Annotated in this window: 245 protein-coding genes, 3 tRNA genes, 3 pseudogenes and 3 riboswitches (2 of these 254 cut by a window edge); of the genes and pseudogenes, 187 read left to right on the top strand and 64 right to left on the bottom strand. The window is 51.9% G+C overall.

Translation table 11 applies throughout. The annotated features are described in order from the left end of the window. The 35 genes from VMW30_07665 to VMW30_07495 form a co-directional block, all read left to right on the top strand. A protein-coding gene (locus VMW30_07665) for a glycosyltransferase (GenBank protein HUW88234.1) crosses the window boundary here: on the top strand, positions 1 to 2,441 show its 3' portion. Its footprint begins 346 nt before the window's first position; the window shows 2,441 of its 2,787 coding nt (coding positions 347-2,787); its start codon lies beyond the left edge, outside the window; it ends in the stop codon at positions 2,439 to 2,441. Positions 2,442 to 2,502: 61 nt separating this feature from the next. Beyond that, complete coding sequence (locus tag VMW30_07660; GenBank protein HUW88233.1) at positions 2,503 to 3,405, top strand: flagellin; 903 nt, start codon at positions 2,503 to 2,505, stop codon at positions 3,403 to 3,405. 154 nt (positions 3,406 to 3,559) lie between these two features. Next, positions 3,560 to 6,073, top strand: a complete 2,514-nt coding sequence (gene fliD / locus VMW30_07655; protein HUW88232.1) for a flagellar filament capping protein FliD — start codon at positions 3,560 to 3,562, stop codon at positions 6,071 to 6,073. A 12-nt stretch (positions 6,074 to 6,085) separates the two neighbouring features. Then, complete coding sequence (locus tag VMW30_07650; protein ID HUW88231.1) at positions 6,086 to 6,487, top strand: flagellar export chaperone FliS; 402 nt, start codon at positions 6,086 to 6,088, stop codon at positions 6,485 to 6,487. Next, the gene (locus VMW30_07645; GenBank protein ID HUW88230.1) at positions 6,468 to 6,755 is read left to right on the top strand and encodes a hypothetical protein; all 288 of its coding nucleotides are present in this window, start codon (positions 6,468 to 6,470) and stop codon (positions 6,753 to 6,755) included. Before VMW30_07650 ends, VMW30_07645 begins: the two co-directional genes overlap by 20 nt. Before the next feature lie 122 nt (positions 6,756 to 6,877). Next, positions 6,878 to 7,216: a flagellar basal body protein gene (locus VMW30_07640; GenBank protein ID HUW88229.1), complete on the top strand. Its 339-nt coding sequence runs from the start codon at positions 6,878 to 6,880 to the stop codon at positions 7,214 to 7,216. Positions 7,217 to 7,224: 8 nt separating this feature from the next. After that, positions 7,225 to 7,647: a flagellar basal body rod C-terminal domain-containing protein gene (locus VMW30_07635; protein ID HUW88228.1), complete on the top strand. Its 423-nt coding sequence runs from the start codon at positions 7,225 to 7,227 to the stop codon at positions 7,645 to 7,647. Beyond that, positions 7,647 to 7,961, top strand: coding sequence for a flagellar hook-basal body complex protein FliE (locus VMW30_07630; protein HUW88227.1), 315 nt, complete (start codon positions 7,647 to 7,649; stop codon positions 7,959 to 7,961). The genes VMW30_07635 and VMW30_07630 overlap by 1 nt, the downstream gene beginning before the upstream one ends. Before the next feature lie 4 nt (positions 7,962 to 7,965). Next, positions 7,966 to 9,561, top strand: a complete 1,596-nt coding sequence (gene fliF, locus VMW30_07625; GenBank protein ID HUW88226.1) for a flagellar basal-body MS-ring/collar protein FliF — start codon at positions 7,966 to 7,968, stop codon at positions 9,559 to 9,561. Beyond that, positions 9,561 to 10,613 (top strand): flagellar motor switch protein FliG, encoded by a 1,053-nt coding sequence (gene fliG / locus VMW30_07620; GenBank protein ID HUW88225.1) that lies wholly within the window; start codon positions 9,561 to 9,563, stop codon positions 10,611 to 10,613. Before fliF ends, fliG begins: the two co-directional genes overlap by 1 nt. After that, positions 10,610 to 11,272 (top strand): FliH/SctL family protein, encoded by a 663-nt coding sequence (locus tag VMW30_07615; GenBank protein ID HUW88224.1) that lies wholly within the window; start codon positions 10,610 to 10,612, stop codon positions 11,270 to 11,272. The genes fliG and VMW30_07615 overlap by 4 nt, the downstream gene beginning before the upstream one ends. Then, positions 11,256 to 12,575 (top strand): FliI/YscN family ATPase, encoded by a 1,320-nt coding sequence (locus VMW30_07610; protein ID HUW88223.1) that lies wholly within the window; start codon positions 11,256 to 11,258, stop codon positions 12,573 to 12,575. The genes VMW30_07615 and VMW30_07610 overlap by 17 nt, the downstream gene beginning before the upstream one ends. 59 nt (positions 12,576 to 12,634) lie before the next feature. Continuing rightward, complete coding sequence (locus tag VMW30_07605; protein ID HUW88222.1) at positions 12,635 to 13,009, top strand: hypothetical protein; 375 nt, start codon at positions 12,635 to 12,637, stop codon at positions 13,007 to 13,009. Beyond that, positions 13,006 to 13,734, top strand: a complete 729-nt coding sequence (locus tag VMW30_07600; GenBank protein ID HUW88221.1) for an NlpC/P60 family protein — start codon at positions 13,006 to 13,008, stop codon at positions 13,732 to 13,734. Before VMW30_07605 ends, VMW30_07600 begins: the two co-directional genes overlap by 4 nt. Positions 13,735 to 13,765: 31 nt before the next feature. Beyond that, entirely contained in the window at positions 13,766 to 15,121 is a 1,356-nt protein-coding gene (locus VMW30_07595; protein HUW88220.1) for a flagellar hook-length control protein FliK, read from the top strand. A gap of 124 nt (positions 15,122 to 15,245) precedes the next feature. Continuing rightward, on the top strand, positions 15,246 to 15,659 hold the full coding sequence (locus VMW30_07590; protein HUW88219.1) for a flagellar hook capping FlgD N-terminal domain-containing protein: 414 nt from the start codon (positions 15,246 to 15,248) through the stop codon (positions 15,657 to 15,659). A gap of 91 nt (positions 15,660 to 15,750) precedes the next feature. Then, positions 15,751 to 17,025 (top strand): flagellar hook-basal body complex protein, encoded by a 1,275-nt coding sequence (locus VMW30_07585; protein HUW88218.1) that lies wholly within the window; start codon positions 15,751 to 15,753, stop codon positions 17,023 to 17,025. Positions 17,026 to 17,065: 40 nt separating this feature from the next. Beyond that, positions 17,066 to 17,338 carry a flagellar FlbD family protein gene (locus tag VMW30_07580; GenBank protein HUW88217.1) on the top strand — a complete coding sequence of 91 codons (273 nt, stop codon included), beginning with the start codon at positions 17,066 to 17,068 and terminating at the stop codon, positions 17,336 to 17,338. Continuing rightward, positions 17,335 to 18,120 (top strand): MotA/TolQ/ExbB proton channel family protein, encoded by a 786-nt coding sequence (locus VMW30_07575; protein HUW88216.1) that lies wholly within the window; start codon positions 17,335 to 17,337, stop codon positions 18,118 to 18,120. Before VMW30_07580 ends, VMW30_07575 begins: the two co-directional genes overlap by 4 nt. Before the next feature lie 18 nt (positions 18,121 to 18,138). Continuing rightward, entirely contained in the window at positions 18,139 to 18,873 is a 735-nt protein-coding gene (locus VMW30_07570; protein HUW88215.1) for an OmpA family protein, read from the top strand. Continuing rightward, positions 18,770 to 19,792: a flagellar motor switch protein FliM gene (locus VMW30_07565; protein HUW88214.1), complete on the top strand. Its 1,023-nt coding sequence runs from the start codon at positions 18,770 to 18,772 to the stop codon at positions 19,790 to 19,792. Before VMW30_07570 ends, VMW30_07565 begins: the two co-directional genes overlap by 104 nt. Continuing rightward, positions 19,789 to 20,097 carry a FliM/FliN family flagellar motor switch protein gene (locus VMW30_07560; GenBank protein ID HUW88213.1) on the top strand — a complete coding sequence of 103 codons (309 nt, stop codon included), beginning with the start codon at positions 19,789 to 19,791 and terminating at the stop codon, positions 20,095 to 20,097. Before VMW30_07565 ends, VMW30_07560 begins: the two co-directional genes overlap by 4 nt. A 33-nt stretch (positions 20,098 to 20,130) precedes the next feature. Beyond that, positions 20,131 to 20,508, top strand: a complete 378-nt coding sequence (gene fliO, locus VMW30_07555; GenBank protein ID HUW88212.1) for a flagellar biosynthetic protein FliO — start codon at positions 20,131 to 20,133, stop codon at positions 20,506 to 20,508. A gap of 69 nt (positions 20,509 to 20,577) precedes the next feature. Beyond that, complete coding sequence (gene fliP, locus VMW30_07550; protein HUW88211.1) at positions 20,578 to 21,264, top strand: flagellar type III secretion system pore protein FliP; 687 nt, start codon at positions 20,578 to 20,580, stop codon at positions 21,262 to 21,264. Positions 21,265 to 21,268: 4 nt separating this feature from the next. Next, positions 21,269 to 21,547, top strand: coding sequence for a flagellar biosynthesis protein FliQ (gene fliQ, locus VMW30_07545; GenBank protein ID HUW88210.1), 279 nt, complete (start codon positions 21,269 to 21,271; stop codon positions 21,545 to 21,547). Further along, on the top strand, positions 21,544 to 22,305 hold the full coding sequence (locus tag VMW30_07540; GenBank protein HUW88209.1) for a flagellar biosynthetic protein FliR: 762 nt from the start codon (positions 21,544 to 21,546) through the stop codon (positions 22,303 to 22,305). The genes fliQ and VMW30_07540 overlap by 4 nt, the downstream gene beginning before the upstream one ends. Then, entirely contained in the window at positions 22,305 to 23,390 is a 1,086-nt protein-coding gene (locus VMW30_07535; protein HUW88208.1) for an EscU/YscU/HrcU family type III secretion system export apparatus switch protein, read from the top strand. Before VMW30_07540 ends, VMW30_07535 begins: the two co-directional genes overlap by 1 nt. A 165-nt stretch (positions 23,391 to 23,555) precedes the next feature. After that, the gene (locus tag VMW30_07530; protein ID HUW88207.1) at positions 23,556 to 25,640 is read left to right on the top strand and encodes a flagellar biosynthesis protein FlhA; all 2,085 of its coding nucleotides are present in this window, start codon (positions 23,556 to 23,558) and stop codon (positions 25,638 to 25,640) included. Continuing rightward, positions 25,618 to 26,643 carry a hypothetical protein gene (locus tag VMW30_07525; GenBank protein ID HUW88206.1) on the top strand — a complete coding sequence of 342 codons (1,026 nt, stop codon included), beginning with the start codon at positions 25,618 to 25,620 and terminating at the stop codon, positions 26,641 to 26,643. The genes VMW30_07530 and VMW30_07525 overlap by 23 nt, the downstream gene beginning before the upstream one ends. 23 nt (positions 26,644 to 26,666) lie before the next feature. Beyond that, on the top strand, positions 26,667 to 26,921 hold the full coding sequence (locus VMW30_07520; GenBank protein HUW88205.1) for a hypothetical protein: 255 nt from the start codon (positions 26,667 to 26,669) through the stop codon (positions 26,919 to 26,921). A gap of 26 nt (positions 26,922 to 26,947) precedes the next feature. Then, entirely contained in the window at positions 26,948 to 27,430 is a 483-nt protein-coding gene (locus VMW30_07515) for a hypothetical protein (protein HUW88204.1), read from the top strand. Further along, positions 27,427 to 28,884 carry a flagellar hook-associated protein FlgK gene (gene flgK, locus VMW30_07510; protein ID HUW88203.1) on the top strand — a complete coding sequence of 486 codons (1,458 nt, stop codon included), beginning with the start codon at positions 27,427 to 27,429 and terminating at the stop codon, positions 28,882 to 28,884. The genes VMW30_07515 and flgK overlap by 4 nt, the downstream gene beginning before the upstream one ends. Before the next feature lie 2 nt (positions 28,885 to 28,886). After that, positions 28,887 to 29,783, top strand: coding sequence for a flagellin (locus VMW30_07505; GenBank protein ID HUW88202.1), 897 nt, complete (start codon positions 28,887 to 28,889; stop codon positions 29,781 to 29,783). Between the two features lie 33 nt (positions 29,784 to 29,816). Continuing rightward, positions 29,817 to 30,284 carry a flagellar assembly protein FliW gene (locus tag VMW30_07500; protein HUW88201.1) on the top strand — a complete coding sequence of 156 codons (468 nt, stop codon included), beginning with the start codon at positions 29,817 to 29,819 and terminating at the stop codon, positions 30,282 to 30,284. Positions 30,285 to 30,290: 6 nt separating this feature from the next. Beyond that, a complete protein-coding gene (locus VMW30_07495; GenBank protein HUW88200.1) occupies positions 30,291 to 30,572 on the top strand; it encodes a carbon storage regulator in 282 nt (93 codons plus the stop codon). On the opposite strand, the gene VMW30_07490 is transcribed toward VMW30_07495, so the two are convergent. From VMW30_07490 to VMW30_07480, 3 genes and pseudogenes are all read right to left on the bottom strand, one after another. Then, positions 30,569 to 31,345, bottom strand: a complete 777-nt coding sequence (locus VMW30_07490) for a sigma-70 family RNA polymerase sigma factor (GenBank protein HUW88199.1) — start codon at positions 31,343 to 31,345, stop codon at positions 30,569 to 30,571. The genes VMW30_07495 and VMW30_07490 overlap by 4 nt on opposite strands. 634 nt (positions 31,346 to 31,979) lie before the next feature. Next, a pseudogene (locus VMW30_07485) lies at positions 31,980 to 32,489 on the bottom strand (IS3 family transposase). Next, entirely contained in the window at positions 32,485 to 32,760 is a 276-nt protein-coding gene (locus VMW30_07480; GenBank protein HUW88198.1) for a hypothetical protein, read from the bottom strand. Before VMW30_07480 ends, VMW30_07485 begins: the two are co-directional and overlap by 5 nt. 278 nt (positions 32,761 to 33,038) lie before the next feature. Here VMW30_07480 and VMW30_07475 point away from each other — a divergent pair, with 278 nt between their 5' ends. The 32 genes from VMW30_07475 to VMW30_07320 all read left to right on the top strand — a co-directional run bounded on the left by VMW30_07475 (position 33,039) and on the right by VMW30_07320 (position 59,720). Next, entirely contained in the window at positions 33,039 to 33,635 is a 597-nt protein-coding gene (locus tag VMW30_07475) for an acyltransferase (protein ID HUW88197.1), read from the top strand. Continuing rightward, positions 33,632 to 34,717 (top strand): DegT/DnrJ/EryC1/StrS family aminotransferase, encoded by a 1,086-nt coding sequence (locus VMW30_07470; GenBank protein ID HUW88196.1) that lies wholly within the window; start codon positions 33,632 to 33,634, stop codon positions 34,715 to 34,717. Before VMW30_07475 ends, VMW30_07470 begins: the two co-directional genes overlap by 4 nt. 3 nt (positions 34,718 to 34,720) lie before the next feature. Next, on the top strand, positions 34,721 to 35,707 hold the full coding sequence (locus tag VMW30_07465; protein ID HUW88195.1) for a Gfo/Idh/MocA family oxidoreductase: 987 nt from the start codon (positions 34,721 to 34,723) through the stop codon (positions 35,705 to 35,707). 170 nt (positions 35,708 to 35,877) lie between these two features. Further along, a complete protein-coding gene (locus VMW30_07460; GenBank protein HUW88194.1) occupies positions 35,878 to 36,156 on the top strand; it encodes a hypothetical protein in 279 nt (92 codons plus the stop codon). A gap of 64 nt (positions 36,157 to 36,220) precedes the next feature. Then, a complete protein-coding gene (locus VMW30_07455; protein ID HUW88193.1) occupies positions 36,221 to 36,847 on the top strand; it encodes a nucleotidyltransferase domain-containing protein in 627 nt (208 codons plus the stop codon). A 90-nt stretch (positions 36,848 to 36,937) separates the two neighbouring features. Beyond that, a complete protein-coding gene (locus VMW30_07450; GenBank protein HUW88192.1) occupies positions 36,938 to 37,690 on the top strand; it encodes a sulfite exporter TauE/SafE family protein in 753 nt (250 codons plus the stop codon). A gap of 196 nt (positions 37,691 to 37,886) precedes the next feature. Next, positions 37,887 to 38,450 carry a YceI family protein gene (locus VMW30_07445; GenBank protein HUW88191.1) on the top strand — a complete coding sequence of 188 codons (564 nt, stop codon included), beginning with the start codon at positions 37,887 to 37,889 and terminating at the stop codon, positions 38,448 to 38,450. Between the two features lie 231 nt (positions 38,451 to 38,681). Continuing rightward, entirely contained in the window at positions 38,682 to 38,945 is a 264-nt protein-coding gene (locus VMW30_07440; protein ID HUW88190.1) for a type II toxin-antitoxin system RelB/DinJ family antitoxin, read from the top strand. After that, entirely contained in the window at positions 38,932 to 39,213 is a 282-nt protein-coding gene (locus VMW30_07435) for a type II toxin-antitoxin system YafQ family toxin (protein HUW88189.1), read from the top strand. Before VMW30_07440 ends, VMW30_07435 begins: the two co-directional genes overlap by 14 nt. A gap of 76 nt (positions 39,214 to 39,289) precedes the next feature. Then, a complete protein-coding gene (gene leuS, locus VMW30_07430; protein ID HUW88188.1) occupies positions 39,290 to 41,782 on the top strand; it encodes a leucine--tRNA ligase in 2,493 nt (830 codons plus the stop codon). 60 nt (positions 41,783 to 41,842) lie between these two features. Next, positions 41,843 to 42,460: a ComEA family DNA-binding protein gene (locus VMW30_07425; GenBank protein ID HUW88187.1), complete on the top strand. Its 618-nt coding sequence runs from the start codon at positions 41,843 to 41,845 to the stop codon at positions 42,458 to 42,460. 62 nt (positions 42,461 to 42,522) lie between these two features. After that, positions 42,523 to 44,751 carry a ComEC/Rec2 family competence protein gene (locus VMW30_07420; GenBank protein HUW88186.1) on the top strand — a complete coding sequence of 743 codons (2,229 nt, stop codon included), beginning with the start codon at positions 42,523 to 42,525 and terminating at the stop codon, positions 44,749 to 44,751. Continuing rightward, on the top strand, positions 44,727 to 45,686 hold the full coding sequence (gene holA, locus VMW30_07415) for a DNA polymerase III subunit delta (protein HUW88185.1): 960 nt from the start codon (positions 44,727 to 44,729) through the stop codon (positions 45,684 to 45,686). Before VMW30_07420 ends, holA begins: the two co-directional genes overlap by 25 nt. 127 nt (positions 45,687 to 45,813) lie before the next feature. Beyond that, positions 45,814 to 46,083: a 30S ribosomal protein S20 gene (rpsT, locus tag VMW30_07410; protein HUW88184.1), complete on the top strand. Its 270-nt coding sequence runs from the start codon at positions 45,814 to 45,816 to the stop codon at positions 46,081 to 46,083. 35 nt (positions 46,084 to 46,118) lie between these two features. Further along, on the top strand, positions 46,119 to 47,990 hold the full coding sequence (lepA, locus tag VMW30_07405; GenBank protein HUW88183.1) for a translation elongation factor 4: 1,872 nt from the start codon (positions 46,119 to 46,121) through the stop codon (positions 47,988 to 47,990). A 2-nt stretch (positions 47,991 to 47,992) separates the two neighbouring features. Continuing rightward, positions 47,993 to 49,150 (top strand): radical SAM family heme chaperone HemW, encoded by a 1,158-nt coding sequence (hemW, locus tag VMW30_07400; protein ID HUW88182.1) that lies wholly within the window; start codon positions 47,993 to 47,995, stop codon positions 49,148 to 49,150. A 14-nt stretch (positions 49,151 to 49,164) separates the two neighbouring features. After that, positions 49,165 to 49,503, top strand: a complete 339-nt coding sequence (locus VMW30_07395; protein ID HUW88181.1) for a DoxX family protein — start codon at positions 49,165 to 49,167, stop codon at positions 49,501 to 49,503. 9 nt (positions 49,504 to 49,512) lie between these two features. Continuing rightward, positions 49,513 to 50,526 carry a heat-inducible transcriptional repressor HrcA gene (gene hrcA / locus VMW30_07390; GenBank protein ID HUW88180.1) on the top strand — a complete coding sequence of 338 codons (1,014 nt, stop codon included), beginning with the start codon at positions 49,513 to 49,515 and terminating at the stop codon, positions 50,524 to 50,526. Continuing rightward, positions 50,526 to 51,623, top strand: coding sequence for a molecular chaperone DnaJ (gene dnaJ / locus VMW30_07385; GenBank protein ID HUW88179.1), 1,098 nt, complete (start codon positions 50,526 to 50,528; stop codon positions 51,621 to 51,623). The genes hrcA and dnaJ overlap by 1 nt, the downstream gene beginning before the upstream one ends. Continuing rightward, the gene (locus VMW30_07380; protein ID HUW88178.1) at positions 51,623 to 52,345 is read left to right on the top strand and encodes an RsmE family RNA methyltransferase; all 723 of its coding nucleotides are present in this window, start codon (positions 51,623 to 51,625) and stop codon (positions 52,343 to 52,345) included. The genes dnaJ and VMW30_07380 overlap by 1 nt, the downstream gene beginning before the upstream one ends. 25 nt (positions 52,346 to 52,370) lie before the next feature. Next, positions 52,371 to 52,718, top strand: coding sequence for an HIT domain-containing protein (locus tag VMW30_07375; GenBank protein HUW88177.1), 348 nt, complete (start codon positions 52,371 to 52,373; stop codon positions 52,716 to 52,718). A 38-nt stretch (positions 52,719 to 52,756) separates the two neighbouring features. Continuing rightward, a complete protein-coding gene (locus tag VMW30_07370) occupies positions 52,757 to 53,764 on the top strand; it encodes a PhoH family protein (GenBank protein HUW88176.1) in 1,008 nt (335 codons plus the stop codon). Positions 53,765 to 53,766: 2 nt separating this feature from the next. Beyond that, positions 53,767 to 54,201, top strand: a complete 435-nt coding sequence (gene ybeY, locus VMW30_07365; GenBank protein HUW88175.1) for an rRNA maturation RNase YbeY — start codon at positions 53,767 to 53,769, stop codon at positions 54,199 to 54,201. Next, complete coding sequence (locus tag VMW30_07360) at positions 54,198 to 55,484, top strand: hemolysin family protein (protein ID HUW88174.1); 1,287 nt, start codon at positions 54,198 to 54,200, stop codon at positions 55,482 to 55,484. Before ybeY ends, VMW30_07360 begins: the two co-directional genes overlap by 4 nt. Further along, a complete protein-coding gene (locus VMW30_07355) occupies positions 55,471 to 55,797 on the top strand; it encodes a cytidine deaminase (GenBank protein ID HUW88173.1) in 327 nt (108 codons plus the stop codon). Before VMW30_07360 ends, VMW30_07355 begins: the two co-directional genes overlap by 14 nt. A gap of 19 nt (positions 55,798 to 55,816) precedes the next feature. After that, entirely contained in the window at positions 55,817 to 56,611 is a 795-nt protein-coding gene (locus tag VMW30_07350; GenBank protein ID HUW88172.1) for a fumarylacetoacetate hydrolase family protein, read from the top strand. Beyond that, complete coding sequence (gene gltX, locus VMW30_07345; protein ID HUW88171.1) at positions 56,604 to 58,058, top strand: glutamate--tRNA ligase; 1,455 nt, start codon at positions 56,604 to 56,606, stop codon at positions 58,056 to 58,058. The genes VMW30_07350 and gltX overlap by 8 nt, the downstream gene beginning before the upstream one ends. A gap of 28 nt (positions 58,059 to 58,086) precedes the next feature. Continuing rightward, positions 58,087 to 58,158 (top strand) — tRNA-Gln (locus tag VMW30_07340). 72 nt (positions 58,159 to 58,230) lie between these two features. Then, positions 58,231 to 58,306: transfer RNA gene (locus tag VMW30_07335), tRNA-Glu, on the top strand. Between the two features lie 47 nt (positions 58,307 to 58,353). Further along, the gene (locus tag VMW30_07330; protein HUW88170.1) at positions 58,354 to 58,866 is read left to right on the top strand and encodes a helix-turn-helix domain-containing protein; all 513 of its coding nucleotides are present in this window, start codon (positions 58,354 to 58,356) and stop codon (positions 58,864 to 58,866) included. Further along, positions 58,863 to 59,213 carry a HepT-like ribonuclease domain-containing protein gene (locus tag VMW30_07325; GenBank protein ID HUW88169.1) on the top strand — a complete coding sequence of 117 codons (351 nt, stop codon included), beginning with the start codon at positions 58,863 to 58,865 and terminating at the stop codon, positions 59,211 to 59,213. Before VMW30_07330 ends, VMW30_07325 begins: the two co-directional genes overlap by 4 nt. Before the next feature lie 45 nt (positions 59,214 to 59,258). Next, complete coding sequence (locus VMW30_07320; GenBank protein ID HUW88168.1) at positions 59,259 to 59,720, top strand: DinB family protein; 462 nt, start codon at positions 59,259 to 59,261, stop codon at positions 59,718 to 59,720. 5 nt (positions 59,721 to 59,725) lie between these two features. Here VMW30_07320 and narI read toward each other — a convergent pair whose 3' ends face one another. The 4 genes from narI to VMW30_07300 are packed head-to-tail and all read right to left on the bottom strand — an operon-like array spanning position 59,726 to position 66,346. Continuing rightward, the gene (gene narI, locus VMW30_07315) at positions 59,726 to 60,466 is read right to left on the bottom strand and encodes a respiratory nitrate reductase subunit gamma (protein ID HUW88167.1); all 741 of its coding nucleotides are present in this window, start codon (positions 60,464 to 60,466) and stop codon (positions 59,726 to 59,728) included. Continuing rightward, positions 60,463 to 61,110, bottom strand: a complete 648-nt coding sequence (narJ, locus tag VMW30_07310; protein ID HUW88166.1) for a nitrate reductase molybdenum cofactor assembly chaperone — start codon at positions 61,108 to 61,110, stop codon at positions 60,463 to 60,465. Before narJ ends, narI begins: the two co-directional genes overlap by 4 nt. Next, positions 61,107 to 62,666 carry a nitrate reductase subunit beta gene (narH, locus tag VMW30_07305; GenBank protein ID HUW88165.1) on the bottom strand — a complete coding sequence of 520 codons (1,560 nt, stop codon included), beginning with the start codon at positions 62,664 to 62,666 and terminating at the stop codon, positions 61,107 to 61,109. The genes narJ and narH overlap by 4 nt, the downstream gene beginning before the upstream one ends. Beyond that, a complete protein-coding gene (locus VMW30_07300; protein ID HUW88164.1) occupies positions 62,666 to 66,346 on the bottom strand; it encodes a nitrate reductase subunit alpha in 3,681 nt (1,226 codons plus the stop codon). Before VMW30_07300 ends, narH begins: the two co-directional genes overlap by 1 nt. Before the next feature lie 107 nt (positions 66,347 to 66,453). On the opposite strand from VMW30_07300, the gene VMW30_07295 reads away from it, so the two are divergent. The 3 genes from VMW30_07295 to VMW30_07285 are packed head-to-tail and all read left to right on the top strand — an operon-like array spanning position 66,454 to position 70,252. Further along, on the top strand, positions 66,454 to 67,773 hold the full coding sequence (locus VMW30_07295; GenBank protein ID HUW88163.1) for a nitrate/nitrite transporter: 1,320 nt from the start codon (positions 66,454 to 66,456) through the stop codon (positions 67,771 to 67,773). A gap of 1 nt (position 67,774) precedes the next feature. Next, on the top strand, positions 67,775 to 69,112 hold the full coding sequence (locus tag VMW30_07290) for an MFS transporter (protein ID HUW88162.1): 1,338 nt from the start codon (positions 67,775 to 67,777) through the stop codon (positions 69,110 to 69,112). Between the two features lie 36 nt (positions 69,113 to 69,148). Next, positions 69,149 to 70,252 (top strand): GAF domain-containing protein, encoded by a 1,104-nt coding sequence (locus tag VMW30_07285; GenBank protein HUW88161.1) that lies wholly within the window; start codon positions 69,149 to 69,151, stop codon positions 70,250 to 70,252. On the opposite strand, the gene VMW30_07280 is transcribed toward VMW30_07285, so the two are convergent. The 4 genes from VMW30_07280 to VMW30_07265 all read right to left on the bottom strand — a co-directional run bounded on the left by VMW30_07280 (position 70,249) and on the right by VMW30_07265 (position 74,880). Further along, the gene (locus VMW30_07280) at positions 70,249 to 70,890 is read right to left on the bottom strand and encodes a response regulator transcription factor (protein HUW88160.1); all 642 of its coding nucleotides are present in this window, start codon (positions 70,888 to 70,890) and stop codon (positions 70,249 to 70,251) included. The two genes, VMW30_07285 and VMW30_07280, sit on opposite strands and share 4 nt — an antisense overlap. An 87-nt stretch (positions 70,891 to 70,977) precedes the next feature. Further along, the gene (gene nrfD, locus VMW30_07275; GenBank protein ID HUW88159.1) at positions 70,978 to 72,882 is read right to left on the bottom strand and encodes an NrfD/PsrC family molybdoenzyme membrane anchor subunit; all 1,905 of its coding nucleotides are present in this window, start codon (positions 72,880 to 72,882) and stop codon (positions 70,978 to 70,980) included. Next, the gene (locus VMW30_07270; protein ID HUW88158.1) at positions 72,879 to 73,766 is read right to left on the bottom strand and encodes a 4Fe-4S dicluster domain-containing protein; all 888 of its coding nucleotides are present in this window, start codon (positions 73,764 to 73,766) and stop codon (positions 72,879 to 72,881) included. The genes nrfD and VMW30_07270 overlap by 4 nt, the downstream gene beginning before the upstream one ends. Positions 73,767 to 73,869: 103 nt before the next feature. Continuing rightward, complete coding sequence (locus VMW30_07265; GenBank protein HUW88157.1) at positions 73,870 to 74,880, bottom strand: hypothetical protein; 1,011 nt, start codon at positions 74,878 to 74,880, stop codon at positions 73,870 to 73,872. A gap of 245 nt (positions 74,881 to 75,125) precedes the next feature. Here VMW30_07265 and VMW30_07260 point away from each other — a divergent pair, with 245 nt between their 5' ends. Both VMW30_07260 and VMW30_07255 read left to right on the top strand, forming a co-directional pair. Further along, complete coding sequence (locus VMW30_07260; GenBank protein HUW88156.1) at positions 75,126 to 75,800, top strand: response regulator transcription factor; 675 nt, start codon at positions 75,126 to 75,128, stop codon at positions 75,798 to 75,800. Continuing rightward, entirely contained in the window at positions 75,800 to 76,882 is a 1,083-nt protein-coding gene (locus VMW30_07255) for a sensor histidine kinase (GenBank protein HUW88155.1), read from the top strand. Before VMW30_07260 ends, VMW30_07255 begins: the two co-directional genes overlap by 1 nt. Here the strand turns inward: VMW30_07255 and VMW30_07250 are convergent. After that, positions 76,879 to 77,604 (bottom strand): IclR family transcriptional regulator, encoded by a 726-nt coding sequence (locus VMW30_07250; protein ID HUW88154.1) that lies wholly within the window; start codon positions 77,602 to 77,604, stop codon positions 76,879 to 76,881. The two genes, VMW30_07255 and VMW30_07250, sit on opposite strands and share 4 nt — an antisense overlap. Before the next feature lie 59 nt (positions 77,605 to 77,663). Here VMW30_07250 and leuC point away from each other — a divergent pair, with 59 nt between their 5' ends. The 6 genes from leuC (at position 77,664) to VMW30_07220 (ending at position 83,350) form a co-directional block, all read left to right on the top strand. Further along, the gene (gene leuC, locus VMW30_07245) at positions 77,664 to 79,070 is read left to right on the top strand and encodes a 3-isopropylmalate dehydratase large subunit (protein ID HUW88153.1); all 1,407 of its coding nucleotides are present in this window, start codon (positions 77,664 to 77,666) and stop codon (positions 79,068 to 79,070) included. A gap of 15 nt (positions 79,071 to 79,085) precedes the next feature. Further along, positions 79,086 to 79,694 carry a 3-isopropylmalate dehydratase small subunit gene (leuD, locus tag VMW30_07240; GenBank protein HUW88152.1) on the top strand — a complete coding sequence of 203 codons (609 nt, stop codon included), beginning with the start codon at positions 79,086 to 79,088 and terminating at the stop codon, positions 79,692 to 79,694. A gap of 213 nt (positions 79,695 to 79,907) precedes the next feature. After that, positions 79,908 to 80,381 carry an HU family DNA-binding protein gene (locus VMW30_07235; protein HUW88151.1) on the top strand — a complete coding sequence of 158 codons (474 nt, stop codon included), beginning with the start codon at positions 79,908 to 79,910 and terminating at the stop codon, positions 80,379 to 80,381. A gap of 118 nt (positions 80,382 to 80,499) precedes the next feature. Then, a complete protein-coding gene (locus VMW30_07230; GenBank protein HUW88150.1) occupies positions 80,500 to 81,276 on the top strand; it encodes a lysophospholipid acyltransferase family protein in 777 nt (258 codons plus the stop codon). Further along, positions 81,273 to 82,280 carry an NAD(P)H-dependent glycerol-3-phosphate dehydrogenase gene (locus tag VMW30_07225; GenBank protein HUW88149.1) on the top strand — a complete coding sequence of 336 codons (1,008 nt, stop codon included), beginning with the start codon at positions 81,273 to 81,275 and terminating at the stop codon, positions 82,278 to 82,280. The genes VMW30_07230 and VMW30_07225 overlap by 4 nt, the downstream gene beginning before the upstream one ends. Further along, the gene (locus VMW30_07220; protein HUW88148.1) at positions 82,277 to 83,350 is read left to right on the top strand and encodes a D-alanine--D-alanine ligase family protein; all 1,074 of its coding nucleotides are present in this window, start codon (positions 82,277 to 82,279) and stop codon (positions 83,348 to 83,350) included. The genes VMW30_07225 and VMW30_07220 overlap by 4 nt, the downstream gene beginning before the upstream one ends. Before the next feature lie 57 nt (positions 83,351 to 83,407). Here the strand turns inward: VMW30_07220 and VMW30_07215 are convergent, their stop codons facing one another. Then, a complete protein-coding gene (locus VMW30_07215; GenBank protein ID HUW88147.1) occupies positions 83,408 to 83,644 on the bottom strand; it encodes an Lrp/AsnC ligand binding domain-containing protein in 237 nt (78 codons plus the stop codon). Between the two features lie 90 nt (positions 83,645 to 83,734). Between VMW30_07215 and thiL the strand changes: the two genes are divergently transcribed. Continuing rightward, positions 83,735 to 84,670 carry a thiamine-phosphate kinase gene (thiL, locus tag VMW30_07210; protein HUW88146.1) on the top strand — a complete coding sequence of 312 codons (936 nt, stop codon included), beginning with the start codon at positions 83,735 to 83,737 and terminating at the stop codon, positions 84,668 to 84,670. Positions 84,671 to 84,687: 17 nt separating this feature from the next. Here thiL and rpmB read toward each other — a convergent pair whose 3' ends face one another. Then, entirely contained in the window at positions 84,688 to 84,873 is a 186-nt protein-coding gene (gene rpmB / locus VMW30_07205; protein HUW88145.1) for a 50S ribosomal protein L28, read from the bottom strand. A 246-nt stretch (positions 84,874 to 85,119) separates the two neighbouring features. On the opposite strand from rpmB, the gene VMW30_07200 reads away from it, so the two are divergent. From VMW30_07200 to VMW30_07095, 22 genes are all read left to right on the top strand, one after another. Beyond that, entirely contained in the window at positions 85,120 to 86,523 is a 1,404-nt protein-coding gene (locus tag VMW30_07200) for a cytochrome ubiquinol oxidase subunit I (protein ID HUW88144.1), read from the top strand. 23 nt (positions 86,524 to 86,546) lie between these two features. Next, positions 86,547 to 87,593 carry a cytochrome d ubiquinol oxidase subunit II gene (gene cydB / locus VMW30_07195; GenBank protein HUW88143.1) on the top strand — a complete coding sequence of 349 codons (1,047 nt, stop codon included), beginning with the start codon at positions 86,547 to 86,549 and terminating at the stop codon, positions 87,591 to 87,593. Then, positions 87,590 to 89,212: an ABC transporter transmembrane domain-containing protein gene (locus VMW30_07190; protein ID HUW88142.1), complete on the top strand. Its 1,623-nt coding sequence runs from the start codon at positions 87,590 to 87,592 to the stop codon at positions 89,210 to 89,212. The genes cydB and VMW30_07190 overlap by 4 nt, the downstream gene beginning before the upstream one ends. Then, positions 89,209 to 90,768, top strand: coding sequence for a thiol reductant ABC exporter subunit CydC (gene cydC, locus VMW30_07185; protein HUW88141.1), 1,560 nt, complete (start codon positions 89,209 to 89,211; stop codon positions 90,766 to 90,768). Before VMW30_07190 ends, cydC begins: the two co-directional genes overlap by 4 nt. A gap of 38 nt (positions 90,769 to 90,806) precedes the next feature. Then, positions 90,807 to 92,978 carry an ATP-dependent DNA helicase RecG gene (gene recG, locus VMW30_07180; GenBank protein ID HUW88140.1) on the top strand — a complete coding sequence of 724 codons (2,172 nt, stop codon included), beginning with the start codon at positions 90,807 to 90,809 and terminating at the stop codon, positions 92,976 to 92,978. A gap of 16 nt (positions 92,979 to 92,994) precedes the next feature. Continuing rightward, positions 92,995 to 93,567, top strand: a complete 573-nt coding sequence (gene rsmD / locus VMW30_07175) for a 16S rRNA (guanine(966)-N(2))-methyltransferase RsmD (protein HUW88139.1) — start codon at positions 92,995 to 92,997, stop codon at positions 93,565 to 93,567. 43 nt (positions 93,568 to 93,610) lie between these two features. Then, complete coding sequence (coaD, locus tag VMW30_07170; protein ID HUW88138.1) at positions 93,611 to 94,090, top strand: pantetheine-phosphate adenylyltransferase; 480 nt, start codon at positions 93,611 to 93,613, stop codon at positions 94,088 to 94,090. A 3-nt stretch (positions 94,091 to 94,093) separates the two neighbouring features. Continuing rightward, a complete protein-coding gene (locus tag VMW30_07165) occupies positions 94,094 to 94,573 on the top strand; it encodes an ATP synthase subunit B/B' (protein ID HUW88137.1) in 480 nt (159 codons plus the stop codon). A gap of 18 nt (positions 94,574 to 94,591) precedes the next feature. Further along, a complete protein-coding gene (locus VMW30_07160; GenBank protein ID HUW88136.1) occupies positions 94,592 to 95,209 on the top strand; it encodes a YceD family protein in 618 nt (205 codons plus the stop codon). A gap of 104 nt (positions 95,210 to 95,313) precedes the next feature. Next, positions 95,314 to 95,487, top strand: coding sequence for a 50S ribosomal protein L32 (gene rpmF, locus VMW30_07155; GenBank protein ID HUW88135.1), 174 nt, complete (start codon positions 95,314 to 95,316; stop codon positions 95,485 to 95,487). Then, positions 95,477 to 96,172 carry a ribonuclease III gene (gene rnc, locus VMW30_07150; protein HUW88134.1) on the top strand — a complete coding sequence of 232 codons (696 nt, stop codon included), beginning with the start codon at positions 95,477 to 95,479 and terminating at the stop codon, positions 96,170 to 96,172. Before rpmF ends, rnc begins: the two co-directional genes overlap by 11 nt. 21 nt (positions 96,173 to 96,193) lie before the next feature. Further along, entirely contained in the window at positions 96,194 to 99,733 is a 3,540-nt protein-coding gene (smc, locus tag VMW30_07145; protein HUW88133.1) for a chromosome segregation protein SMC, read from the top strand. Between the two features lie 13 nt (positions 99,734 to 99,746). After that, on the top strand, positions 99,747 to 100,583 hold the full coding sequence (gene ftsY / locus VMW30_07140; protein HUW88132.1) for a signal recognition particle-docking protein FtsY: 837 nt from the start codon (positions 99,747 to 99,749) through the stop codon (positions 100,581 to 100,583). A gap of 146 nt (positions 100,584 to 100,729) precedes the next feature. Continuing rightward, entirely contained in the window at positions 100,730 to 102,034 is a 1,305-nt protein-coding gene (locus tag VMW30_07135) for an ammonium transporter (GenBank protein ID HUW88131.1), read from the top strand. Then, the gene (locus VMW30_07130) at positions 102,031 to 102,369 is read left to right on the top strand and encodes a P-II family nitrogen regulator (protein HUW88130.1); all 339 of its coding nucleotides are present in this window, start codon (positions 102,031 to 102,033) and stop codon (positions 102,367 to 102,369) included. The genes VMW30_07135 and VMW30_07130 overlap by 4 nt, the downstream gene beginning before the upstream one ends. Before the next feature lie 90 nt (positions 102,370 to 102,459). Continuing rightward, positions 102,460 to 104,760, top strand: coding sequence for a [protein-PII] uridylyltransferase (locus VMW30_07125; GenBank protein HUW88129.1), 2,301 nt, complete (start codon positions 102,460 to 102,462; stop codon positions 104,758 to 104,760). Positions 104,761 to 104,791: 31 nt separating this feature from the next. Then, positions 104,792 to 106,234: a signal recognition particle protein gene (ffh, locus tag VMW30_07120; protein HUW88128.1), complete on the top strand. Its 1,443-nt coding sequence runs from the start codon at positions 104,792 to 104,794 to the stop codon at positions 106,232 to 106,234. A 342-nt stretch (positions 106,235 to 106,576) separates the two neighbouring features. Further along, entirely contained in the window at positions 106,577 to 106,852 is a 276-nt protein-coding gene (locus tag VMW30_07115) for a hypothetical protein (GenBank protein HUW88127.1), read from the top strand. Positions 106,853 to 107,002: 150 nt separating this feature from the next. Then, a complete protein-coding gene (locus VMW30_07110) occupies positions 107,003 to 107,587 on the top strand; it encodes an MFS transporter (protein HUW88126.1) in 585 nt (194 codons plus the stop codon). Further along, complete coding sequence (locus VMW30_07105) at positions 107,572 to 107,874, top strand: hypothetical protein (protein ID HUW88125.1); 303 nt, start codon at positions 107,572 to 107,574, stop codon at positions 107,872 to 107,874. The genes VMW30_07110 and VMW30_07105 overlap by 16 nt, the downstream gene beginning before the upstream one ends. A gap of 366 nt (positions 107,875 to 108,240) precedes the next feature. Then, complete coding sequence (locus VMW30_07100; protein ID HUW88124.1) at positions 108,241 to 109,056, top strand: arsenite methyltransferase; 816 nt, start codon at positions 108,241 to 108,243, stop codon at positions 109,054 to 109,056. 462 nt (positions 109,057 to 109,518) lie between these two features. Continuing rightward, positions 109,519 to 110,400 (top strand): DMT family transporter, encoded by an 882-nt coding sequence (locus VMW30_07095; protein HUW88123.1) that lies wholly within the window; start codon positions 109,519 to 109,521, stop codon positions 110,398 to 110,400. A 123-nt stretch (positions 110,401 to 110,523) separates the two neighbouring features. Here the strand turns inward: VMW30_07095 and VMW30_07090 are convergent, their stop codons facing one another. Beyond that, positions 110,524 to 110,742, bottom strand: coding sequence for a hypothetical protein (locus VMW30_07090; GenBank protein ID HUW88122.1), 219 nt, complete (start codon positions 110,740 to 110,742; stop codon positions 110,524 to 110,526). Positions 110,743 to 111,006: 264 nt separating this feature from the next. Here VMW30_07090 and VMW30_07085 point away from each other — a divergent pair, with 264 nt between their 5' ends. Then, positions 111,007 to 111,837 carry a hypothetical protein gene (locus VMW30_07085; protein HUW88121.1) on the top strand — a complete coding sequence of 277 codons (831 nt, stop codon included), beginning with the start codon at positions 111,007 to 111,009 and terminating at the stop codon, positions 111,835 to 111,837. A 387-nt stretch (positions 111,838 to 112,224) separates the two neighbouring features. Here the strand turns inward: VMW30_07085 and VMW30_07080 are convergent, their stop codons facing one another. Further along, positions 112,225 to 113,052: a hypothetical protein gene (locus VMW30_07080; GenBank protein HUW88120.1), complete on the bottom strand. Its 828-nt coding sequence runs from the start codon at positions 113,050 to 113,052 to the stop codon at positions 112,225 to 112,227. A 2-nt stretch (positions 113,053 to 113,054) separates the two neighbouring features. Then, positions 113,055 to 113,540, bottom strand: a complete 486-nt coding sequence (locus VMW30_07075; protein ID HUW88119.1) for a sigma factor-like helix-turn-helix DNA-binding protein — start codon at positions 113,538 to 113,540, stop codon at positions 113,055 to 113,057. A 240-nt stretch (positions 113,541 to 113,780) separates the two neighbouring features. Between VMW30_07075 and VMW30_07070 the strand changes: the two genes are divergently transcribed. From VMW30_07070 to VMW30_07060, 3 genes are all read left to right on the top strand, one after another. Next, the gene (locus tag VMW30_07070) at positions 113,781 to 114,563 is read left to right on the top strand and encodes a hypothetical protein (protein HUW88118.1); all 783 of its coding nucleotides are present in this window, start codon (positions 113,781 to 113,783) and stop codon (positions 114,561 to 114,563) included. Positions 114,564 to 114,605: 42 nt separating this feature from the next. Then, positions 114,606 to 115,040 (top strand): hypothetical protein, encoded by a 435-nt coding sequence (locus tag VMW30_07065; GenBank protein HUW88117.1) that lies wholly within the window; start codon positions 114,606 to 114,608, stop codon positions 115,038 to 115,040. Positions 115,041 to 115,129: 89 nt separating this feature from the next. Beyond that, entirely contained in the window at positions 115,130 to 115,594 is a 465-nt protein-coding gene (locus VMW30_07060; protein ID HUW88116.1) for a diadenosine tetraphosphate hydrolase, read from the top strand. Positions 115,595 to 115,765: 171 nt separating this feature from the next. On the opposite strand, the gene VMW30_07055 is transcribed toward VMW30_07060, so the two are convergent. Continuing rightward, a complete protein-coding gene (locus VMW30_07055; GenBank protein HUW88115.1) occupies positions 115,766 to 116,161 on the bottom strand; it encodes a hypothetical protein in 396 nt (131 codons plus the stop codon). 573 nt (positions 116,162 to 116,734) lie between these two features. Here VMW30_07055 and VMW30_07050 point away from each other — a divergent pair. The 4 genes from VMW30_07050 (at position 116,735) to VMW30_07035 (ending at position 120,432) form a co-directional block, all read left to right on the top strand. Then, entirely contained in the window at positions 116,735 to 117,502 is a 768-nt protein-coding gene (locus VMW30_07050) for a hypothetical protein (GenBank protein ID HUW88114.1), read from the top strand. Between the two features lie 373 nt (positions 117,503 to 117,875). Next, positions 117,876 to 118,556, top strand: a complete 681-nt coding sequence (locus VMW30_07045; protein ID HUW88113.1) for a hypothetical protein — start codon at positions 117,876 to 117,878, stop codon at positions 118,554 to 118,556. A gap of 645 nt (positions 118,557 to 119,201) precedes the next feature. Next, positions 119,202 to 119,597: a hypothetical protein gene (locus VMW30_07040; GenBank protein HUW88112.1), complete on the top strand. Its 396-nt coding sequence runs from the start codon at positions 119,202 to 119,204 to the stop codon at positions 119,595 to 119,597. 406 nt (positions 119,598 to 120,003) lie between these two features. Continuing rightward, on the top strand, positions 120,004 to 120,432 hold the full coding sequence (locus VMW30_07035) for a hypothetical protein (protein HUW88111.1): 429 nt from the start codon (positions 120,004 to 120,006) through the stop codon (positions 120,430 to 120,432). A gap of 134 nt (positions 120,433 to 120,566) precedes the next feature. Here VMW30_07035 and VMW30_07030 read toward each other — a convergent pair whose 3' ends face one another. Beyond that, entirely contained in the window at positions 120,567 to 120,992 is a 426-nt protein-coding gene (locus VMW30_07030; GenBank protein ID HUW88110.1) for a PIN domain-containing protein, read from the bottom strand. Continuing rightward, positions 120,992 to 121,324 (bottom strand): hypothetical protein, encoded by a 333-nt coding sequence (locus VMW30_07025; GenBank protein HUW88109.1) that lies wholly within the window; start codon positions 121,322 to 121,324, stop codon positions 120,992 to 120,994. The genes VMW30_07030 and VMW30_07025 overlap by 1 nt, the downstream gene beginning before the upstream one ends. A gap of 250 nt (positions 121,325 to 121,574) precedes the next feature. On the opposite strand from VMW30_07025, the gene rpsP reads away from it, so the two are divergent. Genes rpsP through VMW30_06990 form a run of 7 tightly spaced genes read left to right on the top strand, consistent with a single transcriptional unit; the run spans position 121,575 to position 126,131 of the window. Continuing rightward, positions 121,575 to 122,126, top strand: coding sequence for a 30S ribosomal protein S16 (gene rpsP, locus VMW30_07020; protein ID HUW88108.1), 552 nt, complete (start codon positions 121,575 to 121,577; stop codon positions 122,124 to 122,126). Between the two features lie 2 nt (positions 122,127 to 122,128). Next, on the top strand, positions 122,129 to 122,368 hold the full coding sequence (locus VMW30_07015; GenBank protein HUW88107.1) for an RNA-binding protein: 240 nt from the start codon (positions 122,129 to 122,131) through the stop codon (positions 122,366 to 122,368). Between the two features lie 3 nt (positions 122,369 to 122,371). Beyond that, a complete protein-coding gene (gene rimM / locus VMW30_07010) occupies positions 122,372 to 122,872 on the top strand; it encodes a ribosome maturation factor RimM (GenBank protein ID HUW88106.1) in 501 nt (166 codons plus the stop codon). 17 nt (positions 122,873 to 122,889) lie between these two features. Further along, complete coding sequence (gene trmD / locus VMW30_07005) at positions 122,890 to 123,585, top strand: tRNA (guanosine(37)-N1)-methyltransferase TrmD (GenBank protein HUW88105.1); 696 nt, start codon at positions 122,890 to 122,892, stop codon at positions 123,583 to 123,585. A 36-nt stretch (positions 123,586 to 123,621) separates the two neighbouring features. Next, on the top strand, positions 123,622 to 124,578 hold the full coding sequence (locus tag VMW30_07000; GenBank protein HUW88104.1) for an acyl-ACP desaturase: 957 nt from the start codon (positions 123,622 to 123,624) through the stop codon (positions 124,576 to 124,578). A gap of 27 nt (positions 124,579 to 124,605) precedes the next feature. Beyond that, positions 124,606 to 125,391, top strand: coding sequence for an SDR family NAD(P)-dependent oxidoreductase (locus VMW30_06995; protein ID HUW88103.1), 786 nt, complete (start codon positions 124,606 to 124,608; stop codon positions 125,389 to 125,391). Positions 125,392 to 125,393: 2 nt separating this feature from the next. Beyond that, positions 125,394 to 126,131, top strand: a complete 738-nt coding sequence (locus tag VMW30_06990; protein ID HUW88102.1) for a type 1 glutamine amidotransferase — start codon at positions 125,394 to 125,396, stop codon at positions 126,129 to 126,131. 8 nt (positions 126,132 to 126,139) lie between these two features. Here VMW30_06990 and VMW30_06985 read toward each other — a convergent pair whose 3' ends face one another. The 4 genes from VMW30_06985 to VMW30_06970 all read right to left on the bottom strand — a co-directional run bounded on the left by VMW30_06985 (position 126,140) and on the right by VMW30_06970 (position 131,380). Next, a complete protein-coding gene (locus VMW30_06985; protein ID HUW88101.1) occupies positions 126,140 to 126,913 on the bottom strand; it encodes a 3-oxoacyl-ACP reductase in 774 nt (257 codons plus the stop codon). Positions 126,914 to 126,978: 65 nt separating this feature from the next. After that, positions 126,979 to 128,331 (bottom strand): aldehyde dehydrogenase family protein, encoded by a 1,353-nt coding sequence (locus tag VMW30_06980; GenBank protein HUW88100.1) that lies wholly within the window; start codon positions 128,329 to 128,331, stop codon positions 126,979 to 126,981. A 3-nt stretch (positions 128,332 to 128,334) separates the two neighbouring features. Then, entirely contained in the window at positions 128,335 to 129,693 is a 1,359-nt protein-coding gene (locus VMW30_06975) for a glutamine synthetase family protein (protein HUW88099.1), read from the bottom strand. 136 nt (positions 129,694 to 129,829) lie between these two features. Further along, positions 129,830 to 131,380: an amino acid permease gene (locus VMW30_06970; protein HUW88098.1), complete on the bottom strand. Its 1,551-nt coding sequence runs from the start codon at positions 131,378 to 131,380 to the stop codon at positions 129,830 to 129,832. A gap of 287 nt (positions 131,381 to 131,667) precedes the next feature. Between VMW30_06970 and VMW30_06965 the strand changes: the two genes are divergently transcribed. From VMW30_06965 to VMW30_06935, 7 genes are all read left to right on the top strand, one after another. Then, the gene (locus VMW30_06965; GenBank protein HUW88097.1) at positions 131,668 to 132,423 is read left to right on the top strand and encodes a class II glutamine amidotransferase; all 756 of its coding nucleotides are present in this window, start codon (positions 131,668 to 131,670) and stop codon (positions 132,421 to 132,423) included. 37 nt (positions 132,424 to 132,460) lie between these two features. Continuing rightward, complete coding sequence (locus VMW30_06960) at positions 132,461 to 133,687, top strand: acetyl-CoA hydrolase/transferase C-terminal domain-containing protein (GenBank protein ID HUW88096.1); 1,227 nt, start codon at positions 132,461 to 132,463, stop codon at positions 133,685 to 133,687. 36 nt (positions 133,688 to 133,723) lie between these two features. Further along, positions 133,724 to 134,878, top strand: a complete 1,155-nt coding sequence (locus VMW30_06955; protein ID HUW88095.1) for a S8 family peptidase — start codon at positions 133,724 to 133,726, stop codon at positions 134,876 to 134,878. Positions 134,879 to 135,047: 169 nt separating this feature from the next. Continuing rightward, positions 135,048 to 135,698: an Abi family protein gene (locus tag VMW30_06950; GenBank protein HUW88094.1), complete on the top strand. Its 651-nt coding sequence runs from the start codon at positions 135,048 to 135,050 to the stop codon at positions 135,696 to 135,698. A 241-nt stretch (positions 135,699 to 135,939) separates the two neighbouring features. Then, positions 135,940 to 136,590 (top strand): hypothetical protein, encoded by a 651-nt coding sequence (locus VMW30_06945; GenBank protein ID HUW88093.1) that lies wholly within the window; start codon positions 135,940 to 135,942, stop codon positions 136,588 to 136,590. A 162-nt stretch (positions 136,591 to 136,752) separates the two neighbouring features. After that, complete coding sequence (locus tag VMW30_06940) at positions 136,753 to 137,190, top strand: flavodoxin domain-containing protein (protein HUW88092.1); 438 nt, start codon at positions 136,753 to 136,755, stop codon at positions 137,188 to 137,190. A gap of 31 nt (positions 137,191 to 137,221) precedes the next feature. Then, positions 137,222 to 138,340, top strand: coding sequence for a CoA transferase (locus tag VMW30_06935; GenBank protein HUW88091.1), 1,119 nt, complete (start codon positions 137,222 to 137,224; stop codon positions 138,338 to 138,340). Positions 138,341 to 138,355: 15 nt separating this feature from the next. Here the strand turns inward: VMW30_06935 and VMW30_06930 are convergent, their stop codons facing one another. Both VMW30_06930 and VMW30_06925 read right to left on the bottom strand, forming a co-directional pair. Continuing rightward, entirely contained in the window at positions 138,356 to 138,838 is a 483-nt protein-coding gene (locus VMW30_06930) for a hypothetical protein (protein ID HUW88090.1), read from the bottom strand. Between the two features lie 3 nt (positions 138,839 to 138,841). Further along, entirely contained in the window at positions 138,842 to 139,129 is a 288-nt protein-coding gene (locus VMW30_06925; protein ID HUW88089.1) for a hypothetical protein, read from the bottom strand. A gap of 276 nt (positions 139,130 to 139,405) precedes the next feature. Between VMW30_06925 and VMW30_06920 the strand changes: the two genes are divergently transcribed. Continuing rightward, a complete protein-coding gene (locus VMW30_06920) occupies positions 139,406 to 139,690 on the top strand; it encodes a DUF3467 domain-containing protein (GenBank protein ID HUW88088.1) in 285 nt (94 codons plus the stop codon). Beyond that, a complete protein-coding gene (locus VMW30_06915) occupies positions 139,683 to 140,006 on the top strand; it encodes a hypothetical protein (GenBank protein HUW88087.1) in 324 nt (107 codons plus the stop codon). Before VMW30_06920 ends, VMW30_06915 begins: the two co-directional genes overlap by 8 nt. A 518-nt stretch (positions 140,007 to 140,524) precedes the next feature. Here VMW30_06915 and VMW30_06910 read toward each other — a convergent pair. After that, positions 140,525 to 141,694 carry an acyl-CoA dehydrogenase family protein gene (locus VMW30_06910; GenBank protein ID HUW88086.1) on the bottom strand — a complete coding sequence of 390 codons (1,170 nt, stop codon included), beginning with the start codon at positions 141,692 to 141,694 and terminating at the stop codon, positions 140,525 to 140,527. Positions 141,695 to 142,118: 424 nt separating this feature from the next. On the opposite strand from VMW30_06910, the gene VMW30_06905 reads away from it, so the two are divergent. Further along, positions 142,119 to 142,191, top strand: a tRNA-Val gene (locus VMW30_06905). A gap of 64 nt (positions 142,192 to 142,255) precedes the next feature. Here VMW30_06905 and VMW30_06900 read toward each other — a convergent pair. Together VMW30_06900 and VMW30_06895 are read right to left on the bottom strand one after the other, a co-directional pair. Next, positions 142,256 to 143,071, bottom strand: coding sequence for an HD domain-containing protein (locus tag VMW30_06900; protein ID HUW88085.1), 816 nt, complete (start codon positions 143,069 to 143,071; stop codon positions 142,256 to 142,258). Further along, positions 143,068 to 143,568 (bottom strand): hypothetical protein, encoded by a 501-nt coding sequence (locus VMW30_06895; protein ID HUW88084.1) that lies wholly within the window; start codon positions 143,566 to 143,568, stop codon positions 143,068 to 143,070. Before VMW30_06895 ends, VMW30_06900 begins: the two co-directional genes overlap by 4 nt. A gap of 302 nt (positions 143,569 to 143,870) precedes the next feature. Beyond that, positions 143,871 to 143,987, bottom strand: a riboswitch (SAM riboswitch). A gap of 226 nt (positions 143,988 to 144,213) precedes the next feature. Between VMW30_06895 and VMW30_06890 the strand changes: the two genes are divergently transcribed. Further along, positions 144,214 to 144,402 (top strand): hypothetical protein, encoded by a 189-nt coding sequence (locus VMW30_06890; GenBank protein HUW88083.1) that lies wholly within the window; start codon positions 144,214 to 144,216, stop codon positions 144,400 to 144,402. Continuing rightward, positions 144,393 to 144,788, top strand: coding sequence for a PIN domain-containing protein (locus VMW30_06885; GenBank protein ID HUW88082.1), 396 nt, complete (start codon positions 144,393 to 144,395; stop codon positions 144,786 to 144,788). Before VMW30_06890 ends, VMW30_06885 begins: the two co-directional genes overlap by 10 nt. A gap of 63 nt (positions 144,789 to 144,851) precedes the next feature. Here the strand turns inward: VMW30_06885 and VMW30_06880 are convergent, their stop codons facing one another. Beyond that, positions 144,852 to 145,202, bottom strand: coding sequence for a hypothetical protein (locus VMW30_06880; protein ID HUW88081.1), 351 nt, complete (start codon positions 145,200 to 145,202; stop codon positions 144,852 to 144,854). Beyond that, on the bottom strand, positions 145,199 to 145,687 hold the full coding sequence (locus VMW30_06875) for a mobile mystery protein A (protein ID HUW88080.1): 489 nt from the start codon (positions 145,685 to 145,687) through the stop codon (positions 145,199 to 145,201). The genes VMW30_06880 and VMW30_06875 overlap by 4 nt, the downstream gene beginning before the upstream one ends. 283 nt (positions 145,688 to 145,970) lie before the next feature. On the opposite strand from VMW30_06875, the gene VMW30_06870 reads away from it, so the two are divergent. From VMW30_06870 to VMW30_06820, 11 genes are all read left to right on the top strand, one after another. Beyond that, positions 145,971 to 146,492: an excisionase family DNA-binding protein gene (locus tag VMW30_06870; protein ID HUW88079.1), complete on the top strand. Its 522-nt coding sequence runs from the start codon at positions 145,971 to 145,973 to the stop codon at positions 146,490 to 146,492. Positions 146,493 to 146,801: 309 nt separating this feature from the next. Beyond that, positions 146,802 to 147,149 (top strand): helix-turn-helix domain-containing protein, encoded by a 348-nt coding sequence (locus VMW30_06865; GenBank protein HUW88078.1) that lies wholly within the window; start codon positions 146,802 to 146,804, stop codon positions 147,147 to 147,149. Next, entirely contained in the window at positions 147,146 to 148,441 is a 1,296-nt protein-coding gene (locus VMW30_06860; protein ID HUW88077.1) for a type II toxin-antitoxin system HipA family toxin, read from the top strand. Before VMW30_06865 ends, VMW30_06860 begins: the two co-directional genes overlap by 4 nt. A 272-nt stretch (positions 148,442 to 148,713) precedes the next feature. Next, positions 148,714 to 148,830, bottom strand: a riboswitch (SAM riboswitch). A gap of 440 nt (positions 148,831 to 149,270) precedes the next feature. Further along, entirely contained in the window at positions 149,271 to 149,918 is a 648-nt protein-coding gene (locus tag VMW30_06855) for an Abi family protein (GenBank protein HUW88076.1), read from the top strand. Positions 149,919 to 150,084: 166 nt separating this feature from the next. Continuing rightward, positions 150,085 to 150,276, top strand: coding sequence for a hypothetical protein (locus VMW30_06850; protein HUW88075.1), 192 nt, complete (start codon positions 150,085 to 150,087; stop codon positions 150,274 to 150,276). Positions 150,277 to 150,697: 421 nt separating this feature from the next. Continuing rightward, entirely contained in the window at positions 150,698 to 150,925 is a 228-nt protein-coding gene (locus VMW30_06845) for a hypothetical protein (GenBank protein HUW88074.1), read from the top strand. After that, positions 150,922 to 152,868, top strand: a complete 1,947-nt coding sequence (locus tag VMW30_06840) for a hypothetical protein (GenBank protein ID HUW88073.1) — start codon at positions 150,922 to 150,924, stop codon at positions 152,866 to 152,868. Before VMW30_06845 ends, VMW30_06840 begins: the two co-directional genes overlap by 4 nt. Then, positions 152,855 to 153,643: a hypothetical protein gene (locus VMW30_06835; GenBank protein HUW88072.1), complete on the top strand. Its 789-nt coding sequence runs from the start codon at positions 152,855 to 152,857 to the stop codon at positions 153,641 to 153,643. The genes VMW30_06840 and VMW30_06835 overlap by 14 nt, the downstream gene beginning before the upstream one ends. After that, positions 153,640 to 154,422 (top strand): hypothetical protein, encoded by a 783-nt coding sequence (locus VMW30_06830; GenBank protein ID HUW88071.1) that lies wholly within the window; start codon positions 153,640 to 153,642, stop codon positions 154,420 to 154,422. Before VMW30_06835 ends, VMW30_06830 begins: the two co-directional genes overlap by 4 nt. Positions 154,423 to 154,449: 27 nt before the next feature. Next, complete coding sequence (dcm, locus tag VMW30_06825) at positions 154,450 to 155,379, top strand: DNA (cytosine-5-)-methyltransferase (protein ID HUW88070.1); 930 nt, start codon at positions 154,450 to 154,452, stop codon at positions 155,377 to 155,379. A 2-nt stretch (positions 155,380 to 155,381) separates the two neighbouring features. Further along, positions 155,382 to 155,999 (top strand): hypothetical protein, encoded by a 618-nt coding sequence (locus VMW30_06820; GenBank protein HUW88069.1) that lies wholly within the window; start codon positions 155,382 to 155,384, stop codon positions 155,997 to 155,999. Here VMW30_06820 and VMW30_06815 read toward each other — a convergent pair. Beyond that, a complete protein-coding gene (locus VMW30_06815; protein ID HUW88068.1) occupies positions 155,996 to 156,472 on the bottom strand; it encodes a very short patch repair endonuclease in 477 nt (158 codons plus the stop codon). The two genes, VMW30_06820 and VMW30_06815, sit on opposite strands and share 4 nt — an antisense overlap. A gap of 98 nt (positions 156,473 to 156,570) precedes the next feature. After that, a complete protein-coding gene (locus tag VMW30_06810) occupies positions 156,571 to 156,774 on the bottom strand; it encodes a hypothetical protein (GenBank protein ID HUW88067.1) in 204 nt (67 codons plus the stop codon). An 84-nt stretch (positions 156,775 to 156,858) separates the two neighbouring features. On the opposite strand from VMW30_06810, the gene VMW30_06805 reads away from it, so the two are divergent. From VMW30_06805 to VMW30_06765, 9 genes are all read left to right on the top strand, one after another. After that, positions 156,859 to 157,512, top strand: coding sequence for an SIS domain-containing protein (locus tag VMW30_06805; protein ID HUW88066.1), 654 nt, complete (start codon positions 156,859 to 156,861; stop codon positions 157,510 to 157,512). Then, the gene (locus VMW30_06800) at positions 157,509 to 158,438 is read left to right on the top strand and encodes a ribokinase (protein HUW88065.1); all 930 of its coding nucleotides are present in this window, start codon (positions 157,509 to 157,511) and stop codon (positions 158,436 to 158,438) included. Before VMW30_06805 ends, VMW30_06800 begins: the two co-directional genes overlap by 4 nt. Next, positions 158,435 to 158,911: a hypothetical protein gene (locus VMW30_06795; GenBank protein HUW88064.1), complete on the top strand. Its 477-nt coding sequence runs from the start codon at positions 158,435 to 158,437 to the stop codon at positions 158,909 to 158,911. The genes VMW30_06800 and VMW30_06795 overlap by 4 nt, the downstream gene beginning before the upstream one ends. Continuing rightward, positions 158,908 to 159,786, top strand: coding sequence for an N-acyl homoserine lactonase family protein (locus VMW30_06790; GenBank protein HUW88063.1), 879 nt, complete (start codon positions 158,908 to 158,910; stop codon positions 159,784 to 159,786). Before VMW30_06795 ends, VMW30_06790 begins: the two co-directional genes overlap by 4 nt. Beyond that, positions 159,783 to 160,178, top strand: coding sequence for a D-ribose pyranase (rbsD, locus tag VMW30_06785; GenBank protein HUW88062.1), 396 nt, complete (start codon positions 159,783 to 159,785; stop codon positions 160,176 to 160,178). Before VMW30_06790 ends, rbsD begins: the two co-directional genes overlap by 4 nt. Positions 160,179 to 160,284: 106 nt before the next feature. Further along, positions 160,285 to 161,238 (top strand): substrate-binding domain-containing protein, encoded by a 954-nt coding sequence (locus VMW30_06780; protein HUW88061.1) that lies wholly within the window; start codon positions 160,285 to 160,287, stop codon positions 161,236 to 161,238. A 41-nt stretch (positions 161,239 to 161,279) separates the two neighbouring features. Beyond that, positions 161,280 to 162,839, top strand: coding sequence for a sugar ABC transporter ATP-binding protein (locus tag VMW30_06775; protein ID HUW88060.1), 1,560 nt, complete (start codon positions 161,280 to 161,282; stop codon positions 162,837 to 162,839). Next, positions 162,839 to 163,867, top strand: a complete 1,029-nt coding sequence (locus tag VMW30_06770; GenBank protein ID HUW88059.1) for an ABC transporter permease — start codon at positions 162,839 to 162,841, stop codon at positions 163,865 to 163,867. Before VMW30_06775 ends, VMW30_06770 begins: the two co-directional genes overlap by 1 nt. 57 nt (positions 163,868 to 163,924) lie before the next feature. Next, a complete protein-coding gene (locus VMW30_06765) occupies positions 163,925 to 164,947 on the top strand; it encodes a LacI family DNA-binding transcriptional regulator (GenBank protein ID HUW88058.1) in 1,023 nt (340 codons plus the stop codon). Between the two features lie 8 nt (positions 164,948 to 164,955). On the opposite strand, the gene VMW30_06760 is transcribed toward VMW30_06765, so the two are convergent. The 3 genes from VMW30_06760 to lexA form a co-directional block, all read right to left on the bottom strand. Continuing rightward, positions 164,956 to 165,564 (bottom strand): mobile mystery protein B, encoded by a 609-nt coding sequence (locus VMW30_06760; GenBank protein ID HUW88057.1) that lies wholly within the window; start codon positions 165,562 to 165,564, stop codon positions 164,956 to 164,958. Next, on the bottom strand, positions 165,561 to 166,037 hold the full coding sequence (locus tag VMW30_06755; protein ID HUW88056.1) for a mobile mystery protein A: 477 nt from the start codon (positions 166,035 to 166,037) through the stop codon (positions 165,561 to 165,563). Before VMW30_06755 ends, VMW30_06760 begins: the two co-directional genes overlap by 4 nt. 85 nt (positions 166,038 to 166,122) lie before the next feature. Next, positions 166,123 to 166,812 carry a transcriptional repressor LexA gene (lexA, locus tag VMW30_06750; protein HUW88055.1) on the bottom strand — a complete coding sequence of 230 codons (690 nt, stop codon included), beginning with the start codon at positions 166,810 to 166,812 and terminating at the stop codon, positions 166,123 to 166,125. Between the two features lie 123 nt (positions 166,813 to 166,935). Between lexA and VMW30_06745 the strand changes: the two genes are divergently transcribed. The 6 genes from VMW30_06745 to VMW30_06720 all read left to right on the top strand — a co-directional run bounded on the left by VMW30_06745 (position 166,936) and on the right by VMW30_06720 (position 172,562). Beyond that, entirely contained in the window at positions 166,936 to 167,262 is a 327-nt protein-coding gene (locus VMW30_06745) for a LysM peptidoglycan-binding domain-containing protein (protein HUW88054.1), read from the top strand. 48 nt (positions 167,263 to 167,310) lie between these two features. Next, positions 167,311 to 167,610, top strand: a complete 300-nt coding sequence (locus VMW30_06740) for an AbrB/MazE/SpoVT family DNA-binding domain-containing protein (protein HUW88053.1) — start codon at positions 167,311 to 167,313, stop codon at positions 167,608 to 167,610. Then, on the top strand, positions 167,598 to 167,993 hold the full coding sequence (locus tag VMW30_06735; GenBank protein HUW88052.1) for a PIN domain-containing protein: 396 nt from the start codon (positions 167,598 to 167,600) through the stop codon (positions 167,991 to 167,993). Before VMW30_06740 ends, VMW30_06735 begins: the two co-directional genes overlap by 13 nt. Further along, positions 167,990 to 169,042 carry a Gfo/Idh/MocA family oxidoreductase gene (locus VMW30_06730; protein HUW88051.1) on the top strand — a complete coding sequence of 351 codons (1,053 nt, stop codon included), beginning with the start codon at positions 167,990 to 167,992 and terminating at the stop codon, positions 169,040 to 169,042. Before VMW30_06735 ends, VMW30_06730 begins: the two co-directional genes overlap by 4 nt. Before the next feature lie 126 nt (positions 169,043 to 169,168). After that, positions 169,169 to 169,699, top strand: coding sequence for a transcriptional regulator NrdR (gene nrdR, locus VMW30_06725; protein HUW88050.1), 531 nt, complete (start codon positions 169,169 to 169,171; stop codon positions 169,697 to 169,699). Positions 169,700 to 169,730: 31 nt separating this feature from the next. Continuing rightward, a complete protein-coding gene (locus VMW30_06720; protein ID HUW88049.1) occupies positions 169,731 to 172,562 on the top strand; it encodes a vitamin B12-dependent ribonucleotide reductase in 2,832 nt (943 codons plus the stop codon). Between the two features lie 233 nt (positions 172,563 to 172,795). Here the strand turns inward: VMW30_06720 and VMW30_06715 are convergent. After that, positions 172,796 to 173,293 (bottom strand): annotated as a pseudogene (locus VMW30_06715) (YfbU family protein). Between the two features lie 180 nt (positions 173,294 to 173,473). On the opposite strand from VMW30_06715, the gene VMW30_06710 reads away from it, so the two are divergent. The 5 genes from VMW30_06710 (at position 173,474) to VMW30_06690 (ending at position 178,241) form a co-directional block, all read left to right on the top strand. Beyond that, positions 173,474 to 173,944, top strand: coding sequence for a helix-turn-helix domain-containing protein (locus VMW30_06710; protein HUW88048.1), 471 nt, complete (start codon positions 173,474 to 173,476; stop codon positions 173,942 to 173,944). Continuing rightward, positions 173,941 to 174,717: a hypothetical protein gene (locus tag VMW30_06705; protein HUW88047.1), complete on the top strand. Its 777-nt coding sequence runs from the start codon at positions 173,941 to 173,943 to the stop codon at positions 174,715 to 174,717. The genes VMW30_06710 and VMW30_06705 overlap by 4 nt, the downstream gene beginning before the upstream one ends. Positions 174,718 to 175,030: 313 nt before the next feature. After that, a complete protein-coding gene (locus VMW30_06700) occupies positions 175,031 to 176,494 on the top strand; it encodes an ATP-binding protein (protein HUW88046.1) in 1,464 nt (487 codons plus the stop codon). Between the two features lie 152 nt (positions 176,495 to 176,646). Beyond that, positions 176,647 to 176,937 carry a helix-turn-helix transcriptional regulator gene (locus VMW30_06695; protein HUW88045.1) on the top strand — a complete coding sequence of 97 codons (291 nt, stop codon included), beginning with the start codon at positions 176,647 to 176,649 and terminating at the stop codon, positions 176,935 to 176,937. Continuing rightward, a complete protein-coding gene (locus VMW30_06690; protein ID HUW88044.1) occupies positions 176,934 to 178,241 on the top strand; it encodes a type II toxin-antitoxin system HipA family toxin in 1,308 nt (435 codons plus the stop codon). Before VMW30_06695 ends, VMW30_06690 begins: the two co-directional genes overlap by 4 nt. Before the next feature lie 515 nt (positions 178,242 to 178,756). On the opposite strand, the gene VMW30_06685 is transcribed toward VMW30_06690, so the two are convergent. Together VMW30_06685 and VMW30_06680 are read right to left on the bottom strand one after the other, a co-directional pair. Then, positions 178,757 to 179,368, bottom strand: coding sequence for a vitamin K epoxide reductase family protein (locus VMW30_06685; protein ID HUW88043.1), 612 nt, complete (start codon positions 179,366 to 179,368; stop codon positions 178,757 to 178,759). Positions 179,369 to 179,438: 70 nt separating this feature from the next. Then, on the bottom strand, positions 179,439 to 180,203 hold the full coding sequence (locus tag VMW30_06680) for a class III extradiol ring-cleavage dioxygenase (protein HUW88042.1): 765 nt from the start codon (positions 180,201 to 180,203) through the stop codon (positions 179,439 to 179,441). Positions 180,204 to 180,445: 242 nt separating this feature from the next. Between VMW30_06680 and VMW30_06675 the strand changes: the two genes are divergently transcribed. Further along, a complete protein-coding gene (locus VMW30_06675) occupies positions 180,446 to 181,558 on the top strand; it encodes an MFS transporter (protein ID HUW88041.1) in 1,113 nt (370 codons plus the stop codon). Here the strand turns inward: VMW30_06675 and VMW30_06670 are convergent. Genes VMW30_06670 through VMW30_06650 form a run of 5 tightly spaced genes read right to left on the bottom strand, consistent with a single transcriptional unit; the run spans position 181,545 to position 185,839 of the window. Next, positions 181,545 to 182,147 (bottom strand): LUD domain-containing protein, encoded by a 603-nt coding sequence (locus VMW30_06670; GenBank protein HUW88040.1) that lies wholly within the window; start codon positions 182,145 to 182,147, stop codon positions 181,545 to 181,547. The two genes, VMW30_06675 and VMW30_06670, sit on opposite strands and share 14 nt — an antisense overlap. Next, positions 182,144 to 183,541 carry a lactate utilization protein B gene (locus VMW30_06665; protein ID HUW88039.1) on the bottom strand — a complete coding sequence of 466 codons (1,398 nt, stop codon included), beginning with the start codon at positions 183,539 to 183,541 and terminating at the stop codon, positions 182,144 to 182,146. The genes VMW30_06670 and VMW30_06665 overlap by 4 nt, the downstream gene beginning before the upstream one ends. Further along, positions 183,534 to 184,217, bottom strand: a complete 684-nt coding sequence (locus VMW30_06660) for a (Fe-S)-binding protein (GenBank protein ID HUW88038.1) — start codon at positions 184,215 to 184,217, stop codon at positions 183,534 to 183,536. Before VMW30_06660 ends, VMW30_06665 begins: the two co-directional genes overlap by 8 nt. Further along, positions 184,214 to 184,972, bottom strand: coding sequence for a GntR family transcriptional regulator (locus VMW30_06655; protein ID HUW88037.1), 759 nt, complete (start codon positions 184,970 to 184,972; stop codon positions 184,214 to 184,216). Before VMW30_06655 ends, VMW30_06660 begins: the two co-directional genes overlap by 4 nt. Before the next feature lie 18 nt (positions 184,973 to 184,990). After that, on the bottom strand, positions 184,991 to 185,839 hold the full coding sequence (locus tag VMW30_06650; GenBank protein ID HUW88036.1) for a fumarylacetoacetate hydrolase family protein: 849 nt from the start codon (positions 185,837 to 185,839) through the stop codon (positions 184,991 to 184,993). 106 nt (positions 185,840 to 185,945) lie between these two features. Between VMW30_06650 and VMW30_06645 the strand changes: the two genes are divergently transcribed. Both VMW30_06645 and VMW30_06640 read left to right on the top strand, forming a co-directional pair. Then, a complete protein-coding gene (locus VMW30_06645) occupies positions 185,946 to 187,949 on the top strand; it encodes an ATP-dependent DNA helicase (GenBank protein HUW88035.1) in 2,004 nt (667 codons plus the stop codon). Between the two features lie 4 nt (positions 187,950 to 187,953). After that, complete coding sequence (locus tag VMW30_06640; protein ID HUW88034.1) at positions 187,954 to 188,541, top strand: TetR/AcrR family transcriptional regulator; 588 nt, start codon at positions 187,954 to 187,956, stop codon at positions 188,539 to 188,541. A 17-nt stretch (positions 188,542 to 188,558) separates the two neighbouring features. Here the strand turns inward: VMW30_06640 and VMW30_06635 are convergent, their stop codons facing one another. Next, positions 188,559 to 189,017 (bottom strand): NUDIX hydrolase, encoded by a 459-nt coding sequence (locus tag VMW30_06635; GenBank protein ID HUW88033.1) that lies wholly within the window; start codon positions 189,015 to 189,017, stop codon positions 188,559 to 188,561. An 89-nt stretch (positions 189,018 to 189,106) separates the two neighbouring features. Here VMW30_06635 and VMW30_06630 point away from each other — a divergent pair, with 89 nt between their 5' ends. From VMW30_06630 to VMW30_06610, 5 genes are all read left to right on the top strand, one after another. Beyond that, positions 189,107 to 189,889, top strand: coding sequence for a PKD domain-containing protein (locus tag VMW30_06630; protein HUW88032.1), 783 nt, complete (start codon positions 189,107 to 189,109; stop codon positions 189,887 to 189,889). A gap of 81 nt (positions 189,890 to 189,970) precedes the next feature. Beyond that, positions 189,971 to 190,984 carry a DUF4192 domain-containing protein gene (locus VMW30_06625; GenBank protein ID HUW88031.1) on the top strand — a complete coding sequence of 338 codons (1,014 nt, stop codon included), beginning with the start codon at positions 189,971 to 189,973 and terminating at the stop codon, positions 190,982 to 190,984. Between the two features lie 46 nt (positions 190,985 to 191,030). Further along, a riboswitch (SAM riboswitch) is annotated at positions 191,031 to 191,142 on the top strand. 5 nt (positions 191,143 to 191,147) lie between these two features. Next, positions 191,148 to 192,239: a homoserine O-acetyltransferase gene (locus tag VMW30_06620; GenBank protein ID HUW88030.1), complete on the top strand. Its 1,092-nt coding sequence runs from the start codon at positions 191,148 to 191,150 to the stop codon at positions 192,237 to 192,239. A gap of 128 nt (positions 192,240 to 192,367) precedes the next feature. Further along, entirely contained in the window at positions 192,368 to 193,927 is a 1,560-nt protein-coding gene (locus VMW30_06615; protein HUW88029.1) for an RNA polymerase sigma factor, read from the top strand. 21 nt (positions 193,928 to 193,948) lie between these two features. Further along, positions 193,949 to 194,149: a CDGSH iron-sulfur domain-containing protein gene (locus tag VMW30_06610; GenBank protein HUW88028.1), complete on the top strand. Its 201-nt coding sequence runs from the start codon at positions 193,949 to 193,951 to the stop codon at positions 194,147 to 194,149. Here VMW30_06610 and VMW30_06605 read toward each other — a convergent pair. Then, on the bottom strand, positions 194,146 to 194,361 hold the full coding sequence (locus VMW30_06605) for a hypothetical protein (GenBank protein ID HUW88027.1): 216 nt from the start codon (positions 194,359 to 194,361) through the stop codon (positions 194,146 to 194,148). The genes VMW30_06610 and VMW30_06605 overlap by 4 nt on opposite strands. Before the next feature lie 241 nt (positions 194,362 to 194,602). Here VMW30_06605 and VMW30_06600 point away from each other — a divergent pair, with 241 nt between their 5' ends. The 3 genes from VMW30_06600 (at position 194,603) to VMW30_06590 (ending at position 197,404) form a co-directional block, all read left to right on the top strand. Beyond that, positions 194,603 to 196,675, top strand: coding sequence for a DNA topoisomerase IV subunit B (locus VMW30_06600; protein HUW88026.1), 2,073 nt, complete (start codon positions 194,603 to 194,605; stop codon positions 196,673 to 196,675). Between the two features lie 133 nt (positions 196,676 to 196,808). Further along, entirely contained in the window at positions 196,809 to 197,018 is a 210-nt protein-coding gene (locus VMW30_06595; protein ID HUW88025.1) for a toxin-antitoxin system HicB family antitoxin, read from the top strand. Then, positions 197,015 to 197,404 carry a type II toxin-antitoxin system death-on-curing family toxin gene (locus VMW30_06590; GenBank protein HUW88024.1) on the top strand — a complete coding sequence of 130 codons (390 nt, stop codon included), beginning with the start codon at positions 197,015 to 197,017 and terminating at the stop codon, positions 197,402 to 197,404. The genes VMW30_06595 and VMW30_06590 overlap by 4 nt, the downstream gene beginning before the upstream one ends. Before the next feature lie 67 nt (positions 197,405 to 197,471). Here VMW30_06590 and VMW30_06585 read toward each other — a convergent pair whose 3' ends face one another. Further along, on the bottom strand, positions 197,472 to 198,050 hold the full coding sequence (locus tag VMW30_06585; GenBank protein ID HUW88023.1) for a helix-turn-helix domain-containing protein: 579 nt from the start codon (positions 198,048 to 198,050) through the stop codon (positions 197,472 to 197,474). 64 nt (positions 198,051 to 198,114) lie between these two features. Between VMW30_06585 and VMW30_06580 the strand changes: the two genes are divergently transcribed. Beyond that, positions 198,115 to 200,241: an MMPL family transporter gene (locus tag VMW30_06580; GenBank protein ID HUW88022.1), complete on the top strand. Its 2,127-nt coding sequence runs from the start codon at positions 198,115 to 198,117 to the stop codon at positions 200,239 to 200,241. A 7-nt stretch (positions 200,242 to 200,248) separates the two neighbouring features. On the opposite strand, the pseudogene VMW30_06575 reads toward VMW30_06580, so the two are convergent. The 3 genes and pseudogenes from VMW30_06575 to VMW30_06565 all read right to left on the bottom strand — a co-directional run bounded on the left by VMW30_06575 (position 200,249) and on the right by VMW30_06565 (position 203,611). Further along, positions 200,249 to 201,763 (bottom strand): annotated as a pseudogene (locus VMW30_06575) (DNA topoisomerase (ATP-hydrolyzing)). Between the two features lie 26 nt (positions 201,764 to 201,789). Then, complete coding sequence (locus VMW30_06570) at positions 201,790 to 202,683, bottom strand: carbohydrate kinase family protein (GenBank protein HUW88021.1); 894 nt, start codon at positions 202,681 to 202,683, stop codon at positions 201,790 to 201,792. A 16-nt stretch (positions 202,684 to 202,699) separates the two neighbouring features. Beyond that, positions 202,700 to 203,611, bottom strand: a complete 912-nt coding sequence (locus tag VMW30_06565; GenBank protein HUW88020.1) for a pseudouridine-5'-phosphate glycosidase — start codon at positions 203,609 to 203,611, stop codon at positions 202,700 to 202,702. A 40-nt stretch (positions 203,612 to 203,651) separates the two neighbouring features. Between VMW30_06565 and VMW30_06560 the strand changes: the two genes are divergently transcribed. Then, entirely contained in the window at positions 203,652 to 204,758 is a 1,107-nt protein-coding gene (locus tag VMW30_06560) for an alkaline phosphatase family protein (protein HUW88019.1), read from the top strand. 6 nt (positions 204,759 to 204,764) lie between these two features. Here the strand turns inward: VMW30_06560 and sepH are convergent, their stop codons facing one another. After that, positions 204,765 to 205,565, bottom strand: a complete 801-nt coding sequence (gene sepH, locus VMW30_06555; protein HUW88018.1) for a septation protein SepH — start codon at positions 205,563 to 205,565, stop codon at positions 204,765 to 204,767. After that, the gene (locus tag VMW30_06550) at positions 205,562 to 206,761 is read right to left on the bottom strand and encodes an MFS transporter (protein HUW88017.1); all 1,200 of its coding nucleotides are present in this window, start codon (positions 206,759 to 206,761) and stop codon (positions 205,562 to 205,564) included. Before VMW30_06550 ends, sepH begins: the two co-directional genes overlap by 4 nt. 33 nt (positions 206,762 to 206,794) lie before the next feature. Between VMW30_06550 and VMW30_06545 the strand changes: the two genes are divergently transcribed. From VMW30_06545 to era, 8 genes are all read left to right on the top strand, one after another. After that, a complete protein-coding gene (locus tag VMW30_06545) occupies positions 206,795 to 207,613 on the top strand; it encodes an inositol monophosphatase family protein (protein HUW88016.1) in 819 nt (272 codons plus the stop codon). A 142-nt stretch (positions 207,614 to 207,755) separates the two neighbouring features. After that, positions 207,756 to 208,175 carry a 50S ribosomal protein L19 gene (gene rplS / locus VMW30_06540; GenBank protein HUW88015.1) on the top strand — a complete coding sequence of 140 codons (420 nt, stop codon included), beginning with the start codon at positions 207,756 to 207,758 and terminating at the stop codon, positions 208,173 to 208,175. Between the two features lie 9 nt (positions 208,176 to 208,184). Next, complete coding sequence (lepB, locus tag VMW30_06535) at positions 208,185 to 208,838, top strand: signal peptidase I (protein HUW88014.1); 654 nt, start codon at positions 208,185 to 208,187, stop codon at positions 208,836 to 208,838. Between the two features lie 4 nt (positions 208,839 to 208,842). Continuing rightward, positions 208,843 to 209,457 (top strand): ribonuclease HII, encoded by a 615-nt coding sequence (locus VMW30_06530; protein HUW88013.1) that lies wholly within the window; start codon positions 208,843 to 208,845, stop codon positions 209,455 to 209,457. 61 nt (positions 209,458 to 209,518) lie between these two features. Beyond that, complete coding sequence (locus tag VMW30_06525) at positions 209,519 to 209,899, top strand: YraN family protein (GenBank protein HUW88012.1); 381 nt, start codon at positions 209,519 to 209,521, stop codon at positions 209,897 to 209,899. A 13-nt stretch (positions 209,900 to 209,912) separates the two neighbouring features. Beyond that, complete coding sequence (locus VMW30_06520; protein HUW88011.1) at positions 209,913 to 211,445, top strand: YifB family Mg chelatase-like AAA ATPase; 1,533 nt, start codon at positions 209,913 to 209,915, stop codon at positions 211,443 to 211,445. Next, complete coding sequence (gene dprA / locus VMW30_06515; protein HUW88010.1) at positions 211,442 to 212,302, top strand: DNA-processing protein DprA; 861 nt, start codon at positions 211,442 to 211,444, stop codon at positions 212,300 to 212,302. Before VMW30_06520 ends, dprA begins: the two co-directional genes overlap by 4 nt. A 24-nt stretch (positions 212,303 to 212,326) precedes the next feature. Further along, entirely contained in the window at positions 212,327 to 213,244 is a 918-nt protein-coding gene (gene era, locus VMW30_06510) for a GTPase Era (GenBank protein ID HUW88009.1), read from the top strand. Positions 213,245 to 213,251: 7 nt separating this feature from the next. Here the strand turns inward: era and VMW30_06505 are convergent, their stop codons facing one another. Both VMW30_06505 and VMW30_06500 read right to left on the bottom strand, forming a co-directional pair. Then, positions 213,252 to 213,740 carry a hypothetical protein gene (locus tag VMW30_06505; protein ID HUW88008.1) on the bottom strand — a complete coding sequence of 163 codons (489 nt, stop codon included), beginning with the start codon at positions 213,738 to 213,740 and terminating at the stop codon, positions 213,252 to 213,254. 269 nt (positions 213,741 to 214,009) lie between these two features. Further along, complete coding sequence (locus tag VMW30_06500) at positions 214,010 to 214,135, bottom strand: hypothetical protein (protein HUW88007.1); 126 nt, start codon at positions 214,133 to 214,135, stop codon at positions 214,010 to 214,012. A gap of 77 nt (positions 214,136 to 214,212) precedes the next feature. Here VMW30_06500 and VMW30_06495 point away from each other — a divergent pair, with 77 nt between their 5' ends. Further along, a complete protein-coding gene (locus VMW30_06495; GenBank protein ID HUW88006.1) occupies positions 214,213 to 215,511 on the top strand; it encodes a helix-turn-helix transcriptional regulator in 1,299 nt (432 codons plus the stop codon). Between the two features lie 82 nt (positions 215,512 to 215,593). Here VMW30_06495 and VMW30_06490 read toward each other — a convergent pair whose 3' ends face one another. Together VMW30_06490 and glgA are read right to left on the bottom strand one after the other, a co-directional pair. Continuing rightward, positions 215,594 to 216,475 (bottom strand): DMT family transporter, encoded by an 882-nt coding sequence (locus tag VMW30_06490; protein HUW88005.1) that lies wholly within the window; start codon positions 216,473 to 216,475, stop codon positions 215,594 to 215,596. 27 nt (positions 216,476 to 216,502) lie between these two features. Next, positions 216,503 to 217,666, bottom strand: coding sequence for a glycogen synthase (gene glgA / locus VMW30_06485; protein ID HUW88004.1), 1,164 nt, complete (start codon positions 217,664 to 217,666; stop codon positions 216,503 to 216,505). 79 nt (positions 217,667 to 217,745) lie between these two features. Here glgA and glgC point away from each other — a divergent pair, with 79 nt between their 5' ends. The 4 genes from glgC to VMW30_06465 all read left to right on the top strand — a co-directional run bounded on the left by glgC (position 217,746) and on the right by VMW30_06465 (position 222,025). After that, positions 217,746 to 218,969 carry a glucose-1-phosphate adenylyltransferase gene (gene glgC / locus VMW30_06480; protein HUW88003.1) on the top strand — a complete coding sequence of 408 codons (1,224 nt, stop codon included), beginning with the start codon at positions 217,746 to 217,748 and terminating at the stop codon, positions 218,967 to 218,969. A gap of 139 nt (positions 218,970 to 219,108) precedes the next feature. Next, positions 219,109 to 220,134 (top strand): 6-phosphofructokinase, encoded by a 1,026-nt coding sequence (locus VMW30_06475; protein HUW88002.1) that lies wholly within the window; start codon positions 219,109 to 219,111, stop codon positions 220,132 to 220,134. A gap of 43 nt (positions 220,135 to 220,177) precedes the next feature. Next, entirely contained in the window at positions 220,178 to 221,521 is a 1,344-nt protein-coding gene (locus VMW30_06470) for a 3-deoxy-7-phosphoheptulonate synthase class II (GenBank protein ID HUW88001.1), read from the top strand. Between the two features lie 9 nt (positions 221,522 to 221,530). Further along, positions 221,531 to 222,025: a methylated-DNA--[protein]-cysteine S-methyltransferase gene (locus VMW30_06465; GenBank protein ID HUW88000.1), complete on the top strand. Its 495-nt coding sequence runs from the start codon at positions 221,531 to 221,533 to the stop codon at positions 222,023 to 222,025. Here the strand turns inward: VMW30_06465 and VMW30_06460 are convergent. From VMW30_06460 to VMW30_06440, 5 genes are all read right to left on the bottom strand, one after another. After that, a complete protein-coding gene (locus tag VMW30_06460; protein ID HUW87999.1) occupies positions 222,002 to 223,048 on the bottom strand; it encodes a GntG family PLP-dependent aldolase in 1,047 nt (348 codons plus the stop codon). The genes VMW30_06465 and VMW30_06460 overlap by 24 nt on opposite strands. A gap of 12 nt (positions 223,049 to 223,060) precedes the next feature. Further along, positions 223,061 to 223,903 (bottom strand): DMT family transporter, encoded by an 843-nt coding sequence (locus VMW30_06455; GenBank protein HUW87998.1) that lies wholly within the window; start codon positions 223,901 to 223,903, stop codon positions 223,061 to 223,063. A gap of 2 nt (positions 223,904 to 223,905) precedes the next feature. Further along, positions 223,906 to 224,757, bottom strand: a complete 852-nt coding sequence (locus VMW30_06450; GenBank protein HUW87997.1) for a deoxyribonuclease IV — start codon at positions 224,755 to 224,757, stop codon at positions 223,906 to 223,908. Positions 224,758 to 224,761: 4 nt separating this feature from the next. Further along, the gene (gene pknB / locus VMW30_06445) at positions 224,762 to 226,663 is read right to left on the bottom strand and encodes a Stk1 family PASTA domain-containing Ser/Thr kinase (GenBank protein ID HUW87996.1); all 1,902 of its coding nucleotides are present in this window, start codon (positions 226,661 to 226,663) and stop codon (positions 224,762 to 224,764) included. Positions 226,664 to 226,724: 61 nt separating this feature from the next. Then, on the bottom strand, positions 226,725 to 227,285 hold the full coding sequence (locus VMW30_06440; GenBank protein ID HUW87995.1) for a hypothetical protein: 561 nt from the start codon (positions 227,283 to 227,285) through the stop codon (positions 226,725 to 226,727). A gap of 58 nt (positions 227,286 to 227,343) precedes the next feature. On the opposite strand from VMW30_06440, the gene VMW30_06435 reads away from it, so the two are divergent. Both VMW30_06435 and VMW30_06430 read left to right on the top strand, forming a co-directional pair. After that, a complete protein-coding gene (locus VMW30_06435; protein ID HUW87994.1) occupies positions 227,344 to 227,676 on the top strand; it encodes a lycopene cyclase domain-containing protein in 333 nt (110 codons plus the stop codon). Further along, positions 227,673 to 227,987: a lycopene cyclase domain-containing protein gene (locus tag VMW30_06430; protein HUW87993.1), complete on the top strand. Its 315-nt coding sequence runs from the start codon at positions 227,673 to 227,675 to the stop codon at positions 227,985 to 227,987. The genes VMW30_06435 and VMW30_06430 overlap by 4 nt, the downstream gene beginning before the upstream one ends. Here VMW30_06430 and VMW30_06425 read toward each other — a convergent pair. The 3 genes in view from VMW30_06425 to VMW30_06415 are tightly spaced (each overlapping or abutting the next) and all read right to left on the bottom strand, a layout consistent with a single transcriptional unit that may run on beyond the window. After that, the gene (locus VMW30_06425) at positions 227,960 to 228,859 is read right to left on the bottom strand and encodes a phytoene/squalene synthase family protein (GenBank protein ID HUW87992.1); all 900 of its coding nucleotides are present in this window, start codon (positions 228,857 to 228,859) and stop codon (positions 227,960 to 227,962) included. The two genes, VMW30_06430 and VMW30_06425, sit on opposite strands and share 28 nt — an antisense overlap. Beyond that, on the bottom strand, positions 228,860 to 230,344 hold the full coding sequence (crtI, locus tag VMW30_06420; protein ID HUW87991.1) for a phytoene desaturase family protein: 1,485 nt from the start codon (positions 230,342 to 230,344) through the stop codon (positions 228,860 to 228,862). It lies immediately after the preceding gene. After that, positions 230,345 to 230,686 carry the end of a polyprenyl synthetase family protein gene (locus VMW30_06415; protein HUW87990.1) on the bottom strand. The gene runs 744 nt beyond the window's last position, so only the last 342 of its 1,086 coding nucleotides appear in the window; the start codon falls outside the window, past its right edge; its stop codon occupies positions 230,345 to 230,347.

Raw genomic sequence — 230,686 nt, 5'->3', positions numbered from 1 at the left:
TTTTGGTAGCAGTCGAGAACCTCCAGGGGGCGGGGAATGCTCGCATGGTCCATACATCGACCCGTCTCTTCCGCCGCAGCGTGGCTGTCTATCGCCACCGTCTCCACGAGCAAGTGGTTGCCATCGACGATCCAGATCGGCCCTTGCGAACCAGTTACTTGAGTGGGGCACGTGTTATCCACTACGGCTATGTCGCCGAGGTGTTTCAAGGCAAAAATAAGGCCGAGCGCAACCTCGAACTCGCGAAGGCCGCTCTCGGTGATAAGGGTCAGAGTCGGGCCTACGGCTTGATGAACTACGGCCGAGCCCTTGAGACGGCTAACCGCAGCGAGGAGGCGGTCCAGGCCTTGAAAGAGGCGGTTTCGATCTCAGAGAGTTCGATCACCCACGGGATGGCCCTGAAGAACCTCATCTACATTCTGGGCCGCCTGGGCCGATTCGACGAAGCTCTTGCTCAGGTGGAGGAATTGCGCAGAATCTCTGTTCTTCAGATTGCGGCCGACATCGCCGAAGGCCGTATGAGGATCTCCATGGGTGAGACCGAGGCAGGGCTGTCCCTATTGGCCCGCGTTCCTCCGCGTGGTCGCGACGATGACGGTATGGAGTACACCGCCCATATGCTCGCAGCCGTGCGAGGTGAGGCTTTGGCCTCTCTTGGAAGATTTGCTGAGGCAGCTGACGTTGTGCTTGAGGCAATTCGCGGCGAAGGTCTGTTCGCTGCGGATCTAGGTGAACTTATCTCCTGGCTCATTACGGCGGATAGGTCAGTATTGGAGATAGTTGAGGTATTGGATGTTGCCGACCTGGTGGGGGTGCTCGGGCGGATGCTAAGTCAACCAATGGATGTCGCTGATGCGTTATTGGAGGCGATCTGGGTGAGGTTTCCAGATCAGCTCGAACCACTGGCCGCCGCCGGCAGGCTCGGACCGCGCTTGCCGGTGGCTAGGGCGCTTGTCTGGTCGGCGCGGCTTCGTGCGCGGGGGCTGGAGCGGGCCTGTCCCTTGCTGTTGATGGCTCGCAATACTGACGTAGATCCGAGGTTGCGTATTCTCGCTGGCGCGGCGGCATTTGGAAGTTTCGGCGACCATGGGGTCATCAATGCTGTGCACGAGGCGCGTAGTCGACTTGATTCGGCAGCACGTGTCGAGGCGGATGAACAGATTGGTCGGTTGGCACCGGGCCTGCTTGAAGCTCATCACGTCGACAGCGTTGCAGTGAATGAGATGACACCAGCGATGATTCCGAGTTTCATCGAGCGTGGACGGTCTATTGGGGTGGCGCCGGTGCCGAAGGTTGCCGCACGCGCTCGTCGTGGCGGTGTTAACGTGGTGGGCTCATTTGAGGGCACGACCGCCGCAGCTCACGTGGCTCGTACGTTGGCTTCGGCATTGGCCAGCCATGGCGTGAAGGTGTCGACGACCAGCTACCAGTCGAACGGTCGACCGGGTTCAGAGGAGTGGACTCATGGTGACGACGGAGATTACCCTTTTGACACGACGATTCTGGTGATCTCGCCGGAAGAACTGGCCAATTTCGTGATGGACAATGGTGCTTCCGCCTTTGAGAATCGTTACATGATCGGTCTGTGGCTCTGGGACTTTGAGCGGCCCTCGCAGATGATGAGTACGGCTGCCCGCATGGTCCACGAAATTTGGGTACCGTCGACATTTACCGCCGACGCGGTCGCTCAAGCGACCGACCGACCGGTGATGCGAATGTTTCTTCCTGTGAGCCACGAGCAACCACCGTTACGAGAAAGTCCCGCTGCCGCTGGATTCACTTTTTTGGCCAGTGTCGATTACGACATCGGGTTTGAGCGGCAGAATCCTCTAGGTATCGTGGAGGCTTTCGGCAAGGCGTTTCGACCCGGCGAAGGACCCAGGCTCGTGATCGAGACGGCTCACGCGGAGCATTATCCCGCCGATCACGCTCGGCTCGTCGCCGCCCTTGCGGGCCGATCTGACATGGTCGTGTTGAGTGACTCTCACGGTATTTCCGGGCGGATCCTCAACAGTCGGGTAGCGGGGCAATCGTGCTATGTCTCGCTTCATCGAAGCGAGGGGACCGGTCGTGTGCTGGCGCGTGCGATCTCTCTGGGAATTCCGACAATCGTGACACGTCATTCGTTCAGTGCGGAACTGCAGGACGGACGTGAGGGTTTTCTGATCCCATGCAATCGTGTCCCGATTTCTGAGAGTGAACGCCAGGGTGCCGCTGACGGGCGATGGGCCGAGCCAGATCTTGATGAGGCGGCCAAGGCGATGCGCTTGGTCTTTGAGCAACCGAAATTGGCTACTGCGAAGGCAGCGAGGGCAAAGGATCGAGGGCGTCGGCTCTTCTCGACAGGCGCCTCGGCTAAGGCAGTGCGGGACAGGTTGGCGGTTATCGATCACCTTCGCCACGGCAATGCCCGGGCGGAAGAACTACTACATCATGCGTAGTGCCTCGGCCAGGTAAAGAAGTTTTGTAGCCCACTCAACTTTTGGCCCTCATGGTCCGTATGTGAGTGTGGGGCAAGGATGCCCCGTCTTTCTTCGGAAAGATCTAGTCAACAGGAGGACAAATCCCATGGCGGGTATCGATATCAATTACAACGCCTCGGCTGTAAATTCATACAACAGTCTTGCCAATACGTATACTGCACTTTCTAAAGTCGTCAGCCAGCTCTCGTCAGGCTTACAGATTCAATCGGCTTCCGACAATCCTGCGGGGTATGTGATCGGGCAGTATCTGGAACAACAAGGCAATGGTTACACCCAGGCGATCAGCAACGTGCAGAGCGCTGTGTCGGTGCTCCAAACGGCACAGGGCGCGCTGGGTCAGGAAGCCTCTATCCTCCAGACCATGAACATTCTTGCTACCCAGGTTGCCAACGGTGGTACCCAGACCGCCACCACAATGGCGGCAACTCAGGCGCAGTTTGCGTCACTGCAGGCCCAATTGGATCAGATTGCCGCAAGTACGAACTTCGGTGGAACTTCTCTGCTGGATGGTTCGTACACTGCTCAGATTTTCCAGGTTGGTCCGTATAACACTACGAGTAACCAAGTTTCGCTTTCGATCGCTGATTCGAGTTCGAGCGCGTTGGCTGTGAGTTCCGCTTCGGTCAGTGTTGGAACGGTAGCGGCAGCTCAGGCAGCGATGACTGCCGTACAGGCGGCGATTTCCTCGGTTGCGCTCCAGGCGGCCAACGTCGGTGCCACCCAGAACCGGATGACATCACTGTCTTCCAACCTGGTGACCGCGAAGGAGAACATCGACGCGGCTCATGCCAACCTGGTGAACGTGGACGTTGCGGAAGCGACGACCAGGTTTGCCTCGTTGCAGATTCTCCAACAGGCGGGTATGTCGGTTCTGTACCAAGCCCAGAACCTACCAAGTTTGGCGCAGAAACTACTCCAGTAATCGAACCGTCACACTCCGGGCCTTCACTTCCCGGAGTGTGACGGATTTTATTCATGGGATACGTCTGTGAGACGTGAGAGCAGGTTCCCCCATCAAGATTAGGAAACCATCACGCCATCGAAAAGTACAAGGTCAAGAATGGAGAGTGACGCTCATGTCAGGACCAGTAAGTTTTGGTGGACTGTTATCGGGACTCAACACCAGCCAGATTATCAATGCGCAGATGGCAATCTTCCAATATCCGCTGCAGGTACTGCAGTCGCGGCAGGCCATGCTGAATACCCAGATTTCCGACTACCAGACCATCAACTCTGGCCTGCTTGCCATGAAACAGGCTGGTGATGCTCTGTCCAACCCATTGGCTTTTGCGCAAGCCTTCTCGGTTGGTTCGTCCAACTCCTTTGCCGCCACTGGTGCAATTACTTCGGGTAGCCAGGCCGGGTCGATTACCTTTGCCGTGAACCAGTTAGCTACGGGATCAACCCAGATATCGGCGGGCACGGTTTCCGCGACGAGTAACGTGGTGGCCTCTGGGAATTACCTGGTCGGATCAGGTGGCGCCGCCATAGGAGTTGCCTCTTTTGGTGGTCAGGCTGCGCTTTTAGCGGGGGCTCATACAATTAGTGTGACTCAAGCCTCTACCGGTGCAACGGTGGCGGGCAGTACTGCGCTCGCGGGAAGTACCTCGATCACATCGGCCAATAACACGATCGACGTGAGCGTCGACGGCGTCGCTTCGACCCTCACCATCGCGACGGGGAACTACACTCCAACGCAGTTGACCCAGGCAATCACCCAAGCCTCAGGTGGCACGCTTAATGCCTCGGTTGGGGCGGGCGGGGCTCTGTCGATCGCTACCGCTCATCAGGGTTCGACCGCCTCGTTACAAATCACCGGAGGTAGCGCACTTGCCACGGTGGGGTTGGCGACCAGTCCGATTGTCGCGGGCACAGACGGGATCATCAACGTTGACGGTACGGCCACGACGGTGACAAGCATTGCCGCCACCGGCACGACACAGGTTGTTCTTGCCTCCGGGAGTGGGGGATCGATAACGGCCAATCTCTCCGGCAGTTTGAATCTGGGGAGCATGAGCGCCCAGAACGTGTCGGTGGGCAACGGGTCTCTAGCATCAGTGGTGAACGCCATTAACGGAGCAAATGTCGGGGTGAGCGCAACCGCTCTGCAGGTTGGCACGAACCAGTACGTCCTGGAGATCACATCCTTAAAGACTGGATTGACAGGGGCGGCGACAATCGACACCCAGGCGTTCTCGACCTCATCGCTCGGGATCATGCAGACCACGACCGCTGCCCAGAATTCCATCATTTCGGTGGGTGGAGTGGGTGGTCTGCAGGTGGTTTCTTCCGCCAACACGGTGACAGGACTGCTTCCCGGCCTGACGGCGACGCTTTCGCAGGTGAGTGCGACTCCAGTGACACTCACGATCGCACCTGACGGCTCCAAGATGGCCAGTCAGGTATCGGCGCTGGTCGATGCGGCTAATAAGATTCTCTCGTTCATTTCGACCGAAACCGCTTACAACCCGGCGACCCGCGTCGCAGGCCCTCTCAACGGTCAGACTTCGATTGGCGCGCTGGCTCAGCGGATCTTGTCCGTTGTGGGCAACGCTATTGGCACCTCGGCGGCTGGATCTAGTGGCACACCCGGAGAATCTGCTGGGTTGGCGATCACCTCGACGGGCACCATCACCTTTAATGAGAGTGCGTTTGTATCGGCCTACAACGCAAACCCCACTGCAGTTCGGTCTATGTTCACCGTAGGCGGGACATTCTCCCCTGCGAATGCAGCCTACGCCGGTCAAGTCAGCGTCGTGGGTGCTACAGACATGACAACGCCGGGTAGTTACGCGGTGTCGATCAGTCAGTCGGCGTCCCAGGCTCTTGATGTTGGTTCGGCTGCATTCGCTGCGACTACCTCAACTCTGGCTGCTGCAGAAACCTACACAATCACGTCGGGCACGAGCACCGTCACCTATACGATCGGTGCTGGTCAGAGTATTGCCGCCGTGGCCAGCGGTATCAACGCGGCGTTGGCCGCGGCAGGGATCGGTGCGTCGGCCTCCCTGACTGGCGTGCCTGGGTCCTACCAAATGCAACTTACCTCCGCCGATTACGGTTCGACGGCCACTTTTACGGTCGGCGCCTCGGGCACCGATCAGTTGGGACTCCTCACATCAGGTGCGACCTATACCGGCATTGATGTGGCTGGAACTATTAACGGTCAGGCAGCCACAGGATCGGGTCAGATGCTCTCCCTGGCCAACCAGGCCGATCCCGCCAATGGACTCTTTCTCCAAGTGGGCACACCGGGTATCGTCACAGCCACCTCACTTGGCACAGTCAACTACAACCCCGGTTTCGCCCAGAGTCTGGCTAATGTGGCCTATCAGGTAACAGCATCGCCCGGTGGACAGATACCAGCCACAATCACTGGCCTGACCAACACTTTGGCCAACGTGATGAACGAAATCGTCCAACGGAAGCAACTGATCAGCATTCAGCAGGAGATGCTGACCCGGGAGTTCGTCAATATGGAGAGGGTGTTAGCTCGACTCACGTCAGAGAGCAAGTTTTTGTCGTTGTCTTCGGCCGCCGCAACATCGACGTCATTGTTCTCCTCCGGCTCCACGTTGAGCATCGGTTAAGGAATCTGGAGAGTGTCAGTTCGCAACCCCGCCCTTGCCTATCAGGATCAATCGGTTAAAACCGCAGACGGTCCACATCTTCTCATCATGATTTGTGATCGCTTGGCGGCCGACATTGCTCGAGCTGAAGTCGGCATCCAGGAGAGTGACTATGAGGTTGTGGATCGGAATCTGCAACATGCCCAGCGCAGCATCCGAATGCTGCGCTGGGCGCTTAATCCCGATGGATTCGAGGGTGGGCACGAGTTGCTCTCGGTGTACGCATTCATTGAAGGCCATCTCATCAAGGCCAATCTGGAGAAGAATCTTGAGTTAGTGCGCGAGTGCGCCAGATTGTTCCAACCGATTCATGAAGCCTGGCGTGGCGCAGTCGATGCCAATGGACAGAGCGACCATGGCCCGGACGTGGGATGAATATCTGGCGGAGATGACCAACTATGTGTTGGCCATCCGCCAGGCCGCGCAGGTCGGATCTGATTTTCCTGCGGAGCCACCTACCCGACCGACAGATCCCATTCCTGATGACTACCGTGACCAAGCGCGTCGACTTCGCGATGCCTGTGATCAGGTGGCGGTGGAGGTGAGCGCCCGTATGAGGGTGATTGCCAATCGGCCTCCTTCGGCGCGGCAGAGTCCCCACCAGGCGGATCGATTAGCAAGTTATCTCGAGACAGATATGTGAAGGGAACTTTTTGACCGCCCCCTCAACTTCTGCCACCTGTAGGCCGTAGATACCCCTGAGCAAGGATCGCTCGACATAGGGCCAGGATGGTTGAATCCCCATAGTTAGAGCGAGGAGCCGTCATGGCCGACGCCACTCAGTCCATCGGTGTTTTGCAGTTTGCGCTTAACGCCGTTGTCAGTCAACAGCAGACAATCGCGAACAATATTGCCAACCAGGACACCCCGGGCTACCAAGCCAATCAGGTCACTTTCCAAGACTCGCTGGCTGCGGCATTACAACAAGGTGGAAGTGCCACGATGACGCTCATCCCTGAGGGCCTGCCAGCGGGGGTCAACGGCAACAACGTCTCTATCGCGGCCGAGATGACCCTGTTGCAGGAGAACAATCTCGAGAACAAGTTGGTGGCCAATGCCCTCAGTGCCCAATTCGCGATCCTTTCCGCCGCTCTTTCTGCCTAGGAGGTCACATGAGTTCAACATGGAGTGCCGTGAATACCGCCGGTACCGGAGTCACTGTCAACCAGACATGGATTGACACCATCTCTAGCAACGTCGCCAACATGAATGACGCGGTGACCCCAGGTCAACCCGTCTACCGAGCGCAGTCTGTCAATGCTGGTCAGCGGGTCGGGCCGTCGGGTCCGTGGGGCCCCGGAGCAGACTCAGGAGTTCAGGTCAACGCCATTGAACTCGGCTCTGCGAAGGGTCGAATGCAGTACGAACCGAACAACCCTTTGGCTAATGCCGAAGGGTTGGTGGAATATCCGGCAGTTGACCTTGCGACCCAGATGACAAGTCTCATCCAGGCTCAGACCTCCTATCAAGCCAACGCCAAAGTTATGTCCAACGCCAAAGATGCCTATCAGGCTATTCTTAACATCAAGGCCTGATGATGATAATTTCCTCTATCCCCGCAATTCCTTCGATCTCTGCCACAGCGGGCTCGGGTGCCGCGCAAGCTCTGGGAGCCTCTGGCGCAGCGACATCGGGTTCTTTCCAGAACATCCTCGGTCAGGCTATTGATTCGCTGAACGAGGTCACCAACAACGCCACAAACCTCTCACTCCAAGCGGTGGCAGGCAATGCCACGGTGGTGGATGCCACGGTGGCTTCCATTGTTGCCACTCTGGACACGCAACTGGCCAGCGCCCTGGCCAGCAGAGCGGTTACTTCCTTGAACACGATCATGAACATGCAGCTCTAAATCTATGGTCTTATCCCCTCTCGCTACCGACACCTTGAACGCTGTACGTAGCCGTACAGCGTCTGTGCTCTCAGGCTTCACGGCCGGTCAGAAGGTGATGACCGGTCTGTCGGTGATCGGTCTGGTCATAGCAGGGGTGGCTTTCATGCGCATAGAGTCCCAACCTAATTTCCAACCGCTTTTCACTAACCTCCGGGCCTCGGACGCTGGGGCGGTGACCACTGCATTGACCGCCGCGAATGTTCCCTACAAGTTGAGCAGCGGAGGTACTACGGTTCTGGTCCCCGCACAACTGGTGGATCAGGAGCGAGTCACCCTGGCTGAGCAAGGCCTACCTAGTTCGGGCACCGTGGGTTTCTCCAATCTTGCCAAGAGCGGAATCACCACGTCGCAGTTCGTGCAACAGGTTGAATATCAGCAGGCATTAGAGGAACAACTCCAACAGACCATCGAGTCCATCCAGGGAATTGCGTCGGCTCGGGTGATCCTTGTCATCCCCGCGCAGAGTTCCTTTGCCATTGGCGACCAACCGACGCCGACCGCTTCGATCCTTGTTAATCTACTCCCGGGTGCCACGTTAACGTCTGGACAGGTGACTGCCATAGTGCATTTGGCGGCATCAGCGACACCCGGACTCTCCGCCTCCGATGTCACCGTTGTGGACAACCACGGCGACGTATTGTCGACGATGGGGGATACATCAGGCGGAACGGGTTCATCGGAGAGTGCGCAGACCATTGCCTATAACAACCAACTGGCAAAGGCTATCGAGGCTCTGTTGAATCGAGTCGTGGGTGCGGGTAATGCCGTGGTCCAGGTTCACGCCCTATTGAACTTCGATCAGCAGAGTACGACGACCGTGGGGTTTCAGGTGGACGCCGAGGGAAAGCCGATCGTGGTCCCCACGGGTCAGACCACCTCAAGTCAGACCTACACCGGTACTGGAGCGCCCCCATCGGGAGTTCTGGGGTCGGGCACGCCGCCAGTGGCGACATCGTCCAGCGGCAATTACACCTCGACCAGCAGCCAGGTGACCAACGCCGTGGGTCAGGTGACCCAGACCGTGAAACAAGCTCCGGGTCAAGTAGTAAAGACCTCCATTGCCGTCTTGTTGAATTCCGCGGCCAAGACCAAGATCAGTCAGGCTGCTGTGACCTCCTTGGTCACTGCGGCTGCTGGTTTGGATACGACCAGCGGCGACCAGGTGGCGGTGACCGTGACGCGGTTTGCCTCAACCAACCTGACATCTCCCGCTACGACTGGTTCCAGGTCGCGTCTGCCTCTGGAGCACGCAGCAGAGGTTGTTGTGTTGGCTCTGCTGATTATGGCGATGATGTTCTTTGCTCTTCGCGCGGCACGTCGCCCACGTTACGACGAGATTCAGGTCCCGGGATTCACCCAAACAGGGCCACGGGTACTTGCGCGCGAGGATGCGCCCCGTCCCGTTATTGAATTGCCGGTTATTGCAGGACCTCCGGGCATGGAAGTTGCGTCCGACGTGGCGCTCTCGCAGGTGAGCAGTTATATCGAAGCGCGTCCGGCTGAGGTCGCGCGTCTGCTTCGAACATGGGCCGCCGAACAGCACACGGAGCCAGTGTGATGGAGCAGACGGGATGGGCCACCGCCGGCGACACCCAGGGCGTATCGGTGACACTACTTACTGGCCGACAGAAGATTGCTGTTCTGCTGGCCCATCTGGGAACCCATCGGGCGGCACCGGTGTTGAAAGAGATGAGTGATGAGGAAGCGATCGGCCTTACCAAGGAGATGGTCGGACTGCCACCACTCACATCGGCCATGATCGTTGAGGTTTTTGCTGAGTTTATGGAGCGGGCCGGTCGGTCGGAGTTGATGGGCCAGGGCGGTCTCGAATTGGCGAGAGCGTTCTTGCAAGAGCGTTTGGGACAGACCCGAGCTCAAGAGGTCATAGACCAGATTGAGGGCCAGCGGGCGGCTAGTCCGCTTTCGGGTCTGTTGCGTATCGACCCGCAGCAGGCTCTTATGGTGCTCGGCGGACAACAGCCGCAGGTGGTGGCGGTCTTGCTTGCCTACCTACCCCCGGGGGAAGCAGCCAACTTACTAAGCGTCCTTGATCCGGCCTTTCGGGTGAAGGTCGCCAAGCGGATTGCCCAACTCACCCGTGTGGACCCGGTTGCTATTCGACAGGCGACCTCATTGTTTGCGGAGAAGTTACGCGGTGCCCAGCTTGGCGGGTCCACCACTATGGCAGGCGGGACTGCGACCATGGCCGAGATTTTGAATCATTCAGATCGCTCAATCGAACAGCAGGTATTAGGGGCACTTGAGGAGGAGGATCAGGCGCTCGTCGAGCAGATCCGGGCCAAACTCTTTACCTTTGACGACGTGATCAAGCTCGAGGACAAGTCTTTGCAGCAGATCTTCCGCACGTTGGATGCGCCGACCTTAGCGCTGGCTATGAAGGAGCCGCGCCTGTCGCCCGAGGCTCTGGCCAAGATTCGCAGCAATCTCTCCGAGCGGGTCACCGCTATGGTCGATGAAGAGCTGGAGGCGATGGGCACGGTGCGCGGTTCCCAGATTAATGCCGCCCAAGCAACCATCGTTCGCACCGCTCGTCAGCTTGATGCTGAAGGGGTCATTGTCATCGCGCGCGAGGATGAGGCGGTTATATGAGCACCTTCAAACGCGCGGATCTTCTGGGGTCGCGAGAGTTACGGCGATTAGCTCATTTGCCTGCAGTGCCGACCACCTACGCGAACCGTGATACTGAGGCAGGTTTGATGGAGGTACGTCAGGTCCAGGCTCTGCGCCAAGGCTATGAGGACGGATATGCCGAGGGAATGGCCAGAGCGCTCGCTGACGCCGACCGGATCAAGGTCGAGGAATCTCGACGGGTTGAGACTGCCATGGCGGCACTCGCTCAGGCCATCACCGATGTGGGCGAGGGGGACCTACGTTTGCGGACTGAAATTCAAAGGACAGCTCCCAGACTTGCCTTCGCCCTGCTGGAGCAGCTCTTAGCTCGTGAATTGGAGTTGACGGTCAACCCCGGGCGCGAGGCCATTATCCGGGCTCTCGCCTTCGACGAGGGGACCCTGCCGGCGACGGTCCGGATGAACCCCGCGGATGTTAACAAACTGGGTGAGATCTCCGACCTCGATCTTGGTCGAAAGATCCTCCTGGTATCCGACCCTGCCGTCGTAGCCGGCGGAGTGTTGGTGGAGATTGGCAATACCACTCTTGACGGGCAGTTGAATACCGCCCTCGAACGGGTGAGGAAAGTCCTTTTCGGATCGTCGAAGTCGGAGGTGGGCTATGACCAGGCTGTTTGACGAGGTGAGTCAGGCGGCTTTCACCGCTGCACGCCCGCAGCGCTATGGTCGAGTAACGCAGATGGTGGGTATGTCCATTGAAGTGGTTGGCATCTCCGCGGCCATTGGTGACGGTCTCATACTGTTGCCTGGCGACGATCAGATTTTCGCTGAGGTTGTCGCACTGCGCGAGGACCGCGTTGTGTGTCTGGCTCTCGCCGACACGACTGGTTTGCGGTCTGGAACGCGCGTGCTCGACATGGGTGGTCCCTTGCCAATACGCGTGGGTCCAGATTTGCTGGGTCGAATTCTTGACGGGAGAGGCCAGCCAATCGACGAGGGACCTGGGATCGTGGGAACCGATGTGTCGGTTGGGGGAGAGCCCCCGCACCCCTTGCGACGGGGGATGGTAGCCGAACAATTGCCACTTGGAGTGAGGGTTCTTGATGGCCTTATTCCCTGCGGGAAGGGTCAGCGCCTCGGGATTTTCGCCGGATCAGGTGTTGGTAAGTCGTCGTTGATGTCGATGATTGCTCGGGGTACTTCGGCTGATGTGTCCGTGGTGGCTCTGATCGGCGAACGGGGACGCGAGGTTGCTGAGTTCATCGAACGAGATCTCGGTCCCGAGGGGCTAGCGCGATCGGTAGTGGTGGTTGCGACTTCCGACGCCCCAGCGGTAATGCGCATCCGAGCTGCCTTCACGGCAACTCGGATCGCCGAGTGGTTCCGAGACCAGGGCAACGACGTGGTGCTGATGATGGACTCCATCACGCGTTTCGCCATGGCCCAACGGGAAGTAGGCCTTGCAGCAGGGGAGCCGCCGGCGACACGGGGGTATCCGCCTAGCGTTTTCGGACTGCTGCCGCGTCTGCTCGAACGCACCGGTCTTGGCGAGCGAGGGTCGATCACTGGTCTTTACACAGTGTTGGTCGAGGGCGATGACATGAATGAGCCGATCGCCGATACCGCCCGTTCTATTCTTGACGGCCACATCCAACTATCGAGGACTCTGGCAGAATCGAACCATTATCCGGCAGTGGATGTGTTGGGTTCGATCTCGCGAGTGGCTTCGATGGTGGCTTCGGATGAACAGGTGCGGGCTGGGGGCATCGTCCGCGAGTTGCTGGCAGCCTGGCGCGATGCCAAGGATTTGATCGAGATCGGCGCTTACGTTGCCGGGACAAACCCAGTGGTCGACCGGGCGGTGGCCCTGAAGTCCACTATCGACGCCTTCTGCAGGCAACCAATGGATGAAGTGACCGATTTGGCTACTGCACGGGACGCCCTGGTTGCGATGGTCTCGACGCAGGAGGTCCAATCGTGAAGGCTTACCGCTTCTCCCTTGATACCGTCATGCGCATTCGTGCCTTGGAGGAGCGCCTCGTGCGCGAACGGTTGATCCTTGTCCAGCGCGACCTTCGCCTTGCGCAGGATGCGTATCGGCAAGCCGAAGCCTCTTTGGAGGCGCTCGCGGCACCGACTGGGCAGACCACGATGGATAAGATTTGTTGGATCGGTGATCAGGCGACGCGCCTCTCTGAAGAGGTCAGAGTAAGTGGTGAAGAGCTGGTCGCCGCAGCGTCTACGCATGACGAGGTCAGTCATCTGTGGCATGAGACGCGCAAGCGTTTAGGTACTCTCGAGCGGCTTGACTCCGAGGGCCGTGCGCAGTGGAAGCGCGAGATCCAACGCCACGAGGTGGCCGAACTGGATGATCTAGCCAACGCCCGTCACGGTTTAATTGGGGCACGATCATGACAAGCGGTTCGGTGGAGTTGGCCGCGATCCAGCAGATCCTGAGCCAGATGCAGATCGCCGCTGCGTTGCCAGCCGCTCGCCCTTCATCAGGTCTTCAGGCAGATTCGTTCGCCACAACTTTGACTCGGGCGAGGAACGATCTCTCGACGGCCGGCGGTGGTCTTTTCATCGGCTATCTCGGCAGTGGGACTCCCACTGTGAACGGCGCGCTCTTGCCGACTGATGGTTCGGCGGCAGAGATTAGCCAGATCGCTCTTCTCCTCTCCACCCATCAGAGTGCTGGTTTACCTAGCACCTTGACCAGTATTCCCACCCCGAACACGATGGGATCTATAGCCGATGGAACCACCGGGGCAGATGTGGTGAACACGGCACTTCGCTTTGAAGGAACTCCTTACGTTTGGGGTGGCAGCACGCCGAGGGGTTTCGACTGTTCGGGCTTTGTCCAATACGTCTACGCCCAGTTGGGAATCACCGTGCCTCGTACGAGCCAAGTGCAGGCGGTGGGCGGTACCCCCGTGGCATCATTGAGTAACGCCCGATCGGGCGACTTAATCTTTTTTGCCGGCTCCGACGGCACGGCCGGCGCTCCAGGTCATGTGGGTATCTATGTCGGCAATGGAGAAATGATTGACGCCCCGTATACGGGAACCTCCGTCCAAGTGCATTCGGTCTCGAGTGCCGGAACGATCGTGGCTATTCGTCGTGTGCTGGCGGGGCTGTAATGGGCAATCACCTGATAGTGGAGATGTACGCATGAATGCAGTAACTAACATGGTCCTGGCGGCATCCTCGAATGCGACACCGACTCGGCAGGCTGTGCCCGGGCAGACATCCGCTGTCACCGATCAGAGTTCTCCGGCTCAACCCTTCACCGACGTTCTCTCCGAGCAGACGTCGACATCGCCAGACACCTCCGACAAAGGGAAGTCGACGAATGACCTCACGCCATCTTCTCAGGGGCGCCCTGCGTCAAGCTCAAAAAAGATTGTTCTCGCCGATGCATTGGCGGTGGTGCCGCTGGTAGTCCCGGTGGTAGTCCCGGTGGTAGTCCCGGTGGTTATGACCAACGCCGCGCCAGTTGCTCCTGTTATGACGGTTCACTCAGTGATTGAGGTGCCATCTGGCGCGACTCAGACCATGGTTGCCGTGGCCATTGATGTCGGGAAGGAAGATGTGAAGTTATCGGTCTCGCCCCTTGGGGTGGACACCTCCAGACTTCCTGATGTGGGGCACTCTGGCTTGGTCCAGACGATGGCCCTTTCCCCTGTGGCGTCAACACAAGGGGTTGCATTGGGGACTCCTGAGGCGAAAATGGTGGCGGTCGGTGAAACGGCGGGGCATGTCGGCGCGCAGGATCGACCTGCGCCATTGAACTCGACCACGAGGTTAATGAATTCCACCAGAGACCAGGGGGTGACCCATGTACGTTCTGGACTATCAGAGAACGACGACGTTGCTAAAGTGGTGTCAGAGGTTCACGCATCCCAATCGATGCTCACGGGGCTCGATGTTGACGCGATGCACCATCTTCGTGACGGATCTGTCCGCGTCACATCCCGATTGGCCGAGCCGGTGAGCGAGCCGGCCTCCTCGCCCCTGGCACACTCTCAACTCTTAGACACTCCGGTATTGCCAGCTTCGCCTACCTCCGCGTTGGTCTCGAGTGCTGGCGTGCTCGGTGCCTCCCCTCGCCTGGCTCAATCGACACCTCATTCCCTGGATGTGAGTGAGTTGGCTGGGGCCATTTCGCGACCGTTATCAGAGGGGACTGGAGGTTACACGGTACTGATCGCCATGCGACCGGCCGAACTGGGTCAACTTCAAGCGGTGGTCACGGTGCATGGCAACGATCTTCAGGTTTCGATCACGCCCCAGACCCATGTGGGGCATGAGGCACTCGCCAACGCGGTTGACACACTCAAGGAGAAGCTATCCCACGGTGGTGTGAACGTGAACGTCACGCTCCATGATCCCGGTTCTCAACCTGGGGGAGATGGTCGGCCTGCGACCACCGCAGTGCGTGGTGAAGCATTCTTGTCGGACGAACCGGCCACGATGCCGCCTCCTTCACCTGTTCTCACCGCAAGTCAGATCCACCTCGTCCTATGAACGTCGTGCACCCCTCAATTTTGGAAGGGTATGGGTCGTTATGGAGAACGAGCGAATCTCCCCTGCAGGACTGGAGTCCTTGTTATCGCAGTGAAGAAGGAAGAAGTTCGAAGGGATCTTTTCTATGACCATATCGGCCAGTCCTGTCAATAGTTCCACAGTTCCCATTGGGAATACTGCTGCTTTAAGCAGCGGCAGCTCGACTGGTAGCGCCAGTCTTTTGGACCCCAACACCTTTCTCAGTCTGCTCGTCGCAGAACTGCGGTATCAAGATCCGATGGATCCGACCAACTCGGCAAACTTCATGAGCCAGCTTGCCCAACTCTCGCAGGTGCAGCAACTGCAAACCATGACTCTGTCGTCAAGGATCGGTGCCGCTGCTTCCCTTATCGGCCGGCCAGTAACGGGTATCGCTGCGAACGGGAGCATGCTCAGCGGTACCGTGACGGGCGTCACCAATGGGTCTACCGGTCCCATGTTGAACGTTGGCGGAAATCTCATGGACCTTTCTAATGTCACCCAAATTGGGACCGTCTAGGTCGTCGATGATCTCATATCCCCCTCTCGACCAATGTCATAGCCGAATCACTCGATCCGCAAAATTACCTAACTAATACCAAGGAGCCATCATGTCCAATCGCTCTCTCGGAGCCGCTGCTTCGGGTATCAGCACTATGCAGACCTATCTCGACACGATCGCAAACAACGTCGCAAACTCGCAGACCAATGGATATGTTTCACAGACGATCCAGTTTTCCGACTTGCTGACCGAGCAACTTCAGCCCGCCGGGGGAGCAGTCGGCAATACGCTTGCTAGCACGAATCCGTCGGCGATCGGCTCTGGCGTCGAGGTCGCAGCAATCAGGATGAATTTCGCACCAGGTTCAGTGATTCAAACTGGCGTCCCCAGCAATGTGGCCGTTGAGGGAAATGGCCTACTTACAGTGAGCCAACAAGGTCAGACCTTTTACACCTTGAATGGTGATCTGCAACTCGACGCCAACGGTCACCTGGCAACCAATAGCGGAGGGCTGGTGATGGGATGGACTCCCGGGCAACCGACGTCGGCGCCGCTTACTCCAGTGAGTATCCAACTCGGGTCAACAGGGCCAGCCACGCAGACGCAGAATGTCGTACTCACGGGGAATCTTCCATCGAACCCAGCGGGTCCGGCGACGATCACCACGACAATTTATGACTCACTCGGTTCTCCGGTTCCCGTCACCTTGACGTTCACACCGACCGTCGATGCCAACGGAAATGCAACTAGTTGGGCGATGAATGGAACTGTTACTGGGGCGGCGGCGAATTTATGGGCCGCTGACAAGATACTGGTGTTCTCCAGCAGTGGTCAGCTCTCAACGGTGAATGGAACTGCGGTGGGCACCACCCAGACGAGTTTGGCCATTGACAACAACCCGAGCAACTACACGTGGTCGGGTGCCACCAAGCCCGCCATCGATTTCCCGCCAGTAGGGTCGACGATGGCGGTCACTCAGTTCGCTAGCAGTCAGTCGTTGATGGTGACTTCTCAAGATGGGAATGCAGCCGGAACTCTTAACTCCTACTCCATCGGGTCAAATGGCGTGATCACTGGGGCTTACTCCAATGGAGGAAGCAAAGCTTTGGGGACGGTAGCTCTGGCCCGCTTCGCCAATATTGAAGGTTTGGCTAATATGGGTCAGACGTACTTCACCTCCACGGTCGCCTCGGGCATCGCCCAGTACGGTCAGCCCGGTTCCAACGGTTTTGCCACGCTGCAGGGCGGGGCAGTCATTGGCTCCAACGTCGACCTGGCCACCGAACTCACCCATTTGATCCAGGCGCAGACCGCGTATCAGGCCAATACCAAGGTGATCGCCACTACTGACTCCACGCTGCAATCCCTGATGCGGATGCCGTAGTTTTCCTTATCCTCCCGTACCGTGCGAGAGCGGAGCCAGCGTGATCGAAGTCAAGCGACTTGATGGGTCGATGATGCACCTCAACGAGGACTTGCTTGCTCGGGTGGAACATGCCGCAGGGGAGCAGTCCGCGATCTACATGCTGGATGGCGGTCATATTGTCGTAGCTAACGACCCGCTCAGTGTTGTTGAAATGATTCGTGCCGAGAAGGTGGAGTTGTTCCGTCGCGTCTTTCAGGGTCCGAGCGCGACACCGCGTCCGGATGGGTCGTCACCAGGCGTGACGAGATTGACTCAGGTGAGAGAACAATGACCCCGATTGGAATTCTCGCCTCTCTCTTCGCGATTATTGGCTCGATGGCGATGGATCGCGGCGATATTGGATCGCTCTTCAAACTCTCGTCGATGATCATTGTTGTGGGCGGGTCGATGGGTGCCGCGATGGCCGGGTTTGGGTTGCGCCAGTTGCGACCACTTCCCAAGGCATTGCTGATCGTATTCAAGCCCAATAAGGGGCCCAAAACGCGCGAGACGATTGAGACGCTGCTGGCTATGGCGAAGGAAGCTCGCTCGAACCCCCTCATTCTTGAAGAGCTTCAAACTGATGATGCCTTCATGAAAAAGGGGATCCAGCTCATCATCTCGACGTCGGATTCCGAGCGGGTGCGTGTACTACTGGTCGCCGAGATCGACGGGCTCCGTGACCGCCACCGGACGGCGACTAAGTTTTTTTCCGATATGGCCGGATACTCCCCAACTTTTGGCATCATTGGGACGGTCATTGGCTTGATCGGAGTGCTCGGTCAATTGAGTGAGCCGGACAAACTCGGTTCGCACATCGCAACCGCCTTCACCGCCACGCTCTGGGGCGTATTGTTGGCCAACTCTGTATGGCTGCCAATTTCCAACAAACTCCATCGTCTCACCGAAGAGGAGATCACCTATCGAGAGATGGTGGTGGTGGGACTTCTTACCATGCAACTGAACGCCTCGACGCGGGAGTTGAAGGACCGCTTGGAGGCATATTTGGCACCGTCCGAGCGTGAAGAGGTGGCACCTCGGCCTGCGGTAGAAGATTCCGAAGCTGCGGCGTGAGTAGCTCAGGGGAGGACAATGGAAAAACTGAATATTGCCGAGCCAAACGACGGTCAGAGGATTCGCGAGGGAGTGCACCAATTGGATAATTCGGAGAGATGGCTTCTCACCTATGCGGACATGATCACCCTGCTGCTTGTTCTCTTCATTGTGCTCTTCGCCCTGTCAAAGGTTAACGAGGCCAAATATGAGGAATTTAAGCAGTCCGTGACACGTGCTGTTCGCTCGGACGTGCCGCACGGAACTACCAAGGTCCACGACAAGCCGGCTCCGGGCGTGATGTCCACCAGTGGATTCCAACAGCTAGAGCGCGAATTGAGTTCCGCGCTCGATGCTCAGGGGCTACTCGGCAACGTCACTTTCGCCATCAATTCATCAGGATTGGTGGAGGGTCTAGTCTCTGACTCCACCTTCTTTGAGACGGCTTCGGCGGATCTATCACCGGTCGGCGCTCAGATCGTCGATACTTCGGCGCAGGTGCTCAAAAGATTTCCCAATGCGATCGAGGTCGCCGGCTACACGGATAACCGGCCCATCTCGGGACTCTACGCGAACAATTGGGCCCTGTCGGCTGCTCGGGCCAGTACGGTCGTGGTGCGCATGACCGAGGTCGATGGCGTGGACCCGAATAGGGTCATTCTCGTGGGCTATGGCCAGTATCATCCGCTGGTCTCCAACGCCACGTCTGCAGGACGGGCTCAGAATCGACGCATCAACATCGTTATTAAACCCACCAGCAAGTTTAGGCAGTGAACCCTGTGCTGCCGCAGGAGAGGATGTAATGCCCGAGTCTGCCAAAGTCGTACGAAGCCATGACTTTCGACGCACCGACCTGCTCGAGCGCGTCGATCTTCAGGCTATAGAAGGGTTGCTGGAGGCGTTCACCCGCTCGGCGACCCAGAAACTCACCTCGACACTACGCCAGCCTTGTACCTTCGAGTTGGTGAAGTTGGACCAGGTGACCTGGCGGGATCTGGTCACAGAGCTTGAACACGACATGTATTTTTTCACGTTCTCCTTGCCTCCTCTCGTCGGTCGAGCCCTTGTGACGATTCCAACTGAGGAAGCCCTAGCCTTGGTTGATCTGCGCCTAGCCGGCTCGGGTGAAGATGATTTCTCCGGTCGCATTCCCACCGAGATCGATAAGGCCTTCTTTGCCTCCATCATCGAGGATCTCATCGGTGAATTGAGTCGGGCGTTGGCGCGAATCCACACCACCTATCCGTTACTTGAGGCACAAGAGGGCAACATCCAGTTTGTCTCGGTGGCATCGCCGTCGGAGATGTGCATGGCGGTACGCATGTCCCTCGCAGTGGCGACCCGACCCATTCGTGAAGCGTTGATCTGCCTGCCGTTTCCCATGGTGCGGATGCTCATCGACGGTCTGCAGGCTAGGGGCATGCCTGGTGACGATGGCCAGGAGAGTATCCTCGCAAGCGCCACCCGTCGCCGTCTGTTGGAAGTTCCCCTGGATGTCGTGTTTCAGTTTCCGAGTTTCGTGACTACTCCTGCGGAGTTGCTTACCCTTCGAGTGGGTGACAGCCTGGGCCTTGGTCATCCCAAGGGTCGACCGCTGGAGGTTCGTGCGGAGGGACTTCTTGTCGCTCTGGCGGACATGTGTAGTTCAGGAGTGCACAAGGCGTGCCAAATTAAAGAAGAGGTCACCAAGTGAAGACTGCGAACGAACCCACACCGCCGACGGTCGAGATTTCTGATGACGCGAGTTTGCGTGTGCGCGAAGCTCAATTTCGCAACGTGTCGGTCGAGGTGTCGGCGTGGATCGGTAAGACCCGGCTCTCTTTTGGCGAGTTGAGCGCGCTACGCCCGGGACATGTCATTGAACTCGACCAGGCGGTCGGTGCGCCGATCGAGATTGTATTGAATCGAGAGGTTGTGCTTGCCCGTGGAGAGGTGGTCGAAGTCGGCGACGAGTACGGCGTACGTATCACCGAGATCGTCTCGGACAAGGCCATCTAGTCTATGGGGGCTACGTTCTTGGCCTTTGGGCGCATGCTCTTAGTTCTCGGCCTGATCATCGGCCTGCTCATCGTATTGGCTCGATTTGGCCGCAAGTGGCAGGGCAGCCCACAGTTCGGTTCAAAGGCGGGCCGCATTGACGTGGTTTCACGCCGCTCTCTGGGCAAAAACGTCTCGTTGGTCGTTGTTCAGGTGGCGCAACGGACGTTCCTGCTGGGCCAGACTGCTGCGCAGATGACCATGCTGGCCGAACTTAATGAGGATGAGTGGCTAACCGGCAGAACCGAAATTGTGGGTCAGGACAAGGATCAACTCCTCGCACCAGGGACGGTGCCAGGTATTAGGGGAGACGCTCCTAGGGCATGGGATGCCTTCATAGACCATCTACGGGAGATCACTGTCCGACACTAAGAGTGCTCGGGTGCTCCGATCGAGAGTGCACATGCCGTTAAAGTTTTCAGAATCTTCCAGGTTTGAAGCATGACGCAGGGGTTGGTGGCTGCGGGCTCGGACCTGAATGTGGACATCAGTGGGTTGAGCGATCCCTCGACCTCGGTGCTCATCATCATCACGCTGACGGTTCTGTCCATAGCGCCGTCAGTGCTGGTGCTGATGACGGCATTTCCCCGTGTGTTCATCGTGCTCTCCCTCACCCGTAACGCGCTGGGAACACAGGCCGTTCCTCCGAACCAGGTACTTGCCGGTCTGGCCTTGATTCTCACGCTCTTCATTATGGCTCCGGTGACAGCGGCAATTGATCGTGTGGCCATTCAGCCCTACACGCACGGAAAGATCTCGGCCACCCAGGCGATCGCACTCGGTGAGGTTCCACTTAAAGAGTGGATGCTCAAGCAGACCCATAAGAAGGAACTTGCTCTCTTCACGTCCTACAGTCGCGAGAACGCCAAGGATCCCGAGTCGTTGCCTCTGACCACCATTATCCCAGCATTCGTGCTCTCGGAGATTCAGACGGCTTTTCTAATCGGATTTATGATCTTCATTCCCTTCATGGTCATCGATCTGGTGGTGTCGGCGATCATGATGTCGATGGGTATGTATATGTTGCCGCCAACTCTGATTGCCCTTCCGTTCAAGATTCTCCTTTTCGTACTGGTCAACGGGTGGTCGCTGGTGGTTCATTCCCTCTTAATCTCGTTCAACCGTTGAGTTGATGACCGACACCACTGTTCTCAACCTTGCCTCCCAGGCGCTGGTCCTGATCACCAAACTAGCGGGCCCGGTGCTGGTGGTGAGTCTGCTCGTGGGGCTGGCCATCTCACTTTTTCAGGTGGTCACCTCTATCCAGGAGTCCACCCTGACGTTCCTGCCCAAACTCGTGGCGATCGGCCTCGTTCTGCTCTTGCTTGGTCATTGGATGTTGGGCCTTATGGTGGGGTACACCGAGAATCTTTACAATTCGATCCCTCAGATCCTTTCGGGGCAGGGATGAGTTTCACCCTCTCGGCTGATTTCATAGTCGCGCTCGTGTTGGCCTTCGTCCGCTCCATCGCGTGGGTGACGATCTGCCCGCCGTTCTCGAACTCCTCGATTCCAAAGATGGTGAAGATCGGCTTCGCGGGAGCGTTGGCTTTCTATGCTGCGGGGACGTTGCAGCACGATCGACTGCCCGAGACCAACGCCCAGGTTCTCGTGGCGATCGTTGTCCAGGCGTTGGTGGGAATAGTGCTTGGGTACGTGGTCTCACTTTTCGTGACGACGGTGGTTGCCGCCGGAAGATTGATCGACCTATTTTCGGGGATAAATCTTCCCCCGGCCATTGACCCACTCTCGCAGATACAGGCATCGATTTTCGGTCAGTTCTACAATCTGGTGCTCACCGCGCTCCTCTTCACCACCGGAGCCGTCCATGTCATCGTGCAGGGTTTCATGACCTCATTCAAAGCAGTGGGCACGAGCCTTCCGCCGACCACGATGAGTTCACTGGCTCAGGTTGTCACCGACGACGTGGTCATCTTCTTCGCGGCAGCGGTGGAGATCGCGGCACCCCTTATCGCCGTACTCTTTTGTACTCAGATCGTGCTCGCCCTATTGTCCAAAGCCGCCCCCCAGATCAATGTCTTTGTCTTTGGAATGCCACTACAAATCGTCATGGCGCTCATCGGCGTCAGCGTCGCCATTGTGGCTCTTCCCAACGACATTGTGACTCTGGTCGGACGGGCGATGAGCCAACTAGTCGGAGGGCGATAATGGCCGACAAGTCTTCGCGTACAGAGAAGGGCACTGCCAAACACCGAAAGGAGATGCGGGAGAAGGGCAGCGTGGCCCGTTCCCCTGAGATCGGCGGGTGGGCTGCGCTGTTGGCGGTGGTTTTACTGCTGCCTTGGATGGGAACTCTGGCAGTCAATCGCATCAACGGCTTTGTCCAGGATGTGGTCCAGGCGATGGCTCATCCCGATCCTGCCAGAGCGGTCGCAATTCTGGGTCAGGGACTCCTAACCGCTGCGTTTGCGGCACTGCCGACATTGCTAGTCGGTAGTGCGGTCGGTTTAGCCCTCGCCGTCGCCCAGGTGGGTCTGCGCATCACGCCCAAAGCCCTGAACTTCCAACTCTCACGTATCTCCCCGAAGAACGGACTGCACCGCCTTTTCTCGAGCCAAGGGTTCTGGACGCTTGGCAAGACGTTACTGAAGATAGCTGTGCTCGCCGTCGTCTCCTATGGCATCTTGAATCATTTGGTGCACAGCGTGCTTGGTGGTGCGACTCTTCCCTTGCAGACGACCTTGCTCGCAACGGAGTCGACGGTGTCGCGGCTCATGCGTTTTATCGGGGGATTGTCATTGGTGATCGCCGGGGCTGACTACTTCTTCCTGCGGCGCACACATAACCAGGATCTGCGCATGACCAAGCAAGAGGTGAGGAATGAACGCCGCGAGAGCGACGGAAACCCCGAGGTTCGCCAGACTCTTCGCAACAAGGCTCGGCAACTTTCTCGCATGCATATGATGGCCGCAGTAGCTCGCGCTGACGCAGTGGTAACCAATCCCACACACTTCGCGGTGGCAATCGCGTACGATCGCCAGAGGGACCGCGCACCACGGGTGGTGGCTAAGGGTGCTGATTTCAACGCCATCGCGATCCGCGAACACGCGCGTCGGTGCGGGGTGGTTCTTGTAGAGAATCCGATCCTCGCCCGTGCACTGCACGCCTCGTGTGAGGTGGACGATGTCGTTCCGCCTGGGCTTTACACGGCGGTGGCTCAGTTGTTGGCCTTCGTTTATTCACTCTCGCCGACGGCGCGGGTCTATCGCGACGTGCATCAGATGGTTGGTTGATGGTGAACTTTACTCCCGCGGCCTCTCAACTTAATTGATGCCTGGGACGTAGAAGTAGTGTGCGCCAGGAAGGCGCTGGCAAGTCCATGGACGGACGTGATGTACGAGAAAAGTCCATGGAGGATCCCATGAAGTTCTATCCTGTCCGTCCTGTCGGATTATTACATGGCTAAACCTCTGATGATTAAATCAAGTCGGTGGGAGCAGTTCACCTACACGGCGGTTCCTCTCTCCGTCGTCGCCATCGTGGTGGTGCTGATTATTCCCCTGCCAACTTTCGTGATTGATATGCTCATTACAGCGAACATCACCGGATCTGTGTTGGTCCTGTTGACGGCCATGCAGGTGAAGAAACCCCTCGAATTTTCGGTCTTTCCCACTTTGGTGCTGTTGGCGACCATGTTCCGTCTGGCGCTCAACGTCGCAGTGACTCGTCAGGTCCTGTTGAATGGATATGCAGGGATCGTGGTGTCGAGTTTTGGCCACTTCGTCATTGGTGGTTCGATCGTTGTGGGTCTGGTGGTCTTCTTCATTCTGATCATCATCCAGTTTGTGGTAATCACCTCGGGCTCGGGTCGGGTCGCCGAAGTGGCGGCGCGTTTCACCCTTGATGCGATGCCGGGCAAGCAGATGGCCATCGACGCGGATCGCGCTTCGGGGGCCATCGACGAACATGAAGCCCATCGACGCCGGCGTGAGATCGCCGATGAAGCGGACTTTTACGGTGCCATGGACGGAGCCTCCAAGTTTGTTCGAGGTGATGCTATTGCCGCGATCGTAATCACGATGATCAACCTGGTCGGCGGCTTTGCTATCGGAGTCTTCCAGCGCCACCTTTCACCCGCCGAGGCGATCAGCACATACAGTCTTTTGTCAGTGGGAGATGGTCTGGTGTCGCAGATCCCAGCCCTTCTGCTCTCACTGGCAACTGGCATCATCGTGACACGGGGCGCCACTGAGCACGGTCTGGGCTACGACGTCGTGAAGCAACTTTCGCGTTTCCGAAGAATTGTGCGGGCGACCGGTCTGATTATGGCGATACTGGCGATTATTCCCGGTTTGCCGGCACTTCCCTTTCTTCTCGTCGGTGGCCTGGTATTCACTTTCGGCAGTCGACTGCCGAAGGACGTCGCGGAGGGCGTGCCGGAGGGCCAATCAACTCCGGCAACGACTCCGCCCGCGATCGAAGAGTCTCCCGACGCGCTGGCGGCGGGGATGGCAGTGGAACCACTCAGTCTGGAACTCGGCATCGACCTTATCGATCTAGTTCAGTCCGAACGAGGTGGCGATCTGCTGGATCGGGTGAAGGTGCTCCGTCGCAACGTCGCCATGGAACTCGGTGTAGTCATGCCCCGGGTTCACACTAGAGATAATCTCGATCTGCCCAATGCTGAATATGCCATTAAAGTTCATGGGATCGAGGTGGCGAGGGGCCAAGCGCCGCGCGGAAAACTACTGGCCATCGGTGAAAACTTGGAAGGACTCGCGGGTACAGACACGCGAGACCCCGCCTTCGGTGGTCGAGCCAAATGGATCCCGGTTGGGCTGAGCCATCAGGCAGCGGTGGCTGGGGTCACGGTCGTCGACCGTTCAGCTGTCGTCACGACCCACCTTGCCGAAATCGTGCGTGAGCACGCGGGAGAACTGGTATCTCGTCAGGACACCAAGCTGCTGCTGGACGCCTTGAAGGCGACCAATCCCGTCGTGCTCGAGGAGATGGCTGCCGTAAATCTCACATTAGGCGATGTTCAGGGAGTACTGCGAGGGTTGCTCGACGAAGGGGTCCCTGTTCGCGATCTCGTGCGTATTATCGAGGCGCTGACCGAACAGGCGCGGAGTCAGCAGAAGGACGCCGATAGCCTATTGGAGGCTGCACGCCTGGCTCTTGCTACCACGATTGGGTCGCTATACAACAAGGAGGGCGAGTTGTCCGTGATCACGTTCTCGCCCGCGCTTGAACAGAGTCTGTTGGGTTCCCTGCGCATCGGAGAGCGAGGCCGACGAAGCTTGGGAATACCTGCCGGCGAGGCCGAAGCTATTGTGCGTGATGTCGGAGGTCTTTTCTCTGAGGCGGAGGCCACGGCTCACATTCCCGTCCTGCTGTGCGCAACGCGGCTACGTCCGGCTGTGTGGCGGCTATTTAAGCCGAGCCTGCCGCGAATGGGTGTCGTCGGCGTGGGTGAAATCGGATCTGGTGTGGTGATCTCGTTAGTGGGGAGTGTGAACCGTGAAGTTACTACCGTGGCCTGAAGCCACTTCTGAAGAGTTCGAGGGTCGTACTTACGATGAGGCGCTACAACTGGCTCGTCAGGAGCTCGGCACCGAAGTGGTCATCCGATGTTGGAGGGTACGGCGCGGAGGGGTCTTTGGCTTTTTTGCCAGAGAGAGCTTTGTCGCTGGTCTTACCGTGCCCGAGGGTGCCGAACCTTTGAATCTGCGTAGACGACGAAAGGAGCAGTCGACACCTGAGGTCCTATCGCACCTCGACGACTTGGTTGAGGCGACGACGGACGAGGTGACGCTCGGATCCGATCTAGCCCTTGAAAGTGATTTCAGTAAAGTGCTCGCTGAGGCTGAGGCGGTCCTAGTGGATGCAGTAGCGACGGAGCGGACACCGCCTCCGACGCCAAGTGTCCAGCCCATTGACGTCCCTGTCGCAGAGGTTGAGGGGCTCTCTGCGAGCCTTGCCGCTCTGGGTGTCCCTAGTGACTACCTGCCCGAGGCCCAGACCCTGGATGCATTGGTCAGTTCACTGGCCACATTGCCAGCTGCTGCTCCCATGGCGGCAGATTCACTTGTTGTTGTGGTGGGTTCACGACGTGAAGCCCTTGCCGCGGCTGGGCACGTCGTGGCAAATCTGGACTTGACTGCCTCTGATCTCATTGTTGGCGAACGGACCGCTTCGTTGCGGGCCCGAGTTCTGCGACGTCGGAGCGCAAAGAAAATGACCGTGCTCGTCGTGGAGGCTTCGCTCCGTTCGCGTGACCTAGACCAGGTGGCGACCTGGATTGACCAATTGGAGCCAGATTATGTGCTTGGCGCCGTACCGGCGACGTCGAAGCGCGCGGACTTCGAGCGATGGCACGGTCAGTTGGGTCGGATCGACGCCCTGGCCTTGTCTCGTTTCACCAGCACTACTTCGGTAGGCGAACTGATGGGGACTTTGCCCATTGCTCTGCTGGATGGTGCGCCGGCCTCGACTCTGCAATGGGTGGCGCTTTTGCTTAACTCGAAGTTGGAGGGCGAGCGCTGAAAGGCCACGATTATCTCGCTTTCGTGATTGACGTTCGCAGACTCCGGCCGCTCATCATCGTAGTACTGGCTTTCATCATCCTCTTGCCCAGCTTTATAGAGATGCTCACTCAGGGTCTATCTCCGATCGTGGTTCTTGCCCGTCTTGCCATGGCTCTTGGCCTGATCGGCACATTGGTCTGGTTGGTATCAGGAGTCGCGCTCCACTATGCGCGAATTCAGGCTCTGGCTGGAGGGGAGAAGGGGAGCGAAGATAGTCAGTCCGACCCTCAATTTTGAACCCGTTGGGGTCGTTAATTCTTCAAGTGGACCTAGATGATCTTCTTTCTGCATTGGTGGAGGCGCTTGAACGTGACCTTGAGTTATTGGCCGTGCTTCGTTATCGGTTGACCGTGCTGGGAGCACTGGCTACGGCCGATCAGAGTCCGTCCATCCTTACCGCCGTCCGAGAAATAGAGATCGCCTACGAATCTCTGCGCCTTGAAGAGTTGGTCCGTTCATCGGCCATGGTTTTGGTAGCCGACCACTTTGAATTGGACCCGGCGCTTCGTCTTGAAGAGTTGGCGACACACACCAGCGGAGGGTGGAGCGAAGTGTTACTGGACCTGCGTCGGGCACTTATAGGGGCTGTGACGGAGATTCAGACCTTGGCCAACTCCATGAACGAGGCTCTGGGCCGACGCGTCGTACTGACGGGCGAGGCTCTGGCGTTCCTGCGTGCCGATGGTGGCGCGACTTACGGTCGAAGTATGTCTAGGAGCGGAGTGCTCGTGGAGGGTGCGCTATGAGTGACATGGGTCTGTCGATCGCAGCCAGCGGACTTGCTGCCGCTCTTGCGAAGATCAATACCGCGTCGAACAACTTGGCCAACGCCACGACGCCTGGTTATGCCGCCCAGAAGGTCAATCTTTCCGCCCAATTCGCTGCTGGACCATTGGGTGTTGGCCAAGGGGTCACCATCTTGTCGGTCAGTCAACAGACCGACCCGGTGTACGCCGCGGCCAATGTGGCGGCGCAAGGGATTCTGGGAGGGGCCACGCAGGCTAACCAGATTATGGGCTCTATCGAATCAATCTTTCCTGAGCCCAGCGCGACTGGGATCGCCTCACAGTTGGCTACGCTCTGGTCGGATCTGTCGACCCTGGCCACCAACGCGAATCAGATCGGATCCCAGCAAGCGGTCATTGGTGCTGCCCAGACTCTGGCACAGACAATCAGCGGGAGTTTCAGCAGGTTGGGCCAATTGTCGTCCTCGCTGCAGAATCAACTTGGTTCGGGTGCTAATGATGGAGGAGCGCTCGCTCAGGTGAATAGCCTCTTGGGTCAGGTGGCGCAACTCAATGTCGGCATTGTTGCTGGTACGACGGGCGGACAGAATGTGAACGCACTGATCGGCACGAGGACTGCCGCGGTCGACCAGTTGGCTGGCTTGCTCGGGGTCACTGCATCAGCGGGCGCCCACGGTGCCCTTTCGGTTCATCTCAATGGTGTGGAGTTAGTGGGAGGCAACATTGCCCAGACCCTTACGGCCACTGGTTCAGCGGCGAGTGCCAATCTGAGTATTGTGACGGGCAATGGAGTCACCGTGAATGCACGAGGTCTCATCGGCGCCAACGTGGCGGCGGTTAATTTTGTGATTCCCTCATATGAGAATCAACTCAATTCGGTGGCGGACTCGCTGGCCACCGGCATTAATGCGCTGCAGGCGAACGGTATGAACGCGAAGGGCGACCCCGGGTCGGCCATCGCGGGGGCGTGGGCGGGCACGATCTTGCCTAACATTTTCGTAAGTGGTGGATCCTCGGGCACCTACACCACCAGTTCCGGCGGCTTCAACTCCGCAGCCACCATTGCAGTCTCTCCAGCTTTATTGACTGATCCTTCGCTCATCGCTACTGCCTCGGCACCTGGGCCAGGGAACTCAAACGTCATAGGGACGCCGACCTTCGATGGCACGAACGCTCAGGCGATGGCGGCACTTGCCTCATCTGCGACCGGTCCCGACATCAACTATCGGAAGATGATCGGGGTGCTCGGCACTGAGGCGACCAATGCATCGGCGACCTCTTCGGCAGCATCCAAAATGGCGACGACTGCAGCGAACAGCCTCTCCTCGATTTCGGGAGTCAATCAGAACGCTCAGGAGATAGACATTCTGGCTGCGCAGAATGCCTTCCAAGCGATGGCCAAGGTCGTGAGCGCCATCACGATCACTTTCCAATCCCTACTTGCGGCGGTCTAAAAATGTTCATTTCAAACGATGCGCTCATTCAGACTCTCACGGGACAAATAACGGCGCAGGCTAACAATATTGCCGAATTGCAGATGCAACTCGCGTCGGGTCGGGTGCTCAACAAGCCCTCCGATAATCCCGCTGCGGTCACCCACGTGTTGATGCTCTCGAGTCAGGCAAAGCAGTTGACGAGTTGGCAGACCAATGTGGACGCCGCCACGTCATGGCTTGGTATCGCGAATAGCACGGCCAATAATGTGCTCGGGGCCCTACAGTCAGCACGTTCAATTCTGCTTCAGGCGGCCAACCAAGGTGTTCAGAGTCCCATCACTTACTCGGCTCTGGGTACCGAGTTGAAGGGAATCTCCGCCAATCTGCTCTCGCTGTCTAATACGCAATATGCGGGTCGGGCGATCTTTGCTGGGACTTCGGCTTCCCCCCAGGCTTACGATGCAACCGGTAACTTCCTAGGCAATAACGATAGCCCGTCAACGGTGATCGGGCCGGGGTCGGGTGTAGGTCAGAGCGTCAACCTTTCGGTGGTGGGGACAGCGATCTTTGGAGTTGGCGCATCAAATGCCTTCGCCACCTTGTCAAGCGCCGTCGCCGCCCTCCTCTCTGGAGCGCCGACGTCGGCGAATATTTCGTCGGCACTCAACGCCTTGGAGAATGTGATCTCGGGTGCACAACAGAGCGCCGCCGCCTTGGGCAGTGCCTCGCAAATGGTGTCCAGTGCTTCTTCGGCCCTTACCATTCAGATTGCCAACGTTCAATCCAACCAGGCCAATCTTGAAAATGTGAATGTAGCAACTGCTGCGACGCAACTTTCCTTGGAGACAACTAGCTACCAAGCCGCTCTTTGGGCGGTGTCGCGAGCTATTCCCGAAACCCTCGTAAAGTTCTTGTAATGTTCAACAATTACTGACTAAAGGGAGCGCTACATGAAAACCGCTAGTTCCCCAATCTCGATTACACGGATGGACTTGACTCTCCAACACGACATGCCAGGTTTCAAGGGCGCGCGTCATTTCGTCGTCGAACCGTTGGTCGAGGAGACACCGGCGATTTTTGCGCGCCTTCGCTGCACTGACTCGCTTCATTTACACGGCGGCGAGTTGTTAAATGATCTCACCTTGTTGGTCATGTCGCCTAAGTTCCTGTGGCAGGACTACGACATTAAGATCGACGATGCGATGATCGAAGAACTCGGCTTGTTCGATCCTGATGACTTGGCACTGCTCGCGATCATTCATCCCCGCGATCCGCTATGGAAATCCACGGCGAATTTGTATTCTCCCATTGTCGTCAACCGCCGGACCGGCCTGGCCGATCAGTTGGTTCCCAATGTGAGCGAGCGGGAATTCGGTTGGCCCGTGAGGGCCCCGTTTCCCCTTGATCGGGACGACTGAACTCCCATGTTGACGCTAACTCGTGAAGTCGGACAGAAGATCCTCATCGGAGAGGACATCGTTCTCACTGTCGTCTCTGTGTCCTCGAACGGCCGGGTCAAACTTGGCATTGAGGCACCGAAGCAAGTTCGCATTGATCGAATGGAAGTACTGGATCGGATTCGTCAGGAGAACGTGGATTCGGCCAACGCGATACCCTCATCAGATATTGCCTCTGATATCGCAGCATGGGCCTCGTACGGTGCGCGACGAGCAAATGCACGAGGGGTCAAACCTACGGAGAGTTAGATCTGGCGGTTTCCTAGTTCGGTACGGAGATTTCGCAACCCTTGTTGAATGAGTTGTGTGACCCTGGAGCGGTCTATCCCGAGAGCCTCTGCTATTTCACTATTTTGGAATCCTTCGAGAAAGTGCAGAACCAACACCTGGCGTTGGCGTTCGGTGATGCGAAGGAGGGCAGCTTTTACCTCTTCGTGCATTGATGCTAGATCGGAACTCTGGTTTGGATCAATCCATGTGGAGGCCGATAATCCGCCCGGTCCATCATCGACCATGGACAGAGGGACCATGTAATTGGATATGGTGGACAGATCGTCAAGTTCCACGATGTCTACCAAGGTTGTTCCAAGGTGCTGGGCCATTTCGCCAAATGTTGGGGTGCGGCGCAGTTTGAGTTCAAGGGCTTCGCGAGTCACCTGATATTCACGCACGCGCGCGCGCATCCTCTTGGGCAGCATGTCATCTCGGCGTAATTCGTCAATGATGGCGCCTTGAATGCGAATCGTTGCGTAGGTTGCAAACTGGAAACCGCCAATGGGGTCAAAGCGTTCGATGGCGTTAATGAGTCCGAATTGACCGCAAGAGCAGAGTTCTTGAACTGATTGAAATGAATGCATCCGTCGTGCAATGCGATTGGCCACCACTCTTACTAACGGGGCATAAAAGAGAACCAAGCGATTTCTATCCTCAAGCGAACGAGTTTGAAAGTAGATGGACCATAAATAGTCAGCAGTATCAATACTTTTTGACTCTTCAATGTTCGACTCGTTTTCTACCAACATAATTACGCCATCCTTCTATTACTACATACATTCGGTATTGAAACTCACACAAACGTATATCTGTGTCAGTTGGTAAATGCTGTAATGCCCCGCCCACCAAAAAGAAAGCCCTAACTCATGCTGTTCCTGAAGGCGCCGCGCTTATTACGGTAAGAAAGGCACCGGTCAGAACTAATGCAGTTAATTTCTTCATAAATTCCCCCTTGTTAGCCTTTACTATCTGTAAAGGCTGATTGTAAGACGTATCTTTACTATCTGTAAAGGCTAATTGTAAGACGTATTGAGTTCATTGATCTGACTAACGTTCCTCGGACAGTTTGGCGTGCCGGTTTTGAATTCTCATGCCACGGCTGTGGCTTTCTGTTGCCATGTCCACACTCTGCCCATCGGTTGAGCGCCAAACATCGGTGCCCCACACCACTTTGCGATGTGTTTACCCTTGTGTTTGAGAGAGGCTCGCGCATATTCCACTAGGGGTAATTACTTAGTATGCAGTCCGTTTGCTCCTTCTGTCGCGTAAGTGCAGTCGCCTTAGCGGCACATCAATACCTATGCTAATTTCGTTCTGTCTCAATTAAGCGAGATGGGCTGTGTCAAGAAACCTGGACAGTTCTCCGTTCGTTGTTTGGTTTAATTATGCCGCGAAGGTCGCAGCATAATAATGAGCAAGCACTTCACTAGGGGTTTGGTAACCAAGAGTTGAGTGCAGCCTCTTGCGGTTGTAGAACACCTCGATGTATTCGGCCACGGCAAAGCGTGCCCGTGCTTGTGTTGTGAACCTATATCGGTAGTACATCTCGTTTTTTAGCGTGGCGAAGAAAGACTCCGCTGCGGCATTATCCCAACACACTCCAGTCCTGCCCATGCTCGGGGTGATGCGGGAGCGACGACAGTATTTTGCGAATTCATCAGAGGTGTATTGGGCTCCTCTATCTGAATGAAATATTGCCTCCGCCTTCACGTGGCCATGCAGGCGTGCCATCTCCAGGGCATCCGTTATCAAGGAGGTGCGCATGTGCGTTGCCATCTGCCAGCCGATGATCATTCGAGTGGCAAGGTCGAGCACAACTGCCAAATAGAGCCATCCCTGATCGGTGCGCAAGTAGGTGATGTCGCCAACTAACGGACCTATCCTCTCGCTAGAGGAGAATCTGTCCAAGATCCTTAGTACACCTCAATCTCTGGTCTTGTCCTGGGCGTGGCTTGCGACCACCGAATTTGGGTTTATCCACGATGGGTGCAATGTATGCAATCCCGCTGGGTTCTTTGGAGCCGGTGATGGATACCAATTCTGCATGGTGTGGACGGACATCGGTGAACTTGGGATAAACACGATCGCGTGATGCGATCTGCGTAGTGATCTCGTCCTTGTCACTTGGGTGCATCACAAGAACGTGGTGCTCCATTGTGCTCACGGAGGCGCGATCATTTTGAAGTGAATGCGTCTTTGGGTTGTTGAGATAGTTCTTGACGAGTGAATCAACATCGCAGCAGAGAGTTTCTTCGCCACGCTAAAAAACGAGATGTACTACCGATACCGATTCACAACACAAGCACGGGCAAGATTTGCTGCGACCTTCGTGGCAAAGTTAAACCAAACAATGAACGGAGAACTTTCCAAGTTTCTTGACACAGCCCAGGGAGACATCAGGCAATGGGACGATTTAAGCAAGCCAAAAGGTAGGGTTGGGCCATGCCGCATATTCATCCCACCGCAGATGTTGCTGCCAGCGCGCAGGTAGGTGAAGGGGTTGCTATCTGGGAATACGCAAAAATACGTGAGAACTGCGTTCTTGGAGAAAATGTCATTATTGGACGTGGCGTTTATGTAGGGAATGGCGTACGCATTGATGCCAACTGCAAAATTCAAAACAATGCACTTGTTTACGAGCCAGCGATGCTCGAGGCGGGAGTGTTCATTGGACCTGGCGTTATTCTCACCAACGATGAATATCCTCGTGCGGTCAACCCAGATGGAACTCAGAAGAATTCTGGCGATTGGGAAGCAATTGGCGTAATAGTTCGCGAGGGCGCATCCATCGGTGCTGGAAGTATATGTGTAGCACCGGTGGTAATCGGCGCCTGGGCTCTTGTCGCGGCAGGATCAACGGTTGTTAAGAATGTTCCTGCATTTGCTCTCATGGCTGGTGTCCCAGCAAAGCGAATTGGTTGGGTAGGAAAGGCGGGCGTACCTTTACTTTTTGAAGGTGCTGGCTATTTTCTTTGTCCCAAGACCCGAACTCGGTACCTGGAAAGTGATACTGACACACTTGTGGAAGTCGAAAGATGAGCGCGTTCATTCCAGCCGCGAGGCCTCTTATCGGTGAAGAGGAACGTACGGCAGTAGATCGTGTTCTGCAATCAGGGATGATGGCGCAAGGCCCTGAAGTTGCCGCCTTCGAAAATGAATTTTCAACGATTGTTGCCGACCGACACTGCATCGCTGTTAACTCGGGAACATCGGGTCTACATATGGCGCTGGTTGCGGTAGGAATTAAGCAAGGTGATGAAGTGATCGTTCCTTCGTTTACCTTTGCTGCGACTGCGAACGCGGTGGCGTTAACAGGGGCAACCCCTGTATTTGTAGATATCGATCCTCAAACTTTCAATATTGATCCCCTTGGGATAGAAGCTGCAATCACATCCCGCACCCGTGCAATTCAACCTGTGCATCTATATGGCCAACCAGCTGCAATGAAGGAAATTATGGCAATTGCTGCAAGCCACAATTTACTCGTTATTGAGGATGCCGCGCAGGCACACATGGCCTCGCTTGATGGGGCGCCTGTTGGTTCGTTTGGGACGGCTGGCGTTTTCTCGTTCTATCCGACAAAGAACATGACATCGGGTGAGGGTGGCATGATCTCAACCGCGTCCGATGAAATTGCACGCCAGTGTCGCCTGTTGCGCAATCAAGGTATGGAAAAGCGCTACGCGAATGAAATTGTGGGGTTTAACACCCGAATGACTGATATTCACGCAGCGATTGGTCGAGTACAACTCACTAAATTGACCGGATGGACAACGCAGCGACGCACTAATGCCAAATTCCTTGACGAAAATCTTAAGGGTGTAGCTATTCCTTATGTTGCACCGGGCGCGTTCCATGTCTATCACCAGTACACAATTCGTATCATCGGGCATGATCGTGATGCATTTGCGGCCGAGATGACTAAGCGGGGAGTCGGCAATGGTGTGTACTATCCAATTCCAGTGCACAAGTTACAATCTTTCGGTCTCACTTTTGATTTACCCGAAACAACACGCGCATGTAAGGAAGTTCTTTCAATTCCTGTGCACCCGGCACTTACGCAAGAGGATCTTGAAACAGTTGTTTCGGTAATTAATTCAATCGCTGCTGCGGGAGCATAACTCGTGAAGAACTTGCGTGCCGGTCTTGTTGGCTTAGGGATGATGGGTCGCCATCACGCGCGAGTTCTTGCATCTCTTCCTGGTGTGGATTTTGTTGGAGTTTCTGATCCAGCCGGCGATATTGATGGAGTTGCGCAAGGTCGTCCTGTCTTTAAATCTGTCGCCGAACTAATTGCGCTGGATATTGATTATGCAATAGTGGCAGTTCCGACTATTTTTCATTTAGAAGTTGGCACAGAACTTGCCACCGCAGGAATTCATGCGATGGTAGAAAAACCAATATCGCAAGACACGGTCACATCAAAGGCGCTCGCAAGAGCCTTTGATAAAGCTGGTCTAGTAGGCGCAGTTGGTCACATCGAACGTTACAATCCAGCTCTGCAAGAAGCACGACGTCGGCTTGGACAACTCGGTTCGCTCTATCAAGTTGTCACGCGGCGCCAAGGGTCATTTCCTACTCGCATCGCTGATGTTGGCGTGGTTATAGATTTGGCAACACACGACATTGACCTAACTGCATGGATAACACGCCAACGATATTCATCTGTGTCGGCCCGCACCGCGTTACGCACTGGTCATGAACATGAAGATCTTGTAGCGATAATTGGTACTTTACAAGACGGCACAATTACTAACCACTTGGTGAATTGGCTCAGCCCCTTAAAGGAGCGCGTCACGATTATCACTGGCGAAAAGGGAGCGTTTGTTGCAGATACTTTGACTGCAGATTTGACGTTCTACGCAAACGGGACTGTTACTTCGGAGTGGGAAGGGATTACGCAATTTCGTGGAGTCAGCGAAGGCGATGTAATCCGATACGCGATATCTAAACACGAACCGCTACGCGTGGAGCACGAGAATTTTCGGGATGCGGTGTTAGGAAAGTCAGCAGATATTGTGACAATGGAGCAAGGACTCGCCACCATCCTTGTGGCTGAAGCAGTAATTGAAAGTGCAAGGATAAATCAGACTATAGAAATCCAATCCTGAAGGAAAATCGACGCTACATTTATTGAAGCTGAGAGGGCCGACTATCCAAGCGAATGGCGTGGAAGAACTATGCAGAAGAGAGTGCCGCGGGGGTCTTTAATTGAGAACTCGCATTTGATATTCATGGATATGTGAGTCGGGTCGGAGGGCTGGACGGCTAAAATCCAAGAGTGAAAACCCCTGCAGTCCCAGCCATCAATGTCGCTAAGCGCATTGTTGGGCGTCGGGACTCAGTTTCCGTTCTGGCACGGAAGAACATCAGGGATTCGTTGGTCTCCGTTGCAGGACTTATCGGATGTCCGGTGCGTGATGACGAAGGACACGATCTGGGAAAACTTGTAGATATTGTCGTACGTCATGGCGAGGAGACTTACCCCGCAGTTTCCGGGCTTATTGTCAAAGTTGGGGCGCGCAAATCTTTTATTGACGGGCAAGAATTTCGAAATTAACCAAGGATGAAATCCGCCTTTCATCAACCTTCGTCAGTTTTACACCTTACAGAGGGATCGTTCAGTGAATACAGGCGAACCAACTGACATCGTTTTGCCTCGTGCAACTGCGGCAGTTTTTCGTGTTCTTGTTGGTGCGGATGCATCATTTTCCATTAGGCAACTCGCACGCATTGCTGGTGTCTCTGCCCCTCGCGCGGTCGAAATTGTCAACCGTGCAAGTGAACGAGGGCTCATCCTTGTAGAACAGGGCGGGCGTTCCCGAATGTGTCGGTTCAATAGCGAGCATCTTGCGGCCGGTGCCATCCTCGAATTGGTAACGATCCGTGAACGGATGCTGCACGCTATCGAAGATGAAATAGCTTCCTGGAAGATCGCGCCGTTGCACGCAAGTTTTTTTGGTTCCGCGGCCCGTGGCGAGGGGGACACGAACAGTGATTTAGATCTGCTTCTCGTTCGCCCGACGGGTGAACCCGAGGAAGACTGGGAGGAACAGAAATACACAAGCGGAGTACGTCTCACGGCCAAGATTGGCAATCCCGTGTCATGGTTTGATATTTCAATGACTGAATTGAGGAGGTCAATGCGCGCATCTGAACCCATTATCGCCCAATGGAAGAAAGACTCTATCTGTCTCTCAGGTCCGTCACTGCCAGACTTACTTCGCCAAGTGCGTGGGAAAAGGAAGTGATGATGGCATCAAAAATTGTAGTAGGACTTTGAAATTTAGCCACGCCGAAAACCTCGGCGGAAATGTCTCGATTTCAAGACATACTTGAGTATGGGACTCTTCGAAGCCGCGATGCTTTTTCTGGCGGGTGTTGCAGCAGGCACAATAAATACAGTCGTTGGATCAGGCTCTCTCATTACCTTTCCGGCCCTGCTCGCATTCGGCTATTCACCCCTGACTGCCAATATGACTAACAACGTTGGGGTACTGCCAGGTGCGATCACTGGTGCCTATGCCTATCGCAGCGAACTAAAAACTCAGTGGTCGCATGTTCGTCAACTTGTTTCGCTCTCTTTGGTGGGTGGACTCGGTGGCGCTCTTCTCCTCTTGCGTCTTCCTGCAACTGCGTTCGATCAGATCGTGCCGGTCCTGGTCCTGCTTGCAATCATCCTCGTCATCCTTCAGCCGTGGCTCAAAAAGCGAGCGGCTAGGCGCGAAACCAGACCACGTCGCAACGCCATCATCCGTGACGGCGGTATTTTCCTCACCGGTGTCTATGGCGGCTATTTCGGCGCCGCCCAGGGGATTCTCTTGATGTCGATCCTTGGCGCAGTCATTGACGAATCAATTCAAAAACTCAACTCAATCAAAATGATGCTGGGTCTGTCTGCAAACACGGCAGCAGCTGTGGTCTTCATTTTTCGAGGCGGAATCAATTGGCCCGCCGCGGGAGTTATTGCGGCTGGCGCCCTGATCGGCGGCCATCTAGGTGCCAGCATTGGCCGTCGCCTACCCGAACGCGTTTATCGCGCGGTCATCGTGGTCGTCGGACTCATTGCATTTACGAAGTTAGTCACTTCCTAAAATAAACGCCAACTTATCGCGTATTTTCCACGTGCATCATCACATCTGTGCTCGGGTAATTCTCAGGTAGTTGAAATTTCAATAAATATCGCCATTTTGGGAATAATTGAAACTTCAATCATGTTACACTTCATAAGTAGTTGAAATTTCAACTAAGTAACGGGAAATGCCCGCACTTTATGAAGGAGCTCAATCCATGTCTACTCAAACAGTCCAGTCCCTCACCGGCACCTATTCAATCGACGCATCCCACAGCCAGATCGGCTTCACAGCCCGTTACGCCATGGTCACAAAAGTTCGCGGCGCATTCAACGAATTCGAAGGCAGCGGATACTTCGATGCAGAGAATCCAGCTAACTCGCACCTTAAGGTCACCATCAAGGCCGCCAGCATCGATACCCGCAGCGCTGACCGCGATACTCACCTCAAAAGCAATGACTTCTTTGGGATGGGTGAATTTCCAGAGATCACATTCGTTTCAACCGCTTTCGAGAAGGCCGCCGAAGATTCCTACAAGCTCATCGGCGACCTGACGATCAAGGGCACCACCAAGCCCATCACCGTTGACTTGGATTTCACCGGCACTGCCGTAGATCCATGGGGAAACACCCGAATCGGCTTTGAAGGAAAGGCCACCATCAACCGCAAGGACTGGGGAGTCAACTGGAACGCGGCGCTTGAAGCAGGCGGAGTTCTCGTGAGCGAAAAGGTCAACCTCGAGTTCGAAATCTCAGCAGTCCGCAGCACGGAAGCTGCTTAATACACAGCATCTAGCCAAGTAATAAGGAATTGTGGGGTCCGAGCATTTCTCGGGCCCCACAACTTTTGAATGGGAAACCTTTACCCGCTCCGATTATTCACAGGCACATCAGAATGAGCAGTTCTGACCACTTATGGTGGTCTTTGATTGAGTGCCAGGGATTGTGGTTGGTTACACAATGTGGCTACAATGTGGCTACAATGTGGCTACATACATAAAGGGGTGGTTTATATGGTGGCTGATGCTGTCGTTCGCGCACGAGTGAATGGAAAGGTCAAAGAGGAGGCAGCCGATATTCTTGCGGCGACTGGCCTGACGCTTTCAGACGCATATCGAATGCTCTTGATACGCGTGGTAGAAGATCGAGCTCTTCCATTCGACCCATTGATACCCAACGAGAAGACGATCGCCGCAATGCGTGAAGCTCGAAAGGGACGTTTAATTCGCGCTCGGAATGTTGGGTCTTTATTGAGCGAACTCAATGCGGACGATTGAACGGACTGCGCAATTCAAAAAGGATTATAAGCGCGAGAAGCGAAGCCCGCGCGGTAAGAACCTAGATAAAGACTTGACGATCGTTCTCGAGTTATTGTTAAAAGATCTACCGTTAGCAGCCAAATATGGAGATCACCCATTATCCGGAGAATGGAAAAGTTTTCGAGATTGCCACATTCGCCCAGACCTCATTCTGATTTACCGTCAGCACGGATCCAGGGTTCTTCAGGTTGTACGACTTGGTTCACATTCGCAGTTAAGTTTGTAGCCCACGATGGAGACTCTTACGGTGGGCAAAGTTAAAGGGAGAGTCGGCGGCCATGGGTTCCCTGTAACCTATGCACATGTCGACCGAGAACACACGTGATTTTGTCCACGAGGGGTACGACGTTGCCTATGTCCAGGAGAAGTGGCTGCCGGTCTGGGACGAGCTAGCCCCCTTCCGTTCCGGTCGCCCGGGCGACAATCGGCCCAAGAAGTATGTGTTGGACATGTTCCCGTATCCGTCGGGGGATCTTCATATGGGCCATGCCGAGGCATATGCCCTAGGCGATGTGATCGCTCGTTATTGGGTTCAGAAAGGCTTCAATGTTTTGCACCCGATGGGGTGGGATGCCTTTGGCTTGCCAGCAGAGAACGCCGCGATCAAGCGGGGGATTGATCCTGCGATTTGGACGTATGAGAACATCGCCGTGCAGAAGGCGTCGATGCGACGGTATGCATGTTCATTTGATTGGGATCGAACGTTCAATACCTGCGACCCAGAGTTCTATCGTTGGAATCAGTGGCTCTTTATTCAGATGTTTGAACGTGGGCTCGCCTACCGCAAAGCATCAAAAGTTAACTGGTGTCCTTCGTGCCAGACCGTCCTTGCCAACGAGCAAGTTGTGGCAGGTCTGTGCGAGCGCTGCGATACGCCAGTAACCAAGAAGAAATTGACGCAGTGGTATTTCAAGATCACTGACTATGCAGATCGCTTGCTTGATGACATGTCACAACTCGAAGGCAATTGGCCCGACAAAGTCTTGACGATGCAGCGCAACTGGATTGGGCGATCCACGGGCGCGAATGTGAGTTTTGTGATCGAAGGACGGGGAGAGCCCGTCACCATTTACACGACTCGTCCGGATACTTTGTATGGGGCGACTTTCTTTGTCGTCGCTGCCGATAGTGATCTTGCTGCTGAGTTGGCATTAGGAACTTCGGTTGAGGGTAAATTCAAGGAATACCTTGAGACGATCAAGGCTGATTCTGATATTGATCGCCTGGCAACTGATCGACCAAAGACCGGTGTTTTCTTAGATCGTTATGCAATCAATCCAGTCAACGGCGAGAAACTCCAGATTTGGGCCAGTGATTACGTTCTTGCTGATTACGGAACTGGTGCGATTATGGCCGTTCCTGCCCACGATCAACGCGACTTGGATTTCGCGCGTGCGATGGGACTGCCGATCCGCGTAGTCGTTGAGACGGGCGAAGAAGATCCATCTGTCACGGGAATTGCAACGCCAGGTGAAGGCAAACTCATTAACTCTGGGACCCTCAACGGCAAGCCAAAAGATGAGGCGATCGCATTTATCAATGAGCAGTTGGAACGCGACGGACTTGGCAAGGCTGCGCGCAATTACCGCCTGCGCGATTGGCTGATATCACGGCAGCGTTATTGGGGAACCCCGATTCCGATTATTCACTGCCCATCCTGCGGTGAAGTTGCTGTCCCACTGGATCAATTGCCGGTGAAATTGCCTGATGCGCAGGGATTGGATCTCAAGCCCAAAGGAACTTCACCTTTGGGCGCTGCCACCGACTGGGTCAATGTTGATTGCCCTAAGTGCGCAAAGCCTGCCAAGCGCGATACCGACACGATGGACACATTCGTGGATTCATCCTGGTACTTCTTGCGCTACCCAAGCCATGACGATCACACTCAAGCGTTTAGCCGCGAAGCTGTTGATACGTGGATGCCGGTTGATCAGTATGTCGGTGGCGTCACCCACGCGATCTTGCACCTCTTATATGCGCGCTTCTTAACCAAGGTCTTGCACGATATGGACCTTCTCTCCTTTGACGAACCATTCTCGCGATTGCTCAATCAGGGCATGGTCGTGATGGATGGATCGGCGATGAGCAAGAGCCGGGGCAATCTTGTCCGTCTCTCCGATGAGTTGGCGACCCATGGTGTCGATGCTGTCCGTCTCTCGCTTGTCTTCTCTGGACCACCAGAGGATGACATCGACTGGGCAGATGTTTCACCGCAAGGGTCGGTGAAGTTCCTCAACCGCGCATGGAGATTATCTGGAGATATCTCAAGTGCTCCCGGAGTTGATTTCATGGCGGGTGATATTTCACTACGCAAGGCGACGCATAAAGCGGTGCATGACGCTGGTTTTGCGGTCGAGTCTCTTCGGTTCAATGTTGCTATCGCGCGCATTATGGAACTTGTGAATGCAGCACGTAAAGCCATTGATTCAGGGTGCGGTCCAGCAGATCCTGCTGCCCGTGAAGCAGTCGAGGCGATTGCCATCATGCTCTCGTTGGTTGCGCCGTTTATGGCCGAAGAAATGTGGGAGCGGTTGGGACATAAGCCAGGAGTTGCCTTGGTTGGTTGGCCAGCAGTCGATGAGTCTTTGTTGGTGGCCGACTCAGTGATTGCTGTCATTCAAATCAACGGCAAGATCAAGGAGCGGATCAAAGTCTCACCTTTAATCTCTGATACCGATTTGGAGCATGCGGCACTGGCTCATCCAACGATCATCGAGGCGCTAGCAGGTGCAACGATCGGCAAGATCATCACTCGCGCTCCTAAAATCGTCAATATCGTTATCAACAACGCCTAGCCCTAAACAGCGCAAACTCCTCTGCGAAAGTGGCGTCGTTGCGCCCTTTTCACTTAGGGCATGAATGATTTCTATAACAACATCCGCGAACGATTACACGATCGACTCAGCGACCTGCACTTCTCTACCACTCAAAGACGTGCGCTTTTCGGCGTCTTCCTGATCATCTGTCTCATCTCTGTCGGGGTTGTGACTCGTGGACAACCCGAACAGATTGTGGAGACCGCTCCCATAGTTATTGCGCCACCACCTCTCGTCGTCGATGTCGCAGGTGGAGTGAAGCGCCCCGGCGTCTATTCACTTCCTGCAGAGGCCCGTGTCATGGATGCGATCAAAGCTGCAGGTGGGGCCGAACAGGGGATGGACATGAGCGAGATAAATCTGGCTCGAATGCTCCGAGATGGCGAACAGATATATGTCGAACCACTCGTTGTCACTGGTACTTACAAGAGCACCAGAAGCCCAAGGGTTGTGAAAAGACGGAGCGGACCGATCAATCTCAACCGCGCGACGGTAGGTGAGCTAGAGACGCTTACCGGAATTGGTCCAGTTCTCGCCGCAAGAATAGTGAGTTATAGAAAAGTGAATGGACCCTTCATTCTTTTGGAAGATTTGCAGAAGGTTTCAGGTATTGGCCCCTCCAAATTCGCGCAGATCAAAAGCAAAATAAGGGTATAAGGGATTATCGCGCCTTCCTTATTGGCGCGACAATCTGGATCGGAGCACTTCTCCAAAGTTGGATGACTCCGTGGTGGATTTCCATTGCCGCAACTCTGTTGGCGCTATTGGCTTATGCAAGCGGCAAGAATTTAATCTGCCTGCTGGCTATCACCATCCTTCTGGGATCTGGTGTTATGTCACTTCGCCAGATGGCGCTGACCAATTCAATAACTCAGAAGTTAATTGGGACGGTCTCGACAATCCAATTTCAGGTCTCCACCGATCCCACGAAAACTAAGGCAAAAGTCTTCGGCACTGCCCAAGCACCCACGAATTATTCCTTTCTGGCAACGGCTCTCAGGGTTGAGGCGGAAGGAAAGAAATATCGGCTCCGAGTGCCCATACGTGTCATGACGACGGATAAAGAAATCACAGCGGTTCTTCCGGGTCAGATGATTTCCTCCTTCGGAACGTTGATAAAGAGCAGAGAAGCCCGAGTTGCAGGACTTTTTATTCTTCGTGGGAAACTCACGGTTGATACTGCGGCATCGCGTTGGGCGCGAACTCTCGGTGCGATTCGAGCTGATTTTCGCGCACTCGCACGTGGTGACGATGCGGGCGCACTGGTTCCTGGAATGGTCCTGGGCGATACATCTTTGCAATCGCAGCAACTGCGCGATGACATGCGCCGCTCGGGGCTTACTCACTTGGTTGCCGTGAGTGGGGCCAATTTTGCCATCATCTCTCTCTTCGCTCTCTGGTGCATGCAGTGGTTCTTCCGATCCCTGCGCATCCGACTCGTTCTTACTTCCTTGGTTCTGGCTAGTTTTATTGCCTTGGTCCGTCCATCACCATCGGTCTTGAGAGCGGCGGCAATGGCCAGTGTTGTATTGGTCGCGCGCGGAATCGGTAAACGCAGCGATGCCATACCGGCACTTGGCTTCGCGATGGCCGCAGTAGTTATTGGCGATCCCTGGCAGGCGCGCGATCCAGGATTTGCGCTCTCTGTATTGGCAACAGCTGGATTACTTTTACTCGCTCCTCGAATTGCCACTTGGCTTGGACGATTCATCCCTGCACGTCTTGCTAACGCCATGAGTCTGCCGACAGCAGCAGTACTCATGTGTGCTCCAGTTTTGGTTGCGCTTTCCGGGTATTTGGGTCTGATGACTGTAATTGCCAACTTGCTTGTCGCACCTGTTGTCGCACCGATTACTGTCTTTGGATTCATCGCGGCACTCCTCTCACCTGTACTTCCCGGAGTGAGTAGTGCGTTGCTCTTAGTCATTGCATACCCGTCGGAGTGGATCGTGGGAGTCGCGCATTGGGCGGCGAAATTCCCCGTTCTGCAAATCTCCACGGGGCTCGGGGGTTTCATCGGCGGATTGGTAGTAATCCTCATCCTGGTTGCACTTGTTTTTCTCTGGCGTACTCATCGAATAATGATCGCGGTATCGGTTTCAATAATCCTATTTCTCACGTGGAACTCGCAATGGCCCAGAGGGGATTGGCAAATCGCACATTGCAATGTCGGCCAGGGTGATTCGCTCGTCATTAATTTGGGCAACCATCGGGGCTTTGTCATTGATACAGGACCCGATCCAACTGTGGAAGATCGATGCTTGACGCAACTGGGAATTCGGAGCATCCCGCTTCTCGTACTCACTCACTTCCATGCCGACCATGTAGAGGGTTTGGCAGGCTTGATGCGCGGCCGCACGGTTGGTCAGGTATGGGTGAGCAACAATAAGGATCCGCTTTTTGAAAGTGGCCAGGTTGGAAAGTGGTTAGGGGATCGAGCGTTGGTCGAGCCGAAGAAGGGGGCAATCTTCTCTCTTCCAAGTTCGCGCGGTCTGATCACAATCAAGGTCTTATGGCCGTTAAATAGCTCTGAAACGAGCGCGGTTGGTGGCGCAGCGGGTTCAGTTATCAATAACTCAAGTGTGGTACTCGAAATTGTGAGTCCCGACTTTTCTTTGCTTGCCGCGGGTGATGTAGAACCCGAGGCACAGTCCCAGATCCTTCCTTTGCTTCGTCATGTCGATATCTACAAGGTCAGTCATCACGGCTCAGCCCGCCAAGTGAAAGAATTTATGGAAAGACTCTCCCCAGATCTTTCAATCATCAGCGTCGGAGAAGGCAATCCCTACGGCCACCCCGCGGCGCAGACGCTTGCCACGCTGGATAGACTGCGAAGCAGAATTTACCGGACAGATAAGAATGGTGCGATCGCTATAGTTGCCCGATCCCACCGTCTAACCGTTCATACAAGTGCAGGATCGTGGTGGCAGAAAGTGAGGTTGGCATGAGCAACTACCTGCTCCTGGGAGCAGAGCCCGCCCTTGCCGACCGCGCACTTGCCAAGATTTTGGTTGCGATGAGTGAGGAAAATGCAGAGGTCCGGACAATTTTTGGTGCAGAGGCATTGCCCGGAGATATTTCCGATGCCCTTGCCCCTTCACTTTTCTCTGAGAGACGTGCTCTCGTCATCCGCGATCTGCAGGATCTACCTGAGGAGAGCAAAGGTGAGATCACTCGCTTTCTTGAGGTTTCAGATCCCACAATCTCCGTCATCTTCATTCATAAGGGCGGAGTCAAAGGGAAAGCGCTTCTCGATCAGATTAAGAAGTCAAAAACTGAGGTAATCGCCTGTGATCAATTGAAGAAAGAGAGCGAGAAGCAAGAGTTTGTAAAGAATGTCCTCCTCGATCTCGGTCGGAAAATCACACCCGGTGCTGTCAATGCGCTGGTCAATGCCACAGGTAATGACCTTCGAGAATTAACTTCGGCATGCACTCAGATTGCATCGGATACAACAGGCGTTATCGATGAGCAAGTGGTAGATAAATATCACCAAGGAAAAATTGAGACGACCGGTTTTGATGTTGCCGAAGCTGCACTTGAGGGAGATGTCTCTCGAGCCCTGCTCACATTGAGAAATGCCATTGCCACTGGGACCGATCCAGTCATGGTCACTAGCGCGATCGCCTCCTCCTTGCGAGGACTCGCAAAGGTTTCTGGAACCAACCGTGGTGCTAAATCCTTCGAACTGGCGGGGGCATTAGGTATGTCGCCGTGGCAGATCGACAAGGCCCGGCGCCAACTAGCCCATTGGTCGCCCCAGGGGATCGCGAAGGCGGTGATTGCTATTGCTCAGGCCGATGCCCAGGTAAAGGGTGCCTCGGTGGACCCGATCTATGCCCTGGAGAAAGCGGTCACCGAGATTGCCCGTTCTAGGCGCTAATCTGAGCCCACTTCGGTTAACGCTTGGGCTAATTTGAGCCTGGAGTGCTCTCGCTGGTAGCCTTCCCCTCTTACCTGATCCATTTGGACCAGTTGAAAATCGTTCTTTCAGAGTCGGAGTAGCGCGCGTGGCAAATATCAAGTCCCAGATTAAGCGGATCAAGACCAACGAGAAGGCTCGCCTTCGTAACAAGTCGGTCCGGTCATCCATCAAGACCGCCGTGCGCAAGTTTCGTGACTCCCTTGCCTCCGGGGACTCGGCAGTTATCACCACCGAACTCCGCACCGCCTCACAGGCACTTGATGTCGCAGTTGCCAAAGGCGTTATTCACAAGAATGCAGCAGCCAACAAGAAGTCTTCCATGGCTAAGTCGGCTACAAAAGCTGGCGTTCGTTAATTTTCTAATACAGACGACAGCGCGAGGCTAGGTTCATGCCGGCCATATCAATTGCAAAGGCACCTCAACCTGCCTCTACCGATCCCGCACAGATCCGTAACTTTGCGATCATTGCGCATATCGATCACGGTAAATCCACTTTAGCTGACCGCATGCTCGGCATCACAGAGGTTGTCGATCCCCGCAATATGCGCGAGCAGTACCTCGATCGCATGGATATCGAACGCGAACGCGGAATCACTATCAAGAGCCAGGCCGTCCGCCTTCCGTGGCGCTCAGGTATCGATGGCAAGGAATACATCTTGAACATGATCGATACACCCGGCCATGTCGATTTCACATACGAAGTTTCGCGCTCGCTCGCTGCGAGTGAAGGTGCGATCTTGTTGGTGGATTGCGCACAGGGAATCGAAGCGCAGACGCTTGCAAATCTTTATCTCGCGATGGAGAACAATCTCAAAATAATTCCTGTTTTGAATAAAATTGATCTTCCTGCTGCTCAGCCAGAAAAGTTTGCGGCCGAACTCGCCAAACTCATCGGATGCGAACCAAGTGATTGCTTGCTGGTCTCTGGAAAAACCGGTGCGGGTGTTCCCGAACTTCTTGACCAGATCATTGCGCAGATTCCACCGCCCCAAGGCGATCCAAATGCACCTGCACGCGCACTAATTTTCGACTCGGTCTATGACGTCTACCGCGGAGTGGTCACGTACGTCCGTGTTGTGGATGGGCATCTGACTGCCCGCGATCAGATTCAAATGTTCTCAACTGGTGTCCGTCATGAGATGCTTGAAGTTGGCGTGATTTCTCCGGAGCCACTTCCAAGCAAAGGTTTAGGTGTTGGCGAAGTTGGATACCTCATTACGGGTGTGAAGGATGTTCGCCAATCACGCGTCGGTGACACGGTCACTAATTACAACAACCCCACAAAGACGCCACTTGCGGGCTACAAAGACCCAAAGCCAATGGTTTTCTCCGGCCTCTACCCACTCGACGGTGCGGATTATCCACTCTTGCGCGAAGCACTCGACAAGCTTCAACTCAATGACGCCGCACTGGTTTACGAACCAGAGTCCTCTGCCGCACTTGGTTTTGGTTTCCGTTGTGGATTCCTCGGTCTGCTGCACATGGAAATTGTCCGCGAAAGACTTGAGCGTGAATCCAATCTCAGTCTGATCTCAACCGCGCCGAACGTTGTGTACAAAGTGAAACTCGATGATGGCAAAGACGTCATTGTGACCAACCCAAGTGAGTTTCCTTCCGGCAAGATCCTGAGCGTTGAGGAGCCAATTGTCCGTTCGACCATTCTTGCTCCCAGTGAATTTATCGGCGCAATTATGGAACTCTGCCAACAACGACGTGGAGTCTTGCTCGGCATGGATTACCTCTCTGAAGATCGTGTGGAAATCCGTTACACGCTTCCACTCGCGGAAATTGTTTTCGATTTCTTCGATAAATTGAAGTCCAGTACTCGTGGTTACGCATCCCTAGATTACGAAGCAATTGGCGATGCCGAAGGTGATCTCGTCAAGGTCGATATTTTGCTGCAGGGTGAAGCGGTTGACGCATTTAGCGCCATCGTTCATCGCGATAAGGCATATGCCTATGGGTTGATGATGACTGCCAAATTGCACGCTCTGATTCCGCGTCAACAATTTGAGGTTCCAATCCAGGCAGCAATCGGTTCACGAATTATTGCCCGTGAGAATATCCGTGCCATCCGTAAGGACGTTCTTGCAAAATGCTACGGTGGAGATATTTCTCGTAAGCGCAAGCTTCTTGAGAAGCAGAAGGAGGGCAAGAAGCGGATGAAGATGGTGGGACGCGTTGAAGTTCCGCAGGAAGCCTTTGTTGCAGCCCTTGCCACGGACGCCGATATTGATAAGGCGAAGGCCGCGCGGAAGTAATCATGGCTCCGACCCAGTCTGGAGATATCTCGTTTTACGTTCACATCCCTTACTGCGTGAAACGTTGTGGGTACTGCGATTTCAATACCTACACTCCAAGTGAATTACGCGAAGGTGGCACTTTAGAAACCGTCTCCTTTGATTACATTGATGCAGTTTTGCGAGAACTCGATATTGCTCATACAGAAGCCCCAGGTGCTGTCCCCACCATCTTCTTTGGGGGAGGCACTCCGAGCCTGCTTCCGGCGCGTGATCTTGGACGGGTTATCTCCTCGATAAGAGAGCGATGGAATGTCTCATCCGAGTGTGAGATTACCTTGGAGGCGAATCCCGATACGGTCGACGTTCAGAAACTCAAAGAGTTACGTGAAGTCGGATTTAATCGAATTTCGTTCGGAATGCAATCTGCAGTACCTCATGTATTGAAGGTCTTGGACCGAACCCACAATCCCGAAAGCATCGCCCGTGTTGTGCAAGCGGCGCGGGATGCTGGATTCGAAAGCGTTAGTTTGGATCTCATTTACGGGACACCGGGCGAGAGTCTGGAAGATTGGAAGACTTCAGTTGAGTCTGCCCTTTCTCTAGGAGTCGATCATCTGAGTGCTTATGCATTGATCGTTGAGACAGGGACGAAACTCGCGGCTCAGATCAAGCGCGGAGATCTTTCCATGCCAAGCGACGACCTCATGGCAGATATGTATTTACTCGTTGATGAAATGTGTGAAGCATCCGGTCTGACTTGGTACGAGTTGAGCAACTGGGCAAAGTCCGGTCATGAATCCCGACATAACGTTGCCTATTGGAAGAATGCGAATTGGTGGGGGTTGGGACCAGGCGCACACTCCCATCTATATGGAGAACGTTGGTGGAACGTCAAGCACCCAACTGCATACAAGAACGCTCTTATCAATTCTCAATCACCTGTGCAAGAACGAGAGACTCTCACCCCTCAACAAATAAGCGATGAGAAAGTGATGCTCTCTATCCGTATGCACTACGGAATCCTTCTGAGTGACCTAACGGCGGAGCAGATTTCCAGAGTTGAGGGGTACCGTGAAAGCGGCCACCTTGATAAATCGCGATGGAGCGAGGGATCCCTGCAATTAACGCCTCAGGGGCGCCTCATTGCAGACCGAATCGTACGCGAATTAGTTGTGTAGTACCTTGTAGTCCTATGCATACCTATCACGTCATCATTTCCTCTCTTCTAGCGCTTGTTTTTGTCATTTCCGGCCTCATGAAGGCCAGTGGCAACGAGCGCGGACTTGCTGTTACCCGTGAGGTGAATGTCAAGGACGGACTTGCCCGTTTTATTGGTGTTATTGAAGCCCTTGCTGCACTCGGACTCATTATTGGACTCCGAAACGTATTTATTCAGTGGTGTGCTCTCGTCATTCTTTGGGTAGATATGAGCGGTGCGATGTATTTCCATTTCAGGGCTGAGAAGATTCGCGCATCCTTTCCATCATTCTTCCTGTTGACCTTGATTTCAATCGCCCTCGTAACTATTTAGTTGGTATTCATGGAATCACGTCGTTTAGAAATCCTCCGCGCAATCGTGGATGAGTATGTCGCCACCCAAGAACCTGTTGGCTCTAAGGCGATTGCTGACAGACATAGTTTGGGAATTTCACCCGCGACCATCCGCAATGAGATGGCCCTCCTCGAGGAGCAAGGTCTTATTACTCACCCTCATACGAGTGCAGGTCGCATTCCAACTGACCGGGGTTATCGAGTCTTCGTAGATAAATTGGCAACCGTCAAACCACTTTCTGCTCCAGAGCGACGAGCAATTGAAAGTTTTCTCGAAGGTGCTCATGACCTTGATGATGTAGTGATGCGTACCGTCCGACTATTGGCCGATGTGACTAAGCAGGTTGCTGTAGTCCAATATCCCTCCATTGTGAAATCTAGAGTCCGTCACCTTGAATTGGTCCTACTTACTCCTTCACGGTTGATGGTCATTCTTATTACCGATGCGGGTCGAGTTGAACAACGTGTTATTGATTTTGGTCATGATCTCCACGAGAACTTCGTAACGACGCTTCGCACCAGACTTAATCAGAGTGTTATTGGGCAGCGATTGCTAGACATTTCCGAAAAAATGAATCTCCTTTTCAAGACATATACCGATCCAAACCGAGGCGACGTTGGAATTATCATTACGACTTTGACTGAAATGGCACTTGAAAAACCGGAGGAGAGAGTTGTGCTTGCGGGCACAGCGAATTTAGCTCGCTTCCGCGAGGATTTCTCCGCCCAGATCCATCCGATTCTTGAGGCGCTAGAAGAACAAGTTGTACTGTTGCGTCTTCTTGGTGACGTTAGCGATACGGTGCATGTTCGAATTGGTGAAGAGCAGACGGAAGAAAATTTGCGTCAGACCAGTCTTATTTCGGTTGGCTATGGCAGTGATAAGTCCCCACTTGGCGCCCTCGGAATTATCGGGCCGACCCGCATGGATTATGCGGGTTCGATCGCAGCCGTTTCGGCTGTTGCTCGTTACATAGGTCGCTACATGAATGAAGGATCGTAATGGCAGATTTATACGAAGTCTTGGGCGTCGAGCGCGATGCCACACAAGACCAGATAAAACGCGCGTATCGCAAACTCGTCCGTGAATTGCATCCTGACGTTAATCCGGATCCTGCAGTTCAAGATCAGTTTAAAGAGATTACCGCTGCCTACGAAGTTCTCAGCGATGTTGCGAAGCGGCAGGACTACGACCATGGTGGCTCATCCAACGGTTTTGGGGGAGCTGGTTTTGGTTTTGGCGACATTATGGATGCATTTTTCGGCGGCGGCGGAAATCGTGGCCCTCGACCTCGTGTACGTGCCGGTCAAGATGCGCTCATTCGCATTGAGGTTGATCTCAACGAAGCATGCTTCGGAACCGAACGAGAAATAGCGGTCGAGAGCGCAGTTGTTTGCACCAAGTGCGCTGGCTCTGGTTGTGCCGAAGGCGAAAAGCCCCAGATCTGCGAAATCTGTCGAGGCCGAGGCGAAACCCAACAGATCACTCGATCCTTCATTGGGCAGGTAATGACAAGCAGACCCTGTGCCAATTGTCAGGGCTATGGCAGCGTGATTAGAAATCCTTGCAATGAATGCGCGGGAGACGGTCGCGTACGGACACGGCAGACGATCACCGTGAAGGTTCCCCCTGGAGTCGAAACTGGCAATCGCATTCAGATGTCTGGTCGCGGCGAGGTGGGACCAGGCGGTGGACCTGCCGGTGACTTGTACGTTGAAATTGTGCAGACCCCGCATGAATTCCTAGCTCGCGAAGGCGATACCTTGCATGTATCTCTTGGCATCACGATGGTCGCTGCTGCTCTCGGAACGACGCTCACGGTTGAATCTCTGGATGGACCGATCCCTGTTGTAATCAAGGCCGGCACTCAAAGTGGATCGACTATCACGGTAAGGGCAAAGGGAGTCACTCACTTAAGAGGTGGTGGGCGTGGCGATTTGATAGTTCATGTAGATGTGCATACTCCGACTAAACTTAATAAGGAGCAGGAGGAGTTGTTGGGCAAATTTGCTCGTCTGCGAGGAGAGAAAGAAGGCGAATCTCAGATGCAGCGTCACGACGGGGGCTTCTTCAATAAGTTCCGGGATGCGTTTCGCTGATGTTGCCACTTTTCTATGTCGCAGAACTTCCGACCGAAATCAACGAGCGAATTCGTTTGGTGGGCCAGGTAGGTCATCACCTTTCTCGTGTACTTCGCGCAACTCCGGGCGAAGAGTTGCTTCTCTCAGATGGTCACGGTCACTGGTCGCGAGCATGTGTTACTGAAGTAGATAAGACCTCTGTTGATTTAGCGGTCTTGGAATCTGGATACCAACCACAACGCGAAATAACTATCACAGTTATTCAAGCCGTCACCAAGGGTGAGCGAACTCGAGAAAACATCGAGCTTCTTGTCGAATCAGGCGTCGACCGAATCGTTCCATGGCAAGCAGCGCGATCCATCGGACGGCTTCCCGATGGTGTCGGCAAGTTGCAGGCAGCGGTCATTGAAGCGGGCAAGCAGTCGCGCCGATATTACCTTCCTGAGGTGGCCGATGTCGCTGATATGGCGCGCGTGCTCGCAATCATCAGGAGTGCGGATCTGGCTTTGGTTCTGGATGTGCATGCTACAGAGAAACTTACGGAAATTGTTTCGAAAGTCGCACGTATTCAATCTGTGGTTCTTGTCGTCGGTCCTGAAGGCGGACTGACCGATGAGGAATTATTGGACATGAGTAAGGAAGGCGCGAAGTTGGTCAGACTGGGTCGCCCGATCTTCCGATCGGCGCATGCTGGTATTGCTGCTGTCTCTGCAGCCAGTGTCGCCCTCGGTCTCTGGTAACACTTAGTAGAAAGATGCATGATCCATGGCACTAGATTCAACCTGTCTCTTCTGTAAAATAATTGAGGGTGAAATTCCGGCAACAATCGTCTATCGAAACGAAAATGTTGTTGCGTTTCGCGATATTGCTCCTCAAGCACCAACGCACGTGATTATCGTTCCGACCGTTCATGTGGAGAATGCGGGCAAGCTTGCGAAAATCTCCTCTGTCATCGCCGCCGCACTTCTCAGCGCAGCAGCAGAGATTGCGCAATCCGAAGGATTAGATGGGTATCGGAGCGTTTTCAATACTGGCGAATCGGTCGGTCAGAGTGTTTTTCACGCTCATTTGCACCTGCTTGGTGGTCGACCATTCGGTTGGCCTCCCGGTTAGTTCAGCATTCACTCACCATTGCCCGTAGAATAAGTCCAATGGAAAGAACCCTATTTGCGGTGCCCAGCGCCATTCCTATGGTCGCCCTGCTTGGTGTTACCGATTCTCACCTAAGAATTATTGAGGCTGGTTTTCCGACCCTGACCATTACTGTCCGCGGAAATGAGATTACTTTCCAAGGCGATTCCGAAGAGGGTCGCCGCCTTGAGGCTCTCCTGAATGAATTGCTCGTTGTCATCCGATCGGGTCAGATGCTCTCAAGCGAACTCGTTGTTCGCGCTATCTCCATGATGCGCCAAGTTCCGCAAGATCATCCTGCTGAAGTCCTATCGCTCAATATTTTAAGTAACCGCGGACGATCAATTCGTCCCAAGACTGCCAACCAGAAGCACTATGTGGACGCGATCGACCAGAACACAATTACTTTTGGAATTGGCCCGGCAGGGACGGGCAAAACCTATCTCGCAATGGCAAAAGCCGTCGCTGCATTGCAAGCTAAGGAAGTCAATCGAATTATTCTTACCCGCCCTGCAGTTGAGGCGGGGGAGCACCTCGGATTCCTACCCGGAACCTTGTCGGAGAAAATAGATCCGTATCTTCGTCCGCTTTTCGATGCGCTTCACGACATGATTGACCAAGAGTCCATTCCGCGCCTGATGCAGACTGGAGTCATAGAAGTTGCCCCGCTTGCTTATATGCGTGGGCGAACACTTAATGATGCCTTCATTATTTTGGACGAAGCCCAGAACACTTCACCTGAGCAAATGAAGATGTTCCTCACGCGTCTTGGATTTGGTTCAAGAATGGTAATAACGGGTGATGTTACCCAGATGGATCTACCTTCTGGGGCGAAATCGGGACTTAAAGTCATCCGCGATATCTTGGTCGGTATCGATGACATTGCTTTCATTGATTTGAGTTCGCAAGATGTTGTCCGAAATAGTTTGGTCGGAGAGATTGTTGAGGCCTACGGCAAGTATGGTGATGAACGCCAGGCGCAGTTGCAGCAGGATCGAGTTCCTCGCCAACTTCGTCCCGGCAACTAAATATGGCGATAGATATACAGAATCGCTCCGGTGTCGATTTCCCAGAGGAAAGATTAATCTCGCTACTCGCCTTTGGAATCTCGGAACTTGATTTAAACCCAGAGTGCGATCTCAACGTTCTTCTCGTGGACGAAGCAGAAATGACGGCGCTTCACATCAAATGGATGGGCGAACCAGGTCCTACAGATGTGCTCTCCTTCCCTATGGATGAGATCGAACCAGGGTCAGAAGAGATTGGAATACTCGGCGATATCGTCCTCTGTCCAACGATTGCCCAGGCTCAAGCCAAGGACGCTGGAAATGACTTTGATCGCGAATTGTCAATCTTGAGTGTTCACGGTCTCTTGCATATTGTGGGTTATGACCATGCTACGGCCGAGGATGAAAAAGAGATGTTTACACTCCAAGAATCAATAGTTGATCGGTGGATGAAGTGACCCCGTTATTCCTTGTTGCCATCGTTTTCTTACTAGCCTTTGCTGGTTTCTTGGCCGGAAGTGAAACCGCTCTCACGACGATATCCCGCGTCAAGATCGAAGAGTTGGAACGCCTCAGTGGCGGTCCCATCTTGCGACGGGTGACACAAGATCTAGCCCGCTATCTCAATGTCGCCCTTCTGGTTCGAAAGACGTGCGAACTCTCTGCGACCGTTCTTCTCTCTGTTGTGCTCCTTGAAATATTTGATGGGGGGCAGGCGCTCTTCCTCACGGTTGTCATCATGGTCGTTGTCTCATACGTCATTGTTGGTGTCGGACCCCGCACCCTAGGCAGGCAGAATCCACATTTTTGGGCACGCAGCGGTGCGATTGTCACCTTCTACTTGGCAAGCATTCTCACACCGATCACCCGCCTGCTCATTGCTCTTGGCAATGCAATTACGCCCGGCAAAGGATTCAGACAAGGCCCCTTTGCCAACGAAGCCGAGCTTCGCGATTTAGTGGATCAGGCGCACGAGCGCGGTTTTGTTGAATCTGACGAGCACGAAATGATCCACTCAGTTTTTGAACTTGGCGACACTTTGGTCCGCGAACTCATGATTCCGCGAACAGAAATGGTCTGGATTGAGAAGGACAAGACGCTTCGGCAGGCACTCTCATTGGCTCTTCGCTCTGGATTCTCCCGTATTCCGGTCGTAGATGAAGATGTCGATAACATCATCGGAATTGCCTATGTCAAGGATCTGGCTAAACGCGCCCTTGATCATCACGATGCAGAGCAGACTGAACGCGTTGAACAGTTGATGCGTCCGGCTAATTTCGTTCCAGAGAACAAAATAGCTGCTGAGTTGCTAAAGGATATGCAGCGCAATCAGATTCACTTAGCGATTGTGATTGATGAATACGGTGGCACCGCTGGCATCATCACGATCGAAGACATTATTGAAGAGATCGTCGGTGAGATCGAAGACGAGTTCGACGATGGGGAGGAAGAATTTTCCTGGCTCAGTGAGAATAAGGCTAGGGCGCAGGCGGGACTCCATGTGGAAGATTTTGCACGCGAACTCGACATCACCATTCCAGAAGCGGAATATCATGATGTTGATTCCATTGGCGGTTTGATGGCAAAGAAGTTGGGCCGGGTTCCGATCCCTGGAAGCACGATATTTCTAAGCGGGTGGAATATCACCGCTGAGCGTCCAATTGGCCGTCGTCGTCGAATTAGCAGCGTTCTTGTCGAACGAGAAACACCAACAAGTGAAGAAGAGCATGACGAACTCTAAATTTGAAAATGTAGAAGATCAGAAACTCGAAGTATTAGCGCAGGCTACCTTGAGACGTACCGGCGCAACTCAGGCAGCCGCTCTTCGCGATAGCACCGGGCGCACATATGTTGCGCGAAATATAAGTTCGATAAGTCTCACGCTCGATGCCATCGAAGCCGTCTTTACTGTGGCAATGGCCAGTCAGATCGAGGCAATTGAGGCCGTTGTTGTAGTTGGAGATGGATCCATCAATCTAAAACCTGTGAGAGAGCACACCCCTGGCGCGCTCGTCTGGGTTGTCAAGCAAAACGATGAAATAGAGTCCCTCTAAGGCGCGATACCCTTGCCCAATGCGCATTGTTCGTTTCTCTCCTGCCGCCGCCGACCCCTCTTTAGAACTTGGCAAAGACCCGCTCTTTGGCATTCTGGCCGAGGAATCTATCGCCGTAATAACGGGTGATCCACTCTTTATGGGCACAAAGCCAACGGGACAGGTTGTGCCGCTCTCTCAGGTGCGCTTGCTGGCACCCGTTCTGCCTCGAAGCAAAGTTGTTTGTATTGGAAAGAATTATGCCGACCACGCCAAGGAGATGGGTGGCGAAGTACCAGAGGAGCCGATCATCTTCCTCAAGCCCAACACTTCTGTGATCGGGCCGGGCGACACAATCGCATGGCCAGCAATGAGTGATCGAGTGGATTTTGAAGCAGAACTCGCCATCGTTATCGGTCGAATCTGCAAGGACGTTCCAAAAGAGCGTGCAAATGATGTGATTTTTGGATACACACTTGCCAACGATGTGACGGCTCGCGATCTTCAAAAGAGGGACGGACAGTGGACTCGCGCCAAGGGCTTTGACACTTTCTGCCCACTTGGACCATGGATCGAAACCGAGTTCACACCTGGCGATCAGCGGATTTCATCCACCCTCAATGGCGAAGTGATGCAGGACGCGAAACTCTCCGACATGATTTTTGATATTCCCACGATCGTCAATTTCGTCACTCAGGTCATGACTCTTCTGCCCGGCGATGTTATTTTGACTGGGACTCCAGCGGGAATTGGACCCATGCCAGAAAAGTCCGTCATTACCGTATCTATTGAAGGATTGGGCGAACTGACAAACAAGGTGAGTGCTCATGGCTAAGGTACGCGTCCGGTTTGCTCCCTCTCCAACGGGCGATCTCCACGTTGGAAATATCCGCACGGCCCTTTTTGATTGGGCCTACGCCCGTCATACAGGTGGCACCTTTATTTTCCGCATTGAAGATACCGACACCACACGGGTCACCGATGAGTACATAGCAGCGGCAATCGACACTCTTCGCTGGCTTGGCTTGCAGTGGGATGAGGGTCCTGAAGTGGGTGGCGAGTACGGTCCTTACTTGCAATCACAGCGTCTGGATATTTACGCCCATTGGGCACAGAAGTTCTTAGACCAGAAGGATGCGTACTACTGCTTCTGTTCGGCCGAAGAATTGGAGGCGCGTCGCGAAGCGCAACGCGCAGCAAATGTTGCACCAGGATATGACGGACAGTGTCGTAACCTCACCGAAGATCAGATGGCGACTTTCAGAGCTGCTGGAAGATTGCCTGTCATCCGCATGCGTATGCCCGAGGGAGAGACCACTTTCGTCGATGCGATCCGTGGTGAAATGTCCTTCGACCACAAGTTCGTACCGGACTTTGTCCTGGTGCGCGCAGATGGCTCACCGCTCTACACCTTGGCGGTTGCAGTCGATGATGTCCTAATGAAGGTCACTCACATTCTTCGTGGCGAAGACCTTCTCTCATCCACTCCACGTCAGATCCGTGTTTATCAAGCAATGGGCTTGAAGGATGACGAATTCCCAACCTTTGCTCATCTTCCCTTCGTTATGGGACAGGACAATGCGAAATTATCCAAGCGCAATGGTGAAGTGTCGATCGCCTGGTATCGCGAGGCGGGATTCTTGCCTGAGGCTATCTGCAATTACTTGGCCCTGCTTGGATGGTCGCCAGGGGAGGACCGCGAGAATATTACGATGAAGGAGTTGACCGAACTCTTCACTGTCGAGCGCGTCAATAGTTCTCCTGCGCGTTTTGATATGAAAAAGCTGGAAGCAATCAACGGCGACAAGATCCGCGCGCTGCCTCTTGAAGAATTCCTCGATTGGTCATTGCCGTTCTTAAAGAAAGCCGCTGTCATCACCGGCACCGATGAGGAGATCGCACGCGTAAAAGCCGCACTCCCAATCATTCAAGAGCGCATTACAAAATTCAGCGAAATTCCTGCGATGCTCAAATTTTTATTCGTCAAAGATTTCCATGTGGAATTGGAGTCCATATCAAAGGTCACTGACTCTGGATCAAAGGAAGTCCTACGACGAAGCCTTGACGAGTTAAAGCCATTATCTGAGTGGACACATTCATCCATCGAGGCCGCACTCCGATCCTCTCTTATCGAAGGTATGGGCCTCAAGCCGCGTATTGCATTTGGATCTGTACGAGTCGCAGTAACCGGCAGCACCATCTCGCCACCGCTCTTTGAATCAATGGAATTACTGGGTAAAGGGGCCTGTTTAGAGCGGATTTCATCGGCTTTAGCGCTCTAATTTCTACGGTATCCTTGCGAACGCCTTTTGGGGTATGGGGTAATTGGCAGCCCTGCTGATTCTGGTTCAGTAAGTCTAGGTTCGAGTCCTGGTACCCCAGCGAAAAAAATTGAATAGTTCTACCAAGACTATGAAGTTGAAAGCCGAAGGCGATCAACTTTGAGGAAACTAGGGCCCCGTCGTCTAGCGGCCTAGGACTCTGGCTTCTCAAGCCAGCTACGAGGGTTCGAATCCCTTCGGGGCTACCAATCTTGGGTTCATTGCCATTATACCTACTTAGGTATATTCTTCATCTATGTCCGCCTTTGATAGTGCGCAAATTCTTGGATTCGTACGCCAACAATCTGGCCTCACCCAAGCCGAGTTGGCGCAACGGGCTGGCACCTCCCAGTCGGCTATTGCAAGGTATGAAAATGGGAATGCATCGCCGTCCACAACCACGCTGCTTCGACTTCTCAAGGCAGCAGGGTATGAGTTGGATGTAATGGTCAGGAAGACACCTCCATTGAATTTGTCTGGTAGTCGGGCCCAAAAAATAAGGCTCTCCAAAACAACTATAAAGTCGATCATGAAGAAAGCCGGAGCCTCTAACATACGGCTTTTTGGTTCAGTAGTGCGAGGTCAAGACACCGCTACTAGCGATATAGATTTTCTTGTCGATTTCGACTTGTCTAAAGGGCTGCTGCCCATCCTCCGGCTGAATGAGGAGTTATCGGATCTTCTAGAGGATCGAGTTGAGGTTTCTCCCGTTGGCGTATTAAAGGAGGAGGTTCTCAAGAAGGCCCTCTCTGAGGCTGTTCCATTATGAGCGCAAGGGATAAATCTACGCGGTTAAAAGATATCTTGGATCGTATTTCCAGAATTGAACATGCCGAAAAAATGCTAGTCGAAGCTGAAGGCAACCAAGACTGGGATGTTGCAAAGACGGCTTTTGACGCCATTCTCTACGATCTGGTTGTCATCGGAGAAGTGGTTAAGACTTTTGATGAACGTATAAAGGAGGCTTATCCGACAATCCCTTGGAGCGAAATTGCTGGTATGCGCGATATTTTGGCGCACGAGTACTTTCGGGTGAGCAGTTCGATAGTGCGATCTACAATCGATTTGCCGTTAGCAGATCTTCGTGCTGCCTGTGATACCGAACTGAAGAAATAGTATTTGTACTGCTGCATTATCGCCGTTCCGTCTACACTCAGCCTCATGGATATCAAAGAGCAGGCCAAAATATACGAAGCAGCCACCCAATATTTTGCCGATACGGTCACGGCACTTTCCGACACGGATCTGGATCGCCACAAAGCAGATGGCTGGTCACCACGTCAAGTGATTCACCATCTTGCCGACAGTGAGGCCCAGTCGTATGCGCGGTTACGACGTCTGGTCGCCGAACCCAATGGCTCGTCCATCCAAGGCTATGACGAGGGTCTATGGGCAGAGAACAAGACATTGGGTTATGAAGTACTCCCGATTGAAAACTCCTTTGCCGTTTATCTCTCTGTACGAGCGGCTTCCTTGGACATTATCAAGCGCCTGACTTCGGCCGATCTTGAGAAGTACGGCGAACATTCTGAGAGCGGAAAGTACACAATCGAGAAGTGGTTGCAGAGTTACGCGAAGCATCCGCGTGATCACGCAGAGCAGATTAAGAGCGCTCTAACTTAGGAAAGTTAGTACTTCACTTTTTCCCAGCCGGGTTTTGCTTTGCTGGCTCCAGCAACGCCTCGACCATCTCTAGTTCTATAAATAATCGGCGGTCGGAACATGTATCCGATTGGCGCGCTCAGCGCGTGCACCAGCCGGGTAAATGGCCAGATGATGAAGAGAAGCATTCCGAGGACGGCGTGAACGCGGAAAGCGAGAGGCGTTGCTGCCATGAGAGTTCCATCAGGCTGGAGGAGCAAGATTGATCTAAACCAAGGGGAAACTGTTTCGCGGTAGTTATGTTCGTCTCCGATGGCACCCGCACTGGAGAGCGTTGCGGCGCACCCGGCAAGGAGAGTCGCTACTAGGAAGATGTACATGGTTTTGTCATTTTTGGTTGTTGCCGCAAAGACCGTGGCCGTCGTGCGGCGACGGTAGATGAGAAGAGCAATACCTAAAACTGTTGCGACACCAGCAAAACCGCCCATTGTGATTGCTCCGAGGTGATAGGTCTCCTGGCTTACTCCGATTGCCTCAGTCCACTCCTTCGGAATAAGAAGTCCGACGATGTGACCGCCGATCACTGCAAAAAGACCTAGGTGAAAGAGTGGGCCGGCAATAGTGAGGAGTTTTCCTTCGTAAATTTGGGAGGAGCGAGTAGTCCAATTGAATTTGTCATATCTGTAGCGCCATACCAGACCGATGACAAAGGATCCGATTGCCACATAGGGCAGAACAGACCACAGCAAGATATCTAACGAGGTCATGTGCGCACTCCATCGGTTACTAGGGCTGGGTTCGACGAAAAAGGTTCTAGCGCAATCGAGACGGCGCCACTGAGTCCCACGAATTCCTGGGGTGGGCCGCTGAGAGCCAGAGCGCGTGCGCGAGCTTCAATTTCAGGTGTCATGGCCGGCAATGTGGCTACCACCGCATCAAGGATGGATGCGTAGAAAGAGTTGGCATTATGGAGCGCATCGCGAATCAATTCGATGGGGGCACGGTGCTCACCAAGCAGGAGATTGCCTTCCTCGTGGTCCATCAGGGCCGCGAATTCTAGAACCACGGCAAGATGATCCGGGAGTTCCTCATCCGTCATTGTGACTCCGACCTCTCTGTAAATCTCCTTGAAATGGAGAAGAGCCATGCCTCTATTCCGAGTGTCACCATGTGTCCATGATGTAAGGAAGAGCGAGCATCGCCGTCTCATATCGAAAATCTCAACGTAGTGTCTTTGAATTTCGTCCAAAGTCATCTCGCTAGTTGCATCGAAGAATTTCAGGAGGGATTCGCCGGCCCGACCTTTAATATCTTTTGAGATATTGGCAAGTTCGGTACGTCTTTCTTGGAAATTCTCATCAGGATAAATGAGCAGGGCTGATGCGATCATCTGAACATTGGCAGTACTCACTTTGTCTGCCGATCTCGCATGATTTGGAAGTTCTCGATGGTGACGGGTACTGGATTACCAGATGATTGGCCAAAGGGTCCGCCACCCATTGCTTCGACTCCCTCGACACCATCTAATGAACAGCCGAGATGATCCAACTCTCGTGCTTGTTCGGTATGTGCTGCCGGAATCACATATCGATCCTCGTACTTTGCGATGGCGAGGAGTCGGTACATTTCATAGATGCTCTCTTGGTCCATACCGACTGCTGCGGGAATCTCAGGTCGAGGTTCGCGTCCCAGGTTGATATCTCTCATATACGAACGCATTGCAGAGAGTTTGCGAAGTGTTCCAGTTACTACATCGACGTCTCCGGCGGAGAATAATTCAGCCAAGTATTCAATTGGGATACGGAGCGCCTCGATTGCCCCAAATAGGTTTCCGGCTTCTTCTCCATCGTGTCCAGTCTCGGTCAGAACATCAACGATGGGGGATAGAGGCGGTACGTACCAGACCATGGGCATGGTGCGATATTCAGGATGAAGTGGAAGCGCGATCTTGTAAACCTTTGCTAATTTGTAGACAGGTGATTTCTGCGCAGCGCTGATCCAATCCTCTGGAATACCTTCGGCTCGCGCCGCGGCTATGACTTCGGGATCACTTGGATCCAGCATGAGATCGAGTTGGGCTTGATAGAGATCTTGATCATTTTCAACAGAGGCCGCATCTAAGACCTTATCCGCGTCATAGAGGAAGAGTCCTAGATAGCGCAGTCGTCCGACGCATGTCTCAGAACAAACGGTTGGCAAACCAATTTCTAAGCGGGGATAGCACATCGTGCACTTCTCGGCTTTACCAGTTTTGTGGTTGAAGTAGATCTTCTTATAAGGACAGGCGGAGACGCACATGCGCCAGCCTTTGCACTGCTGCTGATCAACCAGAACGATGCCGTCTTCTGCACGCTTGTAGATCGCACCCGATGGACATGCGGCGACACATGCAGGATTGAGGCAGTGTTCGCAGATTCGTGGCAAGTAGAACATAAAAGTCTCTTCGAAGGCGAGTTTCACTTTCGTTGTCACATCTTCGGCGAGTTTCTGCAGGATTGGATCCTTCTCAATATTTTCCGGACCACCACCTAAATCGTCATCCCAGTTGGCAGACCACTCGATCTTCATTGGCTTGCCAGTGAGAAGTGATTTTGGTCGAGCCACCGGTGTTTGTTCACCCAATGGCGCGGTGATCAAGTTGTCGTACTCATACGTCCACGGTTCGTAGTAATCCTTAATGTTGAGCATCCGTGGATTGGAGAAGATGGAGAGGAGACGACGGGCCTTGCTGCCGCCTTTGAGACGGAGTCGGCCGCCACGTGTGCGAATCCACCCGCCCTTTGCTTTCTCTTGATCCTCATACCTACGGGGATAACCCTGACCGGGGCGCGTCTCTACATTGTTAAACCAGGCGTACTCAAGACCGGAGCGGTTGGTCCATGCCTGCTTGCATGTGACCGAGCAGGTGTGGCACCCGATGCATTTATCGAGGTTCATCACCATGCCCATTTGGGCCATGACCTTCATTAGTACTCCACATCCTGGGATCGGCGACGGATCACGGTGACTTCGTCGCGTTGATTTCCGGTAGGTCCGAGATAATTGAAAGCAAAGGTCAACTGCGCATATCCACCGATGAGGTGAGTTGGTTTCAACATCAATCGCGTGAGTGAGTTGTGAATACCACCGCGCTTACCTGATGTTTCAGCAAGAGGAACATCAACGACGCGATCTTTTGCGTGATACATAAAGACTGTTCCCGCCGGCATTCGATGAGAGACGCAGGCTCGTGCAACGACGACACCGTTTCGGTTGTATGCCTCGATCCATTCGTTATCTTTCACTCCGATTGTCTCGGCATCTTCCACACTCATCCAGATCTCTTGCCCTCCTCTCGAGAGCGAGAGCATGAAGAGGTTGTCTTGGTACTCCGAGTGGATGGACCATTTGGAATGGGGAGTGAGATATCTGACGGTCACTTCTTTCTCGACACCATCGGCCTGATTGCCGAATATTCGGTGCATATTGAGAGGCGGTCGGAAGACAGGGAATTGCTCACCGAGTTCGGTCATCCAATCGTGATCGACAAAGAAATGCTGTCGCCCAGTCAAGGTATGCCAAGGTTTCAATCGCTCAACGTTAATAGCAAATGCGGTGTATCGACGACCGCCATGCTCTGATCCAGACCACTCTGGGCTGGTGATTACCGGGACTGGTCTGGCTTGGGTATCAGCAAAGGTAATGCGTTTGCCCTCATTATCGAGAGCAAGATCGGTGAGTTTCTGTCCTGTTCGCTTCTCTAGCGCCCGGAATCCGGCAACTGCTACGCGCCCATTTGTTGTTCCGGAGAGTGCCAAAATCGCTTCACATGCGTCGACATCTCGCGCAAGAGATGGTCGACCGGCGGCAACTCCGTGAGAAATGACTCCATTGGTCCGACCAAGAAGTTCGACTTCTTGCAGAACTGTGACCGGAACTCCTTTGGTATTTGTACCGAGTTGGTCGATCAGCGGTCCGAGCGCGCCCATCTTTTCACCGATGAGTGTGTAGTCGCGTTTGACTACGACGAGCTTGGGCATTGTGACACCCGGGATGGGCTCAACCTCTCCTTTGTGCCAGTCAAGTACAACTCCACCGGGATTTGCCATGGCATCAGGTGTGTCGTGGATGAGCGGTACAACGACGAGGTCTTCTCTCTCGCCCAGATGACCCTTGGCCTGTTCGGCCACCTGGCGGCCGAGCATCTGGAAGATTTCATAATCCGTTTTAGTCTCCCACGGAGGATTGATGGCGGGAGTAAACGCGTGAATGAAGGGGTGCATATCGGTACTCGAAAGATCATGCTTCTCATACCAGGTCGCGGCTGGAAGTAAAATATCTCCAAAGAGTCCGGTACTCGTCATACGAAAATCGATAGAGACGAGGAGATCTAGTTTTCCTTCCGGCGCATCCTTCACCCACTCGACATCACGTGGTCGCTCCTCGGCTTTGTTCTCAGTGGCACGTACCGAGTTGCTTGTACCGAGTAAGTGCTTGAGGAAGTACTCATTACCTTTACTGGAAGAACCAAGGATGTTTGCTCGCCAGACCGTGAGAACGCGCGGCCAATTTTCGGGTGCATCTGGATTTTCAATGGCGAATTTAAGATCGCCGGACTTGAGTTGATCGACAACGTGAACTGCCGGGTCGACTCCCTTTGCGCGTGCTTCATCAACCAGATCAAGGGAATTTCGATTGAGTGATGGATACGAAGGCATCCACCCCATGCGAGCAGATTGCGCAAGGACGTCAATCGCACTCATATCTTTGAAGCGACCTTCGCCTAGGGGAGTTGCCAATAATTCTGACCCGAGTGCGTCATAGCGCCACTGATCGGTGGAGACGTACCAGAAAGCGGTACCAATCATCTGTCGCGCCGGACGTGACCAATCTGCGCCGAATGCTAGTTGTGCCCAGCCTGTGACAGGACGGCACTTCTCTTGTCCCACGTAGTGGGCCCAGCCCCCGCCGTTGACACCTTGGCAACCCGTGAGGGTGACAAGTGCTAAAAAGGTGCGATACATCGTGTCCGAATGGAACCAGTGATTTGTTCCGGCCCCGAGGAGAATCATGGAGCGCCCTTGCGAATCAACTGCGTTCTGTGCAAATTCACGCGCGATACGAATTGCTTGCACTGCAGGAACGCTGGTGATTTCCTCTTGCCAGGCAGGTGTGTATGGAGTGGTGTCTTCGTAATCACTGGGCCATTCGCCAGCAAGCCCCTCACGAGAGACTCCATATTGCGCGAGCATCAAGTCATAAACCGTCGTGACTTTCCTATCGCCAATCTCAATGCAAGGGACACCGCGGCGAAGTACTCCGCCACTTTCGGAAGTTTCTTGTCCCAAATCAAAACGAGGCATCAGAACTTCTACTGCACTTGCTTGCGAAGTGCCGAAGAGAGAAAGTGATGGATCGATACCTTCGAGATCCAAGTTCCATTTGCCCATAGAAGAGTCGTTGTAGCGATGACCCAGTGATCCATTGGGAACGAAAGTCTTTCCATTGGAATCAAGCATGACCGTTTTGAATTTCGAACCTTCGGATGTATCACCTAAGTCTGCGGCAACCAGGAACTTATCTGGAACGTATGCACCGTCCTTCTCGCGCAGGGTTACGAGATAGGGCAGGTCTGTGTACTTCTTCACATAATCCTGGAAGCGCGGGATCTGTTTGTCGACGAAGAATTCCTTAAGAATGACATGGCCCATCGCCATTCCGAGTGCGCCGTCAGTGCCTGGATGAGGCGCAACCCATTCATCCGCAAACTTGGTGTTATCCGCATAATCAGGACTGATGGCAATAACTTTCTGACCGCGGTATCGACCTTCGGTCATGAAGTGCGCATCTGGAGTACGTGTCACAGGGACATTCGATCCCCACATCATGAGGTAGGAAGCATTGAACCAGTCTGCTGATTCGGGAACATCTGTCTGATCACCAAACACTTGCGGCGATGCGACTGGCAGATCTGCATACCAATCATAGAAGGAGAGCATTGCGCCACCCAGGAGTGAAATGAAACGTGCACCTGCGGCATGCGATGCCATAGACATGGCGGGAATCGGCGAGAAGCCGAATACGCGGTCCGGCCCATACTTCTTGATTGTGTGCACGTGTGCTGCGGCAATAATCTCCGAAATCTCTCCCCAATTTGCTCGCACTAATCCGCCTTTTCCACGAGCTTGGTGATAACGAATTCTGTGCTCTGGATTATCGACAACATCGGCCCATGCAAGTACTGGATCATGAAGTCGTGATTTTGCTTCACGGTACATTTCAAGAAGTACTCCTCGGATATAGGGAAAGCGAATACGTGTTGGCGAATATGTGTACCAGGAAAATGCCGCACCCCGTGGACATCCGCGTGGCTCATACTCTGGAGAATCGGGGCCAACGGATGGGTAGTCAGTCTGCTGTGTTTCCCAGGTGATAATTCCGTCTTTTACATAGACCTTCCACGAACACGAACCAGTGCAGTTAACGCCGTGCGTAGATCGAACGACCTTGTCATGGCTCCAACGATCGCGGTAGAAAGCGTCCCCTGCGCGACCCCCACTCTTAGTAATGCTACGAAGATCTTTTGAAACCTCTCCCTTAGAAAAGAATCTTCCGAGCTTGATGAGGGCGTCTTCTGGGTCTGTTCGCGGGGCAGCCGGTTTCGTCATGCCCCTATTGTGACCCTGCACTCATTCGAATTAAATAGGTACAAAGACCCTACTTGCCGCCCGTTGCACGGGGCAGTCTTCGCCTTAGGGGACCAGAAGGAGGACGGATGTCTCAAGGAATAAAGGGATCGACGAGAGTACTTTCGCTATCCACCTTTGCGTTTACTTTAATGTTTGCGGTCTGGCTGATGTTTGGCGTACTAGGAATCCCCATCCAGAAGGAGTTCGGACTCAGCGATTCTCAACTGGCCTGGCTATCATCAGTGGCAATTCTTAATGGCTCGATCTGGCGACTTTTTCTGGGAGTCTTAACAGATCGGATCGGCGGCAAACGAGTAACTGTCGTGATGCTCCTTGTGACTGCGGTTCCGGCATACCTATTGGCACACATGAAACTGGATTACACGTGGCTTCTGATCCTGGCGTTCTTGGTCGGATTCGCTGGAAATCTATTTAGCGTCGGGATCGCTTGGAATGCTCACTGGTTTGAACGCGATCGGCAGGGCTTTGCCCTCGGTGTCTTCGGAGCCGGCAACGTCGGTGCGTCTGCCACTAAATTTATCGGTCCACCTCTCATCGCGAGCACTGTAGGAGTTTCGTATTTAGGGGGAGTGATTCCTGGAGGATGGCGCTTTGTTCCCGCCCTCTATTCAATTCTTCTCGTCATTACCGCTATAGCTATTGTTTTTATGACACCCGCAGACTCTGTGCGGGTACAAGTATCACGACCACTGAAGGATATGTTCACACCCTTAAAGCATGTGCAGGTGTGGAGATTTAGTTTGTACTACGTCGTTGTTTTCGGTGCCTATGTCGCCTTGGCATCGTGGATGCCCAAGTACTATGTTTCCGTTTACGATTTGAATCTGCACGATGCAGCGTTACTTACCGCGCTCTTTATATTTCCCGCCTCGCTTCTTCGTCCCTTTGGCGGGCATCTCTCAGATAAAATGGGTGCGCGCAGACTCATGTATGCATCTTTTGGGACGATGTTGATTGCGCTCTTACTACTTGCCGCGCCCTTCGGGCACATAGTCCTGCAGACGCAAGATGGCCTGAAAAATATTCTTCCCTATTCCCTTGGAGTCGTGCCATTCACTGTACTGCTATTTATTGTCGGTTGCTCGATGGGTATTGGGAAAGCGGCAGTTTATAAGCACATTCCGGAGTACTTCCCCAAAGACGTTGGAGCAGTTGGGGGCCTCGTTGGAACTCTCGGCGCACTCGGTGGCTTCATACTTCCCCCACTCTTCGTTTCTGTCCGTGAGTGGACTGGGCTTCCCCAGTCCACGTTCATTGTGCTCTTTCTGCTCACGCTGTCGGCAAGCGTGTGGATGCATTTGACGATTGTCCGAATGATGAACCGCGCAACACCGCAATTGGAACGCCGAATTGATACAGTGACTCTAGAGAAAGTTGGAATCTGACATGGCCAGTAAAGCAGCGCAAGCGAAAAGCGGAAGTGAATGGCTAGAAAACTGGGATCCAAATAATGAGGCTACCTGGGATTCCAAGATCGCGTGGAGAACTTTATGGATCACCACCTATGCACTCACCCTTGGATTTATAAGTTGGTTTCTTGTCTCTGCCCTTGCACCAAAGCTTAATAGCATCGGCTTCGACCTAAGTAAGGGCGAGCTTTACTGGCTGGCAGCAATGCCCGGACTTGCCGGTGGCGGCCTTCGACTTCTCTGGATGTTCCTGCCCCCAATTTTCGGCACACGTCGGTTAGTTACTTATTCGACTGGACTTCTCATACTTCCTTTACTTGGCTGGTCCTTTGCAGTGCGAACTCCTTCAACACCTTATGTTGGGTTGCTGGCTCTCGCCTTCCTAGCTGGCCTCGGGGGCGGCGTCTTCTCTGGATTCATGCCAAGTACCTCATATTTTTTCCCAAAATCTAAACAGGGAATGGCCTTGGGAGTACAGGCGGGCATCGGAAACTTCGGAGTGAGTCTGGTTCAGTTTGTGACTCCTATTATCGTCGGTTCGGCGATGTTAGGTTCGACACTTGGCGCTCCTCAACATTTCGTTGACGCAGCAAAGGGGATTGATAAGTCGACCTGGTATCAAAATGCAGGATTGCTCTGGATTCCATTTGTCGTGATCGCAGTTATTCTTGCCTGGACAATGCTCAAGAGTGTTCCAGTAAAAGCCCGTGGAGTGAAAGACCAGCTAGACATATTTAGCAACAAGCACACGTGGCTCATGACCAGCCTTTACATGCTGACATTTGGAACTTTTTCCGGGCTTGCCGCACAATTCGGCCTACTCATCAATTCGCTTTATGGCTCCTTTGCAAACGCTCCCGATCCCGTGAAGTACGCATTCTTCGGTCCACTCGTCGGATCGGCCGCTCGAGTACTCAGCGGTCCAGTGTCGGATCGTGTTGGCGGTGGAAAACTGACGGTTCTTTCGGGCGTCGGAATCGGTGCATCTGCGATCTTTACCGCCATGCATGTTTCACCCACGAGTAGTGCCGATTTCAATCTCTTCTTCTGGGGAATGCTGGCAATCTTCTTCTTTGCTGGAGTCGGCAACGCAAGCACCTTCAAGCAGATGCCGATGATCTTTGAGCCTCGCCAAGCAGGTGGAGTGATCGGATGGGTCAGTGCGATTGCAGCCTTCGGTCCGTTCTTCTTTGGTGTGCTTCTCGCAATTATGGCGCCAACGATTCTATTCTGGGGCATCGGCATATTTGCCTTAAATGCTGCCGCCATGGCCTGGTTCCATTATGCACGTCGCGGTGCGGAAAAGCCCTGCTAGTTCGCTATTGATGCCATGATTGGGCAGACTTCCGACATGGGGTCGAACCGATTGGGAGCTCTCTCCGAGGCAGTTATTGATATTGCCAAGGGAGAAGATCTCAAGGCATCACTTCGCCGCTTGGTTGAAAACGCAGTTGCACTCTCGGGTGCAACCTACGGTGCTTTGGGAGCCTTGGGTGCGGATGGAAGCCTGGAAGAGTTCACGTATGTCGGAATGAGCGAAGAGACCGCAGATGAAATCGCTACTTTCCCGGAAGGAAAGGGGTTGCTCGGACATTTGCTCACTCACCCTGTGCCACTGCGAGTAAATCCGATTCGATCCCATCCCGCCTCAAGTGGATTTCCGGTTGGTCACCCCTCGATGATTTCTTTCCTTGGTGTCCCTATCCGAATCCGTGATGAGATTTATGGAAGCCTTTACCTCACAGAGAAGCGCGGGGGAGAGGACTTCACCGAAGAGGATGAGCAGTTGGTCAGTGCTTTAGCGTCAGCTGCTGGAGTAGCCATCGATAATGCACGCGGGCTTGAGGCGCAGCACCGTGTCATAGTTCTGGCCGAGCGCGAACGTATCGCCCGCGACCTGCACGACTTAGTTATTCAACGGCTTTTTGCGACGGGCCTTTCACTGCAGGCCCTCACAAAGGATCCAGAGTGTTCCGAAAAAGACCTCGCACGCCTTCGTGAAGTAATCGATAATTTAGATGCGACGGTCCAGCAGATCCGCAATTCAGTCTTTGCACTTCAAGATCAGAATGGTCCTCACGGACTCCGTTCACGTATTCAGACCGAGATAGATTCACTTCGGATTAGTTCCGCTATGAATTTGACGTGCGAATTCAACGGCCCAATTGATACGGTCATTGATGGTGAACTGGCTGAGAACCTATTTGCTGTTTTACGCGAACTCCTCACTAATGCTATAAAACACTCGAAGGCTCATCTCGTTGAGGTGCAGATCAGCGCTCTCAAGACTAGATGCGAAGTCCGAATCATTGACGACGGCATTGGAATTGCGGATAACGTGCATCGAAGCGGTCTGCTTAATCTGGCCAAACGCGCCGAGGACTTTGATGGAACTTTTGAAATTTACAAACGGCCAAGTGGTGGAACCCGGGCTATTTGGACTGGAAAACTCTAGGGTCTGCCAAGTCCAAGCCGGACAGCGAGTCCAGCTGCTTGCGTGCGACGTTCTAATCCCAATTTTGAGAGTAATGAGGAGACGTAATTCTTTACGGTTTTCTCCGCCAGGAACATGGAGTTTGCAATCTGACGATTGGTAAGTCCTTCTCCGATGAATTCCAGAACCCTACGTTCTTGGTCGGTGAGATCATCGATTCCCCCGGCAGGACTGCTCGCATCGCGTAGACGACTGCGCAGTTTGGTAGTTGTGGAGGTATCAATCAGTGATTCGCCACTTGCCACCCTTCTAATTGCATCGAGCAGATCGAGATTCTTTATATCCTTAATAACAAAGCCGCTGGCACCTCCCAAGACTGCACCAAGCAGGGCTTCGTCATCCGAGAAGGAAGTCAGCATCAGTACACGAACCTGCGGGTAAAGGGATCGAATTTCGCGGCAGAGTTCGATTCCATTTCCATCGGGGAGGCGAACATCAAGAACGGCAACATCGGGCAATTCCTTATTGATCTCTTTAAGTGCACTTGCGACCGTGCCCGCTTGTCCCACAACGATGAGGTCGTCTTCGGCATTAATCAGGTCAATCAGTCCGCGCCGGACGAGTTCGTGATCGTCGACGACAAATACTTTAATCGCCATAAAGTGCCCCCCAAACCTAAGATGCTTAATGCTAGCAAGGAGAGTCGCCGGCATTAAGCATCTTAGGTTTGGGGAAATGCCAGAGCGTTAGCTCGGTGTTTTCTCTCGCATAGTCCGACGTACTCGCACTACTTGGGCGATCACAATAAGGAATGAGAGGAGGACGAGAGTGAAGAGAGCGCCCACCAAAGTACGACCGGCACCGGCCAGAAGTTGTGCCTTTGGCTCTACATACGGTGAGACTGCACCAGTCACATTCACTTGGGTGGTGCCAATTGCAGGTGGTGCCTCTGGGTCAAAGTAATACATGACCGTGATTGTTTTTAAACCATTGACCGCAGCGGTATAGGTCACCTCTGCCGCCCCATTGAAATCCGTGACTGTCCTTCCGATAGGGACCAGATTGGTACCAGGTTTAAACATGGTTGTACTTTCATAGAATTTTAGATCTGCTTCCACGACAGGATCCGCGCCATATTTCACGGTGGCTGTGAGTGCGATGTTCGGTCCCGAAGCAGTTGCTGTAACTGTAATGGTGGGAACAGATGTGTCTGCCGCCGCGGGCGTTGCATTGCCAACACCAATTGTTCCTGCCGCAATCAGGAGCAGGAAGATGCCAACAACCGTGCCAACTCCTCGTCCCGTTGGGGATTTTGTAGTTGTGGGGGCTGGGGAAGTGGAATCTTCTGCTGCAAGCGTGTCGATTTCATCGATTGCAAGGATTGGAACCACTCGAAAGAGCAACATGAGCATTAAAGGTATTGCTGCAACTCCGGCCAAAGTTATCGAAATGGAAACCCACGTGAATTGGTAATACTGCCCAAAGGATCGGGTGAGTTGGTCATAGTGGGATGTTTCCGAGACCATCACTAAGCGTTTGAGCCACATAGCAATCACAATCAATGTTGCCGCGACGACCATACCTGCCGTGTTTCTGGTCTGAGGAAGTGCGACTAAGAGGATGGGCAGGATGGCGCCGGCAAATATAAAAGTCCAGAACGAAATTGCATAATCACCAACGAGAGTGTCATGGACAACTTCAGCGACTCCTCGCTCGCCAACATAGGCCCCGGGAAGAATGTCCGCGAAGGTGAGATACAAATAGGTCGCACCCAATGCAGCCATGAGGAAACCAAGGCGAACAAAATGCCTCTCAGTTATGAATTCCTCGAGGTGATATCCACGCCTGAACCCCGCAGTAATGACAACGACCAGAGCAACGCCTGAATAGAGTGCGGCAATAACAAAATATGGGGCCCAGATGCTCTCGTGCCAGCCGGGACGACTTACTAAAGAGAAGGCCCAAGAAAGCACTGAGTGGACTGATACTGCCAATGGGATTATGAGGATTGCTACGACTCCAATCGCACCGCGCAATACGCGGTGTTGTTTTGGTGACGAAATCCAGCCTTGTGAGCAGATTCGGTAGAGGGCGCGCCTTCCTCGTCCAAGTTCTTCCGGATGTTTGTTCCGCAAAATTGCCATATCGGGGATAAGTGGAAGAAAGAAGAAGACAAAGGAAGCAAACATGTATGTCGTGATTGCAACAAAGTCCCAAAATACTGGCGACCTAAAGTTGGGTTGCAGAATCATGTACATTAATCGATCTGGTCGGCCAAGATGAGGAAATACGAAAGCCGCACCAATGATTACCGTGACAACGGCCATGCCTTCGGCAATGCGAGCAAGAGGTGCCCGCCACGAAGCGCCAGTCAGCAATAGAATCGCTGAAATAACTGCTCCTCCATAACTTACTCCGATGATTGTCACCACGTTGGTGAGGTCGATGGCCCAGAATGAACGGTTAGAAAATCCAGCTACGCCCATACCTTCACGAAGTTGCACGATCCACGCCACAATTCCCAACGCAACCACCGCGCTAAGTAAGCCGATGGCAATCCAGAACTTCATACTGGCCTTCTTAAATGGCCGCAAAGAGGCCTCTTGCGCGCTTGGCTGCATCAATTGATCTGCACTTTCCATTGTTCTCATTTCACACCCGCCATTGGGCCGCCGAGAGGTTGACCCTTTCCGAGGATGTAGTAGGTACGCGGATTGGTGCCCAATTCCTCCCTAAATCGAACTGCATTGTTCTCGCTTAAAAACGTCGAAAGTTTTACGGTTGACACTCCGTTTACCGCAACATCTGTTACGAAGTCCCCGATGTAGTGCACGTGATTGGGGCAGGCTTCAACGCAGGAAGGCAATTCGTTGGAGTAGGGGATGCGATCTGCACATAGGACACACTTGCCCACGGTGCCAATCTGGTTGGCAGGAAATTCCGGAGTGGATGGCGAAGGTGCCGGCATCCGATTTGTATCTGCTGGCTTGTTCCAATTGAAGTACCGAGCCTCATAGGGGCAGGCGGCCATGCAGGCTCTCGAACCAATGCACTTATCTTGGTCGACAAGAGTTATGCCTTCGGCGGTCCGAGTAGTGGCGCTTACTGGACAAACGGCGATACAGGGTGGGTTCTCGCACAACTGACAGGGCACCGGCATGAAGAATTCCTTGCCGACTTCGTCCTGCCATGAGAGTACGCGCATCCATGTCTGCTCAGGGGGAAGACCGTGGCGGGTTTGACATGACGAGACACACTTACGTTCTCCGGTGCAAGCTCTTAAGTCGACAATTCTGCACCATTGATGTTCGGCGCCTTTTGCAACTGTACCTGCAGCATGTGCTTCGTCTTTGAATCCAATCAATCCAAGGGCGCTGCCCATTGACGCAACGCCAACCGCCCCAAGACCTAAGAGCATATTTCTGCGGGACATGTCTTCTGCTTCAGTCGACACAACCCCCGCTGGTGTAAGTCCAAGATCTGGATACGGACGAGTCCGTTTTGATCTGTCGACAACGTTCCTTAGATTTGCCACTTCGCTCAACTCCCTTTTCGCTGTGGAATATGAATTTATTTCCTGCACAAATCGTTAAGTTCTTGAGGGGCAGGTTCGCTGCCCCTCAAGAGGCTTACTGTGACTACTTAACGACGATTGTTGCTTTCATGCTTGCCATCTCAGGTGCTTCATCGCCCAAGGTGTAGGTTCCAGCCTTGGTAGGAATGATGTACAGATTCGAGGCACCGCCAGCTTCGAGATCTGCGGGGCGTGCCTTCCCACCAAAGACGGTGCCTTCGGCGTTAACAATTTTCCAGAATGCGCATGTGTCTAGGAAATCTGGAGTATCGAAAACGTGCAGGATATTTCCGTTGTTGGCGAAGGTGAGAGTGACTGGTTGATTGAGCTTCAATTCGATGACTTTTGGCTTGAAGAAGTGGGCATCACCGTTATCCATCATTTCAACTGTCACCGCAGCTGCGTCTGTACTCCACGTTGCTTTCGCAGCTTCAATCAGACCCGCAGCACCGGCTACTTCTCCGACCGTACTGAGTGGATCAATGACGGGTTTTGGAGTTGTAGGTACATCTCCGGTTACTGAGATTGTGCCAGTCATGCCGGAAACCGCCACGCCATCTGTAAGACCTTCCATTGCAGTGACTCCGGGCATGACGGGAACGACAAAGAGTTCCATCATTTTTCCAGGTAGTACGTAGATATCTTTAAAGAGAGTTACCTTGATTTCAGCGCTTGCGGATTCAACTTTACGGACTGCTGAGGCGCGCATAAAGTCCAGAGCCGAGAAGCCATGTTCGACGGTGTCTGAATTTGAAATTTCAATGACATATGGCATGCCTGCAACAAGTTCAAGGTTGGAAGGTGTGATGACTCCATCGCCAAGGTCAATTGTTACAGTCTCTGCTACGTCCCAATTCGCGGCCTCTTTAAAATCTCCGCTATTGGAAATCCATTGGCCGGCTGGAAGAGCTTCGACTAAGGTGATCGCGGTATCGGTGGGAGTGTCCGACGCGACATCTTCGGTTCCACCTCCGCAGGCGGTAAGCGTGAGGAGTGCTGCAGCGGTTAGCGCTACTGCACTCAAGGTGGCCCGCTTGGAATAGCCATTCCGCCCGCGGCCAATTGTTTTAGACATGATCTCCTCTTTCTAGTTGGTTGATCTATTTGTGGTTTCACACTCTCAAAGTATTGAGGGGCGGGTATCCGCGACACATCGGCAATTCGCTCGCACCTACTCGGCGATAACACCTACTGATTTTGTTAGCGATGGCGCTAATATCTCGGGTGTAGCATCAATTGCTAGGCAAGATCACTGGCTTGGGTCACTGACTCGGAATGTGCTATTTCTAGAAGTGAAGATGGCTAAGGGGAATCGGCTCGATGAGCGATACGCAAGAGGGGACAATGGGCATCCGAGTCCTCGTCGTGGATGACCATCCGATTTTTCGTGCGGGTATTTGCGAGCGACTCAAGACGGTTGATGGTCTGATAACTGTCGTGGGTGAGGGTAGCGATGGCTTTCAAGCATACGAAATGGCAGCAAAATTGCGCCCTCAAGTAATTTTGATGGATATCGCAATGCCCGGAATGACCGGTATCGAGGCCACACAGAAGATTAGTAATGATTTTCCCGAAATCGAGATCATTATTCTCTCGGTCTATGACGACGATCAGTATGTCAATGCAGCCCTGCAAGCGGGGGCTAGCGGCTATCTACTCAAGACCGTAGAAGAGAGTGAATTGAGGGATGCGGTTATTAAAGTCTCTAATGGGGGATCTGCCCTCTCCGCCACGGTTGCCAGGAGTGTACTTTCTCGGATTTCGGAGCCTTCACACTCCGTTAACGGGATGAGTGATCGCGAATTGCAGGTCCTACAGCTTGCTGCAAGAGGCCTGACAAATAAGAACATCGCAAAAGAACTCTTCTTGAGCATTCGGACTGTTGAAGCGCATATGCGCAATGTTTTCGAAAAACTGGGAGTCTCTTCGCGAACTGAAGCAGTCACACACGCTGTGCTGCACCACTTGATCCAGTTAACCGAAAAAGAAAAGTAATGAGTTCATTGAAAACTTCTTCTTTCGTCACAAGGATGAGAAATTGGATTGGGAAGATGGGGATTCCATACAAAGACCATCGATTTTGGATCATTCAAGCCCTTGTCTTAGTAGTAGATGTCAGCCACATACTCCTGGAAAAATCTGCTCTATTGGTCACTGATTCCGAGTTATATATTCTCTCCGTCTCGCCATTCCTTGTTCCGGTTGTTTATGCTGCACTTAATTTTGGACGCAGGGGCGCGGGACCAACTTTCGCCTGGGCGCTGCTTTTGTGGATCCCCGAGATAATTTCACATCAATCCACTACTCGCCTAGGCATTGTGATCCAGTTCGGAATTATTGGCGTAATCGCCATGATCGTGGCTAATCGCGTGGAGCGAGAAAATCTCGCGGCAGGGCAAGCCCAAGAAGCAAATGTGAGACTTCTAAAAGCAAAAGAGAATCTAGAAATCTATATTGGTCTGGCAACGGAGGCTCAAGAGAGAGAGCGAAAGCGTTTATCACGTGAACTCCACGACGACACCTTGCAGTCGCTAGCGACCGCAATAACTGAAATTGGAATGGTCACTTCAAGCGAGAATCTCGTCGGTGCAGAGAATCGGTTGCTCCGGGTACAAGAGATTCTCAGTAGCACGATGTCGAGCGTGCGGCGCTTCTGTAGGGATCTACGCCCCTCATTGCTAGATGACCTTGGCCTCATCGACGCTATCGAATGGTTGGTGGCGGATCTGCAAAGTCGCTCTGGTGTAGTTGTCGACCTTCGTGTGCATGGCCCTCGCCAAAGACTAGATGAGCGTCTCGAGCTTCCTATTTTCAGAGTCGTGCAAGAGGCGCTGCATAATGTTGAACATCACGCGAGAGCCACTCAAGTGAACGTGGAGATTAATTTTGGTAGTGGCAATCTGGTGGTTTCTATTGCTGACAATGGACAAGGAATGTCATCACTTGGTCCCCCAACGGAGACTGGGTTGGGTTTACGCGGCATGGACGAGCGAACGAAATTGTTGAAAGGGTCGCTGATTATCGAAAGTAAACCAGGCCGAGGTGCAAAAATTACTTTGGTGGTGCCGATGCCTTAAGGCTTATTTGAATTTTCTAAATGTTCGGAAAGTCTTGCCGCAGTAGCCGCAACAACTGCTGCATGCAGACGACCGGGTTGTCTTCCCAGGCGTTCAATCGGACCGCTGATACTGACAGCCGCAATAACTTTTCCATTTGGACCGCGCACCGGTGCAGAAACGGAAGCCACTCCAGCTTCGCGTTCTCCCATGCTCTGTGCCCACCCGCGACGGCGAACCGCTGCCAATTGTGCAGCGGTAAATCGTGCATTTGTAAGTCCACGGTGGATGCGATCCGAATCCTCCCATGCAAGTAGCACCTGCGCAGCAGAGCCCGCTTGCATTGTTAAAGCGGCTCCAATTGGAACTGAGTCGCGCAGACCAGATACGCGTTCGGCGACTGCAACGCAGATCCGCAGGTCACCTTGGCGTCGGTACAACTGGGCACTTTCTCCAGTTGCGTCACGAAGCGAGGTAAGGGCAGGCGCGGCCGCAGCGAGGAGGCGATCTTCCCCGGCAGCGGCGGCAAGTTCGCCAGAGCGGGGACCGAGCACAAAACGACCACTTAAGTCGCGCGTGACAAGGCGATGAAATTCAAGTGCAACTGCTAGGCGATGTGCCGTCGGACGCGCGATTCCGGTTGCTGCTACAAGTTCTGCCAGGGAATGGGGTCCCGATTCCAAGGTCGTAAGAATTGCTACGGCTTTATCTAATACACCAACTCCGCTATTCTTTCTGTCCACGATGCAATATTAACATCTCAATGTGTGAGATGCAAAATTGGTGGGGTAGGAGAGATCAAATGGCGAGCGACATAGCCGGGAAGACATTGGCGGAGAAAATCTGGCAGGAGCACCTAGTTCGTAGCGTAGAAGGTGAACCGGATCTCCTTTACATAGATCTCCACCTGATTCATGAGGTAACGAGCGCACAGGCATTTGACGGTCTCCGACTGGCAGGCAGGAAAGTACGCCGCCCGGACCTCACGATTGCAACCGAGGATCACAACACTCCGACCCAGAATATTGATCGCCCGATTGCCGACCCAGTCTCCAAACTTCAAGTAGATACGCTTCGAAAAAACTGTGCCGACTTTGGAGTGCGAATTCACTCTCTGGGGGATATTGATCAGGGAATTGTTCACGTCGTTGGACCACAACTAGGACTGACTCAACCAGGTATGACAATTGTCTGTGGCGACTCACATACCTCCACCCATGGAGCTTTCGGAGCGCTGGCCTTTGGTATTGGAACTAGCGAGGTCGAACATGTTCTGGCTACCCAAACATTGCCACTCGTTCGTCCAGAAACCATGGCCATCAATGTCGAAGGTGAATTACCGCCGGGTGTTGCCGCCAAAGACATTATCTTGGCGCTCATCGCTCAGATTGGAACCGGCGGCGGACAGGGCTATGTCATCGAATACCGGGGAAGTGCCATTCGTGCGCTTTCCATGGAAGGCCGCATGACGGTGTGCAATATGTCGATCGAAGCCGGCGCTCGTGCGGGTCTAATTGCACCGGATGAGAAAACTTTTGCCTACATCCAGGGAAAACCACATGCACCGCAGAATTGGGATGAGGCCCTTGCCTACTGGGGCACTCTTTTCACTGATGCGGATGCGAAATTTGATGTCGAAATCACCATCAATGCCAATGAATTGGCGCCATTCGTCACGTGGGGAACCAACCCCGCCCAAGGTGCACCACTCACCAGCGTTGTTCCAGATCCTGCATTGATAACTGATGCTGAGGAGAGAGGCGCAGCCGAGCGTGCCCTTGTCTACATGGATCTCAAAGCAGGCACACCACTTAAAAACATCTCCATTGACACGGTTTTCCTAGGTTCATGCACCAACGGACGCATAGAGGACCTGCGAAATGCAGCGGCAATTTTGGATGGCAAAAAGATAGCTTCGACCCTGCGAATGTTGGTCGTTCCTGGCTCGGCGCGAGTCCGCCTGCAGGCCGAAGCAGAAGGACTGGATCAAATATTTATTAATGCTGGTGCAGAGTGGCGCAACGCAGGCTGCTCGATGTGTCTGGGCATGAATCCTGATCAACTTGCTCCGGGGGAGCGCTCTGCATCCACCAGCAATCGCAATTTTGAAGGCCGCCAAGGTAAGGGCGGTCGGACTCACTTGGTGAGCCCGCAGGTAGCTGCAGCAACTGCGCTACGTGGAACTCTTTCATCACCGGCAGATCTGTAGGAAGGCGCGAGAATCATGGATAAATTCGTCACTCACATCGGTACGGGCGTTCCGCTACGCCGAAGTAATGTAGATACAGATCAGATCATTCCTGCGGTTTACCTCAAGCGCATCACCCGTTCGGGATATGAAGATGGCTTATTTGCCGCGTGGCGCAAGGATCCAGAGTTCGTTCTCAATAAGGAAGCCTTCAAAAATGGCTCAATTTTGGTTGCTGGTGCCGATTTTGGAACCGGATCTTCGCGCGAACATGCCGTCTGGGCGCTCCAGAATTACGGCATTAAAGTTGTCATCTCACCCCGCTTTGCCGACATCTTCAAAGGTAACAGCGCAAAAGGTGGACTTCTCACGATTATTCTTCCGCAAGAGCAGGTGGAAGCACTCTGGGATGCAATTGAAGCGCAACCTGCGCTGCCAATCGAAGTGAACCTTGAAAAACGGACCGTCTCCTACAAATCTGCCAGTTCATCCTTTGTCATCCCATTCGCGATAGATGACTACACCCGCTGGCGTTTGATGGAAGGTTTGGACGATATTGGGCTCACATTGAAGCAGACTGACTCGATCGATATCTTCGAAAAGACCCGTCCAGCATTCAAGCCCGCGACTCAGCCAGCTCGCTAGAAAGTCTCTACCATTTATTGAGACATTTCTGGACTCTTTGAGGTGAAAAAAGCAGTGAATATCAACATATTTTGCTCTCAAAGAGTGCAACTCATAGAAATAAATAAGTGCGACACGCGTCTTTAATGGTGGACTCATTTTGAAATAGTGCGTAAATTTCCAACTATGTTAAGCAATTGCTTAACATTTACGCGTAAATATAAGGGGAATTTGATGAATAAGGCCCAATTCATTGCCTCGTTGACCCCACACTTCAACGACAGCAAGAAGGAAGCAGCACACGCTGTTGATATCGTTTTTGACGCGATCACTCGCAACTTGGCAAAAGGCGAAGACGTAATGATCAACGACTTCGGCAAGTTCAAGAAGGTTGACCGCAAGGCACGTAAGGGTCGTAACCCATTTACCGGTGAGACCATTCAGATCAAGGCAAGCAAGAAGCCACGCTTCTTGCCGGCAAAGGGTCTGAAAGAAGTTATTTCGGGTGCTCGCAAACTTGAGCCAGCTCCAAAGCCAGTTCCAAAAGTTGTGGCAAAGCCAGTTGTGAAGGCTGCCCCAAAGAAGGCCGCTAAGAAAGTTGCTCCTAAGAAAGCAGCCAAGAAGGTCGCTAAGAAAGCAGCCCCAAAGAAGGTCGCTAAGAAAGTTGCTCCTAAGAAAGCAGCAAAGAAAGTTGCAAAAAAGAAGTAACTTCTCATTTCTGATTTGAGGATATTGAGGGCGGGACTGACCATTTGGTCGGTCCCGTTCTTTTTTCAGGTCATTTTGTTCTGAAGGTAAAGTGATGGGCAACCAGTACTCTTACGGGGTGCACGCACTCACATACCCATCTCCAGTTGGCTATCCACTAGGCACCAACCGTGCCTTTAAAATTTGTACACGCATTGGTATTCCGATCCTGAGTGCTTTTACAAAAAGGGATTGGCAGGGCCAGGAAAATATTCCCCAGACAGGTCCAGCCATCGTCATTAGCAATCACATGTCCTATGCCGACGTTCTATTCCTCGCGCAATTTCTCTACGTCAATGGCAGGGCGCCACGGTTCATTGGTAAAAGATCAGTCTTTAATCTCCCAGTCATTGGTCGGATTCTTCACGCCGCCGGACAGATCCCTGTAGATAGAGAGACTGCGCAAGCGGGCAGAGCTCTCGACAGCGCCATTGCCGCAATCCGAGCGGGCCATTTGATCGGAATTTATCCGGAGGGAACCCTGACTAGAGATGAGAATCTTTGGCCAATGGTTGCAAAGACCGGTGCTGCTCGGCTGGCCATTCTCACGCAGGCGCCAGTCATACCCGTGGCAGCATGGGGTCCGCAGAAAGTGTTGCCCCGTTATAGCAAGCGAGTGCATTTCTGGCCCCGAACGAAAGTAACCATGCATGCTGGAAAAGCACTTGACCTCTCACCCTGGTATGGCAAAGCCGAAGATCAGAATGCACTCATTGAAGCAACGGCATTCATCATGAGAGCCCTCGCGACAATGTTGGAGGAGATTCGCGGGGAGAGTGCACCGCAGATTCCCTTGGATTCACGTGCGGCAGGGTTACCCCGAACCGGCAACTTTAAGAAGGCAAAGAAGGCATGAGTCAGATAACTGTTATAGGCGCCGGATCATGGGGAACCACACTGGCACAGGTACTTGCGGATGCGGGCAATAATGTTCTGCTCTGGGGGCGCAACCCGGCCGTTGTTCAGGAGATCAACCAATTCCACACCAACACTGGCTATTTGCCCGGCATTATCTTGCCGGCGCTGCTGCGTGCCACCCACAATATCAACGAGGCCTTTGCCCACTCGAAGACCTATGTTCTGGCCATCCCAGCCCAGAGTTTGCGCCCTTGCTTGGAGGAGTGGCGTAGCGCAATTGGCTCCGATGCCACAATCATCAGCACTCTCAAAGGAATTGAAGTATCGACCCATATGCGCATGACTGAAGTTATTGCAGAAGTTTTAGATATTAAACCTTCAAGTATTGCGATCATTACGGGCCCAAACCTTTCGAGCGAACTTGTGCTGCGTCAGCCCGCCGGAGCTGTTGCGGCTGCCTCCACGACGGAATTGGCCCACCACATTCAAAATCTTTTCTCTACTCCTTACTACCGCGTTTACACATCCGTGGACGTCATTGGCTGCGAGCTGGCAGGTGCGGTGAAAAGCGTCATTGCACTAGGTGTTGGAATGGCAGTCGGTTTGGAGTTGGGCGAGAACACCCAGGCTATGTTGATCACGCGCGGACTCAATGAGGTTGCCCGACTTGGCGCGGCGCATGGCGCCGATCCACTCAGTGCCGCGGGACTTGCCGGCATGGGCGATCTCGTTGCCTCCTGCTCATCGCCGCTCTCACGCAATCGAGCATTTGGTGAAGCGTTGGGTCGCGGCGGGACAATGGCATACGCGATTGCTCATGAGCCACGAACAGTCGAGGGCGTAGCCTCTGCAGGTGCAGTCGTCGAATTGGCTCACCGGGTGGGAGTGGAGGTTCCAGTGATTGAAGCAGTGGCAGATGTCGTTGCTGGTGTTATTTCACCGGCGCAGGCTCTCGAGCGATTGATGGAGATCAGCATACATTCAGAGAATTTTATTCAATGAACAAAATAGTCGTCGGAATTCTATGTGGGGGCCGCAGCAGCGAACACGAAATATCTTGCATCTCGACTGGAGGAATTCTCGCTGCGCTAGACCGCGAACGATATGAGCCAGTTGTCATCGGAATTACTCGAACCGCAGGACGCTGGGTTCTGATCCCTGCCGAGTATCCACTGGCAATCGTGGATGGAGTACTGCCAACAGTTCCGGAAGACGGGGTAAAGGTAAATACAGATATTTCTGGTTTCTCGGCGAACGGAAAACCACTTCATCTAGATTTGATTTTCCCCATGTTGCACGGGCCTTACGGAGAAGACGGAACGATTCAAGGGTTCTGCGAAATTGCGAATATTCCATACGTCGGAAGCGGTGTCCTTGCATCGGCGGCAGGAATGGATAAGTCTTTCGCAAAAATAGTCTTTAGCGCGCACGGAATGAAGGTTGCGGAAGGAACGGTGATTACCACCGAACAATGGAGAGACAATCGTGTCGCTTGTGAAACTTTGCTCACTGGGTTTAGTTATCCACTTTTTGTAAAGCCCGCGCGCGGTGGTTCGAGTCGTGGCACTACTAAAGTTAAATCTGTTGCTGCACTCTCCGCCGCGATCGACGAAGCACATAAATATGACCGCAAAGCCATGATTGAGGAGATGGTGCCAGGTATCGAGGTTGAGTGCGCGGTCCTGGAAATTGATGGCGAAGTGAAGACATCACTGCCGGGTGAAATCATTATCGATAAGAGATTTGAGTTCTACGATTTCCAAGCCAAGTATTTAGATGATGGAACAAGCGCTCAGGTCCCGGCCAATATTCCTGCAGAAGCAATTCAGGAAATACAACGCCTGGCGGCCCTGGCTTTCACATCACTTGGTTGCTCTGGTCTTGCGCGGGTGGATTTCTTTTATCGCCCCGATGGACAAGTCGTGATAAATGAATTGAACACGATGCCGGGGTTTACACCGACTTCGGTTTTCCCAACTCTCTGGGCCGAAAGAGGCGTGACCTATTCACAAATAATTCACGAACTGATTAAGGGTGCGCTTACGCGCAAAAACGGGGTACTAGGTAATTAACTGGTAACTGCAGATGTAATTAGGGACGATCCTTAAACTTGGGTGATTGGGGAAGTCCTAATAACTAGTTACCGGGCAGGTCAATGTGCGAGTAATACCTGCAACAGCTTGGACTTTTGACAAAATAACTCGGCCGAACTCTTCCATGCTGGGCGCCTCAGCGCGCATGATGACGTCGTATGGACCCGTGACACCTTCGGCGAGCGTTACTCCAGAAATTGCAGAGACTGCGTGCGCGACACTTGTTGCTTTCCCGACCTCGGTTTGGATCAAGATGTAGGCCTGTACTGACATGGGGCAACCTTTCGTTGAACTTTCTGCTAGGCGACGCTACCGCATTTTTGAGGCCCACGGCAGGGGCATTTTTCGGCGTAGGCTGATGGGGTGGAGTTTACTGAAACCGAGGTCATCGAAGAGTTAAGGAGCATTTTCACTCATACCGATTCTCGAGTACTCGTCGGTATTGGCGATGATGCTGCGGTCGTATCAACTCCTGCTAGCAAAATTGCAATTACGACTGACATGGCTGTGGAGAATGTTCATTTTCGGCGTGAGTGGGCCACTGCAGAAGAAATTGGAATGAAAATAACTGCGGCAAATTTGGCTGACATTTACTCGATGGGAGCGACACCCGAACACTTAGTCGTTGCAGTCGCCCTCACTGGTGAAGAGAGCATGGCGTGGATCAAGGAATTGGCCCACGGCATCGAAAGCGAGGCGCGAAAATGTGATGTACGAATCATTGGAGGCGACATAGTTCGTGGTCCGGCGGTGACGATTTCCATCACCGCCTTCGGTGAGGTTAAAGAGCCGATACTTCGATCCGGTGCACGCGCTGGCGACAAAATTGTGATCACTAATCTTCCCGGCTGGTCTGCAGCCGGACTCTTTCTCCTTGCAAACAAGGTGAATGTCAGCGCGGTCCATCCGGCTCTCGCCGTCGAACGCGCCCTTGCGCAATTCCGAGCTCCGCTAGTTCCGTATGCAGATGCCGTGGCGCTCAAGGGTGCACACGCGATGTCGGACACGAGTGATGGACTGCTTACCCAGGGGGCGCAAATGGCCGATGCATCGGGTGTGCGATTTCAGATTGAAGCCGCACTTCTTTCCAAACATCCTGACTTCGAGGATCTATCTGCGCTGGCTAACGCGGTCGGCGCCGATACTTGGGATTGGATTGGCGCAGGCGGTGAGGATCATGCATTCCTTGCAACTGGGCATGACTTGCCCGCCTATGAAATAGGTGTGGTGATTGCTGGATCTGGGATCGAACTGGTGGGTGTATCAAAAACCCCGCAGGGCTTCACCCACTTCAACTAGCGAAGGAACATAAGAGATTAGCGGCTGACTTTGCCAGCTTTTAGGCATGAGGTGCAGACATTCTGACGCTTGGATGTGCCACCAACCAGGGTGCGCACGCGCTGAATGTTTGGATTCCAGCGGCGGCGGGTCTTCACCTGAGAGTGCGAGACGTTATTGCCAAAGCTGGGGCCCTTGCCACAGATATCGCAGTTTGCAGCCATCGTCGTACTCCTTCATATTTCTGGGCATGAAATGAACCTTTTTGAACGGGCGTAAGGCTACCGCCTACCCCCTAGATGAGGCGAATCGGAGCTAAATAAGCGGTAGCACTCACCACGTTTACGCGTGAAATTCCTCTCGTGAGGGTTGCCACAGCGTGGAAGAGCGAAAGGGAAAGCCATTTTCCGAAGAATAACGCTTGTAGAGAGTAACTTTCCAAACACATACTTTGGCAGAAGGAGAGAAGCATGAACGCGCTCGATCTGGCCCGTTGGCAATTCGCAATCACCACGGTCTACCACTTCCTCTTCGTCCCGATCACGATCGGTATGGCCTTCCTCGTCGCCGGGCTCCAGACCGCCTGGTTTCGGACGCAGAAACTCAAGTACCTGAGGGCTACCAAGTTCTTCGGAAAACTCTTCCTCATCAACTTTGCCATTGGCGTGGTCACGGGAATCGTTCAAGAATTTCAATTTGGAATGAACTGGTCTTCCTACAGCCGATTCGTTGGAGATATTTTCGGGGCGCCGCTTGCCATAGAAGGTCTGCTTGCCTTCTTCTTGGAGAGCACTTTCCTTGGGCTTTGGATTTTCGGCTGGGACAGGTTGCCGAAGAAACTCCACCTTGCCTCAATTTGGCTGGCAGCAAGCGGGACGATTTTCTCCGCCTACTTCATCCTTGCCGCGAACTCTTGGATGCAACATCCGGTTGGGTACGTGCTCAACGCAACTAAGGGTCGAGCCGAACTCACAAATATTTTTGACGTACTAACGCAGAAGACTGCCCTCGTCACCTTCTTCCACACAATTCCATCTGCAGCCTTCAGTGGCGCCGCATTTATAGCCGGTATCTCTGCCTGGCTGATCATTAAGAAAAAAGATGTTGAGATGTCGCGTGGCACTCTTAAGCTGGGCTTAATAACAATGGTTATCAGTTTTATATTCGTTGGAATTTCTGGGGATCTTACTTCACGAGTAATGACGCAGCAGCAACCCATGAAGATGGCTGCGGCTGAAGCGCTCTATGACACAACTTCTTCTGCGCCATTCTCGTTACTCACTATCGGCAGTTTCGATGGCTCGCGTTCTGTTTTCCAGATTGATATTCCCTCCGTCCTATCCTTCTTATCGACAGGAGATTTCAACGGTGTTGTCGAAGGTGTCAATGACCTCCAGGCAAAGTACGAAAGTCAATACGGACCTGGTGACTACAAGCCGAATATCCCGCTCGCATACTGGTCATTTAGATTGATGATTGGTTTCGGATTTATAGGAGTGTTTTTTGCACTTCTTGCTCTCTGGCAGATGAGAAGGGGACAAGTTCCGCGGGGCAGATGGTTTGCTCCAGCGATGATTTCCCTTCCTTTCATTCCATTACTGGCCATTTCCTTTGGTTGGATTTTCACCGAGACGGCCCGCCAACCGTGGGCGGTTTTCGGCCTCATCAAAACCGCTGATGGTGTTAGTACGGTTGTTTCCGCCGGATCGGTGCTTTTCACGATGATTGCTTTTACCCTTCTTTATGGTGTTCTCGCCGTCATTGAAGTCGGGTTGATCTTCAAGACAATTCAGATCGGTCCACGCGCCGAAGTCGATCATGACATTTCCACCATCGGGGGATCCGATGAACGCCCACTAGTGATGTCCTACTAGGTCAGAAGGAGAGGAGAAATAAAATGACATTTCAAACAGTATGGTTTCTTTTAATTGCAGTTCTCTGGATCGGATACTTTGTTTTAGAAGGATTTGATTTTGGTGTTGGCGTTCTTCTTCCATTTGTTTCGAAAAACGAAGCGGATCGACGTGCTGTTCTTACCACTCTTGGACCAGTCTGGGATGGAAATGAAGTCTGGTTACTAGTTGCAGGTGGAGCAACCTTCGCGGCCTTTCCGGAGTGGTATGCGACTTTATTTAGCGGGTTCTATCTCCCGCTCTTTCTCATCCTTGTTGCCCTGATTGTGCGTGGAGTTTCCTTCGAATACCGGAGCAAGTACGGCAATCCCCAGTGGCGCAAACGATGGGACATCGCAATTTTCTTCGGAAGCGCGATCCCAGCATTTCTCTGGGGCGTTGCTTTTGCCAACATCGTGCGAGGTGTTCCGCTAGAACGTTCCGCAGCAGGTTCGATTGAATATGTAGGCGGCTTCTTCAATTTACTCAACCCATATGCACTTCTAGGGGGAGTCGTGACCCTTACGGTCTTCCTCACCCATGGCGCTCATTTCCTAGCCCTTAAAACTGCCGGAGAGATCCGCGTGCGTGCACATAGCCTGGCGGTGAAGTTGGGACTCGTAGCGGCAGTGGCTGCAGTTGCATTCTTACTATGGAGCAATCTGATGCTCGAGAGTGTCAATGCCAAATTCCTTATCCTCTCGGTCGTTACTGCCCTTCTCTGGGTGATCGGAATTGGTGCCAATATAAAGGCGCGAGAGGGTTGGGCATTTATTAGCTCATCACTTGCCATCGCTACTTTCGTCAGCGGACTCTTTTCCGCGCTCTATCCGCGTGTCATGCCAAGTTCGAGGGGCTCGCAGTTTGACCTCACGATTACCAATGCGTCGAGTACTGATTACACGCTGAAGGTCATGACAATCGTCGCGGTACTTATGACGCCGATTGTTCTCCTCTATCAGGGGTGGACGTACTGGGTATTTAGAAAGCGCGTGAGCGCAGCGCAGATCTCTCGTCCAGAGCAAGGAGTTCTCGATACATTGCACCTGTGAAATCTGAGGAACTGCGGCTACTTCTATTGCGTAGCCGCAGATTCGTCCCTTTGATAGGTGTTGCCGCATTAGTTTGGTCTGCCATTGTTCTGGCAAATGCCTATCTGATATCCGAGATCATCATTCGAATCGTCCAACAAGGCTCATCGGTTCCCGCTTATATCTTCGCGCTTGGGAGTCTCTGGCTACTTCGCGCCCTCTTTCAATCAGGATTTGACTATTACTGCAGCACTGAGGCGACCCGCATCAAAGGTGGATTGAGGAGTGAAACCACTGCGCACATCGCCAGTTTCAACTCTTCTGCGGAACTAAGCAACGTGCTGATCAAGGGTCTCAACAGTCTGGACATTTACATTGGCCGCTTTATTCCCCAATTGATCTTTGCCACCGTCACTCCACTCGTTGTATTGATCGCCATATTTAGGCAAGACATCCTCGCCGGTCTGATTGCCCTGCTGACCCTGCCACTCATACCCGCATTCGGTGCTCTCATTGGGCGGTATTCGGCGGATGCAGTCAACAAGAAATGGCGCACCCTAGGAACACTCTCAAAGTACTTTGAAGATTCGATGCGCGGCTTTGCCACACTGAAGATTTTTGGCCGCACGCAAAGCCAAGGAAAGCGTATTGAAGAGATGGGCAACCGGTACACCGATGAGACCATGAAGGTTTTGAGAATCTCCTTCCTCTCAGCTTTCGCGCTGGAGTTGGTTGCCACAATCTCCGTGGCAGTGGTGGCAGTCTCGATTGGTTTGCGACTTGTCTCTGGTTCGATTGACTTTCACTCGGCCCTTCTGGTTCTGATCCTCGCGCCAGAGGTGTATTTCCCGGTACGAAACGCGGCATCCCTCTTCCACGCATCCCAAGACGGTACCGCCGCATTGCGGAATCTGGCTGCGATTGACTCTGAAGAGATCCTTCTCCCTTCACCAGTTTCACAGAAGATCAATTTAAAGGATATGCAATCAATAGCGTGGGGTGATTGGTCACTACCGCGCAGTGCGGTCGAAGAAATGGTCATCCCCGCGACGCGGATCGAACGAGGGGAGATGCTCTTTCTCATTGGAGAGTCAGGAGTAGGTAAAACTACCTTTGCTCTCAATCTCCTGGGTGTCACCTTCAATGCGCCGATAAAGATTGAGCATCCTGCCGGACTTTACGAACTTTCTCCCGAAATGCAAGATGAGTGGCAGAAGGTCATCGGATGGATCCCGCAGAATCCCCAACTGGCAAGCGGCAGCGTGAGGGATCAGTTCACACTCCTGGATGCCAATATTTCGGACGGCGAGATAGAGACCGCATTGACGAGCGCTGGCTTGTCCTTAAAGGACTTGCCCTACGGCCTCGACACTCATATTGGAAGAGGTGGTGAAAGTTCGCACGCCGCCTCGGGCGGGCAAGTTCGTCGAATTGCAGTGGCGCGGGCTTTGGTTCGAAAACCCATCGTCATTATTGCTGACGAACCGACTGCGGATTTAGATGATCTGAGCGCAAAAGTTGTGATGGAACTTCTTCGTAGCGCTGCGCGGGATGGCGCAATAGTCATCTGCATTACCCACGATCTTTCTTTGCCATCAAAAAATGAGAGGATAAGAGAGATTGGGAGGCGCCCACTGTGAAGCGCTCTATCCCGTATCTACTTGGCGCGAGTGCGTACATTGCTGGCCTCGGTCTTACCATCACGAGTGCCTGGTTGATTACCACGGCTTCGTTTGCGCCGCCCATAATGACGCTTGGTGTGGCCATAGTGGGTGTGCGGTTCTTTGGTATTTCTCGATCTGTTGCGCGATATTTTGAGAGACTCACAAGTCACCGGACAGTGTTTGACCAACTTACAGATCTACGCGTTCGACTATACGAATCATTCGCATCCAATCCCATTGCCCTGGTGCGCGATTTGGGGACGGGCAAACTCGTCAAGCGAATTGTCGATGACGTGGAAAGATCCCAGGAATATCAATTGAGAATTACATTGCCGCACGTTGCCGCCCTCATTTCACTTCTCGTGGGCGTGGGTCTGGGGCTCTGGATAAATCCCACCTCTGTTTTGATTACGGTCCCGACCTGCTTACTGCTTCTCTTCCTTCTTCCGGCGAGGTTGAAGAAATCATCGGAAGTTATTGCTCGTAGAATCGAAGATCTAGAAAGCGAATATGCATCTTCGGTAGAGCAAGCCGCACATGGAATCGCCGAGGCGCAGTTGTATGGGTATTTAAGCGAACGACTGGGTAGGACTAAGGAAGCGGAATCAAAGATTACTCACGAGGAGCTCACCCTCCTGAAAGTAACCCGCTTGTACCAATTCGTCTCCACTGCGCTCATTGGGCTCTCAATTGTCGGGCTCACGCTTATTGCGCGTAGCGCAGGGGAGAGTGTTCCGGCGGTTCAAATTTCGATGCTGGTGTTTTTGCCACTTGTCATGTTTGAGGCCATCACAGCGTGGTATCCGAACCTATACACGGCTGGGAAATTGCTGCTGGCCAGGCATGAGGTGGATTCTCTTATTGATGGCGTTGCACAACACGTTCTGCCGACGGTGACACTGAAGTCGGATGTCGAAGAATTGATTCTCCGTAAAGTAAGTGTGAGTTGGGACCAAAAAGAGAAATTTATGGATCCAATTTCTTTTCATGTGAAAAGTGGTGACTGCCTCGTTATTCGTGGCCGAAGTGGGAGTGGCAAGTCAACGCTCGTTCTCGCACTCCTAGGATTGCTCGACTATGAAGGTGAAATACTGCTTAATGGTCACGAACTGCGATCAATCGCTGATATTTCATCGCATATATCTGGAGCCATTCAGAGTGGGCATATCTTCAATACAACTCTGCGCGAGAATTTGAAGATTGCTGCGCCGCTTGCCACAGATCCGCAACTCCTGGAAGCTCTCTCACTAGTTGAGCTTGATTCCCTGCTCGTTGAAATGGGAAGTGGGCTGGAAACAATTCTTGGTGATATGGGCAGAGCGTTATCCGGAGGGGAAATTAAGCGACTCAATCTGGCGCGAGCACTTCTCTCTCCGGCCCCAATACTCGTCTTGGACGAGCCGACTGAGCATCTTGACCAGGAATTGGCGGCAAGGATCGAAAGTCGGGTGCTCGCACTTGGTCGGACACTGATCGTTATTACTCACTCGGGATGGGAAGCGGGCACGCAGACTTTCCAACTTAATAGTTAGTACATCTCGATGCTTGAAATATAGGAGAGAATGACTCCATGGCCACGCTGGAGACCAAACTCATCGACGTTGTGGGGGATCGCACTGCCAAAGCGCTCGAATCTGGGTTGGGTGCACGGACCGTCGCCGACCTCTTGCGTCACTATCCACGCAGGTATGCAGTTCGAGGTGAGTTGACCGACATTTCGGAGTTGAAAGCCGATGATGAGGTGACAATCTTGGCTGAGGTCTTTAGCGCAAATGCTCGCCCGCTTCACGGACGTAAGGGAACAATTCTTGAAGTAGTTGTCACAGACGGCACATCGAAACTTTCCCTGACCTTCTTCAATCAAGCCTGGCGTGAACGCGAACTCAAGGTGGGGCGACAAGGACTCTTTGCGGGCAAGGTTGGAATCTTCAACGGTAAGCGTCAACTCTCTCACCCGGATTACGAATTGATTGCCGATGGAAGTGATGTTGATAGTGCTGTCGAAGAATTTGCTGGCAAATATCTTCCGGTCTACTCCGCGACGGCAAAGATGCCTTCATGGAAAGTCGCGCAGTGCGTGAAACTCGCAGTCGATGCCTTGGATGATGTGCCCGATTTCCTTCCAGAGCAGATTCGCATAAAGCATCACTACCCAACGCTCAAAGAAGCCCTTGTCGCGGTGCACCAACCCACTGATTTGGAAGAAGCCACATTAGCCCGTGAGCGCCTTACTTTCGACGAAGCATTTCTTCTGCAGCTGTTGCTCGTTGTACGAAGAGCCCAACTTCGCCAACTCAATGCCACTGCTCGTCCGGCCCGGCTGGGAGGAATACTCGAAGCTTTTGACAAGACCCTTCCATTTAAATTGACCTCCGGTCAGCACTCAGTAATAGCTGAAATCGAAAATGACTTGGCCCAGCCTCATCCGATGCATCGTTTGCTGCAAGGCGAAGTGGGATCTGGCAAGACTGTTGTGGCGATTCGCGCGATGTTGGCGGTCGTTGATAGTGGTGGGCAGGCCGCCTTGCTTGCGCCGACTGAAGTTCTTGCCCAACAGCATTACCGAACAATCAAGACATTGCTTGGTCCTCTGGCGCAGGGAGGGATGCTGGAGGGGGCGGAGAACGCCACTCAGGTCACCTTGCTTACAGGCTCGCAGAACGCTGCTGCGCGCAAAGCGGCACTAAGTCTGGCCGCATCTGGTGACGCGGGCATTGTGATCGGGACCCACGCACTGCTAGGTGAGAGCGTGGAGTTTAAGGATTTGGGATTGATCGTCGTGGATGAGCAGCATCGATTCGGGGTAGAACAACGCGATGCACTCAAAGCTAAGGCGCAATTTCCGCCGCATTTACTTGTCATGACTGCAACGCCGATTCCACGTACGGTGGCGATGACGATCTTCGGCGACCTCGATGTTTCGACCTTACGTGAATTGCCGCAAGGTCGACAGCCCATCATAACCCATGCCGTTGCCGCACTTGAGAAACCAGCTTTTGTCGAACGCGCATGGATGAGAATTCGCGAGGAAGTCGAGAAGGGGCATCAGGCCTACATTGTTGCTCCGCGGATCAACGCCACAACATCTGCGGATGCGGATATGGATTTCCTCTTTGGCACCACTTCTACCGAATTGACTTGTGTCGAAGAATTGGCGCCGATGCTTCATGCAGGAGCATTGGCGGGTTTGCGACTTGCCATTCTTCACGGCCAACTTCCAACCGATGTAAAAGACGAAACCATGCGTGCCTTTAGTGAAGGTAAAATTGATGTGCTTGTTTCAACCACAGTTATTGAAGTGGGCGTGGACGTTGCAAATGCGACGGTGATGGTGATCATGGATGCTGATCGCTTTGGTGTGTCGCAACTGCACCAATTACGTGGTCGGGTGGGTCGTGGTACTTCACCAGGTCTCTGCCTTCTGATCACCAACGCGATACCCGAATCTTCGGCACGGATGCGCCTGGACGCCGTTGCTGGCACGCTCGATGGTTTCGAACTTTCCAGGATAGACCTTGAACAGAGGCGGGAGGGAGATGTGCTTGGAGTCAGCCAATCAGGCACGCGCTCGCATCTGCGATTGTTGCGTGTGCTCAGAGATGAAGATCTCATTATCCATGCGCGAGATGATGCTCAGGAGCTCGTTGATGCAGAGCCATCTCTCCTTTCTTATTCGGCACTTGTGCGCGAGTTGAAAATACTTCAAGCCGATGAGAAAGCGGATTACATAGATAAGGCGTAAAAAGTAGGATGGATGCATGAGGATTATTGCGGGAGTTGCAAGGGGACGGGTACTTTCATCCGTTGCCGGTGCAACGCGTCCCACATCCGATCGCGCGAGAGAGGGCGTCTTCTCTTCTCTACTCTCCGAGTTTGGGGATTTTTTCGACCTCAATTTTCTCGATCTCTTTGCAGGCTCGGGCGCAATGGGGCTCGAAGCACTTTCACGAGGGGCGACAATTGTGCACGCTGTCGAAAAGGACGAGCGCGCATGCAAAACAATCGCAACAAATGCAGAGTTGGTCTTGAAAAATAAAACTGCTGGGACCTTTCACCTTTACCCAATGCCCGTCCATAAATTCCTGGAAGCAATTCCGCCCACAACTTACGACATTGTCTATGTGGATCCACCTTATGACGTCTCTGACGCAGAACTTCATAAGGACCTCGTGAATTTGAGAGTGGACGGCTTTTTGAATGAAGGATCCATTGTTGCAGTCGAACGCGCAGAGAAATCAGGAGCTCTCGAGTGGCCCAAGGGATACCAACCTCTGCGGTCCAGAAAGTATGGGCAAGCGCTCATTTACTACGCCAAATTGGCGTACAGCTAGGTAAGAATGGATAAGACTCGCAATCATTGCTAGCGTTTGCGGGGTGAAGAGCGCGGTATGTCCTGGATCCTTCGATCCGATCACCTACGGACACCTCGACATCATCGAGCGAGCCAGCAACCACTTTGATCGTGTGATCGTGGCTGTCTTTGAAAATAGGAGCAAAAACAGCTTGTTCAGTGTGGAGGAGCGGATGGAAATGATCCGCGAGAACACCAAATCTTTCCCCAACGTTGTTGTTGATTCTTGGTATGGATTGACCATAGATTTCTGTAAGACAAATGAGGTATCTGTCATCGTCAAGGGCCTTCGAGCGGTTACAGATTTTGACTATGAGTTGCAGATGGCGCAGGTCAATTTCCAATCCGGGCAGGTGGACACGATGTTTATGGCTACTTCTCCCGCACATTCATTCTTATCTTCATCTCTTGTTAAAGAGTTGGCCCATTTTGGCGGTGATGTCTCCGGGATGGTCCCATCCAATGTGGCAGACGCACTTCGAGACCGATTGGCAGGGAAGTGAAAAATGGATTCAATTGAGAAACTCAGTGTCGCGATCACAATGGTGGAAGAAGCCCGCAGCGTTCCTTTGTCCGCCTCGTGCGTCGTCCATCGCGCCGATCTTCTAGAACTCCTCGATGAGGCTCGCAATCTCTTGCCCCAGGATTTCGCAACTGCGCAGAATCTTCTGGCTACGCGGGACGCGGTCATTGAAGAGGGCCGACATAGCGCCGAGCAATTGATTTCCATGGCCCGTGAGGAAGTTGCTCGAATGGTCGAGCAGACGGCAATAGTGCAAGCTGCTCGGGATGAGTCTCAGCGCGTTCTTGATGAAGCACGCGCGATGGCGGAGCGCGAGCGCCAAGAAGTAGAAACCTACATTGACTCTCGCCTTGCCACCTTGGAAGTTATTTTGAATAAGACTATGGATGCCGTTTCGCGGGGTCGCGAGCGTTTGGCGGGAGCCGGCGACAACGACGTGCTCTCGCAACTTGCTTCCGAATAATCTTTCCAGGGCGAATTCATGAAGCGCGAGTCGCAGGTTTTCCGTTTTAATGCCCATGATCTTCCGCGCCGTGCGGGGGAGATGCGGGAATACTCCTTAGATATCCCAGCCCCCGATCGCATCGGCATCGATGTCATCGCAGTATTGCCAGGTGAAGAGATTCACATGGATATGCGGTTGGAATCTGTCACCCAGGGAGTTCTGGTCAGCGCTCAGTTATCGACCATTGCCGACGGTGAGTGCATGCGCTGTCTGGAGAGCGTTGAGTTTGATATCGAACGCAGAATCCAAGAGCTCTACCGGTACGAACCTGAAAAGGCCCACACCAAGGCGCAACGCAAGCGTGCCAGTGCGGAAGAGGATGATCTCGACCTTGCGGAGGAACTGATGATGGAGGGGGACATCATCGATCTGGAAGCACCGATCCGCGATGCCATCGTTCTCTCCTTGCCTATCAACCCCCTCTGTGCTGCGGATTGTCCGGGGCTCTGTCCTGGGTGCGGGGTGAAATGGACCAACCTGCCGGCCGACCACGCCCACCAGGTCATTGATGCCCGCTGGTCTGGCTTGACGGGACTTCTGCCGGATGAGTCGATTCAGATTACGGAGCAAGAGCGGCCCGATTTCAAGAATTGAGCCCTTTAGGGGATACTTAGCCAGGTAATTCACCCTGCCGTTCACGGGGCGATAGTCACCAGCGGGTGTCAAGGTCTGTGAAATTCTAGAAAGAGGAACGTAAAGTGCCAGTACCAAAGCGGAAGATGTCGCGCTCTAAGACCCGTTCCCGTCGTAGCCAGTGGAAGACCACGGCAGCGGCTCTTTCAAACTGCCCACAGTGCCAGCAACCAAAATTGCAACACACCGCATGCCCGACCTGTGGAACATACAATCGCCGTCAGGTAATTGAGGTCTGACCTGTACTCATCGTTAACCAAGGCATTGGGCGTTGAGATCAGCCCGCAACTGCTCGAGTTAGCACTGACCCATCGTTCGCATGCGTATGAGTCTGGGTCGAATGAAACAAATGAGCGCCTGGAATTTTTAGGTGATTCTGTACTCGGACTCATCGCTACGGAAGAATTATTCCGTCGTTTTCCCGACCTCGATGAAAGTCGTTTATCGCCGCTTCGCTCTGGCGTGGTCAATATGCGAGCGCTCGCCGACATTGCGCGCACCTTAAATCTTGGTTCGCACATTCGTTTGGGTAAAGGCGAAGAGAACACGGGCGGCAATGATAAGAATTCGCTTCTCTCCGATGCGCTCGAAGCAATCATTGGTGCCATATATATTGAATGTGGATTCCAGAAGACAGCGCAGGTCGTCCTGGGATTAATTGAGAAAACTCTTGTGAATGCCGTGGATAAAGGCGCCGGCCTCGACGGCAAGACCGCCCTCCAAGAATTAGTCGCCCTGGCTGGCAAAGGGGCCCCCGAATATCTTGTCACTGAGACTGGACCGGATCACGATAAGAGTTTTACCGCCTTTGCCATGGTGGCCGGAGAGGCAATCGCCCAGGGTGAAGGCAAGAGCAAGCGCGAGGCCGAGCAGATTGCGGCTCGCGTTGCCTATGAATTACTGAGCGTGCCAACGCCGGAGTAAGCCCTAGGGTAGGTTTGCGCTGTGTATTTGAAGAGCATCACGCTCAAGGGCTTTAAGTCCTTTGCTTCCGCGACGACCCTGCGGCTAGAACCAGGGATTACTTGCGTGGTCGGACCCAACGGATCAGGCAAGAGCAACGTTGTGGATGCGCTCAGCTGGGTCATGGGTGAGCAAGGCGCCAAGTCACTTCGGGGCGGAAAAATGGAAGATGTCATCTTCGCCGGGACCAGCGGTCGCGCCCCTCTTGGGCGAGCTGAAGTCTCCGTCACTATCGATAACACCGATGGTGCCCTGGCGATTGATTACACGGAAGTCACTATTTCTCGCATTCTTTTCCGCAACGGCACCAGTGAATATCAGATTAACGGAGACGCGTCCCGCCTTCTCGATATTCAAGAGCTCCTCAGCGACAGCGGAATCGGTCGCGAGATGCACGTCATTGTTGGACAGGGCCAACTCGATGCAATTCTTTCTGCCAGCCCGGAGGAACGCCGCGGATTTATCGAAGAGGCTGCGGGTGTTCTCAAGCACCGCAAGCGAAAAGAGAAAGCTCTTCGCAAACTTGATTCTATGCAAGCCAACCTCGCCCGTATTCAGGACCTCACCGTCGAACTACGCCGCCAACTTCGCCCGTTGGGTAAGCAGGCAGAGGTTGCCAAGAAGGCTGCGACGATCCAGGCAGATTTGCGTGATGCAAAATTACGCCTTCTTGCCGATGATCTGATTTCACTTACTCAAACGCTCAATGCGGAAGTTGCCGACGAGACTGCTCTTCGCGAACGCCGCGCAATCGTTGAAGGTAATCTCGAAACTGCACGTACGCGCGAAGCCGAGCTCGATGTGCAGACCTTAGTTGATAGTCCAAAATTGGTTCAGGCCCAAGAGACATACTACCAACTCAATGCACTTCGTGAAAAATTCCGCGGCACGCAGAGTTTGGCGCAAGAGCGAACCCGATTCTTATCTGAAGAGGGAGAGGATGCACGAAGTGCGGGACGTGATCCTGAGACTCTCGATCGTGAAGCGCTACTCCTTCGCGAGGAAGAAACCGAACTTCGAACATCTGTCGAGACCTCGCGCCAACTTCTCCAAGAGGCAACTGCGTCCTTGGCCATCAGTGAAGCCGAATTGAAAGCCGAAGAAGACCGCGTCGCTGCGGCACTGCGCGCCGTCGCAGACCAACGCGAGGGCACCGCGCGCCAAGAGGGTCACATCAAATCGCTTGCCGCCCGTTTGGATGCAATTGCCGAAGAGATCTCTCGTCTGACAAAAGCGCGCGATGATGCGCAGATGCGTGCACAATCCGCTCAGCGTGAGTATGCCGCACACGAATTGGAAATTACTGGCGTAGATTCGCGCGAACTTGGGTTGGATTCGCAATTTGAAGCAGCACAACTTGCGCTCAATGAGACCAAGTCCAAACTCGATGCTCTCATCGATCAAGAGCGTGCCGCAGACCGCGAGCGCAATGCCCTTGAATCTAAATTGGAAGCCTTGCACCTCACCTCTCAATCCCGAGATGGCGCTGTGGCCCTGCTTCGCGATCCGCGCGGAGTGGCGATTCTGGGAAGTATTGCCTCACTTCTTGAGATTGATTCCGGGTGGGAGGGTGCCGCCGCCGCCGCCCTGGGCACCTTGGCCGATGCGGTCGTCGTTCAGGATCTCTCATCTGCAGTACTCGCACTTTCAGCACTTCGAAATGAGAACCTCGGCCAGGCTGATCTCCTCGTCCTGCGACCAGATATTTACGCGCATCCTTCCTCCATCCCAGCCGGACTGGTGGCGATCGCATCGCATGTTCGCGCGAGCTCGATCCAGCCTCTTTTGCAGGAGTTGCTTGCCAACACCGTGGTCGCAGCAGATTCAAGAGAAGCCGAATCTATTCTCTCTTCCCACCCAACTCTGACCGTTGTCACTCGCGATGGCGATGTCTTTACACAATCACGCGCACGCGGCGGATCAAAATCTTCATCATCGCTGATTGAAATCAATGCGCTCATCGACGAACTTACCGGGAAAGTCTCCGAGATCAACCATGTCTGCCAGCGCCTTCGTTTTGAGATCTCTGCCACCCAGAGCGAACTCGCACAGCGACAGAGCGAGTTTGATGTGGCTCTTGCCGCACTCAATGAATCGGATGCTCGTATCGCAGCCATCACCGAACAATTGGCAGTGGCCGGGCAGCACGCTAAGTCGGCAGGTGCAGAAGTAGAGCGTCTCAACTCGGCAATTGTCGAAGCCACGGCTGCCAAGTCCCGTGATGAGAGCGAACTTGCGATTGCGCAAGAGCAGATGCACCATCATGGAGAAGTAGAACAACCAAGCCACTCACTTGCCGAAGAACTGCGCGCCGAAGTCTCTATCGCGCGCACCACGGAAGTAGAAGCGCGGTTGAGTGTTCGTACGAGTGAAGAGCGACTTGCCTCCCTTTCAGCGAGAGCAAAAGCGCTGGAGGATGCGGCAGTTGCAGAGCGCGAAGCCTCAGAGAAGGCGATCGTCCGACGTGGCGCACGTGCACGCGGTGCCATTGTTTCGCAAGCAATCGCGGAGTCCGCATATGAGGCATTGATTCATATCGAAAGATCCATCGCTAAGGCTGCGAACGAAAGAGGACATCTTGAAGAAGTGCGTGCACTTCGCGAAGGTGAGACTCTGACGGTCCGTGCCCAAGCCCGCGAGCTTGCATCCGAACTCGAACAACTCACCTCAAGTGTCCACCGCGATGAGATCGCGCGCGCCGAACAACGTATGCGCATCGAAGCCCTCGAGCTCAAAGCGGTTGAAGAACTGGGAATCGATGTTGCGACTTTGCTCAATGAGTACAGCCCCGACCGTGATGTCCCGACCTTTATCGAATTGGACGACGGCACCGTTGTTGAGGGCGACTTGGTTCCATATCGTCGCGAACAGCAGGAGCGAAGACTTGCCAAGACCGAGCGCGACCTGGCCCTTCTAGGCAAGATCAATCCGCTCGCCCTGGAGGAGTATGGCGCACTCGAAGAGCGTCTCCTCTATCTCGCCGAGCAACTCGAAGACCTCAAACGGACCCGCAAGGATCTTCTCGACATCATCAAGGAAGTAGATGAACGCGTTCAGCAGATCTTCATGGATGCCTTTAACGACACTGCCCGTCACTTCGAAGATATTTTTTCTCGTCTATTCCCGGGTGGAGATGGCCGCTTGATTCTCACCAATCCAGATGACCTGACAACTTCGGGTATTGATGTGGAAGCCCGCCCACCCGGAAAGCGGATCAAACGTCTTTCACTTCTTTCGGGTGGAGAGAAATCTTTGACTGCAATCGCCCTGCTTGTCGCAATCTTCAAATCACGTCCAAGCCCGTTCTATGTCCTTGATGAAGTAGAGGCGGCACTGGATGACGTCAACCTCGGTCGCCTCTTGGGAATTTTTGAAGAACTCCGCGAGAGTTCGCAGTTGATCATCATTACTCACCAGAAGCGCACGATGGAAATTGCCGACGCGCTTTACGGTGTGACCATGCGAAGAGATGGCGTGACTGAAGTTATTTCTCAGCGCCTGCGCGACGCACAATCCGTTTAGTCGGTCATTTCTGATGGGGCTGTTTGGCAAGATACTTGCCAAGATCACGGGAAAGCCCAATGCATCTGCGCAGGACTGGGAAGAGTTAGAGGCGGCGTTGCTTGAAGCCGATCTCGGTCCAGAGATCGCGCACGATGTATTGAAAGCGGCTCGCTCTGCAAAGTCGGAGAGTGCGACAGATGCCATCATCTCCGTTCTCACATCCTCGCTCTGCGACAAATCACGCGAGATTATAAAGTTGCCAACCGGGCCAACGGGTATTTTGGTGGTCGGGATCAATGGCACTGGAAAGACAACATCAACTGCGAAGTTGGCCCATGCACTTGCAGAGCAGGATCAGAAAGTCATGCTGGCAGCAGCCGACACTTTCCGCGCAGCGGCCGTGGATCAACTTCTGACATGGGGTGAGCGCCTTGAAATTGAAGTGGTTCGTGGGGGAGAGAAGGCAGATCCAGCATCTGTTGCATTCGATGCGGCCCAGCAATGTCTTGCCAAGAATATGGATTACTTAATTGTTGATACTGCTGGTCGTATGCACACCAAGAATGACTTGATGGACCAACTCGGCAAAGTGAAGCGAGTGGTCGAGAAGGTCCTGCCTGTGGGAGAGGTTCTTCTCGTTATTGATGCCACCACTGGACAGAACGGTCTGACCCAGGCGAAAGTATTTGCAGAGGCTGTTGATCTAACAGGAATTATCTTGACCAAGGTGGACGGTAGTGCCCCTGGCGGGATTGCCCTGGTTATCGAGCGGACCCTAGGTATTCCGATCAAGTGGATAGGCACGGGGGAATCAGCGAAAGATTTCGCACCCTTTGACCCGGCCGCCTATATCCAGTCTTTGCTCTAGGCACTGATAAGCAGGGGTCGTAACCGAGTTGTAACAAAGAAGGCGAAGATGTGACGCGCTGGAAACGCAGGGAGTGAATTGCCGTAACTCTTATCGGTCATATTTCGCTCACCTCAATGGCGAGAAGATCTCACGAAAGTGAAAATATGGCCCCTACAGTCCTCAATTCTGGTGACACCGCCTGGATGCTAGCCAGTACAGCCCTGGTACTGCTCATGACTCCAGGCCTTGCCTTCTTCTACGGCGGAATGGTCCGCACAAAGAGCGTTCTCAATATGATGATGATGTCGATGGTGACCATCGGAATCGTCAGCATCCTCTGGGTTATTTTCGGCTTCGAATTGGCCTTTGGATATAAGGGCAATTCGCCTTGGTATGGATCCTTCTCCTTCTCAGGTCTGGGAGGCATAGTCAATGACTTCACCAATAACGGCGGCGTCTATCCCATCCCGGTCTTAGTTTTCGCTGCATTCCAGTTGATGTTTGCGATCATTACCCCGGCGCTTATCTCTGGCGCAGTCGCAGACCGGACCAAGTTCACTGGTTGGGCAGTTTTCGTAACACTCTGGGCAACCATCGTGTACTTCCCCGTTGCACACTGGGTATTTTTCTTCGGCAACAAAGTTGGAGACACCATCACCGGAGCTGGCTTCTTAGCAGCCAAGGGTCTAGAAGACTTTGCGGGCGGAACCGCTGTACATATCAACGCCGGTGCGGCTGGTCTGGCACTTGCACTGGTTCTGGGAAAGCGCGTGGGATGGAAGAAAGAGGCGATGCGTCCTCACTCACTCCCGCTCGTCTTGCTCGGTTCTGGATTGCTCTGGTTTGGCTGGTTTGGATTCAACGCCGGCTCCGCTCTGGCAGCCAATGGCATTGCAGGTCTTGCCTTCATGAACACTCAAGTGGCAACTGCTGCCGGACTGCTTGGCTGGATTCTGCTGGAGAAGTTGCGCGATGGTCATCCAACATCATTGGGTGCGGCATCTGGTGCGGTAGCAGGCCTGGTTGCAATCACACCGGCATGTGCATTCGTTGCCCCTTGGGCAGCGGTTGTTATCGGATTGATCGCTGGCGCACTCTGCGCACTGGCGGTTGGTCTGAAGTACAAACTTGGATTCGACGACTCCCTCGATGTGGTTGGCGTGCACTTGGTCGGCGGACTCTGGGGATGTATCTCCATCGGACTTTTCGGAACCTCCGTTGTTAACTCAGTTGGCCTCAATGGCCTCTTCTACGGCGGCGGTGCAACGCTCCTTGGTAAGCAGGCTTTTGGCGCACTCTTTGTTCTTGCCTATTCATTCATTATGACTCTTATCATTGGGTTTGCGATTGAAAAGACCATCGGATTGCGCGTCAGTCGCGACTCCGAAGTCGAAGGCATTGATCTCAACGAACATGCAGAAACAGCTTATGAATTGGCAAGTTCATCACGAGGAGGTTCGATGCTATGAAACTCATAACCGCAATTCTCAAACCCTTCAAACTTGATGAGGTCAAGAACGCTCTGCAAGCACATGGAGTTACTGGCATGACAGTCTCGGAGGCAAGTGGGTTCGGCCGTCAAGGCGGACACACGGAGGTTTATCGAGGCGCGGAATACACAGTGGATCTCATCCCAAAGGTTCGACTAGAAGTTCTTGTCGACGACTCTGAAGCCGAATCCGTTATCGGCGTCATTGTGAAGGCGGCTTCCACCGGATCTATCGGCGATGGAAAAGTCTGGTCCACCCCTGTGGATCAGGTAGTCCGTGTACGCACCGGCGAGCGTGGACCAGATGCCATTTAAGTTCCTCCTAAATAGCTAGTGGCATGAATCGATTTCGTTTTCCTAATTAACTTCATTACTTATCTTCATAACAGCGAGGAGGCGGAGTTGGTGGGGACACGTGAGCGACGATTACGATCGAACGAGAGCGATCGTGAACTGAGCCAGCTTTTCTTGGCAGCCGCCGAGAAACTGCCAGGAGAGGTGAATCGAGGAATTGCTGGGTTAGCACTCGCCGCGGTCGGTGGCTTTGGCCGCGGCGAGTTAACTCCCGGATCTGATCTAGACATTCTTATCCTTCACAACGGTCAATACTCTGACGATGAATTGTTTTCTTTTGTAAATGCACTCCTGTATCCCATCTGGGATGGCACCACATCCAATGCATCACTTCCACGAAGTGTCGACCATTCGGTGCGGACGCCGAGCCAGACACGCGATATCGCAAAAGCAGATCTCAAGGTCGCGATGGGACTTCTCGATATCCGTTTCATTTGCGGTGATTCTGATTTAGTGGCGAAGGTGCAACAAGATTGCCTCTATGACTGGCGCAAAGAATCGCGCAAACGCCTGGCAGAATTACGAGTTCTTCTCGCCGAGCGACATGAGCGAATGGGTGAATTGGCTTATCTTCTCGAACCGGATTTGAAGGAGGCTCGTGGAGGTTTGCGCGATATCACCGCGCTTCGCGCCATCGCTAAATCCGGGGCGATCGAGATTCCGCTGGAGCGAATTAGCAATGCCGAATCCTCCCTTTCCAATATTCGCGAGGCTCTGCACGTTGTGAGCAATCGCGGCCGCGACCGTTTACTTTTCCAGGAGCAGGACAAGGTTGCCCAATCACTTAGGTATGCAGATGCGGATGAGTTAATGGGCGAGGTCGCCCAATCTGCGCGCGATGTCGATTACTTGATGCAATCAACGTGGCACCGCCTCGACCACAAAGGTAAAGAGGGACTCTTCTCGCGCCGCACAAAATTCATAAGTGTCGGGCGCGGAATCAGCGTGGCCCACCAAGAACTCGTTATTGATCCTGACGCAATCTCGATACATGATCCAGGTCTTGGCTTGCGCGCTGCAGCGAAAGCTGCACAACTGGGAATTCACCTCTCCATGGAATCCTGCGTTCAACTAGCGCAAGGGTTGAAAGAAGGAATTGGGGTACTACCCAATCCTTGGCCACGGGAGGCGCGTGAAGATCTTGTCGCGTTAATTGGCGCCGGGAGCGCAATGATCCACGTCTGGGAAGCGCTGGACCAAGAAGGCTTGATATCGGCCTGGTTGCCTGAGTGGAGCGCTGTGCGCAGCCTTCCGCAACGTAATTTTCTCCACCGCCATACCGTTGATCGACACATGGTCGAGACAGCGGTTCATGCAGCATTGCGTACTCGCGATGTGCACCGTCCAGATTTACTTCTTGTGGCCGCGCTTTTTCATGACATTGGGAAAGGTGAGATGGAAGACCACTCGCATCGAGGTGCGCGATTAATTGAGCCGCTGGCAAGAAGAATTGGTTTCAGCGAACCTGATGTCGCAACTCTTAAGGTATTGGTTGAGCAACACTTGTTGCTCGCTGCAACTGCAACCAGACGCGATCTCAATGACCCCGCGACAATTATTTCTGTCCTAGCTCGAATTCCTGACCTACAAACCCTTGAGTTGTTGCACGCGTTGAGCATTGCGGACGGGGAGGCGACGGGAAGTGCGGCATGGAGTAATTGGAAAGCGAGACTTGTGGCAGATTTAGTAGAGCGCACTCGCGCTGCAATGACTGGCACGACTGTGGCACCACAACCTGAACTCACATCCGAACAACGTGCCTTCGCCGAAGTCGCATCCTTACGTGTAGAAGTTGTAGTTCAAGAAAATGAGTATGCAGTTGAAGTAATTTCACCAGACAGACCTGGACTTCTATCGATCGTCGCTGGCGTGCTCAATCTCGCGCGGTTGGATGTGAGATCTGCTCGCACCATGTCGCATGGTCCTTCGGCTGTCATGAGGTGGATCGTCTCTTTGGATCCAAACGCACCAGTCCCCACTGCTGAGAAGATCCATGATGCTATTCAGGCAGCCCTTGCTGGGCATGGTGATCTGGAGAAGCGAATTCAAGAGCGGGTGAAGGCGTATGGCCAATTGCCATCGATTCCTGTTCCGCCACCTGTTGTTCAAGTTGTCATGGGTGCGTCGAGTGAGTGCACCGTGATCGAAGTCCGAAGCCACGACCAACCAGGACTCCTTTTTCGAATAGGCGACGCCGTAACCCGTTGCCGCGTGGACATTCGCTCGGCAATCGTCACAACCCTGGGGGCCGAAGCGATTGATACCCTCTACCTCACAGAAATCGCGGCCGGACCTCTCAGTGAAAAACGCGCCCAAGAGGTCGTCGAGCGGCTCAGAGGCGCACTTCTTTAGTTAGGCCGCACCTGGGTTAGGCTCTGCCTCTATGTTCGATTCACTGACTTCGCGCTTCTCCGCCTCGCTCAATTCCCTGCGCTCACGCGGAAAGATCTCGGCCGCCGATATCGAGAACACCTGTTTGGAAATCCGCCAGGCATTGTTGGAGGCCGATGTTGCTCTGCCCGTCGTCACCGAATTTGTCGAGAACGTCCGGCTGCGATCCCTCGAAGCCCTCCCAACTCTGCAGTCCGGTAGCAATCAGGCCCAGGCGATCTTCGAGATCGTCAACCAGACCCTCGTTGAGGTTTTAGGAAACGAAGCCCGTCGAGTCCGCTTCTCCAAGCAACCCCCAACGGTGATCATGCTGGCTGGTCTACAGGGTGCTGGTAAGACAACCCTTGCAGGAAAGTTGGCGAAATATTTCGCCGACCAAGGAAACACACCACTTCTCGTTGCTTCAGATTTACAGCGTCCCAACGCGGTCACTCAATTGCAAGTTGTAGGTGACAGTATCGGCGTTCCAGTTTTCGCGCCCGAACCGGGCAACGGAGTTGGCAATGCCGTTAAGGTTGCCAAAGACGGCGTCGCCTTTGCCAAATCCAAGTTACATAACATGGTCATTGTCGATACCGCCGGTCGTTTAGGCGTTGATGCCACATTGATGAAGGAAGCTGCCGCGATACGCGATGCGGTTAACCCAAATGAAATTCTTTTCGTAGTTGACGCAATGATCGGTCAAGACGCAGTGCGCACTGCGCAGGCATTCCTAGATGGTGTGGGTTTTGATGGCGTCGTCCTCACAAAACTCGACGGCGATGCACGAGGCGGCGCCGCACTTTCGATCGCGCAACTTACCCAGCGTCCGATCATGTTTGTCTCCACGGGAGAGAAACTTACTGACTTTGACGTCTTCTACCCAGAGCGGATGGCTTCGCGAATTCTCGGGATGGGCGATGTTGCAACCCTTGCTGAGCAGGCGAAAAAAGCTTTCGATCCCGTCACTTCAGCGAAGTTGGAGACTAAATTCGCAACAGGTGAGGACTTCACACTTGATGATTTTCTAGAGCAGATTGCCGCAATGTCCAAGATGGGATCGATGTCCAAGATGCTCTCCATGCTTCCGGGTGCGGGAGCAATGAAAAAGCAAATCGATAATTTTGACGAGTCTGAAATGGTTCGCACGCGCGCCATTGTTGAATCGATGACACCACTTGAGCGGCGCGATCCCAAGGTTCTCAACGGCTCTCGTCGCTCGCGCATTGCACGGGGAAGCGGTCGCGCTGTCTCTGAAGTGAATTCATTGGTCGATCGCTTCACCAAAGCGCAGAAGATGATGCGCCAGATGCGAAATGGGGCAATGCCGCAAGGACTTCCACCGGCGATGTACCAAGGTGCGCCTAATATGGGCGGCCCGATAAAGAAGAGTCCGCCCGCGAAAAAATCTAAATCTGGCAATCCTGCAAAGCGCGCCCTCGAGGAGCGCGGCTAACAGCCGCTGCCCGGGCGGACCTTGCCTTCTGGGAAGAGAGTAATCCCAAAATCATCCAGAAGATAAATTCACTTAAGGTCTGCGACCTGATAGGTACTCGCAAAAGGAGCATGGGTCATCCTTAGGAATAATCAGAGTCATTTCTGTCGTTTGTTACCGATCAGGAACAACTTCACTTACCCTTCGATATATTTCTAGATTGTGTTGATGTGTCGAGGGCTTGGTTCGGTACCTGCTTTGCTCAATATTGGACTCCTGAATGGGTCTGGCGTGTTTCTGAAGCAACCGCTATCGTCATGACAGCCTTGGGGTATTGGCGCAACTAAGGATTACGGAGAGAATATGACAACCATCGTCACTTACCATGAGGTCTATGACAGTGCCCATTGGCTAGCCTCACCAAGGCGCCAAGCATTGTTTGGTCCGCTTGGCATCACAGCGCGAACCTTTCTTGACCCCGAGAATTCAACTCGCGTAGCTCTGATTATGGAAGTGCCCGGTGTGTCTGCTTTCCTAGCGGTGATAGAAAGCGACAAGGCGAAGGCAGCTTTGATACTTGATGGAGTAAAGGTTGAGACGTTGGTAGTTCTCATCGAGGCATTGTCCCCTCAACAGTAATGGCGACATCTGATTCAATGCCGCTATTACCTGGATGCCAAAGAACCACTTGGCCCGTTGAGATGGGGAATCGAACTTCATCACCACCGCTCACCCAACCAGATCCGTCAATGACCATAAAGAGTTGCCATAACTTTATTAGGTAGTGATATGAATTCCATGTCGGATAGTGCCATTATTTATTGCCCGCGCTCAATACTTGAACGACTAACGTACGCCAGCGCAATTGCACTCAGTTTTGCCGTTCTTGATGCGAGTAATCCAACCGCGCTTGGTCTTATATTCGTTGCGCGTGAAGTTCCCATATTGGTGTTGCTACTGGTCGGTGGTGTGTTGGCTGATCGATTCCCTCGCCGGTTTGTTTTGGCTGGGGCATCGTTTGTAGCGGGTGCGAGTCAACTTGTTGCCGCAGCGATATTGATACACGGATCACCAAGTATTTTTGCGTTGGCTTGTTGTGTCGCGGTCAATGGTGCCGCTGGGGCTTTCTCACGGCCCGCAATCACCGGATTGGTCCCGCAGATAGTCAGTACTGCTCGATTACAGCAAGCGAATGCACTTCTAGGACTTGCCCCAAGAATGATCGGAATCGTAGGGGCGGCCCTTGGTTCTTGGCTAATCACATCTATTGGGTCCAGAGATCGCTCGCAAACACCTTGGTGGGCCACCAGCTTGGGCGACGATCATTACCGGGGAACTCGTCGGAGGGATTATCGGAGGTGGGCTTTGCTTTAGCCGGGACGATTTGGTTCACGGCACTGCAGAGATTGATACCGAGCGAAACCTTAAGTCGAGTTTCAAGTTTTGATTGGCTCGGCTCACTTGCTCTCAATCCGATCGGCTACGCCATTATCGGACCGCTCTCGGCGGCGATCGGAGAGAGAAGAGCTATGGGATATGCCGCCGCATTGCTCGCGGTGGCCACTTTTGGGCCGTTAGCGATTCCCGCGGTTGTAGGACTTCGACTTCCGCCCATCGAACCAATAACCCCACTAATCGTTAATACACCTCCTTCTTCTTGAGACTTTTGTAACTCCGAGTAACGAGAATTTATGCCATAGTTTCTTCGCCTCGATATCACCCGGTTATTGCGCATAGTCCATCAAGGACGATTTCCTTGGCATCCAAGTTTGATCACTTATACCAAGTGGCGATGATCCTGGTTGCCGCTTTGTGCTGACTCCTTGAATGCGTCTCGGCGGAGATCTAGGCGGGGTCAACTCGTCATATTGACAATTGTCGATGGGAGAGTATTCTTATTTCGTATCGATATTTGTCGATATGAAAAGAAAAGAAAATAGTGAATATAGATAGAAGAGATCAAGGCAACTTGCAATTAAGAGATGTGAATCCAAGAACTTCCGTTTACTCAAAAGGAGAAGAAAGCCATGAATGACATCAAGAACGACGAAATCCGCCAGGCAGTACGCGAGCAGTACGCCAAGGTTGCCGAGGATGACTCGTGCGGCTGCAGCACATCGTGTTGCACGCCGGGCTCGTCGGGCGATGGAATGTCTATCCTGCTCGGCTATTCGGCCGATGACACAACTGCTGTGCCAGTGGGCTCCGATATGGGTCTCGGGTGCGGCAATCCGCAGGTAATCGCAAACCTCAAGCCCGGGGAGATGGTTCTCGATCTCGGCAGCGGTGGTGGGTTCGATGTTTTCCTCGCCGCCCGACAGGTTCAAAACCACGGACATGTAATCGGTGTCGACATGACCCCGGCGATGGTGACGAAGGCTCGCGCTAACGCAGAAGTAGGTGGGTATCGCAATGTCGAGTTCCGTTTGGGCGAAATCGAACACCTACCAGTCGCCGACAGTACTGTGGACGTGATCATCTCCAACTGCGTGATCAACTTATCTCCAGATAAACCCGCAGTGTTCGCCGACGCCTTCCGAGTCCTGAAAGCGGGCGGCCGACTCGCCATCACTGATGTCGTTGGGTCTGCCGCCATCCCCAATGAGTTGCGTGAGGATCTTGCACTTTATACCGGGTGCATATCTGGTGCCTCAATGGTGGACGAGATCGTCGCGATGTTAGTTACGTCAGGCTTCGAGCAAGTTTGTGTAACCCCGAAGGATGAGAGTAAGACATTCATGGAAAGTTGGGCACCTGGTAAAGGCATTACCGACTACGTCGTCTCCGCGACGATAGAGGCGGTAAAACCCGTTGCTGCAGAGTCGACATTTATGCAATACTGATCGCGCATCTTGCGACTGGCGAATTAAGAGACCTGGAGGATCCCCTCGGGTCTCTTTTTTTGCAATTCACATACTAACGATTTCCACCACGGTCAACCCAGGAACATTCTGTTTTTTGGATAAGAGCCAATATTCGTGCGCGATGTTGTCGTGGTGTAACTGGCAACATGCTGCTTTTTACCAAACCAGAGATACGGGTTCGAATCCCGCCGTCCGCACCACAGCCTTAGTCTTTCGAAACTGATCTATTGGTATCGATCAAAGAGTTAGAGAGACTGAGCACGGACCTTGAGGTAACTCTAGGTCCTTTCAATTTCTTCGCGCAGAATCTTGGGCAACCCCACTAGTCATTAATACACCCCCATCCTCTTCTTTCATCAACTGATCGAGAATCCCCTCGGTTACAAAGTAAATCAAGTTAGTGTCTTAGACGGCGAGCGTCATGTCTGCTTCAATTGCGAGGTGAACTCCAAAATTGCATACGCATTGCTAGCGTTTTCAACCATATGTTGGGGTGTCGCAAGTCCCTTTTCGGATCTGGCCGTGGAATCCTTTTCTCCCGTGGCGCTGACTGTCATTCAATCATTGGTCGGAGCGTTGCTACTCGGAACGATTCTGCTCTTTCGCCGATCTAAAGTTCGCATTCCATGGCGTTTAGCCATAATTCTGGGAGTTCTCGAACCAGGACTCACCTTCTATTTTGCCAATTTGGGATTTCAGCGCAGCACGGTGAGCATTGGCATAATGATTTTGAGTCTTGAGACCATTTTCATCGTGCTCATCGGTCTCCTCTGGCTGAAGGAGCGAGTTACATCGATCGAGTGGATTGCAGTGCTCATCGGAATATCAGGTGCTGTCATCGGGGCAAATCCATGGAATGGGTCGACTGGAGCAAGCCCTCTAGCCATTCTCTTCTTTTCTCTCGCGGCACTGACGGCAGCACTTTATGTTGTAACAGTGCGCAAGTACGGCGTGAACGTTGATGTCTACGCCCTTGCATTTGGGCAGATGGTGGCATCCACTATTTTTTGTGCACTCGTATTCTTGCTCACGCCTGGAAGGTACGTGGCAAAGAGCTACGAATTGAAGTTCACAGGTTCGGCGATACTCGCAGGTCTCTTCGGAGTGGGATTGGCATTCCTATCTTTTACAATCGCTGCCAAGAAAATCAAGGCGGCACACTTGGGGATCGCATTGAATTTCATACTTGTCATTGCGATGGTGGGTTCCTGGATTTTGGGGAGGGGAATCCCGAAGTTGCCACAAATAATTGGTGCTGTCCTGGTGCTGTTTAGCCTTCAGGCTCTCTCCTGGAATCAAAGACGGAGTAACGCAGCGTTATAGAAACGCAGTGGCACGCATCTCAGTAACCCCACCAATCGTTAATGTCACCCCTTGACGCCGGGCTAGAAAGAACCGTTCTTAAATTCTAAAGTGAATCAAGAGGGCATGAAAACGAACACTGTCTCAATTTTTAGCCGCATATTTGGCATCTTTGTTCAACGTTAGCAAAATAGCCCAGGCAACTATTGGGGCGAAGAAACCAAGCCACGCAAAACCTATTGGTGAACGCTCTACTTTTCGAGCAGTCTTTGCGCACCAAGCCAAGAATTTAATGCAAACTAGAAGATAAAGAACAATAAACAGAATGAAGATCCCCGAAAATCCAACATTGCCCACGAACATATTTCTAGTCCCTTCCTAGGAATTTTTCAGTGTACCCATGAAGGCCCAATCTGATGGTCATTCGACCCCATCCCCACGGTCACTCTTTATACGGGCATTGCGGGAGCAGCCATCAGGTTTGTTCGTAATTGATGTGCAACTACTTCCGGCAACCCGACTAATCGTTAATACACCCCTAAGGATGCAATTGTCTTAAGGTCGCAGAAGAGATGCACAGACACGATGTTATGCAAATTTCGATTGCAGAGCTACTACAGTTCTTTCATGATGAAGGACTCTGTTCGACCTGGCGTAGAAATTTCCACGTGGTGTGAAATGAAATGGACACGGGGGATTTCGCACCTAAGTGATCTACAAGATCGAATAAGCCAGTGGGACACTGGATGGCACACGTGGGCGGAGCTATCTATCGATCCCACAGGTAAACACCTCACTAGCATCCTTCGAGTCGAGTCAACGCCACCCCTCGCGGAGATGTCCCTCCTCTTGGGGGATGCCGTTCACAACATGCGTAGTGCTCTGGATGCTTTGGCGTGGGAACTATGTCATTTAGAGGGCAATAAACCGGCAAACCCAAAACAGGTTTTTTTCCCTGCGTCGCTCACAGAGTCCAAGTGGAGAGAAGTGGCCGAGAATTTGAAATCAATGCCGCCGACGTTTATCGAACGAATAAAACACACTCAGCCATATCTCGCTGACCCACCTGCTAAAGCGTTTCTTGCAGTCCTAGCTGAAATGAGCAACCGAGACAAACACCGCGGAATGATTTCAGCCAGAGCAAACGCAAGTCTTAGTTTCGAAGCGGCGTTTGAGATAAACCATAGTGATCTTGGTCAGGCAACCTCGAAGGGAACTGTAGACGGCTTCGATATTCAACCATTTGGAGACAACTTCGGGGAGCTATTGGATGGCAACCCGCACGTGAGCATTGAAACTTCCGCCAGAATCGCGCTCGCTAGATCCAAAGTGCCCGTTGCCTTGGACTACACGGTAGACGTAGGAGGCAGCGATTTCAATCTCAGGGAAATAACTGCCTATCTGTATGAGGTTAAGAAGTTGATCTATCAGATCTGCAACATTCCCGTACCGGAATAGACCGAGTAGGAACGTAGGAGTCATCAATTTTCCACGGGGACTTATGAGCAAGAGACAAATTTCAAAGTGCGTTCATTGAACTCTGACCGTCGCTATCCGATCAGTGCAGGAGGTCACAGGTAGCACGTAGTAGTTGTCGGTTTGAATGGACAAGCCAACTCACGCCAGCAACCCCACCAATCGTTAATACACCCCTTGGTGGCGGGCTCTTATCTTTGGAACTTCCCCTTGCTTTGACTCTTTCGCATGAAAGAACAAAGCCTTGTTTTAGGTTGTTAGGATCGACCTCCTGTCGGGAGGCTTCTCTTTACTTGCGTAAAAATCGCAATGTGAAGCCATCGACTTCTCGATACTGTCAGTCGATGGGGCGAAAGAACTCGGAGCGAGTCAGATGATTTTTCCATTTTGATCAAAGTAGGTGACTAAGCACTTTGGGGATGTCGACGGAATCCAAATACTAAATATGCCGCCAGTGTTGCTAATCGCCGCTTCGGCTGATGGCAGATTTGGACACTTGACTTTGACTGAAACCGCACCAAAGATCACCGGGCCACTCATAATCTGTGATGCGGGAATTTTCACGCCATCAAAGGAATCCCCGCCCCGCCACACAACCGACACCGATTCTCGGCGCTTAATGTTTGTTGGCGTCAAAATTGCTGCCGTAGCCGAAATGCTTGGTCCTGGGATGATTTTCTTTGGGTTACCAGCGACGTAACTATAAGAAAACTTCGCTTCGCTCAAGTCTATTGCCTTGAATTTGGAGTTCTTCGGCTTAATGAAATGACAGGTCCACGTTCGCGTGGTTTGCGGATTCATTCCTCCAGTGATTAACACCGCATCTCCATAGTCGGATCGAAAATCTACTAAATGAACCTTCGGATGTTCCAAAGATGAGGCTTGTCCACTTTGTAGTGCCTTTGGGAGGAAGAGGGAGCAGCTTGTAAGAATCGCCGCTTCATTTGCGGCGCTTACCTTCAACGGTGAGGCACTCCATGCTGGAGCAACGCTCAATTGACCTATTACGGAATACGCGGCAATCGCGATGAAGGCAGCAGCAACTCCAGAAAGAGTCCACTGCCTTGCATGGTTGGATTGGCGCTTCTTGTATTCAACAAATGGCTTATCAAAGGTCAGTGGGTTCAGGGAAGCCTTTAATTGTGCCGAGAGTTCGTGAATTTCTTTTTCGGTCAAAAGATCCGGTGATGTTGACATGTTTACTCCTCTACCCAGCTTCGTTTATTCAGAGTTGTTCGTAAAGTTTGCAATGCGCGGTTGAGATGGGCTGCAACGGTTCCTGCTGCAATGCCCATTTCTGTTGCCGTTTGCTCAATCGATAAATCAAGCAAGACTCGGAAGGCGATCACCAATCTCTGCTTTTCGGGAAGTGAGCGAATAGCCTTTATTAACTCCGGATCCACAAATTCGAGGATATCTATTGAGTAGTCGTGTTCCATTGGGCCGAACTTGGCGGCAGTCAGAATTCGTCGCCATCTGTCACGATGTAGGTTGAGCGCGGTTCGCACAATCCATGCTTCGGGGGCCGGATGCTTTTGAAGTTCTTCCCAATGCTCCAACCCCCGCGTGAAACTCTCGGCGAGCAGATCTTCTGCTTCGCCAAGGTTTTGCACGGTGACGGCCAGGGCTCGAAAGCACCCGTCTTTAGAGATGCTGTAGAAATCCTTGAAGGATTGCGGCTGCATACTTCTCCTACGTTTGAGGGGACCGTTTTCTTTACCAAAAACGGAGGGAATTTGGGATCTAAATAAATCGAGACTCCCGACTTCCACCAGTTTCCAACATCATATACAAAGCCTCGGGACCGGCTCGAACAATCCGATTCAAAATCAAAAACACGCCCGCGTCATGGAACTCAATCTAAAGAAATTGGTGCCCTCAAACGTAAAAGAGATATGGAGCCACAATCCCTGAAGAAATTCCCCATGAGTTCTACTCGCGCGAAAATCGTCATTGCCGTGCTGGTTTCGCCGATAGTGTTCTTTGGCGTTGGCAGCGCGCTGGCGCTCAACTCAAACACAAATACCAGGATCGATACTGTCGCATCTAGGTCAAGCATCGTTGCCAAATCTTGGGTTGATCTCGGCGCCGAGCAATTAGCAGCCCTTCCTGTTGGTACTCAGATCGTGAATTGCACTCCTAGCCAAAAACTAATGCAGCCAGGTGTAATAAGCACTCCCGTTGTTGCTTCTCCTCAACAAGACCCCGGGTTTCATTTTCTAATCGATGGTCGGTGCGCATTTGATCCCAGTGCACTGACAAATCCAATGCGCGTCGACTGGGTTGGAGATAGTCAACCGCTTGACCCTGCGTGGTGGTGGACTCGCATCTCCGCTGTTGATTCATCGACTCTTCCAGCAGGTACTCAGATCGTGAATTGTTGGGGAGACATAAAGCAATTACCACGAGGCGTACGACTCGAAGTTGGCTTGCACTTCTCCAAGGAACACCCAGGATTCTATTTTCTGACCGATGGTCGATGCGCATTATCGCCTGGTGCAATATCCACGCCAGCGGATATAGCAACCAAAACTTTTGATCTTCAATGGTTTGGAACTGGTCGCGATGGTGGACCAGCCATTGGTGGGTCCAGTTGTTTCGTAGGCGACGCACTCGACAATCATTGTGGAATCGAAACCAACGTTTCAACAAGTCCCGGAATGATGGCCCCGGGTGGACCACTCCCTCCCAAGCCGAGTGCGCGTTAGTTTCTTCTAATAAGAGTCGACAAAAGTTAAGAAAGGTTGACTATGAGAGCTGTTAGTCGAATTAGTGGAGTGGCGGCGATCTTAATTGTGCTGACAGTGTGTGCGGTAGGTATACATATGGAAGCCGCCAATGCGCAGGCGCCGATAGAGAAGATTCCTTACGGGTCTCTCTCACCTCAGCGAATCTGTCAAGGAAGTTTTCGTTCTGCGGTCCTACTGGAGTGGGCGCCTGCAACGGTCGCGGTATTCCGCACGTATCAATACGGTGGCCCGAAACCGACCGTTCCACTTGCTCATGTGTTTGCTTCGATGCCCGGAAGTGCTCGCGGTGCATGGTGTGGCACGAAGGCAGGACGCAATGCCACACACTGGTGGGCGGTGGTAATGGGCCAAAAGCCTGCCACGCTCATGATCATGAACGGATCTGGCGAAGGGATCAGACGCGGCTTGGTCTCACGACCGCCGCAGGTGCCGTAACGCGCAAGATGATGCTACTTATCAGCCAACCCCACTAATCGTTAATGCAACCCCTTAGTTCTGAATTGGATGCTAACTACACTTTCTAAATGAACCAGTGGCGACAAGATCGAATCGGCTCGGCACTGCGGGGTGAGAACCCGACCGTGCTTGCTCGGCTGCCTGGCGGCTTTGCAGTCATGGGCGACCCACAGTGGTTGCCGGGTTACTGCGTACTGCTTACCGACGATCCCAAGGCCGAGCGCTTGTCAGATTTATCCCGGTCCGAACGCTCGGCGTTCTTGGAAAGTATGGCCAACTTGGGCGAGGCGGTGGAGCGGGCATGCAAAGAAGCTGATCCTTCTTTTCGGCGCCTCAACCTTGAGATTCTCGGCAATGCCGATGCTTTTTTGCACGCTCACGTTTGGCCTCGGTACGAGTGGGAACCGCCAGAATTCATATACCGACCCGTGTGGTTGTACCCGGTAGATAAGTGGCGAGATGAAGCAACCGCACTTGGTGATCAACACAAAGCACTGCGAGTTGCGATCACGAATTGTCTGACCGGTCGCTAAAGGAAAATCTGATCCCTCGTCGTTAGCAATTTTTGTGGTCATAACAAAGGCAGCCAACCCGACTAATCGTTAATACACCCTCATATTCAAAATGATTAAGTGAACAACGGTGAGGGTGAGTACTTGGACGACTAACAAACCATCGGTATTCCAATTAAATAGTCCCAACTTTTAAGTCGGACGTTTCCTGCGACGACGAACGACGAAAATTAGCAGTGCGAGGCCAATAAAGAAAAAGGCTCCCCCAACGGTGAAATGGGCTCCCCTAGCGTTATTAAAGAAGAAGAGGACAGCAACGACAGGAACACTAACCATAAAACTCAACGCGACACCACCTAAAATCGCTTCAAAGACACGCTCGCCTTGCATAGCCAGAAAAACAAAAACTCCAGCAAAAACTCCAGCAAGGACCCCAACAAGGACCCCGACAATAGGTTCAAAAACTTCGAAAAAGTTAGGGCTCCCAAGAGTTTCACCTCCGAGAAATACTCCGCCAAGTGCCCCTGCAAGAAACGCAACTATCAGTCCCATGAGAACCCCGACTAGGACTTCGGGTTTAATTTTCACATTCAGCCCCCAGTTCATCATGAGGAAAAAATAGACTTTAGAGTCCAGAGATTACTGGCTATTCATGGAAATTCTCTTGTTCGCGATCCGCGACACGTCAATGGAGTTAAGGATTATCTTTCAGGTCGGTTCCCGTCCTTTCGACCCCACGGATCCCAATGTATGAGACAAGTCGTTAATCCCTCTCCCAAAAGAGATGGTTGATGTCCCCTTGCCGTACAAGTTGTCAAGGCCACCTTCTCCTTTTGGAAGCAGGATCAATGAGGTCGGTCATACTGAACCTCACTATTAATTGTTAACGAACCCCATCACTCTGCTTGAAATGATGGTCCAAACTGTTAACCCCACTAATCGTTGATGTCACCCTTTAGCGGAGGCTCTTGTATTTGGAACTACCCCTTGCTTTAATTCCTTCGCCTGAAAGAACAAAGTCTTGCTCTTGGACTCAGAGCTAAAACAGATCCCGAAGGGTTCCATTTTCACCAGTTCATTCTAAACTCACCTAAGGAGAGGCGTCCCTTGATCAGTAATCCGAACCTGCTGAATTGAGGCCGATGCGATTGGAGATTGAAATTGTCTGATCGAACTGGAGAAGTTTCTGAGTGGGAAGTTTGTCTTGACACACTTGTACAGTTTGATCCCTACTTAGATTTCACTCCTCCTTACTCTGAACCCGACGTTTTCGTCTTGGAGCTACAGGGCCTCATTCGCCCGACTATGGCGTGCGCCCGCGCCGGACTCATTCTTTTTCGTGCAGGTGAGTTTGCAACTGCTGACATTGTCACTCGATCGGCTTTGGAGCACGCTCTCTACGCACAATTTTTTTATCTACACAAAGATGAGCCAAATCTGATCCATAAAAAGTTTTTAATGGAACTTGAAAGGTTCCTTCGGAACACAGTGAATGAAACGAATTTCACTACGGATTACACAAGCGATGTACAGAGCGCCACATTAACTGAACTTGACTCGGTTAGAGAGAAGCTTAGATTGCTTACCGTGTCAATCGCTCTACCATCTGACTCCACCGTAGGTGACCATCTCGTCATGGGCCGCCCAGATCAGTCGAGCTATTTCAAAATGTTATACCGATTACTAAGTCAGACAGTCCATCCTGCGGGCGGGGTTGCGTCATACATTGGATTTCAAGGTGAAGATCCGATTACAGTGCTTAGGGATTCTCAGACCGTTACCCCGGAAGTGAGTCTTCATTTTCTAGCTGCATGTTGCGTCTGGGTGCTAGCCATTCAAGAATCCCTGGTAAAGACCAATTCGAAACTTGAAGCGTTGTGTGAAATTGCGACCAAATACAATATTGAGCCTTGGATGAGACTCCTTTAACAGCGAACTCGTTCGGGTTTGTAAGAATGGAGTGAAGCTCTTTGGTCGCCATGGATTCTCTTGAGGCTTCGAGTTCCAACCAAGAAGAAAATCGAATTTGCTGTTAACTCGCAATGCGCCTTGTTCGTTGACTCCACCAATCGTAAACACGCCCTCCCTTCAACGGAGTGGCCTCCATCCCGAAAGAGTTCCCACTCGCAGGGTCGACAAAACGCACATTTACGGAGATCAAGACCGCTCAAGTTAGGTAGAGCGACCGACAGTTTGATCAGATCCGTTCTATCTAGGTTAATCAAAGGCCCGAGTACAAAGTTCGTAAATACCGCGGAAGTTTATTGTTCCTCTTTTGACTCCAACCTCGCTAAAATAATGGATGGGCATTTTCAGTAGGCTGTTCAATCTCCAAGACGACCACGTCGATTTCCAAATTGCGAAGAACATGTTGGCGGGGATGCAAGCCACTTTCAATTACCCATCGTATCCCTCACATGTGGGCCACCCCCTCCTCACCGAACTATTTCAACAGAAAGATGAGTTCGCTCGCAACGAACTTAGTCTGTTTCTGGAGGGATTTCTTAAGCAGGATATAAGTCAACTAAAGATCATGTCACAGGGATTCGGCAATTACGCTTCGAGCGGAATCAACATTAGATTGCTTCAAGAAGCATTAGTGAAGTTTGTGCCGCTTGCGATAACAGGCAGAGAACGGAAAATCTCGATGCTCCTCCAGCAGGGAAAGGAACTTTCAACGGAGCAACGAACCTTCTATATCCAACGAGATATTTCTGACACCATGCAAGGCGCAGGGAGCGCCGACCAGAAACTTGAAGATCATCAAGTGATTACACTCGCATCTTATTTGCTGCTCAAGCATCTCATTGCACTACTTGTGCAACAGTCTGGAAAGCACGGTTCCACATGGCTAAGAGAGATGGCATGGTATTTCGGATGTGTCTTTGCATTTTGGATGCAGTACTCAGCCGAAAATAATATTGTTGGAAAATATTATGATTTGTACATGTCTGGAATTAGACCGTCAAAGCAAGGCGATTAGGTTAATGATCTTTTCTCCCCTTGGTACGATCCACAATTCATCAATATCCTTTTCGTGGTCCCAGTAAGAGTCAGAGCGTTCGCGCACACATGATGCCAACCCGACTAATCGTTAATGTCACCCCTTTGGAGTGGAAATATGTCGTTTGGACTTCCCCTTATTCTGGTTCTTTCGCCTGAGAGAACAGATCATTCTCGTCCCCCATCGCAAATCTGTGCCTTCTTGATCTAGGGTAGAAGGTTGTCCATTGCCTAAAGACAAAGTTGTTCTAGACTCTCCTGAATCCAAAGAGAAAGAGGTTGCGGTGGATCAGGGTGAAGAAGTTCCCATTTTCGATCAATCGAAACCCGTCGAAGAGGAAATTATCAGAACGAATAAGGAGTTTTCCGAAAAGGCGCTCGGATGGTTAACGAAGAAGTGGCTGGATCCGAAAACATGCCCCATCTGTCATCAGGTTAATTGGACTGTTGGCGCCGTATTTGAGATGCGCCCGTACTCCGGTGGTGGTCTCATCGTAGGAGGTCCAATCTTTCCGGTTAGTCCCGTCACTTGCCTCAATTGCGGGTATACCTTTTTTATGAATGCAGTTTTGAATCAAATTCTCAAGCCTTCAGCGCCCGTGGCCCCCAGTGACGGGGAGAAACAATGACAGTCGATGGAGAAAAGCCAAAAATCTCGATAGATCGGCCATTCAACATAACGATGCCGTCAGATGAAGATCGGGATCTTATCGCCGTTAACAAGTATCAATTGAAATATATTCAGAATATGCTTCGACGATCTACGAACAAGACAGACAATTTAGCTGCGGTAATCTATTTCCTGCTTGGATGTGGAGTGACTTGCGGTTTGACTGCCGTATCACTCACAACGGCTAGCAATTTACCGATCTATATGATGCCTTCTGTCATTTGTGCATCCGTTGGCTTCTTTGTAGTTGGTGGGACTCTATGGATTTTTATGAATAGCCGCAAAAGACAGGAAGATGACGATCATGATGAGCTCGACAAAGAGATATCCACGATATTGAGTCTCGGCTAAACAGGTTATAAAGGGGAACCCTAGGTGTTGCAACTTGAGGCACGACAAAATCGCCATTCGACGGGAAATGGTTTCAACTCGAAATAACCAGAAGAACGAACAACCTCACCAATCGTTAATACACCCCCTTTCCAACCGCAACCCTGAAATGAGTGTGAGCGCTTGGATGCCGAATTTGTCTGCAATATTCCCTCATTGGACTGTTGCTTCCCTAGTCTGGTTGTAATTTTCGTCGCTCCGTAGGAACAGGTGGCAAAATTTCGACGACGTTTCACAATCAAAAAGACAGAAAAGTTCCTAGTGTTCAAAGTATGAGCGTAAACAGAGTATTCAAAGTATTGATTCAATGCAACAATCGCCATTAATCAATCGCTCACATATCGGGTCACCAAGAGAGGCAAAATCAATGAAGACGAAATCGAATTTTCTCCTAGCCTTTGGAAGCGCATTATTGGGCGGATTCATGACTTTTGCCCTTACTAGTTCCTTGCCTTCGGCATCTGCTGCAACTGGTACTAGTGGCTACTATGTATGCGCAAATAAAATCACAAGCGCCCTTAAGATGTCTCCAACGAGCGGAAAATGTGCCAAGACCGAATTTAAGTATTTTCTACTAAGCGACGTCACTGATTCTGGATCGACGATTAGCAGGCAAAACACCGCAGATATTACTTATCTTGCCACTGGGTATAGTTGCGATTCGGGTGCTATATCCCAATACAGCAGCGTTAATTATGTATCACGTGTTTCATACAATCAATACAGCAACTATTCGCCAATCGATGTCAGCACTTCGCATCTGTTGAGTTGCAGGATGACCGTTAATGTACCTTAAGTAAATTCTATGGGGTCGTACAGTTTTGGAGGATGGGAAACGTTCGCATCACTTGAATTAACGACACAAATTGGCAAGGCGGTTTGTGTGTGCCCTCTGCAATGCGGACTTGACTATGTCAAGGTTCCTGCCGATTAACGAAATGGTCGGACTTCGATTCCGGGTAGATCAATGAGTTTCCAGGCATTATCAGAGAAGACGACTATGGCATTTAATCTCTTGCCGACTGCGAGAAGAGTGACGTCTACCAGACTTATGTGAATTTGTGCCAGGCTTCTTGAATTATGCTCCGCTGCTTTTTTGTAGATATATCCAGCCTCTACCGCGTCCTCTTCTACCAGTGGCACAACCTGCACGTTCTTCAACTTCAGAAGTTGGAGTATTTCATCTTGAGAGATTCCGGTTTTTTTCTGCCTACAAATTTCAAAGGTTTCCGCTAAAGTATTTGGAGTGGTGAGAGCCAAGCCCGAGTCGACAATGGCATCTACCGTTCTCCAGCCATTTTCTCGTAGTACCAATGCCACTAGCGCTGAAGCATCCAGCAGCGAACTGTGAGGCACTATTCGCCAAGTACGGCCGCGAGAAGTGCTGCGGCTCTTTTCTCGGACTCTTCACCAGTGGAGAGGGTCGGCGTGGTTAATCTCTTGAGACGTTCTGCTTCATCTTTGGAACGTTTTCGAAGCAGGCCTTCAGTCGTGGGTGTTTCGTTTGAAGAGAGAGCCTTTTCCCAGAGACTTTGAATTTTTCTCTTTCTGGTTTCTACGGTAAATCTGCCCTCTGATATCTCCTGGACAATCAGGGTGTCGCCAGGCTTGAAGCCACAAGCCTTCTGCAGCTCAACCGGAAGGACGGTCCTTCCTTTTTCCTTGACATTCAACTCGATAATATCCATAGGCGGTACTTTAACAACGAAGTACCACTAAAACAATCAAGTGCCACCTCGACAACACGGCGGCCTCTCCAGTTCTGAACGCGGTTAAAACATGCTGGGATTTCACCTTTGGGCGTCCAGATGGCAAGATTAGGACCCTGTTCGGGGCCCTCTACCCCCAAACATCCGCTATTCGATAGTTGTACAAGTTGGACGCGCACCCCGCTGCGATCAACCTGAACGGCAACCACACTTACAGGAGCAGAACCACTTGGCTACAAAAATTCGTCTTATGCGCATGGGCAAAATCCGCACCCCGTACTACCGAATAGTCGTTACGGATTCACGCAAGGCCCGCAATGGTCTCTCGATTGAAGAGATCGGTCGTTACTCACCTACCCAAGAGCCATCGTTCATCGAGGTCAACTCTGAGCGTGCTGTGTACTGGCTAGGAGTCGGCGCACTTCCAACACCTGCTGTAGAGGCAATCTTGAAAATCACCGGTGACTGGCAGAAGCACAAGGGTCTTCCAGGAACAGAAGGCACCCTTCGCGTTGCTGCGCCACGCGTTCACAAGAGCGTTGCTTATGAAGCCGCCGTCAAGGGCGCGATGAACGAGCCTAAGGAAGGCGCAACAACTCTGAAGAAGAAGGCACAAGAGAAACTTGCTGCCAAATCTGCTCCAGCCGTTGAAGCTCCAGCTGTCGTTGAAGAAACTGTAGCAACACCTGTAGCAGAGCCAACAGTTGAGGTGCTCATGGCAGATGTCGTTGAACCGACTACTCCTGAGGTCAAGGCCGAAATCGCAGAGGCTGCTGAATAACAATGATTGATGAAGCCCTCGAACATTTAGTTAAGGGAATCGTTGACCATCCTGAGGATGTCATCATCACAGAGAAGACTCATCGACGTGGAAGCACGCTGGAAGTTCGAGTCAATCCCGAAGATATCGGCAAAGTCATTGGACGCAATGGACGTACTGCAAAGGCGCTGCGCACAGTCGTGAGCGCTCTTGCAGGTCGCTCCATTCGCGTCGATCTCGTGGAGACGGACGAAGGCAGGTAGATCATGCGTCTGCTCGTGGGGCGAATTGGTCGTGCTCACGGAATCCACGGTGAGGCGACTGTAGAGGTTCGCACCGATCAACCTGAAGACCGTTTTGCCATCGGCGCTCGCGTGCAGACGGATGCACACGGTGAATTGCTCATCACTTCACATCGCTGGCATAACGGGATTCTCCTGCTCGGCTTTGAGAATATCCTTGATCGAAACGGCATTGAAAAACTCCGCGACACATTGATGTACTGCGACGTTGATATCAACGAGCGCGTCGAAGATAAAGACGATTACCACGTACTCCAACTCATCGGCTGCACGGCATATCTCGAATCAGGCGAAGAGTTCGGAACAGTGGCCGACGTTATCAATTTGCCGGGGCAAGATCTTTTAGCCATTGATACTTCAACCGGTGAAGTCCTCATTCCATTTGTTCGACAATTGGTGCCCGTCGTGGATATTTCAAAAAAACGAGTGATAGTCATTCCTCCTACTATTGCGGATCAGGCGTAGGAAGGTAACGTAAAGATATGGATATCGACGCCGTCACAATATTTCCTGAATATTTCGCACCCCTTCAACTTTCATTGATCGGCAGGGCGCAAGAGAATGGGATTCTCGATATCGCCATTCATGACCTTCGCGAATTCACCGATGACAATCACCACAGCGTTGACGACACTCCTTATGGTGGTGGTGCAGGAATGGTGATGAAAGCGGAAGTGTGGGGAGAAGCCCTCGACCCATTAATGACTCCCAACTCAGATCTCATCATCCTGACTCCTGCCGGAAAAGTTTTCGATCAGCGGATGGCCGAAGAATTGGCGAAGTCACCTCACCTTATTTTTGCGTGCGGCCGCTATGAAGGCATCGATGCGCGAGTCGGCGAGTACTACTCGCAAGAGTCTTTCGCTGCGCAAGGCATCAAGGTGCGCGAGGTAAGTATTGGTAATTACGTCCTGGGTGGTGGAGAAGTTGCCGCCCTTGTAATGATTGAAGCGATCACTCGATTGCTTCCTGGCGTCATCGGCAACCCGGATTCGTTGGTGGAGGAGTCACACGCCGAAGCAGGTTTCATCGAATACCCCAATTACACAAGGCCTCAAGTCTGGCGAGAATTGGCCGTGCCCGAGATATTGCTCAGCGGCAACCACGGCGCTATCGCCACGTGGCGCGCGCAGACCGCAGCGACTCGTGCGGGCGGGCTCGCGCCTAATTCGCCCTGAGTGCTAGCACTCGCGTAGCATTGCTACGTGGCTTCCATTGATCCAGCAATCCAGATTCGCCTCATCCGCGATCTAGAGCCCACGGTTGCCGTTGAGTTATCGCGTCACTTATCGGTGCAGAAGAACTGGTACCCACACGAATACGTCCCGTGGAGTGAAGGCAGGACCTTTGCAGGCCCTCTTAATGGCGATGCTTGGGAGGCAAAGGACTCACGATTGAGTGTTATTGCCCAAGATTCACTCGTTTTAAATTTAATGACGGAAGATAATTTGCCCAGCTATCACAGCGAAATCGCTATTGCGATGGGTCGCGATGGTGCCTGGGGAAATTGGCTGGAGCGATGGACTGCCGAGGAAGCGCGTCACGCCATCGTGATCCGCGACTACTTGATGGCCACGCGCGGTGTCGATCCCTACGAACTCGAAGACCTTCGCATGGCTCATATGCAATTGGGTTATCAGACTCCATATGACTCCGACATGCTCCACACCGTCGCCTATGTTTCATTCCAGGAATTGGCCACCCGTATTTCCCATCGCAACACCGGCAGGATTTCCAACGATCCCATTGCCGAGAGTTTGCTCCAACGAGTTTCATTGGACGAGAACCTTCACATGATTTTCTACCGCAACCTTCTGGGCAAGGCGATCGATCTTGAGCCAAATGCGGCGATGCGGGCAATCACCGACGTGGTCACCAACTTTGCAATGCCAGGGGTTGGAATGCCAGGATTTGGTCGAAAGGCAGTACAGATTGCTCTGGCTGGAATTTATGACCAAAAGCAACACATTGACGAGGTCGTTGCTCCCGTGCTTCGCGCATGGAAGATCTTCGAGCGCGAGGACTTAAACGGTGAAGGAAATGCCGCTCGTGACGAGCTCGCCGCATTTATTAGCCAGGCCGAGGCAGATGCGTCACGGTTTATTGAAAAGCGCGATGCTCACTTTGATAAGTTGGTCGCGCGTGGCCAGGAGCCCATTCGACTGAGTTAGTATTTTGCCTCTAGCGACGGGATCACCATGGAAGAGCTGGTAGGCAAAGTTGCACTCGTGACTGGCGCAAGTCGTGGCATCGGTCGGGTCATTAGTCTTCGCTTAGCCCAGGCCGGTGCCCAATTGGTTCTGGCCGGCAGAGATCGGGTCGGTCTGGAAGAGACTGCCCGGCTGATCACAACCGCAGGTGGTCTTGCACCGTTGATCGCTCATTTGGATCTACTTGATCGTATTACGGTCAATGCAACGGTTTCGCAGACTCTAGAAACTTTCGGGCGCATAGATGTCCTAGTAAACAACAGTGGAATCACGGGCAACCCAGTAGCGCTAACCGAGTTACCCGAGAAAGATTGGGATGAGACGATTGACACCAATCTCAAAGGTCCATTCCTTCTTACCCAGTCGGTGCTTCCCGCGATGATTAAACGTGAAAGTGGCTCGATCATTTTCATCGGATCAGTTACTGGAAAGCGTCCATTCAAGAACCGGAGTGCTTATGCGGCGTCGAAGTTGGGCCTGGTTGGGCTGATGCGCACACTTGCTTTGGAAGTGGCATCTAATGGGATCAGAGTCAATCTTATTTCGCCGGGATTTGTCGCTGGCCCGCGTCTGGAGGGAGTGGTCGACAATGTGGCAGAGATGGAGAAGATTTCCCATGAAGAGGCGCGTGTAAAGATGATCGGAATGGTCCCTATGGAACATTTCGTTTCCCCAGAGAACATTGCAGAAGGAGTTCTTTTCCTTGCCAGTGAACGTTCGGCCGGAATAACCGGTGATGATCTCAATATCTCCGGCGGATTGGTCATGTACTAAAAGTGAGTGCAAATAAGCGAGTCCTCTTCATTGAGCACGACCATGTGAGTGAAGGCGGTCCTGTCTGGGCGCAGTTCTCCAAGCGCGGATATGACATCTCTCGTTTTAATATCGTCTCCGAACTGCATTTCAATCAACCCAATGTCAGCGTCGTGTGGCCCGATCTTCTCGCCTTCGACATCGTCGTTGTTATGGGATCGCCTTGGGGAGTGTGGGAGGACGAGCGCATTGGCAATTGGCTCCTTCCTGAATTAAAGCTCATCAAAGAAGTACACAACTCGGGGATTCCAATCCTTGGTATCTGCTTCGGCGGACAACTCATGGCCCGCGTTTTGGGCGGGTCGGTCGCTCGCGGCCCCAAAGCTGAATTAGGTTGGTACACAATAGATAGCAATGACCCAACCCTTATTTCACCAGGACCGTGGTTTCAGTACCACTGGGATCGTTGGACGACACCTCCTGGCGCCGTTGAAATCGCCAAGACCGAATTAGCCAATCAGGCCTTCACCTTCGGTCGAACCCTTGCCCTGCAGTTTCACCCGGAAATGGATAGTCATGTCCTTGATCTCTGGTTGGAGATGGATGGCGGAAGTGAAGAAGTCGAAGGCGAGGGCATGAGCATCGAAGCTCTGCGCGAAGAGACGCGCCGGCAAGAGGAGCACTCAAACAAACGCGCCTACGATCTTGTCGATCAATTTCTTGATCGGATCGCAGGCGCACCTGTACAGCCAGTGGATTAGTTAACTACTTAGGCATCCAGTGGAGTGACGTACGCTCCAGAAATTCCGCCATCTACTAGGAAGTTTGACGCCGTGATGAATGAAGAATCATCGCTAGCCAAGAATGCAACAGCTGCGGCAATCTCCGTGGCATCGGCAAAGCGTCCCATTGGAATATGAACCAGTCGGCGAGCTGCGCGCTCTTTATCCTTGGCGAAGAGCTCCATCAGCAACGGTGTGTTGACAGGTCCGGGGGAGAGGGCATTCACGCGGATACCCTCCCGTGCAAATTGCACGCCGAGTTCGCGGGTCATCGAAAGAACGCCACCCTTCGAAGCGGTGTAAGCGATCTGTGATGTTGCTGCACCCATGGTTGCCACGAATGATGCGGTGTTGATGATCGAGCCCTTGCCGGCTTTCTGCATGTAAGGAATGACGTATTTGCAGCAGAGGAAGACGCTGGTGAGGTTGACGCGGTTGACGCGATCCCATGCATCAAGACCGGTGGTCAAGATTGAATCGTCATCCGGTGGAGAGATGCCCGCGTTGTTGAATGCAATATCAATGCGCCCGTATGTATCAAAGGCGACCTTGTACATGTTCTCGACATCAGCGGTCTCTGTGACATTGGCTTTGACGAATATTCCGCCTACTTCCTTGGCCGCGGCCTCGCCAGACTCTGAGTTCATATCAACGATGACGACCTTTGCACCTTCACTGGCGAATCGCTTCGCGGTTGCCAGACCAATACCGCTGCCGCCACCGGTAATTGTGGCAACGCGACCTTCTAGACGTTTAGTCATTTTTCTGAGCTCCTCTTTGTCGGAGATAGATGGTGGAAATGGATGGTGGTAATTAGTCGTTGGAACTACTCGTTAGAGATAAAGACGTTCTTAACTTCAGTGAATGAATCTAGTGCGTCTGGACCCAACTCGCGTCCAAGTCCAGATTGTTTGAAGCCGCCAAACGGTGTCCAGAATCGGACTGAGGAGTGCGAATTAACCGAGAGGTTTCCGGTTTCGATGCCACGCGATACGCGCAGCGCACGCCCGACATCGCGGGTCCAAATGGATCCCGATAGCCCGTATTCGCTGTCATTGGCCATCGCAATTCCTTCAGCCTCATCCTTAAATGTCATAACAGACACAACAGGTCCGAAGACTTCCTCGCGCCATGAGCGGGCTTGCGTGTTCTTCGGCAGAAGGACAGTGGGCGCCATCCAGTAACCAGACCCAGTTGGTGCGCTTCCCTTGAAGGCAACCGGCTCATCCAAGAATGTCTGCACCACGTCGAACTGTTTGCGTGAGATCAGTGGGCCCATCTGCGCGGTTCCGAGGTTTGGATCTTCCACCCGGAAATTCTTCACCGCAGTCTCAAAGTGCTCCATGAAAGTATCGAATGCACTCTCCTCGACAAGAATGCGAGAGCGAGCACAGCAATCCTGTCCGGCATTATCAAAGACAGAACCAGGTGCACTGGCAGCAGCTTTTGCGATATCTGCATCCGCAAAGATGATGTTGGAGCTCTTGCCGCCGAGTTCGAGGGTGACTCGCTTTACCTGATCGGCACAGCCCGCCATGATTCCCTTGCCCACTTCGGTGGAGCCGGTAAAGACGATTTTTCGCACTGCTGGGTGCGTGACAAATCGTGCGCCAATGACGCTTCCTTTGCCAGGAAGTACATTGAAGACACCATTTGGAATGCCAGCAAGAAGTGCCAATTCACCAAGACGCATTGCGGTCAGTGGCGTGTATTCGGCGGGCTTGAGAACGACAGTATTTCCCGCAGCCAGGGCCGGGGCAAAACCCCAACCAGCAATGGGCATCGGGAAGTTCCACGGAACAATGACACCGACAACTCCGAGTGGTTCTTTGAATGTGACATCAATGCCACCGGCCACCGGGATCTGTCGTCCGAAGAGGCGCTCTGGCGCCGCTGAGTAGTAGGTCAGAACATTGACGACGTTGTCGACTTCCCAGAGTGCATTGCCACGAGTGTGACCAGAGTTGTCAATCTCTAATTGAGCCAACTCGTCTTTATGGTCAGCAACGACATCGGCAAAGCGACGGAGCATCTTGCCGCGGTCCCCTGGTGCGACATGGCGCCAGGTTTCAAAAGCCTTGGCGGCCTTAGCAATAACGGCATCAGTACCTGCGAGATCGAGGTGTTCGATCGTACGGACTAATTTTTCAGTGGCGGGGTTTATAACGTCATATGACACGAGTTAAGACCTTTCGAAGTTGCGGAATAGCTCCCAGTCGGTGACTGCTTTTCCATAAGCGGCCAACTCAACCTCAGCATAGTTTGTGTAGTGATCTTGCACTTCCTTGCCGAATGATTCCTTGACCCATTCGCTTCCAGCCCAGAGGAGTTGGGCCTCCAGCATGCTAGAAGGGACGCGACTTGAATCAGATGCGTAAGCATTGCCGGCGAAAGCATCTTCTAGTTTCATCTTATTCTTGATGCCATCAAGGCCTGCCGCGATGATTCCTGCCACTGCTAAATATGGGTTGACGTCTCCGCCCGGTACGCGGTTTTCAACGCGCAAACTCTGTCCGTGACCAACTAAACGGAGTGCACAGGTGCGGTTATCTCGTCCCCAGCGGATTGCTGTTGGGGCAAAAGAGCCAGGTACGTACCGCTTATAGGAGTTGATATTGGGTGCCAGGAGAAGGGAAATCTCGCGCATATGGGCGATCTGGCCGGCAATAAACTGGCGGCCAATATCGCTCATGCCATGCTCTTTGTCGGAGTCATCTGCCATCACCATCGAGTCATCAAGACCGCGGAAGGAGCAGTGGATGTGGGAGGAATTTCCTTCCTTCAGATTGGGCTTAGCCATAAAGGTCAAGGCATATCCAGCGGCGGCGGAAATTTCCTTGGCGCCATTCTTGTAGATGACGTGGTTGTCGCAGTTGGAGATTGCATCGGAATATCGAAAGGCAATCTCGTGCTGCCCAAAATTACATTCACCCTTGACCGACTCGACCATCATTCCTGCCCCGGCCATGGCCAGACGGATTGATCGAAGGAGTGGCTCAACCCGCGCACCACCCATGAGGGAGTAGTCGACGTTGTACTGGTTGGCTGGCGTGAGATCAATGTAGTGACGATCCCATGCGTCTTCGTAGGTATTATTGAAGAGTACGAATTCAAGTTCGGTACCAACCATTGCCTTCATGCCCGCGGCGGCGAGAGCATCAACCTGCTTGCGAAGAATCTGACGTGGCGAGGCAACAACATCTTTTCCATCGAGCCATTTCACATCGGCAAGAACCATCGCTGCGCCCTCTTGCCACGGAATGCGACGAAGGGTGGACATATCCGGGGACATGACGAAGTCGCTATAACCGCGCTCCCATGAAGACATGTCGTAGCCGTCAACCGTGTTCATGTCCATATCGACGGCGAGAAGGTAATTGCAACCTTCGGTACCGTGATGGAGGGTGTCGTCTAAGAAATGCTGTCCGTGGATTCGCTTGCCAACCAATCGTCCTTGCATATCGGTTATGGCAACAATGACTGTGTCGATTTTGCCGGATTTAATTTCTTCTTTAAGTGTTTCAATTGTGAGTGATGACATGTCGGTTAGTATTCCAGGTTCCAACAAAAAGACAACCCCCGCTTTGTTTTTTTAGTTATTTCACCTGTTGGATCAGTAAATAAAAAAGCCCGTCGCTTTCGCGACGGGCTTTTTTATTTACTATTTTTGCTAGTAATTAGGCCTGATCAATTGTCCTGATTGGACCCTTGAACCAGTTCTTCACTGACATGTGCCACCAAATCCAGAGAATGATTAACACTCCAAAGGTAAGAATTGGTGCGTAGTTAACCGCCGTCCAGGTGAAGTCTTTATTTCCTGGAACGCCAGTAGGCGTGAAAGGAAGGATGAAGTAAACGCTAATGATCGCGATTTCCGCAACCGCAACCAAGTTCATCCACTTGTACTTGTTTCCAAGTGTCCACTGTCCGCCTACGAACTTGTCACCCATCTTCCAGCGCAGGTAGATAGGTATCAAGAAGGCGAGATAGAGACCGATAACCGCAACTGAAACGACTGCATAGAACGCGGTTGGAGCACCGGTTGGGCTCTTGTACAGAGCTGGAAGAGTGATGATGACACCGATGAGTGCTGACACTAGTACTGCGTTCAAAGGAACGCGGTGCTTGTTCACTTTCTTCCACAAACGTCCGCCGGGTACCGCGCCATCGCGTGAGAATGCGTACATCATGCGCGAGCAGGATGTAAGGCACGCTGCAACGCAGAAGATCTGTCCTGAAGTGGTGATAATCATGACGAGTTTGAAGGCAGCACCATTACCAAGTGCGGTAAAGAGAAGCGCAATGATTGAACCGCCACCGTATGGGTTGACTGCTGGATCAAAGGAGTTGATGTAATCCGTATTGGTTGCCGCGTAGAGGAAAGCCATCAACAGGATGTATCCACCAACTGCGGAGTAGAAAATTGACTGCCAGATTCCTCGAGCAGCGGCCATATGGGCGCCGTGTGTTTCTTCGGAAAGGTGAGCTGATGCATCAAAACCGGTAATTGTGTACTGCGTGAGCAAGAAGCCCAGTGGCAGCACGTAGAACCAGTAGGAGTTATCACTGAAGCCAGAGTTGTTGATCTGGGTCGTGTACATCCACTTCAGTGACTGGTGATTTTCTGGAATGAAAATCAAAATACCGACCACGATCGCAGCACCGAACACATGCCACCAGACTGAAACGTTGTTGATGATTGCGAGAAGATGTCCACCGAAAATATTGATGACGGTGACAAAAATCATCAGTACTGCGAACCAGAAGAACTGCTGCTTGAGGTAGTCGCCTCCCATGAAGGATGTGCCGTAATCAGATGAAATCGATCCGATTAAGACGTTAAGGAACGACGCTGCACCGTATCCAACCGAAGCAGTGACGGCGAGAAGTCCAATCAAGTTGAGCCAGCCGGTATAGAAGCCAGCCTTTGCTCCACCTAATTTGGATGCCCACCAGTAGATACCACCCGATGTTGGGTAGGCAGAGGCGAGTTCAGACATACACAATCCAATAATGAGAATAAATGCAGAAATGAGCGGCCATCCGATTGAGATAGCAATCGGTCCTCCGTTATTCCAACCCTGAGCAAAGGTTGTGAAACAACCCGCAAGGATAGAAATAATCGAGAAGGAGATGGCGAAGTTGGAGAAACTGCTCCAACTTCTATTGAGCTCCTGTTTATATCCGAGTTCGGCTAAGCGACGCTCGTCATCTTTTGTGTTCGGCAAGATATTCCTCCTAGAGCCGTTTAACGATGGTTCGTTCGAACCACGTCGGAAGTGGATCGGCTAGGGGGAGCCGACCTATCTTTCTAGGCAAAGTGTGGCTTAAGAGGTGTAATTTGTCTCACAATTGTGAAAGTTAATTATTCTCGTGTCGGTACTGCATAAATCCATTTTATACATCCCAATTCGCCGACTAAGTGTTAGCACTCGTGGGGAATGCCACCATTACTGAAGAGTAGATAGAAAAAATGCGGCGATTTACGCTCAACGGGCGAGGCTATTGTCCGTCAATGTACGATGCCCATATGTGCAGACTTATGGGTTTTGTTTCCAACGAAAAGACCACTTTTCCTCAAATTGCCGGCTCGCACTTTTCAGATTTCATCGCCTTGTCTTCCATTCATTGCGATGGATGGGGAGTAGCAACAATCGATCATGATGAAGAGAAGGCTCACCTCGTCCGCGCCGCTGAGATGGCACACACAAGTTCACAGTTCGATAACGCGATTGCTTCATCAATAGCCGATGGGGGATTGCTCCATCTTCGTTGGGCGACCAAAGGTTTGCCCGTCAGTGAGAACAATTCGCATCCATTTGTCTATGAGGATTACACCTTCATCCATAACGGTTCTATCAATCCACCCAGCGCCGTGGATGCATTTATCGATCCAGCATTTTCATGGTTGATTACCGGGGAGACGGATAGCGAACGGTATTTCTATCTCATGATGACGATGATTAAGCATCACGGATTTGTTGAAGGAGTGCGCAAAGCCGTTGAGACCGTGAAAGAGCATGCCGACTACTCAAGTATTAACGCAATGATCATGAATGAAGAAACATTTATTGTTGTGAGCGAATTCGATCCTGCACGCAAACCTGATTTTGGCCCAGATGATTACTACGAACTCAATTACCGTAAAGATAAAGATGGTGTCCTTGTCGCATCCACTGGATGGCCACAAGAAGGGTGGACGCCACTTCCCAACCACCATATGCTCGTTGTGGATCGCAAGAATTTTGCAATACAACTCTTTCCGCTCTAGATTCTAGAGGAGGTTTGTGCAGTGCTATCCTCAACTTATGCGAGTGGTGAGCGTCGATCAGTTAAAAGGTGTGCTCGCATCCCTCCCTCCAAACCCTCGGATTGTCTCCTCTGGCAATTTCGCAACACCTAAAACGCTTCTCGCCTTGGCAGATGAGTGTCTTCCAGAGTTTCGCCTGCACATGCTCAATGGCCAGCCGGGAATCCCAGATCGCGAAGGCATTACCTATGAAACTGCCTTTGTCGGCACCGGAATGCGCGGACACTCGCGTCTTAATTACATTCCAACGCGCCTTAGTCTCCTGCCGGTTCTCTACCGCGATCACTATCGCCCTGACATCGTCATGCTTCATGTATCTTCCCCTCGCTTTGACACCGTCAGTCTCGGTACTGAAGTAAATGTTCTGCCGTCAGCAATTGAAGCCGCCCGTGCCCGCAATGGAATTGTGATTGCGCAGTCCAATGTTCGGATGCCATATACATATGGCGATGCGCAGATCTATGAGAACGAGATCGACTATCTCGTTGAAGTCGATGAACCTCTCGCCACTAAGCCGCAGACCATCCTGGATGACACTTCCCGTCAGATCGGATCGAGGATCGCGGCACTCATAGAGGACAACTCCACTCTTCAACTCGGCATTGGCGCCGTTCCGGATTCCGTTCTGGCTGAGTTGGGTCACCGTAAGGGTCTTCGTATCTGGACTGAGATGTTCAGTGACGGCGTTTTAGATCTTCATAAAGGCGGAGCGCTTGATGACGAGATTCTCCTGACCGCTTCTTTTGTCTTCGGATCTCAAGAGTTGTACGACTGGCTCAACCTCAATAGAAAAGTGCGGATGATGCGCACTGAGCGCACCAATGATCCGAGCCAGATTGCACGCCAAGCGAAGATGACAAGTATCAACGGCGCACTCGAAGTCGATCTCTTCGATCAAGCAAATGCCAGCCATGTTCGCGGGCAGATCTATTCCGGATTTGGAGGATCGACAGATTTCATCGTCGGGTCGCTCCACTCGCGCGGAGGACAGTCCTTCATGGCGCTTCCTTCCTGGCACCCTAAAGCAAACGTCTCCACGATTGTTCCGCGCATTGCCTCCAACGTGACGAGTTTCCAACACAGTTATGTCGCCACCGAAAATGGCATTGCAGATTGCTTCGGGCATTCGCAGAACGACCAGGCTCGCAACCTCATTGAGAAAGCGGCACACCCGAGTGTTCGTGAAGAATTAAGGGCCAAGGCAGCAGAATTTGGTTTGATTTAGTATCGCTTAAACCTTCTGAGCAGGTATATTTACGCAATGCGCAGACTAATTGGATTTTCCCTAGGTTTACTTTCAATCGCTCTCTTCCCTCTTGCAGCGACTCCATCCTTTGCCGCTCCAGAGTTAGTGACATATATCGTCGTGCTTCAACCGGGCTCTGATCACGCGGCTGCGGCGAGTGAGTTTCAAAGATCTGGTTGGCGTATTGATCACAACTACACCAATGTATTTTCTGGTTTCGCAATAACCCTTCCGACAACCGCGGTTGCCGGTCTGGAGCGCAATCCCAAGGTGTTGTACGTTGAACGCGATGCAGAAATGACTGCTTCAGATACCCAAGCACCGGCTCCATCGTGGGGCCTGGATCGAATCGATCAACACTCATTGCCACTGTCGAATAGTTTTGATTATTCCTCCACCGGTAACGGCTCAGGTGTACGCGCATACGTCGTTGATACCGGTGTGCTCTCAACGCACACCGACTTCGGTGGTCGGGTTACCAGTGGCTACAGCGCCATCAACGACGTGGTTAACACAACCGATGACTGCAATGGGCACGGCACACATGTTGCAGGCACCCTTGCTGGTACGACGTACGGTGTGGCAAAAGAAGCAACAATTGTTCCAGTACGCGTCCTTGATTGTCAGGGATCGGGATCAACTGCTGGAGTAGTCGCTGGGTTGGATTGGGTCGCAGGTGACCACACTTCTGGACCAGCGGTGGCGAATATGAGTCTGGGCGGAAGGCCAAGTAGAGCCCTGGATGCGGCAGTGGTACGAGTCTTTCAAGATGGCGTAACTGTTGTTGTTGCCGCAGGCAATGCACACACAAATGCATGCACCGCATCGCCGGCTCGTGTCACAGAAGCGATTACCGTTGGTGCGACAAACGCCATGGATAGTCGCGCGCCCTACTCGAATTTCGGATCATGCGTTGATCTCTTCGCCCCCGGCTCATACATCGTGTCGGATTGGATCACCTCGACGACTGCGACGAACACGCTCTCTGGAACCTCAATGTCCACGCCACATGTTGCAGGAGTTGCGGCAGTCTTGTTATCTAGAACGCCAACCTCAACGCCATCAGAAATTGCATTGGCGCTCGCATCATCAGCGACCGTTGGGGTCATTGTGGATGCGGGACCTCGCTCTCCTAATTTGTTGGTCTATTCCGATCCATTGGGTAGATGATCTCAACTTAATGCACAGTTATTGCTCTTTGCACGGTATTACCTTTTATCAATCGAGACTTCCAGGCGCAAGCCCATAATTAATTAGCGCAAGACAAGGCCCCGGCAGCATGACTTGCGTCAGGGGCCCACCGGGGCGCTCGCCTGATAGTTTAGATGAACGGATAAACTTGTCAAGCCAAGATCATGAAGTTCTGGTGAAACATTTGAGTGTGGATCGCTTGAGTTCTTATCTTGAGTCGACGAAGGGTGAGGCATCTCTCGCGCTTGCTCTTTATCAGTGGAACTCATCCGTTTCTTCCGCAATGTTTCACGTCCTCGGAGATGTTGAAATCGTTGTAAGAAATGCCGTGGATGTAGAAATGCAGAGTCTAAATGTCACGCTGGGTAATCAAGGGGATTGGTTCGATGAACTCAATGTTGGCGTTTCAAGTGTGTGGCGCAAGCAGATTAACAACGCAAAGGAATATTTAAGAAATGACGGAAAGTTCCTTACGCATTCAAATATTGTGAGCGAACTCAGTTTCGGCTTCTGGCGTTCCTTTCTGACAAAGCAATACAAGGACACGCTTTGGCGCGAGGCTTTACGCTTTGCCTTTCCACATTCACCCTCGCGCCAGCCCGAATACATCTTCACCAGAGTTCGTCACCTTCATGTCTTACGCAACCGCATTGCCCACCACGAACCTATTCACAATCGAGATATCGCCCGTGATTACCAGATTTGCATAGAAGTCCTAAACTCAATTTCCCCCATAATCGCCGCCTGGTCTGCTGAGAATTCACGCGTCGTTGCAGTCCTTGGGGATAGGCCTCTATAACTCTGATATAGGACTGATACACAGATCCAAGAATTTGCACCTTTCAATTTTGATTTAAATCCGCGACGGAATATTTGTTGCAGAATCCACTGCACAATAAAGGAACCCCGGCAGCTTGACTTTCGTCAGGGGCCCACCGGGGTAACTGACGCCAATGATAACAAGGAAAGACCCCGGCAGCTTGACTTTCGTCAGGGGCCCACCGGGGTTCGTATTTGCGATTTTACGGGGTCGGGGGTAAATGTCAAGCCAGGGCATTGAAATTGTTTCTAACTATTTAGGTGTGCACCGATTGCAATCCTATTTAAATGTTACTCACGGTCATTTAGATCAAGCCCTTGAACTGTATAAGTGGAATACTGAAATTTCCGCGGAAGTATTTAAAATCTTGGCAGACGTGGAAATATTTCTCCGAAATGTCATCGATCGGGAACTTCAGAAGTTCAATGTTACTCTTGGTAACAATTTGACCTGGTTAGACGAACTCATTCAATTCATACCACCAGTTCGCCGTTTAGATATAGCCCGTGCAAAGTACTATCTTGCCGCAGACGGGCAGACATTGGATCACTCGAACATCGTAAGCCAATTGAATTTTGGTTTTTGGAGATCCTTCCTGGTTAAGTGGAATAAAGGCGTTCTCTGGCCCAACGCTCTTCGCTTTGCCTTTCCACATTCACCTTCGCGTCAGCCCGAATACATCTTCACCAGGGTCCGTCATCTCCACGTCTTACGGAATCGCATTGCTCACCACGAACCCATACACAATCGAGATATCGCCCGTGATTACCAGATTTGCATCGAAGTTTTATATGCCATTTCGCCCACTATTGCCGCCTGGTCTGCCGAGAATTCGCGCGTCCTCGAGGTGCTAGCTAAGAAGCCACAATGACCCTCAGGCCGCAATCTCAATAAAAAAGCCGTGCGGCTCAAGTCTCCGCAAGGAGTTACGGATCAAAATTCGTGAGTTTGGACTCAATTGCGAAAGTTGAGTGCTAGCCGACTGATTATGTTAACGGTGCCTCCGTAAAATCATTATTGGAAATGGGGCATCATGAAAGCACTTGTTGTTTATGATTCTAATTTTGGCAATACGAAACTGATTGCTGAAGAAGTTGCAGAAAACCTTGGAAATGACGTCAGGACGCTCTCCGTCCGGGAATTCACTCCTAAAGATATGGTTGGTGTCGAACTTCTTGTTCTGGGCAGTCCGATCAATGGATGGAATGCCACGGCGACGACAATGAAAGTTCTAGATCGCTTTAAGGAACATGATTTCTCCGGCGTCAAATTCTCCACCTTCGATACTCGTGTCAAACTTTTCATCCATGGAGATGCCAAGGATAAATTGGCTGAGGTCATTGCCGAAAAAGGCGGAGAATTGATCGCAGAGCCTCGGGAGTTCTACGTCACTGGCCGCGTGGGACCGCTCTTTCAAGGCGAAATAGAGAGTGCCGCCCAATGGGCCAACCAAATCATGAAGAAGATCTAGTAATCCTGGCATTCATTGCTAGGTTTAAGAGGTGGGCGCGCTTCGTGATGTAAAGATCGCAGATTTCTCCCGCGTGCTCGCTGGTCCTTACGCCACCATGTTGTTGGGGGACATGGGCGCGCAAGTAATCAAAGTCGAACGCCCGGGCCTTGGTGACGACACTCGATCCTGGGGACCGCCCTTTGATTCCGAAGGGCGGGCCACCTATTTCCAATCAGTCAATAGGAATAAGGAAGGCATCACCGCTGACTTCGCTACCGACGCCGGAAAAAGGAAAGCACTCGAACTGATCGCCACCTGCGATGTCCTTGTCGAAAACTTTGCGGTCGGTACCATGGAGAAGTTCGGGCTCGGATACGAAGATCTCTCCAAGCAATTTCCAGGACTCATCTACTGCTCCATCTCGGGTTTTGGCGGAAGCGATGAAGCAAGGGCACTACCGGGTTACGACTTATTGGTCCAAGCGATGAGTGGCCTCATGAGCATAACCGGCACCGATTCTGATCACCCGAGCAAAGTGGGTGTTGCACTCATTGACGTCCTGGCGGGACTGCATAGTTCACTCGGAATTGTGACCGCCCTCTACCACCGTAAAGAAAGCGGCAGAGGCCAGAAAATCGAAATCAACCTTTTGAGCTCTGCCCTCTCTGGCATGGTCAACCAAACTGGTGCATTCGCTGGCGCCGGTGTTGTCGCGCAAGCGATGGGCAATGCGCATCCCAGCATTTCTCCTTATGAGACTTATAAGACCAAGGACAAGCAAATTGTTGTTGCCGTTGGAAATGACGCTCAGTTCGCAAAGTTGTGCGCTGTGATGGACGCGCCGTTTGCGACGGACCCTAAATTCTTGACCAACCCAAGCCGTGTCAACAATCGCTCCGAACTAAACGGACTTATGACGGCAATTTTGGTTACTAAAAGTGCAGGGGAGTGGGTGGCTGCCTTCAATAAAGTCGGAGTTCCAGCTGGGCCGATTAACAATATTGAGCAAGCTATTCACTTGGCCGAAAGACTCGAACTCGACCCCATCATCACAATCAAGGACTCGCGCGACGGGACGATCAGCAAGACGATCGCCAACCCGATCAAGTTCTCAGAGACCCCAGTTATTTATCGTTGCGGGCCGCCGTCGTTAGGGATTGACGATTGACCGACTATTGCGCATTCAGAAAGTTGTGGCTGGACTTCGAAAATCAAACACAGATCCTTTGAAACCATACTGACTTAATGTGCACCAATGCTTATCACCGGTAAGGATCGGTAACTTCGCGTCAAGGCCATAGGACAGACATGCTAGATCTGCAAGGGACAAACTCTTGATTGCGCTCTTTGCAACTCCAGCCCCCAACTGAGCATCGCGACTCACCTCATCTATATTTTTGAGCGTGTTGAAATATCGCGCGGCAGACAAGTCAAACGAATCGATTTGCAGTCCAAATCCAACGAAGGCGCTCTCTACTTTTTGAGGGTCTACATCTAGTAATTGCTCCAACTTGTATAGCGTCTCCCCGAAATTGATAGATGTCACAACACATCTCGACAGAATGGGGATAAACACACACGCATCTCGGTCACTATCAATGATGCCGATCAGAAGCGAGGCATCTACAAGGATCTTGCCCGAAGGAAGAGTTGGTTTGGTTGCCACCTACTACTTCAAACTCTTGTCATCACGACGGTCTTCAAGAAGACGATCCGCCAGAGAGCCTCGAACATGCCGTTTGCGTTTGTGCGCCGCAACGCTCTTCTGTAATGCTTCAAGTAACGCGGTTGGATCCTCTAGAACCACTCGCCCTGGACCATCCACACGAGCGACAAGTTCTTGGGAACCAGCCATGATGCCTGCCTCCTCTAATAGTGCAGAAGGGAGCGTGGGACGTCGTCGACCATCAAGCCGTACCAGGTAGGAAGTCTTGTGGGGAAGGGAGGACTCGTTCATAACTCCCATGATAATCCATATCGTGGGAAATTTAACTTAATTACCCACTCAAGACAAAAATGGGGTGATGCCATTCCCAGGGCCGGCATCATGTATTTTGCAGGCGCTGCGTAACAGGGAACGCACCCGCTCAGGCGGGTGGCCTTCGGTATCGACTCCGTCAACCTTCGATGTCCAATCCGCCAATTGCGTCACTCCCGTTCCTTTTCAACAGATCCTCAGGAGAAAACGGATATTACATTGGATATGGCGTTTAATTCAGCCTACAGTTTATCTATGACCGACGAGGCTCCAAAAATGAATAACATCGCTTTGCAGATGGACATGAAGGACATGGGTGGGGTTTGGGCCAATTTTGCCTCCGTAAAGCACAGTCAATATGAATTCACTATCGACTTCGCGAGATTAGACTTCGATCCAGAGGGGAACGCGACGGGCGTCGTGGTCTCCAGGGTGAACCTTTCCCCGCTGTTCGTCAGTCAATTGATTGACGCCCTGCAGGTCAATTGGCAGATTTATTCGGATAAGGCGATGCCACCAGAAGTGAGAGATCATGGCTAGAACAGCCCGACTTGAAGACCAGAGATATTTTGTCTCCGGCCCGAATACGCATGTTACTTATACGCCACCAATCGAAACGTCCACAACGACGAATGGAACCACTATCTCATTTATCAATTTTTCAAAGGCTCTACCTGTTGAACAACAGCTTGAACCTGTTCGAACGGCCCAATTGCTTATAAGTAGCGCTATCTCAAAAATGCAGGAAAGTTTGCGAAATGGCAATCGGCCCTCGATCAAGATAGATCTTAAGCAATTAAATCAGCCGGACGATGAAGACATTTTTTGGATTAAAGCGTCTTTATCTGACCAATAAGGTTAATTTTCTTGAGTGCGGTTTCTGATGGAACGTTGTTGATTCATTTGGGTCAGATTTGGTGGGTTAACGTTCCACATACTGATTCAGAAACTAAGTTAGACCGAAGACCCGCAGCAATCGTCGGGTGGTCCCAATTTTTCAAGAATAATGATGAAATCATTTTAGTTGTGCCCATCACTTCTCATGGGAATGGCGGTCAGCCTCGAACTGGAGAGATCGAAATTCTTGAACCAGAGAAATATAAGTTGGACCCTGGCTCACATATCCGTGCACGAAATATCTATTCAATTCATCCAAGTCGTCTCACCAAAAAGGACGGACCCCTAGACACTCTGAGTGACGATTTAATCTCTCAAACCCTCCAGACAATTTCTAATCTATTCACTGTACAAGGGCCAGTGAGAGCGAGATAACTGTCTGAAAGATCTGTCGTGCCCCCAGAGTGCCCCGACAATCGGAAAATTCACATTTCAAGCGTGGATCTTTAAGGAGACGTTTTACTTCGACAATTCCTTCTATCTGTAAGCCGCAATCCCGGTAAGCGCCTCACCAATCACCAGTGCATGAATCTCGTGCGTGCCCTCATAGGTCAAGACAGTCTCAAGATTGCTCATATGACGGAAGATCGAATACTCCGACGTAATACCGGCGGCGCCAAGAATGGATCGCGCATCACGAGCAATCTCAAGTGCGCCGTTGACGTTATTGAACTTTCCCATGCTGATCTGCGCGGGCTTGATCTCATGCGCATCTTTCAACTTTCCAAGATGCAGAGCTAGAAGCATTGCGGTATTTAATTTCGTAGCCATCTGCGCCAATTTGCCCTGGGTCAATTGGTGGCGAGAGATAGGTCCATCAAATTGCTCGCGGGTAGAAGCGTAATTCAACGCAACTTCAAAGCAATCGCGTGCAGCACCAACAGCTCCAAAAATAATTCCATACCGTGCTTCAGCAAGGCACATAAGCGGAGCACGAAGGCTTGTCGCGAGGGGGAGTCGAGCACTATCCGGCAGACGCATATCGGTGAAAACTAGTTCAGAGGTAACAGATGCTCGAAGAGACAACTTGTGTTTGATTTCGTTGGTACTAAATCCTGGAGTGTTCGTTGGCACAACAAAGCCTCGAATTCCTTCATCGCTCCGTGCCCAAATAACTGCCACCGCAGCAACGCCTCCGTTGGTAATCCACATTTTGCTGCCATTGATTATCCAATCGCCACCATCTTTTTTAGCAGTGGTGATCATGCCCGATGGGTTGGATCCATGATCGGCTTCAGTCAGACCAAAGCAACCAATTGCGTCCCCTGACGCCATTTGCGGAAGCCATTCTTGTTTCTGTTCTTCACTTCCATATGCATGTATCGCAAACATTGCAAGAGAGCCTTGTACTGAAACAAGAGAACGAAGCCCGGAGTCGCCTGCTTCTATTTCCATGCACGCTAAACCGTAAGACGTGGCATCGGTGCCTGCACACCCGTAACCCTCAAGGTGCATGCCAAGCAGACCAACTTCGCCGAGCTCTTTTGCAAGTTCGGTCAAAGGTAAATTACCACTCTCAAACCACTGCGCAATGTTTGGCTTAATGCGATCTACGACATATTTCCTGGTGACGCTTTGAATCTCCCTTTGCTCCTGAGTTAACTCTCGTTCAATGTCAAGGAGCGTAAAGGGGTGCTGTGTCGTCATGGTTGAAGCGTAGCGACTCGCCAAAATATTACTAATTACATAGGAACAATTCGCCCGAGTAGGAGTAAAATTCATTTCGTGAGGGGGAGGTAACCTTCTTGGCACGACGAATTATCAACTGCCAAGCCCACATACTGACCTACCCCCTCACCTTAAAAATTCGAGTTTAATAAATCTGCTTATAGAAACACAAAAACCTCGAGATTGTCTCTCGAGGTTTTTGGTAGTAACTCAATTGATTGAGCATTTATACGGCCCCAACGAAGTATCGCAATTCTAGCACGGTCTCTAGATACTTCTCCGGGCTTGTTGGAAAAATGAATATCACTTTGCGTAGTTATTTGCCATCCGCGGTGTTCCGTTCTCCACAGCGAGTCTTGGAAATGGTCTCCTCTTAGTCGAAATGTCTTACCTTTCGTGAGGTGCCTCTGTAGCTCAATGGACAGAGCACGGTTCCAACGAAGCCGGAGATACGGGTTCGAGTCCCGTCAGGGGCACATCACCAGTAACGCCCCACTCATTTATTGAGTGGGGCGTTACTTCGTTCTTTGAGTTGGCCTTTTATAGATGTCGCTTCATCGCATTAATCGAAGTCATTAATGGCGAAAGCAGCACTGAGGTGACGCCCCTATCTTTGAGGACGTCATAAACGCTTTCGTAGTACCAGACAATGTCGTCTGATGTCGCATTGAATCGGTTCCACAACACAGGACCGATGCAATCCAAATCAGTCACTATCGCTCGCGCATTGTGTGTTTTATCTGCGGCAGTGACCAGCAGTACATCATCGTTGGCATTCCACAAATGTGCGATATGCGCCTCTTTGCGCACTCGCCAAGGCGCCTTCTTTTCTTTACTTCCAGTTAATGAATCACTGCATCCTCTTACGATCGCTTCAACTCGAGCACCGAATTTCTTCTTGATCTCTTGCAGGCGCACCTCGCCGCCACAGTCCTCAGCAACATCATGGAGCAACCCTCCAATAGCCTGATCTTCATCGCCACGGGCTTCAATAATGAGTGCCGCAACGCCAAAGGGGTGACTGATGTAGGCGATATTGGTCGCCTTGCGAGTCTGACCAGAGTGTTGGGCATTGGCGTAGTTCATTGCATCCAGAAATCTGGAAGTTAAAACAACCGGCGGCACAGATAAGGCTCTTAAATCCTCTTTTGTTCCGCCCCAGCCACATTCTCCGCAGCAAATTTCGTCATGCCAAGTTTCAATACAACACCCTCCCGAGACGTATTTCTTGGAATCTGGGGGAGCGTCGCGAAGACCGTAGAGAATCTCGAGCATGGGTCCCTTTCGACCACACTGTGGGCAAGGAAGGGAAGTCCATCGAGTTCTTCTGGCAGGCATTACTTCGTTCTTTTTCATAATTCGTCACCTTTCTGAACTTCTTTCACGATACTTGGGGTCGCTGACACAAACTTCTCGTAGACGTTGGCAGCCCAATCATCAATTTCTGCATCGGTCATCTTTGAGATTCCTTCAGGAATTTTGTAAAAGCGTCTATCCTGCTGTCCGGCTTGGATTGGCTGGGCTTTTTCTGCTTCGAGGCGAGACTTCTGCTCTATGGACGCCTTGTCTAGAGTAGCCATGTCCTTCCATCCAGTGAATTGCAAGAGCATCTTCTCCGAAATTTCAGGACTCCTCGGGAATTTCGCTTCCCACGCTTTTACGCCGATATACCTGTCATCAGCCCATTCCGGGACAGAAGACCACAACTCTTTTGCGAGCGAATGTGCCCATTGGAAAATCGCATTCCACTCTTTTGTCCACTTATCAACGTGTGCGTTCATACGTCTTATCGTTAGTTCGTCTTTAGCAAAGTGTTCGACGAGAGCGTAGTTGGTGGATGACATGCGAATCATCTGCAAAGTGGCACCCATGCGCGCCCGTAACTGGCCATTGACCCTCAAACAGCAGGAACACCCCTGCCACCAAAACGGTTCTCCTTTGGGTACTGCACCGCGGGCACAAAGAACACAGAGTAGGACGACAGTCGGATCAAAAGTTATTGGATCGTCTATTTGGATAGCAGGTTCACAAGCGCATCGTGCCCAATCCTTTGCCAGGGAGGTTAGTTGGAAGCATGTGGTGCAGACATATAGTTTCTCTTTTGGAAAGCGGCTCTTCGCGTGGTCTATTTCAGCGAAAGTAATCATAAGTAAACCTCCGGCTCTTCTCGCGCACGCCGTGTGCCCGAGCAGCTCTACCTCTGGGGCCACCGTGTGCGAAGGACGCGGTTGGCAGCGAGTCAGCCAGAGGGCTTATGACTCACTTCTTGAGCAATTGAAAAGATAGCAGGGGCCACTGACACTCCTTAACAGCGATTTTGTGAGGGGGAGGTAACCTTCTTGGCACGATGCTTTATCAACTGCCAAGCCCACATACGGACCTACCCCCTCACCTTAAGTTTGTAGGACATGAATCCATCACACTAAGTAACCGGTGGGTGTCTACACAAAGGAAGATATCTCCTTCATCCGAATCATCCTTAGTGCTACCGTCTTCCTATGACGAAATCCGCGCAAAGAGTGCGCCCTCGCAAGAAATCCACAACTCCTGAGAGACGTACCACTAAATCTGTATCCAAGAATACGAACCAAGCTAGTCAACCGAATCCAATTCTCACTCTCATTGGCGCTGGCGGTCGACTTTTTGATGATTTTGACCTTCAAAAAGACCGCGAAGAGTGGGGTTAGTACTTCTAGACACCTCTGCATTAATCGCTACTTTAAATACCGCCGATAGATTTCATGTAGGAACGGTTTTTCTTTTGAAACAGAATACTCAGAATGTTTACATTATTTCTTCCGCAACGCTTTCTGAGTCTTTGGTTTCTGGGTATAGGGGCGGTTCGGTAGAGGGTCTGAAACTGGAGAAGCAAATTCGACTTGGTGTAAAGTCAATCGTGCCAGTGACGATCATCGTGGCGCGCGCTGCGGCGATTATTCGGGCGACGCAGGGAATGAAATTGGCAGACGCGTTGATTTGTGGAACCGCTATCACTCAGGACGCAGAATTATGGACGTGTGATCTAGCGCAAGCATCGAGACATCCGGGGCCTGTACGGCTGATCGAGAATTAGCCAGACACGGCTAGATTGCTGAAACGGCATGTCTTTCAGAGATGAGTGAGGCCTCTGATCCATTTAATTTCGATGTGGGTCGATTGCATGCACACCTAACACTTCCAAAACGAGTGCGAAATAGTTGATTGAACTAGGGGCTTTGAGCAAAAGACAATAACTCTTTGTAGTCATTCTGCGAGTCGGCAATTTGTAATGCAGATATATATATGCACGTCTTAACTCCTTCTCATCCTGGAGTGAATCCCGTGCCCACGTAAATTCTGGTTCATCAAGAATGGATAGAAGTTTATTTGTCACAAGCCGCGTATGACGTCCGTTCCCATTTACAAAAGGATGAATCAACGCGAGCCGGTGATCATCTTCCACTGGAGTCGATCCAGGCGGGCCACCAAATAAGTTCGGTGTGGTCACTTACTCTTCCTCGAAGCGGAGGCGCGCCAAAGTGCGCCTGAGTTCATCAGTTCAGATACAAGTTCCTGCCTTGTTGACGCGTCAGGCGCCTTCTGTTGTGACTCCAATTTCATGGAGTGAGACACCTTCTTCATCGTTTCTTCAAAGACAGATTCCGCCTGGCGTCGTACATTAGATTCCAATCCATCGCGCGGAATTAAGGTGTAGACGAGAGTGCAATCCATTGCCTCCGCGGCTCGACTTAGGGATTCGACTCGAACTCGACCTTCGGATTCTGAAATTTCAAGAGCAAGGACCGATTGGGGCGTTATGCCCATACGGGAGCCAAGATCAGCCGCACTCATGCCAAGTGATTCGCGTATGGCTCGAATCCAGCTTTGTTGTGGGGGTGCGAAAGTGGCGACAGGCGGAAGGCTCTTGAATCGAATATCTAGGCTCCGGCGTACCTTTTCTCGAGTTCGTCGCTTCACTTGTGCCTCCTGCATAATAACAGCCTATACACTGTTTAATCGAGTTATAATAACATACTATACTCTGTTAACGAGGCTTACTCGGGGTTCGTTTTCATCCAACTGAAGAGTTGCGCTGGCTTACGAATTTGACGCGTGCTGCATGCGGATTACTGCCCCTCAGGTACCGGAATACGGCCGAGACTTTCAAAGAGAGGCTCCAACTTCAGGGGCTCAGTTCAGTAGCGCGCTAGGGATTCTTTAAGTAATCACAATATCCGCAATGTGTTACGATTACTGCGAATAGAAAGGATCCGCCATGGAAGCATCAATGAAGGCAGAGACCTACCTCCCGCAGTCCGCAAAGGAGTTGGAAGTAGTCTCCAATTTCCTGGCTGCCTTTCAAGTTGGAAAAGGAAAGTCTTTTCCACAGCGCTACCTGCTTGTTGGCGCGAAGGTTGGCGAACAGGTACAACTGCCGGAGGAGTTCTATCAAGTATTAGTACAGGTGGTGGAAGTTATGAAAAAGGGAATGGCCGTAACGGTCGCTCCACAAGCGGCCATGCTCACAACGCAAGAGGCGGCAAATATCATCGGCATCAGCCGTCCCACTCTCATTTCACTACTGGAAAAGGGTTTGATCGAATTTGAACTGGTCGGAAGACATCGAAGAATTTCCATTGACCAAGTTTTAAAATACCGGGCAGCACGTAAAGAGCAGCAGTACAGGGCTCTAGATGATTTGTACGACGCCTCAGAGGATGCGTTGCCGAGTGACTACTTAAGCCTTCTGCAAAAGGTACGAAAGCCGGATACCGGCACAATTCAAAAGCCCAAATAGGGAGAACACATCTTGTTCTTCACAGCAGTGCCGGTCGGTATTACTACCCAACGTCCTCCAGAATTTGTACTCAACGCAATCCATGTGAATCCGCTAATGGCTTCGCAGGCTGTCCTAGCAATGTCAGAACGCTCCAGCCGACAGGGATGACGCAAGGGACCTTCAAAGAGACCGCGAAGAGTGTGGCAAATACTTTTGACACCAAGTGGTTACATTTGATTTCTGACACCAAATGGTTACATTGTGATATTGTAACCAAGTGGTTACATTGTGATATTGTAACCAAGTGGTTACAAAGGAGGGTATCCGATGAGTTCGAATAGCGGTCTTGGATCAGTGAAGACAATTCGGTCGATAAACAGCATTCGATCTAGGGTGCTCGCGAGGAGACACGAGTTGGGACTTACTCAAACCGAACTCGCAAATCAGGCTGGCGTTTCAAGGAAATGGATTTCAACATTCGAGAAAGGGAGTTCTCGGGCAGAGTTAGAACTCGTATTGCGGTTGATCGATACATTAGGACTCGACCTGGTAATCGTCGATAGAACCCCTCCGACGGATGTGAGTACAGGTAAGTACGTGGATACAAAGCATTCGGTAGGCCAGCGGAAGCTACTGCAGATTGATCTGAATGAGATCTTAGGCAAGCAAAAATGACGACTGGCAGCCTTCACGTCATCTACCAAAATCACGTAGTTGGGGAGTTGATTCTGCACTCGGGCGGAGAACTCGAAATCCGATTCGATGACGCCTACCGCGCCGATATCCATGCAGTACCACTATCTACGATGATGCCGCTCGAGAGCTCATCGTACAAAGGTGCTGCTCTGGAAAACTGGCTTTGGGGCCTACTGCCGGATGATCCGAATGTGCTGGAAAAGTGGCGCATAGATTTTGGGGTGAGGGAACGGAAGCCATTTGGACTGCTTGGATCCCCCGTCGGAGAAGATTGTCCGGGGGCATTCTCCTTTGTGAGACCCGAACGGATTGATGACTTTATTGCTAGACCAAATCAGAGTGATTGGTTGAGTGATACCGAGATGGCCACCTTGATTCGTAATCTAAAGGCGGATGCCACTGACTGGCTTGGGACGAATCCCCCCGGCAGGTTCAGTCTTGCGGGAGCACAGTCAAAAACAGCGTTGCTCTGGGATGGGCAAAGATGGGGGCGCCCAAACGGTTCAACTGCGACGACCCACATAGTCAAACCAGCGATCAAGGGATTGGACTCCCACGACCTAAACGAACACCTTTGCCTCAGTGCCGCAAGGAACGCTGGCATCGACGCCGTTGCGACAGAAATACACGGGTTCGAAGATCAAACCGCACTTTTTGTGCGGCGCTACGACAGGACAGAAATAAACGGGCAGCAGATCCGCCTGCACCAAGAAGATATGTGCCAAGCCCTTGGATTGCATCCATTGAAGAAATATCAGGAGAGTGGCGGGCCGTCGCCCAAAGCCATCGCCAACTTGATGCGAATTGTTATACCTGCAACAAGAAGTGCTGACTCAATAGGGAAGTTTTTAGACGCTCTGGTCTGGAATTGGCTCTTGTGTGCAACAGATGCGCACGGAAAGAACTACTCGATGTTGATCGGAAGTAATGACGTCGCTCTGGCTCCGCTCTACGACATCTCATCCACGCTGCCGTATGACTATAAGAGAAGGGAGATAAAACTCGCGATGAAATTCGGGGGTGGCTACGGAGTTGAGATAAGACCATCTGCCTGGAAGATTCTCGCCTCTGACTTAGGAATGTCTGAGGAGACTGTCCGCGCTCGCGCTAGGGAGATAGTCGAAAAAGCACCCGATGCTTTTGCAATGGCCACTAGCACCGACTCAGTTCTAAGCCTCAAGAGCGCTTTGCCTGGGCGGCTGGTTGATGGTGTTGCCGGACGAGTTACCTCTTGCAAAAAATCGCTTGAAGCTACCGGATCAACCTCCTAGCTCGATTCAAATTTGTAATTACTCACATCACCAGTAACGCTCCGCTCAATTCATTGAAGGGAGCGTTACTTCGTTGCATTGGTGTGTTTTTCCCAGATGAGTTGAACTTCTTTTGTTCCTCCTGGATTTCGAAAACTGTGGAGTTCCTCTGCAAAGCCGCAGGCGCACGTAGCGAAACACCGGGTGACGCCAGTTACCACCGAATAGTCAAGTTCAAATTTGTGTCCGTTTTTTGAAATACCGGTCGGAATAAGTCTTCCCATTGCAGATACCTCTCGCTCTTCTCGGATGCCTTTTGCCTCCGAGCAGCTCTTCCTCTGGAACCACCGTGTGCGAAGGACGCGGTTGGCAGCGAGTCAGCCAGAGGGCTTATGACTCACTTCTTGAGCAATTGAAAAGATAGCAGGCGCCACTGACATTCCAAGGACTGTAGTAGAGGCCTGTCACTCCAAGGTTGGAAAATTGAAGATCAGAAGAAGGAGATGCTCTACACCGCTATTCCCCGCGCCCGTGACTTGTTAATCATCTGCGCCAACAAGGAAACGTTCAAACATGGCGGGGCAAAGAGTTCCTTAAGAAGATATCGACTTCATGATTTAGATTCAATACACAGATGTTGCCCTTTGCACGGCGTTATCTTTTATCAATCGCATTTTCTACTTGCGAGCCCATAATCCGTTAGGGAATTACAAAGCCCCGGCAGCATAACTTGGATCAGGGGCCTACCGGGGCGCGCGCATAAAGGATATAAAAATAAAACCCCGGCAGCATGACTTTCGTCAGGGGCCCACCGGGGTATTGGGTACATATTCTACGCTATGGAGGAGACTTGTCAACAACAAATCTTGATGAGTTGATAACTCAGATCGGTGCCGATCATTTTCGGACCTTTCTCCGCGACTCCAATCATGATTCTTCTCGCGCCGTGAAGTTGTACCTATGGAATAAGTGCCTTTCGTCTGCACTATGGGAAATTATTGCAGATACAGAAATCTTTATGCGTAGTGCCATGGATGTTGAGCTACAAACTCTAAACGTTACTCTCGGTAATGCAGGTAGTTGGTTTCATGAGGTGTTTTTAGATATTTCCCCTGAGCGTAAGTTTGAAATTATTAAGGCAGAATTTTACGTAACCAAGCACGCGAAGCCAATGCTGCATCCAAATATTGTGGCTGAGTTGACATTGGGGTTTTGGCGCTCACTTCTCACTAAGCGTTACAAAGACACACTCTGGCGGAACGCGCTTCGCTTCAGTTTCCCCAATGCGCCAACCGGACAACCCGAATACATCTTTACTCGAGTGCACCACCTCAATATCTTGCGCAACCGCATCGCCCACCATGAGCCTATCCACCGCCGTGATATTGCTCGCGACTTCCAAATCTGCATAGAAGTCCTGTACGCCATTTCGCCAGCTATCGCACAATGGACTGCCGATAATTCCCGCGTCCTGCAATTACTGGCAGAAAGACCATAACGAATTTGGCGTCAGCCAGAGGGCTTGTGACTCACTTCTTGAGCAATTGAAAAGGTAGCAGAGGCCACCGACACTCCAATGACTGCAGTAGAGCTCTGTCACTCCCAGGTGTTATCTTCTCTTTGTCGCACAAAAGGTGTGACACAAACTGTCCAAGGCTCGCGCCTTGCAGAAGAAGGTTTTGGAGCGCAAAGCCCTTCGGCTTGCTCCACGCCAACCGGGCAACCGCACCGGTGGAACCGATGGAAGACAGGCTGTAAACCTCGCAATTGAGGATTTACGGAATGCGGATTCGAATCAGAACCGAATCCCTAAGCAACCAAGGGAGATTCACCATGGCTTTAACCCAGAAGGATAGAGACGATTTCCTTAAGCGTTTTGGTGCAGTTGGATTAGTAACTGCCATGGAGAGGGAATTCAGATGAGGCTTCATTCACGAACGGCCCTGTTATGCCACGAGTACTTGCATAAAACTCATGCCCCCTCAATTATTCGATATCGATGCTTGTAAGTTGTCCCCATTTGCCTCTCCTTAGAAGTTGCTGCTTGAAAGTCGAATGCAACTCGGGGGACCGACATCAGAGGCTTTCACGTCAGATCCATATCCCACACCGAAAACTCCGTCACAGACGTATGACGGATTGAAGTTGTCGGGAAAGCCTTCAAGTAGGTCTGGGTCAAGGAGGCGCAGCATATCGGCCTATTTTCCCCAGATATGTTGACATATTCATCCAAATATGGTTACTATTTGGCGCATATTTGGATGAGGAGGTCACCGAATGAGCACGAAAAGGGACAATTTTGTCCGTCTCGCCGAATCTCGAGTTACTCGGGCTATCGATTCGATACGGATTATCGGCAATCTCTCAAATCGCAGTAATTATGAATACACGGAAGAAGATGTGCGAAGGATTCTCATGACTCTTCAGGCCGAGATCAATGGATTAAAGACGCAATTCAAACCCAAGAGCAAAGTGTCAGCGAGAGGATTTAAGTTAAAACAATGACTACAGCAGAATCCAGATCGAACATAGCGTGGCTCGCCACCATTAAGGAGAAGAACATTGTTGAGAACGAAAGCCAGCATGCAAACTTCTTCACTAATACGGATGTTTTGACTGGTCAATCGATACTGATTCGGGAGTCGATCCAGAACGCGATTGATGCCAAGGACTCAACAAACAAAGTCAAGATGCATTTCCTTGTGGGGCAAGCGTCGAGTTCTATCGGGCGTAAGTACTTTGAAAAGCAGTTTCCCCGCATAACCAAATGTTTGGATAGCGCCCCAACTATCGATGAGAGTTGTCAATACATTCTAATAGAGGACTTCAAGACGACTGGACTCTTGGGTACCACTATAAATGACCTGCCGAGCGATGATCCGCGAATCGGAAGCTACTTCTACTTCACGTGGGCCACAGGGAAATCCAACAAAAAAGAAGGAACTCGAGGCAAGAACGGAGTTGGGAAAATTGTTTTTCCAAAAAGTTCCCGTATCAAGTCATTCCTTGTGCTCTCTTCGCGCGACACGTCCGGCCTGACCGACGAACCGAGAAATCTATTGTTCGGTACAAGCATTTTGAAAACCCATGAATTGGATGGCCACAAGTGGGTGCCTGAGAGTCATTGGATGATCAAGGACGATAGGGGATACCACGTGCCTAGCTCCGATGAATCCGAAGTTCAGGAATTCATTTCTGACTGGAAGCTTAGGAGGAGACCAAACGAGCATGGCACGAGCATTGTGATTCCTTATTGCGACCCTAGATTTTCAGCCAGACAGCTGGCGCAGTGTATTACCCAGGATTATTTTGTAGCTATCTTAGATGGAATAGTCGAAATTGAAGTTAGAGATGAGTCTGGTTTCTCGGTCACCCTCAATTCCGAAACAATTATGTCTAATCTAGAGAGTCTTGATATTTCGCTCCTAACCAAGAATTCAAAATCGAAGGAAGAGCTTCTTGAGCTGTGCAGACTCTATATTGCTCGCAAGGAGAGGAGAACCAAGATAGTTGAATTCGGTGATAAAGCGAGTCGGCGAAATCATTGGGATGGGCTCGACATTCCGGTTTTGGAGAGAGAGTCCATCAGAAATTCACTGGACGACGAAGAAATTGTTGAGTTTCGAGTTCACACTTTTGTTCCTGAAACCAATAAAGGGATACCGGTTCGAGAAGATTCCTTTACGGTCCTAGTAAAGAGGCGGGAGAATACAAACACCCCGGCAACTTTTTCAAGGGAGGGGATTCTTATTCCGTCCGCCAACTCTTCGAAAATTGCAGGCTATTTAGCCTTGGTCATAGTCGACAGCGGACATTTGGCGGATTTCCTGGGCGACGCCGAGGGCCCTTCGCATGAAAAATGGTCATGGGAGGAAGAGAAGTTTCATGGGAAGTATTTGCCCCCCGTTGCTGGTGAGGAGACAATCAAGTACGTCCGACAGTCCGTAATGCGTATTCTCAATATTGTTCAACTACAAGAAAATGAAGTTGAAGATTTGAGGTATGCGAACATATTCCCGATCTCTTCAGCTGAAGGGCCGAGGCCAAAAGAATCGTCGGATGATTCAGAGGCGAACAAACCGAAGCCCGTTAGAAAGCGTCGGAAGAAGAAGCGAGCAAAGCCGGTTTTGGTCAATCCGAATTATTCGCTAGTTCAAATCAGGGGGGGCTTTCAAATAAGGTGTTCAGCAACTACAACATTAAAAGTGGGCGACAAATTTGAAGTGCGAGCGGGATACGCGATGTCATCGGGCAATCCTTTAGCAAAATCTTCTGATGATTTTCAGCTTATAGAGCACTTAAGTAAGAGAGAATCTAAAGGTTTAGGAATTGTGGGCAGCGCGATGAATTATCTGACTTTAGAGGTCCAGAAACCAGATTTTCTTGCACAATTTGAAGATTTTGACAGGTATCGTGACTTGGTTGTGGCGGTAAATGATGTCAACTAAATTTAATTATACAAATCGAATTGCTCTTGCTCATGATGTTCTCAGAGCCCAGGTGCTTCCAAAAGTTGGCGCCACAGATAAGTACGAGATCTGTTTTGATTGGAGACTCACCGAATATTCTCTCCCTAGTATTTATGATCTTGTTTTTGTTCTGAAAGTTATTGGTCAAACTCATCGCGAGAAAGTTGCTAGAGTCGAAGTCTCAAGTGGGACATTAAAAGTTGACCTGGCTGAAATAAGTACGCCGCAAGAGATAACTGTCACCATGAAGGTAGTGAGTCGAGATTCGAATGGTGTTCCGGTAATTATAGCAATACTGGAGAATTTCCAGCCGGAGCTTCCGAAGGCTGTCAGTTCTCGTCGGTCTTTGCTCAAGACTACAAAGGATTCGCAATTAAGCGTACCTTGGAGGCTTCAGATCGATGAAGGAATTCCGACGCTTCATATCTCTGATCGGAATGGGTTGTATAACAAATTGACGCTTTTTACCCCCGAGTTTGATGCGCTTGTTCTCCCCGATGTAGTGAGACAAATCTTCCTTTGGCTAGTATCCGGTGACGATGAGATGGATTCCATCCATGCGGAGGGCTGGAAGGCAATTTTTGAAGAATTGGGGTGTCCACGGTCCTATTTCGACGGCTTGTCGGAGTTTGCCGAAATGACGAGCGTCGAGCGACTGGACATCACAAACAGATCCAATGAGGTGTCAGAAGCATTCGTATTCGATCAAGAGTATTTCAGTTTTCTGGCAGCAATCGAAAGCGGTGACGAATGATCGTGAATGGTGCGTTGGAAATGAGGAAGTTTGGCGAAGAAGGCTCCAAGAAATACGTGGAATTGCTTCGTACGAGACCCCTAGATCTGTTCGAGAAATTGGAGACACTTGTAGCAGATCCAAGTTTGTCCGAGGATCTCGGGATGAGTCTGATTTGGCACCCAGTCAGGACTCGCTTGGATTTGGCCAAGACATTGTGGGAGCTTTTTGGTTTCGAAAAGCCTCTTGAAAGAGAAGCAGGAAATCGCCTTGTATGGAACTGGCTCTCGGCCGCTCTATTCCAAACGCTGGTTGGTTCGGATATGAATTATGTTCAAAAGAAGAGGGACGAGGAAATTGAAAGGTGGGTCCTTACCGAAAGTTCGCGTTCTTACCACCGCCATTTGGTCTCAGGACCATTTTTTGTTTTCAGAAACAACTGGCCAGACACAGACCATGCCCTCTGTCAACTCGCGGAATCCAATTCACCAATTAAGGGAGTGCCGCCAGTTCTGATTTTCGGGGAGGTTGCCGAACGAATCTCAGGTAAAAGAGAATTGTCTTATGGCTCGCTGACACATTTGGCGACGTTGCTCTACGTTGATCCGAAAACTAAAAAAATTCGAGATGGTTTAACCGATAAACCGGGCGAAGCGCAACAATTGAGTAAATACTTTAAGCAACTCGATCTGACGGTAGACTATGAGAGCATGTCGGTTCGGGATCTCTTGGATTTATTGCCGAAGAACTTCAATTATCTAGTCTCGAAGGTCAGGAAAGAAAATCGCCATTTACGCTAATCGTGATGCATTTGGAGAGGTCCGTTGATGAGTCATAAACACCGCTTCATAGACCTCTTTGCAGGAATTGGTGGAATGCGTTTAGCTTTCGAACGTAATGGGGCCGAGTGCGTTTTCTCCAGCGAGTGGGATCAATTCGCCCAGAAAACTTATTTTGCGAATTTTGGGGAATTTCCTGCTGGGGATATCACACAAATTGATGAAGCTGATATCCCACGCTTTGATATCTTGGTGGGCGGCTTTCCTTGTCAGCCATTTAGTTCAATTGGAAAGCGACAGGGTTTTGAACACGAAACTCAGGGGACTCTTTTTCACGATATTGCTCGTATAATTGCACATCACAAACCGAAGGCATTTCTTCTCGAAAATGTGTCCGGCTTAGTCACCCACGATCATGGCCGCACCTTGAAGATCATTTTGGAGACATTGAACGATCTCGGTTACAGGGTGGAATATCGTATTTTGGACGCTGCTAATTTTCGCGTACCACAAAAACGAGCACGCATTTATATCGTGGGTTTTAATCGTAAGAAAGTGAAGTCGGCGGAATTTCTATATCCAAGTCCGAGAAAAGGAAAAGTTGGGATTGGGAAGTTTATTGAGACGGGTCGTGATGATTTGTCAATCTCAAAGCATTTGCAGAAGGTTTACATGAATAAAGTCGATGATGGCCGACCCGAAATAGTAACCACCGAAAGTGAGATCCAGGTCAAAACTCTCGTTGCGACTTATCACAAGATACAGAGACTTACGGGCACCTTCGTCCAGGACGGTCCGACAGGGCTTCGACTTCTTTCAGAAGCCGAATGTAAGGCGATTATGGGATTTCCCAAATCCTTCAAGGTGCCGGTTTCGAGGACCCAGATGTATCGTCAGTTCGGTAATTCCGTGGCAGTACCTGTTGTGGAAGCCGTTGCCAAGTCTATGATCGAGCATCTCGATAGCTTTGGAAGGTAAAAGTGACTGAATCGCCTATTGCTGATTACCTAGTCGAGCATGGAGTTCTCAAACGGAATCACTCATCGGAAGCCGGCAAAGCGCTTCTAGAGATCCAGCCTTCCCTTGCAGACATCAATTATGAGAGTGCCTCAAAATACATGGACATGACTTGGAAGAAAGTTGAAGAGTCCCACTACTCGTCAAGTCTGAACGGTCAATTTTTTGAACTGGTCCTAGCCTGCGTATTGATCAAGGAAGGAATTGTTCCTTTCTACATGGGCGCTGAGGTTCAATTTGTGCCCAATGCCAAATTCGATCTTCTCCTATATTCCGAGGAATTTGGTCCGATTGTCATTTCGGCAAAAACCAGTTTGCGGGAACGTTATAAACAAGCGGACCTAGAATCATTTGCACTACGAGCCGTCTACAGGCGCTCACGTTCTTTCCTCGTAACCTTGCATTCGCATGAAGCAGACGGTGTCCAAAAGAAAATCGAGAAAGGAGACGTTACCAATCTCGAAAGAGTCGTTATCGCTAACGAACCCGGCTTTGACGATTTAATCGCAGAATTGAAAGCCCTTACCCTTATATCTGCCCCGACCTTTACTGCATTGGTCGGCGGCAAGGAGATAAATTAGAATTTGGATGAGCCATTTTGGTCCAAGTGATTAATGCGTTTACGGACTCTAATCGCTATTTTTTCGGCTCTCGCAACTAAGTTTTCGTGCTCCCAGACGGGAATTACCAACCACTTTTCATTCCTTAGCCGCCTAAATGTTTCGGCGTCCCGCTCCTTGTTCCTTTCGATTTTATGTGACCAGTAATCCGTATTTGTTTTGGGTTCCACGTAGTGCTTAGGGTAGCCGTGCCAATAGCAACCGTTAATAAATATTGCTGTCTTAGCGCGAGAGAAGACGATGTCGGCTCTTCTATTCCAGGTTTTGATGGGCCTTGCGTGGACGCGATAACGCAGGCCGGCCGCGTGCAAATGTCGACGGACGACGAGTTCGGGTTTAGTGTCCCTACTCTTATTACCTAGCATCGACTTGCGCACCGCTGGGCTGGATGCCCACGACAGTTCCTGTTCGATGTGCGAAATCCTTTTTGACACAAATGGAGTTTAACTACCCTAGATTCGACCAACTTCTATTGGGCACTCCGCGGAACCGCAGTGACCTTGCCCAACATCTCACAAGCGTCACCGGTGATTTAGGCATAGGAATCATTGGCTGGTAGCAGCCAGATGTGCCCATCCTTCTTTGAGAAAGTCATGACCGTGGCTCCGCCATCGATCATGGAGTCACCGATGACCTTGGGTATGTAGAGCACGTTCCGGCCGACGATAGATTCGGGAAGAGGGACCATTCGGGGCTTATTGACCGGGCTGTCCCTCATCTGAATTAATGTTGCCAAATCGTTACCTTCTGGTGTTGACAGGGGATATGACTGCCTTTATGGTTCAGAAATCGAATATGTAATCGATTACAGGAGCCTAATATGGTGAAATCGTTGGACTCTCGCGTAGATCAGGCGCAAGCCGAGCGGGCCGCGGCCGCGGCTCGTTCTGCTGTGCAGTCTGAGATATCAGAGTTGAAGGGACTTCTGTCTCGGTTGGATGTTCAGGTCGAGCGATCTTTGGCGCCTCTTCTCCTTTGCCAAGGTCGTGTCGTAGTCACCGGTTTAGGAAAATCTGGACTCGTCGGTGCCAAGATCGCGGCCACATTTTCGAGTACTGGGACACCCTCCTTCTTCCTGCACGCTGCAGATTCCCTTCACGGGGATTCAGGGGTGCTTGTCGAAGGCGATGTCCTTATTGCTATCTCAAACTCTGGTGCGACTGGTGAAGTTTGTGCGATTGCCCAGATGGCAAAGAACTCAGGGGTCCATGTTCTGGCAATGACAGGGCAACTGGATTCTCCGTTGGCAAGGATCGCTGATGTAGTGCTGGATATTTCCATTTCGCGTGAGGCCGATCCTTTGAATTTGGCGCCGACTTCATCGACGACCGTGACATTGGCATTGGGTGATGCGCTGGCTAGTGCGCTGATGGCGGCGCGGAATTTTACGCCGGAGGATTTTGCACGCAGGCACCCATCGGGGGCTTTGGGCAAGCAACTTTCGTCCCCTGAGACATCGTCGGAGAAAATGTGAGCGGACGCGTCTGTGTGCTCGGTAGCTTCATGATGGACCTGGTGGCGTACACATCGCGCCGCCCTGCCTCAGGAGAGACGATTCGCGGAAATGATTTTGCAATTGCAGTAGGTGGCAAAGGGTTCAACCAGGCGGTGGCTGCATCCCGCGCGGGGGCGCAGAGTTTCATGCTCGGTCGCGTAGGCGCCGATTCTTTTGGTGACACCTTTCTTGAGGTACTTAAGAATGAGGGAATTGACTCCACTGGCGTAGAGCGCGACGCCGAGATTGGCACTGGGGTCGGACTTCCAGTTGTGAGTGCTAATGGCGATAACTCGATCATCATTATTCCGCGCGCTAATGATTTGGCCGATGAGAGTTTCGTCAATCGGCATGCAGGTTTGATTCGCTCGTCAGATGTCTTGTTATTGCAGTTGGAACTTCCCGCATCCGGTGCGGTCGCAGCAGCACGCATTGCGAAAGAGGCAGGAGTGCGAGTAGTGCTTACTCCAGCGCCGGTGGCTGCGTTGGATGCGTATGTTGGATTCATTGATGTTTTGGTCCCGAATCAAGTGGAGGCCGCATCACTCACCAGCGAGACCTTTACTCTTGAAGAGCAGGCGAATTCGCTTCGAAAAATGCTTGGTTGCAAAGAGATTGTTATCACTCTTGGCGCTAAGGGCGCATTTGTGAGCGATGGCACTTCATCGGAAATGATCTTGGCACCTACTGTGGATTCTGTGGACACGGTTGGTGCTGGTGACACGCTCTGCGGTTATTTGAGTGCACGACTTTCTTATGGTGAGAATCTTTTCGACGCCGCTCGTCAGGCAGTGCATGCGGCCAGTCTTTCTGTCACTCGACGCGGAGCCGCACTGGCTGCTCCTGCTGCCGCTGAAGTGGAAAGTTTTATGCGCGAGCTTTCGTTAGAGAAGGTCGCAGAATGAAAAACAACGGCGGAGTTGATCAGTTAATGGTGGCAGAGCACAGTCACGAAGAGGTGTGGAATCTCGTGCCGGGATTGAACGCTGAGTTGAATCAACTGGCCCACGATCTTCTGCCAACGATGAAGCGCACTAAGCGACTGGTGATTCGCATCGGTGCCGCAGGATTGCAGGGCGATTCGCCAAAGGGCGTGGTCGCGCTGGCTTACGAATTGGCCGCCATTTGTAATGAAGCAGCAGAGCAGATCGCGACTCGATACGAGAGCGCAGCGAAGGACGGCCTTATCGGTCAAATTGTTCGAGATATAAAGTTTTTAGGCGATCAAGCCAATGCGATAGCAAATTTTGGAATTGATGGTGAGTCTGCGAAGGCGTTGCGCCTTGCCTATCGTGCTTTCCGTAATTCCTGTGCACTGATGTGGTTCTACGAATTCGCTCCTGAAGGCCGACCACGATTCTTAAGGGGAGCGTCATGAGCGATTGGTCGATTTGGATGTTGGAGTACGCCCGCTGCATGACGCAACCGGTCGGGTGCATTCTCTTTGGTCACTGGAATGAAGGTGTGAGGCAATTCCCCTACTCATATGTTTATTTAGAGGGCCACGGCCACAAAGTTCTGGTTGATGTTGGCTACGACGAGGCGACATACGGCGGCGACTTAGGAGCACGCTATGACGTGGTGAATTGGCGCGATGCTGACGTTGTGCTGGCAAGCGTCGGTGTGAAGCCAGAGGAAATCGATACTGTCATTTTGACGCACGCACACTATGACCATGTAGGCAATCTTTCCAAGTTTCCTAATGCGCACGTCTACTTGCAGCGCAGGGAGATTGAGCACTGGCAGTGGGCGATGGCCAAGGGCCCGAAATTTGGCCAACTCACGGGGGCGCTGGATCCTGCCGATGTCATGTACTTGCTGGAACTAAAAGAGAAAGGTCAGCTCACACTCGTTGAGGGCGTTGTAGAGGATCTGCTGCCCGGGCTCGATTTACGACCCGCATTTGATACGCATTCAGATGGCTCTCAATACGTCGTCGTTTCAACGCCCAAGGAGAACTGGGTTTTGGCGGGCGACAATCTTTATAGCTACCAGAACGCCGAAGGAATAAATAAGAGCGGTGAGTACATTGCCGTCGGATTTGGCGGCGGCGGCGCGTGGAACAACCTGGTCACTATTGACGAGATGATCTCCATTACAGGAAGCACTGACCGACTTGTCATCGTGCATGAGAACGAGACTTTTGAGCGGCATCCATCGTGGAAATCCGCATCAGATTTATCCATCGCTGAACTTCACCTTGCCGCGGGCACTGCTAGCCGCCGGCCTCTAGACGAAAAGGAAAACGCATGAAAAAGACCGGGATTCTCAATCGCGACATCGCAGCCCTGGTGGCGGCGATGGGACATTACGACCGACTGGTGGTCACTGATGCTGGTTTTCCAATTCCCAAAGGTGTGCCGTGCATTGATCTGACAATGGGGGCCAATATGCCCACCGTTCTAGAGGTTCTCAACATGCTGGCACTTGAACTTGAAGTGGAGCAGTTCTACTTTGCCAATGAAGTTTTGCCTAGTCCAGATAGCCGTTCGGCCGAGATCCAAAAGATCTTCCCGCGCGCCAAAAGTTTCCCAGTCCCTCATCTCGAGTTCAAAAAACTCGCACTTGAGGCTCGGGGGATTGTACGTACCGGTGATTTCCATGCATACGGGAACGTGCTGCTTGCTTCAGGAGTCGCTTATTGAGGACTGCTTCGTATAGAGATCTCAATATGGAGATGACTCTCGTAAAAGGCGCCCCCCAAGGCGCTACCAAATCCCACGCAACTTCTACAGATTGAAAAGGAAATCCATGTTACGAACAAGAAAGTACATCGTAGTTGCTACGGCAGCGGCGCTCCTGTTCGCGGGAGTAAGCAGTGCGTCAGCAGCTCCAAAGAAATTGCTCGGTATTGTTTCGATTACTGCGACGGATTCAAATAACGCTCGTGTAATCAAGGGCGCAACCGCAGCCGCCAAGGCCGCTGGTTGGACCGTTCAGGTAGTGGATGCGCAAGGTAATGCCGCCACTGCTAATGCTGCGATCAGAAACTTCGCCAGCAGAAAAGCCGGAATGATTTTCGATCTCGTATTCCCAACTTCATCATTGGGCGCTGGCCTTGCAGCCGCTCGTGCTAAGAACATCCCGGTTGCAACCTGGGGTGGTGGCTTAGGTAAGGGCGTCGTTATGACAACTGGCAATGGTGCTCCATTCGCTGGTCCTGCAACCAAGGCACTACTTGGAGCAATGGGCCCAGAAGGGCACATCCTTGCGTTGACCTACCGCACCGGCCAGGTCTGTCGCGATCGTGAAACCATTTTCGACAACATGCTTACAGGTAAGGCTGGAATCACTGTCACCAAGAACGAAGTGACAATCCCAGGCTACTTGCAAGATGGTGCAAAATACGCAACTGCTTGGCTGGCAGCTCACCCTGCCGGCTCTGGAAAGCTTGCAATCTGGGGATGCTGGGAAGACCCAACCCTGGGTGCAATTTCAGCACTCAAGCAGCAAGGTCGCACTGATGTATTGACCTACGGCATCAACGGAAGCAGCACCGCAATCAAGGCCGTCCAAGATGGTTCATTGACTGCAACTGTTTACGAAGAAGGCGTTAAAGAGGGTGCCATGATGTTTGCAACTACCCTCAAGGCAATCAAGGCAGGTAAGAAGTGGAAGCCAATTACTATTAACGTACCTGGCGTTCTTGTAACAGCATCAAATGTTGGCGCCTTCGTAACTTCGCATCCAGAAGCACTCAAGTAAGCGCTAAGAAACAACTAAGAAGAGATAGAGGGAGGGTCGACGTGAAAGCAGATTCAATAGGATCCCATTTGTCCGACCCTTCATCCCTTACCTCAAGCCCCCCATGGCTTGAGGTAAGGGATCTATCAAAACAATTTGGCGGTGTCTACGCGCTCAAAGATGTCTCTCTACGTCTGCGCCGTGGCGCAGTCCACGGTCTCGTCGGTGCCAACGGTGCCGGCAAGTCGACTGTGATCCGCTGCCTGGCCGGAGTCGTCCAACCGGATGCTGGCGAGATAGTGATTGAAGGCAAGAAAGTTGAGATTCCTGATCCGCATAAAGCCTCCGACTTAGGTCTGGCATTTATCCATCAGGAAGTGAGTTTGGTTCCTGAATTTAGTGTTCTGCGCAATATGGCGATGGGAATTCCGCCTGTGACCCACTTTGGAATTATTGATTGGGGTCCCACGCGCCGTCGTGCGGAATTGGTCCACGATCGTCTTGGAATGAATTTTTCACTTAACGCGCGGACTGACGATCTCAGTACCGCAGAGCAATGGCTGGTGCTTATCGGGCGGGCATTGATGAGAGACGCAGTGATGATTGCGATGGATGAACCAACCGCTTCGCTCTCGGCCGTGGAGGCCGAGCGCGTGCACGCCATCGTGCGGGATCTCAGAGATCAGGGGGTGGCCGTTGTTTATGTCTCACATCGCTTGGATGAGGTCATGGACCTGTGTGATGACATCACTGTTTTCCGCGACGGCGAGATGGTACTCAGCACGACTCGCGATCAGATTACGAAACCCGATCTAGTTCGGGCAATCGTCGGTGGGGATGTCGAGCACCTTGAAAAACATGTTGCGCAGACCGAGGGCCGAGTTGTTCTGGATGTGCGCTCTATTAGCGACAAGAACCTGCTGCGAAATATCTCCTTGCAGGTGCATGAAGGTGAAGTGCTCGGACTTGCTGGACTAGTGGGAGCCGGACGCACCGAACTAGCGCAGATCATTTACGGTGACGCCAGAGCGACCGCGGGTGAAATTTATCTGGATGGAGTCAAGACGAAATTTCGCTCGGCTGCCGACGGTGCAGAAGCTGGAATTGGACTCGTACCGGAGGAACGTCGCTCGCAAGGCGTATTCCTGGAGCGGTCTATTGGCTTTAACGTGACAATCTCATCTCTGCGGGATTCTGTTTGGTGGCGCTGGCTCCCGTTGCTCAAACCCCGTCACAGCAATTTGCGCGCGCTGAAGTCCACGCAGGAGGTGGGGGTCAACACCAAGGATATGAAGATGCTGATTGGATCCCTCTCGGGTGGAAATCAGCAGAAAGTTGTTATTGCTCGTTGGATCACGCAGAAGCCGAAGTTGTTGATTCTTGACGAGCCATCGCGTGGGGTGGATGTTGGAGCTCGCGCTGAAATTCACCGTGTCATTCGCGAGTTGGCCGACCAAGGAACTGCCGTCATCGCAATTTCATCCGATAGCGAAGAACTGGTGGATCTGTGCGATCGCGTTGTCGTGATGAATGAAGGAAAAATTACAGATGAGCTGGTTGGCCCACGAATTACTTTAGAAAATATCGTCTCCATGAGTTTCCATCGAAGGGAAGATCACTAATGACCACAGCAAAGGTGTCGCCTACATTAGGCGAGGGCACGAAAAAGAATCGGTCACGGTATGCATCGATGCCTCGTTCGAAGGTGGCTCTTATTCTTCTCTCGAAGTACGGGACTCTCACTGCGATGGCTCTGATGCTATTGATTTTTTCGATCGTCGTGCCTAATGGATATTTCTTCAACTGGGACAACTTGCTCAATATCGTCGAGCAATCTTCTTTAACCGCGATTATTGCCTCAGGTCTGACCATTGTCCTCGTCGTTGGGGAATTTGACTTGAGCATCGGATACGTCGCCAGCCTCGCCGGTGTATTAGTGACCGGCCTGGTGGAGAAGCAGCATCTGCCGCTCTTTTTAGCAATTGTGGCCACGCTTGCGATCGGATTGGGTATCGGTGGTATCAATGGAATTGTCGTGACCAAAGCACGGGTCAATGCCGTGGTGGCGACGTTGGGAGTGGGCACGATTGTTGTGGGCTTGAGTTATGGTTACACCGCCGGCTCGCCGATTGTGCAAGTGCCCGATTCTTTTCTACAACTGGCACTGGGCAAGACCTTCGGGTTGGCGAACCCCATCTGGTTGATGATCATCGTTCTTTTCTTGCTCTGGATGGTTTTGAATCGGACGCCGCTGGGGCAGCGGATTCAGGCAGTGGGCGGCAATTTGCATGCAGCTCGCCTGGCTGGAATCAGAACTGACCGAACCAAGATCATCACCTTCATGATCGCCGGGCTCATGGCTGCGATCACCGGAGTGATGTTGGCTTCCCTACTTGGAAGCGGAACCGTCAGCGCCGCCGACAGTTATCTGATGGATTCTTTTGCGGCGGTCTTCCTCGGGTCGGCAACCCTGCGCGACGGAGAGTTTCATATTGTTGGCACGTTGATCGGCGTTCTGATCGTCAATGTGGGGTTTAATGGCCTGAGTCAATTGGGCACCCCCGTGTTCTGGCAGTACATATTCAAAGGCGGAATCTTGGTCGCGGCGGTTGCGCTCTCGACCATTGCTAGGCGATATGCGAAGACGTGACCGGGGGTTAGGTTCACGGGCGAGTTGTATCAGAGATAGGAGAGCGTCTTGGTAGTCATGAAGGACGTGGCAGAGGCGGCGGGTGTCTCAACGGCAACCGTCTCTCGAGTGTTGAATAAATCTGCCGACGTCGACCCGGCCCTTGTCTCGCGAGTAATGAGTGCGGTGGAGAGGCTTAAATATAAACCGAATCTGACGGCACGTGGTCTGCGCACGCAGTCGACTCCAGTCATCGCTCTGATCATTTCGGATATCGAGAACCCATTTTTCACCTCCGTCTGTCGCGGAGTCGAGGATGTGGCAAGTAGTGCCGGCTATTCGGTGATGCTCTGCAATGCAGATGGCGATCTTGCCAAGGAGCAGGAGTACATCTCCATGCTCTCCTCGCAAAATGTTTCCGGAGTGATTATTAGCCCGGCATCGTATGACTCAACCGATGTGACCCCGCTGGTCGAACGCGGGATCAACATCCTTACTATCGACCGCGAACTTCCGATTGATTGCGATGCAGTGCGGATCAACAACCAACTAGGTTCGCAGATCGCAACCCAGCACTTGCTCTCATCGGGGGCTCGCCGGGTGGCCTGCATCACCGGGCCTCGATTTGCGAGCACCGCACGCGATCGACTAGCGGGATATGTGCAGGCCCTGGAAGCGGCCGGCTTGGTAGCCGAGGCAGATCTCCAGTTTTATTCCGATTTCAAAGATGAGGGTGGATATCACGCGATCGGGCTCTTGTTGGAAATGGAAGATCCACCCGATGCGATCTTTGTGACCAATAATCGAATGACGACGGGTGCGCTTCATGCATTGAAGGAATTTGATGTCTCTATTCCAGATGAAGTGAGTCTGGTCGGATTTGATGATTTACCGTGGGCCGACATCGTCAGCCCGGGTGTCACGACAGTGCGTCAACCAACCTATGAAATGGGCACTGCGGCAGCAAGAAGATTGATTGAACGGCTTGAGGGTGATGACTCTGCGCCGCAGACAATAGTTTTTGATCCAGAACTCATCGTGCGCGCAAGTTCGGTGAAGACCCGGACTATTCGACAACCTTTGAAACGGAAATCGGTTTAGCGAGAGGTTTAGGAGCGAACGAACCCCAGTAAGGCAGTGAAATCATGATTATCAGCGTCTTTTAAAGCATGGATGTAATTCTCACGAACGGTGCCATCTTCATCGATACTCGAACTGCCCCAAGTGAATTCTTCTTCGCCCAAAATACGTAGAAGTTTGTCAGTGACGAGGCGTGCATGGCGGCCATTTCCATTTACAAAAGGATGTATCTGAACAAGTCGATGGTGAAAGCGAATGGCTACTTCATCATTTGACCTTCGCGCATTAGTTGTGTCAGTAAGTTGCGCAAGAGTGTCAGCGAGGAGTGAATCCAGTTGAGTTGGAATATCCCACCATCTGATTCCAATATTCTTATCTGTCCTTCGAAATTGTTTCGCCCACCTCCATACTTGACCAAACATCCTTCCATGAATGGTTTTCAGCCGTTTGGCGGCTAATAGTTGTTCAGCACTCATCTTGGATCGGTCTAGCCAAATGTTGGCTTTGAGGATATTTTCTTGTTCTGCCTCGTTCAATTCTGATCTCATTGTTATTGCACGAGGAATCAATCCCTCTTTTTCTTCTTCAGTAAGGGGAGTTGAGCCAGGCGGTCCGTAGAAAATATCCTCGGGAGTCACTTCGGCCTATGTTTCGGAATCGCTGAATGCCAAACTTTCGGAGAATTCATTAGATCCTTGACTAGGGCCTCATAAACCGAATCCGTCAGTTCGGTTACTTGATCCTCAAGTTTCATCGAATGAGAAACATTTCCCATTCTTTGCGCGACGACCTTCTCGATTTGTTTTCGGAGAACATTTTCCAAACTTGAGTTCGGTATAAAGGCATATACAAACGAACAGTCCATGGCTTCTGCTGCGCGTTTGAGCGAATCCATTCCTGCTCTGCCCCCAGATTCTGATTCTTCAAGTGTGAGCACCGATTGCCGAGCTATTCCCATGCGGTCCCCAAGGTCGGCAGCGCTCATCCCGAGAGCTTCACGAATGGACTTAATCCATCCTTGTCTTGGGACAGTAAATTCTTCTTTTTTAGGGAATTTTTTTAGCCGGTTATCGAGGGTTCGGCGGTCACGTGCGCGGGATTCTCGGTTCACAGTCATGCTCCCTAATTGACATACTAGAGTCTGCTTTTTATGACAAAAAAAGCATAGCACAACCTGTCAATGAATGGCGCGAACCCTAACCAATACTTCGCAACACCGCAGTGACCTTGCCCAAGATTTCGCAATCATCGCCATTGATCGGTGCAAAATTATCGTTGGCCGGTAGGAGCCAGATGTGACCATCTTTGCGTGAGAAAGTTTTGACTGTTGCTTCACCATCGATCATGGCGGCGATGATCTCGCCCTTCTCGCAGTTCTTTTGTGAGCGGATGACGACGTAATCGCCATCGCAGATAGCGGCATCGATCATGGAGTCACCGACCACTTTGAGCATGAAGAGTTCGCCTTGGCCGACGATGGATTCAGGTAGAGGAAAAGTCTCTTCGATGGCCTGCTCGGCAAGGATCGGACCACCAGCGGCAATGCGACCGACGAGGGGAACTAACTTCGTGCGGTCAGTACTGGCGGAGTTCTCAAGGTGGGATGTTTCCCCAGGCAGTAGTACTTCCAGGGCTCTTCCCCGGGTGGGGTCGCGGCGGATGAACCCCTTCTTCTCTAGGGCTTGGAGCTGGTACTGGACCGAGGCGGGGGAGGCCAGGCCGGCTGCGGCACCGATTTCCCGCATGCTGGGCGGATACCCGTTGGTGATGAGGGCTTCCTTGATTGCCTGGAGGATCTTGAACTGGCGCGTGGTCAGCCCGTGCTCATCGGCGGGGCCATCGGGGAGTTCGGTGATGAGATCTGCAGGTTTGCTCGTTTTGGCCATGGTTTGAGGGTAGAGGAAGTTCATCAGAAATTCAAACATCTGTTCGAATTTATCTTGCGTTTTGTCAGTGGGGTGGAGTATAAATGTCCTATCGAACAAACGTTCGAAAAAGGAGTGAAGACCATGAGCGCAATCGCACTGCAGCATCCGTCCCTTCCACGTCTGGGTCTCAATAGACGCGGTCGGTTGGCGCGATTCCTCGTGGTGCTTTCTCTGACGGTAGTACTGGGCGCCGGTTTTGCCATGAAAGCTGGGGCGGGAGATTCCGTGAATCCGTCTCCTGCTTCCTATATAACAGTCGTAGTGGCCCCCGGTGAGTCCCTCTGGTCGATCGCAACTGATGCCGCGGGGAGCGGTGATGTACGGGCGATGGTGGATGAAGTCATGTCGGCAAACTCGCTTGCGACACCTGATGTGGCTGCGGGCCAGGTATTGCGAGTTCCCGCTTAATTCTTTTATTCACTTTTTTGATTGAACTTTACCTGTTAGCCTTGACTTATGGTCGCTAAGGTAAAGGCTAAGAAAAAAGCCCCTACTGCTAAAACTCTGGTAAAAACGCGCAAAGGGCGCACGACAACAACTCGATTGAGTTCTAAAAATCAGGTGACTTTGCCGGTGGAGATTATTCGAAAGGCTGGATTCAAAGTGGGGGACACTATTTATTGCACCGTGACAAAGGATGGAAAGATCGAGCTCTCTCCACCCCAGAACCCAATCATGAGCCTATTTGGTGCAGGCAATGGAATATTTGACGATCTCGATTGGGAAGCAGAAAGGGCAGACGCATGGGGCGAGTAACCCTCGACTCTTCCATCTTGATCTCGATGTTTTACGAAGGCGATGTGCACTGTGACAGTGTCAGAAGTTTTATGGATGGAAAAGATAATAGTTACTTCATTTCGACCATCTCTCTGGCCGAAACTTTGACACACGCATCTCGGAAGGGCCCGGCCTCCTTGAAACATATGGTGGAGCGAATCAGTGAAGCGATGACCCAGGTTTACGATGTCAATCAGGAGATAGCGGTTGCGGCGTCTATGGTTCGAGCAAAAACAGGCCTCAAGATTCCCGATGCCATTATTAGTGCCACTGCCACCTTTGCTAAAACCCAGCTCTGGACCCTTGATCGGCGTTTAGCCAAAGCCCATAAGGGGGCAGTCTTGATCGGGGGAGCGCAATGAATGACACTTCCGCACCACGGGTATTACGAATTGGAATTCTTGGTGCCGCTCAAATCGCTCCCAATGCAATCTGCATTCCCGCGGCCGTGCTTGGGCATCGACTGGTGGTTATCGGATCACGCGAGCTATCTAAAGCAGAAGCATTTAAGGAGCGCTGGGGTGTAGAGAACGCTGTCCAAGGGTATGAAGCCGTCGTCAATCACCCTGATGTAGATCTCGTTTATAACGCCCTACCAAATTCTCATCATGCGTTCTGGAACATAGCCGCACTTAAAGCTGGCAAAAATGTGCTCTCCGAGAAGCCCTTTGCCAGCAACTACGAAGAGGCGAAGCGTGTGGCTGACGTTGCGGCAATCTCAACCGGAAAAATAATTGAAGGCTTTCACTATCAGTATCACCCTTCAATACAACGCGCGATTGAAATTGCCCACTCCGGTGAACTAGGAAATATTCTCACTGTTACATCTGCATTCAATACTTCTCCACCACCCGATTCAGATATCTGCTGGAGCCTTGCTTTAGCCGGCGGTGCGATGATGGATCTTGGTTGCTATTCACTTCATATTCAACGCCGCCTTTCATTGGCGCTCTTCGGGGAAGAACCAACGTTGATTTCGGCTCTCAGTAGAGAAGGCAGGCCTGGTGTCGACACATTTATGGAAGCAAAGATTGCTTATAAGAATGGGGCGGTAGGGACCCTCTCGTGCAGTATGGAGTCCACTCATTTTGAGTCTACATTGCGGATTGTTGGTTCCGAGGGCGAGCTCTTTGTGCCATCCTTCGTTCAGCCTGGCATGGATGATTCGCTGGTGGTCACGATTGGTGGCACGAGTCGGACCGAAAGGACTACTCGAATCTCCTCTTACACTTGGCAACTCCAGGCTTTTGCCGAACAGATCGGCGGTCAAAGAGAGAGTGTGGGGGTAATGGAGGACGCCCTGGCCAATGCCGCATTTATCGACGATATTTACCGTGCAGCAGGGATGGCGACACGCCCTAAAAGAATTCATCCGGCACATATTGCCGAACCCTCAAGACTCGCTTTATAGTTACTACTAGATGTAGGGGTCCAAGCGCGATATAGTTCCATAATTAGTGGTTTTAACCACTCGTCAGGGAATTTCTAGAAAATCGCTTTATACCCCGAAAGCACATTAGGAAGGAAGACACGCCGCATGATCTGTCCATTTTGCCGACACGATGATTCTCGCGTCGTGGATTCTCGTCCCGCTGAAGACGGCACCCAGATTCGCCGCCGTCGAGAATGCCCGGAATGTGGGTCGCGATTTACCACCCAAGAAAGCGCCATTCTCAACATTGTGAAGCGAAGTGGGGCCACCGAGCCCTTTAGCCGCGAGAAGGTGGTCGCTGGAGTCCGCAAGGCCTGCCAGGGACGTCCCGTCAGCAATGACGACCTAGCTCTGCTGGCCATGCGCGTGGAGGAAACCCTGCGTGGCACCGGTCAGGCCGAGATCGAAGCCCAAGAAGTTGGGCTGGCAATATTGGCGCCACTGCGCGAACTCGATGAAGTGGCTTACCTGCGATATGCCTCGGTTTACCGTAACTTTAACTCCCTTGAAGACTTCGAAGGTGAGATCGCAGTATTGCGAGCTGTACATTCTCGAACATCTTTGCAGAGTAATTTCCCGGTTACGAATACACCCGCAACTAAAAGCAATGCTCTAACAAGCAACACCAAAAATTAACAGCACTACTAAAGAACCCGGAGAAATACACATGTCAGAAACGGTCATCAACCGACCAGCTAAGTCCACCGCCAAGTCCGGAAAAGGACTTGTACTCGAACGTATTTATACGAGCGCGGGAGTGCATCCATATGATGAGGTGACGTGGGAACGTCGCGATGTTGTTCAAACTAACTGGCGAACGGGTGAGGCAGTTTTTGAACAACGCGGTGTCGAGTATCCAGATTTCTGGTCGGTCAATGCATCGACCATTGTGACAACGAAATATTTCCGGGGCGCAGTTGGTGCAGAGAATCGCGAATGGTCACTCAAGCAAGTTATCGATCGCGTCGTTCTGACGTACACAAAAGCAGGCAAAGAAAACGGGTACTTTGCAACAGAGGCAGATGCTGAAGTTTTCGAGCATGAAATTACATACATGCTCCTTCACCAAGTTTTTTCTTTCAACTCGCCGGTCTGGTTTAACGTTGGTACACCGGCCCCGCAGCAAGTAAGCGCTTGCTTCATTCTCTCCGTGGACGACACTATGGATTCAATCCTCAACTGGTACCGTGAAGAAGGAATGATTTTCAAGGGCGGATCTGGTGCTGGCCTCAACCTCTCTCGTATCCGTTCGTCAAAAGAACTTTTGAAGTCCGGCGGAACAGCTTCTGGTCCCGTCTCCTTCATGCGTGGCGCTGATGCATCTGCTGGTACCATCAAGAGTGGTGGCGCAACACGCCGCGCAGCCAAGATGGTTGTCTTGGATGTGGACCACCCAGATATCGAAGAATTCATCGAGACAAAGGTCCGCGAAGAGGACAAGATCCGCGCACTTCGCGATGCAGGTTTCGATATGGACCTGGGTGGGAAAGACATCATCTCCGTCCAGTACCAGAACGCCAATAACTCAGTACGCGTGAGCGATAAGTTCATGCGTGCATATGAGAATGGCTCGGAGTTTGGACTCGTCGCGCGCTCAACCGGTGAAGTCATTGAGACCGTTGATGCACGCGGCTTGTTCCGCAAGATGGCAGAGGCGGCGTGGGCATGTGCTGATCCAGGAATTCAGTACGACGACACGATCAATGACTGGCACACCAATCCAGAGACTGGACGGATCAATGCATCCAACCCTTGCTCTGAGTACATGTCACTGGATAATTCTTCCTGCAACCTTGCCTCCCTCAACTTGATGAAGTTCTTGAAGGCCGATGGATCCTTTGATTCCAAGACCTTCGCTCGCGCAGCAGAGATGATCATCACTGCGATGGACATTTCAATCTGCTTCGCAGACTTCCCAACCCAGGCGATCGGTGAGACAACTCGTGCTTACCGCCAACTTGGAATTGGTTATGCAAACCTCGGTGCACTTCTGATGGCATCAGGCCTTCCATACGATTCTGACGGCGGACGCGCTCTTGCCGGTGCGATCACATCATTAATGTCGGGCATCACCTACAAGCGCTCTGCAGAACTCGCCGGAATTGTCGGCCCGTACGAGGGCTTCGCACGAAATGCAGCCCCGCATACTCGCGTCATGCGCAAGCATGCCTCGGCCTCCATCTCAGCTAAGTCAGTGACCACACTGGATCGCGATGTATGGACCGAAGCCAACAAGGCGTGGGACGCCAACACCGCGATCGGCGAGAAGAACGGATGGCGCAACGCGCAGATTTCAGTTCTTGCCCCAACCGGCACCATCGGTTTGATGATGGACTGCGACACGACTGGTATCGAGCCTGACTTCTCGCTGGTGAAGTTCAAGAAGCTTGTCGGTGGCGGATCGATGCAGATCGTCAACCAGACTGTGCCTGCGGCGCTTCGCAAACTCGGATACGTCGAAGAGACCATCGAAGCAATCGTTGAATTCATCGCAACACATGGTCACGTTATTGATGCACCAGGCCTCAAGCATGAGCACTATGACGTCTTTGATTGCGCATTGGGCGCTCGTTCCATCGCGCCTATGGGTCACGTCCGAATGATGGCTGCCTGCCAGCCATTCCTCTCCGGCGCGATCTCCAAGACCGTCAACCTTCCTGAGGAAGCAACTGTTGCCGATGTTGAAGAGGTTTATTACGAAGGCTGGAAGCTTGGACTCAAGGCACTTGCTGTCTATCGCGACAACTGCAAGGTCGGTCAGCCACTCTCTGACGGCAAAGCAAAGTCAAAGGATGCTCCCTCCGATGTTGCACCTATTGCGGCAGTTCGCAAGCGTCTTCCAAAGTCACGTCCAGCAATGACAACCTCATTCTCTGTCGGTGGCGCTGAGGGGTACATGACCTCTGGCGCTTATGCAGATGGAGCACTTGGTGAGGTATTCCTCAAACTCGGCAAACAGGGTTCGACTCTTGCCGGTGTCATGGATGCATTCTCCATCGCAGTCTCTATTGGATTGCAGTATGGCGTTCCGCTAGAAACATTCGTTGAGAAGTTCACCAACTTGCGCTTTGAGCCAAGTGGAATGACGGATGATCCAGATATCCGCATTGCACAATCAATGATGGATTACATCTTCCGTCGCTTAGCACTGGATTACTTGCCATTCGCAACTCGCTCATCGATCGGTCTTTACTCTGCTCAAGAGCGCGCACGTGCTCTCGAGACAGGGGAGTACACCGAAAACGCACCCACAGAGATTGATGAATTTGAACGCTCATCAGAACCAGTTGTTGTCGCGCCGATTGCAGTCTCAAAACCAGCTGATATCAAGATAACAACAGCACCATCACAGGGCTACGGATCTTCCACGGAATTGCTCGAAGCGATCTCCGGAATTAAATCCGATGCTCCTTTGTGTATGACATGTGGAGTGAAGATGCGTATCTCAGGTGCTTGCTACGTCTGCGAAGGCTGTGGCAATACATCTGGTTGCAGCTGATGTTCAATAAGCGTTTGGGAAGTTTAGAGTGAGGTGGCACCCATCTCGCGGTAGAAGCGGCAAGCAGGTCAGAACGGACAGACAAAGATTCAATGACTTCACTGCCACATGGAAGTTACTACACAGTTGATGTGAGTTATAGAAAATCCCCGGTTAATTTAATAACCGGGGATTTTCTATGAAACCAATGACGGGTGCGTAGAATATGCCTTACGCGTTTCGGATTAAATAATTTATTGTTTGCCAAGTCGTCCAGCATCCAGAATCAGTTCCAGCTCTTCGGGATTGAGTAGATATTCATCTGGCGATAGGTATGCATGACTTCGGCGTTTGTCTCGTTGAATTTGATGCCAGCGAGTTGTCATGGCGCGATATCGCGGCACGGTTGTATGGTGAGAGTTCCCTCCCTCGTGTTTGTCATCGAACAGATTCTTGAGTTCAGACCAACGACCGTTGGCGACGAGATAACGCGCGTAACCGAGCAGGGGTGCTTCTTCTGTCGAATTTAGATCGAATCCAGCGAATCCAGTCTCATGATCATTGAATTCTGTCCGTTGTTTTGCCGTGTATTTCTTGAGGCTTGCCCGAATTATTCGAAAAAGATCAAGTACATCCCACACGAATCGACATTGTTCTAAGGGAACCTCAGGGTCAAGTCCATAAAAAACTCTTTCATATTCGCTTGTGTATCCATTTTCAAGAACTTCGGCCAACCTCTGGTGATGTGTTGCTTCGTCGGTATCTTCTTCATTGTTCTACTCGTTGGGTTGCGGTCCTCTTTCCTTGATTTGCCGCCGTTTGGACAGTGCGATCTGGGCTTAGAACCTGGGTTCAAAAGACAACTTTGCTAGAATGATTGCGAAGTGGAGTATAGCCCAGTACAGTATGGGGTATAGCCAAGGGGGTTAAAAATGGTACTGACGTCACTGATCCGACCAAAGGTCGAGACAGAAGTTGCTCGCATCGATGAGAGCGTTCTCGTAATCAAAATAGCCGATCTTCGCAAGGATCGCACCCTTGCTGAGGTGGCCGCAGTTGTCGGCATTCGCCCCGAAGAACTATCCAAAATTGAGTCCGGTAAGACTAAGCAGATCCGTTGGGGAACTCTTCTGGGTCTACTGCGGGCCTACGACTGCGAAGTTGAGGACATCATCGCAGTCCGCAAAGTTGGCGCATCGCAAGGGTATGCACCAAGGGAGACCTACCTGACCGCCTTGCGCAATCGAGAGGCAAACATCCCAGTTCGACGCCTTACTCCGCACAAAGGAGAAGGTGGTGGGTTGAGTGAGGTAGCTATTGATGCGCTGTCTAAGCCTGTTCCTGCCCGTGTAGTTCGACGTACTTTTGTTCCTGCTAGCAAACGAAGCGCGAAGACCAAGTGAGTGAGAGCGCCAACTATTACCTAAAGACTCCACCTGATAGTTTGCAACAAGGCGACATTTGTTTTGCTCCGATCGCAAGATTGGAGTCCGATCCGCCGCCCGTGGGACATCGCTGGGCAGCCATGGATGAGTACGATCTAAGTATCAGCGAGGACGGCAAGGGTACGTCCGCGCTGAACGCTAAAGTCGGATACGGACCCGTGATGGTCATCTCTCACGATTGTCAGATGGATAAGGAGATGAACTCTCTCTATCAAAAGTTGCGCAACGGCAAACCTAAACTGAGTAAGGCCGAGGCGATTCGTAAGGCGGAGGAGGACCCTAATCTCGATAGGTTCATCACGGTCGTACCCATTCTTCTCATGTCAGAATTCCACACAGATGCTGTACAAATCAAGTCCGGGGAGACCATTGGTTGCTTCTATGTACCGCCACTACCAAGTGGAGAAATAGCCCAGGACAGCGTCGCGGATCTAGCCTACGCGGCCACCATAGATAGAAACTTGTTAGAAGACAGAGTGGCAAGTCTGAGCAATGACGCACGTGGTCGTCTGAGGTTGGCGCTGGCTCGGCTGTACGCGTTGAGAACTCCGGAGATTGGTTTTGAGATTGAGCAGGCGGTAGGACAGAAAATCACGGGTATCCATCGTGATCCTTCTTCTCCCGCGGAGGTCGTTTTTGATCTTCAAGACGGCAGCGAAATGCGTCTGATACTCAAGCCAGAAGCACCTCGACCGAGCAGGCCATCGGCAAGAGCTCCGAAAAAGAAGTAATTCGTAGGATCGAATCAAACTCAAAATCAGGTTGAGCGGATCTGTGTCTTGTCATTGGGAAATTGGTCATTGTAGAAAATGTGCTTCAGACGGATAGGGTGATTCGGGGGATTGGACGGAAGCCCAGACAAATGCGGTTGAACAGCGGCTAGACGGGCCTAATAAACAGACCGGGCGAATAAGAAAAGTAGAGATGCTGAGTGGGTTAAGGCTCGCCATACCGCTTGTCGAGTAAAATCAAGATTAGGTTAATATAATCCAAACTAGTATAGTTCAAACTATATTAATCCATACATGGAGGCAGGTGACATCCGTGAAAATTCCAGTCTTCAAGTGGTCCGCTGAGCCAAGATTCATTGGTCGTCAAAATTCCCTCGCCGAACTGGAAAGATGGTGGGCGGACGAGAATGCCGATCCAATAAATTTGTATGGGCGAAGACGCGTAGGGAAAAGTTGGCTCATTCGCAAGTTTGCACATGGGAAGAAGGCAATTGTCCTGGTAGTTGAGAAAACTACCAGGTCGCAGCAATTGATGAAGTTGGCTGAACAATTGACTAGTTATCTCAGTTTTACGCCAGCAATCAAAGATATCGGCGAGCTTGTCAGAATCTTGTACGGTCTGGCCGCGAGTGAGGAGATACTCGTTGTTATTGATGAATTTCCATACCTCCTTGGAACATCGGCAGCGGAGGTAAATTCTTCGCTTCATGTGGTAGCAAAAGTCATCGAGGATATGCGTGACGACTCGATGATCAAGCTCATTCTCTGCGGATCCGCTTTGGCTGAAATGGAGTCCATGCAGGAACACTCCAGCCCACTATTTGGACGACTCCAAAAATTTGAACTGAAGCCACTTACTTTTGCTGAGTCTCGTCCATTTTTTAAGGGCAGTAATGTCTTAGACCACATCACTCGCTACTCGGTCGCCGGTGGCATGCCCAGATACCTCAGTTTGCTTGGCGGTGGCGATCTTGCTCGAGTCCTCTCCGAAAAAATTGTTAACCCGAACTCGCCTTTGTACTCCGAGGTCACGTCCCTCCTGGAAGCGGAGCTGATTCAGCCCGGGGTTTACTTTGCAATTCTGGCTGAGCTGGCAGTTAGCCCAAAGGAAATCGGCGACATAGCCGATGCGATCGGTCAAGAATCCAATAGCCTGGGGACGTACTTGCGAAGGCTTGAAGCTATGCGGATCATAAAGAAAAAGCAGCCCGTTGGATCGGACCCAAAATCTCGAACCTACCAATGGGAGTGCATTGATGGCTTCATCCGATTTTGGTTTAGGTATGTTTGGCCATATCGAGCGGGACTTGAGTCCGGTGCAGACTCGCAAGCCCACGTCAATCAGCACATCATGCCTATGTTGGCCGAGCACACGTCATTGGAATTCGAACGTGTTTTTCAGCGATGGGTCATTCAGAAATATCCATCTTCGCCACTGGTCGGAAATTGGTGGGGTAAGGCGGCGTCTGTTTCAACCCCAGTCGAAGGGGCCGTCAGAAGTAAAGAAGAGATCGACGTTGTTGGAATTAAAGGGCGGAAAGTCCTCATCCTGGGCGAGGCTAAATGGAAGAACGGAAAATTGAAAGTTGCCGTAGTGAACGATTTGATCAATCACAAGGAACCGGCGCTGCTAGCCGCTGGCTTCACAATCGCGCCGTCGCGTCTGGTTCTACTCACTAGCCGTGGCGGTTTTACGAGAGACGTTAAGCGAATGGCGAGTGAAGATTCTCGGATACTTCTGTTGGATGCAGCCACTGTCCTAACCGAAGTGAGGTGAATCAATCTTTTGGGGAAATTTCCAAAAAGAGGGCTTATATCTAGTCCAAAATGTCTGTCATCGTCAATTATGGACTAAATATAAGCCACTTAGAGGTTACGAAAGATCCCAATTACTCCACAAATGGCTTACAATGAGTCCATGGGGATACAATGGCAACGATAGTAAGGAGCACTTCCGATTGGGAGGCCGAGTTGGGCAGTCGCGTTCGCCTCGTGCGCAAGCAGCGGAAGATGACTCAGCAAGAGTTGGCAGACCGATCCAATGTCTCGCGTTCGGCTATCAAGTACTTGGAAGCGGGCAAAGGGTCGAGCCTTGCCACATTCCTTAATGTCGTGCGGGCACTTGAACTAGATGAAAATCTGGATCAGATATTTGCGGTGGTCTCGACGATCTCACCGTTGGCGCTCTTGCAAGCTAAGAAAAAAGCCGGTCAGTTGTGAGCGTTTATGTAGCGGTCGATGTGATTGAAGTTAGATGTTGGGGTAGATCAGTCGGCGCGTTGGCATATGACTCAAGGTTGGGACTTAACGTCTTTGAGTACACCCCGGAATGGATATCAAGTGGCGTAGAACTTGCGCCGTTGCATATGGTCAATCGGTCCGGCACATACTCCTTTCCGCAATTAGCAAAGGAAACTTATTACGGTCTGCCCGCAATGATTGCCGATGCGCTTCCTGATGCATTTGGAAATGCTGTCATTGATGCGTGGCTGGCCGCGGAGGGAATTGCCAAGTCTGAGATAAAGACGCTGGATCGATTGGCGTACGCAGGAGAGAGGGCGCTCGGCGCGCTGACATTTCATCCAGCACAGCAGCATCTTCAAGGTCCCGCTACAGCAATCCAGATTGCGGATATCGTCGCCGGCGCTCGCCTCGTTCTCTCTGGCAAAGCCGCCGAGGCGGGTTCGGACCATGACGCTCTCATGCAATTGATTCAAGTTGGCTCATCAGCGGGTGGGGCGAGGGCAAAAGCAGTCGTTCAATATCAGCCACATACTCACCAATTTCGATCAGGGTATGTAAGCGCCGAGCCTGGCTTCGAACCCTGGTTAATGAAACTCGATGGAGTCAGTAAATCCGCTGACGGGTCCGTGAATTCTCTGGACAGACCAGAGCAGTTCACTCGAATTGAGTATGCCTATTACTTAATGGCGCAAGCAGCTGGCATAACGATGAGTGAATGTCGATTATATGAAGAGGGGAACCGCGCGCATTTCCTCACTCGCCGTTTTGACCGTGATAGTGAAGGCGGGCGGATTCATCTTCAGTCCTTGTGCGCGATGGATCAATTGGATTTTCGATATAGAGACACGCATGACTACTCACAATATTTCAATGTGATTAGAAGATTGGGAATGGGCACAGAAGAACTCACTCAGGCTTTTCGCCGCATGGTGTTTAACGTGGTTGGTATGAATCGGGACGATCACACCAAGAATGTGGGATTCCTATTGCGAGAAGACAGCACGTGGAATCTTGCGCCTGCATACGACGTGACTCATGCGTTCAATCCGGAAGGCAAGTGGACTCAACGCCACCAGATGAGTATCAACTCCAAATACGAATTCATCACGCTCGCGGATATTTATGAAGTTGGAAGCGCCCAGGCAATTCCTGCGTACAAGTCAGTTGTTGCTGAGATTCTTGATGTGGTAGATAGTTGGGTGACTTTTGCCAATCTGGCTGGAGTGAGCACAGAAAGTCAGAAAAGGATCGAAAAAGATATGGCCGAACATCGACTATAAATCCTCACGCAGAGTTACAGAAAGGACTCTTCTGATTACAACGGAGAGTTTTCTTTTATATAAATGATTTTTTCGGGTCATTTGTCATTGCAGTAACGAAAAAGTGGGTGTAAAAATAGAACCGCCTCGAGGCAAAACCCCGAGGCGGCCGTCCCACGTTAGGACTCGTTGTTGGTTTTACCACCATCGTGGCGAGATCGATGTTTTTCTATCACTAGAAAGGCAATTCGAATCACGCTTACGATGAGGGCTAGCCAACTGTGAATATCCATAACGGCCTCCTTCCTCGAATTTCCTAACGGAGGTTAGGAAATCAGGAGTTCAATTGGTCCGATGACGGATCGGTTGAACTCTCGAGGGAGCAGGCTTTGGGACGGAGTGAATGTAGAAGTGTTCAATGTGTGAGGATCTGAGGCGAACTCTAAATGTGCAGATCTACTGCCTGTGAAAAATTAAACAGCCACAATAAAATTCCTAGAATGTGTCCGTGAAATAGTTTTCTATATTTCGAGACGCTAGAAGATTTGATTCCCGTACTTCAGGATGATGGCAAGGGCGAGTGCAGTGAGTATGGCGCCAACAACGACATTGTCCCAGCCGGCGGATACTGCCTTCACGATTTTGGCGTTGACCCGTTCGGGCAAGGGGAGATTTCCCTCAAGAGCGTTAACTTTGAACATGCTTGAAAAGACCGTTGTTGTTGTGAATGTAACGAGCAAACACCATGGGCAGAAGGCGCCGATGACAAAGTAAGACTGCGTGAAGAGCCAGAAAGCGAAGACCAGACCAATGAAATAGACGCTGGTCGCGATGCGCATGAATGTTTTTGGAAAGTGGACGCCAACGAGTCCGGCTACCGCCAAGGTGATGACCACAGGCTCGCAAATGAGGCCAAGGAATGCATTAGGGAAGCCGAGCAAATTGGATTGCCATGAGACGGCGACTTTTCCGCAGGAAATGATGGCATTGATATTGCAGGCGAGCTTTGAGTCCGGGTTCTTCGCGAGCTCTATTGCATCAATCGAGAGGACGAGGGATGCGGTGATGCTGGCGATCGAAGAAACGAGCATCGTGATAAAGGTTCCACGGTGTCGTACCGTTCTGAGTGCCGTTTCAATTTCGCTCACAGGTTCATCCAATCGCTCTCTTTGTTCGTCGGCGAGTCTACCTGGCGAGGTTGAGATTCACGCACTTCGGCTATGCGACAAGAATCGAACGCTTAGAAAGACCCAAAAAGTAGCCATCTATCAAGGTTTTTGGAGCTTCTTCAATAGATGCTGAGACACCAAGGGTGATGAAAAGCGGGGTGAAGTGCTCTACGGTTGGGTGGGCATAGGGCATACCAGGCGCCTTGGTCCTGAAGTTTGCGAGTGTTTCCACATCGCCGCTGGCGAGCGCCTCGGCAGCCCAGGTATCGAAATCACTCGACCATGTAGGTGCGACTGCATCTGCTCGCCAGTCGCGAAGGTATGGAAGGCCATGAGTCATGAAACCAGAACCGATGACGAGGACTCCGTCATCGCGAAGTGGTTGCAACCGTTTACCTAATTCGATGAGTCGGTATGGGTCAGAAGTCGGCATCGACATTTGCAGTACAGGAATATCTGCATCGGGATACATGACGCGAAGTGGAACCCAAGCGCCGTGGTCTAGCCCACGATTGCTCTGATGGACTGGTTCTGAATCTGGCATCAACGCCGCGACCTTTGTAGCAAGCGCAGTTGCATCGGGGGAGTCGTATCTCATTTCGTAAAACTTGCGATCAAATCCACTGAAGTCATATACAAGAGGTGAGTTTGCGGCGGCGTTGCTTAAAGTGACTGGCGCGGATTCCCAGTGCGCAGAGACAATCAAGATTGCTTTAGGTCGCGGAAGATCTTGTGCAATCTGGGTCAGTTGGCTCGACCAGAGAGGATCGTCCAGGAGCATGGGAGCTCCGTGGCCGATGTAGAGAGCGGGCATCTTCATAGGCAGATCATATACAATATAGTTGAAAGTTCAACTACTATCGAGAGCGTGAGATTTGCACCCGCTCCAGTTTGAAGTCTTTTTCGGACAACCGGGACATGCGGTTCGGCTCAGGGACCAAATGGGGGAGTCTTGCGGCTTGCCCGATAAACTACTGGCATTTACGGGCTTCATTCACGCTTGAGAATCGCGATTGATAGGAAAAGGTGCTTACACGGGGTAGTCGAAGTCGGCTGATGATTCTTGCCGGAACCATGGGATTTCTCATGTATGGAATGGCCTACTCAGTGCCTCTCCTCAAGAGAGATATGGAGATAACAAGAGCGCTGGCCTCACTTCATCAAATCGGGTTTGCAATCACGATCACCGCGGCTTCGTTCTATGCCCCCAAGTTGTTATATCGCTTCCCACCGAGAAAGATCATGACTCTCGCGTGGATCATCACCTCCTTGAGCGTTCTGGTATTCGCCCTTGGCCAATCCCTTTGGGTCACAGTTCCGGCAATGTGTTTCACGGGTATTGGAAGCACCCTTTTCAATAACGTGAACGCAGCAACATTGGGAGCAGCATCGGGCAATTCAATGCAGGTGATGCTGCGCCAGTCAGGGATCGGAACTTCGTGTGGAGCAATCGCTCCCACAATCATCGGAACTCTGATCGGTGTCGGTATTCCTTGGAGGGTCACACTTGGAGTATTTGCAATTCTCTGCGGATTCCTTGCTACGAAGCTTATGCCTGTGATTCCTGAACGTTCGATCAAAAGGCCTGTTCCAGGTGAACGGCATTGGGATTTGTCGCTCATTATTCTTGTGATTTTCAGTTTGAGTGCGAATATCTTGGAAATCGCAGCGGGAGCGTGGGCTCTGGATTTACTTATTTCACGCGGCATGGTCGTGAGTGCTGCGGTAATCCTCGCGGCATTCTTCAGTTATGGAATCGCAGTGTCCAGACTCGGATTCTCGTTTAGTTCGAAGGTGACGATTAAGACAGTATTGGTTATCTCTTTTGCACTCTCGCTCATGGGTCTCATCTTGATCATCACAGCGCACACTTCAGCAATGACGATGATTGGACTTCTCATCGCCTCCCTTGGAATCGGTCCTTTGAGCGGTCTGGCCCTTACTCTCTGTGCCGCATCTTCAAAGGGTGCCGATACGGGGATCGCAGCCAATGGCATGGGCGTCGGTTTCGCAATTGGAATTGGTCCATGGATCATGGGTTTCGTGAGTGACAGATCAGGATTCTCGACGGCTTACTCATTTCCAGTCTTGATGTTAATGCTGATGATGGGCTTCTTCTTTTTGGCCAGGAGAGATCGCAATCCGAATACGGTTGCTATTTCGTCATAAGAATGACGTGAAGGTTGCGGGGACCGTGCACGCCTTCGACTCGTTCCAACTCAATGTCACTGGTGGCAGAAGGTCCCGAGATCCAGGTCTGGTGCTCTTTCGGATTGAGCGCTCGGATGGCCTCAACAACAGTGCCTACGACATTCTCTTCCTGAACGATACAAATATGGGTATCTGGGACTAATGAAATCGCGCGGCGACCTTGAGTCGAATCCGAGTGGTTGAGGACGATGGTTCCGGTGGCGGCGATGCCCAGTTCACTCGAGGTGATGACGCAATCGAACTGGTCGAGTTGCTCCGGCGAGAGATTGAAATCGGTGGTACCCATTGCCCATTCTGCAGGGAGCCCAGCGGGGAGGAGGATATTTCTTAGACCGTACTCAGCGAGAATATTTGAAATAGTTGAGGCCACATCGGCGGTGCGCACAAAAGTGGCCTGGTAATCGAGGATTCGATCCTCAAAGAGATAGAGCAATTCTTTGCGAGAGAGAGTTAGGGATGTGCCATAGGTGCGCTCGACGAGGGGTGTAGTCATGCCGGCTCGGGCTGTGTTGATCCGATTGAGGATGTCGTCGCGTGAGGTGCTCATCGATGGTGCTTGCCGGAAAGTCGAGGGGTGGGAATATTTCTAAAGGCGCTCCATTTTCGCAGAACGGGAAGATGACGGGCAATTGTTTGCATCGACGCACTGGCGATGAGCGGTGCGAAGGTGGAAGTGAATCGTGAAAGGTATCTAAGTCCTTGGGGTCCGAGGGCTTTTGACGCAATGCGCATGACCAATTTTTCCAAAACGCTAGCGTTATCGCGATTCTCCTTTGCGCGCAGGTGGACCAGGATCTTTGGAATATTGATTTTGACCGGGCAGACGTCATAGCAGGCGCCACAGAGAGTGGAGGCAAAGGGGAGTGTTTTTGCTTGTCCGGGGCCAAGAAGTTGGGGCGTGATGATGGCACCGATGGGGCCTGGATAGACGCTGCTGTAACTGTGCCCGCCCGTGCGTTCATAGACAGGGCAGACATTCATACAGGCAGAGCAGCGGATGCACGCGAGTGCTTCTCGCCCCACCGTATCGGCGAGTGTTTGGATGCGGCCATTGTCGAGCAAGATGACGTGGCGTTCTGACGGACCGTCCCCACATTTACCCGTCCAGAAACTTGTGTAGGGATTCATCCGCTCTCCGGTGGCCGAGCGTGGAAGTAGCTGGAGGAATACTTCCAGGTCATTCCATGTCGGAAGGATTTTTTCTATTCCAATTATTGAGACCAGAATCTCAGGAAGTGTCAGACACATACGTCCGTTGCCTTCTGATTCGACGACGCAGAGGGTGCCAGATTCGGCGATTGCGAAGTTGGCGCCACTCACTGCCATACGAGCGCTCAGGAACTTTTTACGCAGATGAGTACGTGCAGTCATCGCAAGTTCTGTGGGGGAGTTGGTGAGCGAACTGGATGCTTCGGGGATTTCTTTCACAAAAAGGTCGCGGATCTGATCGCGATTCTTATGAATGGCAGGAACAAGAATATGAGATGGATGTTCATCTGCAAGCTGGATGATTAGCTCGGCTAAATCTGTTTCTTTCGCACTAATCCCATATTTTGCCAAATGTTCGTTGAGGCTGATCTCATCGGTTGTGAGCGATTTTACTTTCACTACTTCTGAGATTGTGTTATCGAGTGCGATTTTTGTGACGATCTCGCATGCTTCTTTGGAGTCACGCGCCCAGTGGACCGTTCCTCCTGCCTCAGTAAATTCCTTTTCGAATCGTATTAAATGGGTGGATAGCTCAGCCATCGCGGCCATCTTGATGTCGTGCCCGGCTTGACGAAGTGCCTCCCAATCCTGAACTTCGGCGACGACTCGTGCTCTCTTATTGCGAATGGTGGTGGTCGCGCGATTGAGGTTGGTGCGTAGTTGTGTGTCTTTGAGCGCCTCTTTGGCAAGTTTTGGAAAAGGGATCGGAACCCCAGAATAACCCTTACCCACGGCTGGCCAGAATTTCCGCAAGGTGGATTACCTCTATTGGCGTTTCATTTTTTTGAAGCCCACCGCCGATATGCATCAGACATGAGTTATCAGCGCTCACCACATATTCGGCAGCAGTGCTGACAATATTTGTGAGTTTGTCATGGAGCATCGCGCCACTCACATCGGAATTCTTCACACTGAAAGTGCCGCCGAATCCACAACATGAATCTGCCGCCGGCAGTTCGATGAGATCGAGGCCTCGAACTGCGCGAAGGAGTTGTTGCGGTTTGTCTCCGAGTTTGGCCACACGCAGCGAGTGGCATGTTGTGTGGAGGGTGACTCGGTGGTTGAAAGTCGCTCCCACATCAGTGACATTGAGGATGTCAATGAGAAATTCTGAAAGGTCAAAGCACTTAGATACTAATTCCGGGCGGTCCTCATGTTCTCGCAGCGATCCGATGCAGGAAGCTGAGGGAGCAACGATGTAATCGCAGTCGGCGAAATTCTTCTCAACTCGATCAATGAGTGGCTTGGCCAATTCTGGATAGCCCGAGTTGATATGCATCTGACCGCAGCAGACTTGTTCGGTATCAGCGATGACGACGCCTAATCTTTCAAGAACAGTCCGAGTCGCCTCCACTGTTCGCGTGTAATAAAGGGAGTTGATGCAGGTGGCGAAGATGCCTACTCTCATGGCTGTGTGTTCACAGCAGGAGAGTACGCCCGAATGGACGCTTCAATGTGAGCGTACATAGTCGAGCGAGCCAGAGGTGCGTTTTTCTCAATGATTGCTCGGGAAATTTCCTCATGCTGTTGGAGGGCGAGTTGGCCCGATTCGGACTGGTAGTAGTGGTCGAAGAAATCTTGGATGAACTTGGTCCGTGTTTCTGGAACTAGTTGTTTGTTGTTTTTTGCTGCAAGAAAAAGACGGAACAGGTGGAGATGACAGTGCGTGCCCTCGAAGACGCGGCGCACAGTTTCGTTTCCTGACATGCGCGAGATGAGAAGGTGAAAACGGGCATCGTGTTCGGTCAGCGCTTGAATCTGCTCGTACCCTTTCAATTTTAAAGCGTCATGCGCAGCCTTAATTTCTTCCTTTAAATCTTTGGCACCAGCATCATCAATGGATAATGCTGCTCGCTCGGCCGACCAGGGCTCGACGAGAAGTCGGAATTCAAAGAGATCGTGGAATTCCTTCATTGTCAGTAAATTCGTTGCCGAATATCCTTTGAGAGGTTCTTTGAGAATGAGGCCTTCTGATTCAAGTCGTGCAAGGGATTCCCGAATAGGTGTGTGCGAAACCTCGAGTTGAATTGCTAGGGCATCAATGTTGACACGTTGCCCAGGGGCGATCTCGTGGTCAAATATTTTTGCTCTGATCACACGGTAGATCTCGTCCGAAAGTACTGACTGCCGTGGCGCTTTTTTTAGCGGACGATTCTCAGTCATATCTCCCTCGGAAGGACCTTAAGAAGAATAAGCGACAACTCGCGAAGTCATTTCGCCGATTCCCTCAATGCCAGTTGAAACAACCTGTCCTGCGCGAAGGTACTTGGGTGGCTTGAATCCCAGTCCAACACCAGAAGGTGTTCCGGTGTTGATGATGTCACCAGGGAATAGTTCCATAAATTGACTGATGTACCAGACGATGTGATTGAGTCCAAAGAGAAGATCACTCGTGCGGGAGTCTTGCCGTACTTCGCCGTCTACTTTGCACCACAGTCGCACATCGTTTGGATCAATTTCATCCGGGGTGACGATGCATGGACCGATTGGGTTAAATGTTGGGAAGGACTTTCCTTTTACCCACTGGCCTGACCGCTCTGTCTGCCAGTGACGCTCACTCACATCTTGCGACATTGAATAACCCAAGACGTAATTGGGAGCATCGTCGGGCGATGAGAGGTAAAGCGCGCGCTTGCCGATCACAATCGAGAGTTCGACTTCGTAATCCGTAGCGGTGCTATTGGGCGGAATCACGATGTCGTCGTTTGGGCCAATGACGCAGTCAGGTGCCTTCATGAAGACAACTGGCTCGGCTGGGGTAGCCCCGTTTGTTTCGGCAATGTGCTTGAGGTAATTCATTCCCACACAGATCACCTTGGTGGGTCGATCGATCGGCGCACCTATGCGGGTGCTAGAGAGTGCAACGCGTGGAAGGCCGGAAAGGGTAGCGGCCGCTACCTTTGCCAACGCGCCTTGCTCAAGGGTGGTTCGGTTCCAGTCAGGGATGAGGGAATCCACAAGTACTGCCTCATCGCCGACGATTACCGCGGGCCTCTCTGTCCCAGGTGCCCCAACCCGTGCAATTCTCATTTTCTCCCCATTCTCGCCGATCAGCGAAATCCTATACGAAAATGGGAAGGGCTCTGTCACCGTATCTGGATCGGGAATGTGGGTGGGAGTGGCTAAGGTGCACTCCATGAGCGAGCTACTGGATCAGGTCCGAGCCGCTCTGGAAGCCGCAGTCGAGGCAATCGGCGGATCTACGCGTGAGGGTCAGATCGAGATGGCCGAAGCGGTGGCCAACGCCCTGACAGATCGCCATCACCTCATGGTGCAAGCCGGCACCGGCACCGGCAAATCTCTGGCCTACCTGGTCCCGGCTCTTGTTCACGGCAAACGCGTTCTTGTAGCGACCGCGACCTTGGCCTTGCAGCGTCAGCTCGTGGAGAGAGATCTCCCCAGAATTGTGCCGGCCTTGGAGAAGGTACTAGAGCGCGAGATTACGTATGGAATTTATAAAGGCGTAGGAAATTATATCTGCTTGCAGAAGATGAATAGCGAGACCTCAGATCCCGATGGCGATGTTCTGCTGGAAATCAGTTCTCTTGGATCGGATGCAAAGCGGCTTCACGCCTGGGCCAAAACTCCAGGCGTCACAGGGGATCGCGATGATGCACCCGATGTCGATAGGCGTGTATGGATGGCAAATTCTCTCTCAGGTCGCGAATGCGTAGGTGCCGATGTCTGTGCCTACGGACATCAATGTTTTGCCGCGCTGGCAAAAGCAAAGGCCGCAACAGCTGACGTAGTCGTAACAAATCACACATTGCTTGCCATCGAGATTGTCGAATCTCATCCGATATTGCCCGAACGCGATGCCGTCATTCTGGATGAAGCACACGAATTTATGGATCGAACGACGCAGGCCGTAACGGAAGAATTGACCGGACATCGTGTCTCGCGATCTGCTGCAATGGCAAGAAAACATATGCCTGGCAAGGCATCGGATGCACTCACCAAGGCGGCAGGTGATTTTGAAGATGTGATGGATGAGTACGGACAGCGCGTGAAGTTCGAGCCGGCATTGCAGGGCAGGCTTGTCGAATTACCGTCAGAATTGGAAGCGCCCATCCGTAAAGTTCGTGAAGCAGCACAGGCCGTCCTTCAACTCATCAGTGCCGATGAAGAAATCGTGGACTCTGATTCCATCGCCGAGAGGGCGCGAGTCAAAGGTGCAGTCAATGAAATCTCAACAACCGCTGCTAAATTATTGAAACTCGGAGCAGGGCAAGTCCTCTGGTACGAACCCACATTTTCAACTCTGCATCTTGCACCGTTGGCAGTTTCCGCCGTCCTTCGTGAAAACCTGCTTACCAAAACGCCAGTAATTGCCACTTCTGCAACGTTGGCTGTCGGCAATAGTTTTAATGCGATGGCGCGCAATATTGGTTTTGTAATCGGCGATACTGCTGAGGAAGAAATGGAAGTCGAAGAAGGGGATGTAGATCCAGCAAATGTGCAGATGCTCGATGTTGGCTCACCTTTTGATTTTGCCAACCAGGGGATGCTCTATCTGCCCAAACATCTGCCCGAACCCGGCCGTGATGGTCCAAGTATTGAAGCACTGACCGAACTTGGCGAACTTATTGATGCAGCCGGAGGTCGGACTCTCGCACTCTTCTCGTCATGGCGGGGAGTCGAGGCTGCTGATGCGCACCTGCGCAAAGTGCTGGCTGAGTTACCCATCAAGGTCATCACTCAAAAAAGAGGCGATGCAGTCGGACCTTTGGTTGAGCGATTTGAAAAAGACGAGACATCCATTCTTCTCGGCACCATGAGCTTGTGGCAGGGAGTCGATGTTCCTGGCCCATCCTGCACCCTGGTTGCAATTGATCGGATCCCATTCCCAAGGCCCGACGATCCCGTGATGTCTGCACGTGCTGCAGAAGTCGATGCAGCGGGTGGCAGCGGATTTATGAAGGTCTCCCTTCCACGTGCGGCGCTCTTACTTGCGCAGGGAACAGGACGACTCATCCGCTCAATGGATGACCGCGGAGTGGTTGCGATTCTTGATTCACGGATCATCACTAAAAGGTATGGATCGGTCCTTCTCAACTCTATGCCTCCGCTCTGGCGAACCTCGGACGGGAAGACCGTGCGAGATTCACTTCGCCGACTCCATGAATACATGACAAAATAGTCCAATGCCTCGGATTAGTACCGCCACCCTCGCGCAACACCGCGATTGGCGACGTCAACAACTCATTTCTGCGGCCTCAGCAATTGCTCTTGAAGACGGTGGGCGCGCGGTCACTGTTGCTGCGGTTGCCGAACGTGCCGGACTTTCTCGCACATCTGTCTATGAATATTTTGGAAGTAGTGCCGAACTTGTGGCTGACCTTGTCATTGAGGAACTCACTAATTTTTCTGAGGCACTTCGCGAGTCAACTGATGCGTCACCTGATCCTTATCAGGCGATTCGGAATTGGATTGATGCGGCACTTCGCTATATCGCCGATGGTCGTCACTTGCTCGCTAAAGCCTTCAGCGCAACGTCGCTGCCTATCGATCGCACCCATGAGATTGTTGCGGCTCATAGGGCTTTGCTGGCACCCTTAGAAACAGCCCTATCTGACATTGGTGTAGCCGATGTGGTTCACGCTCTCGTACTAATTCAGAGTGTTACAGATGCCGCAACGCGAAGAATCGAAACTGGAAGTGATTCGGATTTGGAGATTGAAACCGCCACCAACTTCTGCATAGCCGGTATCGACACATTGGTGAGGGGTTAAAGAACCTCTTCTGCGATTTAGAAGTCTCGCTCCAGTATGGCGTGTACGGCGGGCCACGTTTTCGCGAAACTTGGATGCAGAGGCATTGCGTCAATTTCGCTCCACGCAATCCAACGCAATTCTTGTGACTCTGCATTCATCTCATGCGGAAAAAGTTCGGGATCTGCAAGTGCAACCACCGTGTCATAACGCCAATCGACATGATCATCTGTATGAGTAGAGTGGACCTGGAGGAGGGTCGGATCTATTCCGGTCTCTTCCACCGCTTCGCGCAATGCCGCTTCGAGAACGCTTTCGTGCGAATCGCGCGCTCCGCCGGGAATTCCCCACGTATCGCCATTGTGAACCCATTCGGAGCGATGTTGTAGGAGGAGTGTTTTCTCTCGCACTAAAAGGATTCCAGCGGCACCGTGTAGCCCCCAGTGCTTTCCGCCGCAGCGACACTGAACCCATCCGTCGCCATCTCTGTGCGCCATGAGACCACCTTATGACCAGGTGGACTCCCTTTCCACAGAGAAACTCACGGAGAGGGCGAGGTAGTACTCACACTTTTACCCTTGCCGACATGGCCCTTTCATATAAAACCCGCTCCTCACTAATTTTTGCGCTTTTACTCATCACTCAGACCACGCCGAGTCAGCTGAATGCAGCGCAGTGCGTCAGCAAAACATGTCTTGATGTATATGTCGAAAACGGTCAGATTGTCATTGAAGGGAAGAAGGGATCGGGACAGAAGTCGACCGCAACGGTGAAAAGAAAAGTTGTTGTTGTCAAACCGAAAGAAAAAGTGGTGCCGAAAAAGACTATTCCTAAGCCGAAAGTAACCACTACGCGTCGTTCGCCCGTTTTTGTGGCACCCCGCAAAGTAGCTCCCGTGAAGGCACATCCAAGGAAGAGGATTGTGCGAAAAGTTTTGCGCAAGGTTGCACCGGTACTTTCTCTCAACGATAAATTGGTGAAACTCCTTCCCACCGCCTCAATTGCCAAGCAACCTGCCGAGAACGCTCTCGTGAATGTGCCGGTTATTTACTGGTGTGATCTGCCGACAGTCTTCACCGCAAAGGTTTCGGTTGTCGGGGAGATCGTGGATGTGGCGATGCGACCGTCCTTTATCTGGAGTTTCGGTGACGGAACATTCTTTGCCACAACCCAGCCGGGTAGGCCGTACCCAGATCAAAGAATTACGCACACATACTCACATTCCGGCACCTATCTCGTCACGATGTTGGCCACCTGGGGTGGAACATGGAGCCATAACGGAGTGACGCGAGCGATTACGGGGCAGATTCGTAAGTTATCAGTGATCACGCTTTCAGTTGAAAACGGGCCCACCCGCTTTATTCAATGATTCATTCACTCTTGTCGTCTTTCCACAACCGGAGTCGAATAGAGAGAAAGATGTGGGTGCGTTCGGGAAACCTTCGCTCTTATGACAACACTTACCTCACCACATGATCTTCTTGCAGCTGTTCCATTTCTCATTGGATATCACCCCACGAATTCGCTGGTCATCGTCTCGTTAAAAGATGATGCCATTGGGATGGCGATGCGGGTGGACTACCCTTCTCTCGCATCCGACAAAGAAGAGCCCTACGATTCCCTGGTTCTTCACCTTCTCCGCGAAGGAGCCGAAGGCGCACTGGTTGTTGCCTACGTCCCAGATGACCGAAGTGATGGCGAGAATGTTTTAGGAAATATCGCATCAGCAATGCTCCGAGCAGATATTCCGCTTCGTGAGTCGCTCTTGATTGCCAACGGCAGATGGCGCTCAGTTCTTTGCACCGATAGTGATTGTTGCCCGACAGAAGGGAAAATACTTCCTGAAATTTCTACTTCCAGAGTTGCGGTGGAGCAGGTTGCTCAAGGCAGGCCAATGCCCTTTGCGGATGTCGACGGGCTTACCGAATCAATCGCACCGCTCTCTCTTTCCAGGGATTTAGATTTTTTGGCCAGCATTCATAGTTACCGCATCGATCCCGATTCGACAGGGATCCAATTGGCGCAGCGCGGCAGTGCAACTTCTGTGATCGACCTTGCCGCACGCTTTGTGGACGACTCGATCGGGAAGGATTGCGAATCAGACCTTGAACTCACCGCGCGTGTCATTGCCGGGGTTGGTGACATACAAGTAAGAGATTTTGCGCTGGGTTCTCATGATGAGACGAGCATTGATTCTTACTGGGCGATGTGGCGCTATCTCACGCGTGTCGCCCCCGCCGGGTTCGTGGCACCTATCGCCAGTCTCTTTGCAGCGCTCTCTTACGAACGCGGTGAAGGAGCCCTGGCGCAGCGGGCGCTTGACCGGGCGCTCTCCGATGATCCGGCATATTCATTGGCCGCACTCTTGCGCAGAGTATTTAGTGCCGGGTGGCCCCCCGAGTCCTTTGCCGCGATGCGAAGGGACCTGCACCCGAAGGTCTGCGCTGGGATATTTACTGACTGACACGCAAGTTTCGAACCCTTCTGCTTTGGTCTAGAATCGCTGCCAAGGTCACGAGTTCCAGGTACGAGCCCCGGCTAACTGGACGGCAACCCTCCATCGCGGCGGGGTGCTCCGGGTGAAGACCGGGTTGGTGGTTTCGCTACCGGCAAGCGCGGAGGTTTTCATGACATCATCGGTTCATTCTGGGGCGCCCACGGGTGCTTGGCTTGAATTCCAAGATCCTGGCGATCGCGAGTTTGTCTCCATTGGATCTTTAACGCTCGAAAATGGCGCGGTGCTTCCAGATGTCACCATTGCTTATCAGAGTTGGGGCAGATTAAACGCAACTCGCGACAATGCCATTCTCGTCAATCATGCGCTTACTGGTTGGTCAGATGTTCCCGGGTGGTGGCCCCTCATGGTCGGACCGGGAATGCCATTGGATACCGATAAATATTTCATCATCTGCCCCAATGTCATCGGTGGATGTCAGGGGAGTACAGGTCCATCCAGTTTGGCGCCTAATGGAAAGCGATATGGATCTCGTTTCCCGTCAATCACCATCCGCGACATGGTTGCGGCGGAAGTCGCCTTCAGCGACGCAGTCGGAATTTCGCACTATCGCTTAGCAGTGGGTCCATCGTTGGGTGGAATGCGCGCCCTTGAATGGGCCGTTCAATTCCCCGACCGCGTTGCCGCCATCTGCACCATTGGATCGTCGGCAGTGGCCACTGGAGATCAAATCGGTACCGCTTCGATTCAAATCCGTGCGATTAAATCCGACCCGCACTACTACGAGGGGGATTACTACGAGAAGACACACGGTCCCGACGGGGGAATGGGAATTGCGCGCCGGATAGCTCACTTGACCTACCGCACAGAAGCCGAGATGGATGTGCGTTTCGGACGCGAACTGCAAGGTGATGAGACTGGTCGATACGCCGTCGAGTCCTATCTTGACCACCAGGCGCAGAAACTGGCGAAGAGGTTTGATGCAAATACATATATTGCCCTGACCGAGGCGATGAATTCGCACGATATTGGTCGTGATCGAGGAGGAGTCGCGGCTGCGCTCAGGAGCATTCAGATTCCAGTCATGGTCGTATCTATCGATACGGATCGCCTCTTTCCACCCCGGCTCCAGGCCGAGATTGCCGACCTTGCTCCCAAGGCGCAGCCCTTAGCCTCGATCTCCTCACCTTTTGGACATGACGGGTTTTTGGTGGAAGTTGAAGCTGTGGGAGAGGTCATACGGCACTCCCTCACGCTGGGGTAGAGAGTTTGGTGCCAAAAAAGGGTTCTCAATGTGCATTTACCCCTGTGGATAATTTATAATATAGCCATCGCTTCTTCGTGGTTGATCGATAAGAGATTGGCTCAGCGAAGATAAAACAAAGGACTGATGTGGCTGCTCTTAGTGCGCTCAAAAACAAGGCCAAGACAACAAAAAAGGCAGCGCCTAAAAAAGCGACTGTCAAAAAGGCCCCTGCGAAGAAAGTAGTCGCGAAGAAGACGGCAAAAATTCCAGTGAAGAAAGAATTGACCGTCGCCGATATTCGGTTGATCATCAGTGCGAAGGAAGCGATTGCACGTCAGAAGGAAGTGAATGAAGAACTCGCAGAGCGAGGTGTGACCAGTTTAAATCGGATTCCAAAGAAAATTGATAAGCCGCTAGTGGATGAGGCCCGCGAACTTCTTACAACTGTTCCTGCCCTTATCGAGAAAGTCCGCAAGCACGGTCTCGGTACTCCCAATCGCATTTTGAAAAAGACAGAGTACGCACTTGTTGCACCAAAGATTATTCCAGTTTCAAAGACGGATGCTCCAGCAGTTGTCAAGATCGACGGCGAAGATGTAGAACTTGAAGAAGTCGAACTCGAAGATCTTGATGCACTGGTTGCCGAAGTTGTTGCAGATGAGCCGGTGGAAGACAAGGCGAATGCGCCACGTGTTGTAAACCTTGCAGAAGAGAGCAGTGGCACCGAAGAGAACGCCTTTACACTCAAAGCCTCTGAGGAAGATGATGCCCCCGCACAGACAGTTATGACTGCCGGCGCGACTGCAGATCCAGTTAAGGATTATCTGAAACAGATCGGCCGAGTTGCTCTCCTCAACGCCGAACTTGAAGTAGAACTTGCTACCAGAATCGAAGCGGGACTTTTTGCAGAAGAGAAGCTTGCAACTGATAAGAAATTGGATAAGAAACTTAAGCGCGAACTTGAGTGGATCGCGGAAGATGGAAGGCGCGCAAAGAACCATTTGTTAGAGGCGAACTTGCGTCTGGTTGTTTCACTTGCCAAGCGTTATACCGGCCGCGGAATGCTCTTCCTCGACCTTATCCAAGAAGGAAACCTCGGACTTATCCGCGCGGTCGAAAAATTTGATTACACCAAGGGTTACAAATTCTCCACCTACGCAACATGGTGGATTCGCCAAGCGATTACTCGCGCGATGGCTGACCAGGCACGAACCATCCGTATTCCAGTACACATGGTTGAAGTAATTAATAAGTTGGCTCGAGTTCAGCGCCAGATGTTGCAGGACCTCGGTCGCGAACCGACTCCAGAAGAGCTTGCCAAGGAACTCGATATGACCCCCGAAAAGGTTGTAGAGGTTCAGAAGTACGGCCGCGAACCAATCTCGCTTCACACTCCCCTTGGAGAAGAAGGAGACTCTGAATTTGGAGACCTTATTGAAGATTCCGAGGCGGTCGTTCCAGCGGATGCAGTCTCGTTTACTCTGCTACAAGAGCAACTACACGCAGTACTCGACACCCTCTCTGAGCGTGAAGCTGGTGTAGTGGCCATGCGATTTGGACTTACCGATGGGCAACCAAAAACTTTGGATGAAATTGGCAAGGTTTACGGGGTCACTCGCGAACGCATCCGCCAGATTGAATCTAAGACGATGTCGAAGTTGCGTCATCCATCGCGCTCGCAGGTATTGCGCGATTACCTGGATTAGAACCCTTTAGAAAAGGCGAAGATGAGCGAAAATACCAAGATGTATTTCAAGCCCAACGGTTCGATCCATGTCACTGGAACCGTCGATTTCGTTGATGCGCAAGGCAAAGTGATCCGTACTGAGACTGATTTCAAACTATGTCGATGCGGGCATTCAAAAAATCAACCGTTCTGCGACAGTTCTCATAAAGAGCACAATTGGGAAGCGCCAGCGCTGAGCTAATTCTGGGTTTGCGGAACTAACTTCTGAGTCTCGTCTTGAATATGCGCAACGAGCGGCTTCAGACTAACCGCATACTCCTTGGCGTGGTGACCACAGAAAAGAAGTTCGCCACCAGAGAGCAACACGGCACGGACGTAGGCCTGAGCACCGCAACGATCACAACGGTCAACGGCATTGAGCGGCGTGGCTTCCAGAATCATCTGTTCAGTCATGGTGCACTCCTTACGTCTGAATCCCTCAGCAATTCACTGAGGTCAAAATCTCTCATCTAGGGAACATCAAACCATCTCTGGTTATTCCCCGCAGGTATTAATCCTACTATTTACTAAAGTGTTACCTAATACGCTCACTAGATGAGACAGATATGCACTTTCTCAGGATTCCTTAACTATCGGCTACTGATTCGGCGCGCTTACTGTCTTACCTACTCAACCCTCGCTAGCCTTTGCGCCCGTGGCCCGCAAAGAGAAAAACCTAGAACCGAGTTATACCGCCAAAGATCTGGCGGTTCTCGAAGGACTCGATGCAGTCAGAAAGCGGCCCGGCATGTATATCGGGTCGACAGATTCACGGGGCCTTAATCATTGTCTCTGGGAAATAATCGATAATGCAGTGGACGAAGCACTTGCTGGATACTGCAAGAAGATCGAAATCAATCTCGAATCAGACGGCTCAGTCGAAGTTCATGATGACGGTCGCGGTATTCCGGTCGATAAAGAACCAAAAACTGGCCTAACCGGAGTAGAAGTCGTGCTGACGAAATTGCATGCAGGTGGAAAATTCGGCGGCGGTTCGTACGCCGCATCCGGTGGACTCCATGGTGTTGGTGCCTCCGTTGTGAATGCCTTGGCATCACGTCTTGATGCTGAAGTAGACCGCGACGGCAAGATTTATTGGATGTCATTTCAACGTGGCGTTGCGGGTATTTTTGAGGGGGAGGGTCCGAAAGCTACTTTCACTCCGGCTTCTGGGCTCAGGATTGTTGGCAAGGTGGCCTCAAAAGTCACTGGCACACGCATCAAGTGGTGGAGCGATAAGCAAATTTTCCTCAAAGAGGCAGATTACGAACTTGCGGAAATTTATGCTCGTGCACGGCAGACTTCTTATCTTGTTCCTGGCCTGACACTCATCGTCAATGACAACCGGACGAAGATAAAGACAAGCGAAACTTTCCACCACAAAGGTGGCATATCGGAGTACTGCACTTTCCTGGCTCCTGATGAACCAGTGGGAGATGTCATCCGCCTTACTGGTGGTGGGCACTACGCAGAGACTGTTCCTGTTCTAGATGAGCAGGGTCACATGGTCTCCACTGAAGTTGAGCGGGACATGGGGGTCGACATTGCCATGAAATGGGGAGATGGTTTCGAAACCACCATACGTTCCTTCGTGAATATCATCGCAACCCCCAAAGGCGGCACCCACATACAAGGTTTTGAACGTGCGATCACCAAGGCGTTTAATGAAGTCCTGCGCTCGACCAAGACTTTGAAGAACAACGAACCAGATGTCATCAAGGATGACATTATGGAAGGTCTCACCGCTGTCATCACGGTGCGAATGTCTGAACCGCAGTTCGAAGGTCAGACGAAGGAGGTGCTCGGAACTGCCGCTGCAACGAAAATTGTCGCCGCTGTTGTGGCCGATGAGATGAAAGCATTCTTCTCAACGACAAAGAGAATTGATAAAGCAAACGGCCGCTTGATTCTTGAAAAGGTCACCGCCGCTTCACGTACCCGAATTTCTGCGCGTGCGCATAAAGACCTGCAACGACGCAAGAATGCTCTCGAAAGTTCGTCATTGCCAACGAAATTATCTGATTGCCGTTCAGAGGATGTCTCGCGCACCGAGCTCTTCATTGTGGAGGGTGAGTCTGCTCTCGGCACCACAAAGGCGGCCCGAAACTCTGAATTCCAGGCTATTTTGCCCATCCGCGGCAAGATCTTAAATGTGCAGAAAGCCTCTCTTTCGCAGATGCTCGACAACAGCGAGTGCGCTTCTATCATCCAGGTCATTGGCGCTGGCTCTGGCCGCTCCTTTGAATTAGATGCCGCTCGCTATGGTCGAATTATTCTGATGTCGGATGCAGACGTTGACGGAGCGCATATCCGCTGTCTCCTTCTGACCCTGCTCTATCGCTATATGCGACCTCTGATTGATGACGGCCGGGTATTTGCCGCGATTCCGCCTCTACACCGGATTGAAGTAATGGGCTCGGGTGGCAAGAAGGGCGATTTCTACTACACCTACTCAGATGATGAGATGCGGAAAGTTTTAGCCGACCTCACCAAGGCTGGCAAGAAGTGGAAAGAGCCGATCCAGCGGTACAAAGGTCTTGGAGAGATGGATGCTCACCAATTGCGTGAGACGACGATGGACCCAGATCACCGGACATTACGTCGCATCACCGTCAACGACGCGGCTGCTGCCGATTCCATGTTCGAACTGCTCATGGGCAACGAAGTAGCGCCGCGTAAAGAATTTATCTCCTCAGCCGACGTCGATCGCGATCGGATCGATGCCTAACTCGGAGTATTTACTGAGTTGCACATCGGGGGTTGTCGCCGACGATGGGGCGGGCCGGGTTCTTTTGCTCCAGCGCGCTTAATTTTGATCAGGGCAACTATCTAGTGTCATGACACCGTGATATCATGATGTCATGAAGAAACAAACCACCCTTCGCCTTACTGAAGAACTTGCCAATCAACTGGAAATTATCGCGCGCGCTCAGGGCGTGAGCGTCAATCAATTCATCGTGGATTCCCTCTCTGTGGAGATTGCTAGAGTGCGCAAAGACGTCGAATTCATTAGTCGTGTCCGGCATTTGGTGGAACGTGATCAGGAAATCCTTGATCAACTGGCCAAGTGAGGCTCCTAAGCCTTCCTGAAGTTCTCGTCATTGCTGAAGCCGTTACCGGCATTGAAGCTGAAACTCTGATTCGAGTTTCGAGAATTGAACTTTTAGAGTCGGCGATCGCGGCATCTGAGGCCGGATTCGGGGAGCACGACTTGTACCCCGATTTCTTCTCTAAGGCTGCAGTGCTCTGCTCTCGAATAGTTCGGAATCATCCTCTTCCAGACGGGAATAAGCGCCTTGGTTGGATGGCACTCAACGTTTTCTGTGATCTCAACGGCTATGACCTCGCTCTTGGGACAGATGAGGCTGTTGCAACCATTCAATCCCTGGCGGCAGGAAACATTACCGAAGAGCAACTAACCGATTGGATTCGAGCCAATACTAAGCAGCGGCAATAACCGTTCGGCGGGGAGTAGCAAAGGAATTTATTTCCTCAGCTGACATCGATCGCGATCGAATCGACGTCTAAATTCCAAGAGCGTTGGACGCGACTTTAAGAAGTAGATCGATATCGACTGCTTTACCCTTTGCCGTTGACCGGAATGGCGCAGGCTGCGAAAAACCAAGACGAGCAATAATTACTATTGCACTCCGAGCCCGCAGTGCGTTCTCGTCAGTGGGATTTTTTCCTACGAGCAACTTTTGCATACGCATCATCAACTTGTTTGCCCGATCAGTAAAATCGGCAGGTGCTCCCACCATGTGCATGGGGGCTAAGTGCATGATGTCGAGATGAGAGTTAAGTACCTCGGCGAAACCACGCAGAAGATTTAATCGATCGAACGTGTGAGGCGACGCAGACTCATGCACCTCAAGAAGCTTCTCCATGTCGTCAGCAAGTGAATCGACAAGTGCGTGAAAGAGCGCTTCTTTATTTTCAAAGTGGTGATAGATGGCTGCTTTGGAGAGCCCAAGTTGTTCGGCAAGGTCGGCCATCGAGGTGCCGACGTAACCCTTCTGGGCGAAGAGCGCGACCGCACTCGCCAGAATGGCCTCTTTTGTTTGAGTTGCTTTCCGTTCTTTGGTTTGAACTTTATCCCTCATGGCACTATCTTACCTACTGACCGTTCGGTAAGTTACCAAGTCGGGAGAAACCGGAGTTGTCTGCATGAATCGCCTCGCTCAATTTAGCTTTAAACATCGAAGATTGGTCATCGTAGCCTGGGTTCTACTCCTGTTGGCCATGGTCGGCCTTGGCAAGTCAGTAGGAAGTACTTACAGTTCGTCTTTTGCACTTCCAAATACCGAGAGTTCCCGCGCTATGGAGGTCATGCAAAAGTCGTTTCCTCGAGTATCGGGGGACACTCTCCAAATTGTCTTCCAGAGCGATTCAGGTCTCACATCGGATTCGAATCAGCAGCTAATTAACTCGTTGGTTGGATCTCTCAAGAAATTGCCGCACGTAGATTCAGTTCAGGATCCGTACAGCCAGCAGTATCGAGCATTGAGTCCAGATAAGACGATTGGTTTTACAACTGTTCACTTTGATGGGCCAGCGGAGGAAATACCATCCAAAGCTATACAAGGTGTTATTGATACCTCTCAAAACATAAGGACTCAGTCTTTAAACGTGGAGTTTGCTGGAGAGGCGCTTAAGCAAGTCGAGAAGCCAATGGGGCCGTCAGAAAGTACAGGTTTAGCTTTGCTTGCCGCATTTGTCGTACTTCTTCTCACCTTTGGCAGCGTTGTCGCGACAATTATTCCAATGGTCGTGGCAGTAGTTGGCCTGGGAATTTCTTCGTCACTTATTGCACTCTTAAGCCATCAATTTAGTATTGCTTCTTTTGCTCCAACTCTGGCCGCCCTCGTCGGATTGGGGGTAGGGATCGACTATGCACTCTTTATCGTGACTCGCTTCCGACGTTTCATTCATGAAGGGAAAACACCAGAGGAGTCCATTCGCATCGCACTCCTGACATCAGGTAGAGCAGTTCTCTTCGCCGGAACGATTGTCTGTATTTCCATGCTTGGACTCTTTACGGTCGGAGTTTCGATGCTGTACGGCGTCGCTATTGCCACATCAATTGCTGTTTTGGTCACAATGCTTGCTGCGTTGACTTTGCTTCCCGCGCTGTTGAGTGTTGTCGGCAAGAACATTGATCGACTCAAAATTCCAGGCAAAAAGTTGCACGAAGAGTCGGAGGGTAGCAATACGTGGCGTCGCTGGTCACAGATGATTGAGCGGCATCCGGTGCGGTGGATTACGGCGACGGCACTCGTTGTTCTATTTTTAGGTCTCCCTGCCTTATCTATGAGGACTGGTTCATCAGATGCCGGAAATGATGCGAAAAGTTCTACAACTTTCAAGGCGTATGATCTTCTCGCAAAAGGTTTTGGACCCGGGTATAACGGGCCGCTTACTCTCGTCGCAACCCTGCCAAAGGGCGGCGATGACGGCGCTTTGGAAAATTTAGGTTCAATTGTTGCCAAAGATGCTGACGTGGCTACGGTCTTCCCAGCGATGGTTACTCCGGATGGTCAGAATGCAGTCATCTCCATTTACGCCAAGAGCGCGCCACAGGATGAAGCCACATCAGATCTGGTGAAGCGCTTGCGGGAACAGACCATTCCGAGTGCGATGAGCGGAACTGGCATAACCGTCTACGTCGGTGGCCTGGTGGCTATCAACCAAGACTTTGCAGACGTTCTCAAAGGCAAACTCCCTTACTTCATAGGAAGTGTCGTTTTACTGAGTTTCTTGCTTCTCATGCTGCTTTTCAGAAGCCTTCTCATTCCGGCAACGGCTGCATTTATGAATCTTCTTTCCATGGGTGCTGCTTTTGGTGTCATTGTCGCTGCATTTCAATGGGGTTGGGCAGAGCCGATACTAGGTGCGAAAGGTGGGCCGATTGAGCCCTTTCTTCCCATCATGCTCTTCGCCATCGTCTTTGGACTCTCAATGGACTATGAAGTTTTCTTAGTCACTCGAATTCAGGAGGAGTGGCATCACACAAATGACAATTCACTTGCGGTCAACCGTGGGTTGGCGGCGACTGGCGGAGTCATCACTGCGGCGGCAACAATCATGGTTGTTGTCTTCACCGCATTCGTATTTGGGGGAGAACGCACTATCCAGGAATTTGGCTCTGGACTCGCCGTTGCCGTTCTAGTCGATGCCACAATTATTCGCTCAATGCTTGTGCCGGCGCTCATGCACGTAGGAAATCGAGCCAATTGGTGGTTGCCGCGTTGGCTCAGTCGGCTCTTGCGCAAGACTGGGATTAAACCGCTGTAGTGATCCTTGTCTTGCGGGGAGTAGCAAAGGATTTTCCGACAGCCGTAAGTTCATCGCTAACTTGCTTGCGAATGTTCTCTTCACTCTTGAGAAGCACATTTAGTGCATCAATAGTTATTTTGAGTTCCTTCTGTTCAGACTCAAGTTCCAATTTCGACATCTTGGTGAGGCGTCGAAGTGGCATATCAAGGATGTACGTTGCCTGCTCGTCATTGAGTTTAAAGCCTTTAATAAGTGCAGCTTTGGCTTCGGCTGCATCATCGCTATTGCGAATAATCTTGATGACCTTATCTATATCGATGATCGCTTTGAGGAGACCATCCACGAGAGTTAAACGCGATGTTGCCTTTGCCTTGCGGAACGAAGAGCGACGCCGGATTACCTCGATACGATGGCCAATAAATACCTGGAGGAGCTCTTTTAGTCCAAGCGTCTGAGGTTTTCCGTTGACGAGTGCCACAGCATTAATTGCGAAGGCATCTTCCATCGGAGTGAGTTTGTAGAGCTGCTCCAGGACCTTTTCTGGTTCGAAGCCGTTCTTCAATTCGATGACTACATTTGTGCCCGTTTTGCCGTCGGTGAGGTCGATGATGTCGGAAATCCCCTGAATTTTCTTGGCTTTTGCAAGGTCCGCAATTCGCTCCACGACTTTTTCAGGTCCAATCGTGAACGGGAGCTCGCGGATGGTGATTCCCATTTTGCGGGCGGAGACTTTGCCAATTTCGACAGTGGCGCGGACTTTGAAACTTCCCTTGCCAGTCGCATACGCCTCTCGGACGCCTTCTGCTCCGACGAGTTCGCCGCCGGTAGGGAAATCAGGACCTGGGATAAATTTCATTAATTGCTTAAGCGTGGCGGTTGGATTGGCGATGAGGAATTTTGTTGCTGCAATGACTTCCCCCAGATTGTGAGGGGCCATATTTGTGGCCATACCAACGGCGATACCTGATCCGCCATTTACTAGGAGGTTGGGGTAGGCGGCAGGAAGTACAAGTGGCTCAAGAATCTGACCGTCGTAGTTGGAGCCAAAATCAACGGTGTTTTCATCGGCTTCGGCGACCATCGCCATGGCAGGAAGCGCCAATCGTGCTTCGGTGTAACGCATTGCGGCAGGGCCTGCGTCAAGGGAGCCGAAGTTTCCGTGGCCATCGATGAGTGGCAGACGCATTGAGAAGGACTGAGCCATACGGACGAGGGCGTCATAAATAGCTGCGTCACCGTGCGGGTGCAACTTACCCATGACTTCACCGACGACGCGGGCGCTCTTTACATGTCCGCGCTCTGGGCGAAGCCCCATCTCCGCCATCTGATGCAGGATGCGTCGGTGCACGGGCTTGAGTCCATCACGTGCATCGGGCAGGGCGCGCGAGTAGATAACTGAGTATGCGTATTCGAGAAACGAGCCCGACATTTCAGAGGCGACATCGATGTCGATGATCTTGCCCGGGTATTCGCCAGGTTTAGGGCCGACAGGTTTTTTGCCTCGTGTGCCTTTTGCGGCAGGGGTTTTTGCAGTAGCCATGGCGGTGATTATGCCAAGGCGAACCTTTAAAGTGCGGGAGTGACGTGCGGTCTAGCCCCAATGATTGCAACACAGTGACCCGCTGCGAGAGCGCCAGCCTCCATGCAATTGAGAAGATCCGGATCTTTGATCCATGCGGCGATGTATCCACCGGCAAATGAGTCACCTGCACCTGTGGTATCAAGAACTTGCGTAGGCACTGCGGGTATAGAAATCGATGCACCGCCTCTTACTTTTCCAATTGCCCCACGCGAACCTTGCTTGATAACAACCAGCGGCGCATTCTGCAATAATGAATCCAATGCGGGTTCAAGTTTGGTTTCGCCCGTAAGGAAAGTTGCCTCTTCTTCGTTCATAAACAGCGCGCTCATGAGAGGCAACCAACTTCGAACCTCGGAGATATCGACTTCGCTCATACCCCCAACTGTCGCTGGATCAAAAAATATTGGAACTCCTGCATCTTGGATCTTCGAAATCATCTCAAGCACGCCAGGACGCGAACCCGAATCCAAGAGTGCGTAACCAGAGAGATAAACAACCTCGACACCGTTAAGGTCTGGAAGATCGGCAAGTGAAAGTCCAGAGTTTGCGCCAGTTTCGGGAAACATTGTGCGCTCGCCGCTCGTATCAACCAGCACGACAACAACTCCGGTTTGAACACCCGGAATAATTGCATTGCTGTATGCAATGCCGAGAGCATCAAATTCCGAGAGTACGGCGATGCCTGCGCTGTCATTACCGACACGGGCGACAATTCGCGTGGAAGCGCCTGATGATGCAGCCCAGGAGGCTACATTTCCGGCTGCCCCGCCACCATGGGTGGATATTTTTGAGGGAGTGTCACTTCCGTAATTGATTTTTGTCTTAATAACCGCAATCACGTCCAGCATGACATCACCGATGCAGAGAACCTTTTCCATCTGGCCGCCCAAACTTCTAGAGGCTTAGAGCGATGGCTATGTCTGCCGCGAGTGCTGCATTTGATTTGATGATCTCTATATTTACTCGTAGTGATTCGCCATGACTATTGGAGTGGAAATGCTCCAGGAGGAAGGGCGTAACAACTTTACCGCTGATACCCGCCACTTTGGCACGTGACAGACCGCTTGCGAGGATCTCATCATGAAGCGCGCGATTCATCTCCTTCTGAACTGGGTTTGCAACGATCAGAGCCGCCGAGTTGGTTTTCAAAATCTCCCTAGCTTGGCAAATGCGTGCGACATCAGGGGCACTTTCTACACGGTGTTCAATGGTGAACCCAGAGTCGGTTAGATAAAAACCTGGGAACTTCGTTGTCTGAAATCCAACGAGCCCGATCGCGAGAGTCTCGAGTCTTTCGAGAGTGGCTCCAACATCTAATATTGATTTCACTCCCGCGCACACGACTGTAATGTCGAGGGAAGAAAGAGCAGTGAGATCAGCCGATTCATCGAAAGATTCGTTGGCTCCGCGATGCACGCCACCTAGTCCGCCGGTAGCAAAAACTGAAATGCCGGCCAGTACAGCCAGATGTGCAGTAGCTGCAACCGTTGTCGCCGCGCTTGTGCCGGATGCAACCGTGATTGCCAAATCGCGACTTGATGCCTTCGCAATATTGTCACGATTTGCAATTTCCTGGAGTTCTGAATCATTGAGCCCAATATGCACGGTGCCGTCTATGACGGCAATGGTGGCAGGGGTGGCGCCGTGTTCTCGGACGATTGCTTCGACTTCACGAGCCACGTCAAGATTTTGCGGACGGGGCAGTCCGTGACTGATGATTGTCGATTCAAGTGCGACGATTGGCTTTTTCGATTCAAGTGCGGCGTGGACTTCATCTGAAAAGTGCAGAACCAAGTCTTTTTTAATCACATGCTCACGATAGTGGATTTAGTGAGAGGATGACACCGTGCATCTGGCTGATATAACTCCATCGATTTTCGCGGGACTTGGGTTATCGGATGTGTATGACAGTTGCGGCTTTGGAGAGAGTCCACACGGACGTGAATGTCTGCTCTTGGTCGACGGTCTTGGTGCCGATGTAATTGAGAAATATTCTGAATTTGCGCCGACACTGAATAGATTGAAGTTTTACGAGCCGGTGCAGACTCCGTTTCCTTCGACGACCGCAACAAGTCTGACGACACTCATGACGGGTGTGCTTCCGGGCACTCATGGAATGATGGGTTACACGGTTCGCGTTCCACGAAGTGGCGGGCGAATTCTCAATTCGCTGAAGTGGGATGAGAGAGTTGATCCGCAAATATGGCAACCCGTCCCGACTCTATTTGAGCGGGGGAGTCGCGTGGGAATCTCAGTTTCGCATATCGCTTCAAAACGTTATGAGAACACCGGCTTTACCTCGGCGGCATTTCGAGGAGCAACGTATCGCGGTGCGAATACTTTGCCGGAAATGGTTGAAGCGGCAAAAATCTCATTCAAGACTGCGCCATCTTTTGCCTATCTATACCTCAACGACTTAGATGTTGCTGGACATAGTCATGGAGTTGGTTCGGAGAAATGGTTGCTTGCCCTTGCTTTTGTCGACCAGGCTGTTCGGACATTTTTGGATCAACTTCCTAAAGGAACCCGATTCTGGATTACGGCCGATCACGGGATGGTCAATGTCGAAGAGAAGATTATCCTTGGCCGAGAGAATTCTCTCCTCGAGGGTGTAGCACTTGTCGCGGGGGAGCCCCGCGCTCGTCATCTTTATCTGGAAGAGCGATTTCTCGAAGGAAATGGTCCCTCTGTTGTAGCAGAAAATTGGCGGGGAACATTAGGTGAGGCAGTCGAGATTTTCACACGCCAAGAAGCGATCGACGCCAGTCTCTTTGGAAGCTTTGTATCGCGTGATGCATCCGAGCGAATGGGTGACCTCATTGCGATAGCACAGGGAAGAGTGATTTTTGTTGACCCCCTACGTGTCAATCTTGAATCTGCCATGGTTGGACATCATGGGGCGATGAGCGATGCAGAGAAGTTTGTGCCGTTGGTCAGCGCGCTCATTTCCTAACAAAAGTTATTCTTCGGAGTCCTCATTGTTTTTACGAGAGCCGAACATGATCTCATCCCACGAAGGCACCGTGGCGCGACCGGTTACTCCATCGCGCGCACTCTCCTCATCGGGGGTCTCGCGTATAGAAACCAATCGAGGTCCGTCTCGCGTTTCAAGCGGACGGTTCTGACTGCCCCTGGTTGCAGAAGGATGATTGCCATAAATAAGGCCATGATCAACGGGGGTTCTCTCCCGGTTTATGCTCTCGTCACCGATGATCCAACGAGCATCATCATCTAGTGGGGCAAGAGCGCGGCGAGTCAGGTCGAAGTTCCAGTCTGCAATGGCGAATCCATCTCGGTTTGGGTAATTTAAACGGATAACCCAACTTCCATCTTCCAGACGCCACGTATTCCATTCAACTGCATTCATATCAACTTGGCGGGGAGTGAGTCGAGCGGCGACAACTTCCGCAAAATTCAAATTCTCGCGGCCGTTTTCTTTCCGCATCACTACATCATGCGCGAGTCCAATAATGTATGTGCGCTCTTGCAAGATTGGCCCAGCAAATCGTTCTACTTTTTCGATAGTCCACTGTGCTTCCCGTGCAAGAGATTCAATCGGTTCTCCTGAGCGCAAACGCGCTTGGATTTCTTTAACAGTTAGGGGCGTGGCTTGAACGTCAGTGACGGCAGAGAGCCGTGGCTGGTTAACGGTGGCGCGTAAAGTGTCGCTGATGCGCAGGGTGTACTCGGCGCCGTCGTTATCGGTGAGGCTTATATATGCCCCGTCTGGCGTTTTTCCGTTTAAACGAAGTTCAGTCACGATGCCGAGCGTAACCGATTCCAGGTGCGAAAGTAGGGAAGCGACATGAGCATGGCGCCGCAGAGAAATGCCAACGGCAGAATAAAACCGCGCTGTGCACCGTAATTATCTATAACCCACCCCGCGATGGCGCTGCTTACTGCTCCACCCAACGGCATTCCGGCGATGACCCATGCCAGGCTCTCAGTTGTCTGCTCCGGTGGAACTGCGGATTCGGCAAGGCCATAAGCGGAGACAAGTAGTGGGGCAACGGCAATACCGTTAAGAAAGAGTGCGATAGCGAGTGCTGCTAGACCGTGAACAAAGAGAAATGGGGTGGAAAGGATCGTGAGTGCAAAAAGGAAGATCCAAAATCTTTTTGCGTGGTTCATTTGCCACTTAATTGACCCATTAACAATGGCAGATGCGCCGCTACCCAGGGACCAGACGGCGAGCATCAACCCGGTTCGACTAGTTGCGTTTTGACTTTGCATATAACCCACAACGACGATACTCACTGAGCTAAAGAAACCTCCCAGGAATAGCGTTGTCAGTACAACGGCTTGGAGAGCCGTGTTCCGTAAGACCGGCGGGTGAGGATCTTCATGATCGCGTGGATGCGCAGGGGGTTCTGTGCTGCGTTGAAGTGCAAATGCTAAGGACCCGAGGAGCAGAAAGACCAATCCGACGAAGAGCCCGGCGGCAGGATCAATCGACGCTGCGCAGGCCGTTGCCAAAACCGGGCCAAAAATAAAGACGATTTCATCCATGAGCGCCTCAAAGGAGAAAGCGGTATTGATTAGCGTTCGGTCCTCGCCCAGAGTCCAGAGCCAACGACGGCGAACCAGACCACCTGTATTCACAAAAAATGCTTCGGCAAAAATAATGGATAAGAACCATGTCCATCGCGGTGCATTCTGCGCAACGAGAAGAATAAAGACCAAGATGGAGAGAGTTCTCAGCGGCACAGCGATGAGAAGTGTTTTCCCTTGTCCTATTCGATCGGCGGTCCGCGACCAGAAAGGAAGAGCGAAGGTAACCACGACGGCTGCGACCGCCGCGAGTGAGCCTGCCAACGTGTAGGAGTGAGTGACATGAACGACAACAAAGATGATGGCAAGCGGGTCCATCGAGATAGGCATTCGCCCGATGAACCCGGCTAATGAAAATCTAAGGCCGCCCGGAGTTTTGAAGAGACTGCGGTACGGCGAGAGCATGATGGAGAGCCTATTGCGGGTTAGAGTATGAACGTGACAAATTCATTGGGATCCCCAAGTCGGGACGCTCTACCTCAGGATCTCTTGGACTTGGCTCTTGGAATTGCCATTGAAGCGGGAACAATGCTCATGAACCGACCCGCGGCTTTTGAAGTTACCTCAAAGTCAACTGCGATAGATATCGCAACGCAGATGGATAAAGCCAGCGAGAAATTTATTGTGGAATCTATTCTCGCCAGCCGTCCACAGGATGGGATCATTGGCGAAGAAGGGTCAGAACGAGAATCCACTTCTGGAATTACCTGGGTCATAGATCCAGTCGATGGCACCGTTAATTACTTATACGGAATCCCAGGATGGAATGTCAGCATTGCCGTCAAAGACGAACTCGGGGTGATCGCTGGCGTCGTCCATGTCCCGACGATCAATTCGACTTTCACCGCCATTCGGGGGCAGGGTGCTTTCCTTATTTCCTCAGGTAACTCTCACGGGACGAGTCCCCAGAGAATCCAGTGCAACGATCCTGTTCCACTGAACAGAGCTTTGATCGGGACAGGTTTTGCTTATGATGTCGATCGGCGGGTAGAGCAGGGCAGAATTGTCGCTCAACTCTTGCCTCAAATCCGCGACTTGCGCCGCCTAGGTGCGGCGGCGGTCGATATTTGTTATGTCGCGATGGGGGTCTTTGATGGATATTTCGAATATGGGCTCTACGAATGGGATTGGGCTGCGGCCGGACTTATTGCGCAGGAGGCCGGGGCGCTCTTTACTACCGATTCTCACCGGATTTCAGTCTGTGCCGGTCCTGCTCTTCATTCGACGCTGGCCCATGCAGTTGAGGTACTCGTCTAGGGCTCTTGTGAGCCTGGATTTAGTGGAATGGGCGCGATTGTGGCAGGATAAGCCCCTTACGCCAGGTAAACCACTCGGCGTCACAAGACATGAAACCTAAGCGGTCACAATCCGTTGGGGTCGAAAAAGATGAGGACTCACAATGAACGTGCTTGATGCGGTAGACGCTGCTTCCCTTCGCTCCGATATCCCGACCTTTCGGGCCGGTGATGAGCTCAAGGTTCACGTCCGAGTCATAGAGGGTAGCAAGAGCCGTATCCAGGTCTTCCAGGGAATCGTCATCCGCCGCCAAGGCAGTGGCGCTCGCGAAACCTTCACCATCCGTAAGGTCTCTTACGGTGTTGGCGTGGAGCGCACTTTCCCAGTTCACACCCCGGTTATTGAGAAGATTGAAGTTGTCCGACGTGGCGATGTCCGTCGTGCCAAGCTCTACTACTTGCGCGATCTGCGCGGCAAGGCAGCCAAAATTCGCGAAAAGCGCGGTGAGATGGAAGCGTCAAAGAAGGCCTCCGCCCCTGTTACAGAAACCGTTGTCGCTGAAGTCCCTACCGAGCAGGCGTAACCGAACGGCATGTCGCGCAAGGGTTCAGTCCTTCGTGAGTTCCCAATACTCGTAGTCGTAGCACTTCTTGTCTCACTTATTATCAAGAGTTTTTTCGTGCAGTTTTTTTATATTCCATCAGGATCAATGGAAGATACTTTGCGGATTAAAGATCGTGTTGCGGTAAATAAAGTCCCATATATTTCCAAGAGCATCGAACGTGGCGACATTGTGGTTTTCCGTGACCCGGACCACTGGCTAGCAGACCCCATGCCCTCGACCGAATCAAAGTTTATTTCCACTATGCGGGAAGGTCTCATAGCCGTCGGCGTCCTTCCCAATCCCGCTAAACAACACCTGGTAAAAAGAGTTATCGGCGTAGCCGGTGATCATGTTGTTTGTTGCGATAACAACAAAATGATTACCGTTAATGGTAAGGCGCTTTACGAGCCTTACATTTTTAAAGGTGACAATTCAAGTGATATGAATTTTGATATTACTGTTCCGGTCGGAAAAATCTGGGTAATGGGTGATCATCGTGGGGCAAGTGCCGATTCGCGCTACCACCAAGATGACATTAACAAAGGCATGGTTCCAGTCAGTAAGGTGGTTGGACGAGTGGTTGCCGTTATCTGGCCGGCAAATCATGCCAAAATTGTTAATCGCTTTGATGCCTTAAAGTAACAATGTGAAAACCATCGAGCGCCTCCTGCTCGATAATGGAATTTCCCCGATCGCAGGGGTTGATGAAGCCGGACGGGGCGCATGCGCAGGTCCATTATTGGTCGCCGCAGTTATCTTGAAAGACCCATTTGCCCCTGAGCTTGTCACCGTTCGCGATTCGAAAGAAATCTCCGAAAATATGCGGGAGGAACTATTTGATCTCATTATTGAAAGTTCACTCGCAGTCTCGGTTGTTGAAATTCCGGCAGAGGTAATTGATGAGCGGGGAGTTCATGTGGCAAATATCGACGGAATGAGGCGAGCGGTACATGGACTCTCGGTGATTCCGAAGTACGTTCTGACAGATGGCTATGTCATTCCGGGTTTAGGTGTTTCCACTTTGGGAGTGTGGAAGGGCGATCAAGTCGTCCACACGATAAGTGCAGCCTCTATCATCGCAAAAGTCACCAGGGATCGAATGATGCGGAAATTGGATGAGGAATTCCCGGAGTACGGATTTGCACGACACAAAGGCTATGTGACGGCCGCTCATTCAGAGGCGCTCACGAAATTTGGTCCTTCTGTGATTCACCGCCGATCCTTCTCAAATGTTGCTGCTCATATCCACAAAGGCGGTTAACTCACATATATTTGACGGAGCGAGTGGCTCCATTCACCCTAGGAATTAGTGTGCCCGAACTATGGCACTCACAAATCGCCCGAATCCACATAATAGAAGCATTGGTGCTTTCGGCGAGAAAGCAGTTGCCGATTCTCTGATCGGTAGAGGTTTTCTCATTGTCGAAAGAAACTGGCGGATCAAAGAGGGTGAGATAGATATCATCGCCACTTCGCCAGATAAAACATTCGCGTTTGTTGAAGTAAAGACGCGCACGTCACAAGCGTACGGTCATCCTCTCGAGGCGATTACGCGCGAGAAAGCGCACCGATTGCAGCGTCTTGCGCTGGCCTGGCTTGCTACTCATCAGTGTTTTGGAAGCGACTATCAAGTCGATTGCGCGGCTGTGCTTATTTCCCCTGATGGCTCATATTCGATTGAGTACAGAGAGAAAGTTTTATGAAAATTGTGATCGCATGACGCTGGGGCAGAGTCTGGGCGTTGCGCTTGTAGGACTAGATGGATATCTCGTGCGAGTAGAAGTAGATATTGCTGATGGGCTTCCAGGCTACGTCCTTCTCGGATTGCCCGATGCTGCGCTTACTGAATCGCGCGATCGAGTCCGTTCTGCGCTGGTCAATTCTTCCGAGAGCTGGCCTAACCGAAAGGTGACGGTTTCGCTCTCACCGGCCTGGTTGCCCAAGAGTGGTTCAAGCTTTGATCTTCCCATTGCAATTGCATTGTTGGCTGCCCAATCCGCGATTTCCGCGGAACGATCAGAGCGGACCCTATACATAGGTGAACTCGCACTTGATGGCCACATCCGTGGGGTTCGCGGAGTTCTGCCTTCGCTGATCTCCGCGCATAAGCAGGGAATCACTACCGCCGTGGTGCCGGAGGCAAATGCGCTTGAAGCTCAACTCATGACCCAACTAAATACGGATATGAGAATTATTCCCATGAGCCACCTACGTGATTTATTGCGCTGGTTACGTTTGGACGAAAGAGCGGAAAGGGCAGAACTGCCGTTTGTCAGCGAACCTGAAGAGAAAGTCTTCGATTTTGCTGACGTGGCAGGACAGGAGAAAGCCCGCACTGCTGCTGAAGTGGCGGCCGTCGGTGGGCACCATTTGTTGCTGATCGGACCACCCGGTGCAGGCAAGACCATGATTGCGCAGAGATTGCCAGGAATTCTTCCCGCGCTTTCGCGAGAAGAGGTCCTTGAAGTAAGCGCGATCCATTCGATTGTAGGTGGATTGAGCAGTAGATCTCCGTTGACACGTACAGCACCCTTCGTCGCACCGCATCACACCGCGACTCGCGTAGCCATGGTCGGCGGGGGTTCGCAAGCGATCAGACCCGGCGCATGTTCGCTCGCTCACGGGGGAGTCTTATTCATTGATGAAGCCCCCGAGTGTGCAATCGGCGTCCTGGATTCTCTGCGCCAACCGCTGGAATCGGGTTCAATTACCATCGCGCGTGCGATCGGCAACGTTACTTACCCGGCGCGCTTCCTCCTCGTATTGGCTGCCAACCCATGTCCATGCGGAAAATTCTCCGGGCGCGGTAGAAATTGCATCTGCAGTTCGCAACAGGTGAGAAGGTATTTGGGAAAACTCTCTGGTCCCCTCATGGATCGCATCGACCTTCGAGTGCAAGTCGACCCTCTCAGTCGTGTAGAACTCATGGCGCCGGATTTAGGCGAATCTAGCCAGATGATAAGAATGAGAGTTATCGCAGCTCGAGAGGTTGCTGCAGAGCGATTTAGAAATGAAACGTGGTCCCTCAACTCGCAGATACCCAGTCGCGCTCTGCGAACAACTTTTCAGCCCGAGCGAGCCGCCATGAATTTTCTTCACGCCGAACTAGATCGCGAACAGATAACTGCGCGGGGGCTTCACAAGGTTATGCGCACTGCCTGGAGTCTGGCCGACCTTTCAGGTCACGTCCGTCCAACTCTGGCCGATGCCGAACGGGCTTATCTACTACGTGAGGGCTTGGCATCGTGAACGTTCGAGAAGCCAGGGCCATTCTTTTCGCCTCCATCGAAGGGGGCTCGCCATTCTGGTCGCGGGAGATTGAACTGCTCGGACCGATTGGCGTGGTTGAGAAAGCACTAGATGGCGATTACGACATCGCCAAATTTGAAAAGACTCTTCGCAAACTCAATACCTCCAACCCATCCCAGATTCTGGAAAAGATCGCTGGCAGTGGTGGGATATTTATGACGCGAGAAGAACCATTCTGGCCGGAACAACTTGATGACCTAGTGGCTCCTCCCATCGGATTAGTGGCTAAAGGCGCCCTTGAAGTACTTCAACTTCGCTCCCTTGCGATCGTTGGGACGCGAAATCCAACCAATTACGGAGTTCGTGTGGCAGGAGATTTTGCGGCGGGTTTCGTGGATCGCGAATGGGCGATCATTAGCGGAGGAGCCTATGGCATTGATGCTGCGGCACATAGGGGGGCTCTAGTTGGAGAGGGCGTAACCGTCGCAGTGTTAGCGGCTGGCATTGATGTTAATTATCCGGCTGGCCACATGAGATTGTTTGAAGAAATCACCGAGAATGGGCTCATTGTGAGTGAAGTGATGCCGGGCACCTGCGCGGTCCCATCCCGCTTTCTAACCAGAAACAGAGTTATTGCGGCGCTTTCTCGGGCGACATTGGTGGTCGAGGCGGCCTTTCGAAGCGGTTCTTTGCGTACGGCTCGCGACGCGGCCGAATTGCTCCGTCCCGTCATGGCTATTCCTGGTCCAATCACCTCACCAACTAGTGAAGGCTGCCATCGACTCATAGGCGAGCGAGTTGCTGAAGTTGTTACCTCCGTGGCTGATGCAATGGAGTTTGTATCTTCTAGTAGGTGAGACAATTGCTCAATGAGTGGCTCAATGACTGAATTTCGTTCGGGTTTCGTTGCAATCGTTGGACGCCCAAATACTGGCAAATCGACCCTCGTTAATGCGCTGGTCGGAAGCAAGATTGTTATTACTTCTCCGCATCCCAATACGACTCGGCACGCAATTAGGGGAATCTTGAATCGCCCTGATTACCAGGCCATTTTGGTTGATACGCCGGGCATTCACAAACCGAAGACTTTGCTTGGGCATCGCCTCAACGCAGTAGTAGGGCAGAGTATGGACTCCGTTGACGTGATTGTGATGTGCCTGCCCGCGGATGAAACATCAGGTGCTGGAGATGACTTCATAATTCAAGAGATCACAAAATATCCGAAGGCAAAGAAGATTGCGGTCATCACAAAAACGGATCTGGTTTCCAAAACAGCGTTGGCCGCAAAACTAACTGGAATTGTTGCCCTGGCAAAGGAATTTACCTGGCAAGAGATAGTTCCGGTCTCTGCCGCAATCCACGATCAGGTTGATCTGCTTGCCGATCTCATCGGAAAATCATTACCCCCAGGGCCAGAGTTTTATCCGGAGGGAATGTTGAGTGACCAGAGTCAGGATCAATGGATCTGCGAACTTATTAGAGAAGCAGCATTGAGAGATGCGCGAGAAGAGCTTCCGCATTCCATAACGGTCACCATCGACGAATTAACGCAACGTGAAGGAAGTGAAGAGAAACCATTTTTCGACATCCACGCCACCATCCACGTAGAGCGAGATTCGCAACGAGCAATTCTGCTGGGACATCAGGGGGAGCGGCTAAAGGATATTGGTACTCGAGCGCGGGCTGATATCGAAAGGATTCTGGCGGCTCGTGTGTATCTTGGTTTGCATATAAAAGTTTCCAAAGATTGGCAGCGCAATCCGAAACTTTTGGAACGACTTGGTTTTAGTGATCAGTAATTATTAATCATTGGCACATCGTTGAAGAAATGGCTCTGCTTACTTGCCCACCCTGAACTGCGCGCGCAATGACAACTCTTGACTGGGTTGAATTGAGCTGGGTGTAGTTTGCGTCCATTACTTTCTGAATTTTGGTAGGCGCTGATGCTCGAAACGCTGCGTAGTCCGCGTTACTAATGACTGGTTGATATTTCACTTTGCCAGCTTTTGGTTCGATCCATACTGGCGACGAGAATCCCGTGCAAAATATATTTGTTTTGAATGCATCGGACGTATCCAATTTGTGCATCGCACTACATGTAAACCAGGTGTAGAGACCGTGGTTGCCGCCCCTTACGTCCTCACCAAGTACTACTGAGTGGCAGTACAACTTACCATCGGTACTCGTACCAAAACTTGCTCTCCAGTTCTTGCTTACTTCTATCTCGTTAGTGACAGTCTTAACCAAAGAACTGATCTGTTGTTGCGAGAAGTGGCCAGAACTTGTATCACCCATCGTTACACCAAAGGTTTGGGTGAAAAGGATGAGGGATAGCATCACTGCTACTCGAGTTATCGCACTTTTCGAGATTCTTCCAATGTCAAGAGAGAAGTGAAGTGGGGAAGTCCTTCGGCGGGCGCACAAATCTACTTGCCCGTCCGTTCTTCCGCTGCTTAACATTTTGGGCCTGTTCTCTTTTATTCTCGTCTTAGTTGGGGAACTTCTACCTACTCTGGGCGCTTAGAAGTAAGAAGGCGACGCTGCCTTCACTGGGAGAATTTGACTTAGCAGCACCAAATTCCACCAGGGATGGTGCTTGTGGTGACGGTAGGTTTTGCTGCATTGGCAGGCGCGCTTGTCATCGTGAGAACTGCAAGTGCGGCTAAAGTTAGGGCGATAAACTTCTTCACAATTTCCTCCAAGGGGCTTTACTATCTGTAAAGGTTGGTTGTAACATATACTAAATTCGCCGAGAAGGGAATACCGAATGGATTTTGGTACCAGGCTTCGGGAGGCACGGGAGCGGGTCGGTCTGACCCAATCTGAGTTGGCGCAGGGTATTGCTGCATCGAGTTATATCTCATTACTTGAGACCGGAAAGCGAAAACCAAAACCAGAGATGATTGAAAAATTTTCATCTCGGCTTGGAATTTCTCCTAATGAATTGCTTGTCGATCAGGGTAGCCAGGAAGTGGCACTCAATTTAAATATGGCCAAAGTGGCATTTGGTTCGGGTGACTTAGGAAGCGCGAGAGACTATGCAAATCTTGTTTTGCAGCATCCTGGCGTATCAGCGAGTTTACAGTTGGAAGCGTCTGTCGTGTTGCTTCAAGTTCGTGCGCGAGAAGGTTCCTCGGATGGCTTACTTGATGATTTGGAGAGACTCTTCAAAAGAAATCCTCATGCGTCTCCTGATTTGAGGGCCCGCATTGGAAATGAAATTGTGCGGGTATGTTTTCAATTTGGAAATTTGGGCATGGGCGTTCAATTGGGCGAAGAGATGCTCCGAGAAGAAGCTTCGGAGTGGGCGGAGACTGAAGTCGTCGAGTTACTTTGCTTGCTTGGAAGTTGTCATTTTCATCGCGGAGACACGCCCCGAGCTAGCGAGATAGTTTCAAGAGCACTTGAATTGGCTGAGAAGTGCAAATCGCCGAAGGCAATGGTTCAGTCGTATTGGCAGTCATCAATGCTCGCTGAAAGCCGAGGCGACTTGTCGCTTGCTCTCAATCACATCACTACCGCGATGCACTGGACGAAGTTGGCTGAGTTAAGTCAGGTTTTGCCAATTCTGAACGACAATGCTGCGAAGATCATGCTTGATCTTCCTAATCCAGACTTTGCGCGCATCCACAGTCTCGCTGAATCTGCATACCTGGATATGTCATCGCAGAACAATCCGAGATACGCAGCTTATGCTTGTATAACACTCTCTGAAGTTGAACTGAGACTTGGAAATGTTGATAAGGCCTTGATGTACGTAAGAAAAGGCTTGAATGAATTACCATCGGAAATTCCTGGTCCTAAAGTAAGTCTGTATTCGCAGGAGGCTAAGGCTCTCTTCAGATTAGGAAAAGTTGAAGAGTCTAAGCAGCAATTGGAGCGCGCTGTAGACCACATGGAAAAGATGGCTCCGTCGAAGGAATTGGCTCTTTATTGGGGTGAAATTGCTCGAGTATTTGTTGAAGTGGGATTACAAGGTCGTGCCATCCACGCCTACGAGCAGGCAATTGCGGTAGCGGCAATGTCTCAAGCCAAACAAGAGGAGTTTGCAGACCTCAAAGTTTAGTTTTTCATCGGGTCGAGGAAATTTCTAACGACCCATGCCACCGGCAAGTGTCCCCAAACGCGGCCGGTGGCAATTTCCTTTTCTAAGCATTTGAATTTGAGATGTATGAAGGTTTTCGCCCCGCAAAGTACGAACCGATCAAGACCAGCGGCAGCCCGACGGCCATTCCTAAAGTGAAAGGTTCGGAAAGTATTAGGGATCCGAGAAGAACTGCGAAAGCGGTATTCAAATAGGTCACGAGTGAAGCGCGGGCAGGGCCAATATCTCTCATGACCATAAAGAAGACGACAAATGCCGCAGCAGTGCACAGTACGCCGAGCCCCAATAGAGATAAGAGGGCGTTAGTAGATACAGCTCCGCGTGGCCACTGAGCAATTGCGAACGGTGCGTAAACCACGGCCGATATGGTCATGGCTACAGCATTGATTGCGATTCCGGATACGCCGGGAAGTTTTCGGGTAATCATGATGATCGCGTAGGCATATCCAACCGACGCCAGAAGGACATATCCAATAGCCCAGAGTGCACTGGTGCCATTTAAGGCTTCAATCCCAACGAGAGCGAAAACGCCGATAAAGCCGAGTACTAATCCGAATAATCTCTTTCGATGCCAGACAGTTTTATCGCCGTGCAACGAAGTGAAAAGGGTTGACCAGATAGGTGTTGTCGCGACAAGAAGCCCGGTGAGACCAGAGGAGATTTTGGTTTCTGCGGTTGTGATGAAATACCAAGGACCAATCATTTCTAAACAGGCATAAAAGAGAACATACTTAAATCCGCAAATAGCTGGACCAAGATTCTTGCGGCGCGCGGCGATTGGAAGCAAGATTGCGGCGCCAATTACCAGGCGAACGAAAACGATAAAGGCAGGATCGAAATCTCGGATTGCCACACGAATGAAGAGATAGGGAATTCCCCAGAGGAAGCCAACGAGTCCAAAGAGCGACCAACCCCTGCGAGACATTAAACTCCGCTTCGAAAGTAGAAACTCCTATTGGAGAGAGATTTTCGTATAAAGAGCGATTGTAGCTGTGGCGACTGCGTCCCAACCAAATAATTTTTGAGCTCGCGCACGACCCGCGAGTCCGTAATTCTTAAGAACTTCGGGTTGAGCCATAAGGCGCGTGATGGATTGGGCAATATTAGATTCATATTCGGAGGATTTGCTCGAGAAATGAACCAACTCGCCAGTGACGCCGTCCTCTACAACTTCAGGGATTCCTCCTACATCGGAGGCCAGTACTGCGGTGGCGCAACCCATTGCTTCCAAATTGACTATGCCAAGGGGTTCGTAGATCGACGGGCAGAGAAATAAATCTGCCGACGTCAGGAGGGCCGTCAATTCATCGGGTGGAAGCATCTCTTGAATCCACCAAATATTCTTGCGAGTGAGTTGCAGATCTGCAATCAACTCCGCGACCTCCTGACCAATTACTGGCTCATCGGGACTACCGGCTGCAATCACCAATCCATACTCTGCTGGGACGGCCTTCCAAGCGTGGAGTAGATGTGCCAATCCTTTTTGGCGCGTAATGCGTCCAACGAAAAGGCCGTATCTTCCGGTGATCTGGTACTTTGCAAGTACGTGAGGATCCAAATGCGGAGCGAATTTATTTGTATCCACTCCATTGTGAATCGTGTGCACCTTGGTTGGATCAATGTCGGGGTAGGCGGAAAGGATGTCTGTTCGCATTGCCTCGCTCACAGCGATAATTCCTGCAGCGGCTTCAAGGGAAGTCTTTTCAATCCATAATGAGAGTCGGTAGCCGCCGGCTAATTGATCTGCTTTCCATGGACGCAGTGGCTCTAGTGAATGCGCAGTGACAATGTGCGGAATCCCATACATTAACGAGGCAAAATGGCCGGCCATGTTCGCGTACCAGGTGTGCGTATGTACTACATCAACGCTTCCAAGTGATTCGGCTATTGCTGCATCCGTCGCAATTGCCTGTATTGCAGGATTGGATTGGGAGAATTCTCGCGGGACTTCTTTTCCCAGCGCGCCATTTCTTGTTTCACCAAAACAGTGCACCGAAAGGGTGATCTCGGAGCGTTCGCGAAGCGCCTCTGCGAGTTGAACAACGTGCACTCCGGCGCCCCCATAGACATGTGGTGGCCACTCTTTCGTAACCAGTCCGACATTAATCGGAATCATCTTCTCTCTCTTTCGCCACGAATAACTCTCGATATCTGGTGGTCTAGGCGGCTTGCATGGAGAAGGCTATCGTTACGACATGCCTCGACGTGATCTCTTGCTAGGAATTGTTCTGGCGGGGGGAGAGGGCAAGCGTCTGATGCCGCTGACGGCAGACCGAGCAAAGCCGGCGGTGCCATTTGGCGGATCGTATCGACTGGTGGATTTCGTACTTTCAAATTTAGTGAATGCTCGGATGCTTAAAATCGCGGTGTTGACGCAGTATAAATCCCATTCACTTGATAAACACATCACCACAACCTGGCGAATGTCTACGCTTTTAGGTAACTTCATTACGCCCGTTCCTGCCCAGCAAAGACTTGGGCCCCGGTGGTACACGGGAAGTGCCGACGCAATCTTGCAGAACTTTAATCTTATCCATGATGAGGACCCTAAACATATTCTTGTTTTTGGTGCGGACCACGTATACCGCATGGATCCAAGTCAGATGTTTGCGCAGCATCTGGAGACACATGCGGGGGTTACGGTCGCCGCGATTCGAGTGCCACGGGCTGAAGCGAGCGAGTTTGGCGTGATTGAACTTGCCGAAGACGGAATCACAATTAAGGCCTTTCATGAGAAGCCAGCGAATCCTCCACCGATGCCAGGGCACCCAGATATGTGTCTGGTCTCTATGGGTAATTACATTTTTCGAAGAGACATTATGGAAGAGGCTCTCATCCTTGACGCTGAAGATTTGGAGAGTCGACACGATCTTGGCGGAAATATAATTCCGATGCTCACTAGAGATGGCTCCGCAAAAGTTTATGACTTTGCAAATAACGTTGTCCCTGGTGCCACCGACCGCGATAAAGGATATTGGCGCGATGTAGGTTCAATTGACGCATATTTTGACGCACATATGGATTTGGTTTCTGTTCATCCGATTTTCAATCTCTACAACCGTGATTGGCCTTTGCTCACTAATCCGCCTTCGCTACCTCCAGCGAAATTTAGTGAAGGGGGAATAGCGCACGATTCAATCGTGGGTGCTGGAACCATTATTGCGGGCGGGCATCTCAATCGAACTGTTGCTTCGCATGATGTCCTGGTCTCGGCCGGTTCATTTGTTGATGGATCGGTGCTCATGCCGTCCGTAAAGATTGGGGAGCGCGCAGTTGTGCGACGCGCCATATTGGACAAGAACGTCATCGTCGAAGCAGGTGCGCAAATTGGTGTAGACCTCGAGCGAGATAGTCAGCGCTTTACAATCTCGCCTGGTGGAATAGTCGTCGTGGGCAAAGGAGTCCGCGTTACCGCTTAACTCACCGTGAGCACGTGACTTCTGCCTTAAGGGTCGGGCAGAATTCCTCATAAATTGGCACTAGACTGAGCCTTGTCAGCGTTGACCGTACTTGATGGGTACATTGCCCGAAACCATTGAACCGTTGGAGTGAATTGCGATGCGTATAGGTGTCCTGACTGGCGGAGGAGATTGCCCTGGCCTCAATGCCGTTATCCGAGCAGTAGTTCGTAAAGGTGTCAAAGAATATGGCCATGAATTCGTTGGCTATCGCGATGGTTGGAGAGGTCCACTTGATGGGCTGACAATGCCGTTGGACATTCAAACAACACGAGGAATTTTGCCGCGCGGTGGAACGATCCTTGGTTCTTCTCGTACCAACCCCTTCAAAATTGAGGGCGGAATCGAGAAGATAAAGAAGAATTTGGAAGATGCCGGGGTTGATGCGCTCATTGCAATTGGAGGAGAAGACACTCTCGGGGTCGCAACAAAACTTCATTCCCTCGGTGTCCACGTCATCGGTGTTCCCAAGACAATTGACAATGATCTGAGCAATACTGACTACACCTTTGGCTTTGATACTGCAGTGAATATTGCAATGGAAGCGATTGATCGATTGCACACAACAGCCGAATCTCATCATCGCGCCCTGGTAGTAGAGGTAATGGGTCGTCACGCCGGATGGATTGCTCTCCACTCTGGTTTGGCAGGCGGAGCTGCTTGCATCCTCATTCCTGAGCAAAAGTTTTCGGTTGCCAAGGTATGCGAATGGGTCGAATCTCGCTTCAAGGTTAACTACTCACCGATCATTGTGATTGCCGAGGGAGCGATTCCTCAAGATGGCGATATGGTCGTGAAAGACCAGACTCTGGACGCCTTTGGCCACGTCAAACTTTCGGGTATCGGAGAATGGCTCGCCGGAGAGATCGAATTACGCACCGGTAAAGAGGCTCGAAACACAGTTCTAGGGCATATCCAACGTGGTGGCACGCCAACTGCATTTGACCGCGTACTCGCCACACGTTTTGGCCTGCATGCGATTACCGCGGCACATGAGGGCGATTGGGGCAAGATGGTTGCACTTCACGGCACAAATATTGTTCGAGTTCCGCTGGCTTCGGCCACGGAGCAGTTGAAGTTGGTTGGCTCTGCGCTCTACAAAGAAGCAGAGGTCTTTTTCGGATAATCGCACTGCGCGGACCTCCACCCACTCTCTACGCTAGGAAACTATGACCACCTTGGATGCCCTCTTCACGCCGGGCCTTGTCGCGGCCCAACAACCAACCTGGCCCGGGGGAGCGAATGGACCGGCGATTAAAGCCGCAGTGAAAGAGTTGAAAAGCTTTCCTCCGTTGGTCTTCGCCGGTGAGTGTGACAATCTCAAAGAGCGGATCGCGGAAGCAGCCGAGGGTAGGGCTTTCTGGCTGCAGGGTGGAGATTGCGCCGAAACCTTTGCAGCCGCAACCGCGGATTCAATACGCAACCGAATCAAGACAATTCTGCAAATGGCAGCGGTATTGCAGTACTACTCAAGTTTGCCGGTGGTGAAAGTTGGTCGCATGGCGGGCCAGTTTGCCAAGCCTCGCTCCAACGATTTTGAAAAACGTGGCGACATTACACTTCCGGCCTACCGTGGCGATGCAGTAAACGGATTGGAATTCACGCAAGAGTCCCGTACTCCAGACCCGCAACGGTTGGTCAGGGTCTATAACACTTCTGCCGCCACCCTCAACCTCGTCCGGGCATTTACCCAAGGCGGCTTCGCCGATCTGCGCCAAGTCCACGAATGGAACAAGGGCTTTATCCGTGATTCTTCGGTCGGTATGCGTTACGAAGAAATGGCAAACGAGATCGGTCGTGCCCTTGAATTCATGCGCTCGGCAGGAGTCGATCCTTCTGCTTTCAAAAGCGTCGATCTTTTCTCCAGCCACGAAGCGCTCATTCTGGAATACGAAAAGGCGCTGACCCGGATCGACTCCCGTACGCAATTGCCGTATGACGTTTCAGCACATTTTATCTGGATCGGTGAGCGGACCCGTCAACTCGATGGCGCTCATGTCGATTTCGCTTCTAAGGTGAGAAATCCCATTGGGGTAAAGCTTGGGCCTAAGTCGACGGTTGAGGATGCATTGGCCTTGATTGATAAGTTGGATCCGCATCGCGAACCAGGACGCCTCACATTCATTACTCGTATGGGGGCTAAGCACATCCGTGAAGCGTTGCCGCCACTGATCGAAGGCGTCACTAAATCGGGCGCTCAAGTGCTCTGGGTCAGCGATCCGATGCATGGCAATACCTATGAGGCTCCAAGCGGGTATAAGACTCGCAAGTTTGAAGACGTGCTGGATGAAGTCAAAGGGTTCTTTGAGGTGCACAAGTCACTCGGAACTCACCCGGGAGGGATTCACATCGAATTAACAGGTGATGATGTAACAGAGTGCGTCGGCGGCGGTGAGCAGATATCGCACGACGATTTGGCAACACGCTACGAAAGCGCATGTGACCCACGGCTCAACCATGCCCAGTCACTCGAACTCGCATTCCTCGTAGCGGAGATGCTTCGCGATCGCTAATCTTTCAGGGTGGCACTACTTCTAGCATCAACCAAGACCTCCATCGGTCTGCTTCAGATGATTGCCCATGAACACGTCCTTTTGAGTGCTAGTTTTGGCAGTTTTGATTCGATGTTAGATGGCCTTGATAAAGTTGATGCCCGGCGCGGGATTGACCGAGTAAAGCGAATTCCAATCATTTCTGATCTTATTGATGATTATTTTGCTGGTGATGTCGAAGCGATTAATTCAATTGCGACTAGACAAGTTGGGGCGCAATTTTCTCAAGCCGCGTGGAAAGCGATGCGAAAGATTCGTCCAGGCAAAGTTCTTTCGTACGCGGATCTTGCCCATCGGGCGGGTTCTCCAGCCGCTGTTCGTGCGGCTGGAACTGCTTGTGCTAAGAATGCGATCGTGGTTGTAGTGCCATGCCATCGCGTTGTAAAAACGGGCGGTGCTCTGGGAAATTATGCGTACGGACTAGATGTTAAGGAATGGCTCCTACGCCACGAGGGTGCCCTGTAAAATTCTACTCATCGCTTCTGCTGCAAACTCAATGTCTTTATCATCGATATCCAGATGAGTAACAATACGAGCGAAGTTTGGGCCGAGTGCACTAATCAGCACTCCTTCATTTTTTAGTAATAATGCAAATTCCGCGGCATTTAAAGAAATGTCAGACAAATCGAGGGACACAATATTTGTCTCAACATTTTTGGGGTCAACAATTGATGGCACGATGCCATGTAGTTTTTCTGCAAGAAAGTGCGCGCGACGATGATCATGCTTTAATAACGGCAAGTTTGTATCGAGAGCGAAGTGACCTGCGGCGGCAAGGATTCCAACTTGGCGCATTCCCGCCCCATATCGTTTTCGCCACACACGGGCCCCGGAAATTTTTTCCTTGGTTGAAAGCATAAGTGAGCCAACAGGGGCACCTAGCCCCTTTGAGAGACAGACGCTTATGGTTTCGAAGTACTTTGCATACACGGGAAGAGCAACTCCACTGGCAATGTGTGCATTCCAAATGCGTGCTCCATCAAGGTGGAGTTTGATTCCCACACCTTCGGCCAATGTATAAAGTTCGGCGATTTCATTTAGAGGTTGGATAGTTCCTCCGCCGAAGTTATGAGTGTTCTCGACCGCGATTGCAGTCGTCGAAACTTGGTAGGGACCAGAATCCGGTCGTGCAATTTCCATCGCATCCTGTGCTTTGAGTAATCCGAGCGGTGCTTGCCAGGTACGAGTTGTTATTCCGCTGAAAACCGCCGCAGCTCCCAGCTCGGCACGCACAATATGCGAGAACGTCTCTGCAAGAAGTTCTTCGCCAGGTGCAACGAGCATCCGAATTGCTAGTTGATTTGCGAGAGAACCAGAGGGAGTGAAAAGAGCAGCTTCTTTGCCAAACATTGAGGCAACCCGCTCTTCCAGCGAATTCACGGTGACGTCTTCGCCGTATACGTCATCCCCAACTGGCGCTTCTGCTATGGCCTCACGCATGCCTGGGGAGGGGACGGTAACTGTGTCAGAACGAAGATCCACGCGCATATGGGTATTCTCTCACGCTTCTTCAAGAACGATCATGTACATCGCGGCCACGACCATCGCCCCACCGGCGGCTATCTTCAGGGTTAGATGTTCTCCACCAAATATCACGGCAAAGACGGCAGCGAAGACCGTTTCCATCGTCAAGATAACGGCGACTTTGGTAGCGGAGATATGCGCCTGTGACCAGGTTTGCACCATGAAAGCTAAGGCAGTTGCGAAAATGGCCGTGAAAACCACCACTCCCCAGACTCCGGCATCGGGTGGCACTTGGTAGCCGTTGAAGAGTGTGGCTAGCCCTGACAGAACCGCGCACGGGATTAGTTGAAGAGTGGTGAGCGCGTAAGCATCCCTGCCTTTGCTCCATTTGCTGAGGGCGATGATTTGTGCTGCGTAGGCAAGTGCGCACGCTAGGACAAGCAGCTCGCCTCTTCCCATTGACCATCCATGGAGGGATAGAAGTCCGAGTCCACAAGTCGCGAGTGCGACGTAGAACCAGATTTTTCGAGAGATCTTTTGCCCAAGAAAGAGAGCTGCCATGAGTGGGGTAGCGATGACATAGAGCCCAGTGATGAAACCTGTCACAGCAGCCGATGTAAGTGCTAAACCAAATGTTTGGAAAAGGTATCCGGCGGCGAGGAACGTTCCAGATATAAGGCCCTTTGTCACCATGTCGCGGTTGAATAACTTAACCACTTGGGGTCGTATGAGGAGCATCGCAATTATGGCAATCGAGAAGCGGGTAAAAAGAAAACTATTGACATCTTGGCGTTGGATTGCCTCTTTCATCATGAAAAAGGTCGATCCCCACATTGCCGAGACAGCCAGAAGTGCAAGTGGGGCTAAGCGCAACCGCATAATTATTTTCGGTACTTCTTAAGGATCGCAATCTCTCTGCCATGTTCAGGTTCTTGTCCCGGAGTCTCTAGGACTAGGGGAACATTTGCTACCGCGGGATGATTGATGAGCTCTTTGAATGGTTCTAGGCCGATGTACCCTTCACCAAGATTCTGGTGCCGGTCTTTCAGTGCTCCGCAAACATCCATGGAATCATTGGCATGAATAAGTTGAAGCCGGCCTGCCCCCACTACTGAGACCAGTAGGTCAATGGTCTCCTTCATGCCACCTTTCTTGTTTATGTCATGGCCGGCTGCAAAAACATGGCACGTATCTAGGCAAACCCCAACTTTTGGGTGATTCTCCAAGGCATCGAAGTAGTGCACTAAATCCTCTAGGCGTTTAACAAGGGATTGGCCCTGCCCGGCGGTGGGTTCGAGAAGGAGGGGAGGGGCGTCGTCAGGTAGCGCCTCTAAAATCGGCATCATCCCATCATGTATTTGTTTCCATGCTTGCGGAACGTGATTCACCTCAACGGCAGAGCCGGTATGGATGACAACTCCGAGGGCACCAATATCTGCACCGCGGGAAAGTGAATAACGAGTTGAGTGAAGCGAATTTTGGTAGGTCTCATGCGTTGGGGATCCAAGATTAATAAGGTACGGCGCATGGACGTAGGTTGCGATATCGCGTTCGCGGGCAACTTTGCGGAATTCTTCATCAGCTGTGCGATTGGGCTCTGGCATCGCCCACCCCCGTGGATTGGAGGCAAAGACCTGAATTACTTCAGCTCCGACAGTCTCTGCGTAGGCAATTGAGCGCTTTGCCATTCCGCCAGTTGTGGGAACGTGCGCACCGATTCGTGGGTTAGGCATTGACCTACCCTACTGTCACGACCACCGTACTGCCACGTTTCACTTTGGATCCGACAGCCGGAGAGACATCAATGACCACCTTATTTGCACGTGTACCAATTTTCTTAATGGTTACCATGAGATTGAGATCTTCCAGCGCGGTGGTGGCTTTTTCCTGAGTCAGAGAGTAGACATTTGGAATGAAGACCCATTCTGGACCTTTGGAAATGACAAGGGCAATCTTTGTCCCTTTCGGCAAATTCGTACCGCCATCTGGTGTTTGGCTCACAACTATTCCGATAGGCACGGTATCGCTGAAGGCATAGGTTGGTGTGACATCGAATCCTGCAGCCGTAAGTTCGTTGAGGGCTTGATCGCTACTTTTGCCCTGGTAGGACGTTAGCGGAATCTTTTCAATACCTTTGCTCACTAGGAGATCAACGGTGGTATTTTTCCGCACGGAAGTTCCAATGGTCGGTGAGGCGGAGATAATTAAGCCTTTTGTCACGACTGTATTAAAGACTTCAGTCACCGTTCCAAGAACGAGGGAATTCTCTTTTAGGAGTTCCTCAGCGCGCGGTATCGCCAGATTCTTTACATTGGGGACGAGATATCTCTCCGGCCCCTTAGACACTACGAGTGAGACTGTGCCACCTTTATTGACGTGGCCACCTCCGCCAGGATTGGTGGAAATTATTTTGCCCGCGCCGACCTCCTCGCTAAATATTTTCTCAACGCGGGCATGAAGGCCAAGTGAGGCTAGATATGTATCGGCCTCACTTGTGCTCATGCCGGCCATCGTTTGAATGGAAACGCGGTTGCCAAAACCTCCAAATGCATACCAAAACCCTCCAGTAAGCAGGATCGCGAGAATGAACGCGATCCATCGATTCCTGCGGACGCGTGAACTTGCCTTACGTTTACTTATTTGGGCAGTGCTTTCAGTTTTCTCCGATTTCATAGTCGCCACTGTGCCAGAAGGAGGAGGAATAGGCCTGGCAGAAACTCTCTTGGGAGAGCGAGATTTCTCTCTGGCGATGGGTGGGAGATCGAGTTCCAAACTCATCTGGGTTCGCTTTGGATCCATTTCGGTCTGAATGTTCCGCACTTCTTCCAGGAAATTCTCAGCATCGTACGGGCGATCATCTGGGTTAACACTTGTGGCTCGCAGGATGAGGGCATCAAGAGATTCTGGAATTCCAGAAACAAGGGTCGAGGGCGCAGGGACGCGCTCGTGGACATGCTTGTAGGCAATATTTATTGGCGAGTCCCCGGCGAATGGTTTCTCGCCGGTGAGGAGTTCGAAGGCGACGATTCCTACGGAGTAGACATCGCTCCTTGTATCGGCTATCCCGCGGAGTACTTGTTCAGGGGACAAGTAAGAAACACTGCCCAGAATGACACTGGACTCTGCGGTCATCGTATTTCCTAGGAGGCCGCCGTGGGCCAAACCAAAATCCGCAACTTTAATGCGGCCGTTGATTGAGATGAGGATATTTTCCGGTTTTATGTCGCGGTGGACGATTCCAATCTTATGAGCGGCGGAAAGGGCGCTCAGGATTGGAATGAGATGTCGGATTACTTCACTAGATGAAAGTTTTCCTTGTTCAAATAGATATTCCCGAAGGGTAAATCCCTCCACGTACTCCATCACTAGAAATACTGCTGGAGTACCACCTTGATTCCAGCCCTGGTCTTGGACGCTCACAATATTTGGGTGGGAGAGTGCTGCTGCCGCTTTCGCTTCCTTGATGAATCGATTCACAAATTTCTCATCATCAGCCAGATGCGAATGCATAATCTTTACGGCAACTTTGCGATCGAGACGAGTGTCCAAGGCAATATAGATCGTCGCCATCCCACCCGTAGCAATTTGCTCTAGGAGCTCATAGCGTCCATCGATGAGTTCACCAGTTAGATCGGACACAAGAAAATCTTAGGCAACTCAGTAGATCAACTGGGTTGCGGCGCGCTACAACCCCGAAAGTTCAGAACGGCGAGATCGTGGAGAGGACGAAATCGGCGTTTTCTCGAGTCTTTTCACGGCGGTGGTGCTCATCTTCATCGACCTGCCATTGGCTCATGAATGGCTCGCTGATTTTCTCATCGCGTTCCAATACGCGGGTCAAGCCGGTTTCGGAGTCAATATCTAGCCAAAAGGTTGCCGTCGCAAACTCTCGGACAATCCGCTGTGCACTTCCAACCCCTTCGAGGATCAGTATGCAGGTTGGCATTATTTCGCGAAAGGCATTGAAAGCCTTTACATGCCAATCATAAATTGGCAGCTGATGTGGCACGCCACGCGACAAATCCTCAAGCAAATTCGAGAGTCTTTCGGTGAGTGATTCTCCCAGAGCTGATTCCCAGCCCTCATACATTTCATCCATATGTATGAGGGCTGCGGGGCACGTCGCGCTTAGAGCCAGGAAAAGGTTATTGGCAAGAGTCGTCTTGCCTGCCCCGGCACGTCCATCAATTGCCAGCACATGTGTGCTCCCACAACGTGGCGGCGTGAGCAGGATTTCTTCGACGACCTTCACAAGATCCATGAGTTTAGAGAGCCTTTCGCATTTGTCACTGTAGCAAATAACTCGTAAGAATACGCAGGTGGAGAAATACGGTTACGTAGGGATGCTCGCGTTCACTGCCCTTGCCTCTTTCTGGTTGGAATTTGCACTCAAGGTCCGAGTTCTTCGCAGAATAAAGCAGGCAGCGCAAAGTATTTTGCCGCCAGCGATTTTCTTTTTGATTTGGGATGCTATCGCGGTCCTTCGAAATCAATGGAGTTTTGATGCAGACCAAGTCGTAGGAATTTACGGACCGTTTCATCTTCCAGTCGAGGAATACCTCTTTTTTATAATCATCCCGTTGGCTGCAATCATGACGTTAGAGGCAGTGCGGAAGGTAAAGATTCACTGGAAGGTGGGTGATGAAGAATGACCTACACCCAGATTGTGATCTTGGCACTTGGTCTGGCCATGGCACTGGATTTGCTCATAATTAAGACTGGATTGCTTGGCAGAAAGGCATTCTGGACTTCGTACGCAATCATTCTTCCATTTCAGCTTTTAACAAATTGGTGGCTCACCTCGAGAGAGATAGTCATCTACGACTCGAAAGATATTTTGGGTGTGCGCATCGCTTCAGCCCCGATAGAAGATCTGATCTATGGGTTTGCATTCATTTTAGGCGTGCTCTCACTTTGGGTTAACTACGGAAGACGTCAGCGCAGGAAGACTTTGCCTGCATAAGATTGCAGCATAACCTTCGCTTTCCGAATCACCGGCACTTGTGAGTGTGAATTAAATATGTCATAACCATTTGCTTCGACGGCATCAATAATTCCGCAATACATTTCGCTGGCTGCGCGTATACAGGGACGACTTTCTCTAGGTAAAAGGCTAATTCCTGCATTGGCTTCCTCTTGAAGGATTCTCACTTTTGTGATTTGGAATTTGAGTGCCTCCACAATTTCCGGAGTTAGGACTCTTTTTTCAAGCATTGCGCGATTGACTCCACTGACTTTTAACTCTTCCAAGGGAAGATAGATTCTGCCTCGATCAAGATCCTCGCTGATATCCCTAATGAAGTTTGCTAGCTGAAAGGCAATTCCGAGTTTCTTTGCTGATTCAAGTGCGCCGGGTGTACTTATTCCAAGTACTTGCGCCATCTCAAGCCCTATTACTGCCGCAGAGCCGTACATGTATTCCATAAGTTGATCAAAGGTCTCGTATTCGACGATGGATAAGTCCATCGTCATCGAATGTAAAAATGATTCGAAGTATTCAATCGGTACTGAAAATCGCGTGGCGGTATCGATAAGGGCGCGTCCTACAGGGTCCTGACTTTCGCCACTTCTTAGACTCGCCAGAATGGATTGACCCCAACTCTTTAGTTGCAGACCCCTTTCAACTGCATCAAGTCGTGAGGAAAGGTCATCGACAATTTCGTCGGCATAACGGGCGAATCCATAGAGAGCATGGACAAATGGACGCTTCGACTTAGGTAGGAGAAGGGTTGCAAGATAGTAGGTTTTGCCGTGCGTCGTATTGAGTCGTTTGCACTCCTTATACGACGCTCGGAGGAGGGGATCAAGGATTCCGGCAGAAGTTAGTTCATCCATTTATTTCACCCGACCAACTATGCGCTCGGCCGCCAGGCGACCTGAAATAAGAACCATCGGCACGCCAACTCCGGGTTGGGTTCCTGATCCCGCAAAGACAACGTTTTCGAAACCGCGGGCAAGATTACTTGGTCGAAAGGGGCCAGTTTGGAAGAAGGTGTGCGCACTCGCGAATGGTGCCCCTCGTTCCATGCCTCGCCTCTGCCAATCCAACGGCGTCGTAACTGTTTCGATTTCTATCGAGTCGGCGAAATCGGGGTAACCGCGTTTTTCAAGAGTCTCAATCATCTGATCTCGGTATGGCTCTGCCATGTGATTCCAGTCGATTGAAGAATCCAAGTTAGGGACAGGGAAGAGCACGTAGTAAGACTGTTTTCCTTGTGGTGCAAGTGAGGCATCGTCCATGGTCGGAACCGTCACTAGAAAACTTGGGTCTGACATGAGGGTCTTCTTCTCGATGAGTTCGTCAAAGATCCCATCCCAGGCTTGACCGAAGTGAATATTGTGGTGAGCGAGGTGTGAGTACTCTTTGCTCGAACCAATCAATAAGGTGACACACGAAGGCGAATATTTTAGCCGAGCAACAGAGCGTGGAGTCCGGTTGAGCAGGTCTCTCCACGCAACCGGAAGGTCGGGATTGAGAACCACGACGTCGCAAGGAATACTCTTTCCGGTATCAGTAATAACCGCTCGTGCGCGCCCATTTGAATAGTCAATTGAAGTGACCGTGGTGTTGTACATGAAATTGACGCCGTGCTTCTCGGCGACGCTAGCCAAGGCAGCTGGAAGAGCGTGCATTCCACCCTTGGGAAAGAAGACCCCATTTACTGAGTCCATGTAGGCAATGACGGCATAGATCGCGAGTGCCTGTCGAGGGCTCACCCCGGCATACATTGCCTGGAAAGAGTAGATCTTTTGGAGACGAGGATCTTTGAAGTACTGATTAGCCTTCGGCGCTAATTTTCGGAATGCGCCGATTGCAACAAGTTTTGCCAGGTTAGGTGTAATCAGATTGAGCGGAGAATCAATATTTCGATTTATGAAATCATTCATTTCATATTTGTAGAGCTTGGTTACGAATTGAACGTACTTCTTATAAGCCTGAGCCTCTGAAGCGCCAATCGTTCTTTCAATTTCATTTTCCATTTTTTTGGTATCAGCATGAACATCAATGGTCGAACCGTCGTGATAGAAGGCACGGTAAAGAGGGGAGAGTGGTTTAAGTTCGAGCCAGTCCTTTGTTTCTTCTCCAACACAATTGAAGGCATCTTCAATAAGGTTGGGCATCGTGAGCACCGTCGGACCGGTATCAAATGAGTAGCCACCGATTTTGAGCAGACCATTTCGTCCACCAGGAACCGATTCACGCTCGATAACCGTGACGTTCCGTCCGGCGCCCGCCAAGCGAAGGGCTGCGCTCAATCCAGCCAAACCCGCGCCGACTACGACAATATTGTTGGTGGGTCCTTTAACCCGTGCCGACACTTACACGCTCCGCCGAACCGCGTTGGATGCCAATTCATTCAGAATGGCGTGGGCGGTCGAGTCGATTTCATCTCGATTGAGGGCATCCAGGGCCGTGAGGGTGAGTCTTTCGATGAGCTCTTCAACGTGTTCGCGGGCACCTGTATTGGTAATGACCATTTGCATTTCTTCAATGTCGGCGGCCGTGAGGTTGGGATCGCCAAAGAGTTTGGAGATGATGCGCTCTTGCTGCTCCGTGGCCCGATCGTGGGTCATTGCCATGAGGACGGTTCGCTTGCCTTCACGCAGATCATCCCCGGCGGGTTTACCTGTGACAGATGGATCTCCGAAGACTCCGAGTAG

The sequence above is a fragment of the Candidatus Paceibacterota bacterium genome (assembly GCA_035530615.1).
Taxonomy (GTDB): Bacteria; Actinomycetota; Actinomycetes; order Nanopelagicales; family Nanopelagicaceae; genus QYPT01.
Note: the sequence above shows the minus strand (reverse complement) of the source record. Positions and strands in the feature narration are given on the sequence as shown.

Coding starts and splice junctions, on each gene's coding strand:
- VMW30_06505 (HUW88008.1), bottom strand. CDS start 213,740: ATGGGTGATACAAGTTCTGGCCACTTCTCGCAACAACAGATCAGTTCT.
- VMW30_06830 (HUW88071.1), top strand. CDS start 153,640: ATGATCGTGAATGGTGCGTTGGAAATGAGGAAGTTTGGCGAAGAAGGC.
- fliO (HUW88212.1), top strand. CDS start 20,131: ATGCTCTTAGTTCTCGGCCTGATCATCGGCCTGCTCATCGTATTGGCT.
- VMW30_07080 (HUW88120.1), bottom strand. CDS start 113,052: ATGTCAACATCACCGGATCTTTTGACCGAAAAAGAAATTCACGAACTC.
- nrdR (HUW88050.1), top strand. CDS start 169,169: ATGATCTGTCCATTTTGCCGACACGATGATTCTCGCGTCGTGGATTCT.
- VMW30_06895 (HUW88084.1), bottom strand. CDS start 143,568: ATGATTCGCATGTCATCCACCAACTACGCTCTCGTCGAACACTTTGCT.
- VMW30_07085 (HUW88121.1), top strand. CDS start 111,007: ATGATGAAGGACTCTGTTCGACCTGGCGTAGAAATTTCCACGTGGTGT.
- VMW30_06585 (HUW88023.1), bottom strand. CDS start 198,050: ATGAGGGATAAAGTTCAAACCAAAGAACGGAAAGCAACTCAAACAAAA.
- VMW30_06490 (HUW88005.1), bottom strand. CDS start 216,475: ATGTCTCGCAGGGGTTGGTCGCTCTTTGGACTCGTTGGCTTCCTCTGG.
- fliQ (HUW88210.1), top strand. CDS start 21,269: ATGACCGACACCACTGTTCTCAACCTTGCCTCCCAGGCGCTGGTCCTG.
- hemW (HUW88182.1), top strand. CDS start 47,993: ATGGCTCCGACCCAGTCTGGAGATATCTCGTTTTACGTTCACATCCCT.
- VMW30_07470 (HUW88196.1), top strand. CDS start 33,632: ATGAGCGCGTTCATTCCAGCCGCGAGGCCTCTTATCGGTGAAGAGGAA.
- VMW30_07570 (HUW88215.1), top strand. CDS start 18,139: ATGGAAAAACTGAATATTGCCGAGCCAAACGACGGTCAGAGGATTCGC.
- VMW30_06845 (HUW88074.1), top strand. CDS start 150,698: ATGAGCACGAAAAGGGACAATTTTGTCCGTCTCGCCGAATCTCGAGTT.
- VMW30_07100 (HUW88124.1), top strand. CDS start 108,241: ATGAATGACATCAAGAACGACGAAATCCGCCAGGCAGTACGCGAGCAG.
- VMW30_07220 (HUW88148.1), top strand. CDS start 82,277: ATGAACAAAATAGTCGTCGGAATTCTATGTGGGGGCCGCAGCAGCGAA.
- VMW30_07615 (HUW88224.1), top strand. CDS start 10,610: ATGAGCACCTTCAAACGCGCGGATCTTCTGGGGTCGCGAGAGTTACGG.
- VMW30_06835 (HUW88072.1), top strand. CDS start 152,855: ATGATGTCAACTAAATTTAATTATACAAATCGAATTGCTCTTGCTCAT.
- VMW30_06890 (HUW88083.1), top strand. CDS start 144,214: ATGACGAAATCCGCGCAAAGAGTGCGCCCTCGCAAGAAATCCACAACT.
- rsmD (HUW88139.1), top strand. CDS start 92,995: ATGAGGATTATTGCGGGAGTTGCAAGGGGACGGGTACTTTCATCCGTT.
- VMW30_06595 (HUW88025.1), top strand. CDS start 196,809: ATGAAGAAACAAACCACCCTTCGCCTTACTGAAGAACTTGCCAATCAA.
- lexA (HUW88055.1), bottom strand. CDS start 166,812: ATGGCCAAAACGAGCAAACCTGCAGATCTCATCACCGAACTCCCCGAT.
- VMW30_06430 (HUW87993.1), top strand. CDS start 227,673: ATGACCTACACCCAGATTGTGATCTTGGCACTTGGTCTGGCCATGGCA.
- VMW30_06450 (HUW87997.1), bottom strand. CDS start 224,757: ATGCCTAACCCACGAATCGGTGCGCACGTTCCCACAACTGGCGGAATG.
- VMW30_06425 (HUW87992.1), bottom strand. CDS start 228,859: ATGGATGAACTAACTTCTGCCGGAATCCTTGATCCCCTCCTCCGAGCG.
- VMW30_06840 (HUW88073.1), top strand. CDS start 150,922: ATGACTACAGCAGAATCCAGATCGAACATAGCGTGGCTCGCCACCATT.
- VMW30_07290 (HUW88162.1), top strand. CDS start 67,775: ATGGCCAGTAAAGCAGCGCAAGCGAAAAGCGGAAGTGAATGGCTAGAA.
- VMW30_07295 (HUW88163.1), top strand. CDS start 66,454: ATGTCTCAAGGAATAAAGGGATCGACGAGAGTACTTTCGCTATCCACC.
- VMW30_06650 (HUW88036.1), bottom strand. CDS start 185,839: ATGAGAATTGCACGGGTTGGGGCACCTGGGACAGAGAGGCCCGCGGTA.
- VMW30_06875 (HUW88080.1), bottom strand. CDS start 145,687: ATGCAGGAGGCACAAGTGAAGCGACGAACTCGAGAAAAGGTACGCCGG.
- flgK (HUW88203.1), top strand. CDS start 27,427: ATGAGTGACATGGGTCTGTCGATCGCAGCCAGCGGACTTGCTGCCGCT.
- VMW30_06945 (HUW88093.1), top strand. CDS start 135,940: ATGTCAAGCCAGGGCATTGAAATTGTTTCTAACTATTTAGGTGTGCAC.
- VMW30_07610 (HUW88223.1), top strand. CDS start 11,256: ATGACCAGGCTGTTTGACGAGGTGAGTCAGGCGGCTTTCACCGCTGCA.
- VMW30_07090 (HUW88122.1), bottom strand. CDS start 110,742: ATGTTCGTGGGCAATGTTGGATTTTCGGGGATCTTCATTCTGTTTATT.
- VMW30_07225 (HUW88149.1), top strand. CDS start 81,273: ATGAGTCAGATAACTGTTATAGGCGCCGGATCATGGGGAACCACACTG.
- cydB (HUW88143.1), top strand. CDS start 86,547: ATGACATTTCAAACAGTATGGTTTCTTTTAATTGCAGTTCTCTGGATC.
- VMW30_07535 (HUW88208.1), top strand. CDS start 22,305: ATGGCCGACAAGTCTTCGCGTACAGAGAAGGGCACTGCCAAACACCGA.
- ffh (HUW88128.1), top strand. CDS start 104,792: ATGTTCGATTCACTGACTTCGCGCTTCTCCGCCTCGCTCAATTCCCTG.
- VMW30_06630 (HUW88032.1), top strand. CDS start 189,107: ATGGCCCTTTCATATAAAACCCGCTCCTCACTAATTTTTGCGCTTTTA.
- lepA (HUW88183.1), top strand. CDS start 46,119: ATGCCGGCCATATCAATTGCAAAGGCACCTCAACCTGCCTCTACCGAT.
- VMW30_07505 (HUW88202.1), top strand. CDS start 28,887: ATGTTCATTTCAAACGATGCGCTCATTCAGACTCTCACGGGACAAATA.
- VMW30_07565 (HUW88214.1), top strand. CDS start 18,770: ATGGCCAGTATCATCCGCTGGTCTCCAACGCCACGTCTGCAGGACGGG.
- VMW30_07260 (HUW88156.1), top strand. CDS start 75,126: ATGAGCGATACGCAAGAGGGGACAATGGGCATCCGAGTCCTCGTCGTG.
- VMW30_06865 (HUW88078.1), top strand. CDS start 146,802: ATGAGTTCGAATAGCGGTCTTGGATCAGTGAAGACAATTCGGTCGATA.
- glgC (HUW88003.1), top strand. CDS start 217,746: ATGCCTCGACGTGATCTCTTGCTAGGAATTGTTCTGGCGGGGGGAGAG.
- rplS (HUW88015.1), top strand. CDS start 207,756: ATGAACGTGCTTGATGCGGTAGACGCTGCTTCCCTTCGCTCCGATATC.
- narI (HUW88167.1), bottom strand. CDS start 60,466: ATGACCTCGTTAGATATCTTGCTGTGGTCTGTTCTGCCCTATGTGGCA.
- VMW30_07445 (HUW88191.1), top strand. CDS start 37,887: ATGTCTACTCAAACAGTCCAGTCCCTCACCGGCACCTATTCAATCGAC.
- VMW30_07060 (HUW88116.1), top strand. CDS start 115,130: ATGAACCAGTGGCGACAAGATCGAATCGGCTCGGCACTGCGGGGTGAG.
- VMW30_06995 (HUW88103.1), top strand. CDS start 124,606: ATGGAAGAGCTGGTAGGCAAAGTTGCACTCGTGACTGGCGCAAGTCGT.
- VMW30_07590 (HUW88219.1), top strand. CDS start 15,246: ATGACCATATCGGCCAGTCCTGTCAATAGTTCCACAGTTCCCATTGGG.
- VMW30_07015 (HUW88107.1), top strand. CDS start 122,129: ATGATTGATGAAGCCCTCGAACATTTAGTTAAGGGAATCGTTGACCAT.
- VMW30_07255 (HUW88155.1), top strand. CDS start 75,800: ATGAGTTCATTGAAAACTTCTTCTTTCGTCACAAGGATGAGAAATTGG.
- glgA (HUW88004.1), bottom strand. CDS start 217,666: ATGATTCCGATTAATGTCGGACTGGTTACGAAAGAGTGGCCACCACAT.
- VMW30_07425 (HUW88187.1), top strand. CDS start 41,843: ATGAATGATTTCTATAACAACATCCGCGAACGATTACACGATCGACTC.
- fliD (HUW88232.1), top strand. CDS start 3,560: ATGTCAGGACCAGTAAGTTTTGGTGGACTGTTATCGGGACTCAACACC.
- VMW30_07075 (HUW88119.1), bottom strand. CDS start 113,540: ATGCAGCCGCAATCCTTCAAGGATTTCTACAGCATCTCTAAAGACGGG.
- VMW30_06975 (HUW88099.1), bottom strand. CDS start 129,693: ATGTCATCACTCACAATTGAAACACTTAAAGAAGAAATTAAATCCGGC.
- VMW30_07635 (HUW88228.1), top strand. CDS start 7,225: ATGAGTTCAACATGGAGTGCCGTGAATACCGCCGGTACCGGAGTCACT.
- VMW30_06660 (HUW88038.1), bottom strand. CDS start 184,217: ATGAGAGTAGGCATCTTCGCCACCTGCATCAACTCCCTTTATTACACG.
- ftsY (HUW88132.1), top strand. CDS start 99,747: ATGGGGCTGTTTGGCAAGATACTTGCCAAGATCACGGGAAAGCCCAAT.
- fliP (HUW88211.1), top strand. CDS start 20,578: ATGACGCAGGGGTTGGTGGCTGCGGGCTCGGACCTGAATGTGGACATC.
- trmD (HUW88105.1), top strand. CDS start 122,890: ATGGATATCGACGCCGTCACAATATTTCCTGAATATTTCGCACCCCTT.
- VMW30_07380 (HUW88178.1), top strand. CDS start 51,623: ATGTTGCCACTTTTCTATGTCGCAGAACTTCCGACCGAAATCAACGAG.
- VMW30_06610 (HUW88028.1), top strand. CDS start 193,949: ATGAGCGAAAATACCAAGATGTATTTCAAGCCCAACGGTTCGATCCAT.
- narH (HUW88165.1), bottom strand. CDS start 62,666: ATGAAGGTCATGGCCCAAATGGGCATGGTGATGAACCTCGATAAATGC.
- VMW30_06765 (HUW88058.1), top strand. CDS start 163,925: ATGAAGGACGTGGCAGAGGCGGCGGGTGTCTCAACGGCAACCGTCTCT.
- VMW30_06770 (HUW88059.1), top strand. CDS start 162,839: ATGACCACAGCAAAGGTGTCGCCTACATTAGGCGAGGGCACGAAAAAG.
- VMW30_06455 (HUW87998.1), bottom strand. CDS start 223,903: ATGCGGTTGCGCTTAGCCCCACTTGCACTTCTGGCTGTCTCGGCAATG.
- leuC (HUW88153.1), top strand. CDS start 77,664: ATGGCGAGCGACATAGCCGGGAAGACATTGGCGGAGAAAATCTGGCAG.
- VMW30_07355 (HUW88173.1), top strand. CDS start 55,471: ATGACGAACTCTAAATTTGAAAATGTAGAAGATCAGAAACTCGAAGTA.
- VMW30_06570 (HUW88021.1), bottom strand. CDS start 202,683: ATGGAAAAGGTTCTCTGCATCGGTGATGTCATGCTGGACGTGATTGCG.
- VMW30_06675 (HUW88041.1), top strand. CDS start 180,446: ATGATTCTTGCCGGAACCATGGGATTTCTCATGTATGGAATGGCCTAC.
- VMW30_07160 (HUW88136.1), top strand. CDS start 94,592: ATGAAGCGCGAGTCGCAGGTTTTCCGTTTTAATGCCCATGATCTTCCG.
- VMW30_06580 (HUW88022.1), top strand. CDS start 198,115: ATGAATCGCCTCGCTCAATTTAGCTTTAAACATCGAAGATTGGTCATC.
- VMW30_07375 (HUW88177.1), top strand. CDS start 52,371: ATGGCACTAGATTCAACCTGTCTCTTCTGTAAAATAATTGAGGGTGAA.
- VMW30_06985 (HUW88101.1), bottom strand. CDS start 126,913: ATGACTAAACGTCTAGAAGGTCGCGTTGCCACAATTACCGGTGGCGGC.
- VMW30_06925 (HUW88089.1), bottom strand. CDS start 139,129: ATGAACGAGTCCTCCCTTCCCCACAAGACTTCCTACCTGGTACGGCTT.
- VMW30_06460 (HUW87999.1), bottom strand. CDS start 223,048: ATGCGCGTGGATCTTCGTTCTGACACAGTTACCGTCCCCTCCCCAGGC.
- VMW30_07135 (HUW88131.1), top strand. CDS start 100,730: ATGGCCCCTACAGTCCTCAATTCTGGTGACACCGCCTGGATGCTAGCC.
- VMW30_07495 (HUW88200.1), top strand. CDS start 30,291: ATGTTGACGCTAACTCGTGAAGTCGGACAGAAGATCCTCATCGGAGAG.
- lepB (HUW88014.1), top strand. CDS start 208,185: ATGTCGCGCAAGGGTTCAGTCCTTCGTGAGTTCCCAATACTCGTAGTC.
- VMW30_06625 (HUW88031.1), top strand. CDS start 189,971: ATGACAACACTTACCTCACCACATGATCTTCTTGCAGCTGTTCCATTT.
- VMW30_06860 (HUW88077.1), top strand. CDS start 147,146: ATGACGACTGGCAGCCTTCACGTCATCTACCAAAATCACGTAGTTGGG.
- fliG (HUW88225.1), top strand. CDS start 9,561: ATGGAGCAGACGGGATGGGCCACCGCCGGCGACACCCAGGGCGTATCG.
- VMW30_06620 (HUW88030.1), top strand. CDS start 191,148: ATGACATCATCGGTTCATTCTGGGGCGCCCACGGGTGCTTGGCTTGAA.
- dcm (HUW88070.1), top strand. CDS start 154,450: ATGAGTCATAAACACCGCTTCATAGACCTCTTTGCAGGAATTGGTGGA.
- VMW30_06940 (HUW88092.1), top strand. CDS start 136,753: ATGAAAGCACTTGTTGTTTATGATTCTAATTTTGGCAATACGAAACTG.
- gltX (HUW88171.1), top strand. CDS start 56,604: ATGGCTAAGGTACGCGTCCGGTTTGCTCCCTCTCCAACGGGCGATCTC.
- VMW30_07395 (HUW88181.1), top strand. CDS start 49,165: ATGCATACCTATCACGTCATCATTTCCTCTCTTCTAGCGCTTGTTTTT.
- VMW30_07350 (HUW88172.1), top strand. CDS start 55,817: ATGCGCATTGTTCGTTTCTCTCCTGCCGCCGCCGACCCCTCTTTAGAA.
- VMW30_07420 (HUW88186.1), top strand. CDS start 42,523: ATGACTCCGTGGTGGATTTCCATTGCCGCAACTCTGTTGGCGCTATTG.
- ybeY (HUW88175.1), top strand. CDS start 53,767: ATGGCGATAGATATACAGAATCGCTCCGGTGTCGATTTCCCAGAGGAA.
- VMW30_07070 (HUW88118.1), top strand. CDS start 113,781: ATGAGTTCTACTCGCGCGAAAATCGTCATTGCCGTGCTGGTTTCGCCG.
- VMW30_07325 (HUW88169.1), top strand. CDS start 58,863: ATGAGCGCAAGGGATAAATCTACGCGGTTAAAAGATATCTTGGATCGT.
- VMW30_07330 (HUW88170.1), top strand. CDS start 58,354: ATGTCCGCCTTTGATAGTGCGCAAATTCTTGGATTCGTACGCCAACAA.
- VMW30_07130 (HUW88130.1), top strand. CDS start 102,031: ATGAAACTCATAACCGCAATTCTCAAACCCTTCAAACTTGATGAGGTC.
- VMW30_07045 (HUW88113.1), top strand. CDS start 117,876: ATGGGCATTTTCAGTAGGCTGTTCAATCTCCAAGACGACCACGTCGAT.
- VMW30_07280 (HUW88160.1), bottom strand. CDS start 70,890: ATGGCGATTAAAGTATTTGTCGTCGACGATCACGAACTCGTCCGGCGC.
- VMW30_06720 (HUW88049.1), top strand. CDS start 169,731: ATGTCAGAAACGGTCATCAACCGACCAGCTAAGTCCACCGCCAAGTCC.
- VMW30_07320 (HUW88168.1), top strand. CDS start 59,259: ATGGATATCAAAGAGCAGGCCAAAATATACGAAGCAGCCACCCAATAT.
- VMW30_06550 (HUW88017.1), bottom strand. CDS start 206,761: ATGCTCTCGCCGTACCGCAGTCTCTTCAAAACTCCGGGCGGCCTTAGA.
- VMW30_07500 (HUW88201.1), top strand. CDS start 29,817: ATGAAAACCGCTAGTTCCCCAATCTCGATTACACGGATGGACTTGACT.
- VMW30_06520 (HUW88011.1), top strand. CDS start 209,913: ATGACGCTGGGGCAGAGTCTGGGCGTTGCGCTTGTAGGACTAGATGGA.
- VMW30_06735 (HUW88052.1), top strand. CDS start 167,598: ATGGGGCGAGTAACCCTCGACTCTTCCATCTTGATCTCGATGTTTTAC.
- nrfD (HUW88159.1), bottom strand. CDS start 72,882: ATGAGAACAATGGAAAGTGCAGATCAATTGATGCAGCCAAGCGCGCAA.
- VMW30_07370 (HUW88176.1), top strand. CDS start 52,757: ATGGAAAGAACCCTATTTGCGGTGCCCAGCGCCATTCCTATGGTCGCC.
- VMW30_06730 (HUW88051.1), top strand. CDS start 167,990: ATGAATGACACTTCCGCACCACGGGTATTACGAATTGGAATTCTTGGT.
- VMW30_06470 (HUW88001.1), top strand. CDS start 220,178: ATGACCACCTTGGATGCCCTCTTCACGCCGGGCCTTGTCGCGGCCCAA.
- VMW30_07530 (HUW88207.1), top strand. CDS start 23,556: ATGGCTAAACCTCTGATGATTAAATCAAGTCGGTGGGAGCAGTTCACC.
- VMW30_07595 (HUW88220.1), top strand. CDS start 13,766: ATGAATGCAGTAACTAACATGGTCCTGGCGGCATCCTCGAATGCGACA.
- fliF (HUW88226.1), top strand. CDS start 7,966: ATGGTCTTATCCCCTCTCGCTACCGACACCTTGAACGCTGTACGTAGC.
- VMW30_07575 (HUW88216.1), top strand. CDS start 17,335: ATGACCCCGATTGGAATTCTCGCCTCTCTCTTCGCGATTATTGGCTCG.
- VMW30_07200 (HUW88144.1), top strand. CDS start 85,120: ATGAACGCGCTCGATCTGGCCCGTTGGCAATTCGCAATCACCACGGTC.
- rbsD (HUW88062.1), top strand. CDS start 159,783: ATGAAAAAGACCGGGATTCTCAATCGCGACATCGCAGCCCTGGTGGCG.
- hrcA (HUW88180.1), top strand. CDS start 49,513: ATGGAATCACGTCGTTTAGAAATCCTCCGCGCAATCGTGGATGAGTAT.
- VMW30_07640 (HUW88229.1), top strand. CDS start 6,878: ATGGCCGACGCCACTCAGTCCATCGGTGTTTTGCAGTTTGCGCTTAAC.
- VMW30_07645 (HUW88230.1), top strand. CDS start 6,468: ATGGCCCGGACGTGGGATGAATATCTGGCGGAGATGACCAACTATGTG.
- VMW30_06960 (HUW88096.1), top strand. CDS start 132,461: ATGCGAGTGGTGAGCGTCGATCAGTTAAAAGGTGTGCTCGCATCCCTC.
- dnaJ (HUW88179.1), top strand. CDS start 50,526: ATGGCAGATTTATACGAAGTCTTGGGCGTCGAGCGCGATGCCACACAA.
- VMW30_07265 (HUW88157.1), bottom strand. CDS start 74,880: ATGTCTAAAACAATTGGCCGCGGGCGGAATGGCTATTCCAAGCGGGCC.
- VMW30_06965 (HUW88097.1), top strand. CDS start 131,668: ATGTACGATGCCCATATGTGCAGACTTATGGGTTTTGTTTCCAACGAA.
- VMW30_07540 (HUW88209.1), top strand. CDS start 21,544: ATGAGTTTCACCCTCTCGGCTGATTTCATAGTCGCGCTCGTGTTGGCC.
- VMW30_06495 (HUW88006.1), top strand. CDS start 214,213: ATGGATTTTGGTACCAGGCTTCGGGAGGCACGGGAGCGGGTCGGTCTG.
- VMW30_07025 (HUW88109.1), bottom strand. CDS start 121,324: ATGGATATTATCGAGTTGAATGTCAAGGAAAAAGGAAGGACCGTCCTT.
- VMW30_06695 (HUW88045.1), top strand. CDS start 176,647: ATGGCAACGATAGTAAGGAGCACTTCCGATTGGGAGGCCGAGTTGGGC.
- VMW30_07035 (HUW88111.1), top strand. CDS start 120,004: ATGAAGACGAAATCGAATTTTCTCCTAGCCTTTGGAAGCGCATTATTG.
- VMW30_06710 (HUW88048.1), top strand. CDS start 173,474: ATGGTACTGACGTCACTGATCCGACCAAAGGTCGAGACAGAAGTTGCT.
- VMW30_07215 (HUW88147.1), bottom strand. CDS start 83,644: ATGTCAGTACAGGCCTACATCTTGATCCAAACCGAGGTCGGGAAAGCA.
- VMW30_06440 (HUW87995.1), bottom strand. CDS start 227,285: ATGGATCTTGTGAAGGTCGTCGAAGAAATCCTGCTCACGCCGCCACGT.
- VMW30_07300 (HUW88164.1), bottom strand. CDS start 66,346: ATGACGAAACCGGCTGCCCCGCGAACAGACCCAGAAGACGCCCTCATC.
- VMW30_06915 (HUW88087.1), top strand. CDS start 139,683: ATGGCTAGAACAGCCCGACTTGAAGACCAGAGATATTTTGTCTCCGGC.
- leuS (HUW88188.1), top strand. CDS start 39,290: ATGTCGACCGAGAACACACGTGATTTTGTCCACGAGGGGTACGACGTT.
- VMW30_06605 (HUW88027.1), bottom strand. CDS start 194,361: ATGACTGAACAGATGATTCTGGAAGCCACGCCGCTCAATGCCGTTGAC.
- leuD (HUW88152.1), top strand. CDS start 79,086: ATGGATAAATTCGTCACTCACATCGGTACGGGCGTTCCGCTACGCCGA.
- VMW30_06740 (HUW88053.1), top strand. CDS start 167,311: ATGGTCGCTAAGGTAAAGGCTAAGAAAAAAGCCCCTACTGCTAAAACT.
- VMW30_06525 (HUW88012.1), top strand. CDS start 209,519: ATGGCACTCACAAATCGCCCGAATCCACATAATAGAAGCATTGGTGCT.
- VMW30_06870 (HUW88079.1), top strand. CDS start 145,971: ATGGAAGCATCAATGAAGGCAGAGACCTACCTCCCGCAGTCCGCAAAG.
- VMW30_07440 (HUW88190.1), top strand. CDS start 38,682: ATGGTGGCTGATGCTGTCGTTCGCGCACGAGTGAATGGAAAGGTCAAA.
- VMW30_06790 (HUW88063.1), top strand. CDS start 158,908: ATGAGCGATTGGTCGATTTGGATGTTGGAGTACGCCCGCTGCATGACG.
- VMW30_06475 (HUW88002.1), top strand. CDS start 219,109: ATGCGTATAGGTGTCCTGACTGGCGGAGGAGATTGCCCTGGCCTCAAT.
- VMW30_06640 (HUW88034.1), top strand. CDS start 187,954: ATGCCTCGGATTAGTACCGCCACCCTCGCGCAACACCGCGATTGGCGA.
- VMW30_06900 (HUW88085.1), bottom strand. CDS start 143,071: ATGAAAAAGAACGAAGTAATGCCTGCCAGAAGAACTCGATGGACTTCC.
- VMW30_06670 (HUW88040.1), bottom strand. CDS start 182,147: ATGAGCACCTCACGCGACGACATCCTCAATCGGATCAACACAGCCCGA.
- VMW30_07600 (HUW88221.1), top strand. CDS start 13,006: ATGACAAGCGGTTCGGTGGAGTTGGCCGCGATCCAGCAGATCCTGAGC.
- VMW30_07040 (HUW88112.1), top strand. CDS start 119,202: ATGACAGTCGATGGAGAAAAGCCAAAAATCTCGATAGATCGGCCATTC.
- VMW30_07115 (HUW88127.1), top strand. CDS start 106,577: ATGACAACCATCGTCACTTACCATGAGGTCTATGACAGTGCCCATTGG.
- VMW30_06910 (HUW88086.1), bottom strand. CDS start 141,694: ATGACGACACAGCACCCCTTTACGCTCCTTGACATTGAACGAGAGTTA.
- VMW30_07065 (HUW88117.1), top strand. CDS start 114,606: ATGAGAGCTGTTAGTCGAATTAGTGGAGTGGCGGCGATCTTAATTGTG.
- VMW30_07165 (HUW88137.1), top strand. CDS start 94,094: ATGGATTCAATTGAGAAACTCAGTGTCGCGATCACAATGGTGGAAGAA.
- VMW30_06745 (HUW88054.1), top strand. CDS start 166,936: ATGAGCGCAATCGCACTGCAGCATCCGTCCCTTCCACGTCTGGGTCTC.
- VMW30_07285 (HUW88161.1), top strand. CDS start 69,149: ATGGGGTCGAACCGATTGGGAGCTCTCTCCGAGGCAGTTATTGATATT.
- VMW30_06645 (HUW88035.1), top strand. CDS start 185,946: ATGAGCGAGCTACTGGATCAGGTCCGAGCCGCTCTGGAAGCCGCAGTC.
- VMW30_07475 (HUW88197.1), top strand. CDS start 33,039: ATGCCGCATATTCATCCCACCGCAGATGTTGCTGCCAGCGCGCAGGTA.
- VMW30_06635 (HUW88033.1), bottom strand. CDS start 189,017: ATGGCGCACAGAGATGGCGACGGATGGGTTCAGTGTCGCTGCGGCGGA.
- VMW30_07110 (HUW88126.1), top strand. CDS start 107,003: ATGAATTCCATGTCGGATAGTGCCATTATTTATTGCCCGCGCTCAATA.
- VMW30_06795 (HUW88064.1), top strand. CDS start 158,435: ATGAAAAACAACGGCGGAGTTGATCAGTTAATGGTGGCAGAGCACAGT.
- VMW30_06780 (HUW88061.1), top strand. CDS start 160,285: ATGTTACGAACAAGAAAGTACATCGTAGTTGCTACGGCAGCGGCGCTC.
- VMW30_07585 (HUW88218.1), top strand. CDS start 15,751: ATGTCCAATCGCTCTCTCGGAGCCGCTGCTTCGGGTATCAGCACTATG.
- VMW30_06655 (HUW88037.1), bottom strand. CDS start 184,972: ATGACTGAGAATCGTCCGCTAAAAAAAGCGCCACGGCAGTCAGTACTT.
- VMW30_07490 (HUW88199.1), bottom strand. CDS start 31,345: ATGTTGGTAGAAAACGAGTCGAACATTGAAGAGTCAAAAAGTATTGAT.
- VMW30_06680 (HUW88042.1), bottom strand. CDS start 180,203: ATGCCCGCTCTCTACATCGGCCACGGAGCTCCCATGCTCCTGGACGAT.
- rimM (HUW88106.1), top strand. CDS start 122,372: ATGCGTCTGCTCGTGGGGCGAATTGGTCGTGCTCACGGAATCCACGGT.
- VMW30_07235 (HUW88151.1), top strand. CDS start 79,908: ATGAATAAGGCCCAATTCATTGCCTCGTTGACCCCACACTTCAACGAC.
- recG (HUW88140.1), top strand. CDS start 90,807: ATGGCCACGCTGGAGACCAAACTCATCGACGTTGTGGGGGATCGCACT.
- rpmB (HUW88145.1), bottom strand. CDS start 84,873: ATGGCTGCAAACTGCGATATCTGTGGCAAGGGCCCCAGCTTTGGCAAT.
- VMW30_07630 (HUW88227.1), top strand. CDS start 7,647: ATGATGATAATTTCCTCTATCCCCGCAATTCCTTCGATCTCTGCCACA.
- VMW30_06955 (HUW88095.1), top strand. CDS start 133,724: ATGCGCAGACTAATTGGATTTTCCCTAGGTTTACTTTCAATCGCTCTC.
- VMW30_06920 (HUW88088.1), top strand. CDS start 139,406: ATGACCGACGAGGCTCCAAAAATGAATAACATCGCTTTGCAGATGGAC.
- VMW30_06805 (HUW88066.1), top strand. CDS start 156,859: ATGGTGAAATCGTTGGACTCTCGCGTAGATCAGGCGCAAGCCGAGCGG.
- VMW30_07450 (HUW88192.1), top strand. CDS start 36,938: ATGGGACTCTTCGAAGCCGCGATGCTTTTTCTGGCGGGTGTTGCAGCA.
- era (HUW88009.1), top strand. CDS start 212,327: ATGACTGAATTTCGTTCGGGTTTCGTTGCAATCGTTGGACGCCCAAAT.
- VMW30_07435 (HUW88189.1), top strand. CDS start 38,932: ATGCGGACGATTGAACGGACTGCGCAATTCAAAAAGGATTATAAGCGC.